General features: G+C 70.5%; 156 protein-coding genes (1 of these 156 running past the window's edge). 98 read left to right on the top strand and 58 right to left on the bottom strand.

Annotated elements, in window-relative coordinates:
* From ptsP to ACILSK_RS03270, 6 genes are all read right to left on the bottom strand, one after another.
* Positions 1-663 carry the start of a phosphoenolpyruvate--protein phosphotransferase gene (gene ptsP / locus ACILSK_RS03245; RefSeq protein ID WP_395725677.1) on the bottom strand. It extends 1,047 nt beyond the left edge of the window, so 663 of the gene's 1,710 nt are visible here — the first part of the coding sequence; its start codon is at positions 661-663; its stop codon lies off the left edge, out of view.
* Positions 664-753: 90 nt separating this feature from the next.
* Entirely contained in the window at positions 754-1,023 is a 270-nt protein-coding gene (locus ACILSK_RS03250) for an HPr family phosphocarrier protein (RefSeq protein WP_395725678.1), read from the bottom strand.
* A gap of 142 nt (positions 1,024-1,165) precedes the next feature.
* Entirely contained in the window at positions 1,166-2,686 is a 1,521-nt protein-coding gene (locus ACILSK_RS03255; protein WP_395725679.1) for a PTS fructose transporter subunit IIC, read from the bottom strand.
* Complete coding sequence (locus ACILSK_RS03260; protein WP_395725680.1) at positions 2,686-3,135, bottom strand: PTS sugar transporter subunit IIA; 450 nt, start codon at positions 3,133-3,135, stop codon at positions 2,686-2,688. The genes ACILSK_RS03255 and ACILSK_RS03260 overlap by 1 nt, the downstream gene beginning before the upstream one ends.
* Positions 3,132-4,109, bottom strand: a complete 978-nt coding sequence (pfkB, locus tag ACILSK_RS03265; RefSeq protein ID WP_395725681.1) for a 1-phosphofructokinase — start codon at positions 4,107-4,109, stop codon at positions 3,132-3,134. The genes ACILSK_RS03260 and pfkB overlap by 4 nt, the downstream gene beginning before the upstream one ends.
* Positions 4,106-4,867, bottom strand: a complete 762-nt coding sequence (locus ACILSK_RS03270) for a DeoR/GlpR family DNA-binding transcription regulator (protein ID WP_395725682.1) — start codon at positions 4,865-4,867, stop codon at positions 4,106-4,108. The genes pfkB and ACILSK_RS03270 overlap by 4 nt, the downstream gene beginning before the upstream one ends.
* Before the next feature lie 367 nt (positions 4,868-5,234).
* Between ACILSK_RS03270 and rlmN the strand changes: the two genes are divergently transcribed.
* A complete protein-coding gene (rlmN, locus tag ACILSK_RS03275) occupies positions 5,235-6,353 on the top strand; it encodes a 23S rRNA (adenine(2503)-C(2))-methyltransferase RlmN (RefSeq protein WP_395725683.1) in 1,119 nt (372 codons plus the stop codon).
* Positions 6,354-6,457: 104 nt separating this feature from the next.
* Here the strand turns inward: rlmN and ACILSK_RS03280 are convergent, their stop codons facing one another.
* From ACILSK_RS03280 to ACILSK_RS03295, 4 genes are all read right to left on the bottom strand, one after another.
* Entirely contained in the window at positions 6,458-6,661 is a 204-nt protein-coding gene (locus ACILSK_RS03280) for a cold-shock protein (protein ID WP_395725684.1), read from the bottom strand.
* A gap of 241 nt (positions 6,662-6,902) precedes the next feature.
* A complete protein-coding gene (locus ACILSK_RS03285) occupies positions 6,903-7,358 on the bottom strand; it encodes a hypothetical protein (RefSeq protein ID WP_395725685.1) in 456 nt (151 codons plus the stop codon).
* Positions 7,359-7,373: 15 nt separating this feature from the next.
* Positions 7,374-7,700 (bottom strand): DUF2631 domain-containing protein, encoded by a 327-nt coding sequence (locus ACILSK_RS03290; RefSeq protein WP_395725686.1) that lies wholly within the window; start codon positions 7,698-7,700, stop codon positions 7,374-7,376.
* A 92-nt stretch (positions 7,701-7,792) separates the two neighbouring features.
* On the bottom strand, positions 7,793-8,740 hold the full coding sequence (locus tag ACILSK_RS03295; protein ID WP_395725687.1) for a hypothetical protein: 948 nt from the start codon (positions 8,738-8,740) through the stop codon (positions 7,793-7,795).
* Positions 8,741-8,927: 187 nt separating this feature from the next.
* On the opposite strand from ACILSK_RS03295, the gene dxr reads away from it, so the two are divergent.
* From dxr to ACILSK_RS03315, 4 genes are all read left to right on the top strand, one after another.
* Positions 8,928-10,172: a 1-deoxy-D-xylulose-5-phosphate reductoisomerase gene (gene dxr, locus ACILSK_RS03300; protein WP_395725688.1), complete on the top strand. Its 1,245-nt coding sequence runs from the start codon at positions 8,928-8,930 to the stop codon at positions 10,170-10,172.
* Between the two features lie 2 nt (positions 10,173-10,174).
* Positions 10,175-11,497 carry a M50 family metallopeptidase gene (locus ACILSK_RS03305; protein WP_395725689.1) on the top strand — a complete coding sequence of 441 codons (1,323 nt, stop codon included), beginning with the start codon at positions 10,175-10,177 and terminating at the stop codon, positions 11,495-11,497.
* A 13-nt stretch (positions 11,498-11,510) separates the two neighbouring features.
* A complete protein-coding gene (ispG, locus tag ACILSK_RS03310; protein WP_395725690.1) occupies positions 11,511-12,692 on the top strand; it encodes a flavodoxin-dependent (E)-4-hydroxy-3-methylbut-2-enyl-diphosphate synthase in 1,182 nt (393 codons plus the stop codon).
* Positions 12,693-12,811: 119 nt separating this feature from the next.
* The gene (locus tag ACILSK_RS03315; RefSeq protein WP_395725691.1) at positions 12,812-13,648 is read left to right on the top strand and encodes a GNAT family N-acetyltransferase; all 837 of its coding nucleotides are present in this window, start codon (positions 12,812-12,814) and stop codon (positions 13,646-13,648) included.
* A 31-nt stretch (positions 13,649-13,679) separates the two neighbouring features.
* On the opposite strand, the gene rpiA is transcribed toward ACILSK_RS03315, so the two are convergent.
* Both rpiA and ACILSK_RS03325 read right to left on the bottom strand, forming a co-directional pair.
* The gene (gene rpiA / locus ACILSK_RS03320) at positions 13,680-14,324 is read right to left on the bottom strand and encodes a ribose 5-phosphate isomerase A (protein ID WP_395725692.1); all 645 of its coding nucleotides are present in this window, start codon (positions 14,322-14,324) and stop codon (positions 13,680-13,682) included.
* Positions 14,325-14,464: 140 nt separating this feature from the next.
* Positions 14,465-14,974 carry an LURP-one-related/scramblase family protein gene (locus ACILSK_RS03325; RefSeq protein WP_395725693.1) on the bottom strand — a complete coding sequence of 170 codons (510 nt, stop codon included), beginning with the start codon at positions 14,972-14,974 and terminating at the stop codon, positions 14,465-14,467.
* Between the two features lie 198 nt (positions 14,975-15,172).
* Here ACILSK_RS03325 and ACILSK_RS03330 point away from each other — a divergent pair, with 198 nt between their 5' ends.
* Genes ACILSK_RS03330 through map form a run of 3 tightly spaced genes read left to right on the top strand, consistent with a single transcriptional unit; the run spans position 15,173 to position 19,000 of the window.
* Positions 15,173-16,123: an anti-sigma factor RsbA family regulatory protein gene (locus ACILSK_RS03330; RefSeq protein ID WP_395725694.1), complete on the top strand. Its 951-nt coding sequence runs from the start codon at positions 15,173-15,175 to the stop codon at positions 16,121-16,123.
* A gap of 60 nt (positions 16,124-16,183) precedes the next feature.
* Positions 16,184-18,118 carry a penicillin-binding transpeptidase domain-containing protein gene (locus ACILSK_RS03335; RefSeq protein WP_395725695.1) on the top strand — a complete coding sequence of 645 codons (1,935 nt, stop codon included), beginning with the start codon at positions 16,184-16,186 and terminating at the stop codon, positions 18,116-18,118.
* A gap of 24 nt (positions 18,119-18,142) precedes the next feature.
* Positions 18,143-19,000, top strand: a complete 858-nt coding sequence (map, locus tag ACILSK_RS03340; protein ID WP_395725836.1) for a type I methionyl aminopeptidase — start codon at positions 18,143-18,145, stop codon at positions 18,998-19,000.
* 23 nt (positions 19,001-19,023) lie between these two features.
* On the opposite strand, the gene ACILSK_RS03345 is transcribed toward map, so the two are convergent.
* Positions 19,024-20,328: a VWA domain-containing protein gene (locus ACILSK_RS03345; RefSeq protein ID WP_395725696.1), complete on the bottom strand. Its 1,305-nt coding sequence runs from the start codon at positions 20,326-20,328 to the stop codon at positions 19,024-19,026.
* An 84-nt stretch (positions 20,329-20,412) separates the two neighbouring features.
* On the opposite strand from ACILSK_RS03345, the gene ACILSK_RS03350 reads away from it, so the two are divergent.
* Both ACILSK_RS03350 and ACILSK_RS03355 read left to right on the top strand, forming a co-directional pair.
* Positions 20,413-21,555, top strand: coding sequence for a BTAD domain-containing putative transcriptional regulator (locus tag ACILSK_RS03350; protein WP_395725697.1), 1,143 nt, complete (start codon positions 20,413-20,415; stop codon positions 21,553-21,555).
* A gap of 154 nt (positions 21,556-21,709) precedes the next feature.
* Positions 21,710-22,216 carry a hypothetical protein gene (locus tag ACILSK_RS03355; protein WP_395725698.1) on the top strand — a complete coding sequence of 169 codons (507 nt, stop codon included), beginning with the start codon at positions 21,710-21,712 and terminating at the stop codon, positions 22,214-22,216.
* 85 nt (positions 22,217-22,301) lie between these two features.
* Here ACILSK_RS03355 and ACILSK_RS03360 read toward each other — a convergent pair whose 3' ends face one another.
* From ACILSK_RS03360 to ACILSK_RS03380, 5 genes are all read right to left on the bottom strand, one after another.
* Entirely contained in the window at positions 22,302-23,708 is a 1,407-nt protein-coding gene (locus ACILSK_RS03360) for a mycothione reductase (protein ID WP_395725699.1), read from the bottom strand.
* 73 nt (positions 23,709-23,781) lie between these two features.
* Positions 23,782-24,324 (bottom strand): YbhB/YbcL family Raf kinase inhibitor-like protein, encoded by a 543-nt coding sequence (locus tag ACILSK_RS03365; RefSeq protein WP_395725700.1) that lies wholly within the window; start codon positions 24,322-24,324, stop codon positions 23,782-23,784.
* 85 nt (positions 24,325-24,409) lie between these two features.
* Complete coding sequence (locus ACILSK_RS03370; protein WP_395725837.1) at positions 24,410-25,327, bottom strand: serine protein kinase RIO; 918 nt, start codon at positions 25,325-25,327, stop codon at positions 24,410-24,412.
* A 413-nt stretch (positions 25,328-25,740) separates the two neighbouring features.
* Complete coding sequence (locus ACILSK_RS03375) at positions 25,741-26,925, bottom strand: acetyl-CoA C-acetyltransferase (protein WP_395725701.1); 1,185 nt, start codon at positions 26,923-26,925, stop codon at positions 25,741-25,743.
* Between the two features lie 239 nt (positions 26,926-27,164).
* Positions 27,165-27,887: a hypothetical protein gene (locus ACILSK_RS03380; protein ID WP_395725702.1), complete on the bottom strand. Its 723-nt coding sequence runs from the start codon at positions 27,885-27,887 to the stop codon at positions 27,165-27,167.
* A 558-nt stretch (positions 27,888-28,445) separates the two neighbouring features.
* Here ACILSK_RS03380 and ACILSK_RS03385 point away from each other — a divergent pair.
* Positions 28,446-30,203 (top strand): proline--tRNA ligase, encoded by a 1,758-nt coding sequence (locus ACILSK_RS03385; protein ID WP_395725703.1) that lies wholly within the window; start codon positions 28,446-28,448, stop codon positions 30,201-30,203.
* Positions 30,204-30,234: 31 nt separating this feature from the next.
* Here the strand turns inward: ACILSK_RS03385 and ACILSK_RS03390 are convergent, their stop codons facing one another.
* Both ACILSK_RS03390 and ACILSK_RS03395 read right to left on the bottom strand, forming a co-directional pair.
* Complete coding sequence (locus tag ACILSK_RS03390; protein ID WP_395725704.1) at positions 30,235-30,774, bottom strand: ferritin-like domain-containing protein; 540 nt, start codon at positions 30,772-30,774, stop codon at positions 30,235-30,237.
* Positions 30,771-31,319, bottom strand: coding sequence for a hypothetical protein (locus ACILSK_RS03395; protein ID WP_395725705.1), 549 nt, complete (start codon positions 31,317-31,319; stop codon positions 30,771-30,773). The genes ACILSK_RS03390 and ACILSK_RS03395 overlap by 4 nt, the downstream gene beginning before the upstream one ends.
* Before the next feature lie 242 nt (positions 31,320-31,561).
* On the opposite strand from ACILSK_RS03395, the gene rimP reads away from it, so the two are divergent.
* The 13 genes from rimP to ACILSK_RS03460 all read left to right on the top strand — a co-directional run bounded on the left by rimP (position 31,562) and on the right by ACILSK_RS03460 (position 44,697).
* The gene (gene rimP / locus ACILSK_RS03400; protein WP_395725706.1) at positions 31,562-32,077 is read left to right on the top strand and encodes a ribosome maturation factor RimP; all 516 of its coding nucleotides are present in this window, start codon (positions 31,562-31,564) and stop codon (positions 32,075-32,077) included.
* Positions 32,074-33,117, top strand: a complete 1,044-nt coding sequence (nusA, locus tag ACILSK_RS03405) for a transcription termination factor NusA (protein ID WP_395725707.1) — start codon at positions 32,074-32,076, stop codon at positions 33,115-33,117. The genes rimP and nusA overlap by 4 nt, the downstream gene beginning before the upstream one ends.
* Positions 33,118-33,155: 38 nt before the next feature.
* Complete coding sequence (locus ACILSK_RS03410; RefSeq protein WP_395725708.1) at positions 33,156-33,554, top strand: YlxR family protein; 399 nt, start codon at positions 33,156-33,158, stop codon at positions 33,552-33,554.
* Positions 33,555-33,650: 96 nt separating this feature from the next.
* A complete protein-coding gene (gene infB, locus ACILSK_RS03415) occupies positions 33,651-36,791 on the top strand; it encodes a translation initiation factor IF-2 (protein ID WP_395725709.1) in 3,141 nt (1,046 codons plus the stop codon).
* Between the two features lie 90 nt (positions 36,792-36,881).
* On the top strand, positions 36,882-37,205 hold the full coding sequence (locus ACILSK_RS03420) for a DUF503 domain-containing protein (protein ID WP_395725710.1): 324 nt from the start codon (positions 36,882-36,884) through the stop codon (positions 37,203-37,205).
* A 2-nt stretch (positions 37,206-37,207) separates the two neighbouring features.
* Positions 37,208-37,720 carry a 30S ribosome-binding factor RbfA gene (gene rbfA, locus ACILSK_RS03425; RefSeq protein ID WP_395725711.1) on the top strand — a complete coding sequence of 171 codons (513 nt, stop codon included), beginning with the start codon at positions 37,208-37,210 and terminating at the stop codon, positions 37,718-37,720.
* A 175-nt stretch (positions 37,721-37,895) separates the two neighbouring features.
* Positions 37,896-38,900, top strand: coding sequence for a bifunctional oligoribonuclease/PAP phosphatase NrnA (locus ACILSK_RS03430; protein ID WP_395725712.1), 1,005 nt, complete (start codon positions 37,896-37,898; stop codon positions 38,898-38,900).
* Positions 38,901-39,016: 116 nt separating this feature from the next.
* Entirely contained in the window at positions 39,017-39,685 is a 669-nt protein-coding gene (locus ACILSK_RS03435) for a GntR family transcriptional regulator (RefSeq protein WP_395725713.1), read from the top strand.
* Positions 39,682-41,145 (top strand): MFS transporter, encoded by a 1,464-nt coding sequence (locus tag ACILSK_RS03440; protein ID WP_395725714.1) that lies wholly within the window; start codon positions 39,682-39,684, stop codon positions 41,143-41,145. Before ACILSK_RS03435 ends, ACILSK_RS03440 begins: the two co-directional genes overlap by 4 nt.
* Positions 41,142-42,086: a tRNA pseudouridine(55) synthase TruB gene (gene truB / locus ACILSK_RS03445; RefSeq protein ID WP_395725715.1), complete on the top strand. Its 945-nt coding sequence runs from the start codon at positions 41,142-41,144 to the stop codon at positions 42,084-42,086. The genes ACILSK_RS03440 and truB overlap by 4 nt, the downstream gene beginning before the upstream one ends.
* Before the next feature lie 62 nt (positions 42,087-42,148).
* Positions 42,149-43,090 (top strand): bifunctional riboflavin kinase/FAD synthetase, encoded by a 942-nt coding sequence (locus ACILSK_RS03450; protein WP_395725716.1) that lies wholly within the window; start codon positions 42,149-42,151, stop codon positions 43,088-43,090.
* Between the two features lie 24 nt (positions 43,091-43,114).
* The gene (locus ACILSK_RS03455) at positions 43,115-43,360 is read left to right on the top strand and encodes a DUF2630 family protein (RefSeq protein ID WP_395725717.1); all 246 of its coding nucleotides are present in this window, start codon (positions 43,115-43,117) and stop codon (positions 43,358-43,360) included.
* Between the two features lie 71 nt (positions 43,361-43,431).
* Positions 43,432-44,697 (top strand): ArsB/NhaD family transporter, encoded by a 1,266-nt coding sequence (locus ACILSK_RS03460; RefSeq protein ID WP_395725718.1) that lies wholly within the window; start codon positions 43,432-43,434, stop codon positions 44,695-44,697.
* A gap of 21 nt (positions 44,698-44,718) precedes the next feature.
* Here ACILSK_RS03460 and ACILSK_RS03465 read toward each other — a convergent pair whose 3' ends face one another.
* The 3 genes from ACILSK_RS03465 to ACILSK_RS03475 are packed head-to-tail and all read right to left on the bottom strand — an operon-like array spanning position 44,719 to position 47,564.
* The gene (locus ACILSK_RS03465; protein ID WP_395725719.1) at positions 44,719-45,267 is read right to left on the bottom strand and encodes a universal stress protein; all 549 of its coding nucleotides are present in this window, start codon (positions 45,265-45,267) and stop codon (positions 44,719-44,721) included.
* A 14-nt stretch (positions 45,268-45,281) separates the two neighbouring features.
* On the bottom strand, positions 45,282-46,424 hold the full coding sequence (locus ACILSK_RS03470; RefSeq protein ID WP_395725720.1) for an alpha/beta hydrolase: 1,143 nt from the start codon (positions 46,422-46,424) through the stop codon (positions 45,282-45,284).
* A gap of 24 nt (positions 46,425-46,448) precedes the next feature.
* Complete coding sequence (locus tag ACILSK_RS03475; RefSeq protein ID WP_395725721.1) at positions 46,449-47,564, bottom strand: alpha/beta hydrolase; 1,116 nt, start codon at positions 47,562-47,564, stop codon at positions 46,449-46,451.
* A 158-nt stretch (positions 47,565-47,722) separates the two neighbouring features.
* On the opposite strand from ACILSK_RS03475, the gene ACILSK_RS03480 reads away from it, so the two are divergent.
* From ACILSK_RS03480 to ACILSK_RS03505, 6 genes are all read left to right on the top strand, one after another.
* A complete protein-coding gene (locus ACILSK_RS03480) occupies positions 47,723-48,604 on the top strand; it encodes a DUF4436 family protein (protein WP_395725722.1) in 882 nt (293 codons plus the stop codon).
* Between the two features lie 149 nt (positions 48,605-48,753).
* Positions 48,754-49,023 (top strand): 30S ribosomal protein S15, encoded by a 270-nt coding sequence (rpsO, locus tag ACILSK_RS03485; RefSeq protein WP_395725723.1) that lies wholly within the window; start codon positions 48,754-48,756, stop codon positions 49,021-49,023.
* A gap of 292 nt (positions 49,024-49,315) precedes the next feature.
* Entirely contained in the window at positions 49,316-51,544 is a 2,229-nt protein-coding gene (locus tag ACILSK_RS03490) for a polyribonucleotide nucleotidyltransferase (protein ID WP_395725724.1), read from the top strand.
* A gap of 5 nt (positions 51,545-51,549) precedes the next feature.
* Positions 51,550-52,893, top strand: coding sequence for a M16 family metallopeptidase (locus tag ACILSK_RS03495; protein WP_395725725.1), 1,344 nt, complete (start codon positions 51,550-51,552; stop codon positions 52,891-52,893).
* A gap of 227 nt (positions 52,894-53,120) precedes the next feature.
* Positions 53,121-53,438, top strand: coding sequence for a putative quinol monooxygenase (locus ACILSK_RS03500; protein ID WP_395725726.1), 318 nt, complete (start codon positions 53,121-53,123; stop codon positions 53,436-53,438).
* Between the two features lie 20 nt (positions 53,439-53,458).
* The gene (locus ACILSK_RS03505) at positions 53,459-53,770 is read left to right on the top strand and encodes a DUF1905 domain-containing protein (RefSeq protein WP_395725727.1); all 312 of its coding nucleotides are present in this window, start codon (positions 53,459-53,461) and stop codon (positions 53,768-53,770) included.
* A 39-nt stretch (positions 53,771-53,809) separates the two neighbouring features.
* Here ACILSK_RS03505 and ACILSK_RS03510 read toward each other — a convergent pair whose 3' ends face one another.
* Both ACILSK_RS03510 and ACILSK_RS03515 read right to left on the bottom strand, forming a co-directional pair.
* Entirely contained in the window at positions 53,810-54,358 is a 549-nt protein-coding gene (locus ACILSK_RS03510; RefSeq protein ID WP_395725728.1) for a HutD family protein, read from the bottom strand.
* Entirely contained in the window at positions 54,346-55,347 is a 1,002-nt protein-coding gene (locus tag ACILSK_RS03515) for a LysR family transcriptional regulator (RefSeq protein WP_395725729.1), read from the bottom strand. Before ACILSK_RS03515 ends, ACILSK_RS03510 begins: the two co-directional genes overlap by 13 nt.
* Positions 55,348-55,396: 49 nt before the next feature.
* Here ACILSK_RS03515 and ACILSK_RS03520 point away from each other — a divergent pair, with 49 nt between their 5' ends.
* The 3 genes from ACILSK_RS03520 to ACILSK_RS03530 all read left to right on the top strand — a co-directional run bounded on the left by ACILSK_RS03520 (position 55,397) and on the right by ACILSK_RS03530 (position 57,490).
* Complete coding sequence (locus ACILSK_RS03520) at positions 55,397-56,347, top strand: DMT family transporter (protein WP_395725730.1); 951 nt, start codon at positions 55,397-55,399, stop codon at positions 56,345-56,347.
* Between the two features lie 98 nt (positions 56,348-56,445).
* Positions 56,446-57,156 (top strand): 4-hydroxy-tetrahydrodipicolinate reductase, encoded by a 711-nt coding sequence (dapB, locus tag ACILSK_RS03525; protein WP_395725838.1) that lies wholly within the window; start codon positions 56,446-56,448, stop codon positions 57,154-57,156.
* A 16-nt stretch (positions 57,157-57,172) separates the two neighbouring features.
* Entirely contained in the window at positions 57,173-57,490 is a 318-nt protein-coding gene (locus ACILSK_RS03530; protein WP_395725731.1) for a hypothetical protein, read from the top strand.
* Between the two features lie 545 nt (positions 57,491-58,035).
* Here the strand turns inward: ACILSK_RS03530 and ACILSK_RS03535 are convergent.
* Positions 58,036-58,266, bottom strand: a complete 231-nt coding sequence (locus tag ACILSK_RS03535; RefSeq protein WP_395725732.1) for a hypothetical protein — start codon at positions 58,264-58,266, stop codon at positions 58,036-58,038.
* A 447-nt stretch (positions 58,267-58,713) separates the two neighbouring features.
* On the opposite strand from ACILSK_RS03535, the gene ACILSK_RS03540 reads away from it, so the two are divergent.
* Together ACILSK_RS03540 and ACILSK_RS03545 are read left to right on the top strand one after the other, a co-directional pair.
* Positions 58,714-59,721 (top strand): hypothetical protein, encoded by a 1,008-nt coding sequence (locus ACILSK_RS03540; protein WP_395725733.1) that lies wholly within the window; start codon positions 58,714-58,716, stop codon positions 59,719-59,721.
* 145 nt (positions 59,722-59,866) lie between these two features.
* Entirely contained in the window at positions 59,867-60,529 is a 663-nt protein-coding gene (locus tag ACILSK_RS03545) for a hypothetical protein (protein WP_395725734.1), read from the top strand.
* A gap of 586 nt (positions 60,530-61,115) precedes the next feature.
* Here the strand turns inward: ACILSK_RS03545 and ACILSK_RS03550 are convergent.
* Both ACILSK_RS03550 and ACILSK_RS03555 read right to left on the bottom strand, forming a co-directional pair.
* Complete coding sequence (locus tag ACILSK_RS03550; RefSeq protein ID WP_395725735.1) at positions 61,116-62,453, bottom strand: HNH endonuclease; 1,338 nt, start codon at positions 62,451-62,453, stop codon at positions 61,116-61,118.
* Between the two features lie 494 nt (positions 62,454-62,947).
* Positions 62,948-63,472, bottom strand: a complete 525-nt coding sequence (locus ACILSK_RS03555; RefSeq protein WP_395725736.1) for a GNAT family N-acetyltransferase — start codon at positions 63,470-63,472, stop codon at positions 62,948-62,950.
* 289 nt (positions 63,473-63,761) lie between these two features.
* On the opposite strand from ACILSK_RS03555, the gene ACILSK_RS03560 reads away from it, so the two are divergent.
* Both ACILSK_RS03560 and ACILSK_RS03565 read left to right on the top strand, forming a co-directional pair.
* On the top strand, positions 63,762-65,000 hold the full coding sequence (locus ACILSK_RS03560) for a winged helix-turn-helix domain-containing protein (protein WP_395725737.1): 1,239 nt from the start codon (positions 63,762-63,764) through the stop codon (positions 64,998-65,000).
* A gap of 9 nt (positions 65,001-65,009) precedes the next feature.
* Positions 65,010-66,419 carry a gamma-glutamyltransferase gene (locus ACILSK_RS03565; RefSeq protein WP_395725738.1) on the top strand — a complete coding sequence of 470 codons (1,410 nt, stop codon included), beginning with the start codon at positions 65,010-65,012 and terminating at the stop codon, positions 66,417-66,419.
* 139 nt (positions 66,420-66,558) lie between these two features.
* On the opposite strand, the gene ACILSK_RS03570 is transcribed toward ACILSK_RS03565, so the two are convergent.
* The gene (locus tag ACILSK_RS03570; protein WP_395725739.1) at positions 66,559-67,596 is read right to left on the bottom strand and encodes a DUF4097 family beta strand repeat-containing protein; all 1,038 of its coding nucleotides are present in this window, start codon (positions 67,594-67,596) and stop codon (positions 66,559-66,561) included.
* A 70-nt stretch (positions 67,597-67,666) separates the two neighbouring features.
* Complete coding sequence (locus ACILSK_RS03575) at positions 67,667-68,227, bottom strand: toxin-antitoxin system HicB family antitoxin (protein WP_395725740.1); 561 nt, start codon at positions 68,225-68,227, stop codon at positions 67,667-67,669.
* 67 nt (positions 68,228-68,294) lie between these two features.
* Here ACILSK_RS03575 and ACILSK_RS03580 point away from each other — a divergent pair, with 67 nt between their 5' ends.
* Together ACILSK_RS03580 and thyX are read left to right on the top strand one after the other, a co-directional pair.
* The gene (locus ACILSK_RS03580; RefSeq protein WP_395725741.1) at positions 68,295-68,840 is read left to right on the top strand and encodes a ferritin; all 546 of its coding nucleotides are present in this window, start codon (positions 68,295-68,297) and stop codon (positions 68,838-68,840) included.
* Entirely contained in the window at positions 68,837-69,583 is a 747-nt protein-coding gene (gene thyX / locus ACILSK_RS03585; protein WP_395725839.1) for an FAD-dependent thymidylate synthase, read from the top strand. The genes ACILSK_RS03580 and thyX overlap by 4 nt, the downstream gene beginning before the upstream one ends.
* Before the next feature lie 16 nt (positions 69,584-69,599).
* On the opposite strand, the gene ACILSK_RS03590 is transcribed toward thyX, so the two are convergent.
* Positions 69,600-70,022 carry a hypothetical protein gene (locus ACILSK_RS03590; protein ID WP_395725742.1) on the bottom strand — a complete coding sequence of 141 codons (423 nt, stop codon included), beginning with the start codon at positions 70,020-70,022 and terminating at the stop codon, positions 69,600-69,602.
* Between the two features lie 108 nt (positions 70,023-70,130).
* Here ACILSK_RS03590 and ACILSK_RS03595 point away from each other — a divergent pair, with 108 nt between their 5' ends.
* The 5 genes from ACILSK_RS03595 to ACILSK_RS03615 all read left to right on the top strand — a co-directional run bounded on the left by ACILSK_RS03595 (position 70,131) and on the right by ACILSK_RS03615 (position 75,188).
* On the top strand, positions 70,131-71,429 hold the full coding sequence (locus tag ACILSK_RS03595; protein WP_395725743.1) for a YncE family protein: 1,299 nt from the start codon (positions 70,131-70,133) through the stop codon (positions 71,427-71,429).
* Between the two features lie 37 nt (positions 71,430-71,466).
* Positions 71,467-72,096, top strand: coding sequence for a TIGR03085 family metal-binding protein (locus ACILSK_RS03600; protein WP_395725744.1), 630 nt, complete (start codon positions 71,467-71,469; stop codon positions 72,094-72,096).
* 69 nt (positions 72,097-72,165) lie between these two features.
* A complete protein-coding gene (gene dapA / locus ACILSK_RS03605) occupies positions 72,166-73,089 on the top strand; it encodes a 4-hydroxy-tetrahydrodipicolinate synthase (protein ID WP_395725745.1) in 924 nt (307 codons plus the stop codon).
* Between the two features lie 62 nt (positions 73,090-73,151).
* On the top strand, positions 73,152-74,825 hold the full coding sequence (locus ACILSK_RS03610) for a ribonuclease J (protein ID WP_395725840.1): 1,674 nt from the start codon (positions 73,152-73,154) through the stop codon (positions 74,823-74,825).
* A 3-nt stretch (positions 74,826-74,828) separates the two neighbouring features.
* Positions 74,829-75,188 carry a DUF952 domain-containing protein gene (locus ACILSK_RS03615; protein ID WP_395725746.1) on the top strand — a complete coding sequence of 120 codons (360 nt, stop codon included), beginning with the start codon at positions 74,829-74,831 and terminating at the stop codon, positions 75,186-75,188.
* Between the two features lie 287 nt (positions 75,189-75,475).
* Here the strand turns inward: ACILSK_RS03615 and ACILSK_RS03620 are convergent, their stop codons facing one another.
* Positions 75,476-76,090: a TetR/AcrR family transcriptional regulator gene (locus tag ACILSK_RS03620; RefSeq protein WP_395725747.1), complete on the bottom strand. Its 615-nt coding sequence runs from the start codon at positions 76,088-76,090 to the stop codon at positions 75,476-75,478.
* A gap of 80 nt (positions 76,091-76,170) precedes the next feature.
* Here ACILSK_RS03620 and ACILSK_RS03625 point away from each other — a divergent pair, with 80 nt between their 5' ends.
* The 6 genes from ACILSK_RS03625 (at position 76,171) to cobA (ending at position 85,447) form a co-directional block, all read left to right on the top strand.
* The gene (locus tag ACILSK_RS03625; protein WP_395725748.1) at positions 76,171-77,013 is read left to right on the top strand and encodes an alpha/beta fold hydrolase; all 843 of its coding nucleotides are present in this window, start codon (positions 76,171-76,173) and stop codon (positions 77,011-77,013) included.
* Positions 77,014-77,256: 243 nt separating this feature from the next.
* Complete coding sequence (locus ACILSK_RS03630) at positions 77,257-79,884, top strand: molybdopterin oxidoreductase family protein (protein WP_395725749.1); 2,628 nt, start codon at positions 77,257-77,259, stop codon at positions 79,882-79,884.
* A complete protein-coding gene (gene nirB / locus ACILSK_RS03635) occupies positions 79,884-82,427 on the top strand; it encodes a nitrite reductase large subunit NirB (RefSeq protein WP_395725750.1) in 2,544 nt (847 codons plus the stop codon). Before ACILSK_RS03630 ends, nirB begins: the two co-directional genes overlap by 1 nt.
* On the top strand, positions 82,424-82,756 hold the full coding sequence (locus ACILSK_RS03640; protein WP_395725751.1) for a Rieske (2Fe-2S) protein: 333 nt from the start codon (positions 82,424-82,426) through the stop codon (positions 82,754-82,756). The genes nirB and ACILSK_RS03640 overlap by 4 nt, the downstream gene beginning before the upstream one ends.
* Before the next feature lie 71 nt (positions 82,757-82,827).
* Positions 82,828-84,237, top strand: coding sequence for a nitrate/nitrite transporter (locus ACILSK_RS03645; RefSeq protein WP_395725752.1), 1,410 nt, complete (start codon positions 82,828-82,830; stop codon positions 84,235-84,237).
* A complete protein-coding gene (gene cobA, locus ACILSK_RS03650) occupies positions 84,230-85,447 on the top strand; it encodes a uroporphyrinogen-III C-methyltransferase (RefSeq protein WP_395725753.1) in 1,218 nt (405 codons plus the stop codon). The genes ACILSK_RS03645 and cobA overlap by 8 nt, the downstream gene beginning before the upstream one ends.
* 14 nt (positions 85,448-85,461) lie before the next feature.
* Here the strand turns inward: cobA and ACILSK_RS03655 are convergent, their stop codons facing one another.
* The gene (locus ACILSK_RS03655) at positions 85,462-85,698 is read right to left on the bottom strand and encodes a hypothetical protein (RefSeq protein ID WP_395725754.1); all 237 of its coding nucleotides are present in this window, start codon (positions 85,696-85,698) and stop codon (positions 85,462-85,464) included.
* 169 nt (positions 85,699-85,867) lie between these two features.
* Between ACILSK_RS03655 and ACILSK_RS03660 the strand changes: the two genes are divergently transcribed.
* From ACILSK_RS03660 to ACILSK_RS03705, 10 genes are all read left to right on the top strand, one after another.
* Positions 85,868-86,254 (top strand): DUF6394 family protein, encoded by a 387-nt coding sequence (locus ACILSK_RS03660; protein ID WP_395725755.1) that lies wholly within the window; start codon positions 85,868-85,870, stop codon positions 86,252-86,254.
* A 3-nt stretch (positions 86,255-86,257) separates the two neighbouring features.
* The gene (locus ACILSK_RS03665) at positions 86,258-88,081 is read left to right on the top strand and encodes an NAD-binding protein (protein ID WP_395725756.1); all 1,824 of its coding nucleotides are present in this window, start codon (positions 86,258-86,260) and stop codon (positions 88,079-88,081) included.
* 351 nt (positions 88,082-88,432) lie between these two features.
* A complete protein-coding gene (manA, locus tag ACILSK_RS03670; protein WP_395725757.1) occupies positions 88,433-89,710 on the top strand; it encodes a mannose-6-phosphate isomerase, class I in 1,278 nt (425 codons plus the stop codon).
* 81 nt (positions 89,711-89,791) lie between these two features.
* Positions 89,792-92,503 (top strand): DNA translocase FtsK, encoded by a 2,712-nt coding sequence (locus ACILSK_RS03675; protein WP_395725758.1) that lies wholly within the window; start codon positions 89,792-89,794, stop codon positions 92,501-92,503.
* A gap of 496 nt (positions 92,504-92,999) precedes the next feature.
* Positions 93,000-94,880: a glycosyltransferase gene (locus tag ACILSK_RS03680; RefSeq protein WP_395725759.1), complete on the top strand. Its 1,881-nt coding sequence runs from the start codon at positions 93,000-93,002 to the stop codon at positions 94,878-94,880.
* On the top strand, positions 94,877-96,430 hold the full coding sequence (locus tag ACILSK_RS03685) for a glycosyltransferase (protein ID WP_395725760.1): 1,554 nt from the start codon (positions 94,877-94,879) through the stop codon (positions 96,428-96,430). The genes ACILSK_RS03680 and ACILSK_RS03685 overlap by 4 nt, the downstream gene beginning before the upstream one ends.
* Entirely contained in the window at positions 96,431-97,486 is a 1,056-nt protein-coding gene (locus tag ACILSK_RS03690; RefSeq protein ID WP_395725761.1) for a cellulase family glycosylhydrolase, read from the top strand.
* 186 nt (positions 97,487-97,672) lie between these two features.
* A complete protein-coding gene (locus ACILSK_RS03695) occupies positions 97,673-99,154 on the top strand; it encodes a phosphomannomutase/phosphoglucomutase (RefSeq protein ID WP_395725762.1) in 1,482 nt (493 codons plus the stop codon).
* The gene (locus ACILSK_RS03700; protein ID WP_395725763.1) at positions 99,151-100,260 is read left to right on the top strand and encodes a sugar phosphate nucleotidyltransferase; all 1,110 of its coding nucleotides are present in this window, start codon (positions 99,151-99,153) and stop codon (positions 100,258-100,260) included. Before ACILSK_RS03695 ends, ACILSK_RS03700 begins: the two co-directional genes overlap by 4 nt.
* 85 nt (positions 100,261-100,345) lie before the next feature.
* A complete protein-coding gene (locus ACILSK_RS03705) occupies positions 100,346-102,100 on the top strand; it encodes a phospholipid carrier-dependent glycosyltransferase (protein WP_395725764.1) in 1,755 nt (584 codons plus the stop codon).
* 25 nt (positions 102,101-102,125) lie between these two features.
* On the opposite strand, the gene ACILSK_RS03710 is transcribed toward ACILSK_RS03705, so the two are convergent.
* From ACILSK_RS03710 to ACILSK_RS03720, 3 genes are all read right to left on the bottom strand, one after another.
* The gene (locus ACILSK_RS03710; protein ID WP_395725765.1) at positions 102,126-103,838 is read right to left on the bottom strand and encodes a lectin-like domain-containing protein; all 1,713 of its coding nucleotides are present in this window, start codon (positions 103,836-103,838) and stop codon (positions 102,126-102,128) included.
* A 402-nt stretch (positions 103,839-104,240) separates the two neighbouring features.
* Positions 104,241-104,915, bottom strand: a complete 675-nt coding sequence (locus tag ACILSK_RS03715; protein ID WP_395725766.1) for a response regulator — start codon at positions 104,913-104,915, stop codon at positions 104,241-104,243.
* Positions 104,908-106,986 (bottom strand): histidine kinase, encoded by a 2,079-nt coding sequence (locus tag ACILSK_RS03720; RefSeq protein WP_395725767.1) that lies wholly within the window; start codon positions 106,984-106,986, stop codon positions 104,908-104,910. The genes ACILSK_RS03715 and ACILSK_RS03720 overlap by 8 nt, the downstream gene beginning before the upstream one ends.
* A gap of 189 nt (positions 106,987-107,175) precedes the next feature.
* On the opposite strand from ACILSK_RS03720, the gene ACILSK_RS03725 reads away from it, so the two are divergent.
* Positions 107,176-107,679, top strand: coding sequence for a DUF6220 domain-containing protein (locus ACILSK_RS03725; protein WP_395725768.1), 504 nt, complete (start codon positions 107,176-107,178; stop codon positions 107,677-107,679).
* A 25-nt stretch (positions 107,680-107,704) separates the two neighbouring features.
* Positions 107,705-109,672: a multicopper oxidase family protein gene (locus ACILSK_RS03730; protein ID WP_395725769.1), complete on the top strand. Its 1,968-nt coding sequence runs from the start codon at positions 107,705-107,707 to the stop codon at positions 109,670-109,672.
* A 170-nt stretch (positions 109,673-109,842) separates the two neighbouring features.
* On the opposite strand, the gene ACILSK_RS03735 is transcribed toward ACILSK_RS03730, so the two are convergent.
* The 6 genes from ACILSK_RS03735 to tkt form a co-directional block, all read right to left on the bottom strand.
* Complete coding sequence (locus tag ACILSK_RS03735) at positions 109,843-110,829, bottom strand: malate dehydrogenase (RefSeq protein WP_395725770.1); 987 nt, start codon at positions 110,827-110,829, stop codon at positions 109,843-109,845.
* A gap of 157 nt (positions 110,830-110,986) precedes the next feature.
* Entirely contained in the window at positions 110,987-111,742 is a 756-nt protein-coding gene (gene pgl, locus ACILSK_RS03740) for a 6-phosphogluconolactonase (protein ID WP_395725771.1), read from the bottom strand.
* On the bottom strand, positions 111,739-113,007 hold the full coding sequence (locus tag ACILSK_RS03745; RefSeq protein WP_395725772.1) for a glucose-6-phosphate dehydrogenase assembly protein OpcA: 1,269 nt from the start codon (positions 113,005-113,007) through the stop codon (positions 111,739-111,741). Before ACILSK_RS03745 ends, pgl begins: the two co-directional genes overlap by 4 nt.
* A gap of 67 nt (positions 113,008-113,074) precedes the next feature.
* On the bottom strand, positions 113,075-114,625 hold the full coding sequence (gene zwf, locus ACILSK_RS03750) for a glucose-6-phosphate dehydrogenase (protein WP_395725773.1): 1,551 nt from the start codon (positions 114,623-114,625) through the stop codon (positions 113,075-113,077).
* A gap of 102 nt (positions 114,626-114,727) precedes the next feature.
* On the bottom strand, positions 114,728-115,855 hold the full coding sequence (tal, locus tag ACILSK_RS03755) for a transaldolase (RefSeq protein ID WP_395725774.1): 1,128 nt from the start codon (positions 115,853-115,855) through the stop codon (positions 114,728-114,730).
* 50 nt (positions 115,856-115,905) lie between these two features.
* Complete coding sequence (gene tkt, locus ACILSK_RS03760; protein WP_395725775.1) at positions 115,906-118,116, bottom strand: transketolase; 2,211 nt, start codon at positions 118,114-118,116, stop codon at positions 115,906-115,908.
* Positions 118,117-118,401: 285 nt separating this feature from the next.
* On the opposite strand from tkt, the gene ACILSK_RS03765 reads away from it, so the two are divergent.
* The 4 genes from ACILSK_RS03765 to ACILSK_RS03780 all read left to right on the top strand — a co-directional run bounded on the left by ACILSK_RS03765 (position 118,402) and on the right by ACILSK_RS03780 (position 120,671).
* Complete coding sequence (locus tag ACILSK_RS03765; protein ID WP_395725776.1) at positions 118,402-119,385, top strand: heme o synthase; 984 nt, start codon at positions 118,402-118,404, stop codon at positions 119,383-119,385.
* A gap of 19 nt (positions 119,386-119,404) precedes the next feature.
* Positions 119,405-119,716, top strand: a complete 312-nt coding sequence (locus ACILSK_RS03770) for a hypothetical protein (RefSeq protein ID WP_395725777.1) — start codon at positions 119,405-119,407, stop codon at positions 119,714-119,716.
* 107 nt (positions 119,717-119,823) lie between these two features.
* Positions 119,824-120,213, top strand: a complete 390-nt coding sequence (locus tag ACILSK_RS03775; protein WP_395725778.1) for a hypothetical protein — start codon at positions 119,824-119,826, stop codon at positions 120,211-120,213.
* 149 nt (positions 120,214-120,362) lie between these two features.
* On the top strand, positions 120,363-120,671 hold the full coding sequence (locus tag ACILSK_RS03780) for a hypothetical protein (RefSeq protein WP_395725779.1): 309 nt from the start codon (positions 120,363-120,365) through the stop codon (positions 120,669-120,671).
* Positions 120,672-120,885: 214 nt separating this feature from the next.
* On the opposite strand, the gene ACILSK_RS03785 is transcribed toward ACILSK_RS03780, so the two are convergent.
* The 6 genes from ACILSK_RS03785 to mptB form a co-directional block, all read right to left on the bottom strand.
* On the bottom strand, positions 120,886-121,929 hold the full coding sequence (locus ACILSK_RS03785; protein ID WP_395725780.1) for a heme A synthase: 1,044 nt from the start codon (positions 121,927-121,929) through the stop codon (positions 120,886-120,888).
* Positions 121,920-122,705 (bottom strand): ABC transporter permease, encoded by a 786-nt coding sequence (locus ACILSK_RS03790; protein WP_395725781.1) that lies wholly within the window; start codon positions 122,703-122,705, stop codon positions 121,920-121,922. The genes ACILSK_RS03785 and ACILSK_RS03790 overlap by 10 nt, the downstream gene beginning before the upstream one ends.
* The gene (locus ACILSK_RS03795; RefSeq protein ID WP_395725782.1) at positions 122,702-123,646 is read right to left on the bottom strand and encodes an ABC transporter ATP-binding protein; all 945 of its coding nucleotides are present in this window, start codon (positions 123,644-123,646) and stop codon (positions 122,702-122,704) included. The genes ACILSK_RS03790 and ACILSK_RS03795 overlap by 4 nt, the downstream gene beginning before the upstream one ends.
* A gap of 39 nt (positions 123,647-123,685) precedes the next feature.
* Positions 123,686-124,180, bottom strand: a complete 495-nt coding sequence (locus tag ACILSK_RS03800; protein WP_395725783.1) for an SRPBCC family protein — start codon at positions 124,178-124,180, stop codon at positions 123,686-123,688.
* A complete protein-coding gene (locus ACILSK_RS03805; protein WP_395725784.1) occupies positions 124,177-124,542 on the bottom strand; it encodes an ArsR/SmtB family transcription factor in 366 nt (121 codons plus the stop codon). Before ACILSK_RS03805 ends, ACILSK_RS03800 begins: the two co-directional genes overlap by 4 nt.
* Before the next feature lie 67 nt (positions 124,543-124,609).
* Positions 124,610-126,166 (bottom strand): polyprenol phosphomannose-dependent alpha 1,6 mannosyltransferase MptB, encoded by a 1,557-nt coding sequence (mptB, locus tag ACILSK_RS03810; protein WP_395725785.1) that lies wholly within the window; start codon positions 126,164-126,166, stop codon positions 124,610-124,612.
* 159 nt (positions 126,167-126,325) lie between these two features.
* On the opposite strand from mptB, the gene ACILSK_RS03815 reads away from it, so the two are divergent.
* The 10 genes from ACILSK_RS03815 (at position 126,326) to ACILSK_RS03860 (ending at position 135,320) form a co-directional block, all read left to right on the top strand.
* Complete coding sequence (locus ACILSK_RS03815) at positions 126,326-127,051, top strand: helix-turn-helix transcriptional regulator (protein WP_395725786.1); 726 nt, start codon at positions 126,326-126,328, stop codon at positions 127,049-127,051.
* Positions 127,052-127,126: 75 nt separating this feature from the next.
* Positions 127,127-128,584 carry a Fe-S cluster assembly protein SufB gene (sufB, locus tag ACILSK_RS03820; protein WP_395725787.1) on the top strand — a complete coding sequence of 486 codons (1,458 nt, stop codon included), beginning with the start codon at positions 127,127-127,129 and terminating at the stop codon, positions 128,582-128,584.
* Between the two features lies 1 nt (position 128,585).
* Positions 128,586-129,821, top strand: coding sequence for a Fe-S cluster assembly protein SufD (gene sufD / locus ACILSK_RS03825; protein ID WP_395725788.1), 1,236 nt, complete (start codon positions 128,586-128,588; stop codon positions 129,819-129,821).
* A gap of 31 nt (positions 129,822-129,852) precedes the next feature.
* Entirely contained in the window at positions 129,853-130,629 is a 777-nt protein-coding gene (gene sufC / locus ACILSK_RS03830) for a Fe-S cluster assembly ATPase SufC (protein WP_395725789.1), read from the top strand.
* 64 nt (positions 130,630-130,693) lie between these two features.
* Positions 130,694-132,001, top strand: coding sequence for a cysteine desulfurase (locus ACILSK_RS03835; RefSeq protein WP_395725841.1), 1,308 nt, complete (start codon positions 130,694-130,696; stop codon positions 131,999-132,001).
* A 3-nt stretch (positions 132,002-132,004) separates the two neighbouring features.
* A complete protein-coding gene (gene sufU / locus ACILSK_RS03840; protein WP_395725790.1) occupies positions 132,005-132,493 on the top strand; it encodes a Fe-S cluster assembly sulfur transfer protein SufU in 489 nt (162 codons plus the stop codon).
* Positions 132,494-132,497: 4 nt separating this feature from the next.
* On the top strand, positions 132,498-132,932 hold the full coding sequence (locus tag ACILSK_RS03845) for a metal-sulfur cluster assembly factor (RefSeq protein ID WP_395725791.1): 435 nt from the start codon (positions 132,498-132,500) through the stop codon (positions 132,930-132,932).
* A gap of 95 nt (positions 132,933-133,027) precedes the next feature.
* Positions 133,028-133,522 carry an HNH endonuclease gene (locus ACILSK_RS03850; protein ID WP_395725792.1) on the top strand — a complete coding sequence of 165 codons (495 nt, stop codon included), beginning with the start codon at positions 133,028-133,030 and terminating at the stop codon, positions 133,520-133,522.
* 127 nt (positions 133,523-133,649) lie between these two features.
* Positions 133,650-133,949, top strand: a complete 300-nt coding sequence (locus tag ACILSK_RS03855) for a WhiB family transcriptional regulator (protein ID WP_395725793.1) — start codon at positions 133,650-133,652, stop codon at positions 133,947-133,949.
* Between the two features lie 228 nt (positions 133,950-134,177).
* Entirely contained in the window at positions 134,178-135,320 is a 1,143-nt protein-coding gene (locus ACILSK_RS03860) for a uroporphyrinogen-III synthase (RefSeq protein ID WP_395725794.1), read from the top strand.
* Here the strand turns inward: ACILSK_RS03860 and ACILSK_RS03865 are convergent.
* Positions 135,302-136,777 (bottom strand): FAD-dependent monooxygenase, encoded by a 1,476-nt coding sequence (locus tag ACILSK_RS03865; RefSeq protein WP_395725795.1) that lies wholly within the window; start codon positions 136,775-136,777, stop codon positions 135,302-135,304. The genes ACILSK_RS03860 and ACILSK_RS03865 overlap by 19 nt on opposite strands.
* Positions 136,778-136,944: 167 nt before the next feature.
* On the opposite strand from ACILSK_RS03865, the gene ACILSK_RS03870 reads away from it, so the two are divergent.
* The 10 genes from ACILSK_RS03870 to ACILSK_RS03915 all read left to right on the top strand — a co-directional run bounded on the left by ACILSK_RS03870 (position 136,945) and on the right by ACILSK_RS03915 (position 150,029).
* Positions 136,945-138,021, top strand: a complete 1,077-nt coding sequence (locus ACILSK_RS03870; protein ID WP_395725796.1) for a cupin domain-containing protein — start codon at positions 136,945-136,947, stop codon at positions 138,019-138,021.
* Between the two features lie 167 nt (positions 138,022-138,188).
* Positions 138,189-139,424 (top strand): AI-2E family transporter, encoded by a 1,236-nt coding sequence (locus tag ACILSK_RS03875; protein ID WP_395725797.1) that lies wholly within the window; start codon positions 138,189-138,191, stop codon positions 139,422-139,424.
* Between the two features lie 254 nt (positions 139,425-139,678).
* Entirely contained in the window at positions 139,679-141,301 is a 1,623-nt protein-coding gene (locus ACILSK_RS03880) for a 1,3-beta-glucanase (protein ID WP_395725798.1), read from the top strand.
* A gap of 108 nt (positions 141,302-141,409) precedes the next feature.
* Complete coding sequence (locus ACILSK_RS03885; protein WP_395725799.1) at positions 141,410-142,954, top strand: deoxyguanosinetriphosphate triphosphohydrolase family protein; 1,545 nt, start codon at positions 141,410-141,412, stop codon at positions 142,952-142,954.
* A complete protein-coding gene (locus tag ACILSK_RS03890) occupies positions 142,951-143,661 on the top strand; it encodes an acVLRF1 family peptidyl-tRNA hydrolase (protein WP_395725800.1) in 711 nt (236 codons plus the stop codon). Before ACILSK_RS03885 ends, ACILSK_RS03890 begins: the two co-directional genes overlap by 4 nt.
* An 8-nt stretch (positions 143,662-143,669) precedes the next feature.
* Positions 143,670-146,147: a Tex family protein gene (locus ACILSK_RS03895; RefSeq protein ID WP_395725801.1), complete on the top strand. Its 2,478-nt coding sequence runs from the start codon at positions 143,670-143,672 to the stop codon at positions 146,145-146,147.
* Positions 146,148-146,357: 210 nt separating this feature from the next.
* Positions 146,358-147,983, top strand: a complete 1,626-nt coding sequence (locus tag ACILSK_RS03900; RefSeq protein ID WP_395725802.1) for an ABC-F family ATP-binding cassette domain-containing protein — start codon at positions 146,358-146,360, stop codon at positions 147,981-147,983.
* Positions 147,984-148,268: 285 nt separating this feature from the next.
* Positions 148,269-148,475, top strand: coding sequence for a helix-turn-helix domain-containing protein (locus ACILSK_RS03905; protein ID WP_395725803.1), 207 nt, complete (start codon positions 148,269-148,271; stop codon positions 148,473-148,475).
* On the top strand, positions 148,472-149,314 hold the full coding sequence (locus tag ACILSK_RS03910) for an enoyl-CoA hydratase/isomerase family protein (protein WP_395725804.1): 843 nt from the start codon (positions 148,472-148,474) through the stop codon (positions 149,312-149,314). Before ACILSK_RS03905 ends, ACILSK_RS03910 begins: the two co-directional genes overlap by 4 nt.
* A gap of 25 nt (positions 149,315-149,339) precedes the next feature.
* On the top strand, positions 149,340-150,029 hold the full coding sequence (locus tag ACILSK_RS03915; protein WP_395725805.1) for an SDR family NAD(P)-dependent oxidoreductase: 690 nt from the start codon (positions 149,340-149,342) through the stop codon (positions 150,027-150,029).
* Between the two features lie 14 nt (positions 150,030-150,043).
* On the opposite strand, the gene ACILSK_RS03920 is transcribed toward ACILSK_RS03915, so the two are convergent.
* Positions 150,044-151,363, bottom strand: a complete 1,320-nt coding sequence (locus ACILSK_RS03920; protein WP_395725806.1) for a TRAFs-binding domain-containing protein — start codon at positions 151,361-151,363, stop codon at positions 150,044-150,046.
* A 174-nt stretch (positions 151,364-151,537) separates the two neighbouring features.
* Positions 151,538-152,755, bottom strand: coding sequence for a toll/interleukin-1 receptor domain-containing protein (locus ACILSK_RS03925; protein WP_395725807.1), 1,218 nt, complete (start codon positions 152,753-152,755; stop codon positions 151,538-151,540).
* A gap of 459 nt (positions 152,756-153,214) precedes the next feature.
* Between ACILSK_RS03925 and ACILSK_RS03930 the strand changes: the two genes are divergently transcribed.
* Together ACILSK_RS03930 and ACILSK_RS03935 are read left to right on the top strand one after the other, a co-directional pair.
* Complete coding sequence (locus tag ACILSK_RS03930; protein ID WP_395725808.1) at positions 153,215-154,384, top strand: hypothetical protein; 1,170 nt, start codon at positions 153,215-153,217, stop codon at positions 154,382-154,384.
* Positions 154,384-155,436, top strand: a complete 1,053-nt coding sequence (locus tag ACILSK_RS03935; RefSeq protein WP_395725809.1) for an alcohol dehydrogenase catalytic domain-containing protein — start codon at positions 154,384-154,386, stop codon at positions 155,434-155,436. Before ACILSK_RS03930 ends, ACILSK_RS03935 begins: the two co-directional genes overlap by 1 nt.
* On the opposite strand, the gene ACILSK_RS03940 is transcribed toward ACILSK_RS03935, so the two are convergent.
* The 6 genes from ACILSK_RS03940 to ACILSK_RS03965 all read right to left on the bottom strand — a co-directional run bounded on the left by ACILSK_RS03940 (position 155,368) and on the right by ACILSK_RS03965 (position 169,156).
* Positions 155,368-161,652, bottom strand: coding sequence for a DUF4062 domain-containing protein (locus ACILSK_RS03940; RefSeq protein WP_395725810.1), 6,285 nt, complete (start codon positions 161,650-161,652; stop codon positions 155,368-155,370). The genes ACILSK_RS03935 and ACILSK_RS03940 overlap by 69 nt on opposite strands.
* 58 nt (positions 161,653-161,710) lie before the next feature.
* Positions 161,711-162,703 (bottom strand): DUF2278 family protein, encoded by a 993-nt coding sequence (locus ACILSK_RS03945; protein ID WP_395725811.1) that lies wholly within the window; start codon positions 162,701-162,703, stop codon positions 161,711-161,713.
* 262 nt (positions 162,704-162,965) lie between these two features.
* Positions 162,966-163,526, bottom strand: coding sequence for a TetR/AcrR family transcriptional regulator (locus ACILSK_RS03950; protein ID WP_395725812.1), 561 nt, complete (start codon positions 163,524-163,526; stop codon positions 162,966-162,968).
* Between the two features lie 8 nt (positions 163,527-163,534).
* Positions 163,535-166,384, bottom strand: coding sequence for an aconitate hydratase (locus ACILSK_RS03955; RefSeq protein WP_395725813.1), 2,850 nt, complete (start codon positions 166,382-166,384; stop codon positions 163,535-163,537).
* A 393-nt stretch (positions 166,385-166,777) separates the two neighbouring features.
* The gene (locus ACILSK_RS03960) at positions 166,778-168,370 is read right to left on the bottom strand and encodes a hypothetical protein (protein ID WP_395725814.1); all 1,593 of its coding nucleotides are present in this window, start codon (positions 168,368-168,370) and stop codon (positions 166,778-166,780) included.
* 258 nt (positions 168,371-168,628) lie between these two features.
* Positions 168,629-169,156 (bottom strand): hypothetical protein, encoded by a 528-nt coding sequence (locus tag ACILSK_RS03965; RefSeq protein WP_395725815.1) that lies wholly within the window; start codon positions 169,154-169,156, stop codon positions 168,629-168,631.
* A 247-nt stretch (positions 169,157-169,403) separates the two neighbouring features.
* Between ACILSK_RS03965 and ACILSK_RS03970 the strand changes: the two genes are divergently transcribed.
* The 7 genes from ACILSK_RS03970 (at position 169,404) to fabI (ending at position 177,008) form a co-directional block, all read left to right on the top strand.
* Positions 169,404-171,305 (top strand): excalibur calcium-binding domain-containing protein, encoded by a 1,902-nt coding sequence (locus ACILSK_RS03970; RefSeq protein WP_395725816.1) that lies wholly within the window; start codon positions 169,404-169,406, stop codon positions 171,303-171,305.
* Between the two features lie 50 nt (positions 171,306-171,355).
* Positions 171,356-171,958 (top strand): molybdenum cofactor guanylyltransferase, encoded by a 603-nt coding sequence (locus ACILSK_RS03975; protein ID WP_395725817.1) that lies wholly within the window; start codon positions 171,356-171,358, stop codon positions 171,956-171,958.
* 188 nt (positions 171,959-172,146) lie between these two features.
* Positions 172,147-173,322, top strand: coding sequence for an AAA family ATPase (locus ACILSK_RS03980; protein ID WP_395725818.1), 1,176 nt, complete (start codon positions 172,147-172,149; stop codon positions 173,320-173,322).
* Positions 173,322-174,311 (top strand): DUF58 domain-containing protein, encoded by a 990-nt coding sequence (locus ACILSK_RS03985; RefSeq protein WP_395725819.1) that lies wholly within the window; start codon positions 173,322-173,324, stop codon positions 174,309-174,311. The genes ACILSK_RS03980 and ACILSK_RS03985 overlap by 1 nt, the downstream gene beginning before the upstream one ends.
* Complete coding sequence (locus ACILSK_RS03990) at positions 174,302-175,273, top strand: VWA domain-containing protein (protein ID WP_395725820.1); 972 nt, start codon at positions 174,302-174,304, stop codon at positions 175,271-175,273. The genes ACILSK_RS03985 and ACILSK_RS03990 overlap by 10 nt, the downstream gene beginning before the upstream one ends.
* 123 nt (positions 175,274-175,396) lie before the next feature.
* Positions 175,397-176,131, top strand: coding sequence for a 3-oxoacyl-ACP reductase FabG (fabG, locus tag ACILSK_RS03995; RefSeq protein ID WP_395725821.1), 735 nt, complete (start codon positions 175,397-175,399; stop codon positions 176,129-176,131).
* A 64-nt stretch (positions 176,132-176,195) separates the two neighbouring features.
* Positions 176,196-177,008 carry an enoyl-ACP reductase FabI gene (fabI, locus tag ACILSK_RS04000; RefSeq protein ID WP_395725822.1) on the top strand — a complete coding sequence of 271 codons (813 nt, stop codon included), beginning with the start codon at positions 176,196-176,198 and terminating at the stop codon, positions 177,006-177,008.
* Between the two features lie 98 nt (positions 177,009-177,106).
* Here fabI and ACILSK_RS04005 read toward each other — a convergent pair whose 3' ends face one another.
* Complete coding sequence (locus ACILSK_RS04005; RefSeq protein ID WP_395725823.1) at positions 177,107-177,886, bottom strand: hypothetical protein; 780 nt, start codon at positions 177,884-177,886, stop codon at positions 177,107-177,109.
* A gap of 133 nt (positions 177,887-178,019) precedes the next feature.
* Here ACILSK_RS04005 and ACILSK_RS04010 point away from each other — a divergent pair, with 133 nt between their 5' ends.
* Genes ACILSK_RS04010 through ACILSK_RS04020 form a run of 3 tightly spaced genes read left to right on the top strand, consistent with a single transcriptional unit; the run spans position 178,020 to position 180,341 of the window.
* Entirely contained in the window at positions 178,020-178,412 is a 393-nt protein-coding gene (locus ACILSK_RS04010; RefSeq protein WP_395725824.1) for a GntR family transcriptional regulator, read from the top strand.
* Positions 178,405-179,286, top strand: coding sequence for an ATP-binding cassette domain-containing protein (locus tag ACILSK_RS04015; RefSeq protein ID WP_395725825.1), 882 nt, complete (start codon positions 178,405-178,407; stop codon positions 179,284-179,286). The genes ACILSK_RS04010 and ACILSK_RS04015 overlap by 8 nt, the downstream gene beginning before the upstream one ends.
* Entirely contained in the window at positions 179,283-180,341 is a 1,059-nt protein-coding gene (locus ACILSK_RS04020; RefSeq protein WP_395725826.1) for a hypothetical protein, read from the top strand. Before ACILSK_RS04015 ends, ACILSK_RS04020 begins: the two co-directional genes overlap by 4 nt.
* The last annotated feature ends 450 nt before the right edge of the window (positions 180,342-180,791 follow it).

Raw genomic sequence — 180,791 nt, forward strand, 5'->3', positions numbered from 1 at the left:
GCCGTCGGCCAGTTCCAGCGCGCCGGCGACCCTCACGATGCAGGGCAGATCGAGCTGGGCGGCGATGATGGCGGTGTGGCTGGTCGGCCCACCGAGTTCGGTGACGATGGCGACCACATGGTCGAGATCGAGGGTGGCCGTGTCGGCCGGGGCCAGATCGGCGGCGACCACGACCGACGGCTCGGACATCGGCGGGAGACCCGGCGGCTGCTGGCCCAGCACCTGGGCCACGATCCGGTCCCGCACGTCGCGCAGGTCGGTGACCCGCTCGGCCATATAGCCGCCGCTCATCTCCAGGATCGAACAGAAGCCCTCGACGGCCTGATCGACCGCGGTGGCCGGGCCGACGCCCGTGGCCATCCGCCGGACGACGTCGGCGAGCAGACCGGGATCCTGCGCCATCAGCGAGGTCGCCTCGAGGACGGCGGCGACGGTGGACTCGGCCTGGGCGGCGCGCGTGCGCAGGTTGGTGGCAACGTAGTCGAAGGAGCTCTTGACCAGGGCCTGGGCCTGTTCGGCATTGGTCGCCGCCGCCTCATTGGCCGGCGGCCGGACGGGCGGTGCGAGCTTGACCACCTTGCCGACCGCGGAGCCGCGGCCCACCCCGATTCCGGTCAGCTGCTTTCCGGCCTGGCTCGTCGGCGTTGAGGTCGTGGTCGTCATGGGGTCGATTCAACTCCTGTATTGCGGGGGCGGGGCGGGAGGCCCGGCCGAACCGCGGAACGAGAGGTCCGCGGCCGGCCGGTGATCGAATCAGGGTGCGTCGTGGTCGACTTCCAGCAGCTCGACCAGCTGGTCGAGGGCGGCGTCGGCGCCGTCGCCCTCGGCGGTCAGGGTGACCTCGTCGTTGTTGCCGACGGCCATTCCCATGACCATCAGGATGCTGCGGGCGTCGACCGGGTCGCCGTCACCCTTGGCGATGGTGACCGGCAGCCCGGTGGCGGTGACGGCCTGGACGAACAGCGAGGCCGGGCGGGCGTGCAGGCCTACTCGGGACGCGACCTTGACCTTGCGGGTGGGCATTCATCGACTCCTTAGCGGATGAATCAGCGGGTTGGGAGCAGGTGCGGCGGACCGGTGCGGGAACAGCAGAACTGGCACGAGCCGGGGCCGCGACAGACATCGTCGCAGCCCCGGCCCGGGTGTGCAGCGCGGGATGGGTCGATCAGGCGTTGACCGGAGTTCCGACCGGGGCCGACGAGGTGGCCTTGGTACCCAGACCCTTGAGGAAGATCACGCCGAAGGCGGTCACCACGGTGCCGATCGCGACCGCCAGCAAGTACAGGAACGGGTTCGAGATCAGCGCGACCACCCAGATGCCCCCGTGCGGGGCGCGCAGGGTGTTACCGAAGGCCATGACCAGCGCGCCGGTGACGGCGGAGCCGACCATGGTGGCCGGGATGACCCGCAGCGGGGCGGCGGCGGCGAACGGGATGGCCCCTTCGGTGATGAACGAGGCACCGAGGATCCACGCGGCCTTGCCGTTTTCGATCTCCGGCTCGGTGAACAGCCGCTTGCGCAGCACGGTGGCCAGGGCCAGGCCCAGCGGCGGGGTCATGCCGGCGGCCATCACCGCGGCCATGATCTGCAGCCGGGGATCGTCGGCGCCGGAGGCGTCCAGCGCCACCGCGGACAGACCGGTGGTCGCGAAGACGTAGGCCACCTTGTTGATCGGACCGCCGAGGTCGAAGCCCATCATCAGGCCGAGAATCGCGCCGAGCGCGATGGCGGCGGTGCCGGTCATCGAGAGCAGGGCCTCGGACAGGGTGTCCATCAGCCACTTGATCGGCTTGCCGATGATGACCAGCATGATCAGACCGGTCAGGAACGTCGCGATCAGGGGAACGACGACCACGGGCATGACCCCACGGACGGCCTTGGGCACGTTCAGCCGGCTGAGCCACAGGGCGATGAAGCCGCCGATGAAGCCGGTGGCCAGGCCGCCCAGGAAGCCGGCGCCGGTCGCCACCGCGAGGGTGCCGCCAACGAAGCCGGGGGTGATGCCGGGGCGATCGGCGATCGCGAAGGCGATGAAGCCGGACAGCACCGGAACCAGGAAGCCGAACGCTGCCCCACCGATGACGAACATCAGGCCGGCCCACGACTGCAGTGAGGCCACGCTGAAGGTATCGATGACATCCTGCGGCTTGACCGCGACGATCTCGTAACCGCCCAGCAGGAACGAGATGGCGATCAGGATGCCGCCGGCGGCGACGAACGGGATCATGTAGGAGACGCCGGTCATCAGGTACTGCTTGATGCGAGCGCCGGTGCTCTGGCCGCCCTTGACCTTCGTCCCGGGTGCGGCGCCCGAGCTGGCGCCGACCGCGGCAACCTCGTTGCCGGAGGCGTCCACGTGCTCCAGGGACGCACCGCCGCCGGACTCGACCGCCTCGATGGCCGCGGCCAGGACGTCGTTGGGGGCGTGCACGGCCTTCTTCACGCCGACGTCGACGAACGGCTTGCCGGCGAAGCGCTCCTTGTCGCGGACCGGGAGGTCGGCGGCGTAGATCACCCCGTCGGCCGCGGCGATGACCGCGTCCGACAGCGGGACCGAACCGGCCGACCCCTGGGTCTCGACCTGGACGTCGTGCCCGGCGGCCTTACCGGCCTGCTCCAGAGCCTCGGCGGCCATGTAGGTGTGGGCAATGCCCGTGGGACATGACGTGACGGCGACGAACTTCATCAGCCACCCACCTCCGACTGAACGTAGGACGCCACCGCAGTCTCGTCGGCGGCGTCGATGATGGTCTGGCGGAACGCGGGACGAACCAGCCGGCGGGCCAGCGCCGCCAGGATGGTCAGGTGCTCGGAGCCGCCACCGGCGGGGGCGGCAATGAGGAACACCAGCGTCGCCGGGCCGTCCGGGGCGCCGAAGTCGACGCCGGCGGGGACCCGAGCCAGCCCGAGCGAGGGCACGGTGACGTGCTCGGAACGGGCGTGCGGCAAGCCGATGCCGCCCGGCATCCCGGTGGCCATCTGGGCCTCACGGGCGGCGACATCCTTCAGGAAGCCCTCCAGGTCGGTCACCCGGCCGGCGGCCTGCAACTTCTCGGCGATCTGCCGGGTCGCGTCCGCCTTGTCGGATGCGACAAGGTCGAGGACGACGAGGTCGGGGGTGATCAGGTCGGTCATGGGGCGACGTCCTTCACTGCTTGGAGTGGATCGGGATCGGCGACGACGCGGACTGCGTCGGCGCAAGCTCGGGTGTCTTCGGGGCCAGGGACGGTTGACCCGGGCTGCAGGCAGGCCGCCCGCCCCCAGGCCACCGCGGTGGCCAGCCTCTGGTCGGGAGTTCCGGTCGCATGGATGTACCCGGATAGCGTGCAGTCACCCGCGCCGACGGTGCTGCGTGGTACCAGCGGAGGACCGCCGGCCCACCAGGAGCCCTGCTCGGTGATCAGCAGGGCACCGTGCCCGCCCATGCTGACGAGCAGTTCTTTCGTGCCCTTGGCCCGCAGATCGCGGCCCGCCTCGACGACGTCGCCGACCGTGGTCAGCTCGCGCCCGAGGATCTCCTCGAGTTCCTCGAGGTTGGGCTTGATCACCGTGGCGCCGGCGTCGATGGCCGCAGCCAATGCGGGGCCGGAGGTATCGATGGCGACCGGCACGCGGGCGGCGACCGCCAGCGCGGCGACCCGCGCGTAGAAGTCGTCCGGTACCCCGCCGGGCAGGCTGCCGGCGGCGACCAGCCACGACGGTCGTGGCCCCAGATACTCCTCGACGGCGTTGAGCAGCGCGGCCAGTTCGACCGGCGACAGGGTCGCGCCGGGCTCGTTGAGCTTGGTCGTGGTGCCGTCCTGCTCGACCACCGCAATGTTGGTGCGGATGCTGCCGGTGATCGGGACCGGAACGGTGGTGACCATCTGAGGCTCCAGCAGAGCGATCATCCGCTGCGCGTCCGCGCCGGCCGGCAGGATCGCGGTGGTGCGGTGGCCATGCTTGGCCAGCACCCGGGCGACGTTGACGCCCTTGCCGCCGGCCTCGACGAGTGCGGTGGAGGTCCGCTGGACCTCACCTCGCTCCAGGGCCGTGATCTCGACGGTGTGATCGATGCTGGGGTTCGGGGTCAGAGTGACCACGGATCCGGGACGGGTGGCTTCGGTCATGCGCGCACGACCTCCACTCCCGCGTCTTGGATCTCCTGGGCCATGTCGGCATCCACCTCGCTGTCGGTAATGAGCGTGTCGACCTCGGATAGGTCGGCCACATGGGCGAACTCGTCCTGGCCGACCTTGGTGTGGTCGGCCAGGACGACGGTGCGGCGGGCCGAGGCGATCAGGGCGTGCTTGACGGCCGCCTCGGCCAGGTCGGGAGTGGTCAGCCCGCGGGCGGTGCTGATCGCGTTGATGCCGGCGAAGGCGACGTCGGCGAGAACGCCGCGGTAGCCGGTCTGCGCCCAGTTGCCGACCGCGGCCAGCGTGCCCTGACGGACCTGGCCACCCACCAGCAGCAGGGTGATGTTCGGCCGTTCGGCCAGCATCGCGGCAATCGGTAGCGCGTGCGTCACGACGGTGAACTGCCGGTCGGCCGGGAGGACCTCGGCGAACCGGACGGTCGTGGTGCCGGCGTCGATGATGACGGAGCCGCCGTCCGGTAGGTGGTCGAGCGCGGCCTTGGCAATCCGCTCCTTGAGTTCGGCGTTGCGTCCGGCGCGCTGGGCGACGGGGAGTTCCAGGCCGAGCCGCTCGACCGGGATGGCGCCGCCGTGCACCCGCCGCAGCAGGCCCTGGCGTTCGAGCTCGTTCAGATCCCGGCGGATTGTCTCCGGGGTGACGTCGTACCGCTCGGCCAACATGTTGACATCGACCCGACCCACCGAGCGGGCATGGCCGAGGATGGCCTGCTGCCGTTCCGGTGCGTACATGTCGACTCCTCTGTCGGGTGGGGCCGGACGGCCCCGCTGCCTGCTAAATCGTGGTCTCCACTGCCGGAATCTGCGAGTTGGGCGTGAATCCCGCTCGAAGGCTCCGTGTGATGACGGTTACGAGTATGACCCCCAGGTGACCGCGATGTCAACACACTCGGAAACATCCGGAGTCAATCGGCACCTGAAATGGGTCCGAGTATGCCCGTTTGATCTTGGCCTGGCCCTGTATTGAACCCGGATGGGCCGGGATGTCCCGGGCCGACGCGGGCGCGGCGGCCAAGTCGTGACCGGATCGATGCCAACCCTGTACCTGAGCTTGAGACTTGCTCGGACCCGATTGGCCGCGTGGGACAATAGTCCGGCCATGCCTGCCTCGTTGCCTCTCGTGTTCACCGCGCCGCGCCGTGGTCGTCCGCCGACCCATTTGGCCGATCTCGATTCCGAGGAGCGGCGCGCCGCCGTCCGGGCGACCGGGCAGCCGGAGTTCCGCGCCAAGCAACTGGCGCAGCATTACTTCGCCGGGTTGACCCGCGACCCGGCCGACATGACCGACCTGCCGGCCGCCGGCCGGACCGCGTTCGTCGATGCCCTGCTGCCCGAGCTGCTCACCGAGGTCCGCTCGCTGGCCTGCGACGACGGATCGACGCGCAAGACGCTCTGGCGGGCGCACGACGGGACTCTGATCGAGTCCGTGCTCATGCGCTATCCGGATCGGATCACGCTGTGCGTGTCGTCACAGGCGGGTTGCGGGATGGCCTGCCCGTTCTGCGCGACCGGCCAGGGTGGTCTGCAGCGGAACCTGTCGGCCGGGGAGATCGTCGAGCAGGTCCGACTCGCCGCACGGATGGCCCGGGGCGGTGCGTTGGGGCCGCCCGGGCGGTTGTCCAACGTCGTGTTCATGGGCATGGGGGAGCCCCTGGCCAACTACAACCGCGTGCTGTCCGCGGTCCGGGCGATCATCGCCGCGCCGCCGGCCGGATTCGGCATCTCGGCGCGGTCGGTGACCGTCTCCACGGTCGGGCTGGTGCCGGCCATCCGCCGGCTGACGGCGGAGAAGTTGCAGGTCCGGCTGGCGGTGTCGCTGCACACCCCGGACGACGAGCTGCGGGACACGCTGGTTCCGGTCAACGAGCGCTGGAAGGTCGCCGAAGTGCTGGCGGCGGCGCGCGAGTACGCGGACACCACCGGACGCCGGGTCTCCATCGAATATGCGCTGATCCGCGACATCAACGACCAGCCCTGGCGGGCCGATCTGCTGGGTTCGCTGCTGCGGGAGCACCTGGGGCCACTGGTGCACGTCAACCTGATCCCGCTCAACCCGACGCCGGGGTCGAAGTGGGACGCCTCGCCCCGTCCGGTGCAGGACGAGTTCGTCCGCCGGGTCCGGGCCCAGGGGGTTGCCTGCACGGTCCGCGACACCCGCGGCCAGGAGATCGCCGCCGCCTGCGGCCAGCTGGCCACCGAGGGTGCCGCGCCGGCGTAGTCGGTGGGCTCGCGGCCCCGGTCCCGATGGGCGCCGCGGGCCGCACAGACAACAGAACCCGCGGCCGAATGGCCGCGGGTTCTGCTGTTCGGTCGGTGCGCTGGTTAGAGCGGGGTGACCTGGGTGGCCTGCGGACCCTTGGTCCCGGCAGTCACCGTGTAGGAGACCTTCTGGTTCTCCTCCAGCGAGCGGTAGCCGCTCGACTGGATCTCCGAGTAGTGCACGAACACGTCAGGTCCGTTGTCGTCGGGGCTGATGAAGCCGAAGCCCTTTTCCGAGTTGAACCACTTGACGGTTCCTTGTGCCATGAACGCTCTCCCTGCTGGGTGTACGAAGTGCGGCGCGGTTGCGACGCACGGCTAGCCGACGATTTCGTCTTCGTCGGAGTACACCCACGGAAGTACAAGAATCGTGGTGATCCACCGGAACGGGTCTCGGACCGGTGAACGCAGCCGCAGACATTGTGTCATATCCGAGTGCGATGACGGCAAGGGACGCAGCCCTTCAATCTTCAGAACGATGCCGGCAATCTTCAGAACGATGCCGGCGTCAGCCGCCGGCGCCGGCACGCGGGTCCAGCCGGGCCCGCAGAGCCCGGGCAACCCGAGCCCGCTTGACGTTCGCCACGACGAAGAACGGCGAGGCGAGGACGTAGAAGGCGATCGCGACGACGGCCACGACCGCCGAGACCGGGTCGTTGCCGAGCGGCTGCGAGTCGCCAATGCCACCGACCCGATCACCGCAGTCGGGCAGCCCGGCCTCGCCCGGGCGAAAGGGTCGGACCTTCACCGTGGCGCCGTCGGCGAGTTCCAGGGTGAGCACCCAGGGCCGCCAGGCCCGGCCGACCGAGACGACCGGCAGCGTCTCCCACGGGCCGTCCCTGGTCCGGCGCCACTGCACCGACGGGCCCGATCGCACCCGAAGCGCCGCGAACCGCCGATCGATCTGCACCATCGCGACCCCGGCCGGCCACTGGTTCCGCCGGTACGCCAGATCGCGGGCCATCCGAACGGGGGGCCGTCAGGGGCGCCGGCGCCGTTCCCGCTTGATCGAGATCTCGTCGGCGACGATCCAGACCGCCATCAGGGCGGCGATCGCCACCAGCCAGTACACCTCGACGTTCGATTCGTGGTTGCCGAAGAACGCCAACAGCAGCAGACCGAGCACCCCGAGCCAGAGCAGCGCCCGCGATCCGCGCGGGGCGATCCTCTCCCGCCAGGAGCCGTGCCAGCCCCATTCCTCGCTGGGCGCGTCGGGGTTGTAGGCGACCACCGCGCCGTGCTGGGTGGTGGCGAGTTCCGAGCCGCCGGGCCCGGCGCCGTGCGGCTCGATGGTGGTGCCGGCCATGGGCCCTCCCGTGCTCGGTGCAGTCGGCTCTGCCCATTCATCTTGACATGGCCGACCCGAACGGGCCGCGTGGGGTGGCCGGGCCCGGCGGGTCAGGAACCCGGAGTCCTGGTCAGGGCCAGATGGGCCTGGACCGACCGTTCGCCGTCGGTGGTGGTCGCCGCCACGTCCAACCAGGCCTCGGTCGCACTGACCCAGCCCGTGACGGTCGCGCCCTTGGCCAGGGGGCGCGGCAGCCGGACACCGGTTCCGGTCTCGCACGGCAGTAGATCGGTTTCCGAATCGACCAGCAGGTTGGGCGGCAGGGCGCCGCCGACGGGCTGATCGTCGACGAGCGTGGCCGCGATCAGGGTTCGATCCGCGATCGTCGGATCGGCCTGCGTCTCGACCAGCCAGGTGCGGCGGACGGACCCGTCCCGGCCGCTGGACGTGGAATACAGGGACAGACCGGGGACGTCCGTCGGGGTGATGCCCAACGTCATGGACACCGGTCCGGCCGGCACCGGCGGGACGGCCGTGGCGGCCGGCTGGGTCGGTGAGCCGGACGCGCCCGCCGGCGCGGACCCGGAGGCGACGGACGACGTCGCGGTCGCCGTGGTCGTCGCCGGCGGCGGGGGTGACACCTGGAGGGCGAACTGCGCGGGACGCGTGTAGAAAGACGTGCCGCCGGTCTCGGCGCAGCGACCGCGCACGGTGATCGTCAGATCCGCGGTGCCCGTCCATGCCGCCGGCAGATCCAGGCCGGATCCGGCGAGGACGACCGGCGTCGTGCCGGGCGCGGTCGTCCCCGACCGGACACCCGACGTCGACGGTCCCGGCGATGTCGGGGGACCCGGCGTCGACGACGACTGATCCGCGCTCGCCGAACCGGATCCCGGCTCGGCCGAGGGCTGTGCCGACTCCGATGAGCCACCGGACGAGGACGGGCTCTGCCCGGTGATCTGGATCAGGCCGACGACGACCAGCACCGATGCCAGCAGGGCCGCCACCATGATCCCGATCACCCAGCGCGTGCTGGTGGAGGGGCGGGCGGCGGCCATCCCGCCAGTATGTGCGCCGCCGAACCGCGAGCCGAACCGCTCGGTCGCCCCGGCGATGACGCGCCGGAGGATGCGATCGGGCCACCCTGACGGCTGACCGGGCGACCCAGGGCCGCCGAAGCGGACAAAAGGAGGCGGCCAGGGCAGCTTCATCGCCCGGGCCGGGCCGACGGGGGAGAATGAACCCGTGACGCCCCCCCACCGGTTCCCGCCACCCGCCGCGCGGGCCGGCGCCCGGTCCGCTCGGCACCGGGTGATCGTGCTCGGTTCGACGGGTTCGATCGGCACCCAGGCGCTGGCCGTCCTCGCCGCGCACCCCGACCGGTTCGAGGTCGTCGGGCTGGCCGCGGGGGGCTCGAACCCCGCCCTGTTCGCCGCGCAGGCGGCCGCCCACCCGCCGGCCGTGCTCGCCTCGGCGACCCCGGTCGACGTCCCCGACCGGCAGGTCATCGTCGGGCCGCGGGCCGCGACCGAGCTGGTCGAGCAGGTCGAGGCGGACGTGGTGCTCAACGGGATCACCGGCTCGATCGGCCTGGAGCCCACCCTGGCCGCCCTGCGGGCCGGTCGCAGCCTGGCCCTGGCCAACAAGGAATCCCTGGTCGCCGGCGGATCGCTGGTGACGGGGGCGGCGGCGCCCGGTCAGATCGTGCCGGTCGATTCCGAGCACAGCGCGCTGGCCCAGTGCCTGCGCAGTGGCGAGCCGCCCGAGGTCGCCCGGCTGGTCGTCACCGCCTCCGGTGGACCGTTCCGGGGTTGGTCCCGGGAGCGGATCGAGGGAGTGACGGTCGACCAGGCGTTGGCCCACCCGACCTGGGCGATGGGCCCGGTCGTCACCATCAATTCCGCGACGCTGGTCAACAAGGGGCTGGAGGTGATCGAGGCGCACCTGCTGTTCGACATCCCGTTCGAGAAGATCGACGTGGTCGTGCACCCGCAGTCGGTGATCCACTCGATGGTCACCTTCGTGGACGGCTCGACGATCGCGCAGGCCAGCCCGCCGGACATGAAGCTGCCCATCGCGCTCGCCCTGGCCTGGCCGGACCGGCTCGACCGGGTCGCCCGGGCCTGTGACTTCGGCAACCCCACCGCCTGGACGTTCGAGCCGGTCGACCGGGCGGTGTTTCCCGCCCTCGACCTGGCCTACGCCGCCGGACGGGCCGGCGGCACCGTGCCGGCCGCATTCAACGCGGCCAACGAAGAAGCGGTGGACGCCTTCCGGCAGGGTCGGGTGCGTTTCACAGGTATCTCCGACCTGCTGGCGGGCATCCTGGACGAGGCCGACCACGCGCGGAGCAACCCGCGCGACGTGCACGACGTCTGGGCCACGGAGGACTGGGCCCGCCGTCGGGCCCGCGAGATCATCGCCCGCTCGACCATCCGGGTCGCGGTGGGCCCGGCACCGGTGGGCGCCACCGGGAGAACAGGGCACTAGCCATGTGGACCGTCATCGGCATCGTCGCGTTCCTGCTGGCGCTGTTGTTCTCCATCGCCTGGCACGAGGCCGGGCACCTGACGTTCGCCAAGCTGTTCGGCGTCCGCACCACCCAGTACATGGTCGGCTTCGGCAAGACCGTCTGGTCCAAGCAGATCGGGGAGACCGAGTACGGCTTCAAGGCCGTCCCGCTCGGCGGCTACATCCGGATGATCGGCATGGTGCCGCCCGGCAAGGACGGCCGGCAGAAGATCACCACGACGGCGATGGGCGCCACCGGCTTCGTCCGCAACATCGTCGAGGAGACCCGGGCCGGCGATCGCTCCCAGGTCACGCCGGCGGACGAGGGGCGGCAGTTCTATCAGCTGCACCCGGGCAAGCGGATCATCATCATGGCCGCCGGTCCGGTGATGAACCTGATCCTGGCCGTCGGCATCTTCTCCGTGCTGCTCGTCGGCATCGGGATCAAGGCGCCGAGTACGACGATCGCCCAGGTCAACCAGTGTGTCCTCCCGGCTGCCGCCGCCGGTCAGACCCAGCAGACCGACTGCACCGCCGCCGACGCGCCGACCCCGGCCGCGCAGGCCGGCCTGTTGCCCGGCGACACCATCACGGGTTTCGACGGGACCCCGGTCACCGGCTGGGACCAGCTGACCGGACTGATCCAGGCATCGGCCGGCCGGACCGTGCAGATCGAGTACACCCGGGGCGGTGCGTCGCAGGTCGCCGCGGTGACCATCGTGGAGAACCAGCGGCCGGTGTTCGACGAGAACGACACCCAGGTCGGGGTGAAGATCGCCGGCTTCCTGGGCGTCTCCTCGCTGCCGGAATACCAGGCCCAGTCGGTCGGCACCGCCTTCGTCTTCACCGGCCAGTTCATCGGTCGGGCCGCTCAGGCCGTGGTCGCCATCCCGGCCCGGATCCCCGCGCTGTGGGACGCGATCGTCGACGGTGCCCCGCGTGACCTGAATTCACCCGTCGGCATCGTCGGCGCGGGCCGGATCGGCGGCGAGATCCTGGAGTCGGACCAGACCACCACCCAGGACAAGTGGGTGCTGTTCCTGCAGTTGGTGGCCGGATTCAACATGAGCCTGTTCCTGCTCAACATGCTGCCGCTGCTGCCGCTGGACGGCGGCCACATCCTGGGTGCCGTCATCGAATGGATTCGCAAGGGCTGGGCCCGGCTACGCGGCAAGGCCGACCCCGGCCCGTTCGACGTGGCGAAGCTCATGCCGGTGGCCTACGTCGTGGCACTGTTGTTCATCGGCTTGACCGCGCTCACCTTGGTCGCCGACGTCGTCAACCCCGTCAAACTCTTCGGCTGAGAGGCAAAAGGATATGACTGCAGTGTCCACTTCAGTGGGCCTGGGCCTGCCGAGCATGCCCGCCGACCGCGCTGTCCCGGTGCTGGCGCCCCGCCGCAAGACCCGTCAGCTGGACGTCGGCGGGGTCGGTGTGGGCAGCGACCATCCGGTGTCGGTGCAGTCGATGACGACGACCGTCACCGCCGACATCAACGCCACCCTGCAGCAGATTGCCGAGCTGACCGCGTCCGGCTGCCAGATCGTCCGGGTCGCCGTGCCGAGCACCGACGACGCCGCGGCCCTGCCGATCATCGCCCGCAAGTCCCAGATCCCGGTGATCGCCGACATTCACTTCCAGCCCAAATATGTCTTCGCCGCGATCGACGCCGGTTGTGCGGCCGTCCGGGTGAATCCGGGGAACATCAAGGCGTTCGACGACAAGGTCGGCGAGATCGCGAAGGCCGCCGCCGACGCCGGCACCCCCATCCGGATCGGCGTGAACGCCGGCTCGCTGGACAAGCGGCTGCTGGCCAAGTACGGCAAGGCCACCCCGGAGGCGTTGGTCGAGTCGGCGCTGTGGGAGTGCTCACTGTTCGAGGAGCACGACTTTCGCGACATCAAGATCTCCGTCAAGCACAACGATCCGGTGATCATGGTCCGGGCCTACGAGCTGCTGGCCCAGCAGTGCGACTACCCGCTGCACCTGGGTGTCACCGAGGCCGGCCCGGCATTTCAGGGCACCATCAAGTCATCGGTGGCGTTCGGCGCGCTGCTGGCCCAGGGCATCGGCGACACCATCCGGGTGTCGCTGTCCGCGCCGCCGGCCGAGGAGGTCAAGGTCGGCCTGCAGATCCTGGAGTCGCTCAACCTGCGCGAGCGCGGCCTGGAGATCGTCTCCTGCCCGTCCTGCGGACGGGCCCAGGTGGACGTCTACACCCTGGCCGACCAGGTGACGGCCGGTCTCGAGGGCATGGACGTGCCGCTGCGGGTGGCCGTGATGGGCTGCGTGGTCAACGGGCCGGGGGAGGCCCGGGAGGCCGATCTCGGGGTTGCCTCCGGCAACGGCAAGGGCCAGATCTTCGTCAAGGGCGAGGTGATCAAGACCGTGCCGGAGTCGCAGATCGTCGAGACGCTGATCGAGGAGGCCATGCGGATCGCCGAGGACCTGCGCGCCGCCGGGGTGGCGTCCGGCGAGCCGACCGTGGTGCACGCCTGACACCCGCCGACCCGGGGTGACACGGCGAAGCGGGTCGGGCGTGGCATTCTTGCCGTAAGAACGGCCCCGACCCGTACGACCCGTCTCTCGGACCAGCGCCGGACCAGTGAAGGCCACGCATGCTCACCGCGAGTTTCTCCCGGATCCTCGGCTCGGGGCACGCCGCGCAGGTGTCCCGGGTACTGACGGCCGACCCGGTGGCCTCCTGCATGATCGCCGCCCGGTTCGAGCAGGTCGGAATGAACGAAGCGGCCATGGGCGGCCAGTTCTGGGGGATCGGCGGCGGCCGGGACGGGCTGCTGTTCGCCGGCGCGTCGATGGTTCCGTTGGCCGGCGACGCGGCGGCGATGCGGACATTCGCGCACACTGCGGCCCGGCGGGGACGCCGGTGCGCGACCATCCTGGGCCCGGCCGATCGGGTGCTGCCCTTCTGGGAACGTCTCGAACCCCGGTGGGGGCCGGCTCGTGAGCTTCGGCCCGATCAACCCTTGATGGTCTGCGCCGCCGACCCCCTCGGTGCGCCGGATCCGCACGTCCGGCTGGTCCGGCCGCACGAGGTGGACAACTACTACCCGGCCGCGGTGGCCATGTTCACCGAGGAGGTCGGCGTCGATCCGCGCGGCGGTGACAACGGGCGCAGCTACCGCGCCCGGATCACCGAGCTGATCGGCGCCGGACGCGCCTACGCCCGGTTCGACGGCGACACGGTGATGTTCAAGGCCGAGGTGGGATCGTTGTCCCGGTCGGTCGCGCTCGTTCAGGGCGTCTGGGTGCATCCGCAGTTACGCGGTCGGGGGCTGGCCGCCCCGGCGATGGCCTCGGTGGTCCGGTCCATCCAGCGCGATCTCGGTCGGATGCCCAGCCTGTACGTCAACGACTACAACGTCCGGGCCCGCCGCTGTTACGAGCGCATCGGCTTCCGCCAGATCGGCACCTTCGCGTCCGTGCTGTTCTGACCACGCGGCGGTTCCGACCACGCGCCGCCGGTCAGGCCCGGATCACCCGGTGCTCGACATCGACGCCCCGGGCGATCAGCACGTCGTGCACCATCGACGGCGGGAACAGACCGTGGTCCACCAGACCGGGGGCCGCGCTCAGCCGCGCGGCCAGCGCGGCCGGGTCCGACAGATCCCCGTGGTAATCGCCGATGACGCCGCCGTCGGGGCTGCGCGGGACGTCGCGCAGCACCACCGACGCCAACTCGCGCAGCGTCGCCGCCAGTCCGTACTCCATCAATTCGACCGGCACGGACCCGTGCAACGCGTCGACCGGCTTGCTGGAATCGGCGATCACCACGAACCGGTCGGCCGCATTGGCGACGACCTTCTCCCGGGTGTGCGCGGCCCCGCCGCCCTTGATCAGCCAGCCGTCCGGGGCGATCTGATCGGCTCCGTCGATCGCGATGTCGAAGCGGTCCACCTCGCGAAAGTCCAGCACCCGCAGGCCCAGTGCGGTCGCGGCCTGCGCGGTCCGCGGCGAGGTGGCCACGCAACGGATGTCCAGCTGCCGGCCGGCCAGGGCGGGCAGCAGGTAGGCCACGGTCGAACCGGTGCCCAGCCCGACCGTCATCCCGCTCTCGACGAACGCGACGGAAGCCTCGGCGGCGACCCGCTTCTCGTCCTCGATCGTCATACCCCCGCCTTTCCAGGGCCCTTCACCGGCTCGTCCGCCCCGGAACGGAGGCGGGCGCGCGACGGTGCCGACAGGGTCGTGCCGCCGGCGCCGACCGGCGGCGCCGAGGACACTGTAGAGGGTGGCCGGGGTCGGGTGGGTCAGCCGCGGGCCATCTCGTCGATGCAGACGGTCACGGCCAGGATGAACGGCTGGTTCTCGTCAGGGGCGATCTCCACCCCGTAGGTGTCCCGCACGCGGAACCACTTCTTCGAGATCGTCGCGATGGTGTTGCCGTCGCGCTCGATCTCGTACTCGTGGTCGACGAAGTTGCCGTGCGCGTGCAGCTTTTCACCGTTGTCCGGATCGATGACGAACCGGTCCCGGATGCCGACGAGGGCCTTGTGGACCACGGCCTCGGTGCCGCCCCACTCGATCTTCATCTTGTCCCGGACCGAGAGCTTCTTCTCCTGGATCTTGGCGAGCTCACCACCGGTGTTGTCTTCGAGAATGAAGGTGTCCCGGAAGCGGATGGCCTTGCCGTTGACCTTGTAGACCTTCTCTCCCTGCTCGTTCTCGATCCAGTAGTCGTCCCCGATCGCGAGCAGCTTCTCGCGCATCTGGTAGTGCCGGGGCGTCGGGCCGTCGTCGTGGTGGCGGAAAAGTCCCATGCGCCTGATCATCCGGGTTCGGTCGGTCGGGCGCGCCGCCCGGTCGGGGTGAGATTTCCGGGGAGGGTGTCGATGATTGCCCCGTTCGGCCGTCCCGGACGGCGGCCGCGGCCAGTAGGGTGAAGAGGCACACACGCTCGGGGGACGTGCATGTTTGCGTCGTGTCACAAGACTCTGGACTCAATGGGGAGGCCGCGCTTGCCAGCGTTGATCAGTGGGCGGTCGGCCCACCGGGGGTACCGGCACGAGGCCGTGTTCTATCGGGGCGACCGGGAGTTCCTCGACCTGGTCGGGCCGTTCATCCGGGACGGGGTCGATGCCCGCCAACCGGTGATGGTCGCGGTGATCGGAGCCCGGATCGCCGCATTGCGGACGGAACTGGGAACCGCCGCGCAGGGCGTCGAATTCGTGGACATGAGCGAACTCGGCCGGAACCCGGCGAGGATCATCCCGGCGTGGCGCGAGTTCCTGGACCGGCACCGCTCGGCGGGCCCGGTCCGCGGGGTGGGGGAGCCGATCTGGGCCGGCCGCCGGGCCGCCGAATTGCAGGAGTGCCAGCTGCACGAGGCGCTGCTGAACATGGCGATCGCGCCGAGCACCCCGTTCTGGCTGTTGTGCCCGTACGACCGGGCCGGCCTGGACGCCGCGGTCATCGAGGAGGCCGCCCGCAGCCACCCGGTCATCGTCGAACCGCGGATCTACCGGGGCAGCACCGTCTACGGCGGTTCGCATCACGCCGCCGAACTTTTCGGCCGGGAGCTGCCGCCACCCGCGGAACCGGTCCGGCGGCTGATGGTCGATCCGGCTGCCGGCCATCACGTCTCGGACTGGGTCCGACGCTGGGCCGAGGCCTCCGGGGTGCAGCGCCGGCGGGCCGCCGGCCTGGCCGCTGCGGTGCGCACGGTCACCCAGGCCACGGAGGCGCACACCGGCCACAGCCAGATGCTGCAGCTGTGGCAGCAGGGTGCCGACCTGATCTGCGAATTGCACGATTCGACGCCGGTCGGCGACCCGATGATCGGCCGGCGCCTCCCCGGTCAGGACAACTCCCGCGGCCGTGCGCTGAGCGCGGCCCATCAGGCGTGCGATCTGGTGCAGGTGCGGTCCAATGCCCGCGGCACGACCGTCCGGGTACATACCTGGCTGTAAGTCGTCACCCGCGGATGTCGCAGCGGCCGGATGGCCGGCCGCATGGGGATACTGGGGCCCATGGCGGTGCGTCGGACGAGGTGGTGGTCGCACCGGGGGGGCCGGACGGTGCTCGCGCTGGTGGCCGTGCTGGCCGCGCTGGCGGGGTGCACGTCCGACCCGAACTCCGGCGACCCGGGTCCGGCCGACCGCGTGGCCGCCTTCGTTGCCGCCTGGCAACAGATGGACTACGGCGCGGCGGCCGACGAGACCACCAGCCCGGCGGCCGCGGCGGTCATGCTCGACGAGGTCACCAGCGACCTTCGGCCGGACCGGCTGACGATCGCGACCGGGGATCTCACCCGGACCGGCAACCAGGCGAGCGTCACCGTCACCTTCAACTGGCAGTTGCCGGACGCCGGCACCTGGACCTACCCCGCCACCTGGACCTGGAAGAAGAACCGGGACTGGGAGCTCGACTGGTCCCCGTCGGCGATCCATCCCAAGCTCGGCGAGCGCCAGACCCTCGCCGCGCGAACCACATCGGCCGAGCCGGGCGTGCTCGTCGACCGCAACAACAACCGGATCGTGCAGCCGGTCACCGTCTATTCGGTGGTGCTGATGCCGGCCAAGACCCCGGACGTCACCGCCGCGGCGGCCGCCCTGGCGCCGGTGCTGTCGCCGGTGGATCCGACGGTGACGGCCGACGGCATCGTGGCGGGCGTCGCCCAGGCGCAGGCCGAGGCGGCGGCCGCGGTTCCGGCCTCCCCCGCCGCGCCGGCGAGTACCGGTGTGGCGGGGACCGCCGAGGACGGCACCCCGCCGGCCGATCCGGCGAGCATCGGCTACACCGTGACCAATCTGCGGGAGGCCGACTTCCAGAAGGTCAAGCCGCAACTCGACGCGATCACCGGGCTCAGCTTCCCGTCCCAGGTACGCAACCTGCCGCCGACCCGCGACTTCGCCAAGGCGATCCTGGCCCAGGTGACGCCGGTCGCCGATCCGCTGATGAAGGGCACCGACGGCTGGTCGGTGGTCATCGTGGACAGCACCGGTGGCGTGCTGGACACGTTGGACGACCATCCCGCGGTCGCCGGTCAGCGGGTCACCCTGGCCTTGGACTCCGGCATCCAGCAGGCCGCCGAAGCGGCGATCGCCGACCAGGACAAGCCGGCCGTCCTGCTGATCATGCAGCCCTCCAGCGGCGAGTTGCTGGCGGTCGCGCAGAACGCCGCCGCCAACGCGCAGGGCACCCCGGCGTTGACCGGTCAGTACCCACCCGGGTCCACGTTCAAGGTGGTGACCGCGACCGCGGCGATGGAACGCGGCCTGACCGCGCCCGGGCAGCCGATCGACTGCCCCGGGGTGTACACCGTGCAGGGCCGGGCCATCCGAAATTCCCATGACTTCGCGCTGGGCGCCGTTGATGTCACCGAGGCATTCGCCCGATCCTGCAATACCACCTTCGCCGCCCTGTCCACGCAGATGCCGGCCGACGCCCTGCCGCAGACCGCGGCGGCCTTCGGGATCGGGTTGGACTTCGTCATGCCGGGCGCGACCACGCTGACCGGCAAGGTGCCCAATGCCGACTCGCAGATCCAACGGGCCGAGAACGGGTTCGGCCAGGGGCAGGTGCTGGTCACGCCGTTCGGCGAGGTGCTGGCCGCGGCGACGGCCGCCCGGGGCAGCATGCCGCTGCCGGTGCTGATCCGCGGCATGACGACGACGGTCGACAAGGAGCCGCCGGCGATTCCGGCCGCGGCCATCCAGGGCGTGCAGACGTTCATGGCCGCGGTGGTGGCCAGCGGCACCGGCGCCGGTCTGGCCGGGTATGGCGACACCCACGCCAAGACGGGTACCGCCGAGTTCGCCGCCGCCGACGGTTCGCTGCACGCGCACGCGTGGACGATGGGTTTTCGGGGCGACATGGCGTTCGCCGCGCTCGTCGTCGGTGGCGAGGACTCGGTGGTCACCAATCAGGTCGTGGCCAAGATGCTGGCCACCGTGCCGGCCTGACCGGCTCCGGGTCGTAGTCTCGGGATCATGTTGCGCACCGCCCTGCAGCCCGGCCGGCCGACCCCGATCCGGACGGTCCCGTCCGCCATCGCCCGGCCGGAGTACGTCGGCCGCCCGGGCCCCGCCCCCAGTACCGATCCGTGGGTGCAGCCGGCGGAGATCATCGAGAAGATGCGGGTGGCGAGCCGGCTGGCGGCCCGGGCGATGGTCGAGGGGTCCAAGCTGGTGGTCCCCGGGACGACCACCGACGCCGTCGACGCCGTGGTGCACGAGTACCTGTGCGACCACGGCGCCTACCCGTCCACATTGGGCTACAAGGGCTTTCCGAAGTCGTGCTGCACCTCGTTGAACGAAGTGATCTGTCATGGCATCCCGGACAGCACCGTCATCGAGGACGGCGACATCGTCAACATCGACGTGACCGCCTACATCGACGGGGTGCACGGCGACACCAACGCCACCTACCTGGCCGGTGACGTCGCCGAGGAGAACCGGCTCCTGGTGGAGCGGACCGAGGAGGCGCTGCGCCGGGCGATCAAGTCCGTCGCGCCCGGGCGTCAGCTGAACGTCATCGGTCGGGTCATCGAGTCCTACGCCAAGCGGTTCGGCTACGGCGTCGTCCGCGACTACACCGGGCACGGCATCGGCCGCACCTTCCATTCCGGACTGGTGATCCTGCACTACGACGAGCCGAGCGTGAGCACGGTGATCGAGAAGGGGATGACGTTCACCATCGAGCCCATGATCACCCTCGGCGGCATCGACTGGGACCTGTGGGACGACAACTGGACGGTGACCACGCGGGACCGGTCCTGGACGGCCCAGTTCGAGCACACCCTGGTGGTCACCGACACCGGCGCGGAGGTCCTGACGCTCCCGTAGTCGGGTCGATCGTCCGGTGCCGGCTACCCGGGCCCGACGATGCCCACCTGCCGGGCCGCCCGCAGCCAGTCGGGGAACTCGGTGAGCAGCCGGCGGTACAGCTCGGCGTCGGACACCCGATCGACGTCGTCCAGCGCGAAGAAGTCGACGTTGTCGACGATCCGGCCGTCCATGTCGTCCAGCTTCTCCAGCAGGCCGTAGTCGTTGGCGCCGAGGCCGACGAACTGCCAGAAGATCGGGAGCGCGGCGGCCTCGGCGATGATGCGGGTGATCTCCTTGCGCTTGTAGAAGCCGCCGTCGGTGAAGAACAGGACCAACGTCGGCGAGTCCCCGCGGTGGGCGCTGCCGGCGAGCTCGGTCAGGATCGGGACCTCGTCGTTGGAGCCGCCCAGTTTGCGGTAGTTGATCCCGCCGTGGGTGCCGTTCAGGTGCAGGAACTCGTCGGGCCAGGTCTCCAGGTCGGCCACCTGCAGATCCGGGAGGCGGGCGAACGTCTTGGCGTACAGGTAGGTCTCCAGGGCCCCGTCGGTGTCGAGCTGGATCGCCACCGGCACCATCCGCTCGACCACCCGGTGCACCAGGCCGGACTTGTACGCCTGGTACATCGAGCCCGTCTTGTCGATGACGAGCACGACCCGAGCGCGCTCGGCCTGCGCACCCTTGGTGAGCAGGACCTTGTGCACCTCGCGTTTGCGCAGATCCAGGGCCTGGCGCTTGACCAGCGACAGTCGCTCCTCGCCCGGCACGGACCGCGGACCGGGCGCGACCGACGTCACCGGCGCGGCGGGCGGGGGAGGCGGGGTATCCGGGGCGGCCGCCGGCCCGGCGGCCGAGGGTTCCGCGTCGACCTGCACGCCGTGCTCGCGGACCAGCGCGGCCAGGCCTTCGGTCCAACCGGCCGACACCGACCGAAGCTTCCACGCCCCGGCCCGCCGGTAGATCTCGGCCAGCACGGCCGCCCGCTCGGTGGTCAATCCGTGGGCGGGGACGTCGTACCCGTCCGGCCCGACACTCACCCCGAGCCCGTCGATATCGGCCAGCGAGCCGGGCTGCCGGTCGTCCAGCGCGACGGTCACCGCGACGGTCGCAATCGCGTCCGGCACGGCTCGCAGGTCCAGGGACAGGGAGTCCGGGGCGGTCAACCGCAACGCTCCCTCCGGCGAGGTGGGCTGGTTGAAGAACACCAGGTCGTCGTCGGCGCGGACGGTACGGTCGGCCGTCAATTGGAACGCCATCAGGTCCACGACGCCCGGGCGGGTGCCGCGCACGTGCACGGTCAGCCGGTCGGCGGTCAGCGGCGCGTTGGCTCCACGGCTCAGTTCTGGCACCGTGCCAGCCTCGCACAGCGGCGCAGTCCCGGGTTCTGCCCGTCCGGAGCCGGGCCATCGGCTGTCGCTGGTTACGATGCGCCGGTGACGCCCGCGGACCGCAACGATCAGGCCCCGGCGCTCGACGTGCGGCTGCTCGGGCCGCTCGAACTGCTGGTGGACGGCGTTGCGCTGCCGCTGCCCGGCGGCAAACCCAGGGCGCTGCTGGCCAGCTTGTTGATCAGCCGGAACCGGGTGGTGCCGGCGGACTCGTTGGCCGACGCCATCTGGGACGGCGACGTGCCGGGCAACTTTCTGGGCACCATGCAGGTGCATGTCTCGACCCTGCGCCGAGCGCTGCGTCCGCTGTCCGATGCCGGCCTGCTGACCGTGGCCACCCAGTCGCCCGGTTACCGGGCGGTCGTCGACGACGCGCTGGTCGACCAGGGCCGGTTCGGTCGCTGGGTCCGGGCCGGCAACGACCTGCTGGCCGCGCATCGGTACGCCGAGGCGGCGGAGCGGCTGCGGGCGGCGCTGGCCGAGTGGACCGGTGCCGCACTGGCCGACCTGCGCGGCTTCCGGTTTGCGGACGACTTCGCCGCGGCCGTCGAGGAGGACCGGCTCGTCGCCCTGCAATCCCGCATCGACGCCGACCTGGCGTCCGGCAACGAATCGGCGGTGATCGGCGAGCTGGTCACGCTGACCGGGCAGTACCCCCTGCGCGAGCCGTTCTGGATCCAGCTGATCATCGCCCTGTACCGGTCGGGGCGGCAGGCCGATGCGCTGGAGGCGGCCCGGCGGATCCGGCAGCTGCTGGACGACGAATTGGGCATCGACCCCAGCCCGGCGCTGCGGGAGATCGAACAGAAGGTGCTGCGCCAGGAATCGCTCGGCCCGGCCGGCCCGCCCGCGCCGTCCTCCACGTCGAATCAACGCACCGTCGCGGAGACGGCCATCGTGCTGTCCCACGCCCGGGTCCGGCTGCCGTCGGGGGAGACGCTGCCGGTGCCGAGCCGGGGGCTGCGACTGGGCCGGATGGAGGACAACGACCTGGTGGTCGCCGGCGAGCGGGTCAGCCGGTACCACGCCGTGGTGGCCGAGACCACGAACGGGTTCACGGTGACCGATCTGCGGTCGACCAACGGCACGCACGTGAACGACGAGCGGGTCGTGGACAGTCACCTGCTGCATGACGGCGACCGGATCCGGGTCGGTCGCACCGAGATCGTCTTCCTGCTGGACGCCTGACCGGCGCCTGATCAGCCGCCTGTCCGGCCGAGCCGTTGGCCCGGCTGCGCGATTCCCCGGCCTTCAGCCGTTCTTCGGTGGGTCTTCAGCGGGTGGGCCGATTCTTTGATCTGTCAGCGAGAACGCGAGCACAGATCACGTCCAGGAGGACCCCATGAGCACCACCACCACCGCCGCCTGTTCCATCAGCAGCAGTGCCCGCACCCTGGTCCGTCGCCTGGCCGGGATCATCGTGGCCACCGCCGCCCTGTTCCTGGGTTTCGCGGTCGCCGGCAACGCCGCCCCGGCGCACGCGGACACCGTCGCGGGCAGCACCGTGTTCGGGACCACGGTGGAGTGCGGCGGGGATTCGTTGGTGTTCACCACGACGTCGGACGCCGACTACGGCAGCTACGCCAAGATCTGGGTGTGGGACACCTCCACGCAGCAGTGGGTCACCGATGAGGTGTGGGTGGAGGCCGACTACTCCGCCTCGTTCAACGTGGCGGATCTGACGTTCGATCCCGGCTACTACATGGTGTACGTGCAGTACGCGCAGTGGAACGGTGACGACTTCGACTTCTCGGGCGAGTACATCAGCACCTACGAGCAGTACTACAGCTACTCCGACCACGAGGCCGAGTCGTTCTGCTACATGGGCAACGACCTGGCCGACTACTGATCGACCGTCCTGCGCAGGGCCCGCCCCCCGGTTCCGGGGCGGGCCCTTCCGCATGTCCGGGGGACCCCGCGCGGCGGGGAAGGGGTCAGCCGGTGGGGGTGGGGAGGGCCAGCAGCGCGTTCTCCACCACCTCGGACAGGGCCGGGTGGATCCAGTACTGACCGCGGGCGACGTCGTGCGCCCGCTGCCCGAACGACATGGCCTGCACGAGCGGTTGGATCACCGTGGCCGCCTCCGGCCCGATCAGGTGCGCGCCGAGCAGCAGACCGGTCTTCGGGTCGGCGAGCACCTTGGCGAAGCCCTCGGTGTCCTCCCGGGCCCAGCCGGCGGCGGTGCCGCCGTAGTCGCGGCGGCCGACCACGAACTCGATGCCCCGCTCGCGCGCCTGCCGTTCGGTCAGGCCGACGGAGGCGATCTGCGGCTCGGTGAACACCGCCGCCGGCACGAACCGATGGTCGGTGGTGATTCGGGCGTCGGGGTGGGTCAGGTTGTGCCGGACCACCCGCGCCTCGTGGTTGGCGACGTGCTTGAGCGCGTACGGCGAGCTCAGGTCGCCCAGCGCGTAGATGCCGGGGACCACCGTCTCCTGGTACTCGTCGACGATCACCCGGCCGGTCCCGGTCACGGTGACCCCGGTGGCCGGCAGGTCCAGCAGGTCCGAATTGGGCCGCCGACCGGTCGCGATCAGCAGCATGTCGGCGTCGACGGTGTTCTCCCCGTACGGGCTCTCCAGGAAGACCCGGATGCCGTCGCCGAGCGGCTTGACCCCGCAGATCTCGGTGTCCCGGCGCAGGTCGTAGCGGCCCATGACGTGGTCGGTGAAGGTTGCGGCGATGTCGTCGTCGTGGTGCCGCAGCAGCCGGGAGCCGCGGACGATCTGGGTGACGCGGGTGCCGAACGAGTCGAAGATGTGCGCGAATTCGGCCGCGATGTACCCGCCGCCGACCACCACGACCCGCTCGGGACGCTCGTCGATCCGCATGATGGTGTCCGAGGTGTGCACCACGCCGTCGCCGACGATTTCCTCGTCCAGCCCGGGAATGTCCGGGATGACCGGCCGGCCGCCGGCGGCCAGCACGAACCGGTCGGCGGTCAGCTCCACCCGGCCGCCGTCGGTCAACGCCACCGTCATCTGCTTGACGCCGGTGAACCGGGCCGTGCCCTGCAGCATCTGCAGGTTCGGCCACTTCTCGCCCTGCCGGAAATGCAGACCGTTCGCCGAGATCTCGTCGATGCGGGCGAAGATGCGGTCACGCAGCAGGGGCCAGTCGACCGGGGCAACGGTGGCCATCAGGCCCAACCGGTCCGCGCGGACGACGGCGTCGGCCAGATCCGCGGGGTACACGAAGCTCTTGGTCGGAATACAGCCCACGTTCAGGCAGGTCCCACCGAAGGCGCCGGACTCGATCAGCGCGACACGTTGCTCCCGGAACTCCCGGCCGAGGATGGTGTTGCCCGAACCGGAGCCGACCACGACAAGATCGAAGTGCATGGGGCCAGGCTACGACGGCGGCGCCGGACGGCAATCCGGGGCGCAGGCGCCGCGGACCGGGTGGCGGCGGCCGTCAGTAGGAGAAGACCGGGGTGAGGATCCCCCGGGCCAGGGTGTGGAAGACCAGGTTGAAGGCGACCACGGTGGGGCTGGCGCTCTCGTCCGGGCCGAGCGAGGGCACGTCGACCGCATGCACCACGAAGAAGTAGCGGTGCACCTGGTCGCCCGGCGGCGGGGCCGGGCCGTCGTATCCGGCCGTACCGAAGTCGTTGCGCACGTGGAACGCCCCGGCGGGGAGCGTGCCCCCGTCGCTGCCCGCGCCGCGGGCCAGTTCGGTGACCGTGACCGGGATGTCGACGGCCGTCCAGTGCCAGAAGCCGGCGGGCGTCGGCGCGTCCGGGTCGAAGCAGCTGACCACGAACGACTCCGTGTCGGCCGGGAAGCCGGACCACGACAGGGCCGGGGAGATGTTCTGCCCGCCGGGCGCGTCGGGACCGTAGCGGAACTCGGGCGCGACCAGCTGCCCGTCGGCGATGTCCGGACTGCTCACCGTGAACGAGCCGACCTCCGGCAGCAGGCCGTACGGGTCGGGGGTGACGGGTCGATCCAGGCTCACGACGCTCTCCTCGGTCTGCGGACGATCGGTGGCCGGTGGCACCGTCGCCGATGCCACCGGCATTCAACCACTCGCCGTGCCCGGGCTACGGGAGGGCCAACCCGCCCAGGTGCAGCGCCAGGATTTCCGCGTCGGCCGCCAGCACGCCGCGCCGGGCAAAGAACTCGGCGATGTTCCGGCAGTCCCGGTCCAGGAACTCCGCCCCCGACGGGTTGGCGACCAGGTCAACCACCTGGGGCAGATCGATGACGACGCAGTGAGTTTCGCCGCTGGGGGAGACGTCGACGAGCACGTTGTAGGGGGACAGGTCGCCGTGGGTCAGCCCGGCCTCGGCGAGGATCTCCAGGGTGCCGACCAGGTCATGCCACAGCTCGGTGAATTCGGCGGTACCGGCCTCAATGGCGGCCAGCCGGGGGGCGGCGGTGCCGTCCGGATCGCCGATGAACTCCATCATCACCTCGCTGCCGATCAACTGCACCGGGTACGGCACCCGGGCGCCGGCCGACCACAACATGCCGAGCGCGGCGAACTCGGCCGCCGCCCACTTCCCGGCCAGCAACTCCCGGCCGAAGCCGGTGCGGGCGGCCATCGCCCGGGATTCCCGGGACCGGCGCACCCGGCGACCCTCCTGATAGGTGGCGTCGCGGTGGAAGAGCCGATGCTCGGCCGAGCGGAAGGTCTTGACCGCCAGCAGGCAGCCCGGGCCGCCCGGGACGGCCCGCTCCAGCAACCCGACGTCGGCTTCCTTCCCGGTCTTGAGGATGCCGAGCCGGGTGTCCCGGGCGGACAGCGAGGTGATCAGCCAGTCGGGGGCCGGACCGGGCCCGTGGGTGGCGACATCGTAGCTGGAGTAGGGACTCTCGTCGAACGAGTGATCGGTGTCCAGCTCGGGGGAGTGGTGCCCGGACTGGCCATCGGCCACGATGCGCGGCCGCGGATCGCTCGGCGGCCGTGGGCGTCGAGCCCGCTGCGCCGATCGGGCGGTGTCGAACCGGTCGAGCAGATCGTCGGTCTCGGCGTCATCGGGGTCGTCGGCGTCGTCGGGGTCGTCGAGGTCGTCGGCATCGAGGTCGTGGGCACCGTCCCGTCGGGAGGAACGGTAGGAATCGGACAGCTGGAAACGCGGCACTTCGGGCTCCTGGGCGGAAAGGGGCCGCCCCGAAGTGGCACGCGCCGCTGTGGTCAGCGGGCCCCGGGGCGGGGGAAGGGGGATGGCTGCGGGGTGGGCAGCACCAGGACGGTCATGTCGTCATCCCTCCCATCACGTCGTCGCGCCGATCGGCGATCGCCGGTCGCGGTCCACGGTGCCCGGCCGGGCCGTCGCCGTCAATCGAATATTCCCCGGGACCATCGACGCAGACGACAAGGCGGTCATCTCCACCGGGGAGATGACCGCCTTCGCGGGGTTGTGGCTGCTCAGCCGGCCTTCGGCACCGACAGGATCAGGGCGTCGCCCTGGCCGCCGCCGCCACACAGGGTGGCGACACCGGTGCCGCCGCCGCGGCGCTGCAGCTCCAGCGCGAGGTGCAACACGAGGCGGGCGCCGGACGCGCCGATCGGGTGGCCCAGCGCGATCGCCCCGCCGTTGACGTTGACCTTCTCCTCGTCCAGACCCAACGCCCGGGCCGACGCGATGCCGACGCAGGCGAACGCCTCGTTGATCTCCACCAGGTCCAACTCGGTGGGCTCGAGACCGGCCTTGTCGCACGCCTTCTGGATCGCCCGAGCCGGCTTGTCCTGCAGCGTGGAGTCGGGGCCGGCGATGGAGCCGTAGGCGCCGATCTCGGCGATCCAGTCCAGACCGCGGCGGATCGCCTCGTCCTTGTCCATCACGACGACCGCGACCGCACCGTCGGAGATCTGGGACGCCGAACCGGCCGTGATGGTGCCGTCCTTGCGGAACGACGGGCGCAGCTTGGCCAGGCTCTCGGCGGTGGTGTCGGCGCGCACGCCCTCGTCGGTGTCGACGACGACCTCGCCCTTGCGTCCGGCGATGACGACCGGCTCGATCTCGGCCTTGAACACGCCGGCGGCGATCGCCGCGGCGGCGCGCTGGTGCGAGCGGGCGGAATAGGCGTCCTGCTCGGCGCGGGAGACGAAGTCGACGTCGTTGGTCGCCTCGGTCAGGTCGCCCATCGGGATGTCGGTGAACACGTCGTGCAGGCCGTCGTGGGCCAGGTGGTCGATCATCGTGACGTCGCCGTACTTGTAACCGGCCCGGGAACCCATCAGCAGGTGCGGGGCGCGGGTCATGGACTCCATGCCGCCGGCCACCACGGTGGTGAACTCGCCGGCCCGGATCAGCTGATCGGCCAGCGCGATGGCGTCCAGGCCGGACAGGCAGACCTTGTTGACGGTGATGGCGGGCACGTCCATCGGAATGCCGGCCTTGGCCGCGGCCTGGCGCGCGGGGATCTGCCCGACGCCGGCCTGCAGGACCTCGCCCATGATCACGTAGTCGACGTCCGCACCTGCCAGCCCGGCCCGCTCCAGCGCGCCCTTGATGGCGATCCCCCCGAGCTCCGCCGCGGAGACGGACGCGAGGGCGCCGTTGAACCGTCCGATCGGCGTTCTGGACCCGGCGACGATGACTGACGACATGGCGAGGACCTCCGCAGGTTCCTGGTGCGCCGTGGGCGCGGGTTCGGGCCGGGGCGGACAGGCCACCGTCGCAGGTGATCACTCAGACGCGGCGATGAGCATGTGCCGTCAGGCAATGTCGCCTCGGGCTGGATGTTAACGGCACTTCTCTTTGCAGGTTAGCTTTACCGTCAGCTAACCTGCTAGCGCACAGATGTGACGGTCATCACACACCCCGGAAGGGTGGGCGAGCCGAGGGTTCAGGCGAGACCGTTCAGCAGCGTGCGGACCCGGTTCTCCAGGGCCGTGGGCCGGTCCTCCGGCGCGGGCGTCGTGGTGCCGTCGACCCGCGCCACCTCGAGATGGGACCGCGTGCCCGGGCCGGTCCGGTGCGGGCCGTGCGCGGCCCGGCTGCGCACGTCGTGCACCGGTCGGGCGGGGACCGGCAGTCCGGAATGGGTCACCGGAGCGACCGCCCAGCGGTCGTCGACCGGAAAGACGAGGGTGCCGCGCGCTCCGTCGGACGCCGGCGTGGCGCCCTCGCAGACGTGCGGGGAGTGCGGGCCCAGCGGGGCGGCCCGGGCGATCACCGACGCCACCACCCGACCGTCGCTGTGCATGCCGGCCAGGGCCAGCGCATGCAGCCAGCGGGACAGCGCGCAGGGCCCGCAGAGCAGGCAGTCCTCGGTCATCCGCAGGGTGATCGGCTCCCCGTTCTCGACCCGGATGGTGGCCGCGCCGTCCCGGACGGTGATGTCGTCGACGGTCAGGGCGGCGACCGCGGCACAGGACAGCCCTGCGCGTTGGGTGAGCACCAGCAGGGCCCGATCCCGGCGCCCGACCCACCCGCCCGTCCAGCCATGGGACGGAAGTCCGCGGAGCGCCGCGTCGACCGTCCGGCCGACGCGGGCGGCGTCGGGACCCGATCCGGCCGCCCTCGGGGGCGGAATGGGGCGGCGAAGGGCACTACCAGTCGGCGGCATGGCGTCCTCGATGGTCGGCACTCCGGTCGGGCGTACGGGACCGCATGCCCTGATAAATATGTTAGCTGAACTGCAGCTAACACGCGCGCCGACGAACATGTGACCGCAGCCATAGCGTGGGGTGAACAGACATCGACCGACATCGTTGTCTCATGGGCAGGCGCTTTTCGTTCATCGGAACCTGTTGGCACGCAGGGGAAATGGTGGCAGTCAACCCCGCTGGCGACGGCTGATCGTCCGGCCGTCTCGAGTGGCGCTGCGGGGTCGCTGATCTCGTCAGATCATCACGGGCACAGGGATTGTCGGCGGCCGTCGACCGCCGGGGGTTTCACCGGTTCGGTCGCCGCGGGAGCGCACCCCGTCGCGGAAGGTCACCGTGATCGGGGCCGTTCACGGCCGATCGGGTGGTTTCCGGGCGGGTGGCGCCGATCGTCCCCCGGCCGCGCGGAACCCAGGGCGGACGCGGACGCGGGCCCGGCGGATAGGCTGGCCCGCGCGCCGGGCCGGACCGGGTGCGGCGCAGGCCACCGCCCGTGGAGTACCCGAGGAGTGCCGCCAGTGATCACACGGCTGTCCACCCTGTTCCTGCGCACGCTGCGCGAGGACCCGGCCGACGCGGAGGTGCCCAGCCACCGCCTGCTGGTCCGGGCCGGCTACATCCGGCGGGCCGCCCCGGGGATCTACAGCTGGCTGCCGCTGGGGTACCGGGTGCTGCGCAACGTCGAGCGGATCGTCCGGGAGGAGATGGACGCGATCGGCGCCCAGGAGGTCCACTTCCCGGCCCTGCTGCCCCGGGAACCCTACGAGGCCAGTGGGCGCTGGACCGAGTACGGGGACAATCTGTTCCGGCTCAAGGACCGCAAGCAGGCCGACTACCTGCTCGGGCCGACCCACGAGGAGATGTTCACCCTGCTGGTGAAGGACATCTGCTCGTCCTACAAGGGCCTGCCGCTGGCCCTGTACCAGATCCAGACCAAATACCGGGACGAGGCCCGGCCGCGGGCCGGCATCCTGCGCGGTCGCGAGTTCGTCATGAAGGATTCCTATTCCTTCGACCTGGACGACGCGGGGCTCGCGGCGTCCTATCAGCGGCATCGCGAGGCCTACATCCGGATCTTCGACCGGCTGGGCCTGCGCTACGTGATCGTCGCGGCGATGTCCGGGGCGATGGGCGGGTCCGCGTCCGAGGAGTTCCTGGCCGACTGCATCAACGGCGAGGACACCTACGTCCGTTCACCCGGTGGGTACGCCGCCAATGTGGAGGCGGTCACCACCCCGGTGCCCGACGCCATCCCGTTCGACGCGCTGCCCGCCGCGCACGTCGAGAACACGCCGGGGACGCCGACCATCGAGACGCTGGTCGACCACAGCAACGCGACCTTCCCGCGGGCCGACCGCCCTTGGGTCGGGGCCGACACCCTCAAGAACGTGCTGGTGATGCTGCGGCACCCCGACGGCACCCGCGAGCCCCTCGCGATCGGCCTGCCCGGCGACCGGGAGGTGGACCTCAAGCGGCTGGAGGCCCAGGTGCTGCCGGCCGAGGTGGAGGCCTTCGTCGAGGAGGACTTCAAGAGCCACCCGTTGGTGGTCAAGGGGTATCTGGGGCCCGGGGTGCTCGGCACCGACGGTCCGACCGGGATCCGCTACCTGCTCGATCCACGGGTGGTGGCCGGCACGGCCTGGATCACCGGCGCGAACGAGCCGGGACGGCACGTCTACGACCTGGTCGCCGGGCGGGACTTCACCGGCGACGGGGTGGTCGAGGCGGCCGAGGTCCGTGCGGGCGATCCGGCGCCGGACGGGTCCGGTCCGCTGAGCCTGGCGCGGGGCATCGAGATGGGCCACATCTTCCAGCTCGGCCGCAAGTACGCCGACGCACTGGACCTGCAGGTGCTGGACCAGAACGGCAAGCTGGTGACCGTCACCATGGGCTCCTACGGCATCGGGGTGTCCCGCGCGGTCGCCGCCATCGCTGAAAATTCCTACGATGAAAAGGGTCTCATCTGGCCTCGGGAGGTTGCCCCGGCCGACGTGCACGTCGTGATGGCCGGCAAGTCGGCCGAGATCAAAGACACGGCCGAGTTGATCGCGGCCGGGTTGGACGCCTCCGGAGTGCGGGTGATCCTGGACGACCGCAATGCCTCGGTCGGGGTGAAGTTCGCCGACGCCGAACTGCTGGGCGTACCGACCATCTGCGTGGTCGGCCGGGGCGTGACCGACGGTGTGGTCGAGGTGCGGGACCGGGTGACCGGTGCGAAGACCGAGGTCTCGCTGGCCGAGGTCGCCGAACACCTGCGGGCTCTCGTCCGGGGCTGACCTGGGTCGGTCGCCCGCCCGGGGCGGGCGTTCAGGCCTGTCCGGGGAAGGCGATGGTCGGCGGCGCGATGCCGGCCGCCTGCTTCCACATGGCCAGCCGGACCGCGGCCTCGGACAGCCCGGTGAGCGCGAACCCACGAACCTCCGCGTCGTCGGTCGAGCCGATCACCACCCGCCAGGCCGCCGCCACGTCCGATTCGATGTCCTGGGCCAGCTGCCAGGCCGAGTTCTGGTCCTGCACGTCGATCGCAACCTGATAGGCGGCGGCCGGTTCGGGCGCGGTGGCGCCGGCCGCGGTCAGCCGCGCGGCCGTCGCGTCGCGGCGAAGCAGGTGCCCGGACCGGGCGTCCGCGACCATCGCCGATTGGTCCCGGGCGTGCGCCGCGACCAGCGCGTACGCCCAGACCGCGGCCTGCTCGGCGATCAGCGCGGTCTGCATCGCGGCCTGGGCGTCGGGGCTGAGCGGACCCGGCGGGGCCGTGCTGATCGGCGTGCTCAGCGGCGACGGGGAGGGGGAGGGGGAGCCGCCGGAGCCCGACGGGGCACCCGGGGTGGGCGTCGGGGAGGTCATACCAGCACCGCCCGGTGACTGGCCAGGGAAGCGGCGATCGTTCCGTAGAGGGCGGCCCGGTAGCGCGACGCCGTGGCGATCGCGTCGGTGAACTGCACCTGGGCCGTGGCCGCGTCCCCCCGGACCGCCGACACGATCGCCTCCGGTGAACCCGGCAGGGCGACCGATCCGGATGCCGGGGCCGCGGTGGCGGTCGCGCCGGCGGCGGTCGCATTGGGGTCGGCCGGGTTCGTTCGCGCGTACTCGGCGGTCAATGCATCGAGGTGCTTTTGCCGATCGTCCCGCAGGGGCTGCAGCTTTCCGGCGTCGGCCTGGTCGGCGGCGATCGCCGCGTCCAGCCGCAGGACGTGCAGGCGGGTGGTGGCGATCAACCCGTTGATCGGATCGAGCGCCGCCGGATTCAGGTCGACGGACGGGGTCGGCGGCTCGTCGGAGCCGAAGTAGCTGCAGCCGGCGACCGACGACAGCACCGCGGCCGCCGCGACCGAACCGGCGCCGAGCAGGACCGTACGCCGGGAGACCGGCCGGCCGGGAGCGGATGACACGGGGTCCATCATGACAGGCCGCCGGCACCGCGAGCAGGACCGCGGACCGGCGCTGCACACGGACGTCACATGAGGCCGGGGACCGGCCACGGACGACCGCGGAGTCTCGGGACCGATAGGCTCCGCCATGACCGCCGGCACCGCTGGGCGCAGGCGCGGGGTGTTCCCTCCACAACTGCACACCGCGACGGCTGCCCCGCGACGGGGCCGGGATCGACACGGTGGCAGACGAGGAGGCGGCGATGGGAACCGACGACGGTCGCCTGCGGGCAATCGTCACCGAGGTGACGGACGCCCACGGGTACGACCTGGAGGAGCTGACGGCACGCACGGTGGGGCGCCGCCGGGTGGTGCGGGTGGTGATCGACGGCGACCACGGTGTGTCGCTGGACGACGCCGCCGACGTGAGCCGGGAGATCTCCGAACGGCTGGACGGCCCCGACGATCCGACGGGTGAGTTGCCCTACACCCTGGAGGTGACCAGCCCGGGCGTCGGCCGTCCGTTGCGCGAGCCGCGACACTTCCGGCGCTCCCGGGGGCGGCTGCTCGCGGTGAATACCGGGCAGGGTGAGCTGACCGGGCACCTGCTGCGCGCCGACGAGTCCGGCATCGAGCTGCTGGTGGCCGGCAAGAAGGGTGCCATCAGCCCGGTCACCGTGCCGTATGACCAGATCGTCGGGGCCAAGGTCGAGGTCGAGTTCGCCGCACCGCCGGCCGTCGTGCAGGAGTTGCTGGACGCGGAAGGAGTCACCCGGTGAACGTGGACATCGCCGCCCTGCGGGCGGTCGAGAAGGAAAAGGGCATCGAGTTCGACTCCCTGGTCGACACTCTGGAAACCGCGCTGTTGTCCGCCTACAAGCACACCCAGGGACACGCCGGGCACGCCCGGGTCGAGATCGACCGGCGCAGCGGCGGGATCCGGGTGTGGGCCCAGGAGACCGACGATGCCGGGGAGGTCGTCCGGGAATGGGACGACACCCCCGACGACTTCGGTCGGATCGCGGCCACCACCGCGCGGCAGGTCATCCTGCAGCGGCTGCGCGACGTGGACAACGAGCGGACCTTCGGCGACTTCGCCGGTCGCGAGCACGACTTGATCACCGGCACGGTGTCCGCCGACGCCAAGGTCAATGCGCGCGGTGTGGTGGTGGTCAGCCTCGGTGAGGGAAAGAACGCCGTCGAGGGCGTCATCCCCGCCGCCGAACAGGTGCCGGGTGAGTCCTATGTGCACGGCTCGCGGCTGCGCTGCTACGTCGTGTCGGTGGCGCGCGGCCTGCGGGGCCCGCAGATCACGCTGTCGCGGACCCATCCCAACCTGGTCCGCAAGCTGTTCGCACTCGAGGTTCCGGAGATCGCCGACGGGTCGGTGGAGATCACCGCGGTGGCCCGGGAAGCCGGGCACCGGTCCAAGATCGCGGTCCGGCCGACCGTCTCCGGGGTGAACGCCAAGGGTGCGTGCATCGGACCGATGGGGGCGCGGGTGCGCGCGGTGATGAGCGAACTGAACGGCGAGAAGATCGACATCATCGATTTCGACGAGGACCCGGCGACGTTCGTCGGCAACGCGTTGTCGCCCGCCCGGGCGTTGTCGGTGACGGTCATCGACCCCGCCACCAAGGCCGCCCGGGTGGTGGTCCCGGACTTCCAGCTGTCCCTGGCCATCGGCAAGGAGGGGCAGAATGCGCGGTTGGCCGCCCGGCTGACCGGATGGCGCATCGACATCCGCAGCGACGCGGTGCCCGACCGGCCGCAAGCTCCGGCCGGGCCGCCCGCCGGGCCCGAGTCGATGAGCCGGTGACCCAGGTCGAACCGGGTCGCGAGAGGCGGTAGACTTCAATGTTGGCTCGACCGCCACTGGCGGCTGCCCCTGCCTGTGCCGTCGCCGGTCCCCTCGGACCGGTGCGGACCTGCATCGGTTGCCGGCGGAGAGGTCGAGCCGTCGAATTACTGCGCGTCGTGGCCGTGGCCGGGATCGTCATCCCGGATCCACGGCGTCGCCTCCCCGGCCGGGGAGCGTGGCTGCATCCCGCTGAGGGGTGCCTCGACATGGCAGAGCGCCGTCGGGCGTTCGGTCGGGCCCTGCGGGCCCCCGAACACCTCGACACCAGCAAGGTCCGGCAGTTCCTCGTTCGCGGGGACGACGGCGGGCCTGCGGATCGGGTTGTCTCGGAACAGCGGGATCCGGTCCGATCGGACGAGCCGCCTGGAAACAGAAAGCAGGTCGACCCAACGTGAGCACGCCGTGAAGCAGCAATGAGCAGCACCCGGCACATCGACTAAGAGGACGAGCGCGGCCTGTACAGCCCGCCCGCCCTCACCGTGAGGAGAGCAGTGGCAGGCAAGGCCCGTGTACATGAGCTCGCGAAAGAGCTCGGCAAGACCAGCAAAGAGATCATGGCGAAGCTCCAGGATCTCGGTGAATTCGTGAAGTCCCCGTCCTCGACCATCGAAGCCCCGGTGGTGCGCAAGCTTCGCGATGCGTATCCGACCAGCCCACCGGCCGGTAAGGGTGATGGCTCCGCCCCCGGCAACGGCGGCGGCGCGTCCCGCCCGCAGCCGGGTCGACCCGGCGGCCCGGGGCGGCCCGCCGCTCCCCGGCCGGCCCAGTCCACGTCGCCGGCCCCGGCGGCCTCGGTTCCGGCGGCTCCGGCTCCGGCCCCGGCGGCCTCGGCCCCGACGACGTCGGCGCCGTCGGCGGCCCCCATCACCTCGCCGTTCGCCCCGGCGGCGACCCCGTCATCCCCGCGGCCGGCCACCCCGGCCCGTCCCTCGACCACCGCGCGACCGGCCGCGGCGGCGGCTCCGGCCGTCTTCGACACCGGCGCCGGTGCCCCGGTGGCACCCGCCGCCCAGGCCGCGCCGGCGACGTCCGCCCCGGGCCCGCGCACGTCTCCCGGGCCGGACTCCCGGCCGCCCCAGGGTGGGCAGCCGGCGCAATCCGGACCGCCGGCCCAGACCCGGCCGTCCACCGGGGCTCCCGGTGGGCAGAATCGGCGTCCGCAGGGCAGCGCTCCCGGCGCCCCGACCACCGGGCGTCCGGCCGCTCCCGCGGCCCGGCAGGGTGGCGCGCCCACCCGTCCCGACGGCGCGACGGGCGCTCCCGGCGTTCCCCGTCCGGCTCGGCCGGCCGGCGGTGTGCCCGGTGCCCCGCGTCCGCCGCGGATGGGGAACAACCCGTTCGGCGTGCAGCAGCCCCGCTCCGCCCCGCCGCGTCCCGGCGGCGGCGTGCCCGGTGCCCCGCGGCCGCCGATGGGCCGTCCCGGTGGCGCTCCCGGCGCGCCGGGTGCTCGTCCCGGTGCCCCCGGTGGCCGTCCGGGGGCACCCGCCGGCGCTCCGCGCCCCGGCACTCCGGGCGGTCGTCCCGGTGCCGGTCCCCGGCCGGGGACCGGTGGTCCCGGTGGTGGCTACCGCGGTCCCGGTGGCGGTGGTCCCGGTGGGGCCGGCGGCGGCGGTGGCTACCGCGGTCCCGGTGGTGGCACCGGCGGTCCCGGCGGTGGCGGCGGCGGCCGTCCCGGCGGTGGCGGTGGTGGCGGCCGTGGTCGCGGCGGTGCCGCCGGCGCGTTCGGCCGGCAGGGCGGACCGGCCCGCAAGGGCCGCAAGTCCAAGAAGCAGCGCCGCCAGGAATTCGACAACATGCAGGCGCCGTCGATCGGCGGCGTGGCGCTGCCCCGCGGCAACGGGTCGACGATCCGGCTGGCCCGTGGCTCGTCGCTGGCCGATTTCGCCGACAAGATCGACGCCAACCCGGCGTCGATGGTGCAGGCGCTGTTCCATCTCGGTGAGATGGTCACCGCCACCCAGTCGGTGTCCGACGACATTCTCGAGCTCCTGGGCTCCGAGATGGGCTACAAGGTCGAGATCGTCTCTCCGGACGACGAGGACCGCGAGCTGCTGGAGTCCTTCGACCTCACCTACGGCGAGGACGAGGGCGACGAGAGCGATCTGGTCATCCGCCCGCCGGTGGTCACCGTCATGGGTCACGTCGACCACGGCAAGACCAAGCTGCTGGACGCCATCCGCAGCACGAACGTGGTCGACAAGGAAGCCGGCGGAATCACCCAGCACATCGGCGCCTACCAGGTCGCCACGCACCTGGGCGACGACGAGCGGCTGATCACGTTCATCGACACCCCGGGTCACGAGGCGTTCACCGCCATGCGGGCCCGCGGCTCGCAGTCCACGGACATCGTGGTGCTGGTGGTCGCCGCCGACGACGGCGTCATGCCGCAGACGGTGGAGGCGATCAACCACGCCAAGGCCGCGGACGTGCCGATCGTGGTGGCGATCAACAAGATCGACAAGGAGGGGGCCAACCCCGACAAGATCCGCCAGCAGCTCACCGAATACGGGCTGGTCGCCGAGGAGTACGGCGGCGACACCATGTTCGTGGAGATCTCGGCCAAGGCGCGGGTCAACATCGACGGTCTGCTCGAGGCGATCCTGCTGACCGCGGACGCGGCGCTGGACCTGCGGGCCAACCCGACGATGAACGCCGAAGGTGTCGCCATCGAGGCACACCTGGACCGCGGTCGCGGCGCCGTCGCGACGGTCCTGGTGCAGCGAGGCACGCTGCGGGTGGGCGACTCGATCGTCGCCGGCAACGCCTACGGGCGTGTGCGGGCGATGCTCGGCGATCACGGCGAGCAGGTCGCCGAGGCGACCCCGTCCCGCCCGGTGCAGGTGCTCGGGTTCACCTCGGTGCCCGGCGCCGGCGACTCGTTCATGGTCGTCGAGGAGGACCGCGTCGCCCGGCAGATCGCCGAGCGGCGGCAGGCCCGCACCCGCAAGGCCCAGATCGGCACCCGCCGGCGGATCTCGCTGGAGGACCTGGGCGCCGCGCTGGCCGAGAAGAAGATCGAGCAGCTCACGCTGATCATCAAGGGCGACAACTCCGGCACCGTCGAGGCGCTGGAGGACAGCCTGATCAAGCTCGACGTGGGCGAGGAGGTCGATCTGCGGGTCGTGCACCGCGGGGTCGGCGGCATCACCCAGGACGACATCAACCTGGCGGCCACCACCGACGCCATCGTCATCGGCTTCAACGTCAAGCCGGTGCGCGGGGTGCAGGAGCTGGCCGACCGCGAGGGTGTCGACATCCGCTACTACACGGTCATCTACCAGGCCATCGACGAGGTGGAAGCGGCGCTCAAGGGCCTGCTCAAGCCCGAGTTCGAAGAGGTCCAGACCGGGTCGGCGGAAATCCGGGAGATCTTCCGGTCGTCCAAGTTCGGCAACATCGCCGGCTGCATCGTGCGGTCCGGCGAGATCCGCCGGAACGCCAAGGCGCGCCTGTTGCGCGGCGGCGTGGTGCTCAACGACGACCTCAAGATCGATTCGCTCCGCCGGTTCAAGGACGATGCCACCGAGGTCCGCGAGGGCTTCGAGTGCGGTATCGGCCTGGGCTCGTGGAACAACATCGAGCTCGAGGACACGATCGAGACCTACGAGATCCGGGAGAAGCCGCGCAGCTGATGCGGTGCCGGTGCCCCACCACTCGACGTTGATCATGGCGAACTCTGCCCGACACGCCGGCGACACGCCGGTACGCCGACAGGGATCGCCATGATCAACAACGAGGGGGCGGCGGTGTACGTCGGCGTCCTGGAATGCGATGTCCTGCTGGGCGCCGTCGGCTCACTCAAGCACAAGCGGGCGGTCGTCCGGCCCGTGCTGGCCCGGCTGCGCCGGTTGGACGTCGCCGTCACCGAGGGTGGCGACCCCGACCGGCTCCGTCGGGCGCTGATCGCGGTCGCTACCGTCTCCTCGGACCCGGGTCAGGTGCACCGGGTGCTGGACACCTGCGAGCGGCAGGTGGCCGGCGAAGTGGAATTCGAGGTGCTGTCCACCCGGCGACGGGTGTTCGGCGCGCATGACGAGGGAGATTGATCATGGTCGATACCGCCCGCGCCCGCCGGCTGGCCAAGCGCATCGTGAGCATCGTGGCCACCCAGATCCAGCATGCCGTGAAGGACCCGCGGCTGGACATGGTCACGATCACTGCCGCGACGGTGACCCCCGACCTGCGGGAGGCCACCGTCTACTACACCGTCTACGGCGAGGACGACGTGGTGGCGGCGGCCGGCGCCGGCCTGGCCAGCGCGACCGGGGTGCTGCGCTCCGCGGTCGGCCACGAGACCGGCATCAAGTTCACCCCGACGCTGGAGTTCAAGCTCGATGCGGTGCCGGCCAACGCGCACCGGATCGACGAGTTGCTGGCCGCCGCCCGGGACGCCGACGCGAAGGTCGCGCAGCAGGCGGCGGGGGCGAGTTACGCCGGAGATGCCGATCCCTACAAGGCCCCGCGCCCGCTCGAGGACGAGTCGGACGACGATCCGGCCGATGAGTCCGCCGTGCACCCAGTGGACGGCAGGGCGGGCAGCCCGGGCGAGCGGGTACCGTAATCATGCGCCGGCATGGGAGCCGGCGCAGTTGCCGTTTCCGCGCCATTGCCGCGCGGGACGGATGGGTTCGCCAGACAATGCTGTTCGCCGGTCAGCAGGCCGGTCGACGAGATCCGGAGGCGCCGTGACGGACACCCGCACGATCCGCAACCGCACCCGCGGGGGACGCGTGCGCATGTCCGCGACGAAGGCCGATGGACCGTCGGCGTCGGGCTCGGCCGCCGACGACATGGACGTCGCGGCCGGTCTGCTGGCCGCCGCCCGATCCGTCGTGCTGGTGGCCCATGTCCATCCGGATGCCGATGCGCTGGGCAGCGCGCTGGCGCTCGGGCTGGGCCTGGCCCGCCGCGGCACGGACGTGCAGGTCTCGTTCGCCGAACCGGACTCCGTTCCCGAATCGCTGCGGCATCTGCCCGGCATGCCGCTGGTGGTCGCTCCCGAGGACGTCTCCGACGGGGCCGACCTGTTCGTCAGCCTGGACGTCGGCTCGCGGGAGCGGCTGGGCTCGCTCGTCCGCGTCATGGACGGCTGCCCCCTGAGCCTGGTGATCGACCACCACGCCTCGAACGCCCGGTTCGGCCGGTACAACCTGATCGACATCGCGGCGGAGGCCACCGCCGTGCTGGTCGCCCGGCTGCTCGACCGGCTGGGCATCCCGATCGATCGCGACATCGCCGAGAACCTCTACGCCGGGCTGGCCACCGACACCGGGCACTTCCGGCACGCCGACGCCGAGGTGCACCGGTTGGCCGCGCGGCTGATCGACACCGGGGTGCGGCCGATGGACGTGCTGCACCCGATCACCGACTCACATCCGTTCGACTGGCTGCGCATGCTCGCCCGGGTGCTCGACGGGGCCGGGCTGGACCCGGACGCGGTGGGCGGCGGCGGGCTGGTCTGGGCGATCATCGACGACGAGGTCCGGGACGGGCTTCGGCAGGAGGAACTGGACTCGGTGATCGACATCCTGCGCACCGCGCAGGAGGCCGAGGTCGCCATGGTGATCAAGCAGACCGGGGCCGATTCCTGGCAGGTGTCGCTGCGATCGCGCAGCAATGTGGACGTGGCGGCCGCGGCCGAGGCGTTGGGCGGTGGGGGGCACGTCCGGTCCGCCGGGTTCACCCACCTGGGAACGCCGGAGGTTGCCGTGCGGCGGCTGCGCGAGATCCTCGACCGCTGACCACGCTCGCCCGGGCTTTGGCATGAGAACGGGACCTTCGGCCCTGGCGTGAGCCTGGTCACCAGGCCCGCCCGCTAGTGGAACCCGCCGTCCGGGTCGCGCATCATAGATACATCATGGATACACTCAGGACACCGTCCGCCGCCGACCGGGTGTACGAGCACGTCCGCCAGGGCGTGCTCAGCGGCCGCTACCCCGACAACGAACTGCTCGCCGAGGGCGTCATCGCCGCCGAGACCGGGGTGTCCCGAACCCCGGTGCGGGAGGCGCTGCTGCGGCTCGAGGCCCAGGGGATGATCCGGCTGCTGCCCAAGCGGGGTGCGCTGGTGCTGCCGGTGACCGCCCAGGAATGGCGCGACGTGCTGGACACCCGGCAGCTGGTCGAGTCGCACTGCACCCGCTGGGTCATCGAATCGGGGCGCGGACCGGCGGTCGCCCGGGCCCTGGAGGTGCCGCTCGCCGACCTGCGGGCCGCCGCCGACAGCCAGGACCTGCCGGCCTACGTCGCCGCGGACCGGACCTTCCACGCGACCATCGTCGCCGCAGGCAACAATATGATCCTGATCAGGCTCTACGGCTCGCTGCGTGACCGGCAGATGCGGATGGGCGCAGCCAACCTCTCGGCGCCCGACGGTGAACCGGACACCGGCCGGATGCGCAGCACGGTCGCCGACCACGAGGCCATCGCCGCGGCCATCCGGCATGAGGACCTGGCGCTGGCCGAGCACCTGACTCGCGAGCACCTGCGGCACGCCGATCGGGCGCTGCGAGGGGTCCGGCCGTGACGACGCTGCACCGCGTGCGCCTGTGGTTCGCCCGCCGCCCCCTCGTCATCTGGTTGGTCGGCGTCGGCTGCTACCTGCTCGCCGTCTTCCATCGCACCTCGCTGGGTGTCGCCGGGCCGCTGGCCGCCGAGCGGCTGGACCTGTCCGCCGGGCAACTGAGCACCTTCGTCATGCTGCAGCTGGGCGTCTACGCCGCCATGCAGGTGCCCGCCGGCATCTTGATCGACCGGTTCGGCCCGCGCCGGATGCTGCTGGCCGCCACGGTGATCATGGGCAGCGCCCAGGTGCTGTTCTCCGTCGTGCACAGCTACCCGCTGGCGCTGCTGGCTCGGGGCCTGCTCGGGGTCGGCGACGCCATGACCTACATCTCGGTGCTGCGGCTGGTCGCCGGGTGGTTCCCGGCTCGCCGCTACCCGACGATGGTCGGCCTGACCAGCCTCACCGGCATGCTCGGCAATGTGGTGGCCACCGTCCCGCTGACCCTGATGCTGACCGACCTCGGGTGGGGCCCGACGTTCGCCATCGCCGGTGGCCTGTCCCTGGGGTACGCGTTGCTCCTGCTGCGGCCGGCGGTCGCCGCCCCTTACCGGGAGGCGGAGGGCCCGGCCGGCCCCGTCGGTGGGCGCGAGGTGCTGACGCAGGTCAAACACGCCTGGAAACTGCCGGCCGGCCGGCTCGGCTTCTGGATCCACCTGTCGACGATGGCCGGGCCCACCGTCTTCGCCGTGCTCTGGGGATATCCGTACCTGACCCAGGCGCTGGGCTACTCGCCGGGGGCCGCGTCGTCGCTGCTGATGATGCTGGTGATCGGCGGACTGATCGGCAACCTGGTGCTCGGCCCGGTCATCGGCCGGCGGCCGCACATCCGCGGTGGCCTGGCGCTCGTGGTGGCCGGCCTGTGCCTGGTCGGCTGGCTCGTGCTGATCGGGTGGCCCGGCGGGCAGCCGCCGCTGGCCGTCGTCATCGCCGTCATCTGCGTGTTCTCCGTCGGTGGCCCGGCCTCCGGCATCGGGTTCATGCTGGCCCGGGACTACAACCCCCGGCATCGCATCTCGACCGCCACCGGCCTGGTGAACGTCGGCGGCTTCTGCGGGGCGGTGGTGATGGTCTTCTCCGTCGGCCAGATCCTGGACCTGGTCGAGCCGGGCGCCGGGACGCACAGCGCGCAGGCCTACCGATGGGCCTTCGGCGCGATCGCCCTGCTCACTGCGTTCGGCATCGTCCGGATGGTCACCTGGATCCTGCGCACCCGGGTCCACGTGTTGCGCGCCGCCGCCCGCGGCGAAGATGTACCGGTGGAACTCGTACCGCACAAGTGGGACCTGCTGGACACCGGCGAATTCAGTGTGGTGCTGGGCGCCAAGCCCGGCGACGTGCAGTTCAAGGAAGTGCACCGGCTGCCGGTGGCGGAGCGTCGGGATGAGCCAGCCGACCGCACCTCGACCCCGCGCGAGAAGTGACCGCGCTGCCGCCCGGCGGCGGACTCCTGCTGGTCGACAAGCCGTCCGGCTGCACCTCGCACGACGTGGTGTCCCGGGTGCGCCGGGTGCTGGCCATGAAGCGGGTCGGCCACGCCGGCACCCTGGATCCGATGGCCACCGGCCTGCTGGTCGTCGCCGTCGACCGGGCGACCCGGCTGCTCGGCCACCTGGCGCTGACCGACAAGACCTACCTGGCCACCATCCGCCTCGGCGTCAGTACCGATTCCGACGACGCCGACGGCACCGTCACCGGCGTCGCGGATCCTTCCGCGGTCGCCGACGTGGCCATCGGCACCGCGATGGCCGCTTTGACCGGCGACCTGCTCCAGGTGCCCAGCTCGGTGTCCGCGATCAAGGTGGACGGCCGGCGCGCCTATGACCGGGTCCGGGCCGGGGAGCAGGTGCAGCTGGCCGCGCGGCCGGTGACGGTGCGGCGGTTCGACCTGGTCGCGGCCCCCCGCCGGAGCGCCGACCGGATCGATCTGGACGTGCTCGTCGACTGCACCACCGGCACCTACGTCCGGTCGCTCGCCCGCGACCTGGGTGCGGCCCTGGGCGTCGGCGGGCATCTGACCGCGCTGCGGCGGACCCGGGTCGGGCCGTTCGGCCTGGACTCGGCCGGGGCCGGCGCGGTCGACGTCTACCGCGGGGTGCCGGGCGACCGGCCGCCGGTCACCGACGAACTGACCGGACAGGTGATCGAGGCCCTGCTGCCGGCCGCCGATGCGGTCCGCCGCGCGTTCCCGGTCCGGGACGTCACCACGGAGCAGGCCGTCGACCTGGGGCACGGCCGGCGGATCGAGGCGGCCGGCATCGACGGGACGTACGCGGCGTTCGACCCGACCGGTCGGCTGATTGCGCTGGTCGCGGACGAGGGGTCCGTTGGCCGTTCGGTGTTCGGCTGGCAGACCTCGACCTGACCCCGGGCGGCACGGCGTCCCCGACGCACGCGGGCAGCCATCGGGGTGGCAGGCTGACTCCCGTGGAACGGTGGCGCGGTATCGACGAGATCCCCCCGGGCTGGGGCCGGTGCGTCCTGACCATCGGTGTGTTCGACGGGATGCACCGGGGCCACCAGGCGCTGATCGGCGAGGCGGTCCGGGTTGGCCGGGAGCACGACCTGCCGACCGTGGTGATGACGTTCGATCCGCACCCGGCCGAGGTGGTTCGACCGGGCAGCCACCCGGCCATGCTGGTCACCTTGCGCCGCCGGGCCGAGCTGGTGGCCGAACTCGGCGTGGACGCCTTCCTGGTCCTTCCCTTCACGACAGCGCTGTCCCAGGTCAGCGCCGAGGAGTTCGTGCACGACGTGCTGGTCGACCGGCTGCACGTGGCCCATGTGGTGGTGGGGGAGAACTTCCGCTTCGGGCACCGCGGCGCCGGGTCCGTCGATCTGCTGCGTGAACTCGGACCGCGGTTCGGCTTCGCCGTGCATGGAGTCACCCTCGTACCCGGCCCGGACGAGATGACGGTCAGCTCCACCTACGTTCGGGCCAGTGTCGGCGCCGGCGATGTGGTCGCGGCCGCCGCGGCGCTCGGTCGGCCGCATCGGGTGGAGGGCTTCGTGGTGCACGGCGAGGGCCGCGGCGGCGCGCAGCTGGGCTACCCGACCGCCAACCTCGACGTGGCCGAGCACGCCGCGATTCCCGCCGACGGCATCTACGCCGGCTGGTTCGTCCTGGGCAACCGGCGTTCCCCGCTGGCCATCTCGATCGGCTCGAATCCGACGTTCTCCGGCCGCGAGCGGACGGTCGAAGGATTCGTCATCGACGAGGGTGGGAATTTCTACGGCCGCCGGGTGGCGTTCGACTTCGTCGAACGGCTGCGGGACACGGTGCGGTTCGACTCGGTGCCGGCCCTGATCGAGCAGATCGATGCCGACGTGGCCCGCACCCGCGAGGTATTGGGTTGGACTCGGTCATGAGTGCAGTGTCGTGAAGGAGACCCCGTGGACGAGCATCAGATACTGAACCAGATCTCCACGCTGGTCGACCGGGAGCACGAGTTGCGCTCGGCCTACCAGCGCGGCGACCTGACCGGTGACACGGAGCGCGAGCAACTCGCCGCCCTGGAGGGCGCGCTCGATCAGTGCTGGGATCTGCTGCGGCAGCGGCGGGCCCGGCGCGAGTTCGGGCAGGACACCGACGACGTCGCGGTGCGCAGCGTGGAGCAGGTCGAGAAGTACCTGCAGTGACGTCGACCTGTCGGGGGACGGCGAGCGCGGGGTCGGCGAGCGGCCGCGAATCGCTGCGCCGGGGTCACTGAATGGCGCCAGTGCTGGCCAGCGCGATCGGCATCGTCCTGTTGCTGGCCGTCCTCGGGTTCTCCATTGCCCGGCCCAAGGGACTGCCGGAGGCGGTGGCCGCGGTCCCGGCCGCCGGCCTGGCGCTGCTGATCGGTCTGATCAGCGTGCCGGATGCCCTGTCGGCGGTGGAAACCCTGGGCCCGACGATCGGGTTCCTGGCCGCGATCCTGGTCATCGCGCACCTGGCCGACGTGGACGGGGTGTTCCGCTGGATCGGCGGACTGCTGGTCGCCGGCAGCCGGGGCAGCGCCCAACGGTTGCTCACCCTGGTGTTCGTCGTCGCGTCGTTGACCACCGCGCTGCTGTCGCTGGACGCCACCGTCGTGCTGCTGACCCCGGTGTTGCTGGGCGCGGTGCGCCGGTTGCAGGTCAGTGGTGCGCCCCCGGTGTATGCGGCGGCGCACCTGTCGAACACCGCGTCCCTGCTGCTGCCGGTGTCGAACCTGACCAACCTGCTGGCGTTCCACGCCTCGGGCCTGACGTTCGTCGGCTTCGCCGCCCTGATGGCCGGTCCGTGGGTGGCCGCGATCGTCGTCGAGTACGTGATCTTCCGTTGGGTGTTCCGCGACGAGCTCGCGCCCTCGCACGACGGCCCTCCGCGGGATCGGGAACCGGCCGCGACCGAACCGGCGCCGACCGCCTCGCTGGTCCTGCTCGGGGCGATCCTGATCGCGGTGTTCGCCTCGTCGGCATTTGGTATCGAGCCGGTCTGGGTGGCCGGCGCCGGGGCGGTGGTCTGGCTGATCTGGGACCTGGCGCGCCGGCGGGTGGGGTCCAAGGCGGTGGTCGAGGCGTTGAACCCCTGGTTCCTGCTGTTCGTCGCAGCGCTGGGGGTGGTCGTCCAGGCGGCGATCGGACACGGCCTGCAGGACGCCCTGGCCGGGGTGCTGCCCGGCGGCGACGGCCTGCTGGCGCTGCTGGCACTCGCGGTGATCGCCGCTGTGCTGGCCAACCTGATCAACAACCTGCCGGCGACCCTGGTGCTGCTCGCCGCCCTGGGCGCCGGGCCGCCCGCGGCGGCCGTGCTGGCCGTGCTGATCGGGGTGAACATCGGGCCCAACCTGACCTACGCCGGGTCGCTGGCCACCATGCTGTGGCGTCGGATCCTGCATGAAAGGGGCCACGGGCCGTCGCTGCGCCGGTTCACCGTGCTCGGCCTGACCACCGTCGGCCCGACCCTGCTCGCCGCCGTGCTGGCCCTGTGGGCGGCCCACGCATTGACCTGACCGGCGCCGAACGGGCGCGGGTCAGTGGTGCCGCTCGTGCGGCGGGGGCGGCGGCTCGTGCCCGGGTGGGGGCGGTGGCGGGATCGACCCGATGCCGGGCGCCCGGCCGGGCCAGACCAGCAGCACCGGGCAGGGGGCGTGATCGACCACGAACCGGGTGGCCGGACCGAGCGAGCGGGGCCCGAGCCGGCTGCGGTCGCCGTCCCGGGCGACCACCAGCAGGTCCGCGCCGTCGGCGGCGGCCACCACCTCGCGCTCGAGCCGGCCTCGCCGGCTCTGCAGGTCGGCCGGCCGGCCCAGCCGATCCCGGGCCGCGGCCAGTACCTCCTGGGACGACGTCGTCAGATCGTCGTCGAGAGCGGTGCCGACGGTGTAACGACGGCCGAGAAGCCCGGCGAAAGCGCCGCGGGTGACCTCGCCCAGCTCGTCGGCAACCACATGCACCAGGGTGAATTCGGCATCGGCCGGGGCCAGGGCGGCGGCCTCGACGACCGCGGCCGGCCAGACGCCGTCGGCCACCCAGACCACGACCTTCAATCGGACCCCCAGCTGGCGCGGTCGACGGGCCACCGGCGGATCGCGGCTCAGCGGCTGGTCTGGCTCGCGTGGTGCTGCGGGATCGGGTGCTGCCCGACCTGATGGTCACCCACCGGACGCGACGCGGCCGGGTCGACCGCGCCTGCGCCGACGGTATCCCGGTGGGCCTCGCCGGGCGACCCGGCGGGCACCGGGCGCGGTCCCCGGTCCGGGGTGGGCCGCGGGTACAGCGCGAGCCGTTGCTGCGCGCAGACCTCGGCCAGGGCCTGCCGGACGCTGCCCCGGATCACCGACGGGAAGCTGAAGTACCCATGTGGCATGCCGACGTACTCGGTGAGCCGGACCTGGCTGCCGGCGTGCTCCAGGGCCCGCGCGTACCTGATTCCGTCGTCGCGCAGCGGGTCGTATTCGGCGACCTGGATCAACGCCGGTGGGAGGCCGGACAGGTCGTCGGCCAGGATCGGCGAGGCCATCGGCGTGTCCGGGTCGCCGTCCGGACCGAGGTACTGGTCGCGGAAGGTGAGCATCACCGCCGACGAGAGGATGGGATAGTCCGTGCGGGCGGGGGTGTTGCCGTCGAAATTCTCGGGGGTGCGCAGGTCGGTCGCGGGGTAGATGAGCGCCTGGTGCGCGATCCGCGGACCACCCCGGTCCCGCAGCAGTTGGCAGACCACCGCGGCCAGATTGCCGCCGGCACTGTCGCCCATGACGGCGATCCGGGTGGCGTCCGCGCCGAGCTCGGCGGCGTGCCCGTGCACCCAGTGCACGGCAGCCACGCTGTCCAGCACCGCGGTCGGGAACCGGTGCAGCGGGGCCAGCCGGTAGTCCACCGACACCACGACGGCGCCGACCCCCAGGCACACCTGGCTGCACAGCCAGTCCGAGTGGTCCAGGGCACCAAGGGTCCAGCCGCCGCCGTGGAAATAGACGACGATCGGGCTGTCCGGCGGCTGGGTGGTGGCCCGGTAGATCCGGACGGGCACCCGCTCGCCGTCCTGCTCGATGACGCGATCCACGGTGACCACGCCCTTGGCCAGCTTGCCGGTGACGCCGGTGGTGAGCTTGCCGTGCCCGGCCAGCAGTTCCTGGGCCTTGAGGATCTTCTCCGGGGTCATCTGGTCGACCGAGCCACCCGGTGAGTGCGCGAACAGCCACGCAAACGCCCGTACCCGCAGATCCAGTCTGGCCATGCCTCGACCCTACTCGTCAGTAACTTATCGTTCCACCCTTCGTGACGAGCCTGACGGCACCGGCCCGGCGCGCGGTACCCCCGACGCGGGTGAGAATGCGGTGCGTGCCGGAACCGGAGTCGGCGCTGATAGACTGATCGACTGGGTCCGGCTGCAGTCCGTGGCGGCCGGCACCGTCATCCCCCCGGCGAAGGCAGTCCGGAGCGGGCCGCGCACGGGACAAGTACCAGTAGGAGCACCAGACGTGGCGTTGACCGCCGAGCNAGGCATGCCGACGTACTCGGTGAGCCGGACCTGGTTGCCGGCGTTCTGCAGGGCCCGGGCGTAACGGATGCCGTCGTCGCGTAGCGGGTCGTACTCGGCCACCTGGATCAGGGCGGGCGGCAGGCCGGACAGGTCCTCGGCCAGGATCGGCGAGGCCATCGGGCTGTCCGCGTCGCCGTCCGGGCCCAGGTACTGGTCGCGGAAGGTCACCATGATCGCCGAGGACAGGATCGGCCAGTCACCGCGGGCCGGCGCCGCGAGGTCGAAGTTCTCCGGGGTGCGCAGATCGGTCGCCGGGTAGATCAGCGACTGGTGGGCGATGGCCGGACCGCCGCGGTCGCGCAGCACCTGACACACCACCGCGGCCAGGTTGCCGCCGGCGCTGTCGCCGATCACCGCGATTCGGCCGGGATCCGCGCCGAGTTCGCCGCCGTGCTCGGCCACCCAGGTCACCGCCGCCAGGCTGTCCAGGACGGCGGTCGGGAACCGGTTCACCGGCGCCAACCGGTAGTCGACGGACACCACCACGGCGCCGACGCCCAGGCACATCTGGCTGCACAGCCAGTCCGAGTGGTCCAGCGCGCCCAGGGCCCAGCCACCGCCGTGGAAGTACACGACGACCGGCCTGTCGGCACGCTGGTGGGTCGACCGGTAGATGCGGACCGGCACCCGCTCGCCGTCCTGGTCCAGCACCCGGTCCTGGGTCAGCACGCCCTTGGCCAGCTTGCCGGTCACTCCGGTGGTCAGCTTGCCGTGGCCGGCCAGCAGTTCCTGGGCCCGCACGATCTGCTCCGGAGTCATCGTGTCGACGGACCCACCGGGCGTGTGCGCGAACAACCAGGCGAACGCCCGCACCCGAAGATCCAGCTTCGCCATCACGACCCCTACTCGTCAGTAACTACGGTTCCATTCTGCCAGCGGCGCTGCCGGAGATACCCCAGAGGACGGACGCATAGGAGGACGCGCCGGACGTGCTCGCGGGTGTGAGCCGCACCTCCCCGAGCCGCGTGCGGGCACCGGCGAGAATGCTCGTCATGCCCGAAACGGTCTCGCCAGCCCCACCGACCGCACCGATCCGGGCCCGTCGCCGGGTCGTGGCGGGCGTCGGGCTCGCGGCCCTGGTCGCGCTCTATCTGACGCTCGTCGCCGTCTATGCGGTCGGTGAGTCCTCGTCGGTGGACCAGGCGCCGATGTCGCGGCCGGCCGGCGGCGTGACGGTGATCCTGACCGCGCGGACGATCACCGCGGGCGGCTCATCGATGCACGTGGACGTCACGATCGATGCCGACGACGCCCTGCTCGGCGACGACGGGTACCCCAGTGACCCGATCACCGTGTCGCTGGATCCCACCGAGGAGGACGCCGACCTGACTTTCGACGCCGGTCAGCGGCCGCAGTCGCATTCGGCGACGCTGCTGTTCGACGGGGACATCCAGGACTGGCCGTTCGACTCGTACGGGACACCGATCAGCGCGATCGTGACGGCCGGCGAGGGTCCGGCGGCCGACCTGGTGCCCGCCGTCATCGAACTCGACGGATCGGTACAGGGCTGGGACCTGGCCGCACGCCCCGACCCTGACGTGCCTGAGCTGCTGGTCGACGCGACGTACCACCGGTCGCCGGCGATCGTGCTGTTCGGCATCACCCTGGTGCTGGTCCTCGTCCTGCTGCCGGTGACCTGCTGGATCGTCGCCTGGAAGCTCTACCGGGAGAAGCGGCTGTTCGAGGCCGGCTTCCTGGGCTGGATCGCCGCACTGCTGTTCGCCACGATCCCGATCCGCAACTTCTTCCCCGGATCGCCGCCGCCCGGGTCGTGGGTGGATGTGCTGGTCGTGCTGTGGGTGATCGTCGCGCTGACGGTCGGCCTGCTGATCGGGGTGGCGGCGTTCCTCCGGCATCCCCGGCCGTCTCCCTGATCCGCCCGGCCGAACCGGTTCATCTGCGCTGATAGACTGATCGACTGGGTCCGGCTGCAGTCCGTGGCGGCCGGTACCGTCATCCCCCCGGCGAAGGCAGTCCGGAGCGGGCCGTGCACGGCACACGAAGGCACCGAGGAGCACCGAACGTGGCGTTGACCGCCGAGCAGAAGAAGGAAATCCTGGCCGAGTACGGCCTGCACGACAGTGACACCGGGTCACCGGAAGCGCAGGTCGCGATGCTGTCCAAGCGGATCTCGGACCTGACCGAGCACCTCAAGCAGCACAAGCACGACCACCACACCCGCCGTGGCCTGATGGGCCTGGTCGGCCGCCGCCGGCGGCTGCTGCGCTATCTGCAGCAGGTCGACATCAACCGCTACCGTTCGCTGATCGAGCGACTCGGGCTGCGCCGCTAGCGCTGGCACCATCGGCGGTGGTCGCCGCGCCGAATCGGTGCCGGCGACCACCACCGCACAACTGAATACCCACACCAGGGCCACTGACCTGCCCGAACGGCGCTCGCCTGACGCGACGCTGCTGCGCCGGTCCTCGGTAGTGGCCACCGGAACACGGCGCGACCGCCACCCGTTCCGGCGGCTTCGATCGATGGCCGGCAGCCCTCGGCGAGCGTGCACGCCGCCGTCCTGGCATCCGGGTGGCCGACCACTACCGGTCCGGCGTCGCCGCGACCGGCTACCAAGGAGCCACATGTCGGATCCAACCACCACCAGTGCCACCGCCGTCCTGGACAACGGCTCGTTCGGCACTCGCACCGTCCGGTTCGAGACCGGGCGGCTGGCCCAGCAGGCCGCCGGTGCCGTCGCCGCCTACCTGGACGACGACACGATGCTGCTGTCGGCCACCAGCGTCGGCAAGCACCCCAAGGAGCAGTTCGACTTCTTCCCGCTCACCATCGACGTGGAGGAGCGGATGTACGCCGCCGGGCGCATCCCCGGCTCGTTCTTCCGTCGGGAGGGTCGCCCGTCCGAGGACGCCATCCTGACCTGCCGGCTGATCGACCGACCGCTGCGCCCGACGTTCACCAACGGGCTGCGCAACGAGGTCCAGGTCGTCATCACCGTGATGGCGCTGAACCCGGACGACCTGTACGACGTGCTGGCCATCAACGCCGCGTCGGCGTCCACCCAGATCTCCGGCCTGCCGTTCTCCGGCCCGGTCGCCGGCGTCCGCGTGGCGCTGATCGACGGCCAGTGGGTCGCCTTCCCGCGGCACTCCGAGCTGGAGCGGGCCGTGTTCGACATGGTCGTCGCGGGCCGGCTGGCCGGTGATGATGTCGCGATCATGATGGTCGAAGCAGAAGCAACGGTGGCGACGGTGGGCTTGGTCGCCGGCGGGGCCACCGCGCCGACCGAGGAGGTCGTCGCCGAGGGCCTGGAGGCGGCCAAGCCGTTCCTGCGGGTGCTCTGCCAGGCGCAGAACGAGCTGGCCGGGAAGTCGGCCAAGCCGGTCGCCGAGTTCAAGCTCTTCCCGCCCTACCAGCAGGACGCCTACGACGCGGTCGCCGGGCTGGTCTGGGACGAGCTGAGCCAGGCGCTGACCATCGCCGGCAAGCAGGAGCGGGACACCGCGGTCGACGCGATCAAGGCCAAGGTCTACGAGACCCTCGGCGGCACCTTCGCCGGCCGCGAGTCCGAGCTGGGCAACGCCTTCCGGTCGGTCACCAAGCTGAGCGTGCGCCAACGGGTGCTGCGCGACAAGGTCCGCATCGACGGCCGCGGGCTGACCGACATCCGCACCCTGGGGGCCGAGGTCGGCTACCTGCCGCGGGTGCACGGGTCCGCGCTGTTCGAGCGGGGCGAGACGCAGATCCTGGGCGTGACCACGCTGAACATGCTCCGGATGGAGCAGCAGCTGGACACGCTGTCGCCGGAGAACCGCAAGCGCTACATGCACAACTACAACTTCCCGCCCTACTCGACCGGTGAGACCGGCCGGGTCGGCTCGCCCAAGCGGCGCGAAATCGGGCACGGCGCGCTGGCCGAGCGGGCCCTGGTGCCGGTCCTGCCGTCCCGCGAAGAGTTCCCGTACGCGATCCGCCAGGTGTCGGAGGCGTTGGGCTCCAACGGTTCCACCTCGATGGGTTCGGTCTGCGCGTCCACCCTGGCGCTGCTCAACGCCGGCGTGCCGCTCAAGGCGCCGGTCGCCGGCATCGCGATGGGCCTGGTGTCCGACGTGGTGGACGACGGAAGCACCCAGTACGTGGCGCTGACCGACATCCTGGGCGCGGAGGACGCGTTCGGCGACATGGACTTCAAGGTCGCCGGGACGCGGCAGTTCGTCACCGCCCTGCAGCTGGACACCAAGCTGGACGGCATCCCGTCCGAGGTCCTGCGGGGTGCGCTCGTGCAGGCCCGGGACGCCCGGTTCACCATCCTGGACGTGATGAACGAGGCCATCGACGCCCCGGACCCGATGAGCCAGTTCGCGCCGCGGATCACCAGCATCAAGGTGCCGGTCGACAAGATCGGCGAGGTGATCGGGCCGAAGGGCAAGATGATCAACTCGATCACCGAGGAGACCGGCGCAGACATCGCGATCGAGGACGACGGCACCGTCTTCATCTCCGGTGCGGACGGCGCGGCCGTGCAGGCGGCGATCGACAAGGTCAACGCGATCGCCAACCCGCAGCTGCCCAAGGTCGGCGAGCGGTTCCTGGGCACGGTGGTCAAGACCACCGCGTTCGGCGCGTTCGTCTCCCTGCTGCCCGGCCGCGACGGCCTGGTGCACATCAGCAAGCTGGGCCAGGGCAAGCGGATCGCCAAGGTCGAGGACGTCGTCAACGTCGGCGACAAGCTGCAGGTGGAGATCGTCGAGATCGACGCCCGGGGCAAGATCAGCCTGGTGCCGGTCAGCGCGCAGGACGCGGCCGCACCGGCTGGCGCGCCGGTCGCCGAGCCCGAGCCCGCGCAGGTCTGACCGAGGTGGCCACGCCCGCCCGCCGCACCAGAACCACGGTGCTGGAACGCGCGGCCGACGGTTCGGCCGTCACCGCGTCGCTCCTGCCCGGCGGGCTGCGCGTGGTCACCGAGAGCGTGCCCGGGGCACGCAGCGCCACCATCGGTGTCTGGGTGGGCGTGGGGTCGGTCGATGAGACCCCACGCCTGGCCGGCGCCTCGCACTTCCTGGAACACCTGCTGTTCAAGGGCACCCGGACCCGGACCGGGTACGAGATCGCGGACGCCGTCGACGCGGTCGGCGGCGAGCTCAACGCCTTCACCTCGCACGAGTACACCTGTTACTACGCCCGGATTCTCGCCGAGCAGGCGCACCTGGCGGTCGACCTGGTGTGCGACGTGGTGCTGGACGCGGTGATCGCGGCCGACGACGTCGACACCGAACGCCAGGTCATCCTGGAAGAGATCGCGATGCGCGACGACGACCCGGAGGACACGCTGGCCGACGCCTTCGCCGCCGTCGTGTTCGCCGGGCACCCGGTGGCCGCGCCGGTGATCGGTTCGGCCGAGACGATCACCGCGATGTCCCGGACCCAGATCGCCGGGTACTACCGGCGCCGGTACGCGCCGCCGAAGATGGTCGTCGCGATCGCCGGCGGGGTGGACCACGGCGACGCGCTGCGCTGGGTGCGGTCCGCGTTCCGGGCGCGTCTGGCGGTGGATCCGGCCGCCGTCCCGGCCGCCTACCGGCTCGGGCGCGGCCGTCCCCGGCCCGCCGGCCGGCCGCTGGTGGTGACCCGGGACACCGAGCAGGCCCACCTGACCCTGGGGATGCCGGCCGGCGATCGCAACGCGCCGGATCGGTACGTGCTGGCCGTGCTGTCTGCGGCGCTCGGTGGCGGGATGAGTTCCCGGCTGTTCCGATCCATCCGGGAGGAACGCGGCCTGGCCTACTCCTGCTACTCGGCGACCGCCGCCTACGCCGACGTCGGCGCCCTCTCGATCTACGCCGGCTGCGCCCCGGACCATGTCGGCGAGGTGGCCAAGCTGATCGGGCAGGAACTGGTCGACGTCGCCGAGCGCGGGCTGCGACCCGACGAGCTCAAGCGGGTGCAGGGCCAACTCTGCGGCTCGCTGGCGCTGGCCCTGGAGGATTCCGAGTCCCGGATGAGCCGGATCGGAAAGTCGATGCTGGTGCGCAGCGAGTTCCGCACGGTCGAGGACGAGTTCGCCGCGATCCGCGCGGTGACCGCCGACGAGGTCGCCGGGCTGGCCCGAAAACTGTTGCGCAACAAGCTGTCCGCCGCCGTCGTCGGGCCCTACCGGTCGCCCGACGAGCTGCCCGCGGCGCTGCGCGACCTCGCCGGCTGAGCCGGCTTTCCCGCCCCCCGCCGCACCCGCGGGACCCTCGGCCGACCGCGGGACCCTCGGCCGACCGCGCGGATCAACTTCGCCGGCGCGGATCATCTCGTCGATTCCCGTCCCACCTGTCACATTCCGCGTCGTTTCATCCGCGCATCAGCGACGGACCGATGAATTCGGCGGCGTCGATCGGTCAACGGTCGGGCCGACATCCGGCCCACCAGAAAGGGCGGGCCATGATCATCGTTGCGGGACACCTGGTCGTCGATCCGGACGCCCGGGCGCGGTACCTCGCCGGCTGCGCGGACGCGGTCCGCGCGGCCCGGGCCGCACCCGGCTGCCTGGACTTCGCCATCGGGGCCGACCTGCTCGAACCGGCCCGGGTGAACGTGTTCGAACGGTGGGTGTCGCGCGAAGCGCTGACCGCGTTCCGGGGCGACGGTCCGAGCGGCGGACAGCTCGATGCCATCCGCCGCTTCGCCGTCGACGAGTTCGCCATCGACGGGTCCGACGCCGAAGATATCCTCCCGACGACCACCCCGGGTCAGCCCTGAATCGCGTCGGGAGGAATCGAGTGGCCGGCACGCGATATGAGTTCACCGCCGAGCTGTGGCGGTGGGCCGCCCGCACCGACGCATGGGTGTTCCTGCGGCTGCCGGACGACGTGTCGGCCGAGATCGCCGACGTCCCCCGGCCGCGGGCCGGGTTCGGCGCGGTCAAGGTGTCGGTCATCATCGGCGGGACCCGTTGGCGCACCTCGATCTTTCCCGAGGGCCGCGGCGGGCCGTACGTGTTGCCGGTGAAGAAGTCGGTCCGCACCGCCGAAGGACTCGAGGTCGGCGACGTCGCCCGGGTCGGCATCGAGCCGCTCGAGGACGGCCGCTGACCGCGTCGCGGCGGGCCGTCGATCAGTCCGGTCCGCCGATCAGCGCGGTCGACCGACCAGGGCGAGCGGCAGCGAGACCGGCAGGCCGGTGAGCTGATCGGGGTCGAGGACGTCGAAGCGTTCGATGCCGTCGACTCGACCGAGCGAGACCGCGACCAGGCAGGTCGGCCCGTGGTGATCGCCGGAGTCACCGACCGTCAGGAGCGGCGCCCGGTGCTCCGAATCCGAGTCGGCGCGACCGGTGCGGACCATCAAGTTGACGGCGTGACGGGCGCCGCTCCCGAGCTCGACGAGTTCGACCTCGTCGTCGCCGGCGAACTCGGTGACGATCCCGTCGTCGACGCGACGGACGGAACCGTTGACGCTCAACGTCACCGGACCGCCGACCGGTAGCAGGTGGCGGAGCACGCCCGGGAGGGGCGAGAACGGGGCGGGGCCGGCCAACTCGGCGATGCTCAGTCGCCACGGGGGCGTGGCCGGGCCGGACAGGTCGCGGCTGCGAGTCCATGAGACGAGTTCGGTGGTCCGGCCCAGCCCGTTGGCCCAGGCCACGGACGGCGAGCGGGCGAACGCGATCATCGGGTCCATGGCTGCTCCTCGGATCGGCGTTCGGATCGAGTTTCGCGGTGGGCTCCGGCCGCTCTCGGGTCGCCGGCCAGTTGCTCTGCTCGTCGGCGCAGCGTGGTCAACAGCCGCTCGACGGTCGGGTTGCGCCACGGCCGGTCGGGTACCCAGGCCCCGACGAACCGCGTCGGCGGCGGGTCGAGGTGCAGCACGCGCACGTCGTCACGCTCGGGCAGAGCCAGCGCCGGGAGCAGGGTGACGCCGACTCCGGCGCCGACCAGCGCGGACATGAAGCGGTAGTCGCTGGATCGGCACACCACCTGGGGGCGGAAGCCGGCCAGCGCGGCCAGGGCGTCGACGACCTCGGCCGGACCGCCCCAGCCGTGGATCCAGCGGTCGTCGGAGAAGTCGGCGAGGTCGATCGTCGGCCGGTCGGCCAGCGGATGGGTGGCCGGGACGACCAGCCGGAACGGTTCGCGGAGCAGGGGCGTGTACGAGCCCGGCCCGGCTGCGGCCGCCCAGCCGCGGGGCGGTTCAGGCAGGTGGAAGTGGTACAGCAGGGCAAGATCCGCAGTGCCCTCCCGGATGGCCGCCAGCGCCCCGTCGGGTTCGGCCTCGACCACCGTGATGGCGACGTGCCGGCCGGCGGTGAGCGGGGTGAGCGCCGGGGCGAGCAGCGGCTCGCCCGCGCTCGGGAAGGTGACCACCGTGAGCGTCGGCGGCCCCTCATCACGCAGCTCACGTAGCTGCCGTTCGGCCACGGTCAGTTCGGCGTGCACGGATTCCGCGGTGGTCACCAGCAGGCGCCCGGCCTCGGTCAGGCGCACCCCGCGGGTGCTGCGGTCGACCAGCACGATGCCAACGCTTCGCTCCAGCGCCGCGACCTGCTGGGACACCGCCGACGGGGTGTGGTGCAGTGCTGCGGCGGCTCCGGCGAAGCTGCCCGCGCGGGCCACCTCGCGCAGCACCGCGAGGCGTTGCACGTCGATCATCAGTTCTCCTAACGACGTCATGCGCATTATGCCTCTACCGCTAATGGCTATCGAGCCGGAGGCTGGACTCATGTTGAGCATTCAGGAACGGTCCGGCGTCGCCCTTGCGGTGGGCGCCACCGCGTTGGTCGGCGGCTCGGTGGCCGCATCGGATCTGGTCTCGTCCTACCCGGTGCTCGGTGGCCAGGGCGTGCGGTATCTCGCGGCGGCCCTGCTCCTGCTGGCCTGGTCGCGGATCCGCCGGGTCGCGCTGCCGCGGCCGACCCGCCGTGAATGGGGGTGGCTGGCCGCGCTGGGCGCGGTGGGGATGGCGGGGTGCAGCGTTCTGATGATCGAGGCCACCCGAGTCGGCGACCCGGGCAGTGTCGGGGTGGTGATCGGCGCCGCGCCGCTGGTGATCGTGCTCGTCGGCTCGGTGGCAGCCCGCCGTCGACCGTCGGGTCGGTTGCTGGTGGCCGCACTCGTCGTCACGGCGGGTGCCGGGATCGCCCAGTTCGGCGCGGGCGGCGGAGCGGTCGATCCGCTCAGTGTGCTGCTGTCGCTGGGTGCGCTCGGCGGCGCCGTGGGCATGACCGTGCTGGCCGCACCGGTGTTGCCGCGCCTGGGCTCCCTGGCCGCCACCGTGTACTCGTGCGCGCTGGCCGGGGTGATGCTGCTGGTGGCCGGGTCGGTCGTCGGTTCGGTGACCGGCACGGACCTGCTGCGGATGCCGACGCCCGCCGAATGGGGCGCGCTGACCTACCTCGCCGTCCTGGTCACCGCCGTGGTGTGCGTGGCCTGGTTCGCTTCGATGGATCGGCTCGGGGCCGCCCGGACCGGCCTGTTCAACGGCGTCATCCCGGTGGCCGGCCTGGCGGCGGTCACGCTGGTCGGCGTCGGCCACGTGACGGTGCCTCAGGTGGGTGGCGCGCTGGCCGTGCTGGCCGGCGTGCTGCTGGGCCTGACGGCCGGCCCGACCGGGCAACCGGCGGCCGGTGTCGGCTCGCTTCGACGGGCACCGGAGAATGCAACGCGACATTGAGCAAATGCGGATCGGAGAACGGACGAGATGACCGCTGGGAGCGTGGACCGGTGACCGAGGAGCCGTTGCGGGTCGGGGTGATCGGGGCTCGCGGCCGCATGGGCGCGCAGACATGTCAGGCGGTGGTCGAGGCGCCGGACATGGACCTGGTTGCCGCGGTCGGAGGCCGCGAGTGGCTGTTCTCGTTGGCCGACGCGGACAGCCAGGTCGTGGTCGACTTCAGCCACCCGGATGTGGTGATGGACCACATCCGGTTCTGCCTGGACAACAACATCCATATTGTGGCGGGCACGTCGGGCTTCGACCAGGAGCGTCTGGACACCATCACCGACTGGCTGCAGGCCAAGCCGGACCTTGGCGTCATCGTCGTGCCGAACTTCGCGATCGGGGCGGTCCTGGCCGCCCGCTTCGCCCGGGAGGCCGCGCGCTTCTTCGACTCCGTCGAGATCATTGAGCTGCACCATGCCGGCAAGGCCGACGCGCCGTCCGGAACGGCCGCGGCCACCGCACGGGCGGTGGCCGCAGCCCGGGCCGCGGCCGGGGTCGGGCCCGGTCCGGACGCGACCACGATCGAACAACCCGGCGCGCGGGGCGCCTCGGTGGACGGCATCCGGGTGCACTCGGTGCGGCTGCCCGGGCTGGTCGCCCACCAGGAGGTCATCCTCGGAACGGCGGGGGAGACGTTGACCATCCGTCATGACTCCCTGGACCGGGTCTCGTTCATGCCCGGCGTGCTCACCGCGGTCCGCGCGGCCCCGGCCCGGCCGGGTCTCACCCAGGGGCTCGAACAGCTCCTGGGCATCGCCTGACCGTGGCAGGAACCTCGTGAGCAAGGCGGGCGCGGTCCTGGTCTTCTGGGAACTGCGTTTCGGCTGGCAGACGCAGCGGCTGGCCCGGCAGCTGGCGCAGGACGGTCAGCTGCCCGACGTCGCGGACCTGCCGGTGCGACCCTCCGGACGCGTCGAGCGGGACGCCGCTGACGCGCACTTCGAGACGGTCAAGGCCCGGGTCGAGGGCGCGCCCGACGACTGGCGCGGCTGGTACGCACTAGCCCACGCCTACGACCTGGCCGGTGACCGGAAGCGCGCCCGTTCGGCCATGCGGCACGCGATTGCGTTGGAGGGTGGCCAGGCGGCGGAGTGAGCGGCGCCGGAGCGCGCGGCGCGGAGCCAGCCGGATGGAAGTTGCCGTTGATGCGGAATTGCGCCGCGTCGTCGCCCACCGCAATTGATCTTGAGTTATCCACAACGCCGAAAGTTGATTTCTTCCGTGCCCGCCTCGCTGGGTATCGTCACCCGATCACGCGGGCAACGTGGACGGAGGCCAACAGGTGGTGGCCCTTCAGTGTCTGATGCGGGGCCTGCTGCCGGTCGGGCATGGGTTGGTCGAGCACCGAGACCTCCCGTTCGTGCCGGCCGACGTGCAATCGGACCCGGGGACCGGGGATGGATTCCCGACTACCCACCGTGTGGCCGGCCCAGCGGTTGGCGGCACTGCCGCAGTTCGCGGCGACAGCCCCGTGCGCGGCGCCGGCGCAGACCCGGCCGCTCAGCGTCTCCAGCGTCCCGATGTCGGTGCGGTGAGCGTCCGCAGCGGCCAGGCAGCACCGCGCAGACCAGCACCGATCCCTCGGGTCGGCAGGCCCTTCGTGGTAGATGCGGGTACTTCTGCACAGTTGTCCGAAGGGATCACACGATGAACCTCGGTACGCGCGTCCGAGGCGCCGCCATCGCGGCCGGGGTGCTCGTCCTCGCCGCCGGGTGCACCACCAGCTCGGCCGACGGTCCGACGTCGACGGCAATCGTGTCCGTGACCGCCAGTCCGTCAGTGGTCGACCCGAGCACGTTCCTCCCGAGTTCGAGCGTGCCGTCGCCGAGCACGGTGGAGTCGTCGCCATTGGCACCACCCTCGGCCGACATCTCGCCTCAGGAGGCAGCCGACCGCGCTGCCATCGAGGCACAGTGGACGGAATTCTGGTCCATTTACACCAACATTGTTCGAACGCCTGCCGATCAAAGATCGGCCGTGTTGGATTCAGTGAGTATCGATCCGGCGAAGTCTAAGGTACTCAGCGCCGCGTCCAAATTTGAAGCAGATGGCCTAGACTATTACGGGAATGTCATTCTTCGACCATACTCGATTCAAATAGACTCCGTGCAGGGGCTCGCCATACTCGAAGATTGCCAGGACCAGAGCGGCTATGGATCAGTCTACGTCAGTTCTGGAAAGAAGAGAACAGTTGGCGTGTCGGACAATCACACACAGGCTGGCCTCGTACGCGGATCGGACGGGATCTGGCGAGTCCAGAACGTCCAGTACCCAACGAATGTGCCATGCTAACCCGTTCGTTCCTCCTGGTAATCGCCATGATTGCAGTACTGGCGCTCCCGACACCGAGCGCATACGCGAAGCTGCTGGATGAGGGCGACAACAATGAGGGTGTCGATGTCGAAAGGGGCAACGGGAGCGGCGACGAAGCATTCAGCCTTCTGACACTGATGGTCTCCTCGGTCGAGGAGGCGTTTTCGGACGCTGCGGAGGTCGTTGACGATATGACCGAATTCGCAAGTCTTGGCTCTGCTTCATCATGGCCGAAGGACCCTATGGCGGGCCTGGGGCTGGTGCAAAATGAGACGTACTGTGGTTGGGCGAGCCTTTCATCACCACTCGACCCAGGCGATCCGGCCTGGGGTGGAAATTCTGCGGCGGACGGCGAGGTGAAATGGAAGAGTTGCGCCATTCTTGGCCCTGGCACTCCTGACGCCCCTGGGAACCTCGAGGGTCGGCCGGTCGAGTTGCAGTTCTTTCCCAACGCGGTTCTCGCAGCCGCTGCGGTGCCACCGCCCCCGGATCCGAGGGTCATCGCCGAACGTGCAATTCGTCAGCTTCAAGTACCGGCACCGCATATCAGCGCTGGACCGGACAAAGCAAAGCTGGCGGTCAACCTATGGACGTGGCTCTGGATCGACAGTCCAGGACCCTTGACGGCCACGGCGGCCGCTGGAGGAGTTTCGGTCACGGCTACTGCGACACTGGATTCAACGACATGGTCCCTCGGCGAGCCCGTCGCCACCGGCGGACCTTACGAATCTGGGCCTCCCGTCACGATCACCTGCCAGGGCACCGGAACCGCGCCGCCGGTGGGCTATGACTGGAAGGCCCAACCTCCCTGCGGACACAAGTACACCTGGATGTCCGCCAAGGACCGCACGGGCGGAAGCGGCAAATGGCCGATCACTGCGACCTCGAACTGGAACGTGACGTGGCAGTCGAACACCGGCGTTTCGGGATCGACCGTTCTCAATGCATCGAGCACCGAAGCCCTCGAGATCGGTGAATATCGCACCGTCCTTGTCCAGGGACCAGGCGGCTAGCTTGATCAAGCGCCTCCGCGTCAGTCGGCTCGGTGCGACGTCGCTCGATCGCGGTCGAGACTTTCGAAGCTTGGTTCGCACCCGGACCGGGGGCACCGAATCGGGTTCGAGCGCAGGATTGGGGACGGACTCCAGCATGCAACCGATGATTCCGACCCTGACCGGCGTTGGTCTCGGGCGAACTATTGGCATCGCGCTCTGCGCCGTACTCTTTAGCGTCTGTACAGGCTGCGCCACTGAACCTATGGCGCAATCCAACACTTCCGTTGTCGTGGTCACGGTGTCAGCCGGGTCGTCGACTTCAGTCTCCACGTCGTCAACGGCACCATCGCTGAGTCCACCCCCGGAATCGGCAGCGAGTTCGACTGCCACGTCGATTCCGATCGCTCCGGAAGCGCGAGAGGCCGCCGACCGCGCCGGCATCGAAAGTCAGTGGAATTCCTTCTGGCGCGCGTTCGCCGACATCGTGCGCACTCCTGTCGACCAGCGGGAAGGTGTCCTGGCGGCCGTGGCTACCCCGGACATGAATGAACGGATGCGAGCCGCGATTGCGGATGGCGACGGATCCGGAATCGACAACTACGGGTACGTCAAGCACCACATCATCTTTCCAATGTCGATCGACGGTGCACCGATCGCGCCCATCGCCGACTGCCAGGACCAATCCGAGACCGGGACTGTCGAAACGGCAACCGGGAAGGTCCTCACGACCGGCGAGCCACGCGTGAACATTCGCGGCGAGATGCACAAGGGCGAGGACGGAATCTGGCGGGTGCACTCACTATTCGCCCCGGGCGGCGACTGCTGACCCGTGCTATCCGCTGGTGCCGGAGCCGGGCCATTGGAGGTCGACGTTGACGGCCGGCAGCCAGGGCTCCGGGGTTGACGTCCAGGGCGCCGATGTCCGTGCCCAGGGTGCGGAGGTGGGGGGTTTCGGTGGCCGGCTGCGGTAGCGGTGCCCGGTCGGGGTGGTGGTGACGATGGTGCCGTCCCGCACCTGGGTGGCCCAGCCCCGCNATGGAGTTTCCGTCACGGCAACGGCCACGCTCACTTCCGTCACATGGTCCCTCGGCGAGCCCGCCGCCACCGGCGGACCTTACGAATCCGGGCCTCCCGTCACGATCACCTGCCAGGGCACCGGAACCGCGCCGCCGATGGGCTATGACTGGAAGGCCGAGCCGCCCTGCGGGCACAAATACACCTGGATGTCCGCGAAGGATAGAACCGGCGGAACCGGCAAGTGGCCGATCACGGCTACGTCGAACTGGACTGTCACCTGGCAGTCGAATACGGGAGTCTCGGGTTCCGGGACCTTGAACGCAACCGGCAATGACGCCCTGGAGATTGGCGAGTACCGAGTCGTCCTCGTCCAAGGCGACGGCGGCTGACCTTCACTATCCGCTGGTGCCGGAGCCGGGCCATTGGAGGTCGACGTTGACGGCCGGCAGCCAGGGCTCCGGGGTTGACGTCCAGGGCGCCGATGTCCGTGCCCAGGGCGGCGAGGTGGGGGGTTTCGGTGGCCGGCTGCGGTACCGGTGTCCGGTCGGGGTGGTGGTCACGATGGTGCCGTCCCGCACCTGGGTGGCCCAGCCCCGCAGATCCTTCGTCAGGTTGCACCGGGCGCAGCGACCGTTGCCGTTGCGCAGGTCGGTGTTCCCACCCTTCGCCACGGCCACGGCGTGGTCGGCGTGCCGGATCGGCGCCCCACACCACGGCGTGCGGCACACCTGATCCCGCACGGTCAGAAACATCCTTGCGGCGGACGGGAAGTCTCGCCGCCGGGCATCGGTGGCGGCCAGCTCCCCGCTGGTCGGGTCGGTGAACAACCGCCGCACCCACACCCGGGTCTGCTCGTCCGCGCGGACCAGGTCCCGGGCGAGCGGCGCGGGGATCGGCCCGACCCCGACGACGTGGGCGGGTTCATCGTCGGCGTCGACCAGGGTCCGGTCGGTCATCACCAGATGCACCTCGACGCCGGGTACCTGCGGTGGCCCCTCGGCCGGTGTCAGTACCCGGTCCACCAGGGCGTCGGCCATGATCTGACCCTTGGACCGGTGCTCGTCCCCGTCACCCGCACCGGTCATCGCGAAGCGGTGCAGTTCCCCGAACACCGCGCACCCGTCCTTCACCGGTAGCAGCGCCGTCACGTACGTCATGCAGTCCGGCGCCGGCCGGATACTGACCCGCCGGTCCACCGCCGCCTTCGCCGCCCGTTCCGCCGCACCATGCGGATCCAGCCGCTGCGCCCACGCCCGCGCCTCCCGCTCGGTCCGCGCATCACCCCACCCGGCCAGCTCGCCCGCGATCGCCGCATCGATCTGCGCGCGGTGCTCCACCGACAGGTGCGCGGTTTCCCGGGCGATGATCGTGGCCCGCCATTCACTGGCCTCCCCGGCCGCGAGCACGGCCAGCACCCCGGGCATTTCCCGCACCAGGGTGCGAGCCAACCCGACATGCCGGTTCCCTTTGTGCGCGCTGTCCCGCCGGGCCAACCCGACCTGCCCGCACACCGACCGGCTGATCTCTCCCGGCTTCGACCCCGCCGCCACCAACAACGCCCGCTGCGACCCGGCGAACCCGTCCGTCACCTGCGCCTGCCGGGCGAACGCCGCCGACTTCACCCGCTCCAACGCCGTCAGCTCATCGATCCGCTCCGGGTCGGTCAACTCGTCCAGGCCCGCCGCGGCCACGGCCGCGAGGAACGCGGCAGCGGCCTCGAGGATCGACGACATACGTTCGATTCTACCGACCCCATGCGCTCGTGACAAGGGAAAACGCCTGGTAAACACAATGCGTTCGAACAGGTGAACCCCGCCAAAGAGTCCTCCAACTACAGCGTCTCACCGACCTACGACACTCACGGAGGACCGGGAGGTCCAACCGGCTCCGGCTCGACCCCCACCCGCCCAGCTGCGGTCGGCGCCGCCCGTGGACCGCCGGCGTGCCAGCGCAGCCGGGCCCTGGCGACGGCGACCCGGGTCTCCCGCAGAACCGATCAGCGCGCCGAGGTTGCCACCACGACGGCCAGCCGGTGCGGCAGGGCCAGCCGTTCCCGCACCGCCGATTCGGAGCAGCAGGGGAGATGTCCACCCAAGAAGGGAGTCGTCGACTATCGGGGCCGATGTGGTGCGTCCGGATGGGACGGCAGGCGTCGGCCGCGCCAGACTGCTCCGACCAGCGACTTCCGCCAGCTCAACGGGATGAGCGCCGCGTCACCGTCAGTGCGTCAGATCGCGACAAGGTCCAGGGTCCCCGACCAGCGCAACTCGATGATCGGCGCCGCGCCGGTGTCCAACTCTCGCCGGACCCCATCCTCGGCCCAGCCGGCCGCCGTCAGGAAGCGGGCCGTCGCCGAGTCCACCTGCGGCACCCACCATCGCCCGGTTCGGGCGCCGCGGCGGCGCAGTTCCGCGGCGGTCGCGACGAGCAGTCGACCGCCGTGACCGCGCCTACCCCAGCGCGGCACGACGTGCAGCACCTCGATCTCGCCGAGTGTGTCGAGCAGATTGCGCCGGTCCGGTTCGCTCGTCGCGGCGGCGAACCCGACCGGCTCGGTGCCTTCCAAAGCCAACAGCACCGGCCCGCCCCACTCGATGCGGTTCGCCCAGGACGCGGAGTGCGAAGTCGGATCGGTATTCACCGCCGCCGCGGGCAACACGGTTGCGAACGACTGTCGCCAGACCGCGAGCTGCAATCGGGCGATCGTCGGGGCATCGTCGACGGACGCCGGGCGGACGGAACTGGTGGTCACGAACGGCCAGCATGCCAGGATCCGGGCACTGTCAGTGCCGGGTGGCAGCATCGGCCCCATGAGGCTGAGCACCGTGTCGCCCCGCCCGGCTCCGGCGGGCACCGCACCCGCCGCGGCACCCGCATCCGCCGCGGCACCCGCATCCGTCGCGGCACCCGCATCCGTCGCGGCACCCGCATCCGTCGCGGCACCCGCATCCGTCGCGGCACCCGCATCCGTCGCGGCACCCGCATCCGTCGCGGCACCCGCATCCGTCGCGGCAGTCGACAAGCGCCGGCCGAGGCCCGCGGTGCTGGCCCTGACCGCCGGCCAGGCGCGCCGCATCGCGATCTCGGCACAGCAGCTGGCCTCGCCGCAGCCCGACGAGGCACGGCCGGTCAACCGGGGACATCTGCGCCGACTGGTCGACACGATCGGCCTGCTGCAGATCGACTCGGTGAACGTGCTTGCCCGCGCTCATCTGCTGCCGTTGTTCAGCCGGTTGGGCCCGTACCCGACCGGCCTGCTCGAGGGGGCGGCGTGGCCGATTCAGAATCGGGACCGGTTGCTGGTGGAGTCCTGGGCCCACATGGCCTCGTTGATTCCCGTCGAACGCGAGCCGCTGCTGCGGTGGCGCCAACGGGAACGGGAGGTCGACGGTCCATGGGGAATGCTCAAGCGGTTGCAGGCCGAGCATCCCGGCTTCCTGGACGTCGTGCTTGACGCCATCCGCGATCTCGGGCCCAGCTCGGCGGGTGATATCGAACGGGCTCTCGAGGCCCCCGGCCGCGACGTCGCCGGCTGGTGGGAGTGGTCGATCACCAAGATTGCCTGCGAGCACCTGTTCATGGTGGGCGCGATCGGCGTGACCCGGCGGCGCGGCTTCGAGCGCGTCTTCGACCTGACCGAACGGGTGCTGCCGGCGGGTGTGGCCGCCGCGGCCACGCCGGCCGAGCCGGACGCCAAACGGGAGCTCGTTGCGCTGGCCGCCCGGGCGCACGGCATCGGGACGGTGGCCGACCTCGCCGACTACTACCGGATGGGCATCGCGGACACCCGGCGCGCGCTGGCCGACCTGGTCGAGGACGGCCGGGTCCGGCCCGTCGAGGTCCGGGGGTGGGATCAGCCGGCGTTCCTGCACCGCGAAGCCCGACTCCCACGAGCGGTGGACGGTGCCGCCTTGCTCAGTCCCTTCGATCCGCTCGTCTGGCGGCGGGAGCGGACGGAACGGCTGTTCGGCATGCACTATCGGATCGAGATCTACACACCGGCGGCGAAGCGGGTCTACGGGTACTACGTGTTGCCGTTGTTGGTCGGCGACAGTCTGGCCGGCCGGTTCGATCTGAAGGCCGATCGGGCCGCCGGCCGGCTGTTGGTCCAGGCCTCATGGTCGGAACCGGGCGCCGACCTGGCGCCGATGCTGGAGGTCGCCGCCACCGAACTGCGACGGATGGCGCGGTGGCTCGACCTGCCGGAGCTGGTGGTCGTCCCGCGCGGGAACCTGGCGGCGGCCCTTTCGCGTCATCCGAGTCTCGCGAGGGGCGGATAACCTTCCTCGGTGACCTCCTTGCCCGCATCCGTCGCCGCCGGACATCCGGCCACCGCCGCGGCCGGTCGGGACATCCTCCGGGACGGCGGATCGGCGGCGGACGCCGTCGCCGCGATGATCCTGGCGAGCTGCGTATCGGAGACCCTGTTCACCGGACTTGGCGGTGGCGGCTTTGCGACCGTCTACGAGGCGTCCACCAGGCAGGTGCACTGTCTGGATTTCTTCGTCGCCGTCCCCGGGCTGGACGGCACCGTGCCCGCGCCGGCCAGGGACATCAAAGTGGCGTTCGGCGACGTCGATGTGCCCTACGCGGTCGGTGGCCCGAGTGTCGCCGTGCCCGGCACGCCGGCCGGGGTGGCCGCCTTGCACTCGTCCTTCGGTCAATTGGAATGGTCGCAGATCGTCCGTCCGGCTCGGGACCTCGCAGAGAAGGGGACCCCGTTCCCGATGCAGCACGCGGTCCTGTTGCCCGATGTGGCGGCGGCGATGGTGCTGGGCGACGGGGTCGCGGTGTACTCCCGCCCGGACGGGAGCGGCGGCCGACGCCACCTGGGTCCGGGCGAGCTGCTTCATCACGAGGGCCTGGCCGACACCCTTGACGACTACCTGAACGAAGGGCCCGAGGCCCTGACCACCGGCGAGCGCGGCCGGGCGTTCGTCGCGGCGGTCCGGGCCGACGGTGGTGCGCTCTCCGACGTCGACATGGCCGCCTACCGGGCGCAGGAACTGACCGTGGCGCGGACCCGATTCGGTCCGGGGATCATCTGCGTCCGGGACAACGATCTGGATGAATTTGCCTACACGGCAAGCGTTCTCGAGCAGAGCGGGGCGAGTCGCGACCCGGTGACGCGGGCTCGGCAGTTGGCCCGGGCCCTGCGTGCGCCGGCACGTCGCGCGGAGACCACCACGCTGGTCGCCGTCGATTCCAACGGAAACGCCTGCGCGGCCACGCATTCGCTGGGGCTCGGCTCGGGCGTCTGGCACGGCGGGGTCCATGGCAACTCGATGCTCGGCGAGGGCGAACTGCTGCGCGCGCAGATGGCGCCGGGGGACCGGATGCCGTCGATGATGGTTCCGCTGGTGGTGACCGACCCCGCCGGTGCGCTGCTGTTCGCCGGCGGCGCGGCCGGCGGCAGCCGTATCCGGCCCGCCCTGCTCCAGGTGCTGACCCGGGTGCTGATCGACGGGCGGAGCCCGGCGGAGGCGGTGGCGGCGCCGCGGATGACCGCCACCCCCGACGCCGTCCACCTCGAACCGGGATTCGGTCCCGGCGTGATCGCGGCCCTGATCGACGACGGCGAGAACGTCGTGCAGTGGCCGGAGCAGCGGCCGTTCTTCGGCGGGGTCGCCGTCGTCGGCGAGGACGGACCGGCCGCGGACCCGCGTCGCGGCGGCCTGGCGCTCCGCCTGGATCCCTGAGCCCCGGTCCGGCGACCTGAGCCCCGGTCCGGCGACCTGAGCCCCGGTCCGGCGACCTGAGCCCCGAACCGGTCCCCGGTCCGCGCGGTCAGGGTCCGCGCGGTCAGCCGGTCCGGCGCGGTCAGCCGGTCCGGCCCGGTCAGCCGGCCTCGGCGCGGCGCAGCCGGACATCGCCCGATGTGGTCTTGACCCGCAGTTCCAGCACCGGCTCGTCCGCACCGACGGCCCCGTCGAGCGGCCGGCCCGACCCCGCGTCCGCGCTCCCGGTCTCGGCTTCGGTGTCGGGATTCACCATCGCGTCCACGACGGCGTCGACGACCCCGTCGGCCGCAGAATCCGGCCGGGCCGGCGGCTCGTCGCTGACCACGAAGTCGTTGTGTGTCGTGCCCGAGACGGTGCTCAGGTCGATCGCGGCCAGCGTGCCGGCGTGCACGCCGACCTCCACGTCCCCGGACACGGTGATCAGCTCGACCCGGCCCGAGACGGCGTCCGCCACCCGGACGTCGCCGGAGACGCTCCGCGCGGACAGGTCGTCGCCGGCACCATCAACCCGGATATCACCGGAGGTCGAGTGCAGCTGGGCCTCCGACCGAACCCGCCGCAGCTCGATGTCGCCCGAGGCGGTCCGGATGTCGCATTCGGCGGTGTCCGCGATCGTCACGTCACCGCTGGCGGTCTGCACCACCGAACGGCCGAGCACCTGATCGAGGCGGACGTCGCCCGACGCCGTCCGCACCTCGACGCGTCCGGCGATGCCGGTGGTCACCGTGCCGGCCGACTGGGTCTGCACCCGCACCCCGGATCCGGCGGGGGCGGTGATGTGCACGGTGAACGCGGACTTCCACCCGTCCCGGGCCGGGTCGGTGTCGACGATCAGGGTCGTGGATTCGCCGCCGTCGCCGTGCTGGCGAAGGTCCACCCGGACCCGTTCGGTCGGGTCGTCGAGGGGCCGGTCCTCCCGGTAGCCGCTCGGTGCACTGTCGGCGCCGCCGCTGCGCGCGCCGGCGAACTGGGCCTTGGCCGCTCGGATCACGTCGTCCAGAAAGCCGAGCGGGTGCGACGGGCCGGGCACCACATCGATGGTCGACGTCGTGACGTCGGCCAGGTCGACCTGGACGGAGCCGGCGGAGTTGCGGATCTCGATGGTGATCGGTTCGGGGGTCAGGAAGGTCTGCATGGGGTCCTCATCTCAGGGCCGGTGGGTCGAGCGGCGCCTGCGGGCGGGGTGGGGCGGGAGGGTGAACAGCTCATCCGCGGATGTAGCCGGTGACGTTGCGGTCGTTGGCGCCGCCCCGACCGCGCTGGTTCTTGTTGGGCACCGCGGACCGCACCGAGTCCGACACGGCGCGGGAGATGTAGGTGTTCAACGAGACACCCTGGTCGGCGGCGGCCCGCTCGGCCTGCGACTTGAGCTCGTTGAACAGCCGAACCGTGGTTCGCGAGAGTTCGCCGCTGGCGTCCTGGACGGCCCGCTTGAGATCGTCGGGCGAGTCGGCGCCGCCCGGGCCGGACGCATCCGGTTTGCGCAGATACTCCGAGGTCCCGGCGGCGACGGGCTCCGGACCGTGGTGCTCGGTGACCGACAGCCGGACGTCCCGGCCGTCCAGTTTCAGTTCGACGGTCGTATCCCGGAGGGCGCCGGTCACTTCGGCGGCGAGATCCGAGAGGGCGTTCATGATGGCCAGTCGGGCGGCGGGCTCGATCGCGCCGGCCAGCATCACCGCGGCGCGGCGAGCGTCGTCGTCGCCGACGGATGCCGCGGTGATCAGGTCATCGCGCAGGCTCTGGGTGTAGGGCGTGAGGTCCATGACGCCATGATGACACCACTATGACGTCTCTTCAAGGGGGTATGACGTCACCCGTACTATTCCGGCCATGACCGCCACCGACACGTCCAGCCGTTACGTCGGCCTGCTACGCGAGCAGGTCCGCCACGAGTTCAACGCCAGCCAGCAGTACATCGCGATCGCGGTCTGGTTCGACGCCCACGACCTGCCCCAGCTGGCCGCGCACTTCTACCGGCAGTCGGTCGAGGAGCGCAACCACGCCATGATGATCGTGCAGTGGATGCTGGACCGCGATCTTCAGGTGCCGATCCCCGGCGTCGATGAGGTGCGCAGCGACTTCGACTCGGTGGTCGACCCGATCGCGCTGGCCCTGGCCCAGGAGCGCACGGTCACCGACCAGATCAAGGAACTGTTCGCGACCGCGCGCGCCGAGAACGACTTCCTGGGCGAGCAGTTCATGCTCTGGTTCCTCAAGGAGCAGGTCGAGGAGGTCGCCTCCATGTCGACGTTGCTGAACGTCGCCCAGCGGGCCGGCAGCGACTGGTTCGAGATCGAGACCTACCTGGCCCGCGAACAGGTCGGTGACTCCGGTTCCGACGCGAGCGCGCCGACGGCGGCCGGGGGCGCGCTCTGAGCGCACCGCCGACGGTCCGGCTGATCGCCCGGACCGAGTTCCTGCCGCCGCCGGATGTGCCCTGGACGACGGACGCGTCCGGCGGTCAGGCGCTTGCGGAATTCGCCGGACGGGCCTGCTACCAGTCGTGGAGCAAGCCGATCCCGGCCACCGCGACCAACGCGGGGTACCTGGACCACATCCTCAACGTCGGCCATCTGTCCGTGCTCGAACACAGCACCGCGACCTTCTACATCACCGACGTGTCCCGGTCGGTGACTCACGAGCTGATCCGGCACCGGCACTTCTCCTACTCCCAGCTGTCCCAGCGGTACCTGCCGGCGGCCGGCCCGGAGGTCGCCGAGCCGGAGGCGATTGCCGCCGATCCGGAACTGCACGCCGTCTTCGTCGACGCCGCCCGGCACGCCGCCGACGCCTACGGCCGGCTGCTGGCCGGGTTGGAGGAGCGAGCGGCGCGGGCGCCCGACGGCACCCTGGCTCGCAAGCAGGCCCGGCAGGCGGCGCGTTCGGTGCTGCCCAACGCGACCACGACCGCCATCGTCGTCACCGGCAACTACCGGGCCTGGCGGCACTTCATCGGGATGCGGGCGACCGAGGCGGCCGACGTGGAGATCCGTTCGTTGGCCGTCGCGGTGCTGCGTGAGCTACAGATGCTGGCGCCCAACGTGTTCGCGGATTTCCGGATCAGCGATTTGCCCGACGGCACCGCGGTCGCCGCCTCGCCGCTGGTCGGGGACGGCTGACCGCGGCGAACCGTGGTCAGCGGCTTACTACGGCGATGACCTCGAACGGCGTGCCCTGCTGGCAGGTCGTCATCAGGTCCGGCTCGTAGGTGCCGGTCACCTCCACCTGCGAATTGACCGGGTGGGCCCGCAAGTCCCAGCCCTGCAGGTTGGCCACCACGGCGCCGGAGGCGTCGACCAGCACCACGCAGCCGCTCTCGACCCCCGCGGTCACCGTGCCCTGCACGGTGGTGGTGGCACCGCCGGCCGGCGCGGACTCCGAGACGGTCGACGACTCGGCCGCCGTCGACGCGGCCGGCGCCGAGGAGGTGGTCGGCTGCGGTTGCCCGGAGGATCCGCACCCGGCCAGGAGCAGGAGCGGCGTCAGGACGAGCGCCCCGAGCAGAGGCCCGCGAACGATCGCCGATCGGTCGGATTGCGTTGTCCGCACCTGGCTCACTTACGCAGTGTGAGCGACGCGGCGGCGCGCTGCAACTGTGACCACACGGCTGCTGGCTACTCTCATCACCGGTTCGGGGCGGCGCCGGTATCGGGTGAAGGAGCACAAATGCGACGGACGGGCCTGGTCGGCGTCACGGTCCTGGTGATGGCGGTGACGGCCTGTTCCGCGGGCCCGACGGCAGCTCCCTCGACCTCGGACATCTCGGGCTCGGGCACGTCCGCCTCGGAAACGTCGGCGTCGGCGTCGGCGTCGCCCGAGTCGATGGACCACTCGACGATGTCGATGGACCCGATGCCCGCAGACCGGTCGGCGACCACCTTCGCGACCCCCGCCGCCCCGCCGGCCCCTTCGTCCGCGGCCGTCGACGTGCTGCCGGGCATGCCGCCGGTCACCGACCCGCACAACATCTACTCCGACGCCGGCGTGAACATGCTGGGTGCGAACGCGCAGAAGTCGAAGTCGTACGCCTATGTGCCGAACACCAAGTCCGGCGACGTCTGGGTGATCGACGCGCAGACCTTTCAGGTCGTCAACAAGTTCCATGTCGGCATCGAGGTGCAGCACGTGGTGCCGTCGTACGACATGAGCGCCCTGTACGCCACCGACGATCAGGGTGACGTCATCCGCCGGATCGACCCGTTCACCGGCGAGGCCGGCGACACCATTCCGGTGCTCGACCCGTACAACATGTACTTCACCCCGGACGGTAAGTACGCGATCTCGGTCGCCGAGAAGTACCGCACGCTGGTCTGGTACGACCCGACCACCTGGCAGGAGCTGTCCCGGCTGAACCTGCCCGACTGCCAGGGCGTCGACCACGGCGACTTCACCCCGGATGGCCGGACGGCCGTGTTCTCCTGCGAGTTCGACGGCCGGGTCGCGGTGGTCGACATGGAGAGCCGGTCGCTGGTCCGGATGATCGACATGCCGATCCGGAACACCACCATGGGCCCACAGGACCTGCGGATCGCGCCGGACGGTTCGAAGTTCTACATCGCCGACTCCGATTCGGACGGAGTCTGGGTGCTGGACAAGGATCTGCAGACGGTGACCAAACACATCCCGACGGGCGACGGTGCCCACGGCCTCTACTTCAGCCGGGACGCGACCAAGCTGTATGTCACCAACCGGCACGAAGGCTCGATCAGCGTGCTCGACGCCTCCACCGGTGACCCGATCACCACATGGCAGCTCCCCGGCGGAGGCAGCCCGGACATGGGCAACGTCAGCGCCGACGGCAGCCAGTTGTGGCTCTCCGGCCGGTACGACAACGTCGTGTACGTGATCAACACCACCGATGGAAGCCTGATCACGACCATCCCGGTCGGCAACGGTCCGCACGGCCTGGCCCTGATGCCCCAGCCGGGCCGCTACTCGATCGGGCACACGGGCATCACCCGCTGAGCCGAGCAGATCGGTCGTCGCCCGTACTGTGGGCACGATGAGCCTGGCCCGCACCGAACGCGCTGCCCTGGCCGACCTGTTCGAGCAGGTCGGCCCCGATCAACCCACCCTGTGCGAGGGCTGGCAGACCCTGGACCTGCTGATCCACCTGCTGGTTCGGGAACGCGACCCGCTCGGCGCGGTGGGCACCCAGGTCAAGCCGCTGCACGGCTTCACCGAGAAGGCGCAGGACAGCTATCGTGCCCGGCCCTGGGCCGACCTGATCAGCGAGTACCGGGGCGGTCCGCCGGCCTGGAACCCGACCGGCTGGGGGCCCCTCAACGATCTGGCCAACGGCGGCGAGATGTTCATCCATCACGAGGACGTCCGGCGCGGTCAGGCCGGCTGGCGACCACGTGAGCTGAGCCTGGCGGATACCGCCGAGCTGACCCGCAGCGTCAAGTCCGGCCTCTCCCGCCTGGCGCTGCGCAAGGCCCAAAGCGGCATCGTGGCTCAGCTGCCGGGTCAGGATCCGGTCGTGCTACGCAAGGGCGAGCCGGTTGTCACCCTGATCGGTGATCCTGGCGAGGTCGTCCTGTGGGTGTCCGGCCGGGATGCGGTGCAGATCGAGTTCGACGGCGATCCGGCGGCCGCCGGCAGCCTTCGGGTCCTGCAGCGAGGGTTCTGACCGGCCGGAGACGACGCCACCGCCGGGTGATGACGGACCGGCGCCCGCGGTGACGGTAGGTTTCCAGGTATGACGACGCTTTCCGCGGGGCCGGCCGGGCGGCCGGGCCGCCCGTTCGGCACCGTGCTGACCGCCATGGTCACCCCATTCACCGCCACCGGCGAGTTGGACGTGCACGCGACCGGCCTGCTCGCCGAGCGGCTGGTCAACGAGGGCAACAACGGGCTGGTGGTGAACGGCACCACCGGCGAGTCCCCGACCACCAGCGACGCCGAGAAGGAGACTGTCGTCCGCGCCGTCGTGGACGCGGTTGGTGACCGGGCCACCGTCGTGGCCGGTGTCGGCACCTACGACACCGCTCACTCGGTCAAGCTGGCCAAGGCCGCCGAGAAGGCCGGTGCGCATGGCGCCCTGGTCGTCACCCCGTACTACTCGCGCCCGCAGCAGGACGGCCTGCTGGCCCACTTCGCCGCTGTCGCCGACGCCAGCGACCTGCCGATCATGCTGTACGACATCCCCCCGCGGGCCGTGGTGGCGATCGCGCCGGAGACCCTGCTGCGGCTCGCCGAGCACCCGCGGATCACCGCGGTCAAGGATGCCAAGGGCGACCTTTATGCGGGATCCCAGGTGATGGCCGGCAGCGACCTGGCCTACTACTCCGGCGACGACCCGCTGAACCTGCCGTGGATGTCGGTGGGTGGCGTCGGCATCGTCAGCATCCTCGGGCATGTGCTCGGCCGGCACCTGCGGGCCATGGTGGATGCGGCCGAGGCCGGCGACTACGCCACGGCGCGCAAGCTGCATTACGACCTGATGCCGGCGCATCGTGCGATGGGCCGGTGCGGCGGCGGGTCCGGGCTGGTGTTCGCCAAGGCCGCGCTGCGTCTGCGCGGCTTCGGCGTCGGGGATCCGAGGCTGCCGCAGATCCCGGCGACACCCAAACAGACCGACTTGATCGCCCGGGACCTCGACGAGATCGGCCCGTTGCGGTGACGGCCCCGGCCGGTCCCGGATCCTCGTCGCCGGCCACCCGATCCGCTCAGGGTCGTGCCCGGATCAAGCGGGAACTACCTCGACCACCCGCGCGCGATGCGCTGCGGGTGGTCGCACTCGGCGGCATCGGCGAGATCGGCCGGAACATGACCGTGTACGAGTTCGACGGCCGCCTGCTGGTCGTCGACTGCGGGGTGCTGTTCCCTGAGGACGGTCAGCCCGGTGTCGATCTGATCCTGCCCGATCTGCGCCTCGTCGAGGATCGGATCGACGACATCGACGCGGTGGTCATCACCCACGGCCACGAGGACCACATCGGGGCCCTGCCGTGGTTGCTGCGGCTGCGCCCGGACCTGCCCGTGCTGGGCGCCCGGTTCTCCCTCGCGCTGATCGCCGCCAAGTGCCGCGAACACCGGCTGACGCCGACCCTGCAGGTCGTGGCCGAGGGCGACCGGCGCCGCATCGGCCCGTTCGATCTGCGGTTCTACGCGGTCAACCACTCCATCCCGGACGCCCTCGCGGTCAGTATCCGGACCCCGGCCGGCACCGTGCTGCACACCGGCGACATCAAGTTGGACCAGTTGCCGTTGGACGGTCGGCTGACCGACCTGGGCGGGTTCAACCGGCTGGGGGACAAGGGCGTCGATCTGTTCCTGGTCGACTCGACGAACGCGGAGGTCCCCGGGTTCGTCGCGCCGGAGCGGGAGATCGGCCCGGTGATGGACTCGTTCATCGCCAAGGCCACCCAACGGGTCATCGTCGCCTCGTTCGCCAGCCATGTGCACCGGGTGCAGCAAATGCTCGACTCGGCCTACCGGCACCACCGCAAGGTCGCCTTCGTCGGGCGGTCGATGGTCCGGAACATGCAGATCGCGCAGGATCTGGGCCTGCTCACGGTGCCGGACGGCCTGGTCCGGTCGCTGGACAAGGTGCTCGAGCTGCCGCCGGACCAGGTCATGCTGGTCTCCACCGGGTCGCAGGGTGAGCCGCTCTCGGCGCTGTCCCGGATGTCCCGGGGCGAGCACCGGCAGGTCAACCTGACCGCCGGGGACACGGTGATCCTGGCGTCGTCCATGATCCCCGGCAACGAGACCAGCGTGTTCACCATCATCAACGAGCTGGCCAAGATCGGCGTCACCGTCGTGCATCAGGGCATTGCCAAGGTGCACGTGTCGGGGCACGCCTCGGCCGGCGAGCTGCTCTACCTGTACAACGCGGTCCGTCCCAAGAACGTGATCCCCATCCATGGCGAGTGGCGGCACCTGCGGGCGCAGGCGAGGCTCGCGGTTGCCACGGGGGTGCCGCAGGATCGGGTGATTCTCGCGCCCAACGGCACCGTCGTCGACCTGCGGCAGGGCAAGGCGACGGTGGTCGGGCACGTCGAGGTCGGCATGGTGTACGTGGATGGCAACGCCGTCGGTGACGTCGGCGACAACACGCTGTCCGATCGGCTCGTGCTGGGCGAGGGCGGGTTCATCTCGATCACCGTCGCGATCGACACGCACACCGGCCGGGCCATGGCGTCGCCCACCATCTCCGGGCGCGGGTTCTCCGACGATCCCAAGGCGCTGCATGCCGTGGTGCCGCTGGTCGAGGCGGAGCTCGCGCGGACCGAGGCCGACGGCATCACCGACCCGCATCGGGTCGCGCAGGCGGTGCGCCGGGTGGTCGGGCGCTGGGTCGGCGACACCTACCGCCGCCGACCCATGATCGTGCCCACGGTGCTGGCGGTCTGACCGGTGGCCGAACCCATCTACCACTGCAGCCTGGTGGAGGACTGGGCGGCGGCCCGGGCGGCGGGGGAGTACACGGTCTCCACCCGCGGCCGGACGTTGGCGCAGGAGGGCTACCTGCATGCGTCCTACGCCGGGCAGGTCACCGGGGTGCTGGCGCGGTTCTACGCGGACGTGACCGAACCGATGGTGTTGTTGGTCATCGACCCGGATCGACTGACCGTGCCGGTGGTGCCGGAGAGCCCGCCCGGCGCGCAGGAGAAGTTCCCGCACATCTACGGACCGCTCACCGTGGATGCGGTCGTCGAGGTTCGGCCGTTGCGGCGCGGCGACTCCGGGTGGATCAGCCCGTCGCTCGTCAGCTGAATCAGCCCGGCCCAGCCATGGCGTCAGCGGGCGCGGACGCGCGCCGTCACCGGTTCGGCGGAAGCTGGCACCAGTTGGGTGGCCGGCCTTCGCAGTAGTGCGGCTGCCCGCAATGGCACAACGTCATATGGTGCAGTGGTCGGCCGCAGCACCAGCACAAGTTCCAGCTGTTCGCGGTGCGAGGGTTCGCGGCAGGGGTCACCGGCGGGAAGTGGGATCGATTCGGCAACGTGCGGGCCTCCTCTGGTCGCCCCGAGTATGCGACTCGTTGCGGCGAGGTTATAGCTCTATTTGGGTGATTCTGCCGTTCCTGGCCCGTCCCGCTGCCAGCCTGCGTAAAGCGTGTCGACGGCCGCGTGCAGCAGCTCCCGGGGCCGCGCCGGAACGGCCGCCGGAATCTGGCCCATCGCGCTCAGCCGGGCGATGCCGTAGGCGGTGCCCCACGCAGAGGTGCACCGGCGCAACACCTCCGCCTCCGAGGTGCCAGCCGGCTGGCAGCCTTCGACCGTGTCGTGCAGCACATTCCAGTAGGCGATCGCGGCCTGCTGCAGGAGGGGATGATCCGCCTTGGCGACCAGCGGGCCGTAGGCCAGGTCGTGCAGGTGCGGTTCCGACTCGATGAATTCGAGGTACGCGTTGAGTAGGGCGTGCAGCCGGTCGCGGGGGTCGGCACCGGCTGCCTCGACCGTGCGGGCGGCCACCTCCGCCGCCGACCGGAGTCCGGTGCCGGCAACGGCGGCGAGGAAGGTGCGTTTGTCGCCGAAGTGGACATAGGGCGCCTGATGGCTGACACCAACCTGCTGGGCGACCTTACGCAGGCTGAGCCGTTCGACGGGTGCCTCGCGGAGCGCAGCCACCGCTGTGGCGAGCAGCAGGTCGGTCAGCGCCGGATCCTCGGGCACCTACTCCTCCTGATGTTGTTGACAGTGTCAATGTAGCCGCCTATCGTCGGTTGACAGTGTCAAGTCCAGAGGTGGTCGCCATGTCTGTTGCCGAGTCCCGGACGCACCGCATCCGCACCACGGTGGGCCCACTGGAGGTGCTGGACAACGGCGGTGACCGCCCGGTCGCGGTGCTCTGGCACAGCCTGTTCGTCGACAACCGCAGCTGGTCGCGGGTCCAGGCCGACCTCGCCGTTGACCGCCGGTTGATCATGATCACCGGACCCGGCCATGGCGCCAGCGGTGACCCCGGTCGCCGGTACTCGCTGGCCGACTGCGCCGGGGCGGCGATCGAAGTCCTGGACACGATCGGCATCACGGGGCCGGTGGACTGGCTGGGCAACGCCTGGGGCGGCCATGTCGGCATCCTGGTGGCCGCCGACCGTCCCGACCGATGCCGCACGCTGACCACGGTGGGCACCCCGGTGCACGCCTATCCGCGTCGCGAGCGGCCGAACGTCTACCTGCTGCTGGCGATCCACCGGGTGGTCGGGCCGATCCGATTCCTCACCGGCAGTGTCGTCGATGTGCTGTTGTCCCCCCGCACCCGGGCGAAGGACCCGGAAGCGGTCGCGATCGCCGCGGACGGCTTCCGCGAGGCCGACGGGGCCGGAATGCGCAACGCGGTGGTCGGCATCTCCTTGCGCCGCCCGGACCTGACTCCGATCCTGCCGCGGATCCAGGCACCCACCCTGTTCGTCACCGGCACTGATCATCCCGGCTGGACCCCGGAGCAGGCGCGCACCGCCAGCCGGTTCCTCCGACAGGGCTCGGTGGCCGTGCTGGACGGCGCCGCCTATCTCGGGCCACTGGAGGCGCCGGCGGAGTGTGCCCGCGTGGTGCGCGAATTCTGGCGCGCCGAGGGTGCCGCGATCGAGGCTTGACGAGCCGCCCGGCCCGGGAGGACGCTGGACTCCGCGGCCCGTCGCCGAGCACCGGAACCGGTTGTGATGTCGATCACCGGTGGGACCGGCCAACTGCTGAGCCGTAACATCGCGAACCGCGCATGACCGGCCGGGCGGGTCTTCCGGGACTCCCTGTGTGTCGTCGGACCCGCACGGCTGACCTGCGGCGGTGAGCACAACACAATGCGCCCGTAACAGAGTGTGGCGGCCGTTGAAACATGGATGCCGACACTCGGAGAGGTGACCGCCGCCCCCGTTGTGCCCACAGCTCACGCTGTGCCGACAGCGACCCATTGCCCGTACTGCTCGCTGCAGTGCGGGATCACGATGGTGTCCGGGCCTAATCCGGCGGTCGTGCGGGCGAGCCTCCAGCCCCAGGAGGACTTTCCGACCAACCGCGGGGGACTGTGTGCCAAGGGCTGGACCGCCACCGAACTGCTGGACCACAAGGACCGGCTGCGCACCCCGTTGGTCCGCGAGATCGTCGGTGACCGCACGTCACCCCTGCGCCCGGCCACCTGGGACGAGGCGTTCGAGCGGATGGTCGCCGCGATCACCCAGACTCAGGAGGTGCACGGCCGCGATGCCGTCGGGGTCTTCGGCGGCGGCGGCCTGACCAACGAGAAGGCCTACGCGCTGGGCAAGTTCGCCCGGGTGGGGCTGCGAACGGCGATGATCGACTACAACGGCCGGTTCTGCATGTCCTCGGCCGCGACCGCCGGGAACAAGGCGTTCGGCATCGACCGGGGGCTGCCGTTCCCGCTTGCCGACATCGCCGATGCGGCGGCCGTCCTGCTGGTCGGGTCCAACCCGGCCGACACCATGCCGCCGGCCATGCAGTACTTCGACCAGGCCCGGGCCAACGGCGCCCGGCACATCGTGGTGGACCCGCGCCGCACCAGCACCGCGCAGGGCGCATCGCTGCATCTCGCTCCCGTTCCGGGCACCGACCTGGCCCTGGCGAATGGCCTGCTGCACATCGCGATTCGCGAGGGCTACCTGGACGAGACCTACATCGCCGAGCGCACCACCGGTTTCGCCGCGGTCAAGGCCGCCGTCAGCTCGTACTGGCCCGATTGGGTGGAGCGCACGACAGGGGTCAGCGTTGCCGACATGCGGGAAACCGTCCGGACTCTGGCCACGGCACCGTCGGCGATGATCCTCACCGCCCGCGGTGCCGAGCAGCACAGCAATGGCACCGACACCGCGCAGGCGTTCATCAACCTGGCCCTCGCGCTGGGCCTGCCGGGCAAGTGGGCGTCCGGTTACGGCACGGTCACCGGGCAGGGCAACGGGCAGGGCGGCCGCGAGCACGGGCAGAAGGCCGACCAGTTGCCCGGGTACCGCCGGCTGGACGACCCGCGAGCTCGCGCGCACGTCGCCGCCGTCTGGGGCATCGATCCGGACGAGCTGCCGATGCCCGGCACGTCGGCGTTCGAGATGCTGGACCGGCTCGGCACCGACGGGGGAGTGCGCACCCTGCTCGTGCTGGCGTCCAACGTCGTCGTCTCCGCGCCGGACGCCAATCGGATCCGGCACCGGCTCGAATCCCTGGACACGCTGATCGTTTCGGACATCTTCCTGTCCGAAACGGCGATGCTGGCCGACATCGTGCTGCCCACCGCCGAATGGGCGGAGGAGGAAGGCACGATGACCAACCTCGAGGGTCGGGTGATCCGCCGCAAGATGGTCCTGCCGCCGCCCGAGGGGATTCTCGACGATCTGCAGATGATCGTCGAACTGGCCACCAGACTGGGCCGCGGACAATACTTCTCGAACAAGCCGGCCGAGGTCTTCGAGGAGCTGCGGCGGGCCAGCGCCGGCGGCATCGCCGACTACGCCGGCATCACCTACGACCGGATCGAGGCCGAGCAGGGCGTGTTCTGGCCGTGCCCGGCCGAGGACCATCCGGGTACCCCGCGGCTGTTCACCGAGTCCTTCCCGACGCCGGACGGCAGGGCCCGGTTCATCCCGGTGGTGCACCGGGCGCCGGCCGAGACCCCCGATCCGTCCTACCCGTACGTGCTCACCACCGGCCGGCTCTTGCAGCAATACCAGAGCGGCACGCAGACCCGGCGCCTGTCGGGCACCATGGTGCCCGACCCGCACGTGCAGCTGCACCCGAGCCTGGCCCGCCGGCTGCGGATCGAACCCAGCGACCTGGTCGAACTCCGCACCCGCCGGGGTGTCGCGGTCTTCCGGGCCCAGGTCACCGACGCGATCCGGCCCGAGGTGCTGTTCGTCCCGTTCCACTGGGGCGGCGCCAACAACGCCAACTCACTGACCGTTCCGGACCTGGACCCGTACTCGCGGATGCCGGAATTCAAGGTGTGCGCCGTCGCCGCCCGCCGGATCGGCGGGCCCGACGACACCCAGCTCCTGACGGCCATGCCCGGCCAACCGGAGGTCCTGCCCTTCCGGGGCCGCGCCGCATCGACCGGCTCCACCCGCCGTGCCACCGGAAACCGCCGCCCGCACCCATCGAGATCGAAGGACACCCCCATGCATTCCAAGAATCGCTTCCTGCAGGGCATCTTCCCGTTCACGGGCGCCGGGGTGGACAAGCCCGCGCCGATCGACGCGACCCTGACGTACGTCGTGCCGGACGGCTCGGTGGCGCAGGCCCTGTACTTCCGCGGCGGCAACACCACCGACGAACTGATCACCGTTGTCCTCAAGCGGGACGGCGTGCCGATGCGGTACTTCCCGATCGGCGCCAAGTCCGACGTGCACGTCCCGCTGCGGGTCGTCGAGGACCTGATCGGCGGAACCGCCCTGGAACTGGCGATCGCCGCTCCGGACAAGCTGACCGGCACCGTGGTCCTGGACCTGGGGCTGGTGGAGGTCTGATGACGCTGGTCGACGACGACGCCCTGGAGGCGTACGAAGAGCAGTTCGAGCCGGGGGACGCCCGGCGCAAGCTGGTCGTGATCGGGAACGGGATGGCCGGCGCGCGCACGGTCGAGGAGATCCTGGCCCGGGGGGGCGCCGAGCAGTTCAGCGTCACCATGTTCGGCGACGAGCCGTACGGCAACTACAACCGGATCATGCTGTCCCACGTCCTGTCCGGCGAGGAGACCGAGACGGACATCTTCCTCAACAGCCTGGCCTGGTACACCGAGAACGACATCACCCTGTACGCCGGGGTGCGGGCCACCCGGATCGACCGGTTCGCCAAGATCGTCTACGCCGAACACACCGTGGACGGCACCAAGTACGAAACCCCCTACGACGAGCTGATCATCGCCACCGGCAGCCGTTCGTTCATCCCGCCGATCGACGGCGTGCGGATGGACGACGGGTCACTCAAGCCGGGCGTCTTCGCGTTCCGCACCATGGAAGACACCCAGGGGATGATCGCCTACGCCCAGCACGACGACCATCGCCGCGCCGTGGTCATCGGCGGCGGGCTGCTCGGCCTGGAGGCCGCGCGCGGCCTGCAGGGCTTCGGACTGCAGGTCGACGTGCTGCACGCCGGCCCGCACCTGATGAACGCCCAGATCGGCCCCGAGGGCGGGGACATCCTGCGCAAGAGCGTCGAGGATCTGGGCATCTACGTGCACTGCAAGGCCCGGACCACCTCCATCATGGGCGAGGAGAAGGTCGAGGGCGTCTGGATGGTCGACCATCCGTTGCTGGAGTGCGACATGGTCGTGGTGGCCGCCGGCATCCGGCCCAATGTCGACATCGCCGTCACCAGCGGGTTCACGGTCGAACGGGCGATCATCGTGGACGATCAGATGCGCACCGTCGACGATCCCGACGTCTACGCGGTCGGCGAGTGCGTGCAGCACCGGGGCGAGGTGTACGGCCTGGTGCAACCGTTGTGGGAGCAGGCCGTCGTGCTGGCCGAGCATCTCACCGGGACCGACCCGGACGCCGCCTATCACGGCTCGCGCACCTCCACCAAGCTCAAGGTGGCGGGCGTCGATGTGGCCGCGATGGGCGTGCAGGGCCCGGAGCGCGACACCGACGAGCACATCGTGTTCTCCGAGCCGCGCAAGGGCATCTACAAGTCACTGGTGATCCGGGACGAGAAGCTGATCGGTGCCACGATGCTCGGCGACACCTCCAAGGTCGCCTTCCTGATCCAGGCGTTCGACCGCGGCCTGCCGCTGCCCGAGGAGCGGCTGGAGATGCTGTTCAACCTCGGCACTCCGGCCGAGGAGGTCGGCGTCGCCGAACTCGCCGACGACGCCCAGGTGTGCAACTGCAACGGCGTCTCCAAAGGCGCCCTGGTCGCCTGCGTGGAGAGCGGCGTGAAGACCGTCGCCGGCGTGATGGACAAGACCCGGGCCGGCAAGGGCTGCGGCTCCTGCAAGAACATGGTCTGCCAGATCGTCGAATGGGCCGCCGGCGGCAAGGTCGAGGAGGACCCGTCGGCCAACTGGTACGTCCCCGGGATCCCCATGGACAAGCCCGATCTGATGAAGGCGATCCTGGAACAGGAACTCCGCTCGGTCTCCAGTGTGTTTGCCGCGCTCGCCCCGGACGGCGCCGAGGACGCCAAGTCGAAGATGGGGCTGGCCTCCCTGCTCAAGATGATCTGGGCGGAGCGGTACATCGACGAGAAGGACGCCAAGTTCATCAACGACCGGGTGCACGCCAACATCCAGAAGGACGGCACCTTCTCGGTCGTGCCCCAGATGAAGGGCGGCGTGACCACCCCGGAGCAGCTGCGCAAGATCGCCGACGTCGCCGAGAAATGGAACGTGCCGATGGTCAAGCTGACCGGCGGCCAACGGATCGACCTGCTCGGCATCCGCAAGGAGGACCTGCCCGGGGTCTGGGCCGACCTCGGCATGCCGTCCGGGTACGCCTACGGCAAGAGCTTCCGGACGGTGAAGACCTGTGTCGGCCAGGAGTTCTGCCGGTTCGGCGTCGGCGACTCGACCAACCTGGGCATCAAGATCGAGTCCCGGTTCCAGGGGCTGGAATCGCCGGCCAAGATCAAGATGGCGGTGACCGGCTGCCCGCGCAACTGCGCCGAGTCGTTGTGCAAGGACGTCGGCCTGGTCGCCATCGACGGCGGCCGGTGGGAGATCTACATCGGCGGCGCGGCCGGCGCGCACATCCGCAAGGGTGACCTGCTGGCCACGGTGGACGATCCCGACCTGGCGACGACGCTGAGCGGACGGTTCATCCAGTACTACCGGGAGAACGCCAAGTGGCTCGAGCGCACCTACGCGTTCGTGCCGCGGATGGGCATCGAGCACCTGCGTGAGGTGATCGTGGAGGACAGTCTCGGCATCGCCGCCGACCTGGACGCGCGCCTGCAGACCGCCGTCGACGGGTATAAGGACCCCTGGCAGGAAGGGGCGAAGCCGGCCACCCCCGGCCAGTTCCGCACCTCCCTGCCGCTGGAGGTCCTGCCCCAGGTGCCGGTTCGATGACCGCCGTCACCGATCCCGGCGCCGGCACCGCCCACCGGTTGGGCCCGCTGTCCCAGGTCCCGGCGGGGGAGGGCCGGGCGTTCGGCGTCGACGGCACCCAGGTCGCCGTCTTCCATCTGAGATCGGGCGCGGTTCACGCCGTCTCGGCGGTCTGCCCGCACAAGGGCGGCCCGCTGGCCGACGGCCAGATCGACGGCTCCGTCGTGATCTGCCCGCTGCACCTGAACGCCTGGGAGCTGGCCACCGGCTGTTCGCGCAGCGGTCAGCCCGATCTCCGGTCGTGGCGGGTGGACGTCGTCGACGACGAGATCGTCCTCTACTCGGTGTGATTCACCGTCCGGCGACCACCGAGTGTGCAGTACCAGCCTGATTCGCCCACCACAGAACAGGAACCGTGCCGATGAGCACCCCCGAGATCACCCCGGTCCAGGCCGACCTGGCGACCACGCCCGCCGACCCGGCGATCCCCAAGACCCACCACGGCAAGCACTGGATCGAGGATTGGCGTCCCGAGGATCCGGTCTTCTGGGCGGAGAAGGGTGCCCGGATCGCCAAGAAGAACCTGGTCTTCTCGGTGATCTCCGAGCACATCGGCTTCTCGGTCTGGTCGATGTGGTCGGTGCTGGTGCTGTTCCTCGGCCCGGAGTACGGCATCGACGCCGCCGGTAAATTCCTGTTGACCGCGCTGCCGACGCTGCTCGGCGCCGTGTTGCGGTTGCCGTACACGTTCGCGGTGGCCACCTTCGGCGGCCGCAACTGGACCATCATCTCGGCACTGCTGCTGCTCATCCCGACCATCGGTATCGTCATCGTGCTGCAGCCGGGGGTGGCCTACGGCACGCTGCTGTTCGTCGCCTGCCTGGCCGGCGTCGGTGGCGGCAACTTCGCCTCGTCCATGACCAACATCAACGCCTACTACCCGGCCCGGCTCAAGGGCTGGGCGCTGGGCATCAATGCCGGCGGCGGCAACATCGGCGTCCCGATGGTGCAGCTGATCGGCCTGCTCATCCTGGCCACCATCGGCGCGAGCTACCCGCGGGTGCTGCCGATCATCTACATCCCGCTGATCATCGCGGCCGCCGTCGGTGCGGCGATCAAGATGAACAACCTCACCGAGATGAAGAACTCGAAGCGGGCGATGCGGGACGTGGCCAAGGACCGCCACACCTGGGTGATCTCGCTGCTCTACATCGGCACCTTCGGTTCCTTCATCGGCTTCTCGTTCGCGTTCGGGCAGGTGCTCCAGGTGCAGTTCGCCGACATCTTCTCGACGCCGGTCAAGGCCGCGTACCTGACGTTCATCGGCCCTCTGATCGGCTCCCTCATCCGGCCCTACGGCGGGTCGCTGGCCGACAAGCTCGGCGGGGCGCGGGTCTCGTTCGTCAACTTCGTCGCCATGGCGCTCGGCGCGATCGTGGTGTTGGCCGCGTCGCTGATGCACTCGCTGCCGCTGTACCTGGTCGGCTTCATTATGTTGTTCGCGTTCAGCGGGCTGGGCAACGGGTCGGTCTACAAGATGATCCCGGCCATCTTCAAGGCCAAGTCGGGCCTGGAAATCACCCGCCAGGGAGCCGACCCGGCCACCTCGATGGCCAAGTCACAGCGCTACGCCGGTGCGCTGATCGGCATCGCCGGCGCCATCGGCGCGTTCGGTGGCGTGCTGGTGAACCTCGCCTTCCGGCAGTCCTTCCTGGCCACCAAGTCCGCCGACGCCGCCTACATCGGGTTCATCTGCTTCTACGCGGTGTGCTTCGCTGTCACCTGGTACGTGTACCTGCGCCCGTCCGGCAAGCGGCTCGAGGGTGTCTGAGCTGCTGCCCCTGCACCTGTCGCTGCACGGGCGGCGGGTGCTGGTGGCCGGCGGGGGGCCGGTGGCCGCCCGCAAGGTCGCCGCCGTGCTGGACGCCGGGGCCGACGTGCTGGTCGTCGCACCGTTCGCCTGCGAATCGATCGTCGACGGCGCGGCCGCCGGATTGCTGACCTGGCGGTGCGGTGAGTACCGGGTCGATGATCTGGACGGGGCGTGGCTGGTGTTCGCCGCGACCGGTGACCGGCCGGCCGATGAGACCGTCGCCGCGGATGCCGAGGCTCGCCAGGTGTTCTGCGTGCGCGCCGATGACGCCGCCACCGGCAGTGCCCGGTCGGCCGCGGTGGTGCGACGGGACGACGTGCTCGTCTCCGTCGGCTCCGCCGGCGCCGCCGATCCCCGGCGGGCGGTCGCGGTGCGGGACGCCATCGCCGCGTCCCTGGACGCCGGCGCCCTGCCCGTGCGGCGGCAGCGGCCCGGCCCGGGCCGGGTGGTGCTGGTCGGCGGCGGGCCCGGTGACGGCGACCTGCTCACCCTGCGCGGACGGCGCGAGCTCGCGGCCGCCGACGTGGTGGTCGTCGACCGGCTCGCGCCCCGGTCCGTGCTCGACGAGCTGGGGCCGGGGGTGCTGATTCTGGACGTCGGCAAGGCCCCCGGCCGGCATCCGGTGCCGCAGACCGAGATCAACCGGCTGCTGGTCGAGCACGCGCAGGCCGGGCGGCGGGTGGTGCGGCTCAAGGGCGGCGACCCGTTCGTCCTCGGTCGTGGCGGCGAGGAGGTCGCCGCCTGCCGGGAGGCCGGCGTCGACGTGTCCGTGGTGCCCGGCGTGACCAGCGCCTTCGCCGTTCCGGCCGCGGCCGGTATCCCGGTGACCAACCGCGGCCAGTCCCGGCAGGTCACGGTCATCTCCGGGCACGACGCGGTCACCCCCGACGGGCTGCCCGTCGATCTGGACTGGGCGGCGCTGGCCCGGGGTCACGGAACGCTGGTGGTGCTGATGGGGGTAGCTGCCCTCCCCGTGATCGCCGCCGGGCTGCTCGGTGCGGGCTTGGACCCGGCCACGCCGGTGGCGATCGTGGAGAACGGGTGGACCCCCGCCCAGCGGGTGACCGCCGGCCGCCTCGACGAGATCGCCGAGCTGGCCCGGGGCGCGGGCGTCGAGTCGCCGGCGGTGATCGTCATCGGTGCGGTGGCCGGACACGCCCAGGCCTGACCCTCGCCGCCGGCTCACTGCATCGACGTGAGCTGCGCCTGGTAGGCGAGCAGGCCCCCGACCAGCACGGCCAGCGCGATGAATCCGACCAGCAGCGCAACCCTCCCGCCCCGCTGACCGAACACGTCCTGCCAGGCCGTCAAGCGGTCCGTCTCGTACCGGAAGCGGCGCCAGTGCAGCAGCATCCAGAAGATCAGCCCGAGGATGACCACGAGCGCGGCGAAGACGACGACGATGGTGAGGGTATGCATCTCGCCTCCAGGGTCGGGACCCGATGCGGACGACCGGTCTGCTTCTCGATGGTTCCCCGATCGTGCTGCGGTCACCACCCCCGTGGAGCGGGAAGACGGCCCAGGGGTGATCATCTTGGAGTGCGCGGGCATCGCCACGCATCCGCATGGTCCGGTCAGGGGGTGATCGATGAACCTCGAGAAGGTCATCTTCGGCTTCTTCGTGCTGCTCGCGGCGACGCTGAACTTCGGTTTCTTCCTGGGCGACATCGCCGTCCCGGAGCTGCACAACATCTACGAGCTGTTCGGCGCGCTGGTGGTCAGCCTGATCGCCACGGTCCTCAAGTTCGGTGACCGGACCCAGCTGGGCGCGACCCATCTGGCCACCAGCCTGGTCGCCGACCTGCAGCTGATCTGCGCCGCGCTGGTCTGGGGGTACGCGGCCAACGTGTCCAGCCACGGCGTCACCGGCGAGGCGATGGCCAGTGTGGTCTCGTTGTCCGGCGGGGCGCTGCTGGCCAACCTGGTGTCGGTGATCCTGCTGGTGGTCGAGACCGTGTCCTTCCACCGGCGCTGACCCATGTCGAACGTCCTGCAGATCTTCTGGAAGCAGATGTTCGGGGACGACGAGCGGGAGAGCCGACCCCGGCTCCGCCGCCGGATCACGGTGGACGACGAGCCCGCCGCCACCAACACGATCTTCATCGTCATGCGGCGGATGCGGGCCCCGCTGATCATCCTGATCGTGATCTTCTCGATCACCGTCTTCGGCATGTCGTTGATTCCGGCGACCGATCCCGAGGGCCGCCCGTACCACATGTCGATCTTCGAGTCGTTGTACTTCATGAGCTACACGGCCTCGACCATCGGCTACGGCGAGCTGCCGTTCCCGTTCAATGCCAACCAGCGGATGTGGACGACGATCTCCATCTACCTGCTGGTGATCGGGTGGGCGTATGCGATCGGCTCGCTGCTGACCCTCATCCAGGACCGGACCTTCCGGCAGGCGCTCGCGTTGCAGCGGTTCCGCCGCAAGGTGCGCCGGCTGCGCGAACCGTTCCTGCTGTTCGCCGGCTACGGGCAGACCGGGGAATTGCTGGGCAAGGCGTTCGACGGGATGGGCCAGCAGTTCGTCGTCATCGACTCGAAGTCCGAGCGGATCGACTCGCTGGACCTGGTCGCGTACCACGCGGATGTGCCGGCGCTGGCCGGCGATGTGCGCAACCCGCATCACCTGGCGATCGCCGGCCTGGACAATCCGTACTGCTCCGGAGTGGTGGCGCTGACCAGCGACGACGACGTGAACCTGCACGTGATCATGGCCGCCGCCCTGCTCCGGCCGGAGTTGCCGGTGATCGCCCGGGTGGTGTCGCCGACCATCGAGTACCGGATGCGCGCGTTCGGCAACCCATCCCTGGTCAACCCGTTCGACCGGTTCGGCGACCACCTGCGGCTGGCGCTGCGCGCGCCCGCCTCGTACCAGTTGCTCACCTGGTTGGAAAGCGGTCCCGGCGCGGACCGGCCACGCCGGGCCCGACCGCCGACCAAGGGCCGCTGGGTGCTGGCCGGCTACGGCCGGTTCGGCAAGGAACTGGTCAAGGACCTGCGGGACGAGGGGCTGGCCGTCACCATCATCGATCCGTTGGGAAGTTCTGACGACCCGGCCGTGATCGTCGGCGACGCCTCCGAACCGTCGGTGCTCAAGCGGGCCGACCTGGCCACCGCCGTCGGCTTCGTCGCCGGCACCGACAACGACACCACCAACCTGTCGCTGGTCGCCACCGCTCGGAAGATCAACCCGACGTTGTTCGTGGCCGCCCGGCAGAACCTGCAGATCAGCTCGCCGCTGTTCCATGCGATGGACCCGGACTCGTTACTGGTCCCCACCGAGGTCGTCGCCCACGAGATGTACGCCCAGTTGTCCACCCCACTGTTGTGGCGGTTCGTCCAGGAGATCCCGGCGATGGGCGACGAGTGGGCCTCGCGGACGCTGGAACGGATCACCGGGTCCTGCGGGCGCCGGCTGCAGGAACTGTGGAAGGAGCGGCTGGTCCCGGGCGAGGCGCCGGCCCTGCGTCGGTGGCTGCTCGACGACGAGGTCCGGCTGGGGGACGTGCTCCGCGACCCGGACGACCGGTCCACCCGGTTGGACGTCGTGGCCCTGCTCGTCCAGCGGGGATCCGGACACGACGCGGAGATTCAACTCACCCCCGACGACGATTTCGTACTGCGGGCCGACGACGAGCTCCTGCTGGCCGGCCGGACGACCGACCGGCACGCCCTGGAAACGACCCTGTTCGACGACGCCGCCTGCGAGTACGTGCTGTACGACCGGCACGTGCCGTCGAGCTGGGTCTGGCGCAAGCTGTCCAGGCGCACCCGGTCGCGTCATCCGGTGGCGTGAGCGAGCGGCAGCGAGTGAACCGTCAGCACCGACACCGTTCCCGTGGCCCGGTGGCCGAGCTGGCGAGGCGGCCGGGGGAGGGACCGGCGTGAGCGAGCGGCAGCGAGTGAACCGTCAGCACCGACACCGTTCCCGTGGCCCGGTGGCCGAGCTGGCGAGGCGGCCGGGGGAGGGACCGGCGTGAGCGAGCGGCAGCGAGTGAACCGTCAGCTCGGTGGGACGCGTCACAGTGATCGCACCCGGAGTTCGCTGGGACGTCTGGTGAAGCATCCACGTTGACATCTGGGTGCCATCTGGTCGGCAACGGTGACGCCAGTGACCCGTCGTTGCTGCGCGAAAGGAATTCCGGCCATGTTTTTGATGAAGAACCAGGTGCGTCCCTACGCCTGGGGATCGCGGACCGCGATCTCCGGCCTGCTCGGGGGACCGGTGCCGTCGAACGAGCCCCAGGCCGAACTCTGGGTCGGCGCCCACCCGGGGGACTCGTCGGTGCTGGTGCGGCCGGGCGACGAGCGGCCGTTGCTGCATGCCGTCGCCGACGACCCGAACGGCACCCTCGGTCCGCAGGTGGCCCGCGAGTTCGACGACAGCTTCCCGTTCCTGCTCAAGCTGCTCGCCGCGGACGCGCCGCTGTCCCTGCAGGCGCACCCGACGATGGACCAGGCCCGGGCCGGCTTCGACGCCGAGAACACGGCCGGGGTGCCGGTGGACGCACCGTTCCGTAACTACAAGGACCGCTCGCACAAGCCGGAACTGATGTACGCCCTGACCGAGTTCGAGGCATTGTGCGGCTTCCGCCCGACCGTGACCACCGTGCGGTTGCTGGACGAGCTGGGCACGCCGGTGCTCGGTGACGTCCGGTCCGCCCTGGTCGAGCAGCCCGGAGAACCCGGTCTGCGGGAGGTCGTCACCTCGCTGCTGGAGGCAGATCGCGCGGCCATCGCGCCCACCGTTGACTCCGTCGCCGCCGCCTGTCGGGCTCGCGCCGGATCCGGCGGTGAATTCGCCCGGGAGTACGCGATGGCCGCCCGGCTGGCCGACCACTACCCGGGTGATCCCGGCGTGCTCATCGCCCTGCTGATGAACCGGATCGAGCTGGCCCCGGGCGAGGCCGTCTACCTGCCCGCCGGCAACATGCACGCCTACCTGTCCGGCTTCGGTGTCGAGATCATGGCCAGCTCGGACAACGTGCTGCGCGGCGGGTTGACCACCAAGCACGTGGACGTCGCCGAACTGTCTGCCGTCGTGTCCTTCGCCCCGGGTGACCCGATGCTGGTGACCGGCGTCCCGGTTGCCCCGGGTGAGGTCGCCTTCCGCACGCCGGCCCCCGAATTCGCCCTGTCCCGCGTCCGGGTCGACGAGGTCGGCCGGGTGCTCGAGCACACCGGACCGCAGATCCTGCTGGTGACCGAGGGAACCCTGACCCTGACCGACGCGCAGGGCAACGACCTGTCGGTCGGTCCCGGTCGGTCGGTGTTCCTCCCGGCGCGCCAGGGTCCGGTGCGGGTGCACGGTGCCGGCACCCTGTTCCGGGCCACCGACGGGCTGCTCGAGCGGGACGCGGTCTCGTCGACCGCCCCCATCGAGCCGGCCGCACCGGCCGAGGTTGCCCTCTCCCTGGCCTCCTGACCCACGCCGCCCGGCCTCGTCCAGTCCCGGGACCCGGTGTGGCACGTGGGGTTGATGTGACCGGCCGGATACGTTAGCGAGATGGCTGCGAAGTCCCCGGCAACCCGGTCCTCAGGCGCGCGTTCGACGGCGCGAACGTCGGCGGGGTCGGGGCGGCGTTCGTCATCAGCAAACGCGCCGTCGGCCAGCACGTCGTCCGGAGGCGGGCGAGGTCGGTCGGGCAAGTCCGGCACACCGCGGTCGGGCTCGAGCAAGGGTCGCTCGGCGGCGCCGACCAAGACCTGGCAGAACCCGGGGGTCCGCGAACCGTCGCCGGTGGTCACCGGAATCAAGGGGTTGGGCCGCGGGCTGCGCCGATTGTGGCTGCTCGTCGCGCGCTGGTGCGGGCAGCTGGCTCGAGCGGTCGGCGCCGGCGCGTCGGCCACCCGGTCCATCGATTCGTCCCACAAGCGCGATGGGCTGGCCCTTGGTCTGCTCGCGGTCGCGCTGGTCTGCGCGGTCGGCACCTGGCTGGGGGCCGCCGGTCCGATCGGTGCGCTGGCCGACGACGCCGTCCGCGTCTGGTTCGGGATGCTGGCCTACGTGTTCCCGGTTGCGCTGGTCGTGCTCGCCGTGGTTCTGATGCGCTCCCAGCCCGACCCCGGCCATCGCCCCCGGCGGGTCGCCGGTGGCATCGCCGTCGTGCTCAGCGCGGCCGGCGTGTTGCACGTGCTGCACGCGGCTCGGCTGGATCCCGGCGCGGCTGATTCGACCGGTCAGCGGATGGACGCCGGCGGCACGGTCGGCTGGCTCGTCGGCCAGCCGTTGTACGTCGGGATCACCGCCGTGCCGGCGATCCTCCTGCTGGTTCTGCTGGGCCTGTTCGGCCTGCTGCTCATCCTGGGCATCTCGCTGGCCGACGTGCCCCGGCTCATTCAGGGTGGCTGGCGGGAGTACGGCGGGCATCGGTCGGGCGGGGCCGGCGACGACGACCGGGACCCGCGGAGCGACGACGACCATCCGCTCGATCCGGACGCCCCGCCGGCCGCGCCCCGGCTGCGCCGGCCGGCGCGGCGCCGGCAGGCGGTGGACGCGAACGCCACCGATGGGGCGGAGCCGTCGCACCGCGATGAGGAGCCGCTGACCCGCCCGATCCTGCCCGTCCAGCCGACGCCCCCGCAGGATCCGCCCACCGCCCGGATCTCTCGCTCCCGCACGGCCAAGGCGGCCGGGGTACCGACGCCGCCGGCGAAGGGTGCGGCCGAACCCGCATTCACCGAGACGGCGACGAAGCAACTTCCGGTGCTCACCCCGGGTCCGGCGGGCGGGTACCAGTTGCCGCCGCCCGGCCTGCTGAAGTTGGGGGCGCCGCCGAAGGTTTCCTCGTCCGCCAATGACGACATGATCAACCGGATTACCGGGGTCCTCGAACAGTTCAACATCGATGCGGCGGTGACCGGGTTCACCCGCGGGCCGACGGTCACCCGGTACGAGGTCGAGCTCGGGCCGGGCGTCAAGGTCGAGAAGATCACCGCGCTGACCCGCAACATTGCCTACGCCGCGGCCACCGAGAGTGTGCGGTTGCTGGCGCCGATCCCGGGCAAGTCCGCCGTCGGCATCGAGGTGCCCAACACCGACCGGGAGATGGTGCGGCTGGGTGACGTGCTGGCCGCTCCCGATGCTCGCACCGACCACCATCCGCTGGTGGTCGGACTCGGGAAGGACGTTGAGGGCAACTTCGTCACCGCCAACCTCGCCAAGACCCCGCACCTGTTGGTGGCCGGCGCGACCGGGTCGGGCAAGTCGTCCTTCGTCAACTCGATGCTGGTGTCGCTGCTGGAACGGGCCAGCCCGGAAGAAGTCCGGATGGTCCTGGTCGACCCGAAAATGGTCGAGTTGACTCCTTACGAGGGCATTCCGCACCTCATCACGCCCATCATCACCCAGCCGAAGAAGGCGGCCGCGGCGCTGGCCTGGCTGGTCGAGGAAATGGAGCAGCGGTACCAGGACATGCTGGCGCACGGCGTCCGGCACGTCGACGACTTCAACAAGAAGGTGCGCAACGGGCAAATCGTCACCCCGCCCGGGTCGGAGCGCGTCTACAAGCCCTACCCGTACATCCTGGGCATCATCGATGAGCTGGCCGACCTGATGATGACCGCGCCACGGGACGTCGAGGACGCCATCGTCCGGATCACCCAGAAGGCCCGGGCCGCCGGCATCCACCTGGTGCTGGCCACCCAGCGGCCGTCCGTCGACGTGGTCACCGGTCTGATCAAGACCAACGTGCCGTCCCGGCTGGCCTTTGCCACGTCGTCCCTGACGGACTCGCGGGTCATCCTGGACCAGCCGGGCGCGGAGAAGCTGATCGGCATGGGCGACGGCCTGTACCTGCCGATGGGCGCGTCCAAGCCGGTCCGCATTCAGGGGGCGTACGTCTCTGACGAGGAGATCACCGCGATCGTCGACTTCGTCAAGGAGCAGGCGCAACCGGACTACACCGACGGCGTCACCGTCGCCAAGGCCGATCCGGCCAAGGACGTCGACCCGGACATCGGCGGCGACCTGGATCTGTTGCTGGAGGCGATCAACCTGGTGGTGACCTCGCAGCTGGGCTCCACCTCGATGCTGCAGCGCAAGCTGCGGGTCGGCTTCGCCAAGGCCGGGCGGCTGATGGACCTGATGGAGACTCGCGGCATCGTCGGGCCGTCCGAGGGCTCCAAGGCGCGCGAGGTGCTCATCAAGACGGACGAACTGGACGAGGTCCTGGCGTCGGTGGCCGGGGTGCCGGAGCCGGTTCCGGACGAAATCTGACGAAATCCACCGCAACCGGTCGAATTCTATGATTTCGACCGATTTGCTAGGATTCAGGTGTCGCTTTCCGCCTTTTCCGCGTCGAAACATGAATGTGACGAAACCGATTTATTCTGTGGTCTTTTCGCATGTCCACCGACCGGCGGCCGGATCTGATCGGGTGAATCGCCGCGGGGGTCGGATGGTCACATCGAAGACATTCGTGGGACCCATTCGCCCGATCGGCGCAGGGAGACCGCGATCTGTCACGAAACGCGCACCTTCAGGGCCAATATTTGCTGAGACATCGTTCACAGCCTCATTTGGTGGTGACGCTGGGCGATCAGATCACGTATCGTAGGACCTGCGTCCGCGGGATCGGTATTCCAATGGGGTGGGCCGACCCGGGCAGGCTTTCAGCGTTGTTTGCCTTCCCCCGCGGGACGTCGTCCTTCGGGGGCTCCGGTCCGACGCCGTCCTGGTGTGCCCCGTCATCCTGCCACCAGGGGGATCCAGAATGGCTGAAGCAATCGGGTCCAGAGCGACCCGGGCCGACAACGTTATCGGTTCGACACTCGGTGTCTCCGTTATCGTTCCGACGCGCAACGAGTCCGGCAACATCGCGCCCCTGGTTGAGCAGCTCGACCGGGTGATGGCGCAGTGGTCCGACAGCCCGCTGGCCCGTGCGGGCGCCGAGATCATCTTTGTCGACGACAGCGACGACGAGACGCCCGACGCGATCCGCGCCGCGGCCCAGTCGAGTTCGATGGATGTCCGTTTGCTGCACCGCGAGCCGGGCCGGCGGGAGGGCGGGCTCGGTGGTGCCGTGCTGGCCGGGTTCCGGCTGGCGCGAGGCCAGTGGGCCGTCGTGATGGACGGCGATCTGCAGCATCCCCCCGAGAAGGTGCCGGACTTGGTCGCCGCGGCGATGGCCGGTGACGCCGACGTCGCCTACGGCACCCGTTACACCGGTGGCTACGGCGCCGATGGCCTGGACGGCAAGCTCCGGCAGTCCGTGTCCGCGTGGTCGACCCGCGCGGCGCGGATGTTGTTCCCGCGCCGGCTGCGTGGGGTGACCGATCCGATGAGCGGTTTCTTTGCGTTGCGTCTGGACTCCGTGGACCTGAGCCGCCTCCGGCCGTCCGGCTTCAAGATCCTGCTCGAGGTGTTGACCCGGGGCGGACCGAACGGCGTCGTCGGGGTGCCGTTCGAGTTCCAGCCCCGGCACGACGGTCAGAGCAAGGCGTCGATCCGGGAGGGCCTGACCTACCTTCGCCGGCTGATCAGCCTGCGGCTCGGGGTGTCCGGGCCCAGGCTGGCGCAACTGACCAAGTTCCTGCTGGTCGGTGGCACCGGGGTCGCGGTGAACACGGCCGCGCTGTGGCTGCTCTCGTCGGTGTGGTCGGTGCCGTACCTGCTCGGCTCGGTCCTGGCCACCCAGATCGCGATCGTGTGGAACTTTGTCCTGCTCGAACGGCTGGTCTTCCACGACTCCGGCCGCGGGTTCTTCTCCGGGCTCGCCCGATTCTGGGTGCTGAATATCGTCCTGTTGCCCGTGCAACTCGGTCTGCTGGCCCTGGCCGTCGAGGTTCTCGGAATGCCCACCGTGCCGGCCAATGTCGTCGTGCTGGGCGTCGTGTTCGTCCTCCGTTACCTGTTCACCGCCGGATGGGTGTTCCGCTGGCGCGCCGATCCCCTCGATGTCGTGACGGCGTCCGCGCCGCGCCGCCGCCGGTGGCCGACACGTTCCGCTGCCTGGTTCGCCGCGCGACTGTGCGCGCCCGCGTTGGTGACCCTGCTCGCCTTCCCCGCACTGGTCACCCACGCCGCCGACGTCTTCGGCCAGGGGAACCCGCTGCCGGCCATCACCATGATCGCGATCGTCGTCGCCGCGATCACCCTGGTGGTCGCGCGAGCCACTCCCCGGCCCGACGAGCCGCCGGTCCACGATCGTCAGGTCGATTCGATCCTGGCCCTGGTGTTCGGCGCTCCCTCGGTGTGGCTGACCTTCGGTTGGGCAACGCCGTTGTCGGTCACCGGACCGATCGACGCCCGCCTGCTGTTCGCCGCCACCGGATTCCTGATCGCCGCCTGCCTCATCGTGCTGGGCACCAGGCTGACGGCCCGGATCCGGCTCGCCCTGGCCGCCCCGTTGCTGGGGCTGCTTCCGCTGGCCGGGTTGCCGGCCGCCGGAGAAATCGTCGCGTGGGTGTACGTCGCGGTTGCGGCCGTGATCTCCGCGCGCTGGCTTCGGGGAACCGGGCGCGATCGCGAAGCCGACCTGGCCATGCACCAGCAATTCCTCCCGCCCGTCGCCCCGGGGCTGCCGTTCGTGGTGGCGGCCGGCGCGACGTTCGGCGCGAGTGCCGTTCTTGCCCAGATGGGAGTCCTGACGTGAGCGTGATCGACCGACCTGGCTTCGGCCAGAACGAATCCGGCGAATCGGGGGCCACGTCCTGGACCCCGGTGCCGATGTCGTCCGAGCACGAGCGGGAGATGCTCGAGCGCAGCATCTACGGTCTCAAGCAGGCCGCTCCTCGGATGTCCGCAGACCATGTGGTCAGCACCGGACAGAAGTTGGGTCTGGTGGTGGCCGGCCTGCTGGTGGTGGCCGGTGCCGTGTTCGACCCGATCCTGACGATGCAGATCGCGATCGGGCTGGCGACCGTCGTCTACTCGGCGGCCGTGATCTACCGGGTGGTGCTGGTCAAGGCCGGCTTGGCCGGCACGGACCTGGTGCGGGTGACCGACGAGGAGGCTCGCGCGATCGCGGACGCCGACCTTCCGGTCTACACCGTGCTCGTGCCGGCGTACCGGGAGCCGGAGGTGATCGCGACCGTGATCGAGTCGATGGCCGCGATCGATTACCCGACCGACAAGCTCGACGTCCGACTGCTGCTCGAGGAGGACGACGTCGAGACGATCCGCGTCGCCCGCCGCACCGTCGAAGGCTCGCCGGTGCGGATCGTGCTGGTCCCGGCGGCCGAGCCCAGGACCAAGCCGAAGGCCTGCAACTACGGTCTGCAGTCGGCGCGCGGTGAATTCGTCACGATCTACGACGCGGAGGACAAGCCCGAGCCGCTGCAGTTGCGTCGCGCGGTGGTGGCGTTGGGCCGGCTCGGAGCCGGTTACGCCTGCGTGCAGGCCCGTCTGGGGTACTTCAACTCGCGGCAGAACCTCATTACCCGGTTCTTCACGGTCGAGTACGGGAACTGGTTCCGGTTCCTGCTGCCCGGCCTGGTCTCCGTCGGTGCGCCGATTCCGTTGGGCGGGACGAGCAATCACTTCCGCGCCGGACTGCTGCGGTCCATCGGCGCCTGGGACGCCTACAACGTGACCGAGGACGCGGATCTGGGCATCCGCCTGGCGCGTCTGGGGTACAAGGTCGGTGTGCTCGATTCGGTGACCGACGAGGAGGCCAACTCCGACTTCGTGAACTGGATCAAGCAACGGAGCCGCTGGTACAAGGGGTACCTGCAGACCTGGTTGGTGCACATGCGTGAACCGAGGACGGTGCACCGGGAACTCGGCTGGCGCGGCGCTCTCGGGCTGCACCTGTTCGTCCTCGGAACGCCGTTGACGGCCCTGATCAACCCGATCTTCTGGGCGCTGGCCGTGCTGTGGGCGGTCCAGCAGCCGGCGTGGGTCGCCGAGCTCTTTCCCGCGCAGACGTACTACCTGGCGTTGGCCTGCTTCGTGTTCGGCAACGCAGCGGTCATCTACATGGGCATGCTGACGATCAGCGAACTCAAACGGCCGGATCTGCTGATGGCAGCGTTGCTGGTCCCGCTGTACTGGCTGATGATGAGCGTCGCTGCGGCGAAGGCGACGTACCAGCTCATCGTCAACCCGTCGTACTGGGAGAAGACCTCGCACGGCCTCGCGGCCAACGCGGGCCCGACGCGTCCGGCCGACGAACCGGCCGAGCTCGTCGGCGCGCTGTCCTAGTTGACCGAGCCTGACGACGTCGTCGGAGCCGCGGTCCGGCGTTCCCGGGGACGCCGGACCCACGGGCTGCTTCTGGTCCTCCTGCTGGGCGTCCTGTCCGGGACGACCCTGGTCGCCGCCGCGCGCCCATCGGAGGAGCCGAGAGTGGTCGCCGGGCCGGACGGCCTGGTCCGGGACGGCGAGCGCTGGCCGATGAGAGCGGGCACCGTCTACGGCGGTCTCGACGATCCGGTCGGATCCGTTCAGCGGCTCCGGGACCTCGGGCTGAACACGGTTCGGATCACCGATTTCCTGGACCGGCCCGATCCCAGGCCGGCGGACGCGTACGACGAGGCGGCGTGGCGGCGGGTCGACCAGCTGATCGCCGTGGCGCACGACAGCGGGGTCGCCGTGCTGCTCGATCTCTCGACCTACCGCAATCTCCTGCTTCGAACCGGGATCAATCCGTACACCACGGACTGGACGCCGTTCCTGGCATTCGTGGTCGACCGCGTCAACACCCGCACCGGCGTGCGATACGGCGCCGATCGAACGATCGCGCTGGTCGCATTTGCCGGCGAGCCCGCCGCGATCAACGGCGCCGACAATGTCGTCGGGACGAGCGCCGCGCAGCTGGTCGATTTCTACCGGACCGTCGAACAATTCTGGCACGATCGGGCACCCGATCAATTGTTGACGACCGGCGGCCTGCTGTACCTGGACTGGGATTCGGGGATCGATTGGCAATCGATCATGGAATTACCGCACAACGACGTGTTCACGATTCATCTGTACAGCTCGCCGGACCTGCGGGTGACGATGCCACAGGTCGCGGCGGCGGCCGCGGTGGCCGGACGGCCCTGGCTGGTCGAGGAGTGGGGGGCGAACGCAATGATCGGGGACGATGCGCGGGCGGAACAGTTCTGGACATCGGTGGGCATGGCGATGACCCACGGATCCGCGGGTTTCGGATTCTGGAATGTCGGACCCGGTACGCAGGACACTTTCGACCTCGGTCCGCAATTTCCGCAGGTGTTCCGGTCGATCCGGACCTGGTCCGGGTCGGACGGCTCGTAGACCCACCGGCTCCGGTCGGGCCGGCCCGGCGTCCATCGCCGGTGATGATCTTCACAGCCGGTTCCGATTCTGCCGGAACGAGTTTCAGATAATCTTGAAGATGGTAGCAGTGGCCATTTCCGGCCAATGGATGCCCGCATTGTCGCGGCGAGTGCATCACTGATTCGCGAAGGATGGTTCGGCCGCATGACAATGACCTCGAATGTTCTGACCTCGAATGCCGTCGACGACGGGACCACGACGGCCGCCCCCACGCCCGGCGAGCAGCTGGCGTCCATCGTGAAGGCCTATGACGTGCGTGGCCTGGTCGGCACGCAGCTCACGGCGGCCGGCGCGTTCGCCCTCGGCCACGCCTTCGCCGGCCTGGTGGCGGCGCCGCCACACGGGGCCGGCTGCATTGTCATCGGGCACGACATGCGCGATTCGTCACCCGAACTCGGGGCCGCGTTCGGTTCGGGCGTGCGCTCGGCGGGGCTGGACGTCGAGTTCATCGGGCTCGCCTCCACCGACATGCTGTACCTGGCGTCCGGCCTGCTCGACATGCCCGGTGCGATGTTCACCGCGTCGCACAATCCCGCCCGGTACAACGGGGTGAAGATGTGCCTGGCCGGGGCCAAGCCGATCAGCCTGGACACCGGGCTGGCGACGATCCGCGACGCGGCCGTCGCGCTGCTCGATGAAGGACGCCCGGTGCCGAACCCCGTCGCGGGGTCGCTGCCGGCCCGGCCGATGGTCACCGACTATGCCGACTACCTCCTCGATCTGGTGGATCTGTCCGGGGTCCGGCCGCTGCGCGTCGTGGTCGACGCGGGCAACGGAATGGCCGGTCACACCGTTCCGCCGATCTTCGCCCGGCTGCCGTTCGCCCTCGATCCGCTGTACTTCGAGTTGGACGGAACGTTCCCCAATCACGAGGCGAACCCGTTGGACCCGGCCAATCTGGTCGATCTGCAGGCGCGGGTGCGAGCCACCGGCGCCGATCTCGGTCTGGCTTTCGACGGCGACGCGGATCGCTGCTTCGTCGTCGACGAACGGGGCGAGCCGGTGTCCCCGAGCGCGATCACCGCGCTGGTGGCGGTTCGGGAGCTCGCGCGGCGGCCCGGGTCGACCGTGCTGTACAACCTGATCTCGTCCGCCGCGGTTCCGCAGATCGTGCGCGAGCACGGTGGACGGCCCGTTCGTACTCGAGTGGGGCATTCCTACATCAAGGCCGAGATGGCCCGCACGGGAGCACTGTTCGGTGGGGAACACTCCGCGCACTACTACTTCGCCGACTTTTACGGGGCGGACAGCGGGATGCTGGCCGCGCTTCACGTGTTGGCCGCGCTCGGCCGCTCGGACGCACCACTGTCGGAGTTGACCAGCCAGTACCAGCGGTACGCCGCCTCCGGTGAGATCAACTCGACGGTCGCCGATGTCCGGCCGTGCCTGGCGGCCATCCGCGGCTGGGCGCAGGAGTGCGGCGCCGACGTGGATTCCCTCGATGGTCTGACCGTGACCGTCGACCGGGGCGCCTGGTTCAACGTCCGCCCGAGCAACACCGAGCCGCTACTCCGGCTCAACGTGGAAGCGGAAGACACGGAACGGATGTCGGCCCTGCGGGACGAGATTCTCGGGGTGATCCGGAGCGCCGGGGACACCTCTACGAACGACGGATGGAGCGGATGATGGTGACCGATCAGGTGACGGGCCCGGCCCCCGAGATCGACGCGGTGGTCCTGGTCGGCGGGAAGGGTACCCGGCTCCGCCCCCTCACCCTGTCCGCGGCCAAGCCCATGTTGCCGACGGCCGGAGTTCCGTATCTGGAGCATCTGCTGTCCCGCATCCGCGAGGCCGGCATCCGACACGTGGTGCTGGGCACGTCCTACCGGGCGGAGACGTTCGAGGACTACTTCGGCGACGGTTCCGAGTTCGGTCTCGATCTGGAGTACGTCGTCGAGGAGGAGCCGCTGGGGACCGGCGGAGGGATCCGCAACGTCTACGACCGGTTGCGCCACGACCACGCGATGGTCTTCAACGGCGATGTGCTGTCCGGCGTCGATCTCCGAGCGGTGCTGCAGACCCACCTCGAGCGCCGGGCCGACGTCACGCTGCATCTCGTCCGGGTGCCGGATCCGCGCGCCTTCGGTTGCGTGCCGACCGACGACGAGGGCCGGGTGCTCGGGTTCCTGGAGAAGACCGACGCGCCCCCGACGGACCAGATCAACGCCGGCTGCTACGTGTTTCGCCGGGAGGTGATCGCCGGCATTCCTCAGGGCGTACCCGTGTCGGTCGAGCGTGACACCTTCCCGGCCCTGCTGAGCGCCGGGGCCACGGTCGTCGGCCACGTCGATGCCGGCTACTGGCTCGACCTGGGGACACCGATGGCGTATGTGCAGGGATCCGCCGACCTGGTGGCCGGCGTCGCGCCGACCGCCGCGTTGCCGAAGGCCCAGACGCACGACCTGGACCGGCTGATCCTGACCGGTGCGCAGGTGGACCCGAGCGCGACCGTGGTCGGCGGTTCCACGATCGGTGCCGGCGCCCGGGTGGACGCGCAGGCGTTCGTCCGCGGCTCCGTGGTGATGGATGACGCCCAGATCGGTGCCGGTGCCCGGGTCGAATCGAGTGTGCTCGGCCACGGCACCCGGGTCGGTGCCGGCGCCGTCCTGGTCGGCGTGGTGGTCGGCGACGGCGCCGTGATCGGCGCCGGTTGCGAGTTGCTCGACGGTGCGCGGGTCTGGCCGGGCACCGAGCTGCCGGCCGGCTCGATCCGGTTTTCCGCCGGCGCCTAGCCCCACCGCTGAGCCGGCTGGTCCCAGCGACCGTCGGCGATGGCATGAGTGACCAAGCAGTGTTCCGAAGAGAGCGAGAGCCGCAATGACCACACCGACGATGACCCTGCCGCGCAGGGAAGCGCCCGAGCCTGCCAGGCCTGAGCGACGGCCCGCATCCCGGTTGCTGTCCGAGCCGGTGCTGCTGTTCGCCGTGTCGGCCGTGCTGTACCTGATGGTCGCGGTCTGGCTGGTGCAGCACAACGTTCTCTTCGCGGACGCGATGAGCCGGGTCGGCAATGCCTACTACGTGCTCTACAGCCGTGACCCGCATCTGCCCGCGATCGGCTTCGTGTGGAATCCGTTGCCCTCGCTGCTGCTGGTTCCGTTCCTGCCGCTCAAGCTGTTCGCGCCCTGGCTGGTGTCCTACGGCGTTCTCGGGGCCATCGAGTCGGCGCTGATGATGGCGGGCACGGTGGCCCTGATCGCCGGGTGCCTGCGCAAGCTGAACGTGCCGCGGGTGACCCGGCTGATCCTGACCGGGCTGTTCGCCCTCCAGCCGATGATCATGCTGTATGCCGGCTCGGGGCTGTCCGAGGCCATGATGCTGTTCTTCCTGGCGCTGACCACCAGCTGCCTGATCAGTTGGGTGCAGACGTCCGCGCCCGGGTGCCTGGTCGGAACCGGACTGGCCCTTGGGCTGTGCTACATGACCCGCTACGAGGCGGTGGCGCCCGCCGTGGGCGTGGCGGCCCTGGTGGGGATCGCCAGCTGGGTGCGCGCCCGGGACGACCGTTCCCGTCGGCTGTCCACCGCGGTCAACAATGTCGCGCTGGTCGCCGCACCGTTCGCCTTCGCCTTCGTGTTGTGGTCGTTGATGGCCAAGGTGCTGGTCAACGAATGGCTGCCGACCTTCAGCTCGGTGTACGGCAACTCGGCGCAGGTGACCAGCGGGTCCAAGTCGATCCAGGCGGTGACCGGCTCGACGTGGGCGCAGACGCTGGAGTACATCGGCCGGCAGACCTTCGGGCTGGCCCCGGTCTTCGGCCTGCTGCTGATCGCCACGCTGGTGCTGGCGGTGCGCGCCCGCAGCCTCTCGGCGCTGGTCGCGCCGATCGTGTTCGGTGCGGTGTCGGCGTTCAGCGCGCTCGTGCTGCTGATGGGATCCTCCTTCGGGTGGTTGCGCTTCCAGATCACCGTCATTCCGCTGACCGTCCTGCTGGCCGGCACGGTCGTCGCGCTGTCCGGCGAGCTGGCCCGGAAGCGGGCCGATCGGGTGTCCGCGCTGGAGGTGGCCGCGCCGTCCGAGCCCAGCCCTCGTCACCTGCGGACGCGCACCTTCCGCCCGGTCGAGGTGGGGGTCGCCATCCTGGTGGTCGCCGCGTTGGCGATCTCCGTCCCCGCCCAGTTCCAGATGCTCACCGACACCCGGGCCGGTCTGGCCCGTGAAGAGAGCCCGATGCTGCGGTCGGTGTTCTACCCCGATCTCGCCTCGCACGAGGAGCAGCGGAGCCTGCTGATCTTCAAGACCGAGCGGCAGGTCGCGGAGTACATCGACTCGCTCGACCCCGGGGAGTCCAGCGTGCTCACCGACACCGCCTACGCCTACTCGATCGTCATGGCCAGCCGGCGGCCGACCCAGTTCGTGATCACCTCGGACCTCGACTTCCAGGGCGCCGTTGCCGACCCGGCCGGACACGGCGTGAAGTACCTCCTGGTCCCGGCGCCCGAACTGGGCCCGGCCGACGCGGTCGGGCACCATTGGCCGGGCCTATTCCAGAACGGTGCCGGGATTGCGACAGAGGTCCAGCACTTCCAGGGCGCGTTCTACGGCGACTGGAAGCTGTACCGGGTCAACTGAGCGGCGGCGCCGGCCGGGCCGGCACTCAGCCGGCCGGTCGGGCGGCCACCGACACCCCCGAGACGGTGTGCCGGTCGGTGAGTCCACCGGTGCCCGCGGTGAACCCGATCAGGACCGTCGGCGGCAGCGCGACCGATGACGCCAGCGTCTGCTTGCCGTCGAGTTCGACGGTGAGCTTGCCTTTGGTCACCCGAACCTGGACCCGATGGGTCCCGCCCCGCAGCGTCGGCAGCGGACCGGAGTGCGCCGACCAGATGAGCTGGTCGGCCTGGTCGGGCCGGCGGCCGTTCGCCAGTCCCACGAAACTCGAGCTCGGATCGGCGCCGTTGCGGAAGGTGTCGAATGCCACGGCGTAGCCACCGAGGCCGGACCAGCCGAGGCCGCCGCCCGAGGCGCCCACCAGGCGCCGGCCGGCCGGCCCGGCCGGGTCGATCAGGGCCAGCGTGAGCCCGTCCGCGCCCCCGCCGCCGCCGATCTCGAGGTCGAAGGTGACCTGGATGCTGTCGGAATTCAACGGGACCGGGTAGAACGCCGCTCCCGCCGCGTTGGTCTGGTCGGCCGTGGTCAGCCGAATCTGTTCGCCGTCGATCCGGGCGCTGCCGGTCGTCGTCCATCGTCCGCTCCCGGGGCTGGGCACACCGAAGTAGCGCGACAGGTCAAGGGAGTCCAGGACGGGGTCACCCGGCCCGATGATGAACCGGTCCCCGCCCGACCGGCCGGCGTTGCGCCACTCCCAGGCAACGACACCCACCACCCCCGCGTTGAACTGGTCCCGCAGCTTCGTACCCACGACCCGGGCCCGCGCGTCCACACCGCCGACCTCCTGCGGGTCGACGCCCAACTCGCCGACGAAGATCGGCTTGTTCAGGGCTCGGGCCTGATCCAGCCGCAGCTTCATGCCGTTCCATTGATCGCCGATCAACGACTGGCCGGCCACGTAGTCGTGCATCTCCAGCAGGTCGATACCGGCCGGCGAGTGCACATTCTGATAGCGGGGGCCGGAGGTTCCGCATTGGCCGGTGCCGATCGTGCCGAGGCTGACCAGATGATTGACATCGACGGACTTGATCATCCGGCTCATGTCGTCGGCGAATCCGCGGATGGCCACGGCCGCGGCATCGTCGGTGGCGCTCGGGCAACTCCCGTCGCTGCGCGTGGCCTCGGCCTCGTTGACCAGTTGCCACATCAACACCGTCGGATCGTCCCGGTAACGCTCGACCACGGACCGCACGTAATCCCGGTAGGTCAGGCCGTTCCGCGCGCCCCAACTGCTGGCGACCGTGCTGACGGTGGTGCGGTAACCCTGCTGATACCAGCCGGAATCCAGGGTCTTCCGGATCCCGTCATCCCACGTTCCGTCCTGATCGGCGAAGGTGACGATGACCCGGTACCCGTGCGCCCGGGCGACCGCCAGCGTGTGATCGAAGACGGAGTAATCCAGACCCTTGCCGGTCGGATTGGCCAGCCACTGTCCGAACCAGGCGCGAAAGACGTTCTTTCCCGGCCCCATGGCGGTCAGCGCCTCGTCCAGCGCCGGGCCGACACCCATGGTGTACCAGTAGTTGTTCACGCTGTTGGCGTTGTAGATGTTCAGTCCGGTGAATCGGTAAGGGGCACCGTTGAGCATCAGGTCCTGGCCCGACCTCGTGACGAATCCGGTCACCGCGGGGTTCCCGGGCGCGGCCGCCATGACCTGCGCGGCCGCGGGTCGCGGATCAGCGCCTGCGGCCGTTGCCATGGACATCAGCATGACAAACGCGGTCGCTACCTGGGCCACATTCGATGTGAAGAAGCGCATCATTGCCCTCCGCCCGTTCGGCTCCGGGACCACAGGATTCGCGGATCCAGAAGCACGGATCAGTCGCGTGGTCGCTTGACCACGCCATGTTGACTACAGATAGTAGCCAACAGCTACTGTCAGTGAAGTAGCACGCTGAGTATGAATCCAGATTCCGGTCGGCGCAGCCCGGAACCGAGAATTCACTCAAAGGCGTCCCGCTTCGTGACCGAGCGACGGCCCGGTCCGCGCCGGGTACCGGTCGGGGTGACGGAGCCCGACGCCGCGGCTTCCTCCGATACCGCACAGGGCCGGGTCGTCAGCAGCCCGTGAGAACCGGTGACCTCATCCGGGCGCGGCCGGTCACGGCACCGGGGCGTTCCGCAGATAGGCCAGCACCGCGGCCACCCGGCGGTGGACCGGCGCGTCCGCCAGCGCCAGTTTGGAGAAGATCGCGTTGACGTGCTTCTCCACGGTGGACGCGGACAGGTGCAGCGCGTGCTCGATGCCGGCATTGGTGTGCCCCTGCGCCATCGCGCGCAGCACGTCCAGCTCCCTGGGGGTCAGCGAGGCCAGCGGGGACGCGGCCGCTCGGCTCCGCCGGAGGACGAGGGAGTCGACCACGGCCGGGTCGATCACCGAGCCCCCGAACCGCACCTCGCGCAATGCCCGCACCAGGTCGTCCAGATCCCCGAGCCGGTCCTTGAGCAGGTACGCCAGGCCGGCCGTGCCGTCGCGGAACAGCGCCAGTGCATACGTCTCGTCCGTGTGCTGGGACAGCACCACGACGCCGACGGTGGGGTGCGCGGCACGGATCGCATGCGCGGCGTCGATGCCCTCCATGTGGTGCCCGGGTGGCATCCGGATGTCGGTGAGCGCGACATCCGGCCGCATCCGGTCGACCGCGTCAAGCAACTCCTCGGCAGTGCCGACCGCGGCCAGCACCTCGACCTCGCCCGAGTCCTCCAGGAGTCGGCGGGTGCCCTCGCGCACCAGATAGTTGTCCTCGGCGATGACCACCCGCAACCGATCAGCCATGACCGGTACCGACCGGCAGATGGGCGCAGACCCGGGTGCCCCGGCCGGGTGTCGACTCCACCCGCAGCCGTCCGCCGAGCGCCTCGACGCGATCGCGCAGGTTGGTCAGACCCGTGCCGCCGCCTCCCCGTCCGACGAAGCCGGAGCCGTGATCCGCGATCACGACAGTGAGCTCTCCGTTGCCGTCGGCCAGGTCGACCTCGGTCTCCGGGCCGGTGGCGCCCGCGTGCTTGGCGACGTTCGTCAGCGCCTCGCAGACCACGAAGTACGCGGCACCCTCCACGTCGTCGGGGAAACGGCGGTCCCGCAAGGCATCCGCGCCGGTCACCCGGACCGCGAACGGCAGCCGCGCGGTGCGCGCTTCGACGGCGGCCAGCAGCCCGCCGTCGGACAGCACGGGTGGGTGGATGCCGTGCGCCAGCTCCCGCAGGTCGATGAGCAGATCCTTGATGTCGATGCCGATCTCGGCCAGCGCATCATCGGCCGGGCGGGCCCCCCGGCCGATCTGGTTACGGGCCAGCCGCACCTTCATCATGAGCGCGACGACCTGCTGCTGAACGCCGTCGTGGATGTCCCGTTCGATCCGCCGCCGCTCGGCGTCGGCGGCGGTGACGATCCGGGCCCGTGACCGGTCGAGTTCGGCCAGCCGCCGGGCCAGTTCGGTGGACAGCCGCACGTTGGCGATGGCCGCGGCGGCCTGCCCGGCCAGTGTGGTCAGCAGTTCGCGATCCTGTTCGTCGTAGCCGTCCGGCCGGACTCCGCAGTCGATCCGGCCCACCTGGTCCAAGGCAGGCACGGTGACCGGCGTCGCGTCCGGAAACCGCCGGTGCTCGAGGGGCACCGTCAGACCGACGTCCCCCCGGTCCGAGCCGGCGGTCGCTACCGGCATCCCGGTGACGGCGACCCGGACCCAGGGGGCGCGCAGGCCCTGCTGCACGGTCCGGGCGAGCGTGGGCAGCAGATCGGGGACGGCGGCCGCATGCTCCAGGGACGAACCGAATTCGGTTAGCAACCGGTACCGGTTGACCCGCTCGCCGAAGACCCACCGGTCGGCCAGCCGTTCCAGCCGTCGACGTAACGGCTGGAACGCGAGCGCGGCGAGGATGGTCAACACCACCGCGAGCTGCACCGGGATCTGGTCGCCCAGGGCCAGCCCGGGGGCCACCGCCAACCCGATGTAGACCACCGCGATGAGCCCCACCAACGCCGCGTAGACGACGGACCGCCGGACAATCACGTCGATGTCGAAGAGCCGGTAGCGCAGTACCCCGATGACGATGCTCACCGGCATCGCCAGCATGATGGGGACGTAGCACGCACTCACGATGCGGAACACGGCCGCGTCGTCGGGCACGCCGGCGGCCTGCATGATGACGACGGCGAGCAGGATCGGCATCCCGGCCAGGAGCACGTAGGTGAGGAGCCGCATCCGCCGACGTTGCTGAGCCGGAGCGGTCAGGAACCGGTAGAACAGCACTCCGACGGCGCCCAGACCCAGCAGAATCGGATTGTTCGTGGTCATCAGGAGCGGTCCCAACGGCGCCAGCGCCGGGATGAATACCGGGCTGGGCAGCATGGCCGGCGCGGCCGGTGCGTTGTCCGCGAGATAACCGTCCAGGGGGACGGCCGGATTGGTCAGGATCCAGAGCAGAGGCAGCGCGGGCAGCACCAGAAAGGCACGGACGACCACCCGTTGCCAGGCGCGTTCGACGTCGCCGTCCGGGTAGGTGGCGAACAGCAGCAACGACACCGAGGTGCCGAGCATGTTCACCGTGGCCGAGGCGACATTGACCCAGAACAGCCAGCCGTTCGAATCCGGTCCGGAATAGAGGTAGGCGACGGCGTTTTCGATCAGCGCACCGGTCGCGAAGGTCGCGGCGAGCAGCAGCAATCGCCGGGCCTGCGGGTGGTCGGGACGGCGGTGGGCGAGCCACACGGCGACCAGATAGACCGGCAGGACGGCCACGCAGATCCAGACCAGCGAACCGGCCATCGTGCTGGTGCGCACGAGGAAATCGGTGGCGATCGCGATGGTGAAACAGATGCCGCCGTACGCGACGAGCGCGGTCACCGGCCACCTTCGGGGCGGGGCAACCCGCTCCGCACTCGCCACGCTGCCCGTCGCAGGGGACGCCGTCACGTGATGATGGTCCGCCCTCGCGGGCGTGCCGTCCACGGGGTATCCCGCGGGTGGACCCCGCGGCCAGCCTCCAGGCGGGTCTGCGATGTATCTGCGTTCCGCTCATCGCATCAGATTCATATGGTCGATCTGTCCGATTCGGCCGACGTGGCGACGAGATGGGAGCGCGCGATGCGCGGAGTGTTCGTGGTGGTCGCGAGTCTGCTCGTGGTCGCCGAGGTGATCCAGTTCTACTTCGCGGGCGTCGGTGTTTTCCAGTCCCCGGCCCCGGCGGATGCGTTCCAGCTCCATCAACTCAACGGGCGGATCGTGCTGCCGGTGCTGTGCCTGCTGGTCATCCTCGCCGCCGCACTGGCCCGCGCGCCCGGCCGGCTCATCGGGTTCAGCGCGATCCCGTTCGGGCTGCTTCTCCTGCAGATCGTCTTGTTCCTGCTGGCCGGCCTCACCGGGACGACCCCGGAGAAGACGAATCTGGCCGGGACGATCATCCTGGGTCTGCATGCGGTCAACGGGCTGTGCATCCTGGGGGTGACGATCCTGCTGGTGCGCCGGGCGTCCCGCTTTGCCGCGGCCGGCCGTCCGAAGGTCGCGGCGACCCAGGCCCAGGCCCCGGCCCGGTCCTGACCCGGCCGATGGGGGCCGGCACCCGATGACCGCGCAACCGTGGGCGGCGCTCGACCTGTTGCTCGTCGTCGTCGGCACGGCAGGTTTCTTCGGCGCCGCCGCGCTGACCATGTCCGCCCGCGGATCGACGACCGGCCGGGTCGCCGCCGTGGCGTGCGCCGGCCTGGGCTTCTTCGCGGTCCTGGCTCGGATCGTCGTGGTCGGGTTGCTGGCCCGCCAGGGTTGGTGGTTCGTGGCCGACCGGGTGCTGCTCGCGCTGCCGCTGGCGGTGCTGACCGCAATCGTCGGCGCCGTGACGGCCGGGCCGGTCCTGGTGCGGGCCGGTGAGTGCGGGGACGTTCGTCGGGCGTCGGCCGGGCTGTTCATCGCGGGGTATGGCTCGGCCGCCGGGTTGCTCGTGACGTACCTGGTCGGCTACCCGGTCGACCTCGTCCCCGCCGTGGTGATCGGCTCGCTGGTGGCCGGGGTGGCCGGGCTCACCTGGCTGGGTCTGAGCGGACGCCGGCGACCGGGGTTGACCACCGGCCTGATCGTGCTGGCCCTGGTGCCCGCTCTGGCCGCTGCGGGTTGGGCGTTCTACCGTCACCTGCAGCCGGTCATGGTCGGCGCGGCCGGGAACGGTCACCACGTCGCCGAGGCGGCGACGGCCGGTGACGGGCCGGATCCGGCGGTCTCGTCGGTGGTGTCGGTGGCCGATCTGCGGACCGGGGCCGAGCCCAATCGCCCGGTCCGCCGGTTCACCCTGACCGCCCGGCAACAATCGGTGACCCTGCCGTCCGGTGCCGTCGTGGACGCCTGGACGTTCGGGTCGTTGCCCGGCCCGGAGATCCGGGTCCGGCAGGGCGATCTGATCGAGGTCACGCTGGCGAACACCGACATCGCCGACGGCGTGACCCTGCACTGGCACGGCTACCGGGTGCCGAACGGGGAGGACGGGGTGGCCGGGGTGACCCAGGACGCCGTCCCCCCGGGTGGCTCTTTCACGTACCGATTCGTGGCCGACGACCCGGGTACGTACTGGTACCACGCCCACCAGGTGTCATCGGAAGCGGTGCAGCGCGGACTGTTCGGCGTGCTGATCGTCGATCCCGTCGAGAACGGGCCGGCCCAGGCGTCCGCCGTCGACCTGGTGGTGCCGGTGCACACCTTTGCCGGCATCCCGGTGGTCGGCGACACCGACCGGATGATCATCCGAACCGTGCCATCGGGGTCACCGGTCCGCGTGCGGCTGCTCAACACCGACCCGACACCGCATCGCCTGTCGGTGTCCGGTGTCCCGGTGACCGTGTCCGCCGTCGACGGCACCGAGCTGAACGCGCCGCGCCCGGTGAGCGACCAGGTCCTGCGCATCCCGGCCGGCGGACGGTACGACGTCTTGTTCGACATGCCCGATGGTTCGGTGGGTTTCGGCCTGGAGGGGGCACCGGCGACCGGCCTGTTGGTGGTGCCGACGGTGACCGCCGCCGACGGAGCGGTCCCGTTCGTCGACGGCCCGGACCTCGACCTGCTGGGCTATGGAGAACCGATGGCCGGGAACGGCTTGTCCGGGGCGAACGTGAGCACGGAGGCCACCCTGGTGCTGGACCGGCAGTTCCGGTTCCTGGCCGGCGTGCCGATGCTGGCGCAGACCGTCAACGGTGAGGTCTACCCGTTCGTCCCGGCGATCGCGGTGCGCGAGGGTGACGTGCTCCGGCTGACCGTGGTGAACCGGAGCGGTGAGACCCACCCGATGCACCCGCACGGGCACCGGGTCCAGGTCGAATCCCGCAACGGCGAGCCGGTGCGGGGCAGCCCGCTGTGGCTGGACACCTTTGACGTGCAGCCCGGCGAGGTGTGGACGGTGCTGCTGCGGGCCGACAACCCGGGGATCTGGATGGCGCACTGCCACAACCTGGAGCACGCCACCCAGGGCATGGTCGTCCACCTGACCTACCAGGACGTTTCGACGCCGTACTCGCCGGGCGGTGGCCCGGCGGGCAACCGCCCGGAGTGAGTTCGATGCGGCCGGTTTGCCGGCCTACCTGGCCTTCCCGGTGTGGCTCATCGCGACCGGGCGGGCCTGGTGGCGCGATGCGTCTGCCGCCCGTGGGCCGACCACACCCGCGGCTCGGTCCGTCGGAACGGGCCGGACCCGGGCATGATCAGCCCACTCGAAAGGCCGGATCAGATCAGCCCGAGCGAGCGCACGGCGTCGCGCTCCTCGGCAAGCTCCTTGACCGACGCGTCGATCCGGCCGCGGGAGAACTCGTCGATCTGCAGGCCCTCGACGACCTCCCACGAACCGCCGGACGAGGTCGCCGGCACCCCGGCGATGAGGCCCTGCGGGATGCCGTAGGCGCCGTCGGACACGATCGCCGACGACACCCAGTCGCCGGCCGGGGTACCCAGCACCCAGGAATTGACGTGGTCGATCGCCGCATTGGCGGCGGAGGCGGCCGACGAGGCCCCGCGGGCATCGATGATCGCCGCACCGCGCTTGGCCACGGTCGGGATGAACTCGCCCTCCAGCCAGGCCTGCTCGACCTGCTCGGCGACCGGCTTGCCGTTGACCTCGGCATGGAACAGGTCCGGGTACTGGGACGCGGAATGGTTGCCCCAGATGGTCATCCGGCTGACCTCGGCCACCGGGACCGACAGCTTCTTCGCCACCTGGGTCAGCGCGCGGTTGTGGTCCAGCCGCATCATCGCGGTGAAGCGCTCGGCCGGCACATCGGGGGCGTTGCTCTGCGCGATCAGCGCATTGGTGTTGGCCGGGTTGCCGACCACCAGCACCCGAATGTCATCGGCCGCAACCTCGTTGATCGCCGCGCCCTGCGGCTTGAAGATGCCGCCGTTGGCTTCCAGCAGATCCGCGCGCTCCATCCCCGGGCCGCGCGGGCGGGCGCCGACGAGCAGGCCGATGTTGGCGCCGTCGAACGCCGTTCGCGGAGCATCGCTGATGTTGATGCCGGCCAGCAGCGGGAAGGCGCAGTCGTCCAACTCCATCGCCGTGCCCTCGGCGGCCTTCAGCGCCGGGGTGATCTCCAGCAGATTCAGCACCACCGGGGTGTCCGGGCCGAGCATGGCTCCGGAGGCGATGCGGAACAGCAGCGCGTACCCGATCTGGCCCGCCGCTCCGGTGACCGTGACCGTGACCGGTGCCTTGCTCATGCACAACTCCTTTGCGGTGGCGACCGGGATCGGTCGCCTCAGGGATGGCCTGTGGCCGGAACAATAACGACCGTACTGTGACCGGGGCCCAGGCTCGACCGATCATGTGGTGAGGGTCTCAGCCGGCCGCCGGGTTCCGTTTCGGGGCAGCGCCCGGTCAGGACACCGGGGCGCGGGAGATCTCCGGCGGCAGTGCGGACGCCGACTCCCGGTCCAGCAGGAACAGGGTGCGGGCCCGCCCGGTCGCGCCGGCGACCGGAAGCGCGACCTCGCCCGCCCCACCGAGCGCCAGGGCCACCGCGCCGGCTTTGCCCGCGCCCGCGGTGATGATCCACACCTCGGTGGCGCGACGAATCGCCGGCAGGGTCAGTGAGATCCGGGTCGGCGGAGGCTTGGGGCAGTTGCGAACGGCGACCACGGACCCCGTGTCGTACACCGCGGGCGATTCCGGGAACACCGACGCCACATGACCTTCCGGCCCCATGCCGAGCATCACCAGGTCGATCTCGTCGAACCCGTCGACGATGTCGGCGTAGGCGGCCGCGGCCGCGTCGACGTCGGGGCCGAAGTCGCCGTCCGACGGCGCCATCACGTGCACCCGGGCCGGGTCGACCTTGACGTGTGTGAGCAGCGCCTCGACGGCCTGCCCGGCGTTGCGGTCCGGATCGTCCGACGGCACGAAACGTTCGTCGCCCCAGAGGATCTCCACGCGCGACCAGTCGATGGCGTCGCGGGCGGGGGAGTCGTTGAGGTGGGCCAGGGTGCTGATCCCGACCCCGCCGCCGGTCAGCGCGACCACCGGCACCCGACCGGTCGACTGGATGTCGACCAGCTTGGTGACCAGCCGGGCCGCCGTGGTTGCGGCCAGCAGGTCGGGGGTCTGGTGAATGACGACCTCGGGCACGGCGCTCATTCGGTCACCACGGCGGTGCCGGTCGGGCTCTCCGGGGTCGGCACCGCGTCCGCGGATTCCGGGGCGGGCGCGGGGGCCGGAGCCGGGGCGGGGGCCTTGCGTCGCCGTCGCGCCGCTGGTGCGGCCGGTGCGGTGGTGGCGGGTGCGGCCGGTGCGGTGGTGGCGGGTGCGGCGGCGGCCCGCCGGCGGCGGGGCGGCCGGGCCGGTGCGGCCTCGGCGTCCTTGATGGCGTCCTTGATGGCGTCCTTGATGGCGTCCTTGGTGGCGGCCTTGGCCGTGGTCCGCTTGGGCGCGGTTGCGCGGGCCGGGGCGGCCTTCGCCCGGGCGGCCTTGGCCGGCCCGCCGGCGTTCACCAGGGGCAATCCCTTGCTCAGCACGTCGGCGTAGATGTCGTCGGCATCCAACCGGCGCAGCTCCTCGGACAGGCATTCCCGCAGGGTGCGGCGGGGCAGCGAGATGTGCCGCTCGGGCTGGTTGGCCGCGGTCAGTGCGGCCGTCTTACCCTCCGGCCGGACCAGGCTGATCGGGCCGCTGCGCCGGGTGAGCACGACCGAGTGCACTCCCGGGCCGGCTTTCGCCGGCGCCTTGGTCCGCCTGGTCGGGCAGCGCAGCGCCCAGGCCAGCCAGGCCGCCAGCAGGTCGGTGGAGGGGGAATCGGCCGAACCCGACACCTCCACCTCGGTGACCTTCTCGTGCGGCGGCTGGTCCAGGGTGGCGGCCAGCAGCCCACGCCAGCGGGTGATCCGGGTCCAGGCGATGTCGGTGTCGCCGGGCCGGTAGGTGTCGCGCCGCTTGGCCAGCTGGGCGGTCGGTCGCCGCGCCGAGTTCGCGTCGGTGATCCGCCGGTCGGCGAGCATGCCGATCGGGTCTTCGGCCGGCACCTCCGGCGCCTCGCCCGGCCACCAGACGACGACGGGGGAGTCGGCCAGCAACAGCGGGACGACCACGGACGCGGCATGATCCACCAGCGATCCGTACAGGCGCAGCACGATGACCTCGCTGGCGCCGGCGTCGCCGCCCACCCGAAGTTGCGCATCCAACCGTGGCGACGCCCGTTTGGCCCCCTTGGCGACCACGATCACCCGGCACGGATGCTCGAACGACGCCGCGTTGGCCGCCTCGATCGGGTCCTCGGCCTGTCCGTCCTCGGTGACGATGACCAGCGTGAGCACCCGGGACAGCGCGACCGAGCCGCCCTGATCCCGCAGGTCGACCAGCGCGCGGTTGATCTTGGAGGACGTCGTGCTGGGCAGGTCGATGATCACCGGCGGCTCCCGCGATAGGCATCAGAAAGGTCGAGACCGGACAGCAGCCGGGGACGTTGCCCGCGGGTCACGGTCGCCGCCAGCGGCGGCCGTCCCGGGCCATCATCGCGTCCGCGCTCGGCGGGCCCCAGGACCCCGGCACGTACTGCTCGAGCTTGCCGTTCGACCGGGCCCAGTGCTTCTCGATCGGATCGAGGATCTCCCAGGACAGCTCGACCTCGCGGTCCTGCGGGAACAGCGAGGGCTCGCCGAGCAGCACGTCCAGGATCAGCCGCTCGTAGGCCTCGGGGGAGGCCTCGGTGAACGACTGGCCGTAGGAGAAGTCCATCGAGACGTCGCGGACCTCCATCGCCGGCCCGGGCACCTTCGACCCGAACCGGATCGTCACGCCCTCGTCCGGTTGCACCCGGATGACCAGCATGTTCGACCCGAGTTCCTCGGTGTCCGAGCGGGAGAACGGCAGGTGCGGCGCGCACTTGAAGACCACCGCGATCTCCGAAACGCGTTTGCCCAGCCGTTTGCCGGTGCGCAGGTAGAACGGCACCCCGGCCCAGCGCCGGTTCCCGATCAGCAGCTTGACCGCCGCGTAGGTCTCGGTGGAGGAGTCCGGGTCGATCCCGTCCTCCTCGAGGTAGCCGAGCACCTTGCTCGCCCCCTGCCACCCGCCGGCATACTGGCCGCGGGCGGTACCGGCGGCCAAGTCCTTGGGCAGCTGGACCGCGGACAGGATCTTGACCTTCTCCCGGCGCAGATCGTTGGGCCGGAAGGTGACGGGCTCCTCCATCGCGGTGAGCGCCATCAGTTGCAGCAGGTGGTTCTGGATGACGTCCCGGGCGGCGCCGATGCCGTCGTAGTACCCGGCCCGGCCGCCCACGCCGATGTCCTCGGCCTGGGTGATCTGCACATGGTCGACGTAGTTGTTGTTCCAGATGGGCTCGTACAGCTGGTTGGCGAACCGTAGCGCGAGCAGGTTCTGAACGGTTTCCTTGCCCAGGTAGTGGTCGATCCGGAACACGCTGGACTCCGGGAAGACCTCCCCGACCAGGCTGTTCAGCTCCACTGCCGACTTCAGGTCGTGCCCGAACGGCTTCTCGATGACGACCCGGCGCCATTCTTCGCCGTGCGGTTCACACAGGCCGGACCGCTTGAGCTGCTTGAGCACCACCGGGAACGCGCCCGGCGGGATGGAGAAGTAGAACGCGTGGTTGCCTCCGGTGCCGCGGACCCGGTCCAGGTCCAGCAACGTCTGGGACAGCGTGTCGAAGGCGTCGTCGTCGTCGAACGCGCCCTGGACGAAGCGGAAACCCTGGGCCAGATGCCGCCAGACGTCCTCGGAGAACGGCGTCCGGGAATGCTCGCGGACCGCGTCGTGCACGATCGTGGCGAAGTTCTCGGTGGTCCAGTCGCGCCGGGCGAACCCGACCAGGGCAAAGCCGGGCGGCAGCAAGCCTCGGTTGGCGAGGTCGTAGATCGCCGGCATGAGCTTCTTGCGGGCGAGGTCGCCGGTGACGCCGAAGATCACGATGCCGGACGGCCCCGCGATACGCGGCAGCCGCTTGTCGCGCGGATCCCGCAGCGGATTCGCCGCGGGGGCCGTCCGTCCCTGAGCAGACACCATCGAGGGTGCATTCCTTCCTTGAGGGTCTTCGACCACCGGCCGTCGACCGACCGGAGGATCGGCCCCCGAACGAACCGGGGCCGATCCTCCTGTCGTGACGGCTTACTTCTTGTGCTTGGCCAGCTCCTCGGACACCGAGGCGAGCAGCTCGTCCCAGGCGGCGATGAACTTGTCCACGCCTTCGGTCTCCAGGACGGCGAACACGTCGTCCAGGTCGATGCCGAGCGCCTCGAGGCTGCCGAACACCGACGATGCCTGCGCGTAGGTGCCCTCGATGGTGTTGCCGGTGATCACGCCGTGGTCGGCGACGGCGGCGATCGTCTTCTCCGGGGCGGTGTTGACCGTCTCGGGAGCGACGAGCTCGACGACGTACCGGGTGTCGTCATACTTCGGGTCCTTGACGCCGGTGGACGCCCACAGCGGGCGCTGCTTGTTCGCGCCCTTGGCGGCCAGGGCCTCCCAGCGTTCACCGGTGAAGGTCTGCTCGTAGGCCTGGTACGCCAGCCGGGCGTTGGCGATGGCGGCCTGGCCCTCCAGCGCCTGCGCCTCCGGCGAGCCGAGCGCCTTCAGCCGGTTGTCGATCTCGGTGTCCACCCGGGACACGAAGAATGACGCGACCGAATGGATCTCGGCCAGGTCGTGACCGGCCTCGGCGGCCTGTTCCAGGCCGGCCAGGTAGGCGTCCATGACGGCCTTGTACCTCTCGAGCGAGAAGATCAGCGTGACGTTGACGCTGATGCCCTCGCCGATCACCGCGGTGATCGCGGGCAGGCCGGCGACGGTGGCCGGGATCTTGATCAGCAGGTTCGGCCGGTCGACGATCTTGTGCAGCTCCTTGGCCTGGTCGATCGTGGCCTGCGTCTCGTGCGCCAGCCGCGGGTCGACCTCGATGGAGACCCGGCCGTCGACATGGTGGGTCGCGGCGAAGACGCCGGTGAACAGGTCGCAGGCGTTGCGCACGTCATCGGTGGTGACCTCGCGGACGGTGTCGTCGACGTCGGCGCCGCGGGCGGCCAGCTCGTCCAGCTGCTGCTGGTAGGACGCGCCGTCCTTCAGCGCGGCCTGGAAGATCGACGGGTTGGTGGTGACCCCGCTGATGTGCCAGGTGTCGATCAGGTGCTGCAGGTTGCCGGAGTGGATCCGCTGCCGGGACAGGTCGTCCAGCCACAGGGATACGCCCTGCGCGGTGAGGTCGGCGAGGCGGTCGGCAGAGTTCGTATCGGTGCTCATGGTGTCGTCTTCCTTTCCGCCGGCCCGGGTGGGTCGGCGACGGCGGTCAGTCAGTCGTTCTGGGCGGTGGGGGTGGGGTCGTCCTGCCCGGCGTGGTGCAGGGAGTACGCGTTGGGCGCTCCGCTGGGTCCGCCGCCGGCGGCGGCCGCGGCGAGCGAGGCATGGGCGGCCGCGACTGCTGCATCTGCGGTCAGCCCGAACTCGCGGTACAGCGTCGTGAAGTCGGCCGACGCGCCGTAGTGCTCCAGCGACACCGGCTTGCCGTAGCTGCCCAGCCACCGCCACCACGGTTGGGCGATGGCCGCCTCGACCGACACCCGGGCGGGCACGGAGGACGGCAGCACCGACTGGATGTAGTCGGCGTCCTGGGTCTCGAACCAGTCCAGGCACGGCACCGACACCACCCGGGCGCCGATGCCCTGCGCCTGCAGGGCCTCCCGCGCCGCGACGGCGATCTGCACCTCCGAACCGGAGCCCATCAGGATCACCTTCTGCTGCGCCGATTCGTCCCAGTCGGCCAGCACGTAGGCGCCGCGGGCCACCCCGTCGGCGCTGGTGCCCGCGAGCACAGGGACGGCCTGCCGGGTCAGGATCATCCCGGCCGGGCCACTGAACCAGTCGTGCTGCCGCTCCAGCACCGCCCGCCAGGCGTACGCGGTCTCGTTCGCGTCGGCCGGCCGGACCACGCTCAGCCCGGGAATGGCCCGCAGCGCGGCCAGGTGCTCCACCGGCTGGTGCGTCGGGCCGTCCTCGCCCAGGCCGATCGAGTCGTGCGTCCACACGTAGATCGCCGGCGCGCCCATCAGCGCGGCCAGCCGGACCGCGCCCCGCATGTAGTCGCTGAACTGCAGGAACGTCCCCCCGTACGGGCGGGTCGGGCCGTGCATCACGATGCCGGTCAGGATCGAGCCCATGCCGTGCTCACGGATGCCGAAATGCAGCGTCCGGCCGTAGGGTTGCGCGTTCCAGTGCTTGGTCGCGGCGTCGACCGGGCCGAAGCTGTCCGCGCCCTCCATCGTGGTGTTGTTCGACTCGGCCAGGTCGGCCGACCCGCCCCACAGCTCGGGCAACACCGGCGCCAGCGCGTTCAGCACCTTGCCCGACGCCGCGCGGGTGGCGATGCCCTTGGGGTCAACGTCCCAGGTCGGCAGGCCGTCGGCCCAGCCGGCCGGCAACTCCCGAGCCTGCAGCCGGTCGAACAGCGCCTTGGCCTGCGGGTTCTTCGCCGCCCACGCATCGAAACCGGTCTGCCAGTCCGCTTTCGCGGCGGCGCCCCGGTCGAGCAGGCCGCGGGTGTGCGCGATGACGTCGTCGTCGACCTGGAAGCTGCGGTCCGGGTCGAACCCGAGGATCTCTTTGACCGCGGCCACCTCGGGCGCGCCCAGCGCCGAGCCGTGCGCCTTGCCGGTATTCATCAGGTTCGGCGCCGGGAAGCCGATGATCGTGCGCAGCTCGATGAACGAGGGCTTGTCGGTGACCGCCTTCGCCTTCTCGATCGCCGCCAGGATGCCGGCGACGTTTTCGCCGCCCTCGACCTGCTGGACGTGCCAGCCGTACGCCTCGTACCGGGCGCCGACGTCCTCGGACAACGCGATGTTGACGTCGTCCTCGATCGAGATGTCGTTGTGGTCGTAGATGACGACCAGGTTGCCCAGCTGCTGGCGGCCGGCGATCGAGGACGCCTCGGACGTCACGCCCTCCTCGATATCGCCGTCGGAGGCCAGCACATAGATGAAGTGGTCGAACGGCGACCGGCCGGCCGGCGCGTCCGGATCGAACAGGCCTCGTTCCCGCCGGGCGGCCATCGCCATCCCGACCGCGGACGCCAGGCCCTGGCCCAGCGGGCCGGTGGTGATCTCCACGCCCTTGGTGTGGTGGTACTCCGGGTGACCCGGGGTCAGCGACCCCCAGGTGCGCAGCGCCTCCAGGTCCGCCAGCTCCAGGCCGAAGCCGCCCAGGTACAGCTGCACGTACAAGGTCAACGAGGAATGCCCGCAGGACAGCACGAAACGGTCCCGACCCACCCAGTGCGGATCCGCCGGGTCGTGCCGCATCACCCGTTGGAACAACGAATACGCCGTCGGCGCCAACGACATCGCGGTGCCCGGGTGGCCGTTGCCGACCTTCTGCACCGCATCGGCGGCCAGCACCCGGGCGGTGTCCACCGCGCGCTTGTCCAGCTCGGCCCAGTCGTCGGGGACGTGCGCGGCGGTCAGGGCGGGAATGTCGGCCGCGGCGGCCGAGTCGAGCTGAGCGGTCACGTGGGACTGTCCTCCAAAAGGTCGCGCGCGCGAACCTTCGCGCGTCGCGGTGTCTGTGACGGTGATGACATTCGATTGCGCTGCGGGTCAAGCCTAGTCCTCGGGTATTCGCCGCCGATGTCGTGGTGCGCACGGCCGGTGACGCGGGCGGTGAGCGTGCGAGCCGACACGGGGTCCGGGCAGTTCGGCGACGCTGACGAGGTCCACCTAGGATGAGCGTCTGTCGTCAACCGGCCGGAGTTCTGTTCGCCGCACGAACCCGCGCCGCCGAACCAGAGGAGTCTCGTGGAGGTCGCGTCCGGGTCGGGCCAGGACAGCGAGGTCACGGCCGTCCGGTCCGGGTCGCCGGCCGGCCCCGAGGCGCCGTCGCGGTCGCGGATCGGCCTTCGCGTCGGCGCCTACGTGGCTCTGACCAAGCCGCGGATCATCGAACTGCTGCTGATCACCACCATTCCGGCGATGGTCGCCGCCCAGCGGCAGGTGCCGTCGGTCGGCCTGTTGGTGGCCACTCTGGTCGGCGGCACCCTCGCCGCGGGCAGCGCCAACGCGCTGAACTGCGTGGTGGATGCCGACATCGATGCGGTGATGAAGCGGACGCGATCGCGACCGCTGGCTCGGCACACCGTGACCCCGCGCGCCGCGCTCGTCTTCGGCATCGTGCTGGGGGTCCTCGCCGCGGCCGTCCTGCTGACGTTCACCACGTGGCAGGCGGCGGTCCTGGCCGTCGTGGCCATCCTGTTCTACGTCTTCGTCTACTCGATGTGGCTCAAGCGTCGCACGGCCCAGAACATCGTGTGGGGCGGGCTCGCGGGCTGCATGCCGGTGATCATCGGCTGGTCCGCGGTGACCGGCGACATCGGGTGGCCGGCCTGGGTGTTCTTCGGCGTCATCTTCTTCTGGACACCACCGCACACCTGGGCCCTGGCCATGCGCTATCGGGCCGACTACGCTGCGGCCGGCGTGCCGATGCTGCCGGTGGTCGCCCCGGAGCGCGAGGTCGTGCGGCAGATCGTCCTCTACAGCTGGGCGATGGTGGCCTGCTCGTTCCTGCTGATCCCCGCGTCGTCCTGGATCTACGCGGCGGTGGCGGTGCCGCTGGGGCTGTGGTTCCTGTCGATGGCCCACCTGCTGCACACCCGGGTGCTGCGGGGCGCGCCGGCCAAACCAATGACGCTGTTCCACCTGTCCAACCTGTACCTGACGGGGATCTCGGTGGCCTGGGCGGTCGATGCCGCGGTCGGCCTGCCGGTCGTCGGCTGGCCGGGCTGACGGACCTCGGGCGGACGACATGGGCGACGATCGGACGGCCGGGCTCGGGACCGCCGATGCGCGACACGCCGGGCGGCTACGCCGTTTCGTGGCCGACCATGGCGGCGCGGGGGAGGCCGTCGTCGAGCCGATCGGCCGGGTCGGCGTCCGGATCGTGGTGATCGCGTCCGACGGTGCCTATTGCGATGCGATGGCCGCCTCGGTCGAGGCGGCCGCCGCGGTGTGTGAGCGCGCCGGTGTCGGCGTCGCGGACGGCTGGACCCGCGAACTCACGGCGAGCGTGGCGCCCAGCCCGGCGGACCGGCGGCGGATGGCCGGCACCGGCCGCTGACCGTCGATCGCCGCCATCGGCAACGCCGCGGCCCATCGAAAAGTTCTCCAAAAGACAACGCAGATTGTCGTTGACAACCTGGGTTGTCGCATGTCATTGTTGGTGACGTGGACCTCGGCGAGATGTACGACTACATCGCACTTCTGCTGGCGGACGCCGCCCTGCTACCGGACGACTCCGACAGCGAGGAGGAGTTCGAGCTGGCCAAGATCCGGCTCATCTCCCAGGCCCGGCTGGTCCTCGACATCATCGAGGGGCAGGCCGTGCACGAGCTGCGATCGTCCCTGCCGCAGACCAGTTACTCCGACATCGGCGACGCCCAGGGCATCAGCAAGCAGGCGTCGCGCATCCGGCACACCAAGCTCGAACAGGTGCTCCGGGTGCATCAGCTCGACGGCCGCCGGCACAGCCTGTCCAAGGCTGTCGTGAGCACGAAGCATCGTCGCGCGGCGGCGCCGGTCCGGCAGGCCCGGCGGCGCACTCCACGCGAGCCCTGAGCCCGGCGGTACCGCCACGGGTCGCCGCGTCCGCGGTTCCGTGTCGATCCCGCACACCCATCGGCCGGTCCGATGGGATCCCACCCCATCCCCTGGCGACCGCATACCCGCACACGGGTGGTCGTCGACCCACAGAAAGGCTCCTCGTCATGGCCACCAACACCAGCACCGGTCCGAAGGTCGCCACCACGCACACCGGCGCGTTCTTCGGTGCGGCCGTCGCGTTCCTGGCCGCCACCGGCGTCTGGAACTTCGCCAACATCTGGCTGCTGGGGATCACCGCCCAGGAGCAGTGGATGCTCGCGATGGGCGTGCTCAGTGCCATGTTCGCCACCGTGGTGGTCGCCAAGGTCGTCCGCGACCGCGAGGAGTCCCGGAACCTGGTCAACGAGGTTCGGCAGGCGCGCTACGAGGAGATCCTGGCCAACGCCCCGGCGCCCGGCCTGGGCCACATGTGAGCCATCGGCACCACGGCCGGCCCCGCAGGCGACGAGCAAGGACGGACAGGATGACGGACCGCATCAGGCAGGCCCACCGGCGCGCCCGGCTGCGCCGCGGCCAAGTGGTCTACGCGGCGATGCCGGTCCCCGCCTGGGTACCCGATCCGATCGAGCCGTCGTCCCGGCTCGTTCGGGTGTTCGCCCGGACCCGCGCCGGCCGGCCCGGCCGACTTCAACCCGTGGGCGAGGCGGCGCTGCGCACGGTGTCCGACGGGTCGGCCGTCCGATCCGTGCTGAGCCGGTGAGGACCACGGGACCGGGTGGCCATGGCCACCGCGGCTGCCGCGGCCACCAGCATGGTGGCGCCGAGGACGTGCGCCACCACCAGCACCTCGGGCACGCCCGTCGCGTACTGCACCAGGCCGATCAGGCCCTGCCCGGCCGTGACGCCGATCAGCACGTACGCCCGGTTCAGCAGCCGTCGCGGTGCCTTCACCGCCAGGTAGCCCACGGTCATCGCGACCAGTAGGCCCAGGTAGGCGAACATCAGGTCGGCGTGCAACTGGGCCAGCGCGCGGACCGGGAGATCCAGCCGGGGGGTGGCGTCGTCGCCGCCGTGTGGCCCCGCGGCGGTCACCAGGGTGCCGGCCACGCACAGCGCCACCAGCACCCCGACGGTCGCCCACGTCAGCACCTGCAGTGGGCGCGGGACGGTGGGCACCGGCGGGTCGTCGGTCTCATCCAGCCGCACCAGCACCATGATCGCCACGAACAGCAGCACCAGCGAGACCAGCATGTGCGGGGCGACGGTCCACCAGGCCAGCCCGGTCAGCACCGTGATGCCGCCCCACACCGCCTGGAACACCACCCCGGCCGGCAGCACGGCGGACAGCCCGACCAGCCCCGATCGCCGCGGTTGGGCCCGCAACAGCACCAGGAACAGGCCGAGCGAGGCGACGAGCACGAGGCCGGTCAACGTCCGGTTGCCGAACTCGATGGCCTGGTGGATCGGGGACAGGTCCGCCCGGCTCACCGGGACCAGTGACCCCGGGTGGCACTCGGGCCACGTCGGGCACCCGAGCCCCGAGCCGGTGACCCGGACGGTCGCGCCGGTGACCGCGATCAGCCCGTTGGTGAGCACCGCGGCCCAGGCGAATGCCTTCTGCAACCGGTGCGAAGGGGCGCGACGCCACCAGGGGTCGGGCGCCGGCCGCGGGCCGCCGGACGGCCCGCGCATGAGGTGCGACGAATCGGGCAGTGGATCGGTCATAGCCATCGGAACCACCGTACGGTGGCCGCCCAGCCGATCACGACCCACGCCAGCAGGATCAACAGTGATGTCGCCGACGGTGCCGCACCGTCCATCGCCGCCCGCAGGGCTTGCGACATCGCCCCGGGTGGGGTGAGTTCACCGATCGACCGCAGCACCGCGGGGGCGCGGTCCAGCGGAACAACGACCCCGCCGATCGCCACGAACACCAGCCAGACGAGGTTCGACAGGGCCAGCACGGCCTCGGCGCGCAGCGTGCCGCCGAGCAGCAGGGCCAGGCCGACGCACGCCGCCGCGCCGAGCAGGATGATCGCCAGGCTCCAGAACGGGTTGCCGTGCGGGCGCCAACCCAGGGTGGCCGCGGTGGCCCCGAGCACCACCAGCTGGCCGACCAACACCGCCAGGGTGGCCAGGCACTTGCCGGCCAGCAGTTGGGCCCGCCCCACGCCGGCGGCGGCCAGCCGCTTCAGGACGCCGTACCGGCGGTCGAAGCCGGTGGTGATCGCCTGCGAGGTGAACGCCGAAGAGAAGACCGCGAGCACGACGACCCCGGGCAGCACCGCGTCGATCCGGGGTTCGGGCAGCTCGATCAGCGTGATCGAGGTGCCGCCGATGAGCGCGACCAGGGGAATGATCAGGGCGAGCAGCAGTTGCTCGCCGTTGCGCAGGGTGACCCGCAGCTCCAGTCCCGCGGCGGCGGTGATCCGGCGCCGGGGCGGGGCCGGACGGGGGTCCGGCGAAAAGGTGCCGGGCGGGAACGCCGAGGCGGTCGACTCCGTCATGGGCGGATCTCCCGTCCGGTGAGGTCCAGGTAGACCTCGTCCAGCGAACGCGCATTGACCTGCAGCTCGCCGGGCAGCACCCCGACCCGCGCGCAGAAGGACGTGACCGTCGCGACGGTGGCCGGCACGATCTCGCCCTCGACCAGGTACCGGCCGCTGCTGGTCTCGCGGACCGCGAACCCGTCGGGCAGCGCCAGCCGGAGCAGGTCGAGGTCCAGGCCGGGGGCCGCCGCGAAACGCAGCAGCCGGTGGTCGGCGCCGCCCGTGAGGTCGCTGGGGGCGCCCTGGGCCACCACCCGGCCGTGATCGACGATCACCACCCGGTCGGACAGCAACTCGGCCTCGTCGAGCAGGTGGGTGGTCAGCAGGATCGTCACGCCGTCGGCGCGGGCGGCCCGGAGCAGGTCCCACACCAGGTGCCGGGCCTGCGGGTCCAGGCCGGCGGTCGGCTCGTCCAGGAACACCAGCTCCGGCCGTCCCACCAGCGCCATCGCCAGGCTGAGCCGCTGCACCTGACCACCGGACAGCCGACGGACCGGCGTGCGGGCCGCCGGCTGCAACCCGAGGACCTCCAGCAACCACTCGGTGTCCAGCGGGTTGGCCGAGCACCGGGCGATCACCCCGAGCATCTCACCGGTGCGGGCGGCCGCGTGTGACCCCCCGGCCTGCAACATGACCCCGATCCGCGGCCGCAGCCGGGCGGCCTGCCGCCAGGGATCCAGACCGAGCACCCGGACCGTGCCGCGGTCGGGTTTGGCGAAACCGGTGCAGGCATCCAACGTGCTGGTCTTGCCGGCCCCGTTGGGTCCGAGCATGGTCACCAGCTCGCCGCGGGCGATGCTCAAGGACACCCCGTCAACGGCGCGCAGTGCGCCGAAGGTGCGCACCAGACCGTCGACCTGCAGCACGGGCAGATCCGGATCGGGCCGGGGGAGGGTCACGGTGATCGAGGATAGGTGGCGCCGGCCGCCGACCGGCCATTAGGCCAGGGACCGGGCGACCCGCTCCAGCGCGTCCATGCCTTCCTGCAGGCCGCTTTCCATCCCGCTCTGGATGATCATGTCGCGGACCTGCACGCTGGACACCTCGGTCAGCACGGTCAGCCGGGTGCGCCCGCCCAGATCGGTCAGGGTGTAGATGCAGACGGCCGGGTCCAGGTCGCCGTCCGGGATGCCCTCGAACACCTCGGTGCACACGATCCGTTCGTCCGGCACGATCTCCCGGTACTCGCCGTGGAAGGCGACCTCGAAGCCGCCGTTGGCCGTCATCACGTACCGCCAGCGGCCGCCGACGCGCAGGTCGATCTCCGCGCTGTCGACGGTGCCGCGTTCGCCGGCCCACCACCTCTTGACCAGGTCGGGTTCCACGTGCGCCCGGTACACCAGATGCGCGGGGGCGTTGAAATCGCGGGTGACGAGGATCTGGGTGTCGGCCGGAAGGGTCACCACCGCCGAATGTGTCGTGGTCGCAGTCATTGCCGTTCCTCCTTGGGTTTCTCCGCGCCGGTGGGGTCGTCGCGGAGGTCGTCGAGCACGGAATCGAGCAGGTCGTACCGGGCGGACCAGGTCCGCTCGTAGCGGCGAACCCAGTCGTAGATCGACTTGAGGGGTTCGCTGTCGAGTCGGTAGATGCGCTGCCGACCCTGGTCGTGGACCCGCACCAGGCCCACTTCGCGCAGCACCCGTAGGTGCTTGGACACCAGCGGCTGGGGAATCGCAAGTGCCTCGACCAGGTCGCCGACCGGACGTCCACCACCGGCGAGGACGTCCAGGATCTGCCGGCGACGCGGTTCGGCGACGGCGTTGAACGCGTCGGTGGTTGTTGCCGCCCTGGCCATGCCACCCATCATATTCCGATATGGGCATGTGTTGTCAAGAGTCGCCCCGACGTCGATCGGGGTCGGTTCAGCGAGGCGGCCGGGCGGCCAGGTCCGCCGGCGGGTGCGCGGCCGGTAGGCCGAACCGGCGCAGGCCGTAGAACACAGCGCCGACGACGACAGCGGCCACGATGACGGCCTGCACGATGACGAACACTCCGATGGTCGCTCCGTTCGGCATGATCGTGACCGAGAACAGCACGGTCAGCCAGACGGTCGCGGTGCGCACCCGGGGGTCCGCCGTGGAGGCGGCCAGCGGCAGGGCGGCCCAGAGCAGGTACCAGGGTTGGATCACCGGGGCGAACAGCACGAAGGCGCCCATCGCCATGCCCAGGCCGAAGATCGGGTTGATCCGACGTTGCCAGCACTGCCACATGATCACCGCGGCAATCACGGAACCGATCAGGGTGCCGACCGGCTGCATGACGTCCAGTACGGCCTGGGTGTGGTCGCCCAGGCCGAGCAGCAGCCCGGATTGCCCGGCGATCACCCCAAGGCTGGTCGAGACGGACAGGAACGACCGGACCGTCCCGGGCGCGCCGAGCGCCGCGACCCAGCCGAAGCCAACCCCGGCGATGACGGTGAAGGTCGCAAAAGTGACCATGGCGACCGCGCCCACGAGTAGTCCGATCCGCAGCAGGTCTCGCCACCGCCCGCCCGCGCGCAGGGCCAGCATGATCACCAGGAACGCCAGCGCCATCCCGGCCGTCGCCTTGATCCCCACGCCGAGGGTGATCAGCACGACGCCGCCGACCACCGTCCGTTGCCAGGCGAGGACGATGCCGGCCAGCATCGCACCGAGCATCAGGGCCTCGTTGTGACCGCCGCCGATCAGGTGGAAGAGCACCAGCGGATTCAGCGCGCCCAGCCATAGCGCGGCCACCGGGTCGAAGCCGCAGATCCGGGCCAGCCGGGGCAGCGCCCAGACGATGAGCGCGACCCCGACGAGCTCGATCAGCCGCTGCAGCAGCACGGCCACGATCAGGTTGTCGTGCGCGACGGTGACGACGGCGCGGGCGATGAGCAGGTACACCGGGCCGTACGGGCTGGCCGTGTGCTGCCAGCGCACATCGACCTGGTGCGCGTAGGGGTCGGCGTCGCCCAGCGTGTCGTAGGGGCCGGCCTCGTAGGGATTGAACCCGTTGGCCATCATCGAGCCGATGGCCAGGTAGGAGTACACGTCGCGGGAGAACAGCGGCGGGGTGACCAGCAGCGGCACCGCCCACATGGCCAGGGTGTGCGACAGCTGGCTGCGGGACAGCCGGCGCGGGCGGCCCGGGGCGGCGAGCCGGCCGATCAGCACCCAGCACAGCACGATCAGCCCGATGCCGGTATAGGAGCAGGCCAGGGCGGCCGGTCCGATGCGGGACAGCAGACCGATGATCCGGAGCCCGTCCACCGGGTTGGGAATCGGGGACGCCGAGCCGTAGGACGACCCGGCGCCGAGCATCAGCAGCAACGCGCCGACCGTGCCCCAGCGGCGCAGCCGCGACAACTGGCCGCGTTCCTGCTCGTCGAGGTCGCCGGCCGCATCGTCGGACCCGGTCGCCCCGACCACCCCCACCTCGGACCCAGGACGCACCACGCGGTGAGTCTAAGGAGCGACGATCGGTCCGGGCTCGTCCCGAGGAGCTCCGTGCGCGTCGACGCCGGGTTTGGTGAGGCTGACCTGCGTGTCCGGGGCCACACCAGGCAGTCGACGGCGCTCTTTGATCTCTGCCGGGAAAAAGGTCACAATGTTGTTGTGAAAACCGTCGACCGGCCTGCCGGCACCGCGCATGCGGCCGCGTCGGCCGACCGGGGCGAAGGGCGGACCCGCGAGGCGGTCACCCAACTGCTGTTGTCCGACGGGCCGCTGACCGCCGCCGACCTCGCCGGGCGGCTGGGCATCTCGCCGGCCGCCGTCCGCCGCCACCTGGACCAGCTGATCGCCGAGGGTGCGGTGACCTCCCGCGAGGCGCCCGCGCGGGGGCAGCGTGGACGTGGCCGACCGGCCCGCTCGTACCTGCTCACCGACATCGGGCGGGGACGGCTGCCGCACCAGTACGACGACCTGGCGATCCAGGCGTTGGACTACCTGGAGCAGATCGCCGGACCCGAGTCGGTGACCGAGTTCGCCCGCCGGCGGGCCGAGGCGATCGTCGCGCCGTTCGCGTCCGAGTTGGACAACGCGGCCGACATCTCCGCCCGGGCCGACGTGCTGGCCCGGGCCCTGACCGCGGCCGGGTTCTCCGCGTCGTTGCAGGAGGTCGGCGTCGGCCGGCAACTGTGCCAGCACCACTGCCCGGTGGGCCACGTCGCCGCCGAGTACCCCCAGCTGTGCGAGGAAGAGATGGCGGTCTTCACCCGCGTCCTGGGCTCCTACGCCCAGCGGCTGGCCACCATCGCCCGCGGGGACCCGGTCTGTACGACCTTCATCCCGTTGTCCACGATCCCGCCGCCCAGACCCGCGCCGCCCGACACCCCGTAGCACCCACCGCCGCATCACCTGCGAGGCCCGCCGCCGCCCGGCCTGCAGCGCTTCGATATTCGGAAGGACGTGTTCATGACGACCCCCCTGACCACCGAGTTGGAGCCGGAGCTGAGCCAGTCCCGGCTGGAGCAGGCCGCGACCATCGACTCCATCGGCCGCTACGCCTTCGGCTGGTCCGACACCGACACCGCCGGTGCGTCCGCCCGGCGAGGCCTGAACGAGGACGTCGTCCGCGACATCTCGGGCAAGAAGAACGAGCCCGCGTGGATGCTCGAGCGGCGACTCAAGGCGCTGCAGCTGTTCGACCGGCAGCCGATGCCCACCTGGGGCGCCGATCTGACCGGCATCGACTTCGACAACATCAAGTACTTCGTCCGGTCGACCGAGAAGCAGGCCGCCTCGTGGGAGGACCTGCCCGACGACATCAAGAACACCTACGACCGGCTGGGTATCCCGGAGGCGGAGAAGCAGCGCCTGGTCGCCGGGGTCGCCGCCCAGTACGAGTCCGAGGTCGTCTACCACCAGATCCAGGAGGACCTGGAGCGGCAGGGCGTCATCTTCCTCGACACCGACTCGGGCCTGCGGGAGCACCCGGAGATCTTCGAGAAGTACTTCGGTTCGGTGATCCCGTCCGGTGACAACAAGTTCTCCGCGCTGAACACCGCGGTGTGGTCGGGCGGCTCGTTCGTCTACGTGCCGCCGGGCGTGCACGTGGACATCCCGCTGCAGGCCTACTTCCGGATCAACACCGAGAACATGGGCCAGTTCGAGCGGACGCTGATCATCGTCGACGAGGACGCCTACGTGCACTACGTCGAGGGCTGCACCGCGCCGATCTACAAGTCCGACTCGTTGCACTCCGCGGTCGTGGAGATCATCGTGCGCAAGGGTGGCCGCTGCCGGTACACCACCATCCAGAACTGGTCGAACAACGTCTACAACCTGGTCACCAAGCGGGCGAAGGCGGAGGCCGGCGCGACCATGGAGTGGGTCGACGGCAACATCGGTTCCAAGGTGACCATGAAGTACCCGGCCGTCTGGCTGATGGGCGAGCACGCCAAGGGCGAGGTGCTGTCCATCGCGTTCGCCGGCGAGGGTCAGCACCAGGACACCGGCGCCAAGATGTTGCACCTGGCGCCGCACACGTCGTCGACGATCATCTCCAAGTCGGTCTCCCGCGGCGGCGGCCGCACCTCCTACCGCGGGCTGGTGCAGGTCAACCCGGGCAACCACCACAGCCGCTCGACGGTCAAGTGCGACGCCCTGCTGGTCGACACGCTGTCCCGCACCGACACCTACCCGTACGTCGACGTCCGCGAGGACGACGTGTCGATGGGCCATGAGGCCACCGTGTCCAAGATCAGCGAGGACCAGCTGTTCTACCTGATGAGCCGGGGCCTGACCGAGGACGAGGCGATGGCCATGATCGTCCGCGGCTTCGTCGAGCCCATCGCCCGGGAGCTGCCGATGGAGTACGCCCTCGAGCTGAACCGCCTGATCGAACTGCAAATGGAAGGAGCGGTGGGCTGACGTGAGCGCCAGCGCGCCCGTGGTGAGCGACCGGCTCACCGATCAACACGGCCTGACCGAGCACAGCCATCATGGGTCATCCGCGCAGATCCGGTCGAAGGGTGTCGACTCGCACCTGCACGGCATCGGCTCGGCCGATCCGGCGGCGCACCCGCTGCCATCGGCCAAGAACGAGGTGTGGCGGTTCACCCCGCTGCGCCGCCTCCAGGGTTTGGGCGAGGACCGGGCCTTCGACGGCATCGTCGGTGCGGACAACGAACGCACCGTCGAGGGTCCGGCGGGTATCACCGTCCGGCGCGTCAGCGGCGCGGAAGCGGCGGCGCTCAAAGGTATCTCCGGCAACCTGCCGACCGACCGACCCTCGGCCCGGGCGTGGCAGGCCAGCGACAGCATCCTGCTCATCGACGTCCCCGCGGAGACCGAGTTCCGCGAGCCGCTGATCGTCACCTTCGCCGGCGGCACGGTGGACCGCGCCTTCGCCGGGCACCTCGTCGTCCGGGTCGGCCGGCACGCCAAGGCGCAGGTCGCCATCCTGCACGAAGGCACCCAGCTGCTGAGCGACAACATGGAGATCGTCGTCGGTGACGGCGCCCAGCTCGAGTTCGTCGCCCTGGAGGAGTGGGACTCCCGCGCGGTGCACCTGTCCCACCACCACATCCGGGTCGGCCGGGACGCCACCGTCAAGCACACCGCGCTGACCTTCGGCGGGGATCTCGTGCGGGTCGTCGCCGACGTCGTCTACGACGGGCCCGGCGGCTCCGTCGAGCTCAACGGCCTGTACTTCGCCGACGCCGGCCAGCACCTGGAACACCGGCTGTTCGTCGACCACGCGGTGCCGCACTGCACCTCGCGCGCGCTGTACAAGGGTGCGCTGCAGGGTGAGAAGGCGCGCACCGTCTGGGTCGGTGACGTGCTGATCCGGCGGGCCGCCGAGGGCACCGACACCTACGAGATGAACCGCAACCTCGTCCTCACCGAGGGGGCCCGGGCCGACTCGGTGCCGAACCTGGAGATCGAGACCGGCGACATCGTCGGCGCCGGGCACGCCAGCGCCACCGGCCGGTTCGACGACGAGCAGCTGTTCTACCTGCTCTCCCGGGGCATCCCGGCCGAGGTGGCCAAGCGGCTGGTCGTGCGCGGTTTCTTCGGCGAGGTGCTGCTCAAGATCGGCATCGAATCGGTCCGCGAGCGCACCTCCCAGATCATCGAGCGCGAGCTCGCCATCGCCGGCATCTAAGTCCGAGAAACCTTCAGGAGATAGATCTTTCATGTCCACACTGGATATCCGCGACCTGCACGTGTCGGTGCTGACCGAGGAGGGACCGGTCGAGATCCTGCGCGGGGTCGACCTGACCGTGTCCTCGAACGAGACGCACGCGATCATGGGGCCGAACGGCTCCGGCAAGTCGACCCTGGCCTACTCGCTGGCCGGGCATCCGAAGTACCACGTCACCTCCGGCACCGTCACCCTGGACGGTGAGGACGTGCTGGCCATGACCACCGACGAACGGGCGCGGGCCGGTCTTTTCCTCGCCATGCAGTACCCGGTCGAGGTTCCCGGTGTGTCCACCTCGAACTTCCTGCGGACCGCGGCCACCGCTGTGCGCGGTGAGGCCCCGCCGGTGCGCAAGTGGGTCAAAGAGGTCAAGACCGCGATGAAGGACCTGGAAATCGATCCGGAGTTCGCCGAACGCGCGGTCAACGAGGGCTTCTCGGGCGGCGAAAAGAAGCGGCAGGAGATCCTGCAGCTGACCCTGCTCAAGCCCAGGATCGCGATCCTGGACGAGACCGACTCCGGCCTGGACGTCGACGCGCTGCGGGTCGTCGCCGCCGGCGTCAACCGCTACAAGGAGACCGCCGCCGAGAGCGGTGACGGGGTCGGTGTGCTGCTGATCACTCACTACACCCGGATCCTGCGGTACATCCACCCGGACCGGGTGCATGTGTTCGCCGGTGGTCGAGTCGTGGAGTCCGGCGGGCCTGAGCTGGCCAATGAGCTGGAGGAGAACGGCTACGTCCGGTTCGCCGACCCGGCCGCCGTCTGATTCGGGCGTTCAGGAAAGGCGAGGAGAGATGGCGCAGGAGGTGATCGCGGTGGTGGCCGAGCCGATGACGCAGCAGGTGACCGGGCCGGCGTCGACGGATCTGTCGGCGACGGCCATCGAGCGGATCCGCGCCGACTTCCCGATCCTGGGCCGTACGGTCCGGGACGGAAAGCCGTTGGTGTACCTGGATTCCGGGGCGACGTCACAACGGCCGGAATGCGTCATCAATGCGGAGCAGGAGTACGTCACCGGGCACAACGCCGCCGTGCACCGGGGCGCCCACCAGCTGGCCGAGGAAGCGACCGACTTCTACGAGTCGGCGCGGGAGCGGGTCGGCGCCTTCATCGGCGCGCCCCGCACCGACGAGGTGATCTTCACCAAGAACGCCACCGAATCGCTGAACCTGGTCGCCTACTCGCTGGGCAATGCCGCATATTCCGATGACCCGCAGGCGCGGCGGTTCCGGCTGGGTCCCGGTGACGAGGTCGTCGTCACCGAGATGGAGCACCACGCGAATCTCGTCCCCTGGCAGGAACTCTGCCGCCGGACCGGAGCCACCCTGCGGTGGTTCGGCGTGACCGACGACTTCCGGCTCGACCTGGCGAACCTGAACGAGGTGATCACCCCCCGGACGAAGGTGGTGGCGTTCACCCACCAGTCGAACGTGCTCGGCACGATCAACCCGGTCGACGTGCTGGTCGCCGCCGCGCAGCGGGTCGGCGCGCTGACCGTGCTGGATGCCTGCCAATCGGTGCCGCACCAGCCGGTGGACGTGGCCGCGCTGGGCGTCGACTTCGCGGCGTTCTCCGGGCACAAGATGTTCGGGCCCAGCGGGATCGGCGTGCTGTACGGGCGGTACGAACTGCTCGCGGCCATGCCGCCGTTCCTCACCGGCGGCTCGATGATCGAGCAGGTGTTCATCGACCGGTCCACCTACGCCGCGCCGCCGGCCCGGTTCGAGGCCGGCGTGCCCATGACGTCCCAGGCGGTCGCGCTCGGCGCCGCCGTGGACTACCTGACGGTGATCGGCATGAAGGTCGTCGCCGACCACGAGGCGGCGCTGACCGGTTATGCGCTGCAGGAACTCTCGGCCATCGAGGGCGTGCGGATCATCGGCCCATCGGACACGGTCGATCGTGGGGGAGCGGTGTCGTTCCTGGTCGACGGGGTGCACGCGCACGACGTCGGGCAGATCCTGGACGACGCCGGCGTGCAGGTACGGGTGGGCCATCACTGCGCCTGGCCCCTGCATCGCCGGTTCCGGATCGCCGCGACCGTGCGGGCCTCGTTTGCCCTCTACAACACCGAGTCCGAGGTGGATGCGCTGGTCGCCGGGGTGCGGTCCGCACAGAACTTCTTCGGGGTGAACTGACCGATGCAGATGGAAAAGCTCTACCAGGAAATCATCCTCGACCACTACCGGTCGCCGCACCACTACGGGCTGCGCGAGCCCTTCGGCGCGCAGGTGCACCACGTCAACCCGACCTGCGGCGACGAGGTGACCCTGCGGGTGCACCTGGTGGAGACCGGCGACGAGCCGGTCGTGGCCGACGTCTCGTACGAGGCGCTGGGCTGCTCGATCTCCCAGGCATCCACGTCGGTGCTCACCGACCTGGCCATCGGCCGGTCGCTGCCGGACGTCATGGACGCGCTGGACGACTTCACCGCAATGGTGACCAGCCGGGGCACCATCGACGGCGACGAGGACGTCATCGGCGACGGCATTGCGTTTGCCGGCGTCGCCAAGTACCCGGCCCGGGTGAAATGTGCGCTGCTGGGCTGGATGGCATTCAAGGACGCGGTCTCGCAGACCATGGTGCAGGCCGCGCACGACGACTCGATCACCGCCGGCCAGGAGGGCTGACCCCATGACGAGCAGCACCGAAGATCTGAGCACCGGCCGCGCCGGCCGCGGCGCCGCCGACCTGGACGTGGCGACCGTCGCCGCCGCCGACCCGGCGACCGCCGCGCCGGCGGTGGACACCCAGCTGATCGAGGACCTGGAGGAAGCCCTCAAGGACGTCGTCGATCCCGAACTCGGCATCAACATCGTCGATCTCGGGCTGGTCTACGACCTGTCGGTCGACCCGGACAACACCGCGATCATCGACATGACGCTGACCAGCGCCGCCTGCCCGCTGACCGACATGATCGAGGACCAGGTAGCCGCCGCGCTGACCGGCCCGGAGTCCGGTCTGGTGGACGATTTCCGGATCAATTGGGTCTGGTTGCCGCCGTGGGGTCCGGAGCGGATCACCGAGGACGGCCGCGACCAGATGCGGGCGCTGGGCTTCAACATCTGACTCGCCGAGGGCCCCGTCCGGCGCGAAAATGCCGTGCCCCCGGGCGTGATCGGGTGTTACCTTTCGCCGCCGATGCGCTGGAGAGGAGGCCCCCGATGACCGACGTGCTGTTGATCAACGCCTCCTACCAGGTGCTGTCCAGGATCGACTGGCAGCGGGCCGTCGTCCTGGTCGTCACCGGCGAGGCCGACACCGTCGAGGCGCACCCGGATCGGCTCGTCCGGTCCCAACACCTCACGGTGCCCTGGCCGACGATCGTCCGGCTGCGGGCCTACCGGCATCTGCTGTACCGCACGGTGCCGTCCGCCCGGCCGTCGGCGGCCCAGATCAAGCACCGGGACGGCCGGACCTGCGCCTACTGCGGCGGTCACGGTGACACCGTTGACCACGTGGTCCCGCGGTCGCGTGGCGGCTCGAACGCGTGGGACAACCTGGTCTGCGCCTGCCGCCCGTGCAACAACCGCAAGGCCGACCGCACCCCGGTGGAGGCCGGGATGCGGCTGCGGTGGGCGCCGCGGCCGGTCGAGCCGGGCAGCGCGCAGCACCTGGCTGACCAGCAGCGGGTGTGGGACCTGCTGGCCGCGAGCTGACCGCCCATCTGCCCCCGGCCTCGCCGACTTGAGCCCAACGCATGTTGCGCCCGCCCGACGAACATGCGGATGGCGCACGTCGGCGGCATGAAGCGGGGCCGGACCACCGACGATGAAGGAGGCCGTCATGGCGACCTACGATCTGCCCGCCGTGCCGGGCCACCTGATCGACCCGGCGGCGGATGCACGCGCCGCCTGCCGCGGTCACGATCCCGAGCTGTGGTTCCCGGCGCCGACCCAGGACCGGTCGGTCGCGGTGGGCCTGTGCCGCGGGTGCCCGATCCGGGAATCCTGCGAGCAGTGGGCAATGGCCTCGCTGGCGAGCGGGATCTGGGGCGGTGTGCTGTTCGACCGCGGCCGGCCGGACGGGGCGAACACCAAGTGGCGCAATCCCTATCGGCAGCTTCGCACCGGCCGGGCGAGTTGAGCGCCGGTCCGGCCGCCCGGTTGGCGCCTCACATCCGTACCGGCGGGCGCTGAGCTGTTGGTGACGGCGACGTCACCGGGCTCGGGCATGATCGTCTTCAGTGTTCGGCGATCGGCCGTCCGCGCCGTCCGATCGCCCAGCCACCCGGAGAGGTCAATGTCGCCGACCGCTCGGCGGGCCACCGCGCCCGACGTAGACTCCCACGGTACCGACCGAGACCGCGAGGACATGGCGGGGGTGACCGGGCTGACCGCCAGTGGACCGGCCATCGGATTCGACCCCGAACAACTGGTCGGATTCCGGATCGGCGTCACCGCGCACCGGCGGTCGGCCGACCTGATCGCCGCGCTGGAGCGGCGTGGCGCCGAGGTCCTGCACGCTCCGACCCTGCAGATCGTGCCCGCGGATCGGGACGAGCGGCTGGTCGCCGCCACCGCCGAGGTGATCAAGGCCCGGCCGGACATCCTGCTGGTGACCACCGCGTACGGTCTCAACGGGTGGCTGGAGGCGGCCGACGCGGCCGGGCTCGGCCAGAACCTGCTCGAGGTCCTCGCCCAAGCCCGCATCCTCGTCCGCGGTCCCAAGGCGCGCGGCGCGGTCCGGGCCGGCGGGTTGCGGGACTCCGGGATGAGCGACGAGGAGACCACGGCGTCGCTGGTCGATCAGGTGCTGGCCGAGGGCGCCGACGGTCGGACGGTGGCGATCCAGCTGCACGGATTCGTCGACGACGAGCAACTGACCCGGCTGCGGGCGGCCGGCGCGACGGTCATCACCGTCGCGCCCTACCTGTGGACGGCACCCAGCGAGCCGCAACGGGTCGTCCGGCTGCTCGACGCGATCGTTGCCCGGACCCTCGACGCGGTCACCTTCACCAGCGCCCCGGCCGCGGAAGCGCTGGTGGCCGCGGCCCGCGACCGCGGACTGTTCGAGCCCGTGGTGGCCGCGATGCGGTCGAACGTGGTGCCCTTCGCCGTCGGCCCGGTGACCGCCGCACCCCTGCACGCCGTGGGCGTCATCGCGATCCACCCGGACCGCTACCGGTTGGGCGCGATGGTCCGCACGCTGTGCGAGTACCTGGTCGAGCATCAGGTGCGCCGGCTGCCGACCCGGCACGGCCTGCTGGAGATCCGGGGTCGGAGCGCCGCCCTGGGTCAGGACCGGGTCACCCTGTCCCCGACATCGGTCGCGGTCCTGCGCCTGCTCGCCGACGCGGGCGGCGCAGTCGTGCCCAAAGCCCGGCTGCAGGAGGTACTGGCCGACTCCGATGACGACCACGCGCTCGAGGTCGCGATCGCCCGGCTGCGCCAATCGCTGCCGCGACGCGACCTGGTCGCCACCGTCATCAAGCGCGGCTACCGCCTGGACGTCTGATCGGCCCGGCTCGGGTCGCCGCACCACGTGGTGAGCGCCCGGGCGACGCCGGCCGGCGTCGGCTGGTCGTCGGCCCACGCGACGTAGGCGTCGGGACGGACCAGCATCGTGGGGGCGGCCGCGTCGGCCGGGGCCCGGACGGTGATCCGGTCCGTCCACGGGGCGGCCGGACCGATGTCGGCCCGGGACACCAGGACGAACTGCCCCGACCGGAGCGCGGCGTAGAGCCGGGCCGGCCCCTCCCCGACGAGTTGGAGGTCGGGAACCCGACGGCCGGCGAGCCGATGGCTGCCCCGCGGCGCCGGATAGCTGACCCCGACCCCGGAGATCGCCCCGGTTGCCCGGCGGCCGATCGGCCCGAACCCGAGCAGCGTCCGGGCGATCAGGTTCCGAGCCTGCCGGGCGGGCCGGGCCCGCACCATCGCCATCCGAATGATGAGGCCACTACTGCGTAACACCTGACGCCCGACCGGGTGCCGTTCGGTGTGGTAGCTCTCGAGCAGACCCGTCGCCGCGCGGCCCTGGACGGCGGCGGCCAGCTTCCACCCGAGGTTGGCGGCGTCCTGCAGGCCGACGTTCATGCCCTGCCCGCCGGCCGGCGAATGGACATGGGCGGCGTCGCCGGCCAGGAACACCCGACCGACCCGGTAGCGCGGCACCTGGCGCTCGTCGCTGTGGAACCGCCCGGTCCATCGAGGATCGTGCATGCCGAAGTCGGTGCCCAGCGCGCGTCGGGTGACGTCGCGGATCTCCGCCATCTGCAGCGGGGCATCCTGTGGTCGCTGGTTGCGCCGGTCCCAGGCGAAGACCCGGTACCAACCGTCGCCGAACGGCGCGACGAAGGCGAAGCAGTCGCCGACGCCGTTGGCGGTCAGCACCTGTTCCGGCCGGTCCGCCAGCCGGACGTCGGCCAGCATGATCGACTCGATCACCGACCGACCGGGGAAGGGCTGGCCGATCGCCGGCCGCACCGTGCTGTGCACGCCGTCCGCACCGACCAGGTACGCCGCGTCGATGGCGCTGCCGTCGACGAGATCGGCGTGCACACCGTCGGTGTCCTGATGTAGTCCGGTCACCGCGGCACCGCTGCGGAACGTCACCCCGGCCTGCTCCGCGCGGGTGCGCAGCACACGCTCGACCCGGTGCTGCGGCGTGACGAGCAGGAACGGGTAGCGGCTCGGCAGGGAGCCCAGGTCCAAGTGGACACGATCGAACAGGCGAAGCTCCCGCACCCGCGCGCCCGAGGCGAGGAGTTCGTCGGCGACTCCGCGGGCGTCCAGTTCCTCGAGTGTGCGGGCGTGCACGCCGAACGCGCGCGTCAGGGTGGACTGGTCGGTGCGGCGTTCGACGATCGTCGTCCGGACGCCGGCGGTGGCGAGATCACCGGCGATCAGCAGGCCGGTCGGCCCGGCGCCGACGATCACGACGTCGGTGTCGGTGGTAGGTGGGACGGTCATGGCGGCTCCTCGGGTCGGTGTGCGGTGCTCACCCTCCGGGTGAGCCGGGTGCCCGCGCACCACCCACGGCCCGCGGGCACCCCGGGTACCGGCGTCGATCGCGCCGGCGGAGGGGGTACCGGCCGGCTCCGCTGCGGCGATGTGATCGATGCTGCAAGATCGCCGACATGCCGACCTCGCCGCATTGGACGTCACTGACCGGGACCGATGCCACCTTCGCCAATGAGCTGGGCAGCGTCCAGGTCGTGGACGCCGAGCTATTGCCCATCCTGAGCCGGCTGTCCATCAAGCGGGTGGTGCTGGTGCCCGGCGCCCTGCGCGAACCCCAGTGGAACGTCAACGCCAACCAGCTCGCCTACGTGCTGCGCGGTCAGGTGCTGGTGTCCATCCTGGGCGACCACAACCAGTTCAGTTCCTTCGTGGCCGGGCCGGGTCAGATGTATCACGTCGAGTCCGGTGCGGTGTACCACATCGAGAACGTCGGGGATGCCGAGGCAGAGATCATCATCGCCCTCCGGGCGGAACGGCCGGCGCATTTCTCGTTGCGGGACAGCATGTCTGCGATGACGGACGCAGTGCTGGGCAACACCTACGATCTGCCGGCATCGGCGTTCGACTCGTTCGCCCGCCCGCCGGGTGCACAGATCGTCCGCCGGCAGGGGACCGTCGCGGTCGAGGCGACGCAGCGGCTGCCCAACGCGCACCTGTTCGACACGGAGGGCCAACTCGCCCCGCTCAGCTATGCGTACGGGTCGGCGCACCTGGCCCGCAAGCAGTACTGGGCGGCCCTGCAGGACATCTCCATGTACTCCCTGAGGGTCCGCGAGAACGGGATGCGGGCCCCGCATTGGCATCCGGTGACCGCCGAGATGGGTTATGTAGCAACAGGTCACGCCCGGATGCGGATTCTCGACCCGGACCGGAGCCTGGACGAGTACCTGTTGGCACCGGGCGACGTCTACTTCGTCCCGCGAGCCTATCCGCACCACATCGAGGTCGTCGGCGACGACGAGTTCCACTTCCTGATCTTCTTCGATCAACCGACCCCGGGGGATATCGGCTACCGGGCGACGGCGAGCGCGTTTTCCCGGGAGGTGCTGGCGGCCACCTTCGACGTGCCCGAGCGGCTGTTGCCGGTGTTTCCGTTCACCCCGGCGGACCCCCTGATCGTGCCCCGCAGGAACCCGGTCGACCCGCCGGCCGGAACTCGGGGGACGGCCGAAAATTCGCGATCAACCGATTGAACCTTTCGCGCGGCGCGGTCGTACCCATCAGGCGGTCGCGTGTTCGGTGGTGGCGGGTGGCGGAGGGTCCATCACCACCTGCACGAGTCGACGGCTGTCGGCCTGGGTACACACGCGGGCGGATGACCGGAGGACGGCGTCATCCGGCGACCGCGAGGAGGCCGGCGATGAACAGGTCCAGGAACGGGGCGCGGTCGGCCCCGGCGGCGGGGAGCGGGGGTCACCACCACCTGCTCGGCCAGCCGCACGACCCCGACGAGGAAGGTCCGATCGCCGACGCGGAGGCGGTCGCCGGAGTCATCCGGACCCCGCAGGCGCCCCTGGGACCGCTGGGTCGCCGGTTCGACTGGCATTCCGCGTTCTTCATCGGCGCGTCCGCCGCGGCCGGGGTGGCCCTCACCGTCGGCGCCATCGAGGTGCTGATGCTCGCCGCGCAGACCCTGCTGCTCATCTCGCTCGGCCTGTTCCTGGCCATCGGACTCGAACCGGCCGCGTCGTGGCTGATCAACCATCGCTTTCCGCGCTGGGCCGCGGTGCTGACCGTGCTCGGTGGGTTGCTCCTGATGACCGCCGCCTTCATTGCCGCAGCCATCCCGGCGCTGGTCGACCAGGGTGGCCGGGTGATCACGGCTCTGCCGCAGTACCTCGGCCAGTTCAGTGACTCGAGCACCACGATCGGCCAGCTCAACGAGCGATTCCACATCCAGCAGACGGTGCAACAGGTTCTCGAAGGCGGCGGTCCCGGCCTCGCATCGGGCGTGATCACCGTCGGCGAAGCAATCTTCGGCGCCTTCTCGTCGGCGCTCGTCGTCATGGTGCTGACCGCGTACTTCCTGGCCGACCTGCCCCGGGTACGGGCCACTGTCTACCGCTTCGTACCGGCGCCCCGGCGGCCGCGGGCGGTCCTGCTCGGCGACCAGATCATGGTCAAGGTGGGCGGCTACGTGCTGGGCAACGTGGTGATCTCGGTGATCGCGGCGGTGGTGACCTTCGTCTGGCTGATGGCGTTCGGCATCCCGTACCCGCTGTTGCTGGCGATCCTGTTCGCGCTGCTCGACCTGGTTCCGGTGATCGGCTCGTTGGTCGCCGGTGCGCTGGTCGCGCTGGCCGCCTTCACCGTGTCCGTCCCGGTGGGCATCGCCACCATCGCCTACTTCGTCGCCTACAAGCTGGTCGAGGACTACGTCCTCACGCCCAGGGTGTTCGGCACGGTGCTGCGGCTGCCGGCGCTGGTCACGGTCTGCGCGATCCTGATCGGCGGTGCACTGCTCGGCCTGGTCGGCGCGCTCATCGCCCTGCCGACGGCCGCGGCGATCATGCTGCTGGTCCAGGAGGTGCTGTTTCCCCGGCTCGACCGCGCCGATTCCGGTTCCGGCCGGGCGGGTTCGGTCCGGCCGCAGTAGCGTCGGCCGCGGTCACCACGGGGTGACCGTGCGGGCAGGAGGCCATGATCATGGTCGAACTCGTTCCCGACCTCGGCATCCCGTGCCGGTCGTGTGCCCGTCCGATGTCCCGTCCGCCGATGGGAGCGATTCCACCAAACGGATGATCCTGATCGGCCACGCGCGCGACGCCTCGCGGCCGGTGCTAGCGTCCGACTACCCCAGGTAATCACACGACTGCGGAGTGTTGCAGCATTCCGAGTGGGAGGACATCGATGTCCCTGCGTCCGCCATCCCGCGCGCGCCGAACGGTTTCCGCCCTGGCGACCGTCATCACCGCCGCCGCGCTCGCGATCGCCGGCTCGGTGGTCTCGTCGGGGCCGGCCAGCGCGGCGGATCCCGCCTGGCAGACCGTCTTTCGGGATGACTTCAATGGAACGGGACGGCCCGACCCGAACAAGTGGTTGCTGACCACCGGCACCTCGTACCCGGGCGGGCCGGCCAACTTCGGCACCGGCGAGCTCGAGACGATGACCGACCGGCCGGAGAACGTGGACGTCCGGAACGGCAACCTGTACATCACCCCGCAGCGGGACTCCGCCGGCAACTGGACCTCGGCCCGGGTGGAGTCGGCGGCGTCGACCTTCCGGCCCCCGGCCGGCGGCGTCATGCACGTCGAGAGTCGTTTGCAGATGCCGAATGTCACCGGCACCGAGGCCATGGGCTACTGGCCGGCGTTCTGGATGCTCGGCGGTCCGTACCGGCAGGACCGGTGGTCGTGGCCGGCCATCGGCGAGTTCGACATCATGGAGAACGTCCAGGGGCTGAACTGGACGTACAACGTGTTGCACTGCGGGGTGTGGGCGGGCGGGCCCTGCAACGAGCAGGAGGGCATCAACAACGGCGTGAACAACGCCGGCACGCCCTGCAAGGTCACCACCTGCCAGGCGGGCATGCACACCTACGGGCTGGAATGGGACGACTCCGGACCGGTCGAGCAGCTGCGCTGGTACCTCGACGGTGCCCTGACTTTCACCGTCAACGCCAACCAGGTGCCGGCCGCCACCTGGGCCAGCCTGGCCGACCACGCCGGCTACTTCATCATCCTGAACGTGGCGATGGGTGGGGCGTTCCCGAACAAGCTCGGCGGCGGTCCCACCGCCGGCACCAAGCCCGGCGTCCCGATGGTGGTCGACTACGTCGAGGTGAAGTACGCCAACGGATCCGGGACGCCGCCGACCATCCCGACGACCCCGACGACCTCCACTCCCACGACCTCCACCCCGACGACGTCGACCCCCACGACCTCCACCCCGACCACGTCAACCCCGACCACGTCAACCCCGACCACGTCAACCCCGACCACCGGCGCTCCCGGCGGTTCGGCCGCGCCGTCGAACCTGCGGGTGTCCGGCTCGACGTCCGACAGCCTCACCCTGAGCTGGGACGGGTCGGCCGGCGGTAGCTACGAGGTGCTGCGGTCCGGCATCCGGATCGCCACGGTCACCGGCACCTCCTTCGCCGACCGGGGCCTGCTGCCGAACACGCCGTACGTCTACTCGATCCGCGGCGCCGGGGTGACCACGCCGGAACTGACCAGCCGGCTCGGCGAGGCCACGACGAGTACTCCGACCGCGACGGCCACCTCGACGAACGGCGGGTCCGCGACCGGCGGCCCGGCGAACCTGCGGGTCACCGGCACCACCGGCAGCGCCATCACTCTCGGCTGGGACGGGCCCGCCGCCGCGAGCTACGAGGTGCTGCGGTCGGGGATCCCGATCGCCGCCGTCACCGGCACGTCCTTCACCGACATCGGGCTGTACCCCCACACGCCGTACCTGTACTCGATCCGCGGGAACGGCACGACCACGCCGGAAATCACCGCCCGCATCGGGTAACCCCCGGCGCATCGCGATCGGCTGCCACGCCTCCGCGACCGCACCTGCTGCGGGCCGGTGGCCCACCGGCCCGCAGCCGGGAGCGGCGTCCCGGGTAGGTTCGCCGGTATGGATCCGCGCCTGGCCCGACGCTGCGCGGAGTCCACCGATCCCGCGGACGCGGGCCTGGACGAGGCGACCGAGGGCGCATTCCGCGACGATCTGGAACGAATCCGGTTCTCGCCGTACTTCTCCCGGCTGGCCGCGGTCACCCAGGTGATCTCGCAGGGCGCCGCCGGCCAGGTCGTGCACAACCGGCTCACCCATACCATCAAGGTCACCTCGGTCGCCCGGGCCATCGCGGTAGGCCTGCGCGCCGGGCCGTTCGCCGGCCTGGCCGACGAACTCGGCGGCTGCGACGAGGTCGTGGTGCAGGCCGCGGCCAGCGCGCACGACCTCGGCCACCCGCCGTTCGGCCATCTCGGTGAACGGATCCTGGACCGCATCGCCCGATCCCGGTTCGGCCTGGCCGACGGTTTCGAGGGCAACGCGCAGACGTTCCGCATTCTCACCGAGCTGGACGTGCACGGCGAGTCCGGTGAGGGCCTGAATCTCACCGCGGCGGTGCGGGCCGCCGTGCTCAAGTATCCGTGGGCCCGGCAGCGGTACCCGGACCCGCATCCCAGCGAGCTGGGCCGGCCGCCCCGCGGCGGTGGACCGGGGGAGGAGGGCGGCGGCTCGGCCAAGTACTCCGCCTATGTGCTGGACGTCGGCGAGATGCGCGAAGTCCTGGCCGCCTACCCGAAGATCGGGCCGTTGCGGCAAACGGTCGAATGTTCGGTGATGGACATCGCCGACGACATTGCCTACTCCTTGCACGATCTGGACGACTTTCACCGCGCCGGGGTGCTGCAGCACGCGTCCGTCGCCGCGGAGTTCCGCAGCTGGCTGCGCCGACGGGCGACGCTGACCGACCGCCATCTGTCGGCCCAGGACCGCCGGGCGGGCATCGCCCTCGAGCGGCTCCGCCGCCGCCTGCGGGACCGGGACGAGTGGATCTTCGATGACGAGGCGTTCGCCGTCGCCGTCGGCCGGGTGGCCACCGACCTGCTCGACGGGCTGCTGGCGGTCCCCTTCGATTCGTCCATCGCGGCCGAGCGGGCGATCGGCACCTTCACCCGCAGCTGGATCGCCCACCTGCAGGCCTCGGTCGAGATGAGCGCCGACCCGCCCATCCGGTCCGGACACGTCAGCCTGGGCCGGCAGGCCTGGCACGAGGTGGCCGTCCTCAAGTTCGTGCACCAGCAGTTCGTGCTCGACCGGCCGGACCTGGCGCTGTACCAGCGCGGGCAGGCGCAATCGTTGACCTCGCTGGTGGCCGACCTCGAGTCGTGGCTCACCGACCCGATCGACTCCGGCCGTGCCCCCCGGCGGCTGGTCGACCTGGTGGAGCTGGCCACCGCCGGCTACCGGCGAGTGGCCCGGGAGGAGCCCGAGCTGCTGATCGGACCGACCGGGGAGTCGTTGACCGGCCGGGAGGACATCGTCCGGATCGGCCGCGGCCGCGGCATCATCGACTACGTCGCGTCGTTGACCGACGACCGGGCCGGGGCCGCCGCCCGCACCCTCTCCGGGCTCACCGGCCAGCTGTTCGAGGCCGGGTCCGGGCTGTGACCCGGCGCCGCACGGCGGCCGGCGGCGGCACCGCGGTGGAGGTGCCGCCGGAGCGGCTGGTCGGCTGGATCAACCGGTTCGGCACCCGCAACGGCGGGCTGGCCGAGCTGTCGACCGACGGATCCACCGTGCGGATCCGGGGCGGCGACGGCACTCTCGCCACGATCGAGGTGCCATTCGGGCCCATGGACATCGCCGGCGGCCGATCACCGGCACCGGGCGAATCCGAATCGGGCCCGGGCGGTGAGCGAGACCAACCGGTCGAGGCGCTGCTGGACCACCTGGCGTCGCTCGGTCCGCTCGGGCTGATCCTGGTCCGCGGCGGTGCCCACTCGGTCGGCGTCGCGGTGCATGGTGCTGTCGTCCGGTCGTCCACCGACCGGGCCTACCTGCAGGGGCGCACCGCGGCCGGCGGATGGTCGCAGCAGCGCTTCGCCCGCCGCCGGGGCAACCAGCGGGCCGCGTCGCTCGCCGACGCCGCGGAGACCGCGGCCCGGGTGTTGCTGCCCGAGCAGCTCGCCGGGTTGGTGTCGGGTGGCGATCGGGTCGCGCTCGCCGAAGTGCTGGCCGACCCCCGGCTGGCGCCCTTGGCCGCGCTGCCCACCCGCACGTTCGCCGACGTTCCCGAACCGCGGCGGGCCGTGCTCGACGACGTCGCGACCCGATCGTTGAGCGTGCCGATCATCATCGAGCCCGCGGACCCGTGATATTCCAGATGCCCGAGCGAGCAGCGAGCAGGAGAACCGCAGTGACCGAGTCCGACACCGCCCAGCAGATCATCGCCCGCATCGCCGGTGAACTGAACGCCCAGGCCTGGCAGGTGAAGGCCGCGGTCGACCTGCTCGACGAAGGAGCGACGGTGCCGTTCATCGCCCGGTACCGCAAGGAGGTCACCGGGTCTCTGGACGACGCCCAGCTGCGCGACCTCACCGAGCGCCTGGACTACCTGCGCGAACTCGCGGACCGCAAGAAGGCGGTGCTGGAATCCATTGCCGCGCAGGGCAAACTGACCGACGAACTGGCCGCCTCGATCCGCGACGCGGAGACCAAGGCCCGGGTCGAGGACATCTACCTGCCCTACAAGACCAAGCGGCGGACCAAGGCCCAGATCGCCCGGGAGGCCGGCCTGGAACCGCTGGCCGACGGGCTGCTCGGCGACCCGAGCGTCAACCCACAGGCCGCCGCGGCCGCCTTCGTCGACGCCGGGAAGGGCGTCGCCGATGTCGACGCCGCGCTGGCCGGCGCCCGGGCCATCCTCACCGAGCGGTTCGGGGAGGACGCCGACCTGGTCGGCGAGCTGCGCGAGCTGCTGTGGCGGCGGGGCCGGATGGTCAGCGTCGTGCGGGACGCCAAGCACGCCGACGCCGGCCGGTTCGCCGATTACCACGACTTCTCCGAGCCGCTCGGTTCCCTGCCATCGCACCGCATCCTGGCCCTGTTCCGCGGCGAGCACACCGGGGTGCTGACCGTGACCGTCGACCCCGAGTCCGAACCCGCCGACGGGGTGGTGGCGAGCGAACCGCTGACCGACTACGAGCGGCGGATCGCCGGCGCCTTCGGCGTCGCCGATCGTGGTCGGGCGGCCGACCGGTGGCTGGTCGACACCGTCCGCTGGGCCTGGCGCACCCGGATCTCGGTCTCGCTGGGCATCGACGTCCGAACCCGGCTGCGGCAATCCGCGGAGGCCGACGCCGCCGCCGTGTTCGCCGCCAACCTCAAGGACCTGCTGCTCGCCGCGCCGGCCGGCGGCCGGCCCACCCTGGGCCTGGACCCGGGTTTCCGCACCGGCGTCAAGGTCGCCGTCGTCGACGGCACCGGCAAGGTGCTGGCCATCGACACGATCTACCCGCACCAGCCGGCCAACAAATGGGAGCAGGCCCTCGCGAGCCTGGAGCGGCTGGTCGTGGCGTTCCGGGTGGAACTCGTGGCCATCGGCAACGGCACGGCCTCCCGGGAGACCGACAAGCTGGCCGCTGACCTGGTCACGCGCTGCCCGGGCCTGACCAAGGTGATGGTGTCCGAGGCCGGGGCGTCGGTGTACTCGGCCTCGCCCTACGCGTCGGCGGAACTGCCCGACCTGGACGTGTCGATCCGCGGCGCGGTGTCCATCGCCCGCCGGCTGCAGGACCCGCTGGCCGAGCTGGTGAAGATCGACCCGAAGTCGATCGGCGTCGGCCAATACCAGCACGACATCGCCGAATCGACGCTCACCCGCTCGCTCAACGCCGTCGTCGAGGATTGCGTCAACGCGGTCGGCGTCGAGGTCAACACCGCGTCGGTGCCGCTGCTGTCCCGGGTGTCCGGGGTGACCACCACGCTCGCGGAGAACATCGTCAAGCACCGGGACGTCAACGGGCCGTTCACCTCTCGCCAGGACCTGAAGAATGTGGCCCGCCTCGGGCCCAAGGCCTACGAGCAGTGCGCCGGGTTCCTGCGGATCCGGGGCGGCTCCGACCCGCTGGACTCCTCGGGCGTGCACCCCGAGGCGTACGAGGTGGTCCGGCGCATCCTCGCCCGCACCGGCGGCGACGTGCGCAATCTGGTCGGCAACACCACGGTGCTGCGCACCCTGCGGCCGCAGGAGTTCGTCGACGACACCTTCGGGGTGCCGACCGTCACCGACATCCTGTCCGAATTGGAGAAGCCCGGCCGCGATCCGCGGCCGGCCTTCACCACGGCGACCTTCGCCGACGGGGTGGAGAAGATCGCCGACCTGCGGGTCGGCATGGTGCTGGAGGGAGTGGTCACCAACGTCGCCGCGTTCGGTGCCTTCGTCGACGTCGGCGTGCACCAGGACGGGCTCGTGCACGTCTCGGCAATGTCGCGGACGTTCGTCAGCGACCCCCGGCAGGTCGTGACGTCCGGTCAGGTCGTCAAGGTCAAGGTGATGGCCGTCGACGAGCAACGCAAGCGGATCTCGCTGTCGCTGCGGCTGGACGACGAACCCGGCGCGGCCGCCGGGAAGCCGTCCGGTCCGCGGCAGGGCGGCGGTGATCGGTCGAGCCAGCCGCGCGGCGGGCCGGGCCAACCGCGTCAGGGCGGATCGGCCGGACAGGGCGGAGCGGCCGGACAGGGCGGAGCGGCCGGGCAAGGCGGCCGGGGACAGGGTGGCCGGCCGGGGAACGGCCGTGACCGGTCCGCCGCCGGCGGGTCGATGGCCGATGCCCTCCGCCGGGCCGGGTTCGGCCAGTAACCCCGTCTTACACCCCGCCCGCCGTCGCCCCCCGTCCCCCCGGCCCGCGCGGATCAACGACGCCGGCGCGGCCGAAATCGGCAACTCCGGTCCCACCCGTCACATCCGGGGTGAGTTGATCCGCGCGGTTGTCCCCATCTCCGGGCCGTGGGCGTCCGATGGTGGCCGTCAGGTCCCGGCGGGTCCCGCCGACCGGTAGAATCGACACACGTGATCACCGCGACCGGTCTGGAATTGCGGGCCGGGACTCGGATCCTGCTCGCCGATACGACGCTGCGCGTCCATGCGGGCGACCGCATCGGGCTGGTCGGCCGCAACGGGGCGGGTAAGACCACCTCTTTGCGGGTGCTGGCCGGCGAATCGCTGCCGTACGCCGGCACCGTCACCTCGTCCTCGCCGATCGGTTACCTGCCGCAGGATCCCCGGGAAGGGGATCTCGAGGTCACCGCCAAGAACCGGGTGCTCTCGGCCCGCGGGTTGGACGTGCTGGTGGCCGATCTGGAGAAGGTCCAGATCCGGATGGCCGAGCTCACCGACCCGGACGAACTGGACGCCGCAACCAAGCAGTACGGACGGATCGAGGAGCGGTTCTCGGCCCTCGGCGGGTACGCCGCCGAATCGGAGGCGGCCCGCATCTGCTCCAACCTCGGCCTGCCCGACCGGGTGCTGGAGCAGAAGATGCAGACGCTGTCCGGCGGCCAGCGCCGCCGGGTCGAACTGGCTCGCATCCTGTTCGCGGCACGGGCCGAGGACGGGGCCGGATCAGGCACCATGCTGCTGTTGGACGAGCCGACCAACCATCTGGATGCCGACTCGATCGTCTGGCTGCGCGATTACCTGCGGCTGTTCAACGGCGGCGTCGTGATCATCTCCCACGACGTCGACCTGCTGGCCGCCGTCGTCAACAAGGTCTGGTTCCTGGACGCGGTCCGCGGCGAACTCGACCTGTACAACATGGGCTGGTCCCGTTATCTGGAGGCCCGGTCGACCGATGAGCAGCGCCGCCGCCGGGAGCGGGCCAACGCCGAGAAGAAGGCGTCCGCCCTGATGGCGCAGGCGGCCAAGCTCGGCGCCAAGGCCACCAAGGCGGCCGCCGCCCACCAGATGGTGCGGCGGGCCGAGAAGCTGATGTCCGGCCTGGACGACGTGCGGGTGGCCGACCGGGTGGCCCGGATCCGGTTCCCGCAACCGGCGGCCTGCGGCCGGACCCCGCTGACCGCTCAGAACCTGTCCAAGATCTACGGCTCGCTCGAGGTGTTCACCGGCGTCGACCTGGCCATCGACCGGGGGAGCCGGGTCGTCGTCCTCGGCTTCAACGGGGCCGGTAAGACCACCCTGCTGCGCCTGCTCGGCGGCCGCGAGAAGCCGGACACCGGCGAGGTCGTCCCCGGCCACGGTCTCAAGCTCGGCTACTACGCGCAGGAGCACGAGACCATCGACCCGGACGTGTCCGTCTGGGAGAACACCCGGCACGCCGCCCCCGACGCCGGCGCCCAGGAGCTCCGCAACCTGCTGGGGTCGTTCATGTTCGCCGGTGAGCAGCTCGACCAGCTCGCCGGCACCCTGTCCGGTGGGGAGAAGACCCGGCTCGCGCTGGCCGGCTTGGTGTCCTCCGCCGCCAACGTGTTGCTGCTGGACGAGCCGACCAACAACCTCGACCCGGCCAGCCGGGAACAGGTCCTGGAGGCGCTGCGCTCGTACGCCGGCGCCGTGGTGCTGGTCACCCACGACCCGGGTGCGGTCAGCGCGCTGCAGCCGGAGCGGGTCATCCTGCTGCCGGACGGCACGGAAGACCACTGGTCGCCGGATTACCTGGATCTCGTCGAGTTGGCCTGAGGGCCCGTGCCGGCGGTCACCCGGCACCGGCGGGTGCGGCTCTTCCCCCGCCCGGCGGGTGCGCGGATCGTCGGTCCGTGAGCCGCTCCGGCTCGGTTCCCGGTCGCGGGGGCCTGCCGGGATCGTCCGATTCGGTGTTCGCGTGGCGGGTCGGCGGGTTCTGTTCGATCATGGACCACAGCAACCGCCCGACCGCCGAAATGACCGGGCCTCCAACCGAGGGGTGGCGACGTGGCCACAGAAACGAAGTCAGCAGCGTCAACTGGGTCGAAGACGGCCAAGTCCGTGACGATCAAGAAGGGCGCGCGGATCACCGGCGCCGCCCGGGACAAGCTGGCCGCCGATCTGCGCAAGAAGTACGAGAAGGGCCAGAGCATCCGCGCCCTGGCCGAAGGCACCGGCCGGTCGTACGGCTTCGTGCACCGGCTACTGCTCGACGCGGAGGTGCCGCTGCGAGGCCGGGGCGGCGCCACCCGCACCAAGAAAAAGTGAGCTCGAGCGGCCTGGGAACCGGGACGGTCGCCGGCGTCGATCGCGAAGTGCTCCGTCGCGGTCATGTCGTCCTGCGGATCGACGGCCCGGTAGCCACGGTCTCGTTGGACCGACCGGCCGTGCGCAATGCACAGCTACCCGACACCTGGGTCGCGCTCGCGCATCTGGGTGCGCGGCTGCCCGATGACGTCCGGGTGGTGATCGTGTGTGGCGAGGGCCCGTCGTTCTCCGCGGGTCTGGACCGAACCGCCTTCGCGCCGACGCCGGACTCGTTGCTGGGCACCATCGCCCGGGCGCCCCAGTCTGTCGCGGACGACATGATCGCCGAGTTCCAGTCGGCGTTCACCTGGCTGTCCGACCCGCGATTCGTGTCCATCGCCGCGGTGGCCGGACACGCGGTCGGGGCCGGGTTCCAGCTCGCCCTGGCCTGTGACCTGATCGTGGCGGCCGACGACGCCGAGTTCCGGATGGCCGAGGTCAGCCTGGGCCTGGTGCCCGATCTGAGCGGTACCGGTCGGCTGATCCGTCTGGTCGGGTATCAGCGGGCGTTGGAGATCTGCGCGACGGGCCGGCACGTGCACGCCGACGAGGCGGTGCGGATCGGGCTGGCGCTGTGCAGCGTGCCGCCGGACGAGCTGGACGCCGCGGTCGCCGACCTCGCCGCCGCGCTGGTGGAATCGCCGGCCGATGCGGTCCGAGCGATCAAGGGCCTGCTCGCCGGTGCGTCCGAGCGGACGACCGACGAGCAACTCGCGGCCGAGCGGGCCGCGCAGATCCCGCTGATCGGGCGACTGGCCGCGGCCGCCCAGGCGGCCGGCGATTCCGACGCGGCTCGCTGAGGGCGGGGTGTTCGGGTCCGCGGTAGTGACCGGCGCGGCCGGCGGAATCGGCGCGGCGTTGGCCCGGCGGCTGACCGCCCGCGGAACGTCGGTGGTGCTGGCCGACCTGCCCGGGGCCGCGTTGGCTGAGGTCGCCGCCGACGTCGGTGGGACCGCGGTGCCGACCGATGTGGCCGACCTGGCCGCGGTCCGGTCGCTGGCCGCGGCAGCGCCCGACACCGACCTGGTCTGTCTGAACGCCGGCATCGTCGGGACGCTCGGCGCCCCGTGGGAGGTCCCACCGGCGGATTGGGACGCCGTGTTCGCGGTGAACCTGGGCGGCGTGCTGAACGGTCTGCGGGCGTTCGTGCCGCCGATGCTCGGGTCCGGCCGACCGGGCCACCTGCTGATCACCGCCTCGCTGGCGGGGCTCTGCTCGTTCCCGGGGAACGGGGCGTACGGCCCGTCCAAGCACGCCGTGATCGCCGTCGCCGAGCAGGCGGCGCTGGCCCTGCGGGCCACCGCGATCGGGGTGACCGTGCTGTGCCCGGCGTTGGTGCGCACCGGGATGTCCGAGGTCGGGGCCGACCCGATGGACGTCGCCGACCAGGCGCTGGCCGCGGTCGAGGCGGGGACGTTCCTGGTCACCGACCCGGCGTGGACGTCGGCGGTGACCGGGCGGGCGGCGTCGCTGGTGGCCGGCGAGCAGCCGGCGCCGCCCAGCCCGGACGGCTGAGTGGCCGACCGGATTCATTGCTGGGCCAGCAGCTCCTGCTCCACCTGCGCAGCCCACGGCTCGTCGTCGCCCCGGCGCTCACGGGCCTCGCGGATGAGCCGCAGGTTGTTCGCCGTGGATTCCCGCTCCCACTCCTCGCGAGAAGTCGCCAGCGCGTTGGCCAGCGCCTGGTAGGCGGTCTGCTCGTCCTTGGCCAGCACGGCCAGCTCGAGGCGGGTGGCGAAGTCCCAGTAGTCGGCGTCCGCGGTCGCCAGCCGTCGTTCGACGGCGTAGCGCACGACCGGGAGGACCTGGTGTCGGCGCTCGTCCGGCGGGTCGGCCAGCTCCATCAGGGTCACCGCGTTGATGCCCGGGTAGGCGTCCCGCCAGTCCGCCTCGAACCCGGCGAGGTAGGCGGCGATCGCCCGGTCGAGCAGTCCACGGGCCCGGATCGTCTGACCGGCGCGCTTGGCGCCATCCCACATGTCCTTGTAGACGCGCCCGAGGATGCCGTAGGTCTCGCTGCTCGGACCGCGTTCCTTGATCAGGTCGAGCAGGACGGCTTCCGCTCTGGTCCGCTCGCCGAGCCGGTTCAGTGCCAGGCCCAATTGCTCCTGCACCAGGGCCGTACGGGCCAGTGGGAGGGGCATCCGGTCGGCCAGAGCGACCATCTCGTCGTAACCCTTGACGGCCCGATACGACAGGAACAGGTCGATGATGATCCCGCTCTCCACGTCCTTCGGATTGCCGAGCGCCTCTTCTGCCGCCCGCACCGCCGGCAAACCGTCCGCCCGCGCCTGTGCGAGGCGGTGCTTCCAGGTCGCCGAGTACTGGACCTGATCCCGGAAGACGTCGGTCTTCAATCTCGAGATGTCCGGGAACCCCTCGACAAGTTGGAAGACCGGGCTGTCGACGGCGGCGTTCCGGGCGTCGACCAACCGTTCGGTGATGAGCAGTCCATCGTCAACAGGCTTGGCCGGTACTCCTCTCTGGTCCAAGGTGTAGGACAGGCCGCGGGCGAGGGCAAGGTCGAACGGAAGGAGCGTTCCCCCGGCGAAGATCAGCAGCGTGGTGTGGGGCAGCACCGCATGGCGGACGCCCAGCTCGTAGAACACATTGGCGTTGGCGAAGGTCAGGTCGGCCACGGCATAGGGGCACAGCATCAGCCGCTCGAACATCGGCTTGTGCACGATGCCCCCGGCAAGTTCCTCGTCCGCCCGGATGGGCTCGAGATTGGCGGCCCGTACCGCCGGGGCGATGAGCTGCTGATAGACGTCGTCGAAATTGATCGTGGTACCGCTGGTATCCGCCTTGCGGCCGAAGGGCATCAGCACGAAGCACAACGGAGACTGCACGGGTTCGTCTGTGGTGGACGGATCCATTTCATCTTCTGCTCCAGACAATTTCTGCACCTCTTTCGCTCCGGTCGAGGCAGGCACTTCATATCACCGCTTGCATCGGATGGGAGTCGATATCGAAACTGGTCAATGAAGGTTTGCACTTGAACATGGCATGGCGACGATGCGAGGCTAGATGCGATCCGCAACCACGGTATCGGAATCGTCTGAGCTGATTGCGTGCGGATTCCCTTTGGTGCACTTCACAATTCTTACGAAATCGCGCAGCCCGAATTCACGCGCAATCGAAGTAGCATTGAGGCATAGATAGTTGGCAGCAGCCTCTGTTCCCGTCGGACCCAATCCCGCGCAGATCAACCACTTGCCTGCGATATCGCCATTCTGTGTTACGCGGGCAATTATCCCATAGTCAAACTCGTCGTCGTCGTAGATGTAATCCTTTGAGCGGGCATCAACTCCGACCTTAACGACCTCTTTTCCCGCTTCTCTCTTCGCGACAAAGAGGACACTGCTGTCACCCCTACCATTGTCGGGCGTCTGATAATAGCTCCGAGTGACCAGATTTGTGGTGAGGCCGAAGCAAACCATAGGCGAACCATCTCTGGATCTCAAAGCATCGTCGTCGGGAACGGGCTTGCAATGCGCCCCCTCCTTGCTCAATGCTGCAGCAACGGTGCAAAGGGCACGCAGATCATTCATCGCAGACGGTCTGATGTCGTCGACGTGCTCGCCGCCTGCGCGCTGGCCCGGTTTCGCGAAGCGGGTTGGCGATGATTGGCCGCTACTGCCGTCCATTGAATTGCTGCCGTCATTTTTGGTCGAAATGAAGATAGGAAAGACAAGCGAGATGAGTTCACCCCGTCCGCTATCGCCCAGCAGGTAGCGCAGCGGGCTGGTTTCCGCGAAGGCTCCAGGGACCCCTAGAACGCGCCGATTGACCCTCGCCCAACGCGAACGCACTCTCTTGGCTACTCTCGAATTCTTGGTTCGTGATCCTGTTGCCCTATTTATTACCTTCATCATTCTGTGAAATGATGGACCTGACCACTCGAGGCCCTGGAATTCGGCGAGGGGGCCAGTCAGCTCGCGATTCTCAATCCCTACAAGGAGCGGAATCACTTGGGCACGCTTGAGGCGCTTCGCTATTGCGCCTGCTTCGAAGTTCAGCCACCGGGACCTTAGGTTGGCCGGGGTGACGACAAAAATCCCGATATCGGAGCGATCTAAGTGTTCGGCGATGGCAATATTCCACCTAGAGCCCACCCCTGTGTACCTGTCCGCCATGAAAATGGTCGCCTTAGGCACGATCTCGCGTATTGACCGCTTCAGGATGCGAGCAATGCCTCGACTCTGCTCGCCAGACCAACTGATGAAGACTTCGGTCGCCATTCGGTCATCTTACCGGGTAAGGACCCTCTCGTCGCAACTCCTTTCTGACGGATGAAGCCTGGTTGCTGTCGCGGTGCCGCTGAGATTGCTGTCGACATCCGTCTTGCGTACCGATAGTGGTCAACTTGAAGAACTTGGTGTTTCCTTAGGATTTGCACGGATGTGCTCATCCCTCTGATCGGGACGTAGATCCGGTCGGGAGTAGTAGCATAGCCGATGCCAGCAGGCAAGAACGGTGTCCCTCCTGGCAATACTTTGGACCCAACTTGACCTGAGTCTAGGCTGGGAGTGACAGGCTGTTGATGGTCGACAGTTGTGCTTCTGCCCGGAGAGGGGGTACAAGTGATCGGATCGTTCGTTCGGCCCGACGCTAAGGATGAGTCAAACCTTAGCCGTCTGACGGCGGCACATGAGCTGGCCTCGTGCCTGCGTGACTCATTGAGGCGTCAGGACTCCCAAATGCGATCAACACTGGTGCTCAATCCGGTGGAGAACTTCCCGTTTCCAGAAGATATCGCCGTTGCATCAGGATATCTACACGGCCTCTACAACACGGATCAGCAAAGGTCACGTGAGGAACGAATTGGTACCGATATGCAGTTCGCCGGCCGGGGCGATATCACCCGGGACAGCCGTCTGGCCTATTCCGCGTGGGCCCGCGCGCTGGGCGCGGCCGACGCGACCCTTCGGCTCCTGTCCGGTCTGCAGGCCCACGCGGTGCTGTTCATGGGGCTCGCGCGGCCCGGTCAGCGGGTGCTGCAATTGCCGGTCGAGGCGGGCGGCCATGTCGTCGGCAGCCGGATCCTGGAACGGCTCGGACTGGAGGTTACCCAGATGGCCGTCGACGACAAGGCGATGTGCGTCGATCTGGACCGCACCCTCGCGCGGTGCGAAACGGATCCGCCCGACTTCGTGTTCGTCGATCGTAGCGAGGGACTGGTCGTCGAGGACTTCGCACCGCTGACCGGGTCCGGGGCCGTGACGATCTTCGACGCGTCGCAGTACCTGTCGAACATCATCGCCGGTGATCATCCGAATCCCTTCGGTGCCGGCTTCGATCTGCTGGTCTCCAGCGTGCACAAGAACTTTCCCGGTCCGCAGAAGGCGCTGCTGGCGACCCGGGAGGACGACGAGCGGTGGCGTCAGGTGCTCGCCGGCGTGTCGACCTACGTCTCGAACATGCACGTCGCGAACACCTACGCCGCCACGCTCACCCTGGGGCGGGCGGACTGGCTGATGACGTACTCGAAGCGGATGCTGGCCTGCGCGGTGCTGCTGGAGGACCTGCTGATCGAGAACGGGGTACCGGCCGTGGAGCGACCGCGCGACGCCGTGCCCACCCACCACGTCTGGATTCGAGAGGGCAGCCGGGAACGGGCGTTCGCCACCTTCGAAGCGCTGGAGCAGTGCGGGCTGCTGACCAACTACCGGAAGCTGCCGTACTCGCTGGGTTTCGGCCTGCGGCTGGGTCTGAGTGCGGCCGTGCGGGTGGGTCTGCAGGAATCCGACATGCCCAGGCTCGCCGAATTGATCGCGGCCATTCGCCGACAAGGACCGACCGATATGCTGGTGCGGGCCGGTCGAGCGTTCAGCGAAGCCATCTGGCAGCAGGGAGAAGCCGGTACCTGATGGCGGCCGACGATTCCGTTCCGGAGATGGTGGACACCCACTGGGTGCTGGCCGCACCGGGGATCGTCGAGCGGGTATGCCGTCCGCGGCCGGCGTTGCCGCCCGGCTGGGTCAGGGTCCGGGTCGCCTACTGCGGGGTGTGCGGCAGCGATCGCTCCTACTATTCCGGGTCCCGGTCGACCCGGCTGCCCAAGAGTCTGGGGCACGAATGGGTCGGAGTCGTCGAGGCGCTCGGGTCCCGGGTCGGCTCGCTGGCGCCCGGGGATGTCGTCACGACGGATCTGAACTTCCGTTGCGGGACGTGTTCGGCGTGCGTGAGCGGCCATTCGCACCTGTGCGAGCACGGGCAGGTCGGGTTGTTCAGCAATCGCGGATTCGCCGAGCGGCTGGACATCGATGCCGGCTATCTGACGACATGTTCATCGCGGACTCCGGCACCGCACCTCGCGCTGGCCGAGCCACTGTCCTGCGCGATGCATGCCGTCGCGCACGTGCGACCCCGGGACCGGGACCGGGTCCTGCTCGTGGGGGCCGGCGGCCTCGGCCTGTGCGTGGCGTTCCTGCTGCGACACCGGTGGGCGCTGCCGTTCGACGTCGTCGACGCCGACCAGGTTCGGCTGGACCGGCTCGGCCGGGCGGTCACGCCGGTAGGACGGGCGATCACCGCGCCGGCCGGGCACTACGACGTCGTCATCGACGCATCCGGCACCGTCGGCGGCCTGCGGGCCGCGTGCGAGAGTGCCGGCCCCGGAGCCCGGCTGAGCACCATGTCGCACCTGCCGGACGGCACGGACGCCGGTTTCCTCCTTGCCATTCGCACCGACATCACCGTGAGTTTCAGCTATCTCAACGGCGAGCGAGCCAATCTGGGCGCGAGCGTGGAGCTCCTGGAGCAGCACTGGACCCCCGAATGGGATGCGCTGCTGGACATCCGACCGTTGGCCGACCTCTCCGCCGTCCTCGAGTGCGGGGCCGCGCCCGGGTCAGCCAAGGTGATCATCGATGTCGGCGGGACCGGGGCCGATGAGCGCGAGTCGGGTCTGCAGGGATGAGCGCCGGATGTCGCGGAAGTGGTGCGCGCGGGCCCGGACGGCGTCGCCGTCACCCCGGAGCCACGCCGGTAGCACCGACAGATGCCCGTAGGTGTCCAGGTCACCCAGCCGTTGCCGCAAGGCCGAATCGGCCCGGTCGGCCGATTCCGGCGAGCCCCCGGCGAGATCCACGACGACCAGCGCCTGCAGGGCGAAGCAGGAACCCGCAGGGTAGGTGACCTTTTCCGACAGAGTCATCGCGAGGTCGCAGGCGCTCCTGGCCCCGTCGATATCGGGAACCGGCATCCGGGCGAGCGCCACGGCCAGGGCGGCCTGGGCCTTGGCGATCTCGATCTTGCTGTCCAGCCGGCCGTTGAGCTCGATCGCCGATCGTGCGTCCTCGGCCGCAGCGTCGGGGTCGTGCCAGCAGCGTGATTCGGCGAGGTTGGTGCGCAGCTTGGCTGACATGCTCGGCGATTCCTGGGCCTCCAGCAAGGCGCGTTCGTAGCACGACTCGGCGGCGGCGAATTGGAGCGCGAACCGGTAGGCGTGGCCCCGGTGGCGCATCAGCTCGGCCCGGTCGAGAAGCGATCCTGCCTCGAGCAAGTCGTAGGCCTCGGCGAGCAATTGATTGGCCTTGCCGAATGCGCCGTCCATGATCAGCATGTCCGCGTGGTACAGGCGTGCCCGGATGTGATCCCGCCGGGAGGGGTCAAACGGATCCGCTTCGGCGTTGAGCCGGGCGAACTCCTGCCGCGCGAAGGCGTAGTCCCCGCGCAATTCTCCAAGATAAGCCCGCTCGATGTCGAACGACGCGGCATGTCGGCCCAGGACCTGACGTAGCGGTTGCAGGGTGTCCAGCAACTCCAGCCCGCGAACCGGGCCGTCAACGCGCCGGGTCGACAGCGCCGCAAAGTAGCGGGCAACCACTTTGGCGGGTTGTTGAGAGGCTTCGGATTGTCCCGGCAACTGCCTGAGCCCACGCCATTGGCCCGCGTCGTACAGCTGGTAACCGATGTCGATCAGCTGCTCGGTGTCGGTCTGCGGCACGTCCTCCATGGCCTGCCAACCCTCGACCAAGGCGTGGAACAGTTGGGGCATCCACTCGGCCCCGATCTGCGGCAGCTCCCGGGTGCGAACCACCAGGTGCCGGGCTGCGTGACGCAAGGTGTCGGACGTGCGACGGTCGACTCGGCCGGCCTGCCGAACCGCCGTCGTCAGGAGATCGTGTGTCTTGTAGACGCCGCCACCGACCTCCGCCACGAAGAACCAGTCGGCGAAGTCGGCCATGGCCATGGTGCCGGTGGACGGTCCGATCTCGCCGGCGACGTATTCGAACAACGACTCATCGAAGTACTGGACGGCGGCCAGCATCTGGGCGAGCGTGCGGCTCCCGCTCGGCAGATGGTCCAGGAAGTGGTCGACCACGGCCGGCGGCCCGGCGGGCAATCGATCGATCCGCACGTGACCGCGTCGGTGCATCTCTTCGCGGCAGACATGGATCAGGGCACGGACATTGAAGGCCACGTTCCCGGAGGCTTGGATGAGGTGGTCCTCGACCTCGCGGTCCAGGTCGCCCAGGTCCCGGCGGATCATCCGGCGGCACTCCGCCTCCGGCAGCCCACGGAGTTCGATGGACCGCAGCCGGTCACCGAACTGGCCGCCCTCCCAGCCGAGTCGCTCCCGGCCGGCGATCAGGTGCACCCCGGCATCGACGGTCAGCAACAGTCGCTGTAGCCACGGCGCATGATCGGCGATCGTATTCGCCGACTGGCGCTCGTATCCGTCGTAGCAGACGACGACCCGACGGGCGGCGGGATTCCGCATGCGCCGGGCGATGTCGGTGCCGAGCAGCTCGGGCAGGCGCCGGTGCAGCTGGTCCGGTTCCGCGCGCTGTTCATCGATGAGTGCGAACTCGTCGGAACGGTAACCGAGCTGCCTGGTCCTCGGCTTCAGGGAATCGAATACCTGCCGGCCGAAGTCGGCCGGGAGTGGGATCGGATGCGCGTCGGTCGGATCTGGACGCGCGAGGTCAAGTGCGCTGCTCGAATCGGCGGGCAGGTCCGGCAGGCCGGGCCGATCCATGCCGGCCCAGTACCGCACCATTGCGGTGTCGAACAATGGGCAGTCGAAGGTGAGTTGTCCGCGGATCGCCGTGAGCGGCCCGACCGGCGTCGACGACGCCTCGTCGTCCAAGGCCACCCAGACCATGGCGACGGGGCGACGCGAGCGAGTGGCCAGCCGATCCAAAGTCTGCCGGAGAAAGCGGGACTTGCCGATCCCACCGATCCCGAAAACTTCGAACACGACCATCCGGCGCTCCGCGCCGTCGAGGAGGTCGACAGCGTCGTCGACCCGGGCCGACTCCTCGGCGCGGTCGAAGAACGGATCAGTCCCGGGTACGGGCGCCGCCATCAGAGAATCGGTCGTTGTCCGTGATGATCGTTGGGTGGCAGCGGCTCTCATTGCGTCGGTACGCCGCCCCGGCCCGGTCAGGTCCATGACATAGACCCCGTGAGAGCCGGCGACGGCGACCCGGGCGTCGTTCGGGTGCGCCGCGCCCTCGAAGAGGGACCCGTCCACGGCGATCGCGCACTGCGGATCGCCCTGAGCGAGATCGAGTGCGGCCGTCCACACCTGCACGACGCCATCGACGCCGACGCCGATCAGTCGGGAGCCGTCCGCCGCCCAGGCCAGGTCCTGGACGCCGTCCATCTGCCAGCCCAGATCCCGCGGCTGCGGCGCAGTATCGGTGGACCACCAGCGGATCGCGCCGTCGGCGTGGGCCGTCACGATCCGGTCGCCGCGCGGATCCCAATGCACCGCGAGCACGCCCCCGGGATGCTTGCCCAGTCGACGCGGACGGGCATCGATTCCGACGTTCCAAAGGGTCAGCCGCCCCCCGTCGTCCCCGATCGCCAGCATCCGACCGTCCGGCGACCAGGCGATTGCTCGGCTCGATTCGCCCGCTCGGCGGTCGGCGATCGCCGCACCGCCGTCGAAACGCCAGATCTGGACCGTGCCGTCGCCGCCGACGCAGGCCAGCGAGGAGTTCGCCGCCGGTGACCAGGACAGGGCGCGAGTACTTCCGCCCGGAGCCGATAACGCCGTCGTCGGGCCGCCCCCCGTCGAATGGACGTGGATCAGCTCGTCCTCACCGCCGACGGCGAGCGATTGCCCGTCAGGGGACCAGGTCAGCGCCTCGACCTCACCGTGGTCGGTGCCGACGATCATGCCGGCGCCACCCGTGGCCGGCCACAGCGTGACCACGCCCTGCCGGGTTCCGCCGGCCAGCCACCGCCCGTCGCGCGACCACGCCACGGACCGGACCGGATCCCGGCCACTGCCGACGGCGGCATCGTCGGCCGTCGGGTCCACCCGCCACAGGCGAATATCGCCGTCGAGGCCGCCGCTGGCCAGCAGCTCTCCGTGCGGTTGCCAGGCCACGGACGCGACACCACCGCGGTGTCGCCCGAGTCCGATGAACTGTCCCTGCCCGTTGACGCTCCGGAGGCGAACCGTGCCGTCGTCGGCGCCGCTGGCCAGGACCCGATTGTCGGCCGACCAGGCCAGCGCATGGATCGAGCTGTCGATCCTCGCCCGCAGGATGGCATCGCTTCGCCGGTCCACCACCCACATTCGGATTACCCCGTCGTGGCCACCGGTGGTCAGGCGGGTGCCGTTGTCCGACCAGCACAGCGCGAACGCGCCGCCGGGATGCCGGCCCAGCTCGCGCAGTGATCGGGTCGGCCGGGCCGGGGCCCAGAGGACGACGGTTCCGTCGTCGAAGGCACAAGCGAGTTGGTCACTGTGACGAGGTGACCAGGCCAGCGCTCGTACCCAGCCGCGTTGACCGGTCAGCGCGGCCACCTCGCGGCCGGAGCTGTGGTTCCACACGCGTACTCCGTCGTCACTGCCGCCGGCCAGGTGACGACCGTCCGGTGACCAGGCGAGGACCCGGATTCCGAGGGCCTGTCGGCCGAGGCTGATCGGCGGGTCCGCGCCGTTCGGCGACCAGATGTACACGCCGCCGTCATCGTCGCCGAAGGCCAACCGGGTTCCGTTCGGCGCCCAGGCCACGGTCACGATCCAGCCATCCGTGTCCCGCACCGTGGGCGCGGTGCGACCGTCGATCTCCCACACCCGCAGCACACCGTCACCGCCCGTGCTGGCCAGCCGTTGTCCGTCGGCCGACCAGGCGCACGTCTGGACCCTCAATCGATGGGTACCGAGGACCCGTTCCAGGGATCGATCACCCGACTCCGGGCAATCCCATCCCGGCGCATACTCCATCGCGGGTGCGGCCGCTTCCGGTGACGTCCGGCTGAGATACTTCGCCGCATCCGGGCGCGCCATCAGCGTCGCGGCGAGATTCCCTGGACCGGACAGGCGCCGCAACAGGTGGCTCCACCGCCGGAACCAGGCAAGACGATCCTCAGCGAGTGGGTCCTCCAGCAGGGCCAGGTCGTCCAGCACGGCCGGCAACCCCACGATGTCTGCCTTGCGCGCGAGAAACTTTGCGTCGCAGACGGTTCTGGTCAGATCGAGGTGGTCGCCGGCGCGTGACAGGTGCAGCGGCACCCAACGCAACAGGTACTCGGCCTCGTCGGGCAAGGCGGCCCAGCCACCGGACGGGCGGTGCATGGCCAGGAACGCGGCGTGGGTCGCGGCCCATGCCGCAGGTGCCCGAGCGGAGCGAATCGAGTAGTCGCGCAACACATCGTGAACCCGGATGGTCGCGGCTCCGGCGTGGTAGCTCTCGATCAACGACATGCCCAGCAGAGTGCGGGCCAGCGCGCGGACGTCGAGCAACGCCTCCCTCCACCACACTGCAAGCAGCTCCAGTGGGATGTCGACGCCTTCCGGAAAGATGGCGAGCTGGATGAACCGGCCGGCGGCAGTGTCGCCATGGGTTTGCTGAAGCTGGTTCAGGCTGAGTTCCACCGTCGCGGTGATCGCGCGGTCACGATCACCCTGGTCGGCGGTGTCCAGCGCGGCCGGACCACCGGACGCCAGCGTGCGAGCCAGCTCGTCGGCCGCGGCCTCGAGTGGAGCCCCGGCCTTGACCTCGGCCTGGAGGACTCCGTTGACCAGGCCGGCGAGCAGCGGCCAACCACCTGTTCGCGCGGCGAGATCCGCCCAGTCCATCGCGGGATCGTCGAACCCGTGGCTGAGCACTTGCCGGGTGGTGCCCTCCCGGAATGCCTTCACCACGGTCGGTTCGATTCCGTCCGGCAGTACCTGTGGATTCCGCGTGGTGATCAACAGCACCGTCGCCGGTCCGAGCTGCAGGAATGGCGCGAGATCGGCCTTGCGCCACAGGTCGTCGACGATCAACAGGACCCGGCGGTTCGACAGCACCTCGGCCAGGTGCCGGGCCGCGAAGACGGGCGTGGCAAACACCGGGCATTCACTCTGGAAGACCCGGGAAAGGTCGGCGAGCCAGGAGATCAGTTCCTGGTCGGTGGGTTCCTGACCCAGCTCGATACGCAGCACTCCGTCCGGAAACGCGGATCGGAGCCGATGCGCGGACCAGTCGGCCAGGACGGTCTTGCCGAAACCGGGTGGACCCACCAGCGCGGCGACGGCGGGACCGGAAGTCGTGTTCTCGCCGTCGAGTCGATCGACAATTGTCTGCAGGCGGGAGCAGATCTCGGCCAGGGCCGGGCGCTCGACCCGGTTGTCCGGGATCTGGCGAGCCATGAACGGTGTGAGACGTTGACGGGCCGCCGGCCGGGGAATTGTCGGTGGCGGCAACTTGCGTAGCGACTGGCCGATGACGTTGTCCAGCGCGTCCGGGCTCTTGAAGGTCGCGATCACCAGGTCGTCGTCGCACAGGCGTTGTCGGAACGCTTCCTGCCGGTCGGTGTATCTCCAGTTGCCGCGGGCCAGGCCGAATGGCATGTCGTTCTCTTCGGCGAGCAGGAAAACGAGGGTCGGAATTCCCCGGGCGCGGGCCTCCTCGTACTCGAGCTCGGTGTAGGAATGCGTTGGTTCGTCGCGAACGGGACTTCCGTAGCTGAATCCGATGATGCCCACGTAGACGTCGGCCTCGGCCATCCGTTCCCGACACTCATCGGCGGCCGGATTGTTCGATGCCGACCACAGGGACATGTCGCCGGGGACGAACCCCTCACGACTGCAAGCCTTCATCGCTGCCTGAACGTAGGACCCCGAGTGGGGGTACTCGGCGAATTCCGACGTGTGGCTCAGGAAGACCCGACGACTCGTCGACACGAGCCCGACCGTATCGGATCGGTCACATCGGGTCAGGGTCAGGTTCGTCGGACCCTCGTCAGAATGCGACGGTCCAGCCTTCCCGGCTCGCCTGATCCCTGGTGTACGACACCCCGTCGACCTTGGCGCCGGCCGCGTCGACCACCGTGATCAGACCGCCTCCGTTGCCGAGCTGGGTGGGCGGTTGGACCACGATCCGGATCGTCTCACCGGCCGGGACCGACTGGGCCGGCAGTAGCATCCGGTTCTTGAGGCGGTCCAGCAGCGCCCAACCGGTCAGGTCGATCGCATCGGGCCGGGAGTTCAACAAAGTGACCGTCTCGGTCTCGGGGGCCGGCCCCACCGGGTTGATCAACGCGCCCACGATGCTGAGAATGTGGTCGGGTTCGACGACGAGGTCGGTGCCGTGACCGGTGACGTCATCGGTGTGCCAGGCCTGGGATTGGAAGGCCAGGAACACGCCGACCCACTGCTGTGCGCCGGGAAAGTGCAGCATCAGGCCACCGTCCTGCCAGACCCCGTCGTCGGTCGTGAACGGTCCGGAATTGCCCTGGTTCATGTGGATGTCGTGCACGCCGTTGCCGGGCGTGAAGCCGAACACCTTGTCCGGCTTGCCGTTCTCCGGCCCCCAACGCTCGCCGAAGGCATAGATCCGGGCGTCGGGGTCACCGAGCGCGCGGTGCACGTAGTGATCCAGGCTGTCCGCCAGGTCGTTGTCCGGACCGGGTTCGGTGGCCGGCAACGCCCGCAGGGCCGTCCGGTCGAACAGGTTGGCCCGGATGTAGTCGAGCGCGGCGCCGCCGGGAGCCCGGACGATCGCCGTGAAGCCGTCGGGCAACCCGGCCAGGCCCGGCAGCAGGGGGTGGTCGAACTTCTCGTCCGCCAGGAACAACAGCTCCGAGGGAGCGAGCTGTGACAGCACATTGACCGCGACGCGGAAGCGGGTCCCGCCGCCGTCGACCTCTATCTGGTAGTGCGGCGTGTCCTGGCCACCTTCCCGGCGTGCGTCCACCACGCGCCCGACCAGCACCCCGTAGTTCTTCAGCGGCATCGCGACCCCCGTGTCCTGACCTCTGCGTCGACCAGGTCGGCCCCGGGCAACGCCGGCGTGACCCCCGCCACACCCCATGTCGGTCAATGGTGGGCGCGGCGGCGCCGAACCGGCAACCGGATATTTCGGGCAAGCGCGGTCGATCCGGCAGGCCGCCTCGTCTGCGCGGATCAACTGACACGGAATGTGGCGGAAGGGACAGAAGCGAACGTCTTCGGCCGCGCCGGCGCAGATGATCCGCGCGATCAGGGTTGGTGTGGAGTCAGCCCTGCCGGACCGACACTTCGACCAGGTCGAGCACCCGATCCAACCGGTCGGCCGGCAACCCGGCGGCCAAATGCGCGGTCAACCCTTCCATGACCAGCTCGAGATAGCCGGCCACCTGGTCGATCTCGGCATCGGCTCGGAGCGCGCCGAGCTGCCGCTGATGCCGCAGCCGGTCCCGGACCGCCGACTCCAGCGAGGCCTGCTGCGGCTGCCAGGCCGCCCGGAACGCCGGGTCGGTGCGCAGCCGGCGGGCGACCTCCAGCTGCGTGCCGATCCGCTTGGCGTCCGGCGCGGCGACCATCTCCCGCATCACCTGCACCAGGCCGTGCTCGGCGACGGTGTGCCGCATGGCCGCCGCGTCCTGCTCGGCGACGGCCAGGAACAGCGCCTCCTTGTCGGCGAAGTGGTGGAAGATCGCCCCGCGGGACAGGCCGATCTCCTCCTCCAGCACCCGCACCGTCGCGCCCTCGTAACCGTGCCGGGCGAAACAGGCGCGGGCGCCGTCGAGGATCTGCTGCCGCCGGGCCTGCAGGCGATCGGGACTGACCCTGGGCACCGGGTGGGTCAGGCCGAGCCGGCGCGCAGGCTCCGCAGCACGTACTGCATGATGCCGCCGTTGCGGTAGTAGTCGGCCTCGCCGGGGGTGTCGATCCGGACCTTGGCGTCGAACGTCACCGACGGCGCGTCGGCGCCCGGCTTGGTCGCCGTGACCGTCACCGTCCGCGGGGTCCGGCCCTCGTTCAGTTCGGTGATCCCCGAGATGTCGAAGGTCTCGTCCCCGACCAGGCCGAGCGACTTGGCCGACTCACCCTCCGGGAACTGCAGCGGGATGACGCCCATGCCGATCAGGTTCGACCGGTGGATCCGCTCGAACGACTCGGTGATGACCGCGCGCACCCCGAGCAGCGCGGTGCCCTTGGCTGCCCAGTCGCGCGAGCTGCCGGAGCCGTACTCCTTTCCGCCCAGCACGACCAGCGGGATGCCGGCCGCCTGGTAGTTCTGCGATGCGTCGTAGATGAATGCCTGGGGCGCACCGTCCTGGGTGAAGTCGCGGGTGTAGCCGCCCTGCACGTCGTCCAGGAGCTGGTTGCGCAACCGGATGTTGGCGAATGTCCCGCGGATCATCACCTCGTGGTTGCCGCGGCGGGAGCCGTAGGAATTGAAGTCCTTGCGGGTGATGCCGTGTTCGGTCAGATACTGACCGGCCGGGGTGTCGGCCTTGATCGCGCCCGCCGGCGAGATGTGATCGGTCGTGACACTGTCGCCCAGTTTCGCCAGCACGCGGGCCCCGCTGATGTCGGTGACCGGCGCCGGCTCGGCCGGCATCCCGTCGAAGTACGGGGGCTTGCGGACGTAGGTCGATTCGGAATCCCACTCGAAGGTCTTGCCCTCGGGCGTGGGCAACGACTTCCACCGTTCCCCGCCGTCGAACACGTCGGCGTAGCTGGCGGCGAACATCTGCTGGTTGATGGCCGCGCCGATCGTCTCCTGGATCTCCTGCGGGGTCGGCCAGATGTCCTTCAGAAACACCTCGTTGCCGTCGGAATCGCGACCAAGCGGCTGCTCGTCGAAGTCGAAGTCCATCGTGCCCGCCAGCGCGTAGGCGATGACCAGCGGGGGAGAGGCCAGGTAGTTCATCTTGACGTCAGGATTGATCCGGCCCTCGAAGTTCCGGTTGCCGGAGAGCACGGAGACGACGGTCAGGTCCGCCTCGTTCACCGCGGCGGAAATGTCATCGGGCAGCGGGCCCGAGTTGCCGATACAGGTGGTGCACCCGTAGCCGACCAGGTTGTAGCCGAGCTTCTCCAGGTAGGGCCACAGGCCCGCCTTGTTGTAGTAGTCGGTGACGACCTGCGAGCCCGGTGCCATGGTCGTCTTCACCCACGGTTTGACCGTCAGGCCCTTGTTCACCGCATTGCGGGCCAGCAGCGCGGCGCCGAGCATGACCGACGGGTTGGAGGTGTTGGTGCAGGAGGTGATCGCGGCGATCACGACGGCGCCGTGATCCAGTTCGAAGGTGCCGAACTCGGCGGACTCGACCAGAGTCGGTTTGGACGGCCGGCCGCTGGCGCCGTTGGCCGCGGAATGCAGTGCGGCGACGACCGCCTCGTTGGCGTCCTCCTCGGCATGGACGGCGCTGACCGACGCCGGATCGCTGGCCGGGAAGGACTCCTCGACGGCCTCGTCCAGCTTGGTCTCCGGGGCCGCCGCGCCGTTGACGACGTAGTCGTGCACGGCCTTGCGGAACGAGCCCTTGGCGTCGGACAGCGCGATCCGGTCCTGCGGTCGCTTCGGGCCGGCGATGGATGGCACCACCGTCGACAGGTCCAGCTCGAGATACTCGGAGAAGGCCGGCTCGGACGATGGATCGTGCCACAGGCCCTGGGCCTTGGCGTACGCCTCGACCAGGGCGACCTGCTCGGCCGGCCGGCCGGTCAGCGTGAGGTAATCAGTGGTCTCCGAGTCGATCGGGAACATCGCGGCGGTGGAGCCGAACTCGGGACTCATGTTGCCGATGGTGGCCCGGTTGGCCAGCGGCACCTGGCCGACACCGGCCCCGTAGAACTCGACGAACTTCCCGACGACGCCGTGCTTGCGCAGCATTTCGGTGATGGTCAGCACGACGTCGGTGGCGGTGACGCCGGTGGGGATCTCGCCGGTCAGCTTGAACCCGACGACGCGCGGGATGAGCATGGAGACGGGCTGGCCGAGCATGGCGGCCTCCGCTTCGATGCCGCCGACGCCCCAGCCGAGCACACCGATGCCGTTCACCATGGTGGTGTGCGAGTCGGTGCCGACGCACGAATCCGGGTAGGCGATCCCGTTCCGGTACATGACCACCCGGGCCAGGTGCTCGATATTGACCTGGTGCACGATGCCGGTGCCCGGCGGGACGACCTTGAACTCGTCGAACGCGGTCTGCCCCCAGCGCAGGAACTGGTAACGCTCGCGGTTGCGCTGGTACTCCAACTCGACGTTGCGTTCGAACGCGTCGGCCCGGCCGAAGACGTCGGCGATGACGGAGTGGTCGATGACCATCTCGGCGGGCGCCAGCGGGTTGATCTTGTCCGGGTCGCCGCCCAGGTCGGCCATCGCCTCCCGCATGGTGGCCAGGTCGACCACGCAGGGCACGCCGGTGAAGTCCTGCATGATGACGCGGGCCGGGGTGAATTGGATCTCCACGTCCGGTTCGGCGCTCGGATCCCAGTTGGCCAGTGCGCGGATGTGGTCCGCGGTGATGTTCGCGCCGTCCTCGGTCCGGATCAGGTTCTCCAGCAGCACCTTCAGGGAGAACGGCAACCTGGCCGCGTTCTCCAGACCCGCCAGATCGGTGATCCGGTAGATGTCGTAGCTCTGGTCACCGACGGTCAGGGTGTCCTTGGCGGCGAAGCTGTCCTTGCTGGGGGCAGGCACGAAACTCTCCTTGCTGGCGGCGGTACGGCTACCGGGCGGCGGCGGGCGCGCCCGGCGGCGGTGCGGGCGGTCCGAGGCCATTGTTTCCCGTCGCCACCCGGGCCGGCTCGCGACCCCCGGGCCCGGCGCCGGGACGGCACGGCCTCGTCTCCAAACAGTACGCTTGTCCTGCTATAGATCGCAAACGGCATCGGTGTGGCGCCGCCGGTCGGGACAGCCTGCCGCAGTTTCGTTGCCGCCGTGTTGCGCCGCGCCCTCGCCGACTTGCGCGACACGCATGTTCCACCCCGAACCTGGGTACGGCGCACGTCGGCGCAGGGGTGGGATGCCGAAAGGCCCCGGGCGACTGGCGCCCGGGGCCCTTCGAGGATGCCGGCGGTGCCGGCGGTGCGATCAGTTGCCGGCGAGGGTCGCCAGGTACTCGACGTCGCCCGGCTCCAGGCCCTTGAGGACCGAGGTGAAGATGTCACCGAAGGAGCGGACCGGCGAGACGTACCACTTGCCGTCCACCTCGGTGGTGACCAGGCCCAGGCCGATGAGCTGCTTGAACTCGCGCTTGATGATGTCCAGGCCCTGCTGATCCAGGGAGGACGCATCCGCGTACTGGGCGATGTAGGTGTCGATCGTCGAGTCGTCGATCGTCAGGGTCTGGCCCTCCGCGGTGACGGTCAGCGAGCCGGCCGACGGGTCACGCTCGATCGACGCGGTCTGGCCGTCGATGGTCAGGTCGAGCGACTTGATCGACACCTTCTTGCCGCCGGTGACGTCGGAGACGTCCCAGGTGACGTTGTCGATGGTGAAGCCCAGGTCCTGCATGTCGCTGCCGGCGCTGCCGGCCTGGTCCAGGATGAGCTGGCCGTAGTCGTGCAGGGCACCCATCTCGTCGGGCGGGGTGACGGCGATGATGGTCTTCAGGTCACCCTTGGTGGCGGCATCGATGAGCGTGTTGACCGCGTCCTCGGGGCTGTCCGAGCCCTGCGCCGCGATGGCGTCGGCGGCGGTCGGGTTGGGCAGGCCGGCGGCATGCGTGGCGTTGTCGGCGATGGAGTAGAAGAAGCTGACGTACCACTTGCCGTCGCGCTGGACGGTGGCGACCCGGAACGGCTCGCCGCCGTTCTTGGCGACCTCGTCGGCGATGTTCACCGTCTGCGACTGCGGCTGTACCTGGTCGAGCTCCGATCCGAACGTGCTCTTGAACGAGTCCGACAGCGGCAAGTCACTCGCGTTGCTCTCGACCGTGATGGTGCCGGCATTGAGCTTGACGATTTGCAGGTGGTCGTTGATCACCTCGGGGTCGCCGGCGAAGCCCAGGTCCTTGACCGTGATCTTGGTACCGGTGAGGGTGTCGACCGATGCGTCCGACTTCAGCACCTCGAGGCGCTTGAGTTCGCCGATGATGTCGGTGTTCAGGTCGGTGAACAGGGACGCCTCGGCCGGATCGAGCTGGTCGGCCAGGCCGATCGGGTCCGAGTTGCTCAGGGTCGAGAACAGCGCCGTGACGGACTGCTCCGGTGTGCTCTGCCCGGTATCGCCACCACCCGCAGCCGTGCTGTTCTGATTGCGGAACGCGAAGAACCACACGCCGGCAGCGGCGACGAGGGCGACCACCACGACCAGCGCGATGATCAGCGGGGCCTTGCTCTTCTTCGGCGGCTCGGCGCCGGACGGACCCTGCACGTTCCACGGCTGACCGGGCCCGCCGGGCCCGCCGGGCCCCTGCGGCGGAAAGGTCTGGGTGGGCGGCTGCTGCCAGCCCTGCGGTCCCGTCGGCGGCGGCTGCTGCCACCCCTGCGGTCCGGCCGGCGGCTGCTGCCAGCCTTGCGGTCCGCTCGGCGGGCCGGCGTAGCCGCCGCCCTGCTGCGGCGGGTTGCCGCCCGGCCCCGGCTGCGGCCACCCCTGGGGCCCGTTCGGAGGCTGCCATCCCGGTGGTGGCCCGCCCGCCGGCCGACCCTGAGCGGGACCTTGAGGTCCGCCGTGCTCGCTCATTACGCGTGCATCCCTTCTATGAGCCTGTCCGGAGATTCGTCAGCCGGAAGGATCTGACATCGGTGTCGACGCACCGGGGACATCCGATCCCGGTTCCGCCGGTACATGGTGGACGATCGCGACGCGACCGGTCCGAGCGTGCCCGGCCCGGTCAGGGCCGCAGGTTCAGGAGCATCCGGCGCACTCGTTCGGACATCCCCCGAACCCATGACGATGTGACGTGGGTCTCAGTCATTTGGTTGCACCCCCCGCTCATCATCATGACGCAACTAGGCCGACAGATCGACCGTCTCTGCGGCGGATGGGTGAACTGTTACCGAAAATCAAGCACGCGCCGCCACCGATCAGGAGAAGGCCACCGGCGGCCATCACGCTCGGTCCGAGCGGGTCCAGGCGCACCGTCAGGCCCACCTTGCCCAGCGCGAGCGCCAGTATGCCCAGCGACAGCACGGACATGACGAGCCCGATCAGGATCGAGAAGGCGCCGGCCCATCGCCACCACCGGAACGCCGCGGCGATGACCGGCACGAAGCACAGTGCTGCGATCAATGGCAAGGAGGCCAGTGCCGCGGCCACCGGTCCGCTGCCGGCGATGCCGAGCCGGTCGACGACCCCCGCGATCGCGTAGATCGACCGGGACACCGCGCCCGAGATGACCCACGGCAGGAAGGAGCCGGCGAGGGCCAGGGCAAGGCCCGCGCCGGCGAGCCAACACTGCGCGATTCGCCATTGCAGGAGGCGGTGTCGTGCCTCCGGCTGCTCGGTCGCGGCGTCGAACTGGGCCATCGGACCAGTCTCCCGGACGCGACGAGCTGCCCCCTGCGCGGGGGACGGGTGACAATTCAGCTGCCGTTATGGGGAATAATGTCCGGTTTGCGGATTCTGTGACTCAAGTGTTTGCCGTGACCACTGGTCAATAGGGGGATGGAAGTGGCATGGTGCTCCTGGCGTGTCGTCTTGACAGTTGTCGCCGGATCCGTCCGGCCTAAGGTGTCGCCGTTGATCGCGGCCATCATGAGGGAGGTGTGACGTCGTGCCGGTGCGTGCTCGCCCGCAGGTTGCCTGGCGTCCCCATAGCCGGTCGACGGGTGCCCATCTCATCACGGCGTTCGGTCACCGGTCGGGTGCGCTCCGGCTCACCGTGGCCGCCGCCCTGGTTGCCGGGCTGCTGCTCGGCAGCGCGATGCCCACCGACGCCGTGCCGCCCCCACCGGACAATCCGTCCGACGGGCAGATCCAGCAGAGTCAGAACGACGCCGCGGCCTCCGCCGCCGAGGTCGGCCGGTTGGCCGGCCTGGTCGCCCAGACCGAGGGCGAGATCCAGCGGCTGCAGAATGACATGGAGATGAAGGCCGAGCTGGCCAACAAGGCCCGGGTGGACCTCGATGTCGCAGAATCCGACGCCGCGGCGGCAGCATCGGCCGCCCAACACGCGCGGGATGAGGTGACCGGCGCCGACCAGGCGGTCACCGAGGCCAAGGAGAAGGCCGCAGCCTTCGCGGCCGCCTCGTTCCGGCAGGGTTCCGTGCTCGGCTCGCTGTCCGCGTACTGGGACGCCGGCAGCGCCGGCGAGATCCTGCAGCGCCAGGAGTTGCTCGGCCAGATGTCGGGCTCGCAGCTCAACGCCATGAGCAACCTGGAAGCCACCCGCACGCACAAGGCCAACCTGGATTCCGCCGCCCGCGCGGCATCGGACGCGGCGAACGCCGCCCGGGCCCGGGCCGACGAGGCCCGGGTTGCCGCCGACCAGGCCCGGCAGGATGCGGCCGACGCGCTGCAGTCGGGCCAGGACCAGCTCGCCTCCCTGCAGGCCCGTCACGACCAGCAGCAGAACGACTACCAGGCGGCGCTGGCCACCGTCGCCGGCCTGCAGAACCAACGCGACCAGTACAACCAGTGGCTGGCCCAGAAGCAGGCCGAGGAAGAGGCCGCCCGCAAGGCTGCCGAGGAAGCGGCGCGGCAGGCGGCCGAGGCGGCTGCCCGGCAGGCGGCGGAGGAAGCGGCCCGGCAGGAGGCCGCCCGGCAGGCCGCGGCGGCCCAGGCGGCGGCCGACGCCGCTGCCGCGCAGGCCGCCGCGGAGGCGGAGGCGGAGCGCCAGTCCGCCGCCCAGGAGGCCGCGAACCAGGCTGCCCGCGCGGCGCAGGAAGCGGCCAACAACAGCGCGGGACCGGTGTTCGCGACGTGTGACGACGCGCGCGCGGCCGGCCGCGGACCGATCCCGCGCGACGACCCGGCCTACCGGTCCGAACTCGACCCGAACAACAACGGCATGGCCTGCGACGGCGGCTCGTCCGGCTCCGGTGGGCAGGCCAGCTCCGAACCCTTCTATGCGAACTGCGACGACGCCCGGGCCGCCGGCGTGGCCCCGATCAACCGCGGGTCGGCCGGGTACCGGGCTGCCCTCGATCCCAACAACAACGGGATTGCCTGCGAGGGCACGGTGGCGGCGGCGCAGGCCGTGTCCTACTCCTCGTCCACGTCCTCGTCGTCGGGGAACTCGTCGTCGCGGGGTCAGCAGGTGGTCAACGCCGCGATGCAGTGGCTGGGCACCACCTACGCCTGGGGCGGCGGCGACTACGACGGGCCGACGCTGGGCATCCGGGACGGCGGGGTGGCCGACCGGTACGGCGACTACAAGAAGGTCGGCTTCGACTGCTCCGGCCTGGCGCTCTACGCGTGGGCGCAGGTGGGTGTGTACCTGCCGCACTACTCCGTCTACCAGTACACCGGCCAGTCGAACAAGATCTCGCGCGGCAACCTGCAGCCGGGTGACCTGGTGTTCTTCGCCAACAACACGTCCAGCCCGAGCACGATCCACCACGTTGCCATCTGGATCGGCAACAACCAGATCGTCGAGGCGCCGAATTCGGGCAGCTACGTGAAGATCTCCACCATGTACTGGGACGGCTACATCGGCGCGGTGCGGCCCGGCTGACGGCGACCGCCCAGCCAGGTCACCCCGACCGCCGGACGATAATCCTGGGCGTGACGAATCGGCCGGCGGCAGCCATCGTGTTGGCCGGCGGGGGCGGCCGCCGGCTCGGCGGCGTCGACAAGCCGGCCCTGCGGATCGGTGACCGGACCCTGCTCGAGGTCGCACTCGGTGCGGTCGACGGGGTGCCGACGGTGCTGGTCGGGCCGGCCCGCGCGGTGCCGGCGGGGGTCGTCGTCGTCCGGGAGGACCCACCCGGCGGCGGCCCGGCCGCGGCCGTCGCCGCCGGCGTCGCCGGGCTCCCCGGCGATCTGCCGCCGGACGCCCCGGTGGCCGTGCTCGCCGCAGATCTGCCGGCGCTCGATGTCGCCGCGATCAGCCGGCTGTGTGCGGCGCTCAGCAGCCGCTCGGCCGGTCAGCACGGCGCGGTGCTGGTCGACGGGCAGGGGAGGCGGCAGTGGCTGATCGGCGTCTGGCGTCTCGGCCCGCTGGCCGCCGCGGTGCGGCAGCGCACCGACTGGCACGGTGCATCGCTGCGGGAATTGCTCGGCCCGCTGCACCCCACCGAGGTGCGCGGGTACGAGGCCGCCGCCGACGACGTGGACACCCCCGATGACCTGCGCAGGCTGGGCGAGGTCGATGGGGATCGGCTGTGAATCCGAGGGCCGGGCAATTCACCACCGGCCGATCCGGAGAATGGCAGTCTGGTGAGGGCATCCGCACGCCCGGACGTCCGCGACACAGGAGGACCGTTGACCGAGGCTTGCCGAGCGAATCATGAACACTCATCGGCGATCGATTCGAGGCGACCGAGCTTGCGATGTCGCCGACCGGAGGAGGCGCGATGAGCACTGATCCGTCGAGTGGGGGGACCGCCGGCCCGCCTTCGGGCGTGCCCGGAGGGCCGACGCACCAGCCACCGCACGGCCCCACCGGTCAGCCGACCGGACCGGGCGGACCGGCCGGACCGGCCGGCAACCACCGGCCGGCGGCGCCCGGCCGCCCGATCGGCCAGTCCCTGCCCGCCACGGATGCCGCCCTGCTCGAGCGGACCGTGTTCGAGGTCAAGCGGATCATCGTGGGCCAGGACCGGCTGGTGGAGCGAATGCTCGTGGGGCTGCTGGCCAAGGGTCACCTGCTGATCGAGGGCGTCCCCGGCGTGGCCAAGACGCTGGCCGTGGAGACCTTCGCCCGGGTCGTCGGCGGCACGTTCAACCGCATCCAATTCACTCCCGACCTGGTGCCCTCCGACCTGCTCGGCACCCGCATCTACCGGGTCGGGCGCGAGCAGTTCGACATCGAACTCGGCCCGGTGGTGGCGAACTTCGTGCTCACCGACGAGATCAACCGGGCCCCGGCCAAGGTGCAGTCCGCGCTGCTGGAGGTGATGGCCGAGCGGCACGTGTCGATCGGCGGCAAGACCTTCCCGATGCCCGACCCGTTCCTCGTGCTGGCCACCCAGAACCCCATCGAGAACGAGGGCGTCTACCCGCTGCCCGAGGCGCAGCGGGACCGATTTCTGTTCAAGCTGCTCGTCGACTACCCCTCGCCCGACGAGGAACGCGAGATCGTCTACCGGATGGGCGTCACCCCGCCCACGCCCAACCAGGTGCTGCCGATCAACGAACTGGCCCGGCTGCAGCAGGTGGCGGCGACCGTCTTCGTGCATCACGCGCTGGTCGACTACGTCGTCCGGCTGGTGTTCGCCACCCGCACCCCGGCCGAGCACGGACTGGCCGACGTCGCCGGCTGGCTCTCCTACGGCGCCTCCCCCCGGGCGTCGCTGGGCATCATTGCCGCCGCACGGGCGCTGGCCCTGCTGCGCGGCCGTGACTTCGTCGTCCCGCAGGACGTCATCGACGTCGCCGCCGACGTGCTGCGGCATCGGCTCGTGCTGTCCTACGACGCGCTGGCCGACGGCGTGCCGGTCGAGGCGGTGCTCACCCGGCTGCTTCAGGCCATCCCGTTGCCGCAGGTCAGCCCCTACGTGCACGCGGGCCCGGTGCCGGTGACCGCCTGATGGCCCCGTCCGGGATCCCGCCGAATCCGGGGGCGCCGCCGCGGACCGCCGACCCCACCCGGCTGGACGCCGCCCTGAGCACGTTGGAGTTGACGGTCCGCCGGCGGCTCGACGGACTGCTGCAGGGCAATCACCTGGGTCTGGTGCCCGGACCCGGTACCGAACCCGGCGACGCCCGGCCCTACTACCCGGGTGACGACGTGCGCCGGATGGACTGGTCGGTGACCGCCCGCACCACCGAGCCGCACATCCGGCAGACCGTCGCCGACCGGGAGTTGGAGACCTGGCTGGTGGCGGATCTGTCCGCATCCCTGGACTTCGGCACCGTCGGCTGCGAGAAGCGGGACCTGGTGGTGGCCGCGGCGGCCGCGATCGGCCACCTCACCCGCGGCGGCGGCAACCGGATCGGCGCGATAGTGGCGTCCGGGTCCGAACTCTCGCGCGTACCGGCCCGCGGCGGCCGGCCGCACCTCGAGCACCTGCTGCGCACCCTGGCCAGCAATCCGCGGGCGACGCCGGGGGACCGGGGCGACCTGCGGACCGCGCTGGAGCAGCTGCGCCGCCCGCCGCGCCGGCGCGGGCTCGCCGTGGTCATCTCCGACTTCATCGGCCCCGTCGACTGGGAACGCCCACTGCGCGGGCTGTCCGCGCGGCACGACCTGCTCGCCGTCGAGATCATCGACCCGCGCGACCTGGAGCTGCCCGCGGTCGGCCTCGTCACCCTGGTCGATCCGGAAACCGGCCGCACCAAGGAGGTCTCGACCTCCTCCGCGCTTCGCGCGGCGTTCGCCAAGGCCGCCGCCGAGCACCGCGCCGAGGTGGCGTCCGCCCTGCGCCGGGCCGGGGCGGCCCAGCTCACGTTGCGGACCGACGGCGACTGGATCGCCGACGTGCTGCGCTTCATCGTCGGCCGCAAGCGCGGCTGGACCGGGGCCGCGGCCCCCGGCACCCCGAACCGGACGCCGCGCGGCGGGGAGGCGTGGCAGTAGTGGACTTCGCATCCCCTTGGTGGCTGGCCGCGGGTCTGGTCGTGCTCGCCCTGGGCATCGGCTACCTGATCGCCCAGCGCCGCCGTCGGCGCAACACCGTCAAGTTCGCCAACCTGGAACTGCTGGACAAGGTCGCGCCGAAGCGGCCGGGCTGGTGGCGGCACATCCCGACCGCCCTCGTCCTGGTCGGACTGCTGCTGCTCACCGTCGCGCTGGCCGGCCCGACCGCCGACGCCAAGGAGCCACGCAACCGGGCCGTCGTCATGCTCGACATCGACGTGTCGCTGTCCATGGAGGCCACCGACGTCGCACCCAACCGGCTCGACGCGGCCAAGGAGGCCGCGCACTCGTTCGTCGACGAGCTGACGCCGGGCGTGAACCTGGGCATCGTGTCGTTCGCCGGGATCGCCACCGTGCTGGTCAGCCCGACCACCGACCGCACCGTCGCGCACCAGGCCATCGACGGGCTCAAGCTCGACGAACGCACCGCCACCGGCGAGGCGATCATCTCCAGCCTGCAGACCATCGACCTGTTCTCGAAAACCCTCCCGACCGACGGCACCGACACGGGGCCGCCGCCCGCCCGGATCGTCCTGATGACGGACGGCAAGCGGACCGTCGGGCGGACCGAGCAGGACGCCGCCCAACGAGCGGCCGCCGCGAAGGTGCCGGTCTCGGTGATCGCGTTCGGCACCGACAACGGGTCGATCACCGTCAACGACGAGGTCATCCCGGTCCCGCTGGACACCGAGGCCATGCAGCAGATCGCGCAGGTCTCCGGCGGTGACTTCCACCAGGCGGCCACCGCCGACGAGCTCAAGTCGATCTATGCCCAGTTGGGTGAGCAGATCGGCTACGAGACCAAGCAGCAGGACGTGTCCAAGCCCTGGCTCATCGCCGGCACCATGCTGGTCGTCCTCGGATCGGCCGCGGCCCTGGTGATCACCGCCCGGATTCCCTGACGCGCTGGCGGCGCGCCGGGCCCGACCGCCCGCGGCCCGATAGGGTCTGACCCGGCAGCGGGACGGATTGCCCGATCCTCCGTCCGGCGGCCGACGATGCAGTCCGGGAACGAAGGGATCGACGTGGCAGCAGAACCCCCAGCGGCACCCGCGACGGGGCGCTCGGCGTTGGTGACCGGTGGCAACCGGGGGATCGGGCTGGCCATCGCCCGCGCCCTGGCCGCCGCGGGCCACCGGGTGACGGTGACCCATCGCAGCGGCGAACCACCGGCCGGGCTGGCCGGGGTGATCTGCGACGTGACCGACGCCGCCAGCATCGATGCCGCCTTCACCGCGGTGGAGGCCGAGCAGGGACCGGTGGAGATTCTGGTTGCGAATGCCGGCATCACCGACGACACCCTGCTGCTGCGGATGACCGAGGACACCTTCAGCTCGGTGATCGACGCCAACCTGACCGGGGCCTACCGGGTGGCCAAGCGGGCCGCGACCGGCATGTTGCGCAAGCGCTGGGGCCGGATGATCTTCATCTCGTCGGTGGTGGGCATGTCCGGCGGCGCCGGCCAGGCCAACTACGCCTCGTCCAAGGCCGGCCTCGTCGGCCTGGCCCGGTCCATCGCCCGCGAGCTCGGTTCGCGGAACATCACCGCCAACGTGATCGCCCCCGGCTTCGTGGACACCGACATGACCCAGGCGCTGCCGGAGGCCCGTCGCGCCGAGATCGTCGCACAGGTACCGCTGAAGCGTTACGCCGCGCCCGACGAGGTCGCGGCCGCGGTCGCGTTCCTCGCGTCCGACCAGGCCGCCTACATCACCGGCGCGGTGCTGCCGGTGGACGGCGGCCTGGGCATGGGCCACTGACGACCACGCCGAACCCCGGATTCCCGCACCCATCCTGCCCGCACCAAACCGGAGGACACACTTCATGGGCGACCACCTCGGCAGCGGCCTGCTGGCCGGCAAGAACCTGTTGATCACCGGCATCATCACCGAGGCCTCGATGGCCTTCCACACGGCCCGGTTGGCCCAGCAGCAGGGTGCCAACGTGGTGCTCACCGGGTACGGCCGGCTCTCGCTGGTGGAGCGGATCGCCAAGCGGCTGCCCGAACCGGCACCGGTGGTCGAGTTGGACGTGACCGACAAGTCCCAGCTCGATTCCCTCGCCGACCGCGTCGGCGAGCACGTCGACCGGCTCGACGGCGTTCTGCATTCGATCGGGTTCGCCCCGGCCACCGCGCTCGGCGGCGACTTCCTGGACTGCCCGTGGGAGGACGTCGCGACGACCGTGCACACCTCGGCCTACTCGCTCAAGTCACTGGCCGTGGCGTCGCTGCCGCTGATGACCGACGGCGGGAGCATCGTCGGCCTCGACTTCGACGCCCGGCAGGCGTGGCCGGCCTACGACTGGATGGGCGTGGCCAAGGCCGCGCTGGAGTCGGTGACCCGCTACCTGGCCCGCGATCTCGGCCCGCGGGGGATCCGGGTCAACCTGGTGTCGGCCGGCCCGATCAAGACCATCGCGGCCAAGTCGATCCCCGGTTTCTCCGACCTGGAGGACGGCTGGACCGGCCGGGCCCCGTTGGGCTGGGACACCTCCGATCCCACCCCGGTGGCCCGGGCCGCGGTCGCGTTGCTGTCGGACCTGTTCCCGGCGACCAGCGGGTCGATGGTGATGGTCGACGGCGGCTTCCACGCGGTCGGCTTCGGCAAGAAGGAGATCGGCCAGGAGGCCGGCTGACCCGTGCGGGTGGGCCGGCCCGTCCGGCCTCGTCCGAGTGTGCAGAAGGTGCCCCTATTCGCTGGGGATGGGGGCACTTTCTGCACACTCGGGAGGGTTCAGCGGCTTTCGCGCAGCCGGGTGCCGGCCAGGGCATGGACACCGGCGGCCACGGCCGCCCGGCGCGCCTCGCGGATGGCAATGGCCAGCGGCCGCAACGCGTCATCGACGGCGGCCATCTGGTAGAGGTTCACCGCGTTGGTGTCGTGGCTGTCGGCGACGGTGAGCAGCGCCTGCAGCGAGATCGAGGTGGCCAGCAGCGACGACGCGACCCGCGGCATCGCCGGCGGCGTCGCCACCGCCTCGGCGAGCATCAGCTGGCGGACGCGTTCCCGGGCGCCGTCGGACTGCCGCGCGACGTCCATCCCCGTCAGACTCCGGGTGGCCCGGGCAACCTCGTCGTCCAACCGGTCGTGGGCCTGCGCCACGCCGTCCGCGGGATGCCGGGCATGGTTGCCGAAAACCCGCCAGTGGCCGTTCACCGGCACCACCGCCAGCGACGAGCCGGTCAGCGTGACCGCGGCCCCGGCGTCCAGCGCCGCGATCGTCAGTTCGCCGGAGGTCGGCAGGCCCCGCAGGTCGCCCGGGTAGGGGAGCAGCAGTTCGGCATCGCCACCGGCCCGCAGCAACGGCAGCAGCGCCGCGGACCCCGCGGTCGGGCTACCCGGGCCGGGCAGGCCCGTCATCACCGCGATCTCGTCGGTCGCTGCGCGGACGCCGGCCCGCTGATCGGCCCCGTCGATCGCGGTCAGCACGTCGTCCGGGCTGGACCCACCGCGCCAGGCGGCCGACCACAACGCGAGCGTGGTGGCCGCACGGACGGCTCCGGACATCGACACGAGCGCCACCGTACGTCACGCATGCGACGTCCGCGTTGCGTGCCGTCCACCGGTCGTACCCGGTCGCTCGGGCCGACTCCGGTCGCTCCGGCCCGCTGTTGACTTATTGCACTAGGGAAGTAGTGTAATGCCCATGATCGAGTTCCGGATCGACCGCCGATCGGGACTGCCGACCTACCTGCAGATCGTGGACCAGGTCCGGCAGGCCCTGGTCCTGGGCCGGCTCGGCGTCGGGGACAAGTTGCCGACGGCCCGCGAGGTCGTCGCCAGCACGGCGATCAACCCCAACACGGTGCTCAAGGCCTACCGCGAGCTCGAGCGCGAGGGCCTGGTGCAGGGCCGGGTGGGCGCCGGCACGTTCGTGCTGCGCGGGCTGGCCCGGGCCGAGGTCGGAGTCGATTCCCCGCTCGGGGCCGAGCTGACCGGGTGGCTGGGCCGGGCGCGGGGTGCCGGGCTGGCCCGGCACGAGGTGGAGGCACTGGTGAAGGCGTTGCTGGACAGGACATATGGAGGCGGGGATGAGTGAACAACCGATCATGCAGGTGCACGACGCCGGCGTTCGCTACCGGCGGGGGTGGGCGCTGCGGTATTGCTCGTTCGAGCTGCGGCCGGGCGCGATCACCGCGTTGGTCGGCCCGAACGGCGCGGGGAAGAGCACGCTCCTGCTGGCGACCGCGGGGCTGGTCGGGCTGACCGAGGGCCAGATCTCGGTACTCGGCCGGGCGGTCGGGTCGTCGCCGGCCCACCCGGACCTCGGCTTCCTGGCCCAGGACAAGCCGCTGTACCGGCAGTTCACGGTGGCGACCATGCTGGACGTCGGCCGGCACCTGAACGCCCGCTGGGATCGTGGGCTGGCCGAAAGGCTCTGCGACGAGGCGGCTCTGGACCGTCGGGCGAGGGTCCGCACGCTGTCCGGCGGGCAGCGGGCCCGGTTGGCGCTGGCGCTGGTGCTGGCCCGGCGCCCGTCCCTGCTTCTGCTCGACGAACCGCTGGCCAACCTCGACCCGCTGGCCCGGCTCCAGGTGCAGCAGACACTGCTGGCGCAGGCCGCGGACACCGGGATGACGGTGCTGCTGTCCTCCCACATCCTGAGCGAGATCGAGGACGCGTGCGACGATCTCGCACTGCTCGCCGGTGGCCGGATCACCCTGCACGGGCCGATCGAGGAAGTTCTCGCCCGGCATGTGTTGCTCACCGGACCGGGTGGCGACGAGGCCGGGTTGGCCGCCGTGGCGGCGGGCGCGGTCGAGATCCGCCGGGCCCCCCGCCAGCTCACCGTGCTGGTGGACGGGCGGCCGCCCGTGGTTCCCGAGGGGTGGACCACGGCGGCGCCGACGCTGGAGGAAGTGGTGGTCGCCCGCCTGCGCGCCGCCGCCCCGGATCGGCCGGCGGCGGCGTGATCACCGAACCGATCGCCGCGGCGCGTGAGCTCGCCGGACGTGGCCCGAGGGGCATGTGGTGGGTGGCGTGGCGGCAGCACCGGCTCGCGGTGCTGGTGTCGCTGTCCGCAGCCGCGGTGCTGGCCGGGGCCTACCTGATCTTCGGGCTGACGTTCCGGTCCGCGTTGGCCACCGCCGACCTGACCCCGCAGTTCTGCGAGGATCAGTGGGGTTCGTCGTACGACGGCTGCGCGGGCGCCTGGGCCCGCGTCACCGGCTACGGAACCGCCTGGGCGGTGCTGCGGGTGCCGATGCTGGTCCTGCCGGTGCTCGTCGGCGTGCTGGTGGGTGCGACGGTGGTCGGCGCCGACCGGGAGCGCGGCACCCAGGTGTTCGCGCTGACCCAGTCGGTGGGGCGGACCCGCTGGTACCTGACCAAGTGCCTGGTCGCCGGCGGGCCGCCGGTCCTCGCGCTGCTGGCGGTCGGGCTGCTCGGCAGGTGGGCAGGCGACGCCGGGCAACTGGTGTTCAGCTGGATGGCCGTGCCCGACTTCCAGACCGCGGGCATCACGCCGGCGGCGTTCGCGCTGCTGGCCTTCGGCCTCGCGGTTCCGGCCGGGGTGTTCCTGCGCAGCACCATCGCGGCGGTCGCGCTGTCCGCCACCGTGGCGGCGGTGCTGGTGGTCGGCATCGGGTACACCATCTACACCGATCTGGTCCCGCACGACCGGATCGTGTACGCCGCCGACCGCACCGGATGGATGCCGATGACGGACGGCTCGCTGTACCTGGACGACGGGTTCCTGGACGCCGAGGGCAACACGGATGCCGGCCATGGCCTGTCCTGCTCGCTGTACGGGCCGGGTACGGCACCGGGCGATCGCCCGGACTCCGACCAGGTCGACGCACTGTGGCAGCAATGCCTCGACCGCGCCGGCATCGTCGCCCGGTACACCGACTACCTCGACCCCGGACGCGGCGGGCTGTTGATGCTGGTGGTCGGCGCGATCTGCGCCGTCCTCGCCGCGGCGGGCCTGACGCTGGGCTGGATGCGGGTGCGGCGTCGGGTGCTCTGAGCGGTCCCGCGGGCTCGCCCGGGCGGGCCGCGTGGATCGGGGCCGGTCGACGCTGATCAACTCGGCGCCGGAACGGGCATCTCGGGCGCAGGCCGCCGAGATGAACGGCGGTCGGCCCCATAGGGGCCGTCCCCTCGGGCTGAAACCATGTGCGGCTGGGGCCTCGCGCCCCCGGGCCGGCTGCGCTGGTCTGTGAGTGTTGGTGGGCCGGTTCTGGTGGATCAAGAGCCAGGATTCGGGGTTGGTGTTCGGGATTGGCTCGGCGCTGATTCGGCCACTTCTGTGTGCCTTCATTTGGACGTGTCGTCCCGGCGCCGACGCCGGCCTGCTCACCTGTTGGCCTGATTAGAAGCCTGTCCCTGGTTCCCCGTTCAGGCGGGGAACTGGGTGACCCGTCACAGATGTGCCGTGGGTGGGTCCTCCAGGCCGGCGTCGACTTGTTGACCCGAG

The sequence above is a fragment of the Nakamurella sp. genome, assembly GCF_044224575.1.
In the GTDB taxonomy this organism is placed as follows: Bacteria; Actinomycetota; Actinomycetes; order Mycobacteriales; family Nakamurellaceae; genus Nakamurella.

What these genes read in the sequence shown, in the direction of transcription:
- ACILSK_RS03250 (WP_395725678.1), bottom strand. Translation starts at nt 1,023, where the DNA reads ATGCCCACCCGCAAGGTCAAGGTCGCGTCCCGAGTAGGCCTGCACGCC.
- ACILSK_RS03255 (WP_395725679.1), bottom strand. Translation starts at nt 2,686, where the DNA reads ATGAAGTTCGTCGCCGTCACGTCATGTCCCACGGGCATTGCCCACACC.
- ACILSK_RS03260 (WP_395725680.1), bottom strand. Translation starts at nt 3,135, where the DNA reads ATGACCGACCTGATCACCCCCGACCTCGTCGTCCTCGACCTTGTCGCA.
- pfkB (WP_395725681.1), bottom strand. Translation starts at nt 4,109, where the DNA reads ATGACCGAAGCCACCCGTCCCGGATCCGTGGTCACTCTGACCCCGAAC.
- ACILSK_RS03270 (WP_395725682.1), bottom strand. Translation starts at nt 4,867, where the DNA reads ATGTACGCACCGGAACGGCAGCAGGCCATCCTCGGCCATGCCCGCTCG.
- rlmN (WP_395725683.1), top strand. Translation starts at nt 5,235, where the DNA reads ATGCCTGCCTCGTTGCCTCTCGTGTTCACCGCGCCGCGCCGTGGTCGT.
- ACILSK_RS03280 (WP_395725684.1), bottom strand. Translation starts at nt 6,661, where the DNA reads ATGGCACAAGGAACCGTCAAGTGGTTCAACTCGGAAAAGGGCTTCGGC.
- ACILSK_RS03285 (WP_395725685.1), bottom strand. Translation starts at nt 7,358, where the DNA reads ATGGCCCGCGATCTGGCGTACCGGCGGAACCAGTGGCCGGCCGGGGTC.
- ACILSK_RS03290 (WP_395725686.1), bottom strand. Translation starts at nt 7,700, where the DNA reads ATGGCCGGCACCACCATCGAGCCGCACGGCGCCGGGCCCGGCGGCTCG.
- ACILSK_RS03295 (WP_395725687.1), bottom strand. Translation starts at nt 8,740, where the DNA reads ATGGCCGCCGCCCGCCCCTCCACCAGCACGCGCTGGGTGATCGGGATC.
- ACILSK_RS03305 (WP_395725689.1), top strand. Translation starts at nt 10,175, where the DNA reads ATGTGGACCGTCATCGGCATCGTCGCGTTCCTGCTGGCGCTGTTGTTC.
- ispG (WP_395725690.1), top strand. Translation starts at nt 11,511, where the DNA reads ATGACTGCAGTGTCCACTTCAGTGGGCCTGGGCCTGCCGAGCATGCCC.
- ACILSK_RS03315 (WP_395725691.1), top strand. Translation starts at nt 12,812, where the DNA reads ATGCTCACCGCGAGTTTCTCCCGGATCCTCGGCTCGGGGCACGCCGCG.
- rpiA (WP_395725692.1), bottom strand. Translation starts at nt 14,324, where the DNA reads ATGACGATCGAGGACGAGAAGCGGGTCGCCGCCGAGGCTTCCGTCGCG.
- ACILSK_RS03325 (WP_395725693.1), bottom strand. Translation starts at nt 14,974, where the DNA reads ATGGGACTTTTCCGCCACCACGACGACGGCCCGACGCCCCGGCACTAC.
- ACILSK_RS03335 (WP_395725695.1), top strand. Translation starts at nt 16,184, where the DNA reads ATGGCGGTGCGTCGGACGAGGTGGTGGTCGCACCGGGGGGGCCGGACG.
- ACILSK_RS03355 (WP_395725698.1), top strand. Translation starts at nt 21,710, where the DNA reads ATGAGCACCACCACCACCGCCGCCTGTTCCATCAGCAGCAGTGCCCGC.
- ACILSK_RS03360 (WP_395725699.1), bottom strand. Translation starts at nt 23,708, where the DNA reads ATGCACTTCGATCTTGTCGTGGTCGGCTCCGGTTCGGGCAACACCATC.
- ACILSK_RS03375 (WP_395725701.1), bottom strand. Translation starts at nt 26,925, where the DNA reads ATGTCGTCAGTCATCGTCGCCGGGTCCAGAACGCCGATCGGACGGTTC.
- ACILSK_RS03380 (WP_395725702.1), bottom strand. Translation starts at nt 27,887, where the DNA reads ATGCCGCCGACTGGTAGTGCCCTTCGCCGCCCCATTCCGCCCCCGAGG.
- ACILSK_RS03390 (WP_395725704.1), bottom strand. Translation starts at nt 30,774, where the DNA reads ATGACCTCCCCGACGCCCACCCCGGGTGCCCCGTCGGGCTCCGGCGGC.
- rimP (WP_395725706.1), top strand. Translation starts at nt 31,562, where the DNA reads ATGGGAACCGACGACGGTCGCCTGCGGGCAATCGTCACCGAGGTGACG.
- ACILSK_RS03410 (WP_395725708.1), top strand. Translation starts at nt 33,156, where the DNA reads ATGTTGGCTCGACCGCCACTGGCGGCTGCCCCTGCCTGTGCCGTCGCC.
- ACILSK_RS03420 (WP_395725710.1), top strand. Translation starts at nt 36,882, where the DNA reads ATGATCAACAACGAGGGGGCGGCGGTGTACGTCGGCGTCCTGGAATGC.
- rbfA (WP_395725711.1), top strand. Translation starts at nt 37,208, where the DNA reads ATGGTCGATACCGCCCGCGCCCGCCGGCTGGCCAAGCGCATCGTGAGC.
- ACILSK_RS03430 (WP_395725712.1), top strand. Translation starts at nt 37,896, where the DNA reads ATGTCCGCGACGAAGGCCGATGGACCGTCGGCGTCGGGCTCGGCCGCC.
- ACILSK_RS03435 (WP_395725713.1), top strand. Translation starts at nt 39,017, where the DNA reads ATGGATACACTCAGGACACCGTCCGCCGCCGACCGGGTGTACGAGCAC.
- ACILSK_RS03460 (WP_395725718.1), top strand. Translation starts at nt 43,432, where the DNA reads ATGGCGCCAGTGCTGGCCAGCGCGATCGGCATCGTCCTGTTGCTGGCC.
- ACILSK_RS03470 (WP_395725720.1), bottom strand. Translation starts at nt 46,424, where the DNA reads ATGGCCAGACTGGATCTGCGGGTACGGGCGTTTGCGTGGCTGTTCGCG.
- ACILSK_RS03480 (WP_395725722.1), top strand. Translation starts at nt 47,723, where the DNA reads ATGCCCGAAACGGTCTCGCCAGCCCCACCGACCGCACCGATCCGGGCC.
- ACILSK_RS03490 (WP_395725724.1), top strand. Translation starts at nt 49,316, where the DNA reads ATGTCGGATCCAACCACCACCAGTGCCACCGCCGTCCTGGACAACGGC.
- ACILSK_RS03500 (WP_395725726.1), top strand. Translation starts at nt 53,121, where the DNA reads ATGATCATCGTTGCGGGACACCTGGTCGTCGATCCGGACGCCCGGGCG.
- ACILSK_RS03510 (WP_395725728.1), bottom strand. Translation starts at nt 54,358, where the DNA reads ATGGACCCGATGATCGCGTTCGCCCGCTCGCCGTCCGTGGCCTGGGCC.
- ACILSK_RS03515 (WP_395725729.1), bottom strand. Translation starts at nt 55,347, where the DNA reads ATGACGTCGTTAGGAGAACTGATGATCGACGTGCAACGCCTCGCGGTG.
- ACILSK_RS03520 (WP_395725730.1), top strand. Translation starts at nt 55,397, where the DNA reads ATGTTGAGCATTCAGGAACGGTCCGGCGTCGCCCTTGCGGTGGGCGCC.
- dapB (WP_395725838.1), top strand. Translation starts at nt 56,446, where the DNA reads ATGGGCGCGCAGACATGTCAGGCGGTGGTCGAGGCGCCGGACATGGAC.
- ACILSK_RS03535 (WP_395725732.1), bottom strand. Translation starts at nt 58,266, where the DNA reads ATGTCGGCCGAGGGTGGTGCCAATGGCGACGACTCCACCGTGCTCGGC.
- ACILSK_RS03540 (WP_395725733.1), top strand. Translation starts at nt 58,714, where the DNA reads ATGATTGCAGTACTGGCGCTCCCGACACCGAGCGCATACGCGAAGCTG.
- ACILSK_RS03545 (WP_395725734.1), top strand. Translation starts at nt 59,867, where the DNA reads ATGATTCCGACCCTGACCGGCGTTGGTCTCGGGCGAACTATTGGCATC.
- ACILSK_RS03550 (WP_395725735.1), bottom strand. Translation starts at nt 62,453, where the DNA reads ATGTCGTCGATCCTCGAGGCCGCTGCCGCGTTCCTCGCGGCCGTGGCC.
- ACILSK_RS03570 (WP_395725739.1), bottom strand. Translation starts at nt 67,596, where the DNA reads ATGCAGACCTTCCTGACCCCCGAACCGATCACCATCGAGATCCGCAAC.
- ACILSK_RS03575 (WP_395725740.1), bottom strand. Translation starts at nt 68,227, where the DNA reads ATGGACCTCACGCCCTACACCCAGAGCCTGCGCGATGACCTGATCACC.
- ACILSK_RS03580 (WP_395725741.1), top strand. Translation starts at nt 68,295, where the DNA reads ATGACCGCCACCGACACGTCCAGCCGTTACGTCGGCCTGCTACGCGAG.
- ACILSK_RS03595 (WP_395725743.1), top strand. Translation starts at nt 70,131, where the DNA reads ATGCGACGGACGGGCCTGGTCGGCGTCACGGTCCTGGTGATGGCGGTG.
- ACILSK_RS03600 (WP_395725744.1), top strand. Translation starts at nt 71,467, where the DNA reads ATGAGCCTGGCCCGCACCGAACGCGCTGCCCTGGCCGACCTGTTCGAG.
- dapA (WP_395725745.1), top strand. Translation starts at nt 72,166, where the DNA reads ATGACGACGCTTTCCGCGGGGCCGGCCGGGCGGCCGGGCCGCCCGTTC.
- ACILSK_RS03625 (WP_395725748.1), top strand. Translation starts at nt 76,171, where the DNA reads ATGTCTGTTGCCGAGTCCCGGACGCACCGCATCCGCACCACGGTGGGC.
- ACILSK_RS03630 (WP_395725749.1), top strand. Translation starts at nt 77,257, where the DNA reads ATGCCGACACTCGGAGAGGTGACCGCCGCCCCCGTTGTGCCCACAGCT.
- nirB (WP_395725750.1), top strand. Translation starts at nt 79,884, where the DNA reads ATGACGCTGGTCGACGACGACGCCCTGGAGGCGTACGAAGAGCAGTTC.
- ACILSK_RS03640 (WP_395725751.1), top strand. Translation starts at nt 82,424, where the DNA reads ATGACCGCCGTCACCGATCCCGGCGCCGGCACCGCCCACCGGTTGGGC.
- ACILSK_RS03645 (WP_395725752.1), top strand. Translation starts at nt 82,828, where the DNA reads ATGAGCACCCCCGAGATCACCCCGGTCCAGGCCGACCTGGCGACCACG.
- ACILSK_RS03655 (WP_395725754.1), bottom strand. Translation starts at nt 85,698, where the DNA reads ATGCATACCCTCACCATCGTCGTCGTCTTCGCCGCGCTCGTGGTCATC.
- ACILSK_RS03660 (WP_395725755.1), top strand. Translation starts at nt 85,868, where the DNA reads ATGAACCTCGAGAAGGTCATCTTCGGCTTCTTCGTGCTGCTCGCGGCG.
- ACILSK_RS03665 (WP_395725756.1), top strand. Translation starts at nt 86,258, where the DNA reads ATGTCGAACGTCCTGCAGATCTTCTGGAAGCAGATGTTCGGGGACGAC.
- manA (WP_395725757.1), top strand. Translation starts at nt 88,433, where the DNA reads ATGTTTTTGATGAAGAACCAGGTGCGTCCCTACGCCTGGGGATCGCGG.
- ACILSK_RS03675 (WP_395725758.1), top strand. Translation starts at nt 89,792, where the DNA reads ATGGCTGCGAAGTCCCCGGCAACCCGGTCCTCAGGCGCGCGTTCGACG.
- ACILSK_RS03680 (WP_395725759.1), top strand. Translation starts at nt 93,000, where the DNA reads ATGGCTGAAGCAATCGGGTCCAGAGCGACCCGGGCCGACAACGTTATC.
- ACILSK_RS03695 (WP_395725762.1), top strand. Translation starts at nt 97,673, where the DNA reads ATGACAATGACCTCGAATGTTCTGACCTCGAATGCCGTCGACGACGGG.
- ACILSK_RS03700 (WP_395725763.1), top strand. Translation starts at nt 99,151, where the DNA reads ATGATGGTGACCGATCAGGTGACGGGCCCGGCCCCCGAGATCGACGCG.
- ACILSK_RS03705 (WP_395725764.1), top strand. Translation starts at nt 100,346, where the DNA reads ATGACCACACCGACGATGACCCTGCCGCGCAGGGAAGCGCCCGAGCCT.
- ACILSK_RS03710 (WP_395725765.1), bottom strand. Translation starts at nt 103,838, where the DNA reads ATGGCAACGGCCGCAGGCGCTGATCCGCGACCCGCGGCCGCGCAGGTC.
- ACILSK_RS03715 (WP_395725766.1), bottom strand. Translation starts at nt 104,915, where the DNA reads ATGGCTGATCGGTTGCGGGTGGTCATCGCCGAGGACAACTATCTGGTG.
- ACILSK_RS03725 (WP_395725768.1), top strand. Translation starts at nt 107,176, where the DNA reads ATGGTCGATCTGTCCGATTCGGCCGACGTGGCGACGAGATGGGAGCGC.
- ACILSK_RS03730 (WP_395725769.1), top strand. Translation starts at nt 107,705, where the DNA reads ATGACCGCGCAACCGTGGGCGGCGCTCGACCTGTTGCTCGTCGTCGTC.
- ACILSK_RS03735 (WP_395725770.1), bottom strand. Translation starts at nt 110,829, where the DNA reads ATGAGCAAGGCACCGGTCACGGTCACGGTCACCGGAGCGGCGGGCCAG.
- pgl (WP_395725771.1), bottom strand. Translation starts at nt 111,742, where the DNA reads ATGAGCGCCGTGCCCGAGGTCGTCATTCACCAGACCCCCGACCTGCTG.
- zwf (WP_395725773.1), bottom strand. Translation starts at nt 114,625, where the DNA reads ATGGTGTCTGCTCAGGGACGGACGGCCCCCGCGGCGAATCCGCTGCGG.
- tal (WP_395725774.1), bottom strand. Translation starts at nt 115,855, where the DNA reads ATGAGCACCGATACGAACTCTGCCGACCGCCTCGCCGACCTCACCGCG.
- ACILSK_RS03770 (WP_395725777.1), top strand. Translation starts at nt 119,405, where the DNA reads ATGGGCGACGATCGGACGGCCGGGCTCGGGACCGCCGATGCGCGACAC.
- ACILSK_RS03780 (WP_395725779.1), top strand. Translation starts at nt 120,363, where the DNA reads ATGGCCACCAACACCAGCACCGGTCCGAAGGTCGCCACCACGCACACC.
- ACILSK_RS03785 (WP_395725780.1), bottom strand. Translation starts at nt 121,929, where the DNA reads ATGGCTATGACCGATCCACTGCCCGATTCGTCGCACCTCATGCGCGGG.
- ACILSK_RS03790 (WP_395725781.1), bottom strand. Translation starts at nt 122,705, where the DNA reads ATGACGGAGTCGACCGCCTCGGCGTTCCCGCCCGGCACCTTTTCGCCG.
- ACILSK_RS03800 (WP_395725783.1), bottom strand. Translation starts at nt 124,180, where the DNA reads ATGACTGCGACCACGACACATTCGGCGGTGGTGACCCTTCCGGCCGAC.
- ACILSK_RS03805 (WP_395725784.1), bottom strand. Translation starts at nt 124,542, where the DNA reads ATGGCCAGGGCGGCAACAACCACCGACGCGTTCAACGCCGTCGCCGAA.
- sufB (WP_395725787.1), top strand. Translation starts at nt 127,127, where the DNA reads ATGACGACCCCCCTGACCACCGAGTTGGAGCCGGAGCTGAGCCAGTCC.
- sufC (WP_395725789.1), top strand. Translation starts at nt 129,853, where the DNA reads ATGTCCACACTGGATATCCGCGACCTGCACGTGTCGGTGCTGACCGAG.
- ACILSK_RS03835 (WP_395725841.1), top strand. Translation starts at nt 130,694, where the DNA reads ATGACGCAGCAGGTGACCGGGCCGGCGTCGACGGATCTGTCGGCGACG.
- sufU (WP_395725790.1), top strand. Translation starts at nt 132,005, where the DNA reads ATGCAGATGGAAAAGCTCTACCAGGAAATCATCCTCGACCACTACCGG.
- ACILSK_RS03845 (WP_395725791.1), top strand. Translation starts at nt 132,498, where the DNA reads ATGACGAGCAGCACCGAAGATCTGAGCACCGGCCGCGCCGGCCGCGGC.
- ACILSK_RS03850 (WP_395725792.1), top strand. Translation starts at nt 133,028, where the DNA reads ATGACCGACGTGCTGTTGATCAACGCCTCCTACCAGGTGCTGTCCAGG.
- ACILSK_RS03855 (WP_395725793.1), top strand. Translation starts at nt 133,650, where the DNA reads ATGGCGACCTACGATCTGCCCGCCGTGCCGGGCCACCTGATCGACCCG.
- ACILSK_RS03860 (WP_395725794.1), top strand. Translation starts at nt 134,178, where the DNA reads ATGGCGGGGGTGACCGGGCTGACCGCCAGTGGACCGGCCATCGGATTC.
- ACILSK_RS03865 (WP_395725795.1), bottom strand. Translation starts at nt 136,777, where the DNA reads ATGACCGTCCCACCTACCACCGACACCGACGTCGTGATCGTCGGCGCC.
- ACILSK_RS03870 (WP_395725796.1), top strand. Translation starts at nt 136,945, where the DNA reads ATGCCGACCTCGCCGCATTGGACGTCACTGACCGGGACCGATGCCACC.
- ACILSK_RS03875 (WP_395725797.1), top strand. Translation starts at nt 138,189, where the DNA reads ATGAACAGGTCCAGGAACGGGGCGCGGTCGGCCCCGGCGGCGGGGAGC.
- ACILSK_RS03880 (WP_395725798.1), top strand. Translation starts at nt 139,679, where the DNA reads ATGTCCCTGCGTCCGCCATCCCGCGCGCGCCGAACGGTTTCCGCCCTG.
- ACILSK_RS03885 (WP_395725799.1), top strand. Translation starts at nt 141,410, where the DNA reads ATGGATCCGCGCCTGGCCCGACGCTGCGCGGAGTCCACCGATCCCGCG.
- ACILSK_RS03895 (WP_395725801.1), top strand. Translation starts at nt 143,670, where the DNA reads ATGCCCGAGCGAGCAGCGAGCAGGAGAACCGCAGTGACCGAGTCCGAC.
- ACILSK_RS03925 (WP_395725807.1), bottom strand. Translation starts at nt 152,755, where the DNA reads ATGGCGACCGAAGTCTTCATCAGTTGGTCTGGCGAGCAGAGTCGAGGC.
- ACILSK_RS03930 (WP_395725808.1), top strand. Translation starts at nt 153,215, where the DNA reads ATGCGATCAACACTGGTGCTCAATCCGGTGGAGAACTTCCCGTTTCCA.
- ACILSK_RS03935 (WP_395725809.1), top strand. Translation starts at nt 154,384, where the DNA reads ATGGCGGCCGACGATTCCGTTCCGGAGATGGTGGACACCCACTGGGTG.
- ACILSK_RS03945 (WP_395725811.1), bottom strand. Translation starts at nt 162,703, where the DNA reads ATGCCGCTGAAGAACTACGGGGTGCTGGTCGGGCGCGTGGTGGACGCA.
- ACILSK_RS03960 (WP_395725814.1), bottom strand. Translation starts at nt 168,370, where the DNA reads ATGAGCGAGCACGGCGGACCTCAAGGTCCCGCTCAGGGTCGGCCGGCG.
- ACILSK_RS03965 (WP_395725815.1), bottom strand. Translation starts at nt 169,156, where the DNA reads ATGGCCCAGTTCGACGCCGCGACCGAGCAGCCGGAGGCACGACACCGC.
- ACILSK_RS03980 (WP_395725818.1), top strand. Translation starts at nt 172,147, where the DNA reads ATGAGCACTGATCCGTCGAGTGGGGGGACCGCCGGCCCGCCTTCGGGC.
- ACILSK_RS03985 (WP_395725819.1), top strand. Translation starts at nt 173,322, where the DNA reads ATGGCCCCGTCCGGGATCCCGCCGAATCCGGGGGCGCCGCCGCGGACC.
- fabI (WP_395725822.1), top strand. Translation starts at nt 176,196, where the DNA reads ATGGGCGACCACCTCGGCAGCGGCCTGCTGGCCGGCAAGAACCTGTTG.
- ACILSK_RS04010 (WP_395725824.1), top strand. Translation starts at nt 178,020, where the DNA reads ATGATCGAGTTCCGGATCGACCGCCGATCGGGACTGCCGACCTACCTG.
- ACILSK_RS04015 (WP_395725825.1), top strand. Translation starts at nt 178,405, where the DNA reads ATGAGTGAACAACCGATCATGCAGGTGCACGACGCCGGCGTTCGCTAC.